At 47.4% G+C, this 230,686-nt stretch carries 225 protein-coding genes, 1 tRNA gene and 5 pseudogenes (1 of these 231 cut by a window edge); 165 read left to right on the top strand and 66 right to left on the bottom strand.

Translation table 11 applies throughout. The features are described 5' to 3' along the window. From NSB25_RS29600 to NSB25_RS02915, 3 genes are all read right to left on the bottom strand, one after another. A protein-coding gene (locus NSB25_RS29600) for a hypothetical protein (protein WP_242982276.1) crosses the window boundary here: on the bottom strand, nt 1-76 show its 5' portion. It extends 35 nt beyond the left edge of the window; 76 of the gene's 111 nt are visible here — the first part of the coding sequence; its start codon is at nt 74-76; its stop codon lies beyond the left edge, outside the window. 31 nt (nt 77-107) lie between these two features. Continuing rightward, nucleotides 108-308 (bottom strand): type II toxin-antitoxin system Phd/YefM family antitoxin, encoded by a 201-nt coding sequence (locus NSB25_RS02920; RefSeq protein WP_242982256.1) that lies wholly within the window; start codon nt 306-308, stop codon nt 108-110. A 160-nt stretch (nt 309-468) separates the two neighbouring features. Further along, on the bottom strand, nt 469-1,587 hold the full coding sequence (locus tag NSB25_RS02915) for a GNAT family N-acetyltransferase (protein ID WP_242982257.1): 1,119 nt from the start codon (nt 1,585-1,587) through the stop codon (nt 469-471). Nucleotides 1,588-1,819: 232 nt separating this feature from the next. Here NSB25_RS02915 and NSB25_RS02910 point away from each other — a divergent pair, with 232 nt between their 5' ends. Further along, nucleotides 1,820-3,118, top strand: coding sequence for a ComEC/Rec2 family competence protein (locus NSB25_RS02910; RefSeq protein ID WP_103237794.1), 1,299 nt, complete (start codon nt 1,820-1,822; stop codon nt 3,116-3,118). A 174-nt stretch (nt 3,119-3,292) separates the two neighbouring features. Here NSB25_RS02910 and NSB25_RS02905 read toward each other — a convergent pair whose 3' ends face one another. The 4 genes from NSB25_RS02905 to NSB25_RS02890 form a co-directional block, all read right to left on the bottom strand. Further along, on the bottom strand, nt 3,293-5,047 hold the full coding sequence (locus NSB25_RS02905) for a methyl-accepting chemotaxis protein (protein WP_257479220.1): 1,755 nt from the start codon (nt 5,045-5,047) through the stop codon (nt 3,293-3,295). 241 nt (nt 5,048-5,288) lie between these two features. Beyond that, nucleotides 5,289-5,675, bottom strand: a complete 387-nt coding sequence (locus tag NSB25_RS02900; protein ID WP_103237796.1) for a hypothetical protein — start codon at nt 5,673-5,675, stop codon at nt 5,289-5,291. Beyond that, nucleotides 5,662-7,068, bottom strand: coding sequence for a sensor histidine kinase (locus tag NSB25_RS29370; protein ID WP_146039947.1), 1,407 nt, complete (start codon nt 7,066-7,068; stop codon nt 5,662-5,664). Before NSB25_RS29370 ends, NSB25_RS02900 begins: the two co-directional genes overlap by 14 nt. Before the next feature lie 30 nt (nt 7,069-7,098). Further along, nucleotides 7,099-7,830, bottom strand: coding sequence for a LytR/AlgR family response regulator transcription factor (locus NSB25_RS02890; protein ID WP_103237798.1), 732 nt, complete (start codon nt 7,828-7,830; stop codon nt 7,099-7,101). A gap of 285 nt (nt 7,831-8,115) precedes the next feature. Here NSB25_RS02890 and NSB25_RS02885 point away from each other — a divergent pair, with 285 nt between their 5' ends. The 6 genes from NSB25_RS02885 (at nt 8,116) to NSB25_RS02860 (ending at nt 15,179) form a co-directional block, all read left to right on the top strand. Further along, nucleotides 8,116-8,487, top strand: a complete 372-nt coding sequence (locus NSB25_RS02885; RefSeq protein ID WP_103237799.1) for a GntR family transcriptional regulator — start codon at nt 8,116-8,118, stop codon at nt 8,485-8,487. 2 nt (nt 8,488-8,489) lie between these two features. Next, complete coding sequence (locus NSB25_RS02880; RefSeq protein WP_103237800.1) at nt 8,490-9,338, top strand: ABC transporter ATP-binding protein; 849 nt, start codon at nt 8,490-8,492, stop codon at nt 9,336-9,338. Nucleotides 9,339-9,352: 14 nt separating this feature from the next. Next, the gene (locus NSB25_RS02875; protein ID WP_172454921.1) at nt 9,353-9,988 is read left to right on the top strand and encodes an ABC-2 transporter permease; all 636 of its coding nucleotides are present in this window, start codon (nt 9,353-9,355) and stop codon (nt 9,986-9,988) included. Between the two features lie 86 nt (nt 9,989-10,074). Then, entirely contained in the window at nt 10,075-10,632 is a 558-nt protein-coding gene (locus NSB25_RS02870) for a TetR/AcrR family transcriptional regulator (RefSeq protein WP_103237802.1), read from the top strand. Nucleotides 10,633-10,857: 225 nt separating this feature from the next. Next, nucleotides 10,858-12,963 (top strand): efflux RND transporter permease subunit, encoded by a 2,106-nt coding sequence (locus NSB25_RS02865; RefSeq protein WP_103237803.1) that lies wholly within the window; start codon nt 10,858-10,860, stop codon nt 12,961-12,963. After that, entirely contained in the window at nt 12,960-15,179 is a 2,220-nt protein-coding gene (locus NSB25_RS02860) for a YhgE/Pip domain-containing protein (protein ID WP_103237804.1), read from the top strand. Before NSB25_RS02865 ends, NSB25_RS02860 begins: the two co-directional genes overlap by 4 nt. 9 nt (nt 15,180-15,188) lie before the next feature. On the opposite strand, the gene NSB25_RS02855 is transcribed toward NSB25_RS02860, so the two are convergent. The 3 genes from NSB25_RS02855 to NSB25_RS02845 all read right to left on the bottom strand — a co-directional run bounded on the left by NSB25_RS02855 (nt 15,189) and on the right by NSB25_RS02845 (nt 19,364). Then, nucleotides 15,189-16,838, bottom strand: coding sequence for an ABC transporter ATP-binding protein (locus tag NSB25_RS02855; RefSeq protein ID WP_103237805.1), 1,650 nt, complete (start codon nt 16,836-16,838; stop codon nt 15,189-15,191). Nucleotide 16,839: 1 nt separating this feature from the next. Next, nucleotides 16,840-18,579, bottom strand: coding sequence for an ABC transporter ATP-binding protein (locus NSB25_RS02850; protein ID WP_103237806.1), 1,740 nt, complete (start codon nt 18,577-18,579; stop codon nt 16,840-16,842). Nucleotides 18,580-18,698: 119 nt separating this feature from the next. Beyond that, nucleotides 18,699-19,364 carry a TetR/AcrR family transcriptional regulator gene (locus tag NSB25_RS02845; protein ID WP_172454922.1) on the bottom strand — a complete coding sequence of 222 codons (666 nt, stop codon included), beginning with the start codon at nt 19,362-19,364 and terminating at the stop codon, nt 18,699-18,701. A gap of 242 nt (nt 19,365-19,606) precedes the next feature. On the opposite strand from NSB25_RS02845, the gene NSB25_RS02840 reads away from it, so the two are divergent. Next, entirely contained in the window at nt 19,607-21,472 is a 1,866-nt protein-coding gene (locus NSB25_RS02840; RefSeq protein WP_103237808.1) for an AAA family ATPase, read from the top strand. Nucleotides 21,473-21,617: 145 nt separating this feature from the next. Here NSB25_RS02840 and NSB25_RS02835 read toward each other — a convergent pair whose 3' ends face one another. Then, nucleotides 21,618-22,355 (bottom strand): helix-turn-helix domain-containing protein, encoded by a 738-nt coding sequence (locus NSB25_RS02835; RefSeq protein ID WP_103237809.1) that lies wholly within the window; start codon nt 22,353-22,355, stop codon nt 21,618-21,620. Between the two features lie 339 nt (nt 22,356-22,694). Between NSB25_RS02835 and NSB25_RS02830 the strand changes: the two genes are divergently transcribed. The 6 genes from NSB25_RS02830 to NSB25_RS02805 all read left to right on the top strand — a co-directional run bounded on the left by NSB25_RS02830 (nt 22,695) and on the right by NSB25_RS02805 (nt 25,831). Further along, complete coding sequence (locus NSB25_RS02830; protein ID WP_242982258.1) at nt 22,695-23,060, top strand: hypothetical protein; 366 nt, start codon at nt 22,695-22,697, stop codon at nt 23,058-23,060. Continuing rightward, the gene (locus tag NSB25_RS02825) at nt 23,041-23,217 is read left to right on the top strand and encodes a hypothetical protein (protein WP_242982259.1); all 177 of its coding nucleotides are present in this window, start codon (nt 23,041-23,043) and stop codon (nt 23,215-23,217) included. Before NSB25_RS02830 ends, NSB25_RS02825 begins: the two co-directional genes overlap by 20 nt. Nucleotides 23,218-23,326: 109 nt before the next feature. Then, nucleotides 23,327-23,569: a hypothetical protein gene (locus NSB25_RS02820; protein ID WP_103237810.1), complete on the top strand. Its 243-nt coding sequence runs from the start codon at nt 23,327-23,329 to the stop codon at nt 23,567-23,569. After that, nucleotides 23,569-23,973, top strand: a complete 405-nt coding sequence (locus NSB25_RS02815; RefSeq protein ID WP_103237988.1) for a type II toxin-antitoxin system VapC family toxin — start codon at nt 23,569-23,571, stop codon at nt 23,971-23,973. Before NSB25_RS02820 ends, NSB25_RS02815 begins: the two co-directional genes overlap by 1 nt. A gap of 100 nt (nt 23,974-24,073) precedes the next feature. Beyond that, complete coding sequence (locus tag NSB25_RS02810) at nt 24,074-24,994, top strand: IS982 family transposase (RefSeq protein WP_103237811.1); 921 nt, start codon at nt 24,074-24,076, stop codon at nt 24,992-24,994. 18 nt (nt 24,995-25,012) lie between these two features. Further along, entirely contained in the window at nt 25,013-25,831 is an 819-nt protein-coding gene (locus tag NSB25_RS02805; RefSeq protein ID WP_103237812.1) for an acyltransferase domain-containing protein, read from the top strand. A gap of 20 nt (nt 25,832-25,851) precedes the next feature. Here NSB25_RS02805 and NSB25_RS02800 read toward each other — a convergent pair whose 3' ends face one another. From NSB25_RS02800 to NSB25_RS02775, 7 genes and pseudogenes are all read right to left on the bottom strand, one after another. After that, nucleotides 25,852-26,352: a restriction endonuclease gene (locus NSB25_RS02800; protein ID WP_103237813.1), complete on the bottom strand. Its 501-nt coding sequence runs from the start codon at nt 26,350-26,352 to the stop codon at nt 25,852-25,854. Next, complete coding sequence (locus tag NSB25_RS02795; protein WP_172454923.1) at nt 26,349-26,693, bottom strand: DEAD/DEAH box helicase family protein; 345 nt, start codon at nt 26,691-26,693, stop codon at nt 26,349-26,351. The genes NSB25_RS02800 and NSB25_RS02795 overlap by 4 nt, the downstream gene beginning before the upstream one ends. Further along, complete coding sequence (locus NSB25_RS02790; protein WP_306817547.1) at nt 26,683-27,255, bottom strand: hypothetical protein; 573 nt, start codon at nt 27,253-27,255, stop codon at nt 26,683-26,685. Before NSB25_RS02790 ends, NSB25_RS02795 begins: the two co-directional genes overlap by 11 nt. A gap of 12 nt (nt 27,256-27,267) precedes the next feature. Then, nucleotides 27,268-27,375: pseudogene (locus NSB25_RS29885) on the bottom strand (DNA methyltransferase); the annotation flags it as partial. A 62-nt stretch (nt 27,376-27,437) separates the two neighbouring features. Further along, nucleotides 27,438-27,926, bottom strand: a pseudogene (locus NSB25_RS29880) (ABC-2 family transporter protein); the annotation flags it as partial. A gap of 228 nt (nt 27,927-28,154) precedes the next feature. Beyond that, nucleotides 28,155-28,598, bottom strand: coding sequence for a pyridoxamine 5'-phosphate oxidase family protein (locus NSB25_RS02780; protein WP_103237817.1), 444 nt, complete (start codon nt 28,596-28,598; stop codon nt 28,155-28,157). Nucleotides 28,599-28,739: 141 nt separating this feature from the next. Then, nucleotides 28,740-29,180: a MarR family winged helix-turn-helix transcriptional regulator gene (locus NSB25_RS02775; RefSeq protein WP_172454924.1), complete on the bottom strand. Its 441-nt coding sequence runs from the start codon at nt 29,178-29,180 to the stop codon at nt 28,740-28,742. 338 nt (nt 29,181-29,518) lie between these two features. Between NSB25_RS02775 and NSB25_RS02770 the strand changes: the two genes are divergently transcribed. The 6 genes from NSB25_RS02770 to NSB25_RS02745 all read left to right on the top strand — a co-directional run bounded on the left by NSB25_RS02770 (nt 29,519) and on the right by NSB25_RS02745 (nt 36,068). Next, complete coding sequence (locus tag NSB25_RS02770; RefSeq protein WP_257479219.1) at nt 29,519-29,650, top strand: hypothetical protein; 132 nt, start codon at nt 29,519-29,521, stop codon at nt 29,648-29,650. A 382-nt stretch (nt 29,651-30,032) separates the two neighbouring features. After that, nucleotides 30,033-30,935, top strand: coding sequence for a S1 RNA-binding domain-containing protein (locus NSB25_RS02765; RefSeq protein ID WP_103237990.1), 903 nt, complete (start codon nt 30,033-30,035; stop codon nt 30,933-30,935). 216 nt (nt 30,936-31,151) lie between these two features. Further along, entirely contained in the window at nt 31,152-31,823 is a 672-nt protein-coding gene (locus NSB25_RS02760; protein ID WP_103237818.1) for a response regulator transcription factor, read from the top strand. After that, entirely contained in the window at nt 31,820-32,857 is a 1,038-nt protein-coding gene (locus NSB25_RS02755) for a sensor histidine kinase (RefSeq protein WP_146039950.1), read from the top strand. The genes NSB25_RS02760 and NSB25_RS02755 overlap by 4 nt, the downstream gene beginning before the upstream one ends. Before the next feature lie 173 nt (nt 32,858-33,030). After that, a complete protein-coding gene (locus tag NSB25_RS02750) occupies nt 33,031-33,804 on the top strand; it encodes an ABC transporter ATP-binding protein (protein WP_103237992.1) in 774 nt (257 codons plus the stop codon). 5 nt (nt 33,805-33,809) lie between these two features. Continuing rightward, complete coding sequence (locus NSB25_RS02745; RefSeq protein WP_103237819.1) at nt 33,810-36,068, top strand: ABC transporter permease; 2,259 nt, start codon at nt 33,810-33,812, stop codon at nt 36,066-36,068. Nucleotides 36,069-36,098: 30 nt separating this feature from the next. On the opposite strand, the gene NSB25_RS02740 is transcribed toward NSB25_RS02745, so the two are convergent. Both NSB25_RS02740 and NSB25_RS02735 read right to left on the bottom strand, forming a co-directional pair. Next, entirely contained in the window at nt 36,099-37,913 is a 1,815-nt protein-coding gene (locus NSB25_RS02740; protein ID WP_242982260.1) for an ABC transporter ATP-binding protein, read from the bottom strand. Nucleotides 37,914-38,060: 147 nt separating this feature from the next. Continuing rightward, nucleotides 38,061-39,938, bottom strand: coding sequence for an ABC transporter ATP-binding protein (locus NSB25_RS02735; RefSeq protein ID WP_103237821.1), 1,878 nt, complete (start codon nt 39,936-39,938; stop codon nt 38,061-38,063). A 215-nt stretch (nt 39,939-40,153) separates the two neighbouring features. On the opposite strand from NSB25_RS02735, the gene NSB25_RS02730 reads away from it, so the two are divergent. Next, nucleotides 40,154-40,465 (top strand): Fic family protein, encoded by a 312-nt coding sequence (locus NSB25_RS02730; RefSeq protein ID WP_207656126.1) that lies wholly within the window; start codon nt 40,154-40,156, stop codon nt 40,463-40,465. Beyond that, a complete protein-coding gene (locus NSB25_RS02725) occupies nt 40,462-40,920 on the top strand; it encodes a Fic family protein (RefSeq protein ID WP_207656129.1) in 459 nt (152 codons plus the stop codon). Before NSB25_RS02730 ends, NSB25_RS02725 begins: the two co-directional genes overlap by 4 nt. Before the next feature lie 2 nt (nt 40,921-40,922). On the opposite strand, the gene NSB25_RS02720 is transcribed toward NSB25_RS02725, so the two are convergent. From NSB25_RS02720 to NSB25_RS02690, 7 genes are all read right to left on the bottom strand, one after another. Continuing rightward, nucleotides 40,923-41,573, bottom strand: a complete 651-nt coding sequence (locus NSB25_RS02720) for a sensor histidine kinase (protein ID WP_103237822.1) — start codon at nt 41,571-41,573, stop codon at nt 40,923-40,925. A 77-nt stretch (nt 41,574-41,650) separates the two neighbouring features. Continuing rightward, nucleotides 41,651-42,361 (bottom strand): LytR/AlgR family response regulator transcription factor, encoded by a 711-nt coding sequence (locus NSB25_RS02715; protein WP_103237823.1) that lies wholly within the window; start codon nt 42,359-42,361, stop codon nt 41,651-41,653. 120 nt (nt 42,362-42,481) lie between these two features. Next, a complete protein-coding gene (locus NSB25_RS02710; protein WP_103237824.1) occupies nt 42,482-43,276 on the bottom strand; it encodes an ABC transporter permease in 795 nt (264 codons plus the stop codon). Beyond that, the gene (locus NSB25_RS02705) at nt 43,260-44,051 is read right to left on the bottom strand and encodes an ABC transporter permease (protein WP_103237825.1); all 792 of its coding nucleotides are present in this window, start codon (nt 44,049-44,051) and stop codon (nt 43,260-43,262) included. Before NSB25_RS02705 ends, NSB25_RS02710 begins: the two co-directional genes overlap by 17 nt. An 84-nt stretch (nt 44,052-44,135) precedes the next feature. Next, nucleotides 44,136-45,122, bottom strand: a complete 987-nt coding sequence (locus NSB25_RS02700; RefSeq protein ID WP_103237826.1) for an ABC transporter ATP-binding protein — start codon at nt 45,120-45,122, stop codon at nt 44,136-44,138. 425 nt (nt 45,123-45,547) lie between these two features. Then, nucleotides 45,548-46,864 carry a hypothetical protein gene (locus NSB25_RS02695; protein ID WP_103237827.1) on the bottom strand — a complete coding sequence of 439 codons (1,317 nt, stop codon included), beginning with the start codon at nt 46,862-46,864 and terminating at the stop codon, nt 45,548-45,550. A gap of 19 nt (nt 46,865-46,883) precedes the next feature. Then, the gene (locus tag NSB25_RS02690; protein ID WP_103237828.1) at nt 46,884-48,503 is read right to left on the bottom strand and encodes a hypothetical protein; all 1,620 of its coding nucleotides are present in this window, start codon (nt 48,501-48,503) and stop codon (nt 46,884-46,886) included. Nucleotides 48,504-49,324: 821 nt separating this feature from the next. Between NSB25_RS02690 and NSB25_RS02685 the strand changes: the two genes are divergently transcribed. The 12 genes from NSB25_RS02685 (at nt 49,325) to NSB25_RS02630 (ending at nt 61,056) form a co-directional block, all read left to right on the top strand. Then, on the top strand, nt 49,325-50,659 hold the full coding sequence (locus NSB25_RS02685) for a C1 family peptidase (protein WP_103237993.1): 1,335 nt from the start codon (nt 49,325-49,327) through the stop codon (nt 50,657-50,659). Between the two features lie 142 nt (nt 50,660-50,801). Further along, entirely contained in the window at nt 50,802-51,287 is a 486-nt protein-coding gene (locus NSB25_RS02680; protein ID WP_103237830.1) for a cytidylate kinase-like family protein, read from the top strand. A 96-nt stretch (nt 51,288-51,383) separates the two neighbouring features. Then, a complete protein-coding gene (locus tag NSB25_RS02675; RefSeq protein ID WP_103237831.1) occupies nt 51,384-51,863 on the top strand; it encodes a Na+/H+ antiporter subunit E in 480 nt (159 codons plus the stop codon). A 39-nt stretch (nt 51,864-51,902) separates the two neighbouring features. After that, nucleotides 51,903-52,310 carry an MrpF/PhaF family protein gene (locus tag NSB25_RS02670; protein ID WP_103237832.1) on the top strand — a complete coding sequence of 136 codons (408 nt, stop codon included), beginning with the start codon at nt 51,903-51,905 and terminating at the stop codon, nt 52,308-52,310. Continuing rightward, nucleotides 52,307-52,684, top strand: coding sequence for a cation:proton antiporter (locus NSB25_RS02665; RefSeq protein ID WP_103237833.1), 378 nt, complete (start codon nt 52,307-52,309; stop codon nt 52,682-52,684). Before NSB25_RS02670 ends, NSB25_RS02665 begins: the two co-directional genes overlap by 4 nt. Next, a complete protein-coding gene (locus tag NSB25_RS02660) occupies nt 52,671-52,955 on the top strand; it encodes a hydrogenase subunit MbhD domain-containing protein (protein ID WP_103237834.1) in 285 nt (94 codons plus the stop codon). The genes NSB25_RS02665 and NSB25_RS02660 overlap by 14 nt, the downstream gene beginning before the upstream one ends. Continuing rightward, the gene (mbhE, locus tag NSB25_RS02655; RefSeq protein ID WP_103237835.1) at nt 52,936-53,898 is read left to right on the top strand and encodes a hydrogen gas-evolving membrane-bound hydrogenase subunit E; all 963 of its coding nucleotides are present in this window, start codon (nt 52,936-52,938) and stop codon (nt 53,896-53,898) included. The genes NSB25_RS02660 and mbhE overlap by 20 nt, the downstream gene beginning before the upstream one ends. A 75-nt stretch (nt 53,899-53,973) precedes the next feature. Next, nucleotides 53,974-54,345, top strand: a complete 372-nt coding sequence (locus tag NSB25_RS02650) for a sodium:proton antiporter (RefSeq protein ID WP_334293783.1) — start codon at nt 53,974-53,976, stop codon at nt 54,343-54,345. Next, entirely contained in the window at nt 54,345-55,835 is a 1,491-nt protein-coding gene (locus NSB25_RS02645) for a complex I subunit 5 family protein (protein WP_103237995.1), read from the top strand. The genes NSB25_RS02650 and NSB25_RS02645 overlap by 1 nt, the downstream gene beginning before the upstream one ends. Before the next feature lie 13 nt (nt 55,836-55,848). Then, nucleotides 55,849-57,378 (top strand): complex I subunit 5 family protein, encoded by a 1,530-nt coding sequence (locus tag NSB25_RS02640; protein WP_103237836.1) that lies wholly within the window; start codon nt 55,849-55,851, stop codon nt 57,376-57,378. Nucleotide 57,379: 1 nt separating this feature from the next. Then, complete coding sequence (locus NSB25_RS02635) at nt 57,380-58,861, top strand: complex I subunit 5 family protein (RefSeq protein WP_103237837.1); 1,482 nt, start codon at nt 57,380-57,382, stop codon at nt 58,859-58,861. 59 nt (nt 58,862-58,920) lie between these two features. Further along, entirely contained in the window at nt 58,921-61,056 is a 2,136-nt protein-coding gene (locus NSB25_RS02630; protein WP_103237838.1) for a complex I subunit 5 family protein, read from the top strand. A 15-nt stretch (nt 61,057-61,071) separates the two neighbouring features. Here the strand turns inward: NSB25_RS02630 and NSB25_RS29875 are convergent. Together NSB25_RS29875 and NSB25_RS02620 are read right to left on the bottom strand one after the other, a co-directional pair. Beyond that, nucleotides 61,072-61,755 (bottom strand): annotated as a pseudogene (locus tag NSB25_RS29875) (potassium channel family protein); the annotation flags it as partial. Between the two features lie 22 nt (nt 61,756-61,777). After that, nucleotides 61,778-63,130: a TrkH family potassium uptake protein gene (locus tag NSB25_RS02620; protein ID WP_103237840.1), complete on the bottom strand. Its 1,353-nt coding sequence runs from the start codon at nt 63,128-63,130 to the stop codon at nt 61,778-61,780. Between the two features lie 205 nt (nt 63,131-63,335). Between NSB25_RS02620 and NSB25_RS02615 the strand changes: the two genes are divergently transcribed. Continuing rightward, entirely contained in the window at nt 63,336-65,366 is a 2,031-nt protein-coding gene (locus NSB25_RS02615; RefSeq protein WP_103237841.1) for a sialate O-acetylesterase, read from the top strand. After that, entirely contained in the window at nt 65,363-68,863 is a 3,501-nt protein-coding gene (locus NSB25_RS02610; protein WP_242982261.1) for a glycoside hydrolase family 2 TIM barrel-domain containing protein, read from the top strand. Before NSB25_RS02615 ends, NSB25_RS02610 begins: the two co-directional genes overlap by 4 nt. A 50-nt stretch (nt 68,864-68,913) precedes the next feature. On the opposite strand, the gene NSB25_RS02605 is transcribed toward NSB25_RS02610, so the two are convergent. Further along, nucleotides 68,914-69,819, bottom strand: a complete 906-nt coding sequence (locus NSB25_RS02605) for a helix-turn-helix transcriptional regulator (protein ID WP_103237842.1) — start codon at nt 69,817-69,819, stop codon at nt 68,914-68,916. 383 nt (nt 69,820-70,202) lie between these two features. Between NSB25_RS02605 and NSB25_RS02600 the strand changes: the two genes are divergently transcribed. The 5 genes from NSB25_RS02600 to NSB25_RS02580 all read left to right on the top strand — a co-directional run bounded on the left by NSB25_RS02600 (nt 70,203) and on the right by NSB25_RS02580 (nt 78,226). After that, a complete protein-coding gene (locus NSB25_RS02600; protein WP_103237843.1) occupies nt 70,203-72,194 on the top strand; it encodes an alpha-glucuronidase in 1,992 nt (663 codons plus the stop codon). Nucleotides 72,195-72,218: 24 nt separating this feature from the next. Then, nucleotides 72,219-73,157: an ABC transporter permease gene (locus tag NSB25_RS02595; protein WP_103237844.1), complete on the top strand. Its 939-nt coding sequence runs from the start codon at nt 72,219-72,221 to the stop codon at nt 73,155-73,157. 96 nt (nt 73,158-73,253) lie between these two features. Continuing rightward, nucleotides 73,254-74,168: a carbohydrate ABC transporter permease gene (locus tag NSB25_RS02590; RefSeq protein ID WP_242982262.1), complete on the top strand. Its 915-nt coding sequence runs from the start codon at nt 73,254-73,256 to the stop codon at nt 74,166-74,168. A 99-nt stretch (nt 74,169-74,267) separates the two neighbouring features. Next, the gene (locus tag NSB25_RS02585; RefSeq protein ID WP_103237845.1) at nt 74,268-75,983 is read left to right on the top strand and encodes a type 2 periplasmic-binding domain-containing protein; all 1,716 of its coding nucleotides are present in this window, start codon (nt 74,268-74,270) and stop codon (nt 75,981-75,983) included. 155 nt (nt 75,984-76,138) lie between these two features. Beyond that, on the top strand, nt 76,139-78,226 hold the full coding sequence (locus NSB25_RS02580; RefSeq protein WP_103237998.1) for a glycoside hydrolase family 3 C-terminal domain-containing protein: 2,088 nt from the start codon (nt 76,139-76,141) through the stop codon (nt 78,224-78,226). 68 nt (nt 78,227-78,294) lie between these two features. Here the strand turns inward: NSB25_RS02580 and NSB25_RS02575 are convergent, their stop codons facing one another. Beyond that, nucleotides 78,295-79,137, bottom strand: a complete 843-nt coding sequence (locus tag NSB25_RS02575) for an AraC family transcriptional regulator (RefSeq protein WP_103237846.1) — start codon at nt 79,135-79,137, stop codon at nt 78,295-78,297. Between the two features lie 155 nt (nt 79,138-79,292). After that, a complete protein-coding gene (locus NSB25_RS02570) occupies nt 79,293-81,557 on the bottom strand; it encodes a glycogen/starch/alpha-glucan phosphorylase (protein ID WP_103237847.1) in 2,265 nt (754 codons plus the stop codon). A 138-nt stretch (nt 81,558-81,695) separates the two neighbouring features. On the opposite strand from NSB25_RS02570, the gene NSB25_RS02565 reads away from it, so the two are divergent. The 9 genes from NSB25_RS02565 to thiI all read left to right on the top strand — a co-directional run bounded on the left by NSB25_RS02565 (nt 81,696) and on the right by thiI (nt 93,864). Further along, nucleotides 81,696-82,589 (top strand): AraC family transcriptional regulator, encoded by an 894-nt coding sequence (locus tag NSB25_RS02565; protein WP_242982263.1) that lies wholly within the window; start codon nt 81,696-81,698, stop codon nt 82,587-82,589. Nucleotides 82,590-82,714: 125 nt separating this feature from the next. Beyond that, the gene (gene prs / locus NSB25_RS02560) at nt 82,715-83,821 is read left to right on the top strand and encodes a ribose-phosphate diphosphokinase (RefSeq protein ID WP_103237848.1); all 1,107 of its coding nucleotides are present in this window, start codon (nt 82,715-82,717) and stop codon (nt 83,819-83,821) included. 49 nt (nt 83,822-83,870) lie between these two features. Continuing rightward, entirely contained in the window at nt 83,871-85,457 is a 1,587-nt protein-coding gene (locus tag NSB25_RS02555; RefSeq protein WP_103237849.1) for an AAA family ATPase, read from the top strand. A gap of 324 nt (nt 85,458-85,781) precedes the next feature. Beyond that, entirely contained in the window at nt 85,782-87,785 is a 2,004-nt protein-coding gene (locus NSB25_RS02550) for a 2-isopropylmalate synthase (protein WP_103238000.1), read from the top strand. A gap of 5 nt (nt 87,786-87,790) precedes the next feature. Then, on the top strand, nt 87,791-89,530 hold the full coding sequence (locus NSB25_RS02545; RefSeq protein WP_103237850.1) for an O-antigen ligase family protein: 1,740 nt from the start codon (nt 87,791-87,793) through the stop codon (nt 89,528-89,530). After that, the gene (prmA, locus tag NSB25_RS02540; RefSeq protein WP_103237851.1) at nt 89,527-90,513 is read left to right on the top strand and encodes a 50S ribosomal protein L11 methyltransferase; all 987 of its coding nucleotides are present in this window, start codon (nt 89,527-89,529) and stop codon (nt 90,511-90,513) included. The genes NSB25_RS02545 and prmA overlap by 4 nt, the downstream gene beginning before the upstream one ends. Before the next feature lie 14 nt (nt 90,514-90,527). Next, nucleotides 90,528-91,277, top strand: coding sequence for a 16S rRNA (uracil(1498)-N(3))-methyltransferase (locus NSB25_RS02535; protein ID WP_103237852.1), 750 nt, complete (start codon nt 90,528-90,530; stop codon nt 91,275-91,277). 183 nt (nt 91,278-91,460) lie between these two features. Then, the gene (locus NSB25_RS02530; RefSeq protein ID WP_103237853.1) at nt 91,461-92,630 is read left to right on the top strand and encodes a cysteine desulfurase family protein; all 1,170 of its coding nucleotides are present in this window, start codon (nt 91,461-91,463) and stop codon (nt 92,628-92,630) included. 55 nt (nt 92,631-92,685) lie between these two features. Then, complete coding sequence (gene thiI, locus NSB25_RS02525; protein WP_103237854.1) at nt 92,686-93,864, top strand: tRNA uracil 4-sulfurtransferase ThiI; 1,179 nt, start codon at nt 92,686-92,688, stop codon at nt 93,862-93,864. A gap of 50 nt (nt 93,865-93,914) precedes the next feature. Here thiI and NSB25_RS02520 read toward each other — a convergent pair whose 3' ends face one another. Beyond that, a complete protein-coding gene (locus tag NSB25_RS02520) occupies nt 93,915-94,148 on the bottom strand; it encodes an HPr family phosphocarrier protein (RefSeq protein WP_103237855.1) in 234 nt (77 codons plus the stop codon). Nucleotides 94,149-94,252: 104 nt separating this feature from the next. Between NSB25_RS02520 and mtaB the strand changes: the two genes are divergently transcribed. The 9 genes from mtaB (at nt 94,253) to NSB25_RS02475 (ending at nt 101,273) form a co-directional block, all read left to right on the top strand. Next, nucleotides 94,253-95,599, top strand: a complete 1,347-nt coding sequence (gene mtaB, locus NSB25_RS02515) for a tRNA (N(6)-L-threonylcarbamoyladenosine(37)-C(2))-methylthiotransferase MtaB (RefSeq protein WP_103237856.1) — start codon at nt 94,253-94,255, stop codon at nt 95,597-95,599. Between the two features lie 131 nt (nt 95,600-95,730). Continuing rightward, nucleotides 95,731-95,994 carry an IreB family regulatory phosphoprotein gene (locus NSB25_RS02510; RefSeq protein WP_103237857.1) on the top strand — a complete coding sequence of 88 codons (264 nt, stop codon included), beginning with the start codon at nt 95,731-95,733 and terminating at the stop codon, nt 95,992-95,994. 37 nt (nt 95,995-96,031) lie between these two features. Further along, on the top strand, nt 96,032-96,478 hold the full coding sequence (gene ruvX / locus NSB25_RS02505) for a Holliday junction resolvase RuvX (RefSeq protein ID WP_103237858.1): 447 nt from the start codon (nt 96,032-96,034) through the stop codon (nt 96,476-96,478). A 42-nt stretch (nt 96,479-96,520) separates the two neighbouring features. Continuing rightward, complete coding sequence (locus NSB25_RS02500; RefSeq protein ID WP_242982264.1) at nt 96,521-96,826, top strand: DUF1292 domain-containing protein; 306 nt, start codon at nt 96,521-96,523, stop codon at nt 96,824-96,826. Between the two features lie 95 nt (nt 96,827-96,921). After that, on the top strand, nt 96,922-97,089 hold the full coding sequence (locus NSB25_RS02495; RefSeq protein ID WP_172454925.1) for a helix-turn-helix domain-containing protein: 168 nt from the start codon (nt 96,922-96,924) through the stop codon (nt 97,087-97,089). Nucleotides 97,090-97,142: 53 nt separating this feature from the next. Next, on the top strand, nt 97,143-98,816 hold the full coding sequence (locus tag NSB25_RS02490; RefSeq protein ID WP_103237859.1) for a ribonuclease J: 1,674 nt from the start codon (nt 97,143-97,145) through the stop codon (nt 98,814-98,816). 84 nt (nt 98,817-98,900) lie between these two features. Continuing rightward, nucleotides 98,901-99,296, top strand: coding sequence for an endolytic transglycosylase MltG (locus NSB25_RS02485; RefSeq protein WP_146039951.1), 396 nt, complete (start codon nt 98,901-98,903; stop codon nt 99,294-99,296). Beyond that, complete coding sequence (locus NSB25_RS02480; RefSeq protein ID WP_103237861.1) at nt 99,293-99,985, top strand: O-methyltransferase; 693 nt, start codon at nt 99,293-99,295, stop codon at nt 99,983-99,985. Before NSB25_RS02485 ends, NSB25_RS02480 begins: the two co-directional genes overlap by 4 nt. A gap of 37 nt (nt 99,986-100,022) precedes the next feature. Beyond that, nucleotides 100,023-101,273 carry a peptidase U32 family protein gene (locus NSB25_RS02475; RefSeq protein ID WP_330405992.1) on the top strand — a complete coding sequence of 417 codons (1,251 nt, stop codon included), beginning with the start codon at nt 100,023-100,025 and terminating at the stop codon, nt 101,271-101,273. A gap of 66 nt (nt 101,274-101,339) precedes the next feature. Here the strand turns inward: NSB25_RS02475 and NSB25_RS02470 are convergent, their stop codons facing one another. The 5 genes from NSB25_RS02470 to NSB25_RS02450 all read right to left on the bottom strand — a co-directional run bounded on the left by NSB25_RS02470 (nt 101,340) and on the right by NSB25_RS02450 (nt 106,042). Continuing rightward, a complete protein-coding gene (locus tag NSB25_RS02470) occupies nt 101,340-103,040 on the bottom strand; it encodes a hypothetical protein (RefSeq protein ID WP_103237862.1) in 1,701 nt (566 codons plus the stop codon). Next, nucleotides 103,030-103,980 carry a glycosyltransferase family 2 protein gene (locus tag NSB25_RS02465; protein WP_103237863.1) on the bottom strand — a complete coding sequence of 317 codons (951 nt, stop codon included), beginning with the start codon at nt 103,978-103,980 and terminating at the stop codon, nt 103,030-103,032. The genes NSB25_RS02470 and NSB25_RS02465 overlap by 11 nt, the downstream gene beginning before the upstream one ends. After that, nucleotides 103,977-104,390 carry a sugar 3,4-ketoisomerase gene (locus NSB25_RS02460; RefSeq protein ID WP_103237864.1) on the bottom strand — a complete coding sequence of 138 codons (414 nt, stop codon included), beginning with the start codon at nt 104,388-104,390 and terminating at the stop codon, nt 103,977-103,979. Before NSB25_RS02460 ends, NSB25_RS02465 begins: the two co-directional genes overlap by 4 nt. A 9-nt stretch (nt 104,391-104,399) precedes the next feature. Continuing rightward, entirely contained in the window at nt 104,400-105,494 is a 1,095-nt protein-coding gene (locus NSB25_RS02455) for a DegT/DnrJ/EryC1/StrS family aminotransferase (protein WP_103237865.1), read from the bottom strand. 119 nt (nt 105,495-105,613) lie between these two features. Beyond that, nucleotides 105,614-106,042, bottom strand: coding sequence for a GtrA family protein (locus NSB25_RS02450; protein WP_172454926.1), 429 nt, complete (start codon nt 106,040-106,042; stop codon nt 105,614-105,616). A gap of 425 nt (nt 106,043-106,467) precedes the next feature. Between NSB25_RS02450 and NSB25_RS02445 the strand changes: the two genes are divergently transcribed. Next, nucleotides 106,468-108,579, top strand: a complete 2,112-nt coding sequence (locus NSB25_RS02445; protein ID WP_103237868.1) for a glutamine synthetase III family protein — start codon at nt 106,468-106,470, stop codon at nt 108,577-108,579. 231 nt (nt 108,580-108,810) lie between these two features. Next, a tRNA-Gln gene (locus NSB25_RS02440) sits at nt 108,811-108,882 on the top strand. A 355-nt stretch (nt 108,883-109,237) separates the two neighbouring features. Here NSB25_RS02440 and NSB25_RS02435 read toward each other — a convergent pair. Beyond that, the gene (locus NSB25_RS02435) at nt 109,238-109,420 is read right to left on the bottom strand and encodes a helix-turn-helix domain-containing protein (RefSeq protein WP_103237869.1); all 183 of its coding nucleotides are present in this window, start codon (nt 109,418-109,420) and stop codon (nt 109,238-109,240) included. A 608-nt stretch (nt 109,421-110,028) separates the two neighbouring features. Here NSB25_RS02435 and NSB25_RS02430 point away from each other — a divergent pair. Together NSB25_RS02430 and NSB25_RS02425 are read left to right on the top strand one after the other, a co-directional pair. After that, nucleotides 110,029-110,205 carry a hypothetical protein gene (locus tag NSB25_RS02430; RefSeq protein ID WP_172454927.1) on the top strand — a complete coding sequence of 59 codons (177 nt, stop codon included), beginning with the start codon at nt 110,029-110,031 and terminating at the stop codon, nt 110,203-110,205. After that, nucleotides 110,198-110,815 (top strand): Fic/DOC family protein, encoded by a 618-nt coding sequence (locus NSB25_RS02425; protein WP_103237871.1) that lies wholly within the window; start codon nt 110,198-110,200, stop codon nt 110,813-110,815. Before NSB25_RS02430 ends, NSB25_RS02425 begins: the two co-directional genes overlap by 8 nt. A gap of 247 nt (nt 110,816-111,062) precedes the next feature. Here NSB25_RS02425 and NSB25_RS02420 read toward each other — a convergent pair whose 3' ends face one another. From NSB25_RS02420 to NSB25_RS02400, 5 genes are all read right to left on the bottom strand, one after another. Next, nucleotides 111,063-112,766 (bottom strand): ABC transporter permease, encoded by a 1,704-nt coding sequence (locus NSB25_RS02420; RefSeq protein ID WP_103237872.1) that lies wholly within the window; start codon nt 112,764-112,766, stop codon nt 111,063-111,065. Between the two features lie 13 nt (nt 112,767-112,779). After that, nucleotides 112,780-113,793, bottom strand: coding sequence for an ABC transporter ATP-binding protein (locus tag NSB25_RS02415; protein WP_103237873.1), 1,014 nt, complete (start codon nt 113,791-113,793; stop codon nt 112,780-112,782). A gap of 119 nt (nt 113,794-113,912) precedes the next feature. Beyond that, on the bottom strand, nt 113,913-115,064 hold the full coding sequence (locus tag NSB25_RS02410) for an extracellular solute-binding protein (protein WP_103237874.1): 1,152 nt from the start codon (nt 115,062-115,064) through the stop codon (nt 113,913-113,915). Between the two features lie 81 nt (nt 115,065-115,145). Further along, the gene (locus NSB25_RS02405; RefSeq protein ID WP_103238004.1) at nt 115,146-116,465 is read right to left on the bottom strand and encodes an alpha-L-fucosidase; all 1,320 of its coding nucleotides are present in this window, start codon (nt 116,463-116,465) and stop codon (nt 115,146-115,148) included. A gap of 99 nt (nt 116,466-116,564) precedes the next feature. Further along, on the bottom strand, nt 116,565-117,365 hold the full coding sequence (locus NSB25_RS02400) for a MurR/RpiR family transcriptional regulator (RefSeq protein ID WP_103237875.1): 801 nt from the start codon (nt 117,363-117,365) through the stop codon (nt 116,565-116,567). A gap of 323 nt (nt 117,366-117,688) precedes the next feature. Here NSB25_RS02400 and NSB25_RS02395 point away from each other — a divergent pair, with 323 nt between their 5' ends. The 4 genes from NSB25_RS02395 to prfH all read left to right on the top strand — a co-directional run bounded on the left by NSB25_RS02395 (nt 117,689) and on the right by prfH (nt 120,991). Further along, nucleotides 117,689-118,030, top strand: coding sequence for a hypothetical protein (locus NSB25_RS02395; protein ID WP_103237876.1), 342 nt, complete (start codon nt 117,689-117,691; stop codon nt 118,028-118,030). 39 nt (nt 118,031-118,069) lie between these two features. Then, entirely contained in the window at nt 118,070-118,663 is a 594-nt protein-coding gene (locus NSB25_RS02390) for an Rpn family recombination-promoting nuclease/putative transposase (RefSeq protein WP_242982265.1), read from the top strand. Nucleotides 118,664-119,169: 506 nt separating this feature from the next. Beyond that, nucleotides 119,170-120,297, top strand: a complete 1,128-nt coding sequence (locus NSB25_RS02385; protein ID WP_103237877.1) for an RtcB family protein — start codon at nt 119,170-119,172, stop codon at nt 120,295-120,297. 100 nt (nt 120,298-120,397) lie between these two features. Then, nucleotides 120,398-120,991: a peptide chain release factor H gene (prfH, locus tag NSB25_RS02380; protein ID WP_103237878.1), complete on the top strand. Its 594-nt coding sequence runs from the start codon at nt 120,398-120,400 to the stop codon at nt 120,989-120,991. On the opposite strand, the gene NSB25_RS02375 is transcribed toward prfH, so the two are convergent. After that, nucleotides 120,984-121,352, bottom strand: a complete 369-nt coding sequence (locus NSB25_RS02375) for a hypothetical protein (protein WP_103237879.1) — start codon at nt 121,350-121,352, stop codon at nt 120,984-120,986. The genes prfH and NSB25_RS02375 overlap by 8 nt on opposite strands. A 402-nt stretch (nt 121,353-121,754) precedes the next feature. Here NSB25_RS02375 and NSB25_RS02370 point away from each other — a divergent pair, with 402 nt between their 5' ends. Next, nucleotides 121,755-122,732, top strand: a complete 978-nt coding sequence (locus tag NSB25_RS02370; protein ID WP_257479218.1) for a helix-turn-helix domain-containing protein — start codon at nt 121,755-121,757, stop codon at nt 122,730-122,732. Nucleotides 122,733-122,760: 28 nt separating this feature from the next. On the opposite strand, the gene NSB25_RS02365 is transcribed toward NSB25_RS02370, so the two are convergent. Beyond that, a complete protein-coding gene (locus NSB25_RS02365) occupies nt 122,761-123,657 on the bottom strand; it encodes a helix-turn-helix domain-containing protein (protein ID WP_172454928.1) in 897 nt (298 codons plus the stop codon). A 265-nt stretch (nt 123,658-123,922) separates the two neighbouring features. Here NSB25_RS02365 and NSB25_RS02360 point away from each other — a divergent pair, with 265 nt between their 5' ends. The 19 genes from NSB25_RS02360 (at nt 123,923) to NSB25_RS02270 (ending at nt 143,529) form a co-directional block, all read left to right on the top strand. Next, complete coding sequence (locus NSB25_RS02360) at nt 123,923-124,885, top strand: ABC transporter permease (protein ID WP_330405994.1); 963 nt, start codon at nt 123,923-123,925, stop codon at nt 124,883-124,885. A gap of 11 nt (nt 124,886-124,896) precedes the next feature. Beyond that, nucleotides 124,897-125,784, top strand: a complete 888-nt coding sequence (locus NSB25_RS02355) for a carbohydrate ABC transporter permease (RefSeq protein WP_103237882.1) — start codon at nt 124,897-124,899, stop codon at nt 125,782-125,784. 168 nt (nt 125,785-125,952) lie between these two features. Continuing rightward, nucleotides 125,953-127,713: an extracellular solute-binding protein gene (locus NSB25_RS02350; protein WP_172454929.1), complete on the top strand. Its 1,761-nt coding sequence runs from the start codon at nt 125,953-125,955 to the stop codon at nt 127,711-127,713. 51 nt (nt 127,714-127,764) lie between these two features. Continuing rightward, a complete protein-coding gene (locus NSB25_RS02345; protein WP_103237884.1) occupies nt 127,765-129,789 on the top strand; it encodes a glycoside hydrolase family 31 protein in 2,025 nt (674 codons plus the stop codon). 14 nt (nt 129,790-129,803) lie between these two features. Beyond that, complete coding sequence (locus tag NSB25_RS02340; protein ID WP_103237885.1) at nt 129,804-129,986, top strand: hypothetical protein; 183 nt, start codon at nt 129,804-129,806, stop codon at nt 129,984-129,986. Continuing rightward, nucleotides 129,974-130,384, top strand: coding sequence for a hypothetical protein (locus tag NSB25_RS02335; protein WP_103237886.1), 411 nt, complete (start codon nt 129,974-129,976; stop codon nt 130,382-130,384). Before NSB25_RS02340 ends, NSB25_RS02335 begins: the two co-directional genes overlap by 13 nt. A 292-nt stretch (nt 130,385-130,676) precedes the next feature. After that, complete coding sequence (locus tag NSB25_RS02330) at nt 130,677-131,933, top strand: reverse transcriptase/maturase family protein (RefSeq protein WP_103237887.1); 1,257 nt, start codon at nt 130,677-130,679, stop codon at nt 131,931-131,933. Then, nucleotides 131,930-133,309 (top strand): ArnT family glycosyltransferase, encoded by a 1,380-nt coding sequence (locus NSB25_RS02325; RefSeq protein ID WP_103237888.1) that lies wholly within the window; start codon nt 131,930-131,932, stop codon nt 133,307-133,309. Before NSB25_RS02330 ends, NSB25_RS02325 begins: the two co-directional genes overlap by 4 nt. Before the next feature lie 153 nt (nt 133,310-133,462). Next, nucleotides 133,463-134,506, top strand: a complete 1,044-nt coding sequence (locus NSB25_RS02320; RefSeq protein WP_103237889.1) for a CPBP family intramembrane glutamic endopeptidase — start codon at nt 133,463-133,465, stop codon at nt 134,504-134,506. Nucleotides 134,507-134,558: 52 nt separating this feature from the next. Next, nucleotides 134,559-135,260 (top strand): acyl-[acyl-carrier-protein] thioesterase, encoded by a 702-nt coding sequence (locus NSB25_RS02315; protein WP_103237890.1) that lies wholly within the window; start codon nt 134,559-134,561, stop codon nt 135,258-135,260. A 37-nt stretch (nt 135,261-135,297) separates the two neighbouring features. Next, nucleotides 135,298-136,137, top strand: a complete 840-nt coding sequence (locus NSB25_RS02310; protein ID WP_103237891.1) for a CvfB family protein — start codon at nt 135,298-135,300, stop codon at nt 136,135-136,137. 49 nt (nt 136,138-136,186) lie between these two features. Next, the gene (locus NSB25_RS02305) at nt 136,187-136,372 is read left to right on the top strand and encodes a YjfB family protein (protein ID WP_103237892.1); all 186 of its coding nucleotides are present in this window, start codon (nt 136,187-136,189) and stop codon (nt 136,370-136,372) included. Between the two features lie 249 nt (nt 136,373-136,621). Next, nucleotides 136,622-137,707: a PucR family transcriptional regulator gene (locus NSB25_RS02300; protein WP_103237893.1), complete on the top strand. Its 1,086-nt coding sequence runs from the start codon at nt 136,622-136,624 to the stop codon at nt 137,705-137,707. Between the two features lie 89 nt (nt 137,708-137,796). Further along, the gene (gene ftsE / locus NSB25_RS02295; RefSeq protein ID WP_103238007.1) at nt 137,797-138,483 is read left to right on the top strand and encodes a cell division ATP-binding protein FtsE; all 687 of its coding nucleotides are present in this window, start codon (nt 137,797-137,799) and stop codon (nt 138,481-138,483) included. Beyond that, entirely contained in the window at nt 138,473-139,429 is a 957-nt protein-coding gene (gene ftsX, locus NSB25_RS02290) for a permease-like cell division protein FtsX (RefSeq protein WP_103237894.1), read from the top strand. The genes ftsE and ftsX overlap by 11 nt, the downstream gene beginning before the upstream one ends. Nucleotides 139,430-139,440: 11 nt before the next feature. Then, a complete protein-coding gene (locus tag NSB25_RS02285) occupies nt 139,441-140,691 on the top strand; it encodes a murein hydrolase activator EnvC family protein (protein ID WP_103237895.1) in 1,251 nt (416 codons plus the stop codon). A 19-nt stretch (nt 140,692-140,710) separates the two neighbouring features. After that, complete coding sequence (locus NSB25_RS02280; RefSeq protein ID WP_103237896.1) at nt 140,711-140,899, top strand: hypothetical protein; 189 nt, start codon at nt 140,711-140,713, stop codon at nt 140,897-140,899. 68 nt (nt 140,900-140,967) lie between these two features. Beyond that, nucleotides 140,968-142,143 carry a S41 family peptidase gene (locus NSB25_RS02275; protein ID WP_103237897.1) on the top strand — a complete coding sequence of 392 codons (1,176 nt, stop codon included), beginning with the start codon at nt 140,968-140,970 and terminating at the stop codon, nt 142,141-142,143. A gap of 213 nt (nt 142,144-142,356) precedes the next feature. Next, the gene (locus NSB25_RS02270; RefSeq protein ID WP_146039953.1) at nt 142,357-143,529 is read left to right on the top strand and encodes a hypothetical protein; all 1,173 of its coding nucleotides are present in this window, start codon (nt 142,357-142,359) and stop codon (nt 143,527-143,529) included. Between the two features lie 57 nt (nt 143,530-143,586). Here NSB25_RS02270 and NSB25_RS02265 read toward each other — a convergent pair whose 3' ends face one another. After that, on the bottom strand, nt 143,587-144,090 hold the full coding sequence (locus tag NSB25_RS02265; RefSeq protein ID WP_242982266.1) for a helix-turn-helix domain-containing protein: 504 nt from the start codon (nt 144,088-144,090) through the stop codon (nt 143,587-143,589). Between the two features lie 176 nt (nt 144,091-144,266). Here NSB25_RS02265 and NSB25_RS02260 point away from each other — a divergent pair, with 176 nt between their 5' ends. From NSB25_RS02260 to NSB25_RS02095, 34 genes and pseudogenes are all read left to right on the top strand, one after another. Beyond that, nucleotides 144,267-145,751, top strand: a complete 1,485-nt coding sequence (locus NSB25_RS02260) for a serine/threonine protein kinase (protein ID WP_103237900.1) — start codon at nt 144,267-144,269, stop codon at nt 145,749-145,751. Between the two features lie 100 nt (nt 145,752-145,851). Beyond that, entirely contained in the window at nt 145,852-146,790 is a 939-nt protein-coding gene (locus NSB25_RS02255; protein ID WP_103237901.1) for an ADP-ribosylglycohydrolase family protein, read from the top strand. A 155-nt stretch (nt 146,791-146,945) separates the two neighbouring features. Next, nucleotides 146,946-147,650, top strand: a complete 705-nt coding sequence (locus tag NSB25_RS02250; RefSeq protein WP_103237902.1) for a hypothetical protein — start codon at nt 146,946-146,948, stop codon at nt 147,648-147,650. A 45-nt stretch (nt 147,651-147,695) separates the two neighbouring features. Continuing rightward, complete coding sequence (locus tag NSB25_RS02245) at nt 147,696-148,673, top strand: NTF2 fold immunity protein (RefSeq protein ID WP_103237903.1); 978 nt, start codon at nt 147,696-147,698, stop codon at nt 148,671-148,673. Nucleotides 148,674-149,048: 375 nt separating this feature from the next. Continuing rightward, nucleotides 149,049-150,608 (top strand): hypothetical protein, encoded by a 1,560-nt coding sequence (locus NSB25_RS02240; protein WP_257479217.1) that lies wholly within the window; start codon nt 149,049-149,051, stop codon nt 150,606-150,608. A 43-nt stretch (nt 150,609-150,651) separates the two neighbouring features. Next, the gene (locus NSB25_RS02235; RefSeq protein WP_146039955.1) at nt 150,652-151,203 is read left to right on the top strand and encodes a hypothetical protein; all 552 of its coding nucleotides are present in this window, start codon (nt 150,652-150,654) and stop codon (nt 151,201-151,203) included. 29 nt (nt 151,204-151,232) lie between these two features. Next, nucleotides 151,233-152,390, top strand: coding sequence for a MarR family transcriptional regulator (locus NSB25_RS02230; protein ID WP_103238008.1), 1,158 nt, complete (start codon nt 151,233-151,235; stop codon nt 152,388-152,390). Beyond that, nucleotides 152,387-152,935 carry a hypothetical protein gene (locus NSB25_RS02225; protein ID WP_103237906.1) on the top strand — a complete coding sequence of 183 codons (549 nt, stop codon included), beginning with the start codon at nt 152,387-152,389 and terminating at the stop codon, nt 152,933-152,935. Before NSB25_RS02230 ends, NSB25_RS02225 begins: the two co-directional genes overlap by 4 nt. A gap of 48 nt (nt 152,936-152,983) precedes the next feature. Next, nucleotides 152,984-153,508, top strand: a complete 525-nt coding sequence (locus tag NSB25_RS29595; RefSeq protein ID WP_306817533.1) for a DUF5720 family protein — start codon at nt 152,984-152,986, stop codon at nt 153,506-153,508. 305 nt (nt 153,509-153,813) lie between these two features. Further along, nucleotides 153,814-155,109, top strand: coding sequence for an AAA family ATPase (locus tag NSB25_RS02215; RefSeq protein ID WP_103237907.1), 1,296 nt, complete (start codon nt 153,814-153,816; stop codon nt 155,107-155,109). Then, on the top strand, nt 155,099-155,806 hold the full coding sequence (locus NSB25_RS02210) for an RloB family protein (RefSeq protein ID WP_103237908.1): 708 nt from the start codon (nt 155,099-155,101) through the stop codon (nt 155,804-155,806). The genes NSB25_RS02215 and NSB25_RS02210 overlap by 11 nt, the downstream gene beginning before the upstream one ends. A gap of 11 nt (nt 155,807-155,817) precedes the next feature. Beyond that, nucleotides 155,818-156,849, top strand: a complete 1,032-nt coding sequence (locus NSB25_RS02205) for a nucleotidyltransferase domain-containing protein (protein WP_103237909.1) — start codon at nt 155,818-155,820, stop codon at nt 156,847-156,849. Beyond that, entirely contained in the window at nt 156,842-158,473 is a 1,632-nt protein-coding gene (locus NSB25_RS02200; RefSeq protein WP_103237910.1) for a ThiF family adenylyltransferase, read from the top strand. Before NSB25_RS02205 ends, NSB25_RS02200 begins: the two co-directional genes overlap by 8 nt. After that, nucleotides 158,436-158,975: a Mov34/MPN/PAD-1 family protein gene (locus NSB25_RS02195; protein ID WP_103237911.1), complete on the top strand. Its 540-nt coding sequence runs from the start codon at nt 158,436-158,438 to the stop codon at nt 158,973-158,975. The genes NSB25_RS02200 and NSB25_RS02195 overlap by 38 nt, the downstream gene beginning before the upstream one ends. A gap of 10 nt (nt 158,976-158,985) precedes the next feature. Then, nucleotides 158,986-160,047: an SAVED domain-containing protein gene (locus tag NSB25_RS02190; RefSeq protein ID WP_103237912.1), complete on the top strand. Its 1,062-nt coding sequence runs from the start codon at nt 158,986-158,988 to the stop codon at nt 160,045-160,047. A 76-nt stretch (nt 160,048-160,123) separates the two neighbouring features. Next, a complete protein-coding gene (locus NSB25_RS02185; RefSeq protein ID WP_103237913.1) occupies nt 160,124-160,774 on the top strand; it encodes a DUF6088 family protein in 651 nt (216 codons plus the stop codon). 433 nt (nt 160,775-161,207) lie between these two features. Next, nucleotides 161,208-161,411: a hypothetical protein gene (locus NSB25_RS02180; RefSeq protein ID WP_103237914.1), complete on the top strand. Its 204-nt coding sequence runs from the start codon at nt 161,208-161,210 to the stop codon at nt 161,409-161,411. Between the two features lie 11 nt (nt 161,412-161,422). After that, entirely contained in the window at nt 161,423-162,628 is a 1,206-nt protein-coding gene (locus NSB25_RS02175) for a hypothetical protein (RefSeq protein WP_103237915.1), read from the top strand. A 196-nt stretch (nt 162,629-162,824) separates the two neighbouring features. Further along, nucleotides 162,825-163,079, top strand: coding sequence for a hypothetical protein (locus NSB25_RS02170; RefSeq protein ID WP_103237916.1), 255 nt, complete (start codon nt 162,825-162,827; stop codon nt 163,077-163,079). After that, entirely contained in the window at nt 163,079-163,483 is a 405-nt protein-coding gene (locus NSB25_RS02165) for a type II toxin-antitoxin system VapC family toxin (protein WP_004063337.1), read from the top strand. Before NSB25_RS02170 ends, NSB25_RS02165 begins: the two co-directional genes overlap by 1 nt. 469 nt (nt 163,484-163,952) lie before the next feature. Then, entirely contained in the window at nt 163,953-164,114 is a 162-nt protein-coding gene (locus tag NSB25_RS02160; RefSeq protein WP_160264256.1) for a hypothetical protein, read from the top strand. Between the two features lie 2 nt (nt 164,115-164,116). Then, nucleotides 164,117-165,181 (top strand): YqaJ viral recombinase family nuclease, encoded by a 1,065-nt coding sequence (locus tag NSB25_RS02155; RefSeq protein ID WP_103237917.1) that lies wholly within the window; start codon nt 164,117-164,119, stop codon nt 165,179-165,181. Nucleotides 165,182-165,215: 34 nt separating this feature from the next. Further along, nucleotides 165,216-165,389 carry a hypothetical protein gene (locus NSB25_RS02150; RefSeq protein ID WP_172454930.1) on the top strand — a complete coding sequence of 58 codons (174 nt, stop codon included), beginning with the start codon at nt 165,216-165,218 and terminating at the stop codon, nt 165,387-165,389. Between the two features lie 4 nt (nt 165,390-165,393). Beyond that, nucleotides 165,394-167,667, top strand: a complete 2,274-nt coding sequence (gene recD2, locus NSB25_RS02145; RefSeq protein WP_103237919.1) for an SF1B family DNA helicase RecD2 — start codon at nt 165,394-165,396, stop codon at nt 167,665-167,667. 66 nt (nt 167,668-167,733) lie between these two features. Continuing rightward, the gene (locus NSB25_RS02140; protein WP_103237920.1) at nt 167,734-169,284 is read left to right on the top strand and encodes a hypothetical protein; all 1,551 of its coding nucleotides are present in this window, start codon (nt 167,734-167,736) and stop codon (nt 169,282-169,284) included. A 53-nt stretch (nt 169,285-169,337) separates the two neighbouring features. Further along, a complete protein-coding gene (locus tag NSB25_RS02135; protein WP_103237921.1) occupies nt 169,338-170,957 on the top strand; it encodes a YodL domain-containing protein in 1,620 nt (539 codons plus the stop codon). 81 nt (nt 170,958-171,038) lie between these two features. Further along, a complete protein-coding gene (locus NSB25_RS02130) occupies nt 171,039-172,040 on the top strand; it encodes a Cas9 inhibitor AcrIIA9 family protein (RefSeq protein WP_242982267.1) in 1,002 nt (333 codons plus the stop codon). Between the two features lie 20 nt (nt 172,041-172,060). Then, nucleotides 172,061-172,609 (top strand): DUF7666 domain-containing protein, encoded by a 549-nt coding sequence (locus NSB25_RS02125; protein WP_103237922.1) that lies wholly within the window; start codon nt 172,061-172,063, stop codon nt 172,607-172,609. 55 nt (nt 172,610-172,664) lie between these two features. Further along, entirely contained in the window at nt 172,665-174,800 is a 2,136-nt protein-coding gene (locus NSB25_RS02120; RefSeq protein WP_242982268.1) for a PcfJ domain-containing protein, read from the top strand. A 59-nt stretch (nt 174,801-174,859) separates the two neighbouring features. Next, on the top strand, nt 174,860-175,183 hold the full coding sequence (locus NSB25_RS02115; protein ID WP_103238011.1) for a hypothetical protein: 324 nt from the start codon (nt 174,860-174,862) through the stop codon (nt 175,181-175,183). Nucleotides 175,184-175,283: 100 nt separating this feature from the next. Further along, nucleotides 175,284-177,200: pseudogene (ligA, locus tag NSB25_RS02110) on the top strand (NAD-dependent DNA ligase LigA); the annotation flags it as partial. Between the two features lie 95 nt (nt 177,201-177,295). After that, complete coding sequence (locus NSB25_RS02105) at nt 177,296-177,922, top strand: DUF4120 family protein (RefSeq protein ID WP_103237924.1); 627 nt, start codon at nt 177,296-177,298, stop codon at nt 177,920-177,922. 163 nt (nt 177,923-178,085) lie between these two features. Further along, the gene (locus NSB25_RS02100) at nt 178,086-179,000 is read left to right on the top strand and encodes a ParM/StbA family protein (RefSeq protein WP_103237925.1); all 915 of its coding nucleotides are present in this window, start codon (nt 178,086-178,088) and stop codon (nt 178,998-179,000) included. Between the two features lie 4 nt (nt 179,001-179,004). Next, complete coding sequence (locus tag NSB25_RS02095) at nt 179,005-179,409, top strand: hypothetical protein (protein WP_103237926.1); 405 nt, start codon at nt 179,005-179,007, stop codon at nt 179,407-179,409. 15 nt (nt 179,410-179,424) lie between these two features. Here the strand turns inward: NSB25_RS02095 and NSB25_RS02090 are convergent, their stop codons facing one another. Next, nucleotides 179,425-179,769, bottom strand: a complete 345-nt coding sequence (locus tag NSB25_RS02090) for a helix-turn-helix domain-containing protein (RefSeq protein ID WP_103237927.1) — start codon at nt 179,767-179,769, stop codon at nt 179,425-179,427. Between the two features lie 166 nt (nt 179,770-179,935). On the opposite strand from NSB25_RS02090, the gene NSB25_RS02085 reads away from it, so the two are divergent. From NSB25_RS02085 to NSB25_RS29120, 8 genes are all read left to right on the top strand, one after another. Next, nucleotides 179,936-180,268, top strand: coding sequence for a DUF6809 family protein (locus NSB25_RS02085; protein WP_146039956.1), 333 nt, complete (start codon nt 179,936-179,938; stop codon nt 180,266-180,268). Nucleotides 180,269-180,658: 390 nt separating this feature from the next. Beyond that, nucleotides 180,659-181,390, top strand: coding sequence for a hypothetical protein (locus tag NSB25_RS02080; RefSeq protein ID WP_242982269.1), 732 nt, complete (start codon nt 180,659-180,661; stop codon nt 181,388-181,390). A 38-nt stretch (nt 181,391-181,428) separates the two neighbouring features. Further along, nucleotides 181,429-181,887 (top strand): GNAT family N-acetyltransferase, encoded by a 459-nt coding sequence (locus NSB25_RS02075; protein WP_146039957.1) that lies wholly within the window; start codon nt 181,429-181,431, stop codon nt 181,885-181,887. A 62-nt stretch (nt 181,888-181,949) separates the two neighbouring features. Beyond that, nucleotides 181,950-182,843 carry a hypothetical protein gene (locus tag NSB25_RS02070; protein ID WP_103237930.1) on the top strand — a complete coding sequence of 298 codons (894 nt, stop codon included), beginning with the start codon at nt 181,950-181,952 and terminating at the stop codon, nt 182,841-182,843. Then, nucleotides 182,789-183,481, top strand: a complete 693-nt coding sequence (locus NSB25_RS02065) for a GNAT family N-acetyltransferase (protein WP_103237931.1) — start codon at nt 182,789-182,791, stop codon at nt 183,479-183,481. The genes NSB25_RS02070 and NSB25_RS02065 overlap by 55 nt, the downstream gene beginning before the upstream one ends. Nucleotides 183,482-183,696: 215 nt before the next feature. Continuing rightward, nucleotides 183,697-184,944 carry a DUF6070 family protein gene (locus NSB25_RS02060; protein ID WP_103237932.1) on the top strand — a complete coding sequence of 416 codons (1,248 nt, stop codon included), beginning with the start codon at nt 183,697-183,699 and terminating at the stop codon, nt 184,942-184,944. Nucleotides 184,945-185,295: 351 nt separating this feature from the next. Next, complete coding sequence (locus NSB25_RS02055) at nt 185,296-185,964, top strand: DUF6070 family protein (protein WP_207656127.1); 669 nt, start codon at nt 185,296-185,298, stop codon at nt 185,962-185,964. 62 nt (nt 185,965-186,026) lie between these two features. Beyond that, nucleotides 186,027-186,311, top strand: a complete 285-nt coding sequence (locus NSB25_RS29120; protein WP_330671168.1) for a DUF6070 family protein — start codon at nt 186,027-186,029, stop codon at nt 186,309-186,311. Between the two features lie 99 nt (nt 186,312-186,410). Here NSB25_RS29120 and NSB25_RS02045 read toward each other — a convergent pair whose 3' ends face one another. The 6 genes from NSB25_RS02045 to NSB25_RS02020 all read right to left on the bottom strand — a co-directional run bounded on the left by NSB25_RS02045 (nt 186,411) and on the right by NSB25_RS02020 (nt 193,032). Next, a complete protein-coding gene (locus tag NSB25_RS02045) occupies nt 186,411-188,744 on the bottom strand; it encodes an ABC transporter permease (protein ID WP_103237934.1) in 2,334 nt (777 codons plus the stop codon). Further along, nucleotides 188,741-189,475, bottom strand: a complete 735-nt coding sequence (locus NSB25_RS02040) for an ABC transporter ATP-binding protein (protein ID WP_103237935.1) — start codon at nt 189,473-189,475, stop codon at nt 188,741-188,743. The genes NSB25_RS02045 and NSB25_RS02040 overlap by 4 nt, the downstream gene beginning before the upstream one ends. Nucleotides 189,476-189,539: 64 nt before the next feature. After that, the gene (locus NSB25_RS02035) at nt 189,540-190,586 is read right to left on the bottom strand and encodes a sensor histidine kinase (protein ID WP_103237936.1); all 1,047 of its coding nucleotides are present in this window, start codon (nt 190,584-190,586) and stop codon (nt 189,540-189,542) included. Nucleotides 190,587-190,592: 6 nt separating this feature from the next. Further along, nucleotides 190,593-191,279, bottom strand: coding sequence for a response regulator transcription factor (locus NSB25_RS02030; protein ID WP_103238012.1), 687 nt, complete (start codon nt 191,277-191,279; stop codon nt 190,593-190,595). Between the two features lie 18 nt (nt 191,280-191,297). Continuing rightward, entirely contained in the window at nt 191,298-192,686 is a 1,389-nt protein-coding gene (locus NSB25_RS02025; protein WP_103237937.1) for a M56 family metallopeptidase, read from the bottom strand. Beyond that, the gene (locus tag NSB25_RS02020; protein WP_103237938.1) at nt 192,673-193,032 is read right to left on the bottom strand and encodes a BlaI/MecI/CopY family transcriptional regulator; all 360 of its coding nucleotides are present in this window, start codon (nt 193,030-193,032) and stop codon (nt 192,673-192,675) included. Before NSB25_RS02020 ends, NSB25_RS02025 begins: the two co-directional genes overlap by 14 nt. A gap of 509 nt (nt 193,033-193,541) precedes the next feature. On the opposite strand from NSB25_RS02020, the gene NSB25_RS02015 reads away from it, so the two are divergent. The 6 genes from NSB25_RS02015 (at nt 193,542) to NSB25_RS01990 (ending at nt 197,987) form a co-directional block, all read left to right on the top strand. Beyond that, nucleotides 193,542-193,901: a BlaI/MecI/CopY family transcriptional regulator gene (locus NSB25_RS02015; protein WP_103237939.1), complete on the top strand. Its 360-nt coding sequence runs from the start codon at nt 193,542-193,544 to the stop codon at nt 193,899-193,901. 10 nt (nt 193,902-193,911) lie between these two features. After that, nucleotides 193,912-196,116 carry a M56 family metallopeptidase gene (locus NSB25_RS02010; protein ID WP_103237940.1) on the top strand — a complete coding sequence of 735 codons (2,205 nt, stop codon included), beginning with the start codon at nt 193,912-193,914 and terminating at the stop codon, nt 196,114-196,116. A 39-nt stretch (nt 196,117-196,155) separates the two neighbouring features. Next, nucleotides 196,156-196,332: a hypothetical protein gene (locus tag NSB25_RS02005; RefSeq protein WP_172454916.1), complete on the top strand. Its 177-nt coding sequence runs from the start codon at nt 196,156-196,158 to the stop codon at nt 196,330-196,332. Further along, nucleotides 196,290-196,451, top strand: a complete 162-nt coding sequence (locus NSB25_RS29590; protein ID WP_103237941.1) for a helix-turn-helix domain-containing protein — start codon at nt 196,290-196,292, stop codon at nt 196,449-196,451. The genes NSB25_RS02005 and NSB25_RS29590 overlap by 43 nt, the downstream gene beginning before the upstream one ends. Nucleotides 196,452-196,683: 232 nt before the next feature. After that, entirely contained in the window at nt 196,684-197,241 is a 558-nt protein-coding gene (locus NSB25_RS01995) for an RNA polymerase sigma factor (RefSeq protein ID WP_103237942.1), read from the top strand. After that, on the top strand, nt 197,241-197,987 hold the full coding sequence (locus NSB25_RS01990; protein ID WP_103237943.1) for a hypothetical protein: 747 nt from the start codon (nt 197,241-197,243) through the stop codon (nt 197,985-197,987). The genes NSB25_RS01995 and NSB25_RS01990 overlap by 1 nt, the downstream gene beginning before the upstream one ends. 288 nt (nt 197,988-198,275) lie before the next feature. Here NSB25_RS01990 and NSB25_RS01985 read toward each other — a convergent pair whose 3' ends face one another. Then, nucleotides 198,276-199,223 carry a helix-turn-helix transcriptional regulator gene (locus tag NSB25_RS01985; RefSeq protein WP_103237944.1) on the bottom strand — a complete coding sequence of 316 codons (948 nt, stop codon included), beginning with the start codon at nt 199,221-199,223 and terminating at the stop codon, nt 198,276-198,278. A 105-nt stretch (nt 199,224-199,328) separates the two neighbouring features. On the opposite strand from NSB25_RS01985, the gene NSB25_RS01980 reads away from it, so the two are divergent. From NSB25_RS01980 to NSB25_RS01970, 3 genes are all read left to right on the top strand, one after another. Beyond that, nucleotides 199,329-199,631 (top strand): hypothetical protein, encoded by a 303-nt coding sequence (locus tag NSB25_RS01980; RefSeq protein ID WP_103237945.1) that lies wholly within the window; start codon nt 199,329-199,331, stop codon nt 199,629-199,631. Further along, on the top strand, nt 199,628-200,080 hold the full coding sequence (locus tag NSB25_RS01975) for a DUF6194 family protein (protein ID WP_103237946.1): 453 nt from the start codon (nt 199,628-199,630) through the stop codon (nt 200,078-200,080). The genes NSB25_RS01980 and NSB25_RS01975 overlap by 4 nt, the downstream gene beginning before the upstream one ends. A gap of 64 nt (nt 200,081-200,144) precedes the next feature. Beyond that, on the top strand, nt 200,145-200,408 hold the full coding sequence (locus NSB25_RS01970; protein ID WP_103237947.1) for a cupin domain-containing protein: 264 nt from the start codon (nt 200,145-200,147) through the stop codon (nt 200,406-200,408). A 410-nt stretch (nt 200,409-200,818) separates the two neighbouring features. Here NSB25_RS01970 and NSB25_RS01965 read toward each other — a convergent pair whose 3' ends face one another. The 5 genes from NSB25_RS01965 to NSB25_RS01945 form a co-directional block, all read right to left on the bottom strand. Next, nucleotides 200,819-201,715, bottom strand: a complete 897-nt coding sequence (locus NSB25_RS01965) for a GNAT family N-acetyltransferase (RefSeq protein WP_103237948.1) — start codon at nt 201,713-201,715, stop codon at nt 200,819-200,821. Between the two features lie 149 nt (nt 201,716-201,864). Beyond that, nucleotides 201,865-202,317: a GNAT family N-acetyltransferase gene (locus NSB25_RS01960; protein WP_103238013.1), complete on the bottom strand. Its 453-nt coding sequence runs from the start codon at nt 202,315-202,317 to the stop codon at nt 201,865-201,867. Nucleotides 202,318-202,605: 288 nt separating this feature from the next. Then, the gene (locus NSB25_RS01955; protein WP_103237950.1) at nt 202,606-203,070 is read right to left on the bottom strand and encodes a hypothetical protein; all 465 of its coding nucleotides are present in this window, start codon (nt 203,068-203,070) and stop codon (nt 202,606-202,608) included. A 27-nt stretch (nt 203,071-203,097) separates the two neighbouring features. Next, complete coding sequence (locus NSB25_RS01950; RefSeq protein ID WP_103237951.1) at nt 203,098-203,559, bottom strand: GyrI-like domain-containing protein; 462 nt, start codon at nt 203,557-203,559, stop codon at nt 203,098-203,100. 33 nt (nt 203,560-203,592) lie between these two features. Next, complete coding sequence (locus NSB25_RS01945; RefSeq protein ID WP_172454931.1) at nt 203,593-204,381, bottom strand: EFR1 family ferrodoxin; 789 nt, start codon at nt 204,379-204,381, stop codon at nt 203,593-203,595. A gap of 276 nt (nt 204,382-204,657) precedes the next feature. Here NSB25_RS01945 and NSB25_RS01940 point away from each other — a divergent pair, with 276 nt between their 5' ends. The 25 genes and pseudogenes from NSB25_RS01940 (at nt 204,658) to NSB25_RS29585 (ending at nt 226,343) form a co-directional block, all read left to right on the top strand. Beyond that, entirely contained in the window at nt 204,658-205,341 is a 684-nt protein-coding gene (locus NSB25_RS01940; RefSeq protein WP_242982270.1) for a hypothetical protein, read from the top strand. A 423-nt stretch (nt 205,342-205,764) separates the two neighbouring features. Next, a complete protein-coding gene (locus NSB25_RS01935) occupies nt 205,765-206,232 on the top strand; it encodes an RNA polymerase sigma factor (protein WP_172454932.1) in 468 nt (155 codons plus the stop codon). Beyond that, nucleotides 206,229-206,876, top strand: coding sequence for a hypothetical protein (locus NSB25_RS01930; protein ID WP_103237953.1), 648 nt, complete (start codon nt 206,229-206,231; stop codon nt 206,874-206,876). Before NSB25_RS01935 ends, NSB25_RS01930 begins: the two co-directional genes overlap by 4 nt. Before the next feature lie 167 nt (nt 206,877-207,043). Continuing rightward, a complete protein-coding gene (locus tag NSB25_RS01925; RefSeq protein ID WP_103237954.1) occupies nt 207,044-208,141 on the top strand; it encodes an NHL repeat-containing protein in 1,098 nt (365 codons plus the stop codon). Nucleotides 208,142-208,286: 145 nt separating this feature from the next. Beyond that, entirely contained in the window at nt 208,287-209,114 is an 828-nt protein-coding gene (locus tag NSB25_RS01920) for an N-acetylmuramoyl-L-alanine amidase family protein (RefSeq protein WP_103237955.1), read from the top strand. A gap of 76 nt (nt 209,115-209,190) precedes the next feature. Next, nucleotides 209,191-210,066, top strand: a complete 876-nt coding sequence (locus NSB25_RS01915; RefSeq protein WP_103238015.1) for an immunoglobulin-like domain-containing protein — start codon at nt 209,191-209,193, stop codon at nt 210,064-210,066. 210 nt (nt 210,067-210,276) lie between these two features. Then, the gene (locus NSB25_RS01910; protein WP_242982271.1) at nt 210,277-210,846 is read left to right on the top strand and encodes an AAA family ATPase; all 570 of its coding nucleotides are present in this window, start codon (nt 210,277-210,279) and stop codon (nt 210,844-210,846) included. A gap of 74 nt (nt 210,847-210,920) precedes the next feature. Beyond that, entirely contained in the window at nt 210,921-211,502 is a 582-nt protein-coding gene (locus tag NSB25_RS01905) for an AAA family ATPase (protein ID WP_242982272.1), read from the top strand. Next, nucleotides 211,495-212,205 (top strand): annotated as a pseudogene (locus NSB25_RS29870) (RloB family protein). The gene NSB25_RS01905 and the pseudogene NSB25_RS29870 overlap by 8 nt, the downstream one beginning before the upstream one ends. Further along, nucleotides 212,132-214,186 (top strand): hypothetical protein, encoded by a 2,055-nt coding sequence (locus tag NSB25_RS01895; protein ID WP_146039958.1) that lies wholly within the window; start codon nt 212,132-212,134, stop codon nt 214,184-214,186. The pseudogene NSB25_RS29870 and the gene NSB25_RS01895 overlap by 74 nt, the downstream one beginning before the upstream one ends. A 195-nt stretch (nt 214,187-214,381) precedes the next feature. Continuing rightward, the gene (locus NSB25_RS01890; protein WP_257479216.1) at nt 214,382-216,628 is read left to right on the top strand and encodes an excinuclease ABC subunit UvrA; all 2,247 of its coding nucleotides are present in this window, start codon (nt 214,382-214,384) and stop codon (nt 216,626-216,628) included. Between the two features lie 106 nt (nt 216,629-216,734). After that, nucleotides 216,735-217,622: a helix-turn-helix transcriptional regulator gene (locus NSB25_RS01885; RefSeq protein ID WP_103237957.1), complete on the top strand. Its 888-nt coding sequence runs from the start codon at nt 216,735-216,737 to the stop codon at nt 217,620-217,622. Between the two features lie 109 nt (nt 217,623-217,731). After that, nucleotides 217,732-218,400 (top strand): ABC transporter ATP-binding protein, encoded by a 669-nt coding sequence (locus NSB25_RS01880; RefSeq protein ID WP_242982278.1) that lies wholly within the window; start codon nt 217,732-217,734, stop codon nt 218,398-218,400. After that, a complete protein-coding gene (locus NSB25_RS01875; protein WP_103237958.1) occupies nt 218,397-219,140 on the top strand; it encodes an ABC transporter permease in 744 nt (247 codons plus the stop codon). The genes NSB25_RS01880 and NSB25_RS01875 overlap by 4 nt, the downstream gene beginning before the upstream one ends. A gap of 87 nt (nt 219,141-219,227) precedes the next feature. Next, nucleotides 219,228-220,064 (top strand): AraC family transcriptional regulator, encoded by an 837-nt coding sequence (locus tag NSB25_RS01870; RefSeq protein WP_103237959.1) that lies wholly within the window; start codon nt 219,228-219,230, stop codon nt 220,062-220,064. A 30-nt stretch (nt 220,065-220,094) separates the two neighbouring features. Beyond that, nucleotides 220,095-220,451 (top strand): DNA alkylation repair protein, encoded by a 357-nt coding sequence (locus NSB25_RS01865; protein WP_103237960.1) that lies wholly within the window; start codon nt 220,095-220,097, stop codon nt 220,449-220,451. Continuing rightward, nucleotides 220,448-221,062, top strand: coding sequence for a TetR/AcrR family transcriptional regulator (locus NSB25_RS01860; RefSeq protein WP_172454933.1), 615 nt, complete (start codon nt 220,448-220,450; stop codon nt 221,060-221,062). The genes NSB25_RS01865 and NSB25_RS01860 overlap by 4 nt, the downstream gene beginning before the upstream one ends. 1 nt (nt 221,063) lies before the next feature. After that, on the top strand, nt 221,064-221,465 hold the full coding sequence (locus NSB25_RS01855) for an SRPBCC family protein (protein ID WP_103237962.1): 402 nt from the start codon (nt 221,064-221,066) through the stop codon (nt 221,463-221,465). 87 nt (nt 221,466-221,552) lie between these two features. Next, nucleotides 221,553-222,131, top strand: coding sequence for a TetR/AcrR family transcriptional regulator (locus NSB25_RS01850; RefSeq protein WP_103238018.1), 579 nt, complete (start codon nt 221,553-221,555; stop codon nt 222,129-222,131). 77 nt (nt 222,132-222,208) lie between these two features. Then, nucleotides 222,209-223,942: a biosynthetic-type acetolactate synthase large subunit gene (gene ilvB, locus NSB25_RS01845; RefSeq protein ID WP_103238019.1), complete on the top strand. Its 1,734-nt coding sequence runs from the start codon at nt 222,209-222,211 to the stop codon at nt 223,940-223,942. Beyond that, nucleotides 223,939-224,439, top strand: coding sequence for an acetolactate synthase small subunit (gene ilvN / locus NSB25_RS01840; protein ID WP_103237963.1), 501 nt, complete (start codon nt 223,939-223,941; stop codon nt 224,437-224,439). Before ilvB ends, ilvN begins: the two co-directional genes overlap by 4 nt. 274 nt (nt 224,440-224,713) lie before the next feature. Beyond that, nucleotides 224,714-224,854 carry a hypothetical protein gene (locus tag NSB25_RS01835; RefSeq protein WP_172454934.1) on the top strand — a complete coding sequence of 47 codons (141 nt, stop codon included), beginning with the start codon at nt 224,714-224,716 and terminating at the stop codon, nt 224,852-224,854. Beyond that, complete coding sequence (locus NSB25_RS01830) at nt 224,841-225,452, top strand: hypothetical protein (RefSeq protein WP_103237964.1); 612 nt, start codon at nt 224,841-224,843, stop codon at nt 225,450-225,452. The genes NSB25_RS01835 and NSB25_RS01830 overlap by 14 nt, the downstream gene beginning before the upstream one ends. Nucleotides 225,453-225,479: 27 nt before the next feature. Beyond that, the gene (mtnN, locus tag NSB25_RS01825) at nt 225,480-226,160 is read left to right on the top strand and encodes a 5'-methylthioadenosine/S-adenosylhomocysteine nucleosidase (protein ID WP_103237965.1); all 681 of its coding nucleotides are present in this window, start codon (nt 225,480-225,482) and stop codon (nt 226,158-226,160) included. Between the two features lie 24 nt (nt 226,161-226,184). Next, nucleotides 226,185-226,343 carry a TetR/AcrR family transcriptional regulator gene (locus NSB25_RS29585; protein WP_103237966.1) on the top strand — a complete coding sequence of 53 codons (159 nt, stop codon included), beginning with the start codon at nt 226,185-226,187 and terminating at the stop codon, nt 226,341-226,343. Between the two features lie 150 nt (nt 226,344-226,493). Here the strand turns inward: NSB25_RS29585 and NSB25_RS01815 are convergent, their stop codons facing one another. Next, nucleotides 226,494-226,853 (bottom strand): helix-turn-helix domain-containing protein, encoded by a 360-nt coding sequence (locus NSB25_RS01815; RefSeq protein WP_103237967.1) that lies wholly within the window; start codon nt 226,851-226,853, stop codon nt 226,494-226,496. A 560-nt stretch (nt 226,854-227,413) separates the two neighbouring features. On the opposite strand from NSB25_RS01815, the gene NSB25_RS01810 reads away from it, so the two are divergent. Both NSB25_RS01810 and NSB25_RS01805 read left to right on the top strand, forming a co-directional pair. Continuing rightward, entirely contained in the window at nt 227,414-227,830 is a 417-nt protein-coding gene (locus NSB25_RS01810; protein ID WP_103237970.1) for a sigma-70 family RNA polymerase sigma factor, read from the top strand. Then, the gene (locus NSB25_RS01805) at nt 227,820-228,002 is read left to right on the top strand and encodes a helix-turn-helix domain-containing protein (RefSeq protein ID WP_103237971.1); all 183 of its coding nucleotides are present in this window, start codon (nt 227,820-227,822) and stop codon (nt 228,000-228,002) included. Before NSB25_RS01810 ends, NSB25_RS01805 begins: the two co-directional genes overlap by 11 nt. Nucleotides 228,003-228,121: 119 nt before the next feature. Here the strand turns inward: NSB25_RS01805 and NSB25_RS01800 are convergent, their stop codons facing one another. Genes NSB25_RS01800 through NSB25_RS01780 form a run of 5 tightly spaced genes read right to left on the bottom strand, consistent with a single transcriptional unit; the run spans nt 228,122 to nt 230,535 of the window. After that, on the bottom strand, nt 228,122-228,541 hold the full coding sequence (locus NSB25_RS01800) for a DUF6075 family protein (protein ID WP_103237972.1): 420 nt from the start codon (nt 228,539-228,541) through the stop codon (nt 228,122-228,124). Nucleotides 228,542-228,600: 59 nt separating this feature from the next. Next, complete coding sequence (locus NSB25_RS01795) at nt 228,601-228,975, bottom strand: DUF4313 domain-containing protein (protein ID WP_103237973.1); 375 nt, start codon at nt 228,973-228,975, stop codon at nt 228,601-228,603. Nucleotides 228,976-229,000: 25 nt separating this feature from the next. Beyond that, complete coding sequence (locus NSB25_RS01790) at nt 229,001-229,534, bottom strand: decarboxylase (protein WP_103237974.1); 534 nt, start codon at nt 229,532-229,534, stop codon at nt 229,001-229,003. Between the two features lie 34 nt (nt 229,535-229,568). Further along, nucleotides 229,569-230,117 carry a hypothetical protein gene (locus NSB25_RS01785; protein WP_103237975.1) on the bottom strand — a complete coding sequence of 183 codons (549 nt, stop codon included), beginning with the start codon at nt 230,115-230,117 and terminating at the stop codon, nt 229,569-229,571. Continuing rightward, nucleotides 230,110-230,535 carry a DUF6809 family protein gene (locus NSB25_RS01780; protein ID WP_103237976.1) on the bottom strand — a complete coding sequence of 142 codons (426 nt, stop codon included), beginning with the start codon at nt 230,533-230,535 and terminating at the stop codon, nt 230,110-230,112. Before NSB25_RS01780 ends, NSB25_RS01785 begins: the two co-directional genes overlap by 8 nt. Between the last annotated feature and the right edge of the window lie 151 nt (nt 230,536-230,686).

Below are 230,686 nucleotides of genomic sequence, written 5' to 3'. Positions count from 1 at the left end.
TAACTGTGCCGTCGTATGTGATCTTATCAATCGCAATTGGCTCTTCGTATACCTGATATACAAGTCGATGTTGGATATTAATTCTTCTGGAGTAAGCGCCGGCCAGATTAGCAATTTACCTGTTCTTCAGGGATGCAATCTTCTATTGGCGTTTCCAGGCCATTGATAATGGATTCTGTCATTCCGCTGATTGAATTCAGGAACAGCGTTTCCTGTATTGCATTCCAGTCCTCTTCTGACAGCAAAACCGCGTTTCCATTTTTCTCCACGATTAAGGTTGGCTCACAAAACCGGTTTACATTTTCCACCAGACGATAAAGATCCTTTCATTTTTTATTTCTTATCTATTGCGTGTATATATCAGGAATATTCTTCCATATTCGTAGAATGCCGAGATTTTTAATGTCCTCTATAGTATAACGTACGCAAACACGTACGTTAAGGCCTTTTTAAGATTGTTTATGTTACTTAAGATTTTATTTCCCTGACATACAATCTGTCTCTGCCATTCCCATAATTGACAATATCCTTAAGATAACGGTATCCATACTTTTCATATAAACCTGTGTGTTCGGATGGGATATAGGTTCTGTCAAATCCCTTTTCTTTTGCATACGCATTTGCAAAATCGATCAATTTTTCACTGATTCGGTAGCCGCGATACTCCTCTGTCACAAAGACGCTTGACACCCATGGAAATATTTCCGGCAATGGATAATAGTCTGTCTTCATGATTGAAGCCATCCCCACAATATGACCGTTCACCATTGCTGCAAATGGAGTTTCCCAATCGGTAAATGCCCATGTCCGAAGCACCTCTGACATGTGTTCTTTTACATCTTCCCATGAGAAATTTTCGACAAAGCAGATGAGTTTATCCGCCAGGTCTGTGTCTTTGTCTACCTTTTTTATCTCCAATGCATCCATATTGAAGCTATTTGTTACGAACCCAAAGTGTCGTTCTACTTTTTCAACAGTTTCCCTGATGGTACTGTTGCAGGTCCTTTCGATCCAATAATAGTTGCTGCCCTTGATATCTTTGTACGGTTTCTCGTTGAGACTCTTCAAGGTTGCGTTACAGATGGCCTTAGCTTTCGCCGTGTCAGACGCACTGTTTATAAAGTCATTGAATCCCTGATGGTCCGGACGATTGCAGTAATCCTCCACCAAATTGGATGGTTCCTTTATCAGGAAAACTATCCGGGATGGTTCTGTGATTTTTTCGGCTTCCTCCGCCGTCAAATGGCAGTCACACAATACAATCCGATTCTGGGAAAGACGAATCAAATCCAACAGGACAAAGTCCAGCTGTTCTCTTGTGTTATCAATCAGCCATTTTTTATATTCCTCCACAGTACGTCCGAAAAACGAATCCGCATCTTGAAACACTTTATTCATTGACGGCTGAAAAGCAGGATTTGAAATCTTCTGATGATTTGGAAACTGCTCGTCAATGTCGTAAACAAATAAGTTATGCCGTCTGGCCAGCTCCCGCGAAATCGTCGTCTTTCCACCACAGGGTGTTCCGGTTATAAAATAAACATTTTTTAAATATTCTTTGATTACATTATCCTGAAATATCATCATAAAATCTCCCTTATTAAATAGTTTACAGTGCCTTACCTGTACATAAAACTATTTAATGCAGTTTTATGTACTTAGATATTTCTCAATCGTAAGAATGCTATCATATTTCTCACCTCCAAAACTTCTTTTTTATTTTATCACACCAGGTTTTATTATACAATTTATATTGTGTTATAATGTGCTATGTGATTGTGTAATTGGGATTTGCAGAACCAAAAAGGCGGTGAAATAAATGATAAAAGGAGATTATAAAACCAGGTTGCATACAGAGCTTCTGGCGTATGGTGTCAGTGCTTTCTTATTGGCAGCGGCAGGCATGGGATTAGGCGGGTGTGCGGAGAATGGGGGAGGAGCGAAAGTACAGGAATCCATGGCGCAGGACGTAGACGCAAGCCAGAACAGACCAGAGACGGCAGAAGCAGATTCTGTTCCAGACATCCTGGAAGTGCATTTTCTTGATGTGGGACAGGGAGATTCTACTCTGATTATCTGCGGCGAAGAGGCCATGCTGATCGATGCGGGTGACAATGAACAGGGTACAAAGATACAGAATTATCTCAGCAATCAGGGTGTGGAATCTCTGAAGTATGCAGTATGTACTCATCCGGACGAGGACCATATTGGAGGCATGGATGTCATCCTCTATAAATTCCCTTGTGAAACCATATTGATGACGGACGAAGATAAGGATACTGATACGTACCGTGACGTGGTAGATACTATGGAAAACAGAGGATATCAGCGGACCCTGCCTGTGACAGGGCAGCAGTATTCTCTGGGGGATGCGGTGTTTACCATTGTAGGCCCTGTGTCTATGAGCAGCGACAGCAATAATAATTCTATTGCGATTCTATTGGAGCATGGAAATCAGAAGCTACTGTTCACGGGGGATGCAGAAGAAGATGAAGAAGAGGAAATTCTTGCAGAGGCAGAGGCATCAGGGATATCACTGGATGTGGATATCTATAAAGCGGGACACCATGGCAGCAGAACTTCCTCTTCGGCATCATTTCTGGATACGGTATCTCCCATATATGCTGTGATCAGCTGCGGAGAAGAGAACAGTTATGGGCATCCGCATGCGGAGACTCTGAATCAGTTTCGAGCCAGAGGAATCAGAGTCTTCAGGACTGATGAGCAAGGGAGTGTAATAGTCATCAGTGATGGGGAACAGATGACCTGGAACTGCAGTCCGTCGGATACCTGGCAGTCAGGAGAGCCTGTGGGGGCTTCTGACCAAAATGGAGCGGTATTACCGCAGGATTCGGACGCAGAAGCAACCTGGCAGTCTCCGGCTGTAACAGGGCCGGACAGCTGGGGTGCGGAATTGCCGTCACAAATAACAGCGGAATCAACAGCGGAACCGTCACAGACAGCTGATTATATCTGCAACACGAATACCGGAAAGTTTCATTATCCCGACTGCGACAGTGTAAACCAGATGAGTGAGAAAAATAAACTGCCGGTGAATACTACGAGAGAAGAATTGATTAATCAGGGATATGTTCCCTGTAAGAAGTGCAATCCCTGATTGGCTGTATTATAACTGTTTCTTCTCATTTTGCATCCGGTGTTCATGGATGGTTATGGATATGGTCTTTTCCGTGTCCGGGTAGCGGCAGAAGTGGTGGAAATCAGATAGTATTAGAAATAAAACAGCCGATTTGCAGCTTTTAAACTGCAAACCGGCTGTTAATTAGAACGTTTAATCCAGATTTATACTGTTCGAATTCCAGCTGTTATCATTCCCAAAGCTGGTATCTGTATTGGCAACTGCATTGGCGAATTCTTCCCGAAGGCTGAACTTGGCAACCAGGCTCTTAAGCTTATCTGCCTGCTCCGAAAGTTCCTGACTGGCAGCGGCGCTTTCTTCTGCGGTAGCTGAGTTCGTCTGTACCACGCTGGAAATCTGATCCACACCCAGAGTAACCTGCTCAATTGCACCGGACTGCTCTTCTGCGGCAGTTGCGATCTCATCAACCTTGGTAGAGACGGAACGTACCTCATCTACCACCTTCACCAGAGATTCTGCGGTTCTGCTAGCAATCTGTGTACCACGTGATACGGCATCAACAGAGCTTTCAATCAGCTCCGCGGTATTCTTGGAAGCTACGGAACTCTTGCTGGCAAGACTGCGTACTTCCTCGGCGACCACGGCAAAGCCTTTTCCTGCTTCCCCTGCTCTGGCAGCTTCTACAGCAGCATTCAGAGCCAGGATATTCGTCTGGAATGCAATATCTTCAATGGTCTTGATAATCTTGCTGATTTCATTGGAAGAACGGGTGATTTCATCCATGGCAACCATCATATCGCGCATCTGATTGTTGCATTCTTCCATCTCATCTCCGGCCATACTTGACTGATTCTTGGCATGAAGGGCATTGTCTGCGGTACTTTTAACCTGATAAGAGATATTGGTAATGGTAGCGGCCAGCTCTTCGACAGAAGCAGCCTGTTCGGTTGCGCCCTGTGCAAGCGCCTGTGCGCCGTTGGATACCTGACCGGAGCCGGATGCAACCTGGTCGGCACTCTGGTTAATCTGTCCCAAAGTCATACTCAGATCACGGTTGAGCTTGCGGATGGAGAGCAGCAGGCCCTGGAATTCGCCCACATAGCGATCTTCCGCCTTGGTGCGCACGTCAAAATTGCCGTTTGCCATCTCGCTTAAGAGCATGGAGGCATCTGAGATAACGGTACCCAGAATCGCAATCATATTTCGGAAGGAATTGGCCAGTGCGCCCAGCTCATCCTTTGATGTATAATTTATTGCGATGTCAAAATTACCTTTTTCAATCTGACCGGCAGATCTCTCCAGCTCCCGGAGCGGTCTTGTGATGGAAGCCGTCAGGTATGTAGAAAGCAGTATTGTAATGACCAGTGCACCTCCGGCCATGCCTAACTGGATGAAAACCAACATATCCTGCATGGAGACAGTGCTGTCATAGTCGTTCGCAGCGGACTGTTCCACCACTTCACTGATGTGAATCAGGTTGTTCACCGCTTCTTCCACCAGGGGCTGATATTCATTAAGCAACATGGACTGAGCGGCTGCCATATCTGTGGCGGCAATAGTGATGACCTGTTCCTGCAGCTCTACAGCCTGCCGTACATTGGCAGCAAAAGAATCCAGCAGTTCGGTATCACCCGAGAAGTTCTCAAACAGCCAGGTGGCATTTTCTTCCAGTGCAGTCATTTCCTTCTGCATATCACTTATATAGACTTCTTTTTTGGCTTCATCCTTTTCAATTGTGATAAAGGAAAGATCCTTTACAATAATCTGTAATCCGCGGCGCATGTTCATGACTTTGTTGGTAACCTGGTATCCCACATGATAAAACTCGGAATACTTATCCGCATTTTGATTCAGCCCCATAATTGCGATGGCAACCGTCCCGCAGAACAGAATGATGACAAGCATGAAAGTCACCAATAGTTTTGTCCTGATTTTCAAGTTCTTCATTTTTTTCCTCCTACACTCCGCCATAAACAATCCAGGCCCCTGATTTTGTATGGGAATACCAGTTGTTTATAAGTTGATAGTTTTTACATGTAAATTATAATAGATTATTGTCATTCTGTCTACTGTATTCCTCAAATATTCCATTGGAATTATTTTGTTCCGACAGTTACATTTCGACAACTTATTGACGATATGGCCGGAGTGCGGTTTCGGCGGAAAGTGTGCTGTGACAGGAAGCTTTTCAGGTGAGGCCGCTGTTGCCCCCGAAAAGGTTCATCATATTCCGGTAAGCGCTCAGGGCCCCGGTTCCCGCGGGAGAATAGCCCAATCCACTCTGGCTGTAAAGGCTGCGTGACATCATCTGAACCATCAGCTGGCTGGTCAGCCGGCACTGCTCACAGCAGGAAGTACTGTTTCCGGACTGAGATGGAGAGGATTCTTTTGTTCTGTCTGCAGACAATTTGTCCGCATTTGCCTCCGGCTGCTCCGCGGTTTTTGCCGCAGCCGAATTCCGGAAGGCAGCTTTCTGTATATAGTTGGCAAAACTGGTGAAATTTACCGCCCTTTTGCCGCCCCTTCTGGCGTAATACTGGTTTACTTCTTTTACCATTGCTTCATTGACAATCATTTTCGTGCTCCTTTCTGCTTTGCTGCAAAAGTACTGTTACATGAAACTCCTTATTTTTTACCTGAATATCCATACTTCCGCCGTATTTTTCAGCTTCTCTTCTGACATTGGACAGGCCGATACCGTGCAGGAAGAGCTCTTTCTCAGAACGGCTCTTTCCTTTGGTGGTAAGAGGCAGACCGGTATATCTGTCAAAGCTGATTTTACCCTCGAAAGAATTGCTGACATGTATGACATAAAATCTGTTCTTCTGTCTGCCGGACAGGCGGATATATTTCGGCCCATCCGTTATTTTTGCACAGGCTTCCAGGGCATTCTGCAGCAGATTGCTGACAATAATGCCGACATCATACACATTGCAGGCCCCGAAGGCAGGACAGGTGAAGTCCGACTGAAAGGAAATGCCCTGCCGGACGGCGGCTTTCTGCCGGTCGTTGAGGATAATGTCCGTAACCGGATTTCCGGTATGGATTGTCAGTTCAAACAGATTCATACTTTCGTCGATGCGGGAAATGTAGTTTTCCATGTCCTCATAGCAGCCGTTCTGTGCCAGGCCCCTGATGTTGGTGAGATGATTTTTCATCTCGTGCTTCATTCTGCGGATGCCGTCATAAAGCTGCTCTATGTCTTCCACCCGCCTCTGCATGGCTGAAAGCTGCTGTTCTGTTACGGAACTGCATCTCCGTTCATTCTGCAGCCGGATAATCTGCTGGCAGAAAACAATGGAGGCGAGAAGCTCACCATAGAACAGAAGGCCCATGGCGGGGATAAGCCAGATAAATATCGGAAACTGTTCGTATAGACGGAAAAGCAGGTGCCCGTCACTGACTACCAGCAGATTGATAATAACCTGAACGAACAGAATTCCTGTCACAGGTGTCAGCAACAGATATCCCAGTTCCCGCATATGAAGTTCTATCCTGGATTTCTGCAGCTGATGCGAGGCGGCCAAAAGCATAAGTGAAAACAGTAGAAGCTGCAGAAACTGTATCAGGAGAAAATTCCATGCCGCAATGCGGAAAACCAGTTCCGGAGTATCTGCATTTTGCAGAAAATATTCTGCGGAAAAATAATCCACGCTGGTCAGGAGCATCATACTCAGATTTCGGACACAGTAAAACAGCATGCCCAGAAAAATCAGGAGCTTTTTCTCCACGCCCAGATAAGCGGAGAAGACAGCCAGCAGGAGAATTACAAGAATCATGTGCATCCAGCCATGTGCAAAGGGAAGCCAAAGGACAGGAAGCAGAGACGTATAAATCAGTAAAATTAAGGCAAAACGCCTACTATTCACCATAAAGGGGCGAAAGAAACCTGCCATACAGACAGCATATATCATATTTTCCGCTCCTGTGACGAACTGATGAAACAGGACAAAAGAAGATTCGCTCACTTTGACTCTCCCGAAGATGCCTTTGATTTCTCACAGAGACTGCTGCAGAAAACGCAGGTGGGCCTTGACGAAATCGGCATATTTATATTTTGAAATCAGAAGCTTATCACCGTTTATCATAATTACTTCCGACCGGTTGTACTCTTCCACCCAGGCAAGATTCACCATATATCCTTTGTGAATCCGGAAGAACTGTCCGGCAAGCTCTCTTTCCAGCTCCCCCAACTTCGCATAATATTCCACAGTTTCTTCCTTTAAATGCAGAACGGCTTTATGCCCATGGCTTTCTATATAGTAGATACTATCCCGGGCAATGATCCTGCTTGTACCTCCGAACTGAACTACCAGCTTCTGCAGGTTCTGCCCGACACCTGCAGAAATCTGCGCCGCCGCACGTCCGAAGACTTCGGCGAATTTTCTTTCATCCACAGGTTTGACCAGATATTGAAAGGCATTTACGTCGAATGCGTCATACACATATTTTTCGTGACCGGTGACAAAAATAATAAGGGGCTGCGGGCTTAGATTCCTGTCTCTTATCCGCCGTGCAAGAGACAAACCGTCCATGCGGTCTGCGTCCGGAGAGCCGCCCAGTTCAATATCCAGAAACAACAGATCAAAGTTCATTTCCTCTGAAAAAAGGGCATCGGCGGAGGCGTATTCCTGAATATCACAGGGAACAGCCTGTCTCCGAATCAGTGTGGAGAGATAATTTCTTATATTGACTTCATCATCACATATGGCAATTCTGATTATATTCATACCTCCTGCACATACCGGTGTGCCTTACTGTATATCTGAGGTTCATTTTATCCGTTTATCCCCGATTCATGTATCGGCTGATAACTGGCTGCACTGCCGTGCCGATATCACTTCATGTATCGGTAAAAAAGGACAGATCTTAAGGCTCATGGCATAAACGGACAGTTAGATAACGCAAATAGCTTCCGGGGAACAAAGATAAAGTAGTTCGCAATAAACAGTATATAACACTTGACAACAGATATATACTGTTATATACTGTTATGTATAGGGGAGGTGAATCCTGTGCATATCATTATCAATGGTTCTCTGATGGTACCTCTGTACGAACAGATTACGGACCAGATTAAGACCATGATCCGCAGTGGAGAATTAAAGGAAAATGATAATCTGCCCTCTGTACGTACTCTGTCAAAGGAGCTGAAAATCAGTGCCCTGACTGTGAAAAAAGCCTATGACAATCTGGAAGCGGAAGGCTTTGCCGTAACAGTTCATGGAAAGGGGACTTACATAGCGGCGGCCAATGCGGAGCTGCTTTTGGAAGAACAGAAAAAGGAACTGGAAGCGGATCTGGAGATGGCCATCCAGAAGGGCAGAAGATACGGTATCAGCAAGGAAGATATCAGAAGTTTATTTGAGTTGATTTTGGAGGGATGACTATGCTGAAAATGGAACATTTGAGGAAAACTTACGGAACATTTTCATTGGACTGTTCCCTGGAAATCCGACCGGGCTGTGTAACGGGGCTGGTGGGACAGAATGGCTCCGGGAAAAGTACCACATTTAAGGCAGCGCTGGGGCTGATTTCCGCAGAGAGCGGAACGGTGCGGGTTCTGGGGAAGAACCCCCGGGAATTTGATGTGAAGGACAGACAGGAACTGGGGGTGGTGCTGGCGGATTCCGGATTCAGCGGCTATCTGACTGTTAAAGACATTGTGCAGATATTGAAGCACCTTTATGGTAAATTCGACAAAGCATTTTTTCTGGAACAGGTGAAGAGACACAAACTGCCGGAGAACAGGAAAATCAAAGAATTTTCCACGGGAATGAAAGCAAAGCTGAAGGTGATTACGGCAGTTTCCCACGATGCCAGGCTGTTGATTCTGGATGAGCCCACTGCAGGACTGGACGTGGTGGCAAGAGATGAAGTGCTGGAGCTGCTGCGGGAGTTCATGGAAAAGGAAGAAGAGCGGGCGATTCTGATCAGCTCTCACATTTCCAGCGATCTGGAGACTCTGTGCGATGACCTGTACATGATACACGAAGGCAGGATTATCATGCATGAGGATACAGATGTACTGCTGAGCGATTATGGGCTGCTCAAAGTGAGCGAGAAGCAATATGCCGATATGGAGAAACAATATATTCTGCGCTATAAAAAGGAAACATTCGGATATAGCTGTCTGACCAACCAGGTACAGTTTTACCGGGAGAATTATCCGGGGGTTGCCATAGAGAAGGGAACTGTTGACGAAGTGATAATGATGATGATAAAGGGGGTTGCATGATGGCGGGATTATTAATGAAAGATTTGAGACTGACGATGATGCAGAAGAATACCCTGCTTATGGTTGGAATAATAGCGGTCATAGTGGTTATAGGCGAGGGAGATCCCGGATTTGTGATTACCTACCTGACCTTTATCGGTGTCCTGTATACCATGAATACACTCAGTTATGACGGAGCTGACAATGGAAATGCCTTTTTGTTTTCTCTTCCAATTACCAGAGCGGGATATGTGATGGAAAAGTATGTGTTCGGCCTTTTGGGCGGAAGTGCCCTGTGGCTGTTCGGCGTGGCTTTGGCTTATACGGTAAATGCGTTGAAAAATGTTCCATTTTCTGAAGAAATAATGATGAATGCCTTTGTGGCGCTTCTGATGCCGGTATTTGTTCTGGCCTTTCTCCTTCCCATCGAATTGAAATTCGGCGCGGAAAAGGCAAGAATAATGATTGTCGTAATTTCATGCCTGCTTTTTGTAGTTGGAATGCTGGTGGCGAAAACGGGAAAATCCATATATCCTGCTCTGATGGCCTGGTTTGGCAAAATTGAGGAGAGGCCGGAGCTGGCGGCGGGAGCATCTCTGGCAGCCGGCATTGCCTTATTGGGAGTATCCTGCAGAATCAGTATTGGAATTATGAATAAGAAGGAGTTTTAGATAAGATTTTATTCTGTTTATATTGAAAATTCGGAGTCGTTACGTTACAATTTTGGAAGAGAAACTTATCACTGGAGATGTAAGAGATGCCGAATTTTACAAAAATGGCCATCAAGGCGACATTTATCAGACTTCTCAATGAGAAGCCTCTGAGTCAGATTACCGTGAAGGATATTGTGGAAGAATGCGGTGTGAACAGAAACTCGTTTTATTATCATTTTCAGGATATTCCCACCCTGGTGGAGGAGATTGTGACGGAGGAGGCAGACAGGATTATTGCACAATATCCATCTATTGATTCCATCGAGACCTGTCTGATGGCAGCTCTTGCATTTGCCAGAGAAAATCGCCGTGCGGTTCTTCATATTTATAATTCCACCAATCGGGCTATCTATGAACAGTATCTGTGGAAGGTCTGCCGACATGTGGTTTCCGTATACGGGGAAGTGGCTTTTGCCGGCAAGGATATCACTGATTCAGATAAGGATGTGATTATCCAGTTCTATAAATGCGAGTGCTTTGGTATGGTGATTGAGTGGATGAATGACGGAATGAACAGCGATATGCCCCGGCGGGTGAAACGCCTCTGCGAACTGAGGAAGGGACTGCTGGACAAAATGATTGAACGCAGTCAGGAATCCTGAACAGGAAGGAAAGCAGGGCAGTACCGGACACCGGACGAAATTTGTCTTTTAGACATTTTTCGTCCGGTGTCTGTTTTTTGGGCTTTTTTTCATGTGTGTTTTAATTTTGGGCATGAGGCGGATAATGACAATTTTCTGAGGGAGAGACCTTTGCTATACTGACATCATGAAGCGGCGGAACGAAGCAGCGACTGTAAATCAGCTTATAAGAAAGGATTGATAAAAATGCATTTCTCAAAAACAGTGGTAAAATACCGCATTGGAATTCTCGTTCTGGCACTTATTCTGGCAGTGCCGGCAGTGCTGGGAATGGCAGGCACAAGAATTAATTATGACATGTTGGATTATCTGCCGGAAGATATGGACACAGTAATCGGACAGAACGAACTGATGGAGGAGTTCGGAAAAGGAGCGTTTTCCTTCCTTATCATAGAGGATATGCTGGAAAAGGATGTGGCAGAGCTCAAAAGACAGATTGAACAGGTGGAACATGTGGAGACTGTGGTATGGTATGACACTCTGATGGATATCTCGGTACCTGTGGAGTTGCTGCCGGATAAAATCTACCGTGAATTCAACACGGAGCACTCTACCATGATGGCTGTATTCTTTGACAGCTCCACGTCTGCGGATATCACCATGGATGCCATTCGGGATATTCGGGCAATCTGCGGAAAGCAGTGTTATGTGTCCGGCATGTCGGCACTGGTGACAGATTTGAAGGACCTTTGCGAGAAAGAAGAGCCGATTTATGTGGGCATTGCTGTGGCTTTGGCCTGTGCTGCGATGCTGGTGCTGCTGGACAGCTGGCTGGTGCCCTTTGTGTTTCTGGCCTCTATCGGCATTATGATTCTGCTGAACCTGGGTTCCAACTTATTCTTAGGTGAGATTTCCTATATTACGAAGGCGCTGTCCGCAGTGTTGCAGCTGGCAGTCACTATGGATTACTCCATTTTCCTGTGGCACAGTTACAACGAGCAGAGGGAGAAGAACAATGACACCAAAGCGGCTATGGAAGCGGCCATTGGAGAGACACTGACCAGCGTCATCGGAAGTTCTGTCACTACAGTCGCCGGATTTATCGCACTGTGTTTCATGTCCTTTACCATGGGCAGGGATCTGGGGATTGTCATGGCAAAAGGAGTGCTGCTGGGGGTCCTGGGCTGCGTTACCGTATTGCCGGCATTGATTCTGGTGTTGGATAAACCGCTGCAGAAGACCAGACATAAAGCACTGATTCCGGATATGGGAAAGTTTGCGCAGGGTACGGTAAATGTTTTTCCGGTGTTTCTTGTGATATTTATTCTGCTGGTCGCACCAGCCTATTATGGATATAGCAGAACAAACAGTGAGGTCTACTATGACATGGGAGAGTGTCTGCCAAAGGACATGGAGTATGTCATTGCGAATTCCAAATTAAAGGAGGAATTTGATATTGCATCTACACATATGCTGCTGGTTGACACAAACGTTTCTCCGAAACAGATTCGAAGTATGATCAGGGAAATGGAAGATGTTGACGGTGTAAAGTATATCCTGGGTCTGGAATCTCTCGTGGGGTCCCGTCTTCCGGAGGAATTTCTGCCGGAATCTGTCACGGAGATCTTAAAGAGCGATAAATGGGAACTGATGTTGATTAATTCCGAATACAAAGTTGCCGGTGACGAAGTAAACGGACAGATTAATGAGTTGAACCATATTCTGAAGAAATATGACAAAGGCGGTATGCTCATCGGGGAAGCGCCCTGTATGAAGGATATGATTGAAACCACAGATCATGATTTCAGGGTGGTCAATACGGTGTCTGTTCTGGCAATTTTCATTATCATTGCCCTGGTGGAAAAAAGCATTTCCCTGCCGTTTATTCTGATATCAGTGATTGAGCTGGCTATATTTATCAACCTGGGCCTGCCGCATTATCTGGGACAGAGTCTGCCCTTTATTGCACCTATCTGTATCAGTACGATTCAGCTGGGTGCCACGGTTGACTATGCGATTCTGATGACGACAAGGTACAAGGCGGAACGCATTCACGGCATTGACAGGAAAAAGGCTGTGGGAACCGCACTCAGCGCTTCCATTCCTTCCATCCTTGTATCCGGGATGGGACTATTTGCAGCAACTTTCGGTGTGGCGCTTTATTCTAATATTGATATTATCAGTTCCATGTGTATGCTGATGGCCCGGGGCGCTGTGGTCAGTATGCTGTCGGTAATCTTCATTCTGCCGGCGCTGCTTGTACTCTGCGACGGACTGATCTGCGTAACGACCATGGGAATGAAAGGCACTGGAAAGATGAATAAGAAAATAATGGAGGTAACTGTGTCATGAAAAGGAAAACGGAGAAAATAATTGTATTGACAATATGTACCGCTGTGGCATTCGGTGGAGCAGCACAGAGTATTCAGGCCCTGGCGGCAGAAAAAGGTCAGGCGCCGACAATGCTGACGGAAGGTGCGGGGAAGACGGAAGAGACGATATCCAAGGAGGAAACGGTCTATATCCTGGCCGGTGCAGACGGAAGCCCGGAGAAGATTATCGTAAGTGACTGGCTGAAAAATGCGGCCGGTGCGGATACCATAAAGGACAGATCGGAACTGGTCAATGTGGAAAATGTGAAAGGCGATGAAACCTTTACGTCAGGCGGGGACCAGACTCAGGTCTGGGATGCAGAAGGCAGAGATATATATTATCAGGGAAATATCGAAAAGGAATTGCCGGTGGGGATATCTGTCACTTATACGCTGGACGGGAAGGAAATCTCCCCGGAAGCACTGGCGGGAAAAAGCGGCAAAGTGACAATCCGCTTTGACTATGAAAACAGGCAGTCTGACTATGCACAGATCGACGGTGTCAGGACGAAAATCTATGTCCCTTTTGCTGTGATGACGGGGATGATGCTGGACACGGAAAGTTTCCGCAATGTGGAAGTGACCAACGGCAGACTGGTGAACGATGGGGACAGGACCGCCGTTGTGGGAATCGCATTTCCCGGTCTGCAGGAGAATCTGGCGGTTGACAGAGAGAAACTGGAGATACCGGATTATGTGGAAATTACGGCGGATGTAACGAATTTCGAACTCGGAATGACAGTCACGGTGGCTTCCAGCCAGGTGTTCGGCGGAATCGATATGGAGGATAAGGACATGACAGGGGAGCTGGGGGAGGCTCTGGAACAGCTGACAGAGGCCATGGAGCAGCTGGAGGATGGTTCTTCTCAGCTATATGAGGGACTCTGTACCCTGCTTGATAAATCGGATGAACTGATAAAAGGTGTGGATAAACTGGCGGCGGGAGCAGGAGACTTACGGACCGGCGCGGGGGCTCTGGAAGAAGGCGCCGCAAAACTGCAGGACGGCGCGGCCAGACTGCAGAGCGGGCTGAACACTTTGACGGCGAACAATGGGGAATTGAACGGCGGAGCGAAACAGGTATTTGAGACTTTACTTTCCACTGCCCGGACGCAGCTGACAGGGGCAGGTCTGGATGTTCCTGCCATGACCATTGACAATTATGGGGATGTGCTGAACGCTGCCATTGCATCGCTGGACGGAGACGCAGTCTATCAGCAGGCATTGGCAATGGTTACGGCGGAAGTGGAAAAGAATCGGGCTCAGTTTGAAGCGGCAGTCACATCGGCAGTGAAGGAGATGGTAACGGAAAAAGTGACTGCAGCCGTTCTGGAAGGCGTGACGGAAAAGGTAACGCAGGGCGTCCGGGACAAGGTTGCCGCGGAGGTCATCAAAACAGCTACCGGCGGGGCCATGACGAAAGAAGACTATGACAGGGCAGTGGCCGCAGGGAGCATTACGGCGGAAATGCAGGAACAGGTAAAAACGGCCATAGAGACACAGATGGGATCGGATGCGGTCAAAGGACAGATATCAGCCATGATAGAAAAGCAGATGCTGGAGGGCGAGGGGAAAGCACAGGTGGAAGCCAATATATCCGCCATGATGGGAAGCGAGGAAGTCAAAAGTCAGATTGCCGATAATGTAGAACTGGAGATGCAGAAGAAAATCGCGGAGGAAATGGCAGGGAGCACAGTGCAGGATAAGCTGAACGCAGCATCTGCAGGAGCAAAATCAGTAATTGCGCTGAAGACTTCGCTGGACAGCTATAACGTATTTTACAGGGGACTTCAGACTTATACGGCAGGGGTGGCCGAGGCCGCGGCAGGCGCGGGAGAACTGGCAGCAGGCACGGGAGAGTTGAGAGACGGCGCAGGAAAGCTTTCATCCGGTACCTCCCAACTCTGCGAAGGGATTCAGACTATGAAAAATTCCACTCCCGCCCTTACAGACGGCATTACAAAGCTCAGAGACGGCGCACAGCAGCTGAGAGACGGCCTTCAGGAATTCGATGAGGAGGGAATTCAGAAGCTGGTGAAAGCTGTGGACGGAGATCTGGACGGCCTGGTGGAAAGACTGCGGGCGACGACAGACGCGGCAAAAGCATACCAGTCCTTTGCGGGAATCGGGGACGATATGGAAGGAAAAGTGAAATTCATCTATCGGACCGAGGCTGTGAAGGCCGGGGCTGAGTAAAGGAGGCGTTTATAGCTGACAAACATTCCCATCTTCGACGCGTAGTATTCTGTCTGTAATATGTAAGGTGGAAGCTTTATGAGTAATCAGCAGAATACATTTTCCCTCCTGCTTCAACTTGGAAATTGTATTCAGGATTTTGGATTCCGAGTCGGCATCCAAAGCGGCTGTGGGCTCGTCAAAGATATATACAGGAACGTCTCGGAGCAATGCGCGGGCAAGGGAGACCCTTTGCCTTTGCCCGCCTGATAACTGATCTCCATTTTCACCGATATTCCTCCTGAAAAAATCTTCCCGGTATGCCGGAAGTCCGGCCATTTCTGCGGCGCTGTATATTTCTGATTCCGTGGCATTTAAATTTCCATATCTTATATTGTCATATACGGTAGTGGAAAAGATATCGTTATGCTCCGGTGAACAGGAGATATATTTCCGCAACAAATGCAGAGAAATGTTCTTACAGTTTTCACCGCCGATGAGAATATTGCCCTGATAATCGGTCAGTTGCATCAGAGCCTTGATCAGGGTGGATTTTCCGCTGCCGCTCTCGCCGATAATGCCGATGCATTCTCCCGGGGAGACGGTAAATGATACATGATTCAGAACCTGATGACTCCCGTATGCTGCACAGACGTTTTCAAATGTCACATCAAAATTTTCAGGAACTTTTTCACATTTGTTATCATCCCTCTCTGTGAGCTCACTTTTCAGAGACATAATCGGACAGATGCGCTCCAGAGACAGGGAATGTTCACCATAACGTATAAATGCCACGGCAAAGTTCTGTGTATACATAATAAAACAGCGACATAACTGGTGAATAAACAAGACCACAGCCACAGAAAGATATCCACGGGATGCCATTACACAGGCCAGGGGCGTCAGCAAATAAATACAGACATTCGCTGCTGCGTCAGAGGTCAGCAATTTCCATGTTTCTAACCGCACCGCGCTGTATTCTTTTCTATAAAGCTGTTCTGCCGCTTCTTCTATTTTATTATACATTCTGTTCTGGGCAGAATATTGCCGGATACTCATTTTCCCTTTTATGGCGTCACTGCAATTGGATGTACAGCTTTCCTTTGCCTGCAGAATTTCCAGCCGTATTCGTTTGATTCTGCGCATAAACAGAAAATTCAACAGGATAACGACAGCGCCCAGCAGGAACATAAGGAACCCGATCCGGAGATCAGCCAGCAAAACGGCAGCTGTATATCCTGTTCCAACAACCAGAGGATAAATTACTCCGAAAATGTCATAGGAAACAATCTGAGCGCTCTGCTCGATATCTGTATTGTACCGTGTAAGCAGTTGGCCCTGACTGAACTTCTGCAGATTTTTCAGCGGTGCCTGCACCAGACTTTTGTAAAAGTCATTTCTCAAGTCATTTTCCGTAGAAGCCAGAAACAGGGAAAAGACACATAATCCTGCGTTGTCTATCCACGAAAGCAGCAGCAGAACTGGCAGGGAAAGTAAGAGTATTCTGACAATATCCTGAAATGACGTGCGGGGCTGCGTCAGCATCATAACGTAATTCTGCAGCCTGCCGGCAAAATATATATTGGTGGCAGTGCTGAAAAATGCGGGAAGAAAAATGCCGCAACACCATAATTTCCAGTTTCTGCTGATGTACCTTTTCATGGAAAACAAAGCTTTCATATCATGCTTCCGCCTTTCTTCTATTTTTCATTTTCTCTTTATAAAGGTTTTTATACAGTTCACAGCTCTGTATCAGTTCTTTATGGGTTCCGAAGGCTGCCACTTTTCCCTGATCCAGCACAAGAACTTTATGAAAACGGCAGACTTCCTCCAGATCATGCAGGATAATTAACAGTGTTTTATCCGTGCATTCCGAGAACAGGTAATTCCAGATGGCTCCGGCTGTGACAGAATCTAATGCCGATACCGGCTCATCAAGTAAAAAGACATCGGTATCTCTTAAAAAGGCCCTGGCCAGATTGATGCGCTGCATCTGACCATTTGATATAGACTGAACGGTAGTATTCACTTCCGTATCATATGCTTCAGGGAGTGTCTGAATAAAAGAATCCAGACGGGCATTTTTACAGGCGGCGATTATCTCTTCTTCGCTTCCGTCTGCTTTCGCCACCTTAACATTGTCCATAAAGGTTGCCTGAAAGAGAAAAGCCTCCTGTGTCGTTACTGTAATATGAGCTCTCATGTATTCGGGAGTAAGGGCGGAAATATCCATTCCTTTGAAGTAAATCTGATTTTTCTCCGGCGTATACAGTCTGCCGAGCAGTTTGAACAATGTGGTTTTACCGCAGCCGCTTAGACCTACAACGGCAATTTTCTCCCCGGGATAGACTCTGAAATGGATATTCTGTAATATGGCTACATCTCCATAGGAAAACGAAAGTCCGTGTACTTCATAAACCGGGATTCCGTTTCGGGTGTCTGTCGCTGCTGTCTTATTTTCTGACAGGCTCTCATCCGGCAGTTCCAGGAGCGTTTGCATACGATTTACGGCTGCTTTGGCCGGCGGCAGGAGAAGGGGAATATTCCCGAGAATTTTCAGTCCCTCCCCAATAAAGTCCGCACACAGGATAACGCTGGTCAATCGCCCCAATGTCATCTCGCCGCGGAATATGAAATATGCGCTTAAAAGTAAGAGCAATATCCTGCTGATATGGCCATAACTTCGTCCGTATTCTTCCGTCAGTTTCTCGAACAATACACGTTTTTTGAGTGTATTCCTGTGTTGGTCCAACTTCGCTTTGTGCTCATCCTGAAATGTCTGTTCCAGCTGGAATGCCTTAATCATCATTGCAAATTGCAGAGAGTCGGTAAAATGAGAAAGTACTCTGGCATAGGCCTTCTTCTCCCTGTCGTGAAAGGGAGAAAGCCTGCCGGCAAAAAATATGCTGGGAACCGCGTTCAGCGGTATCATGCACAAAGCCAGCAGAGAGAATTTCCAGTTGCACCATCGAAACAGGCAGACCGGGATAAGTCCAAGACATACGGGCAGGTATCCGGATCTCATCACTAGTCCAATCCAGCTTCTTATACTGTCTATATCTTTGGCAATCATGGAGAGCAGATCTCCGTCATTCATCCGCTCAAGTTCCTGATACTGGGCAGAGCATATTTTCATTCCGATTTTAAGCTGAGCGCTGCGCGAAAATCCTGCTGAAATTTTGCCGCTGAAAAAAGTAAGTGCGGCCGTTCCGGGAATGTAAAGTGTCAGGCTGGCGGCTATGGAAAGGACATGATACATAGTCTCCCTGTATCCTTTTTCAACCGCATCGATCACATTCCCCAGGTGCTGAGCCGCCAGAAACTGGGCTGTGGCCGTACCAAAGGCGAGAAGAATAGCAAAAGCGATCTGAAAATACAGCTTTCTGCCGCATATGTTTTTAAGAAAAAGTTTTATTTTCATATAAGTTTTCCTCCGGGAAGTTCAAAATTTTGATGAAATGAACCGTTCATTTCAGTCCGCCGGTAAAAGGAAAGGTGCATTATGCACCCTTTCTTTTACAATGACCGGACTTTACTGCTTTAGACCTGATAAGCCCGCTGAATCATTCCAAGACAAAATTCCTTGGCGACTTCCCTGGGGACAGGTTCCTCCGGAAAGGAAAGATTTGCGTTCAGGGCCCACCATGTCAGAGTATTCGTCAAAAAAAGAACATGAGATTGGATATGAGTAAGCTCCCGAATCTGTCCGGCTTTCATATACAGCCGCAGGTAATCGCCCAGTTCTCCAAAATAAGCCATTTTCTGCGGCCAGTATATTTCATTGAGTTCTTCCAGCACACCTGCATTGGTCTCAATATTGTCGAAGGCAAGGAGGTAGTCGGCAAACAGATCAAATAGTCCCCCCATAAGTTCAGGAAAACTTTTACAGATATTTCCGTTCTCATCCGTAACATTCAGGACGGAAGTGGATGCGTAATCCAGCACTTTTTTCAGCAATCCGATCAGCCTGGACGCTTCTATTGGCTTAATGGGCAGCGTGATTTCACTGGAAAGATAGTCTTTGTCGAGAGCGGCATATATTACAAAAGAGAGGACGGCATCTTTTCCCGTAAACGAGGAATACATGGTGCCTACCGCAATTCCGGAGGCCTTCGCAATTTCTGCCATTTTTGTATTCGCATAGCCCTTACTGTTAAACAGACGTCCGGCCTCCTGATATATTTTCCGTAATCTTGTATTATTCAATTTAGTTTCCTCCTCAATACTGAAATGAACGGTTCATTTCAATTATACTGTTTTATATACAATTGTCAAGAGAAGAATTTATATATTCAGCAGGATATATTCGGCAATATATGATTGCATTCAGCAATATAAAGGAAAAATTCGGCAATATATAGAACAAAAGGTTGATATATTGCCGAATGTGAGGTATAATTTGCGGAGAGAGACATATATTAATTACAGAAGAAGGGAGATGGGTACTGATGAGAACATGTAAAGAAAAGGCGGCAGAATGGGGAATTTCGGAGCGAACAGTTACCTATCTCTGCAATAACGACAGGATACCCGGGGCCGTTAAAGAGGGAAAAAGCTGGAAGATTCCGGATAATGCGGAAAGACCGGCTGATAAGAGGGTAAAATCAGTAAATGACCGGGAGCCTGAGACTGCAGCAGAGAAAAAAGTGCTTCCCATCGGTATTTCCGACTATATTCGTGCACAGTCAGAATATTATTATGTGGATAAGACCCTGCTGATTCAGGAATTTCTGGATAAGAAGCCGCTGGTGTCGCTTTTTACCAGGCCGAGACGATTCGGCAAGACCCTGAACATGGACATGCTGCGGGTATTTTTCGAAATTTCTGAGGAAGATACCAGCGTGTATTTCAGGGATAAGGCTATCTGGCAGTGCGGAGAGGAGTATAAAAAGCATCAGGGGCAGTATCCTGTTATCTTTTTGACATTGAAAGACGTGAAATTTGATTCCTGGAAAGCAACCATTGATAAGATCAGAGGACTTCTTCAGGCGGAATTCGGCAGGCATCTGGAGCTTTTGGAAAGTGATAAACTGGCTGACTATGAGAAGGACTCCTTTTCCAGGATATTGGATGGGAAAGCCAATGAAGTAGAGCTTACTTCATCCCTGGAGAATCTGTCAAGGCTGCTGTGCAGACATTACGGAAAAGCTCCCATTATTATCATTGATGAATATGATACGCCCATTCAGGAAGGATATACGAAGGACTTTTACGATGAAATCACAGGCTTTATGCGTAATTTCTTCTCAGGTGCATTTAAGGATAACAGGAATTTATCCTATGGCTTCCTCACGGGAATCCTGCGGATCGCACAGGAAAGCATTTTCAGCGGACTCAATAATCTGACAGTGAATTCCGTGATGGATGAGGACTATGACAGATTCTTTGGATTTACCCGTGAAGAGGTGGGGCAGCTGATGGATTACTATGGGTTTTCCGAGAAAGAGACAGAATTGAAAGAATGGTATGACGGATATCTGTTTGGCGGTGTTGAAATCTATAACCCGTGGTCGGTAATCAATTATATTGCCAAAGGCTGCATTCCACAGGCCTACTGGGTGAATACCGGAAAAAATGAAGTTCTTGAGGATGTGCTCAAGGTGGCGACGGAGGATATCACCGAGAAATTATATGCTCTTTTGCAGGGCCAGCGGGTTGTCGCAAGAATTGACCAGAATGTAGTGTACAGGTCTCTCAGTGAAGACCCTGCCAATATATACAGCCTGCTTCTGGTGGCCGGATATTTAAAGGCGCCCCGCAGGGAGCTGCAAAGCGACGGCGCCTATCTGTGCGAGGTATCGATTCCAAACATGGAGATTGCGGCCGTCTATAAGGGGGAGATTCTGTCACACTTACTCCAGATTGGAGCAATCACACGGTCCACTGCGAATATGATCGCGGAGAGCCTGTATACAAACGACCTGAAAAAGCTTCAGAAGGCAATCACAGAATATATGGATAAGTCCATCAGCTTTTATGATACAGGTGCGGAAGGATTTTATCATGGACTTATACTTGGCCTGGTGGCCTTGATGGACAATCATTATAAAATAAAGTCAAACAGAGAGGCCGGGGACGGAAGATACGATATCGGCCTGATACCGAGGAAGAATAAGTACCCGGGAATTATCATGGAGTTAAAGTGGAAAAGCGGATTAAGTGAAGAGGCGCTGGCCGCATTGTCAAGGGAAGCTTTGACGCAGATTGATAAGAAGAGATATATGACTGAGATGCACTGTGAAGGCGTGGAGAGGATTTTAAAGCTTGGAATTGCCTTTTCCGGGAAAAATGTAGAGATTGAAGCCGAAATATAATGTATCATAATGAGAAGCCAGGCGGCGGAAGATGCTTTTGAATGTGCTGATTCTTTTGCCGGCCGCTGAAATTGTAGTATTGCTGGAGGCTGTAAGAAAAGCCACAGGCAGGGAACGATGAAAGCCTGTGGCTTTATTCTTTTCGTTAGCTAAGCATGGAAAAAGCATCTGTTTTTGTCACACCGTCTACGTGAATAAACACGTCCATATATGTGATATCATCCTTCTTATACTCATATTCAAAGCAGCCAATAATATTCTCCTGCCTCTTTTCTTTGAAATTGTTTGCCTGAAGGTATTCCATAATCAGCTTATAAGCATTTGGAATTCTTTCAAAGGGCTGAATGAAGGGCTCCTTAATTGTTATGACAGCATAATCAGCTTCCTTATTCTCTGAAAATGCTGCTCCGGGACATTCTGTCGTAAAATCATCCGGGATCACACAGGCCGCAACATAACCGTGAAGCCCAAACCTGTTCTGTTGTTCCTGCGACACATAAGGAAAATCCCATCCGATAAGCTTAACATCAGGGCAAACCTTTTTGAGGCCACAGCTTTCCGCCCACTTCTCCATATGCTTTATAGCATCATTTTCCGGCTCCGGAGAAATAATCACATAGCTTGCCATCTTAAACGGTGCAATTCTTTTAAGCCTTATCTCCGAATAAATTTCACTCTGGTCAGACAGGTCTTCTCTCACAAGGGAATCAAGCTTACATGCAAAAATTTCACACATTTCCACAAGCCTGTCCAGCTCAGGAATTACTTCGTCGGATTCCCATCTGGATACGGTCTGCCTGGTTACATTCATCCTGTCAGCAAGCTGTTCCTGTGTAAGCTTTTTCTGCTTTCGCAAAAAACTGATATTTTTTCCTATATTCATATCTGCTCTCCTTCAAATTGTTATCCAACGGCCATTGGTCATTTATGATTATGCCATACCAAAGAAGATAAATCCACCAACCATCATATGCTTTTTTCCACATCTGTGTAACATGGCGTGTTACTTTTTATGTCACGGCAATATATGCAGAAGTATCTGAAACCATTGTAAACACTGCATTCACGAGCCGCAGACGAGTCCCGCTACACACATTACTACACGTTTTTCAGAGAAAGACTCAATATGATGGAGAAAACCATACTTATATTTTCTTTCCGTTGTAATTTGAAAAAAATAAGCTTATAATGATATTAAGCAGATAAGGAGTATGACATAGAGATGTTGGATAAGCAGATAAAAGAACGAGAGAGGCAGAAAGATTTACAGCGTCTGCGAGGATTTCGACCAATAGATGACGATTTTATGCGTTGTCTTTTTAAAGATAATATCCCATTGGTTGAGTTAGTGTTGAGGACGATAACAGGCAAGCAGGATTTAGTGATTACCGATTGTCGGACGCAAAAAGATATGAAAAGGCTGGCAGGAGCAAGATCAATTTGCTTGGATGCGTATGGAATGGATTCGCTCGGACAAAAATATGATTTAGAAATTCAATGGGCTGATGGTAGAGCGTACAAGGTAGTTAAAAGAAAATCCGAAGGGAGTGGAAGAAATGTGCCGGGTTATGGAAGATATGAGAAATGAAGCCGAATATAGAAAAACTATCGAAATAGCACATACGTTTATTTCGATGGGTGATTTATCTTACGAAAAGATTGCGGAAGGAACAGGTTTGTCTATTGAAACAGTTAAGGAACTGGCAAAGAAAAAAGATTTTGTGCCAGGGGGAGATATGGAATAGGGTTATCCAGGTGCATAATTTATACTGCGCACCGGTTAAATTTGCAGTATAGATGTTTTCTGAGGATGCAGTTGGCATGAAGTAAAAAAGTAGAAAGAGGTGATTTTTCATGTCTGAATTACAGAAACAGGTAATGGAGATTATAGAGGAAATGCCAGAAGAAAACCTGAAAGTATTGGTAAATTTTATGCAGATATTCGTGCAGTCGAAAAACAAGCCGTTGCCAGTTGCCCATTCTGTCAAGAAAGCCTCAAAAAGAATTGGAATTGCCGAGGGCGAAGAACTGTATGCGCCGGATTACGATATTGACGAATACAATGGTGAAATAGCAAAAATGTTTGGGGTGGTATGATGAAGGTCTTGTTAGATACGCATATTATTCTGTGGGTGCTGGAAAATAATGTAAAGTTACCAGAAAAAGCGAGGGAAATAATTGAGGACGAGCGCAATCAGATTTATTATAGTACAGCATCTGTGTGGGAAATAGCAATTAAGCATATGGCGCGGCCTGATAAAATGCGTATTGATGGACAGAGTTTTTCGAAAAAGTGTATGGATTCAGGGTTTGAAATGCTTCCTGTTTATGACCGCCATGTCTATGGGGTGGAAACGCTGTCAAGGTCAGATGATGCGCCGCCGCACAATGATCCTTTTGATAGAATTATGCTGTCTCAGGCAAAGGTGGATAAACTGAGATTCATTACCCATGATTCCCTGATTCCGTTTTACAATGAGGAATGCATTTTAGCCGTGTAAGATAATTTAACCTGTTGTGCTAGAAAAAAATATAAAAGAACTTCAACAAAATGTGCTATCCTATTTGAATCGACACAAACTTATGAAAGGAGGCATCATCATGCTGAAGTTCCATACTAATGATACCTCAGTCCTGACAACTTTTGAAGATTTTATTTTAACAGTCTATGTCATCGTCGATGAGCTGTATCGCCGCTATGCTCCGCCAGAAGTAACCCAAAGACGGAATGTTCTGGATGCCAGGCTGACGGATTCTGAAATCATTACCATCAGCCTGTGCGCCGAGCTGGCCGGAATCGATTCTGAAAACGCATGGTATTCCTTTGTGAAGAGGAACTACAGACACCTTTTTCCGAACCTCTGCAGCAGGAGCTGCTTCAACAGGACAAGGCGGGCACTGCTCCAGACGATGGAGCTGCTACGGCAGAAACTCCCCTCTGCGTTCATGATGCCATGCAACAGGTTCTTTATCGTGGACAGCTTCCCGCTTGCCGTCTGCAAGTTCGGAAGGGCCCGCTACTGCCGCGCTTTCCGTGGCATCGGGGCGGACTATGGGATGTGCCCGTCCAAAAAGGAGACCTGCTTCGGCTATAAGGTCCATGCCATGGTCACCCTGGAGGGATATGTCACCACATTTGAGGTCACGCCCGCATCCACGGACGACAGGGAGGGGCTGCGGGATCTGGTCGATGGGCAGCATGGTCTGGTGGTGCCGGGGGACAAGGGCTATGTCGGCGAGGCCCTGGCGGAGGACATGTCAGGACAGGGGATATGCCTCATGGCGCTCAGGCGCTCCAACAGCAGGACGGACTGGCCCAGGCCTGTACGGCAGCTGATATTCAGGCTGCGCAGACGCGTGGAGACTGTATTCTCTCAGCTGACCGAACAGCTGAATGCGGAACGTGTGCTTGCCAAAAGCTTCCAGGGGTTGTGCACACGTCTTGCGAACAAAATCCTTGCATATAACTTGTGCATGGTATTAAACAGCATCTTTGGCGAGTACTTTCGGATACCATATTAAAACCAGAGGTAAGGCAAAATGGACATAACAACTCTTTGCAGTAAGATAAATCTGCAGCCTGAAATTAAAACCAGAGTAATTGCGTGTGAAGAAAGCTTTGATTTTAAAACAGTGGATAAACAGCTGAGGAATTTTGCTGTCTATGAAAATATGGGAAAAGCCAGAACAGAGCTGAAGGAGATTCTGGGTGAAGACAGTGACAATATAAAAATGCTGACCTGTATGCTGAAGGCGTCGGTAACTGTGTATGAGACTTATAAAAGGAAGGGAATCAGTGACGAAATTTATTTTGCCACCATGAAGTGTTATTCCCGCTTCATTGATGAGACATACAGAAGGACAGGCAGGTATTATTTTGACAGAGACTGGTGGACTACCCGCCAGGCAGGCTGGCATTTATTCAGAATTGACGAGTTGGAATATGAAATAGTGCGGGATGAGAATGAGATAACCATTGAAATTCATATTCCATCGGATGCTGACTTTTCCCCCTCTGCTGTGGAGCAGTCACTGAACAGCGCGAAGAGATTTTTCAGTCAGTATTATCCGGAAACTGAGGGGGCGGATTATTGCTGTGAGTCCTGGCTTCTGGACAGACAGCTGCGGGGAATGGTAAGGGAAAATGCCAATATAGTCAGCTTCCAAAATCGCTTTGAAATATTCGATGAAGGTGAGACCAGGACTGATTTTATTGAGTGGGTTTTCCGGAGGAACTCCACGGATACTGATTATGCGAAGTTCCCGGAAAATACATCTCTGCAGAGAGAGCTGAAAAGGCATCTTCTCGCAGGCGGAGCCATCAGAAATGCACATGGAAAAATATTGCGTGATGGCTGAGAAAAAAACTATGGGCGATTTCACAGTTCCTGAAATTGCCTGGCCAGCCATGAGAAAGAGGAATTAGGCATAATCTGCTGAGAGGGGATAAACAGATAACGCCATCCTTTATAGCCGTTGGCCTCTCCCCATCGGGAAGCAGCTTCACAATACTGAATGCCCCGTTTTTTCTTGGCAATTACATCCGGGTCATTCAGCTTATCTTCCCCCTTAATTTCGATAAGGTATATCATATTTTCTGTCTCAACCACAAAATCCGGTTCATAGCTGTGGCCATGGTTATAGGTAATATTGAATTCCTGCGGGGCTGGTCTCAGCCAGTTCAGTACATCTGTATCGCTTTCAAGTACACGGGCGAACTGCAATTCCGGCTGGCTGTCAAACTTGGCGCTGTCAAATACACCTTTCCGGATACCGTCGAAGAGAACAGACTGCAGCTTTGCCGTATAGGGTGCATAAAGGCTGACGCGTTCTGTGAAATGATAGGACTGCTTTAAATTATAATTTCTGGTACCGATCACTTCTTCCTGCAGAAAGCCGTTCTCATTGCCACTACGAAAAAATTCCGGATATTGTGCTGAGTATACAGAAAGGCAATAAATGCCCCCATCAATCTGGTTTTGCCTACGCCTGTGGCCAAGGCAAAGGTCAGTGACATGAAATTCCGCTCAAAATCCGAGCAAATCGGATACATGGCATGAACAGCACCGAGAGCAGCCTTGAGATTCATGTCTTTATGCAGACTGACTGTGTTCACGATTTCTTCCAGAATTTTCAGGGAGTCTTCCTGCGGTTTACGGAGTGACATAACACCACTGATATAGTCTGTAGTATACTGGGGAAAGTAATTTCTATTCATCATAGCCCACCTCGTTCCCGCTGTCTTCATAAGCAGGCGGATGCACAATGTTCAGGTTGTAATGATCCCTGCCAAATTCACAGCGGTCAAAGAGCATCTGAGGTATTTTCTTTATAATAATATTGTTATAGGCCCTGTCAATGCCATAGTCAAAGGAACGGCAGGCTATTATCAGAAATTCATCCTCTTCCATCGTGCTCCGGATAGAGTCCAGATAGACACTGTCCAGATGCCGCGTGGTTACGAAGAGATAACTGTTCTCATTGCCGACGGACTGTTTCCAGAACAGATTACTGTCCGGCTGATAGCGAAAACCTTCATGGAGAGCCACGGCAGCAGCCAGCATATCGGAATCGTATGACCTGTTAATGACAGGCTCGTCGAAATCATCACGGTTGATAAGGGTGGGAGCCAGTTCATAGAAATGGTATCCGCCGCCTCCCTGCCAATCTACAGCTTTCGTGATACCGCCCATGTCCAGGCCGGCAATGACCTTATCCAGGCGTACTTTACAATGTGTATAGGCATGTTCTCCCATTTCAATACCAATGTAGCGTCTGCCCATTTTGTGTGCAACGGCAGCAGTGGTACCGGAACCAAGGAAACTGTCCAGAACCAGGTCGCCTTTATCAGTCGAAAGCTCAAGAATGCGGGAAAAAACGATATGGAAACCAGTGGGCACCATCCCGCCATACTTCGCCAGTATTCACCATCGCTTTTGCCCAGCAACGCCTGCAGCGGATAGAAATTAATGAATCCATAAGGGACCAGTACTGTGGCAATGAGCTGAATCATTTTCGGGAAGATGGACAGAGGATAATAGGATACTTTCCTGAAAAAGAACATAATATTAAACAATGCGGTTATTTTGGTCACAAGAAAAGCAGAACCGCTTACAATCAGGAAAAACCCTCCATAGATCAGGCTTCCAAACAGGATAATCCACAGGATTCTGGCAAGAAGCCAGAATGTGACCGGAATTTCCAGAGCATGGAAGCAGATTCCCATTACAATGGCGGAAAGCGTCAAGTGGGCGATATAATTGCAGATAAAACTGCTGCTGAGCAGATAGGGCAATACCTTTACCGGTTTTACAAGGACATCATCAAAAGTGCCCTTCCAGATCTGCCTTGGCAGGTTGTTCATAATATTGAAGAAAAAGGGGCCTGCAACCCCATAAGCAGACAGGCTGAAGGAATATAGCAGCATTACTTCGTAGGCATTCCAGCCGTTCATATTGTCGAAGGCGGAAATCATGACCCACATCAGCAAAAAAGCCACCGAATAGTCCAAAGCCTGGGAAATGCAGTTAATCAGAAAAGAAAAGCGGTACGTCAGCATGGCCTTGAAGATACTTTTAATACGATGCTGAAAAAGGAATACAACGTACTGACAATATAGTCAAAGCGAAATACGGTGTTCTCCTTAAATGATACTGATAATATTTTCTTAAAAAGTCCCATGTCAACCCTCTGTCTCTGTGGAATCTGTGTCCAGGGTGAAATTCTCCGAATGCAAATCACAATACCGCCGGCCTCTTTGTGCTGTGAATTTCAGAACACAATAGTCAGGGTCGCTGACACCTTCCTTATAATAGGCCGTGTCTCCTTCCTGCCAGAGGGCTTTCTTCAATTCCATATCCTGAGATACCTCCATCAGGCCCACAAGCATGATTCCCTCATAACGAAAACGCCCTCTGTGGTAGAAATAAAGGCATGCCTTCGGGTTTTTCATATATTGTTGGGAACGCATGGCGGAAGTATTGCAGGAAAAGTAGAAACAGTTTCCCTCGATTTTCTGTGGTGCAAATACTGCCTTGATATTCGGGAATCCGTCCTCATCTACGGATCCGATAAACGCTGTCTTCTGTTTCAGGGCGAATTCTTTAATATATTCTTTGGTGATCATAGCGTGGCCTCCTAGTCCAGTTCCGCCACCTTCCAAACGATGCCCCTAATGGGAAGAATTTCCGGCCGTGGTAACGTCCGCTAATTCTTCCGGGCATCGTTTGGAAGGATGGCTGTTTAAGTCGCTGCGCGACGGCATAAATCAATTGTTATTTTCTTCAAATTGTGTCAGGGTATCCAGGATACGGGCCAGATATCCCTCGAATTCTTCCCGCTCTTTCTCCGAAAAACCCTGATAAAAAAGATGATTCATCTGTTGCGATACCTGTTCGTATTTTTTCCGTAATGCCCTTGCATACTCTGTGAGAGATATGATGGTCTGGCGGCGGTTGGCCGGATTAATGTTTCTCTCCAGAATACCTTTCTGCACCATCCCGTCCACGATAATGGAAACCGTATTTTTGGCGAGAGAAGTCTTCTGACTGATTTCACTGACAGTCAGGTGATCCTCTTTCCACAGAACGAACAGAATCCTTCCCTGCCCGCTGCTGATTTCGATTCCGTTCTCTGTCAACAGCTTTTCAAAAATCCTGGCTTGCAGGTGCTTTATCCGGGTAATATAAAAACCGCCTCTTGTCTCCAAATCAATCCCTCGTTTCTGAATCTTTTACAAAAACTGTCTGCGCATAAGTTCCTAGTAGAAATGTTCTATATAGAACAATTAAAGAATATCATACTCCTCTGACAAAGTCAATTGCTTTTTATATTTGGCAGGGATTGAGAGACGGGTCAGACCGCCATTAAAAATTTCTTATTTCGAAAATTATTTTTTATAAAAGGGAAAATTTAGCTCTGGTCATGGAACATAATACAGGATATACTGTATTCGTTCGAACAAATAGGTAAAGTGTAGAAAAGTTCATATCCTGGTGTTATAATTGCTTTGGATTTTTGTATTCAGATATAAGGAGGCAGGCTGATATGCTCATCAAAGCTACAGTTGAAGATATAAAGAAATATGGTGAGTTGGCTTATAGCATTGCTATGAATCCTGCAAAATCATGTTATCCTACTTACGTAGACGGCATAAAAACAGCTATTCGCGGACAGTAAAACAGGATAAAGCTGCATGTAATGGATAACGTGCAAATGTATAACGTGCATACATAAAAAATTTGACGTATGTTCCGGAATGTGGTAGTGTTATGGATAGATATGCAGTGGTTTTGAGAGAACGGGCTGCAGCAAAATAAGTTTAATGTGCAGACAGTCGGCATCGGAAGAAACATTGCATGGCGGGTTTTGAGGGGGTACTGACTGCGGCGAAGAGAAGGAGGACATTATGGAGACAGAAAACATGACCAACATTACAGAAGAGATATCTGTAGAGGAGGCACCGACAGCAGCGGAGGCACCCGAAGCTGCGGAGACTCCTGTGGCGACAGAAGCAGCCGAAGCTCCTGTTGTCGGGGAATCTGCAGAGACCCCGGAAGTAGTGGAAACCATGGAAGATTACAGCAAGGAGCTGGAGGCATCTTTCCGCAAGATAAGCGAAGGAGACATCCTCTCCGGAACCGTCATTCATGTAAACGAAGAAGAAGTTACCCTTGATCTGGACTATTTTGCACCCGGCGTCATCAAGGCTGCCGACCTGAGCAGGGACCCTTCTTTCTCCATTCTGGCGGATGTCCATGTGGGAGACAAAATGCAGGGAACTGTGATTAAGAGAGATGACGGTGCAGGCAATATCCTGTTATCCTGTGTGGAGGCTTCCGAGGTAATCGGCTGGGATAAAGTACAGACATATCTGGAGGAGAAGACCGTACTTTCTGTTAAGGTCAGCGAGACTGTGAACAAGGGCGTGATTGCCTTCGTGGAAGGAATCCGCGGATTTATTCCCGCTTCTCAGATTTCCCTGGAATACGTGGAAGACCTGAGCACTTTTGTGGGCAAGACTGTGGATGTGCGTGTGATTACGGTAGACAAGGACAAGAAGAAGCTGGTGCTCTCCGCAAAGGATATTCTCAAGGAGAGAGAAGCGGACAGAATGAACCAGAAGATCGCCATGATGGCGCCTGGCACTGTGCTGGAAGGAAAGGTGGAGAGCCTGATGCCTTACGGTGCATTCGTGGACCTGGGCGGCGGCTTAAGCGGTCTGGTGCACATTTCCCAGATCAGCCAGAAGCGGATTAAGAATCCTTCGGAGGTGCTGAATGTAGGCGACACCGTGAAGGTGAAGGTGCTGAATACCAATAACAACAAGATCAGCCTGAGTATGAAGGCAGTCGCGGAGAACGCGGAGCCGGATCCGGTGGAAGAAAAGCTGGCCGCGGAATACAGTTCCGGAAAGTCAGTGGGGACTTCTCTGGGCGATCTGTTGAAGGGGTTGAAGTTATAAGAAAAAGCAAACAGGAAGATACATATGAATGCATTTCAGGGCTGTGGCGCCGGTGATGAAAATCGCAGGTGCCGCGGCCCTGTCTATTTAAAATAATTCTTTAATGATTGCATGAAGTATAAATTTGGAATATTATAGACGGAGCTGTACGCTGAGCGAATCAGTGCGACAGCCCCTGTTGGAAAGGGAAAAGCTTTATATTCAGGGAGGAACTACATGGAAATTTATTATGTGGAGGACGACAGGGATATAGCGGAAGGGGTAAAGACCTATCTGGAGGTCCGGGATTTTCATGTGACCATACTGGAATCTGTATCCGATGCGAAGCAGGCCCTGATGAAGAGACAGCCTGCTATAATCATCATTGACTGGAACCTGCCGGATGAAAGCGGGGATGTTCTCTGTGGATGGATTCGCAGACGCTTTGGAGAGAACCTTCCTGTGCTGTTCCTGACGGTGAAGGGAGAGACGGAGGACATTGTGAACGGATTCCAAAACGGAGCAGATGATTACGTGATTAAGCCTTTTGCGCTGGAGGTACTGTATTCCAGGATTCTGGCAATTCTTCGCCGGACGGGAGGCGCGGAAAGTAAAGAGCTGTATTGTGATGACATTCGTCTGGATAAAGAGAAAATGGCAGTTTACCGGGAGGATGAAGAAGTGGCATTAAGCCAACCGGAATATCAGCTGCTTTTGTACCTCATGGAGCACAAGGGGAAAACGGTGACCAGAGAGAAACTGCTGGCGGAGGTATGGGATATGAACGGAAATTACGTCAATGATAATACCCTGACCGTAACCGTGAAGCGGCTGAGGGAGAAGCTGGGGAATCCGGCCTGCATCCGGACTGTCAGAAGCTTTGGATATCGTATGGAGGATACTTTATGACAGAACTGATGGCGGGGCTGATGATCGGGGGAGCCCTTTTTCTGGCAGTTTACTTTGTGGCCGGAAGGAGAAGGCGCAGGCGGATTGAAGAACTGACAGTCTATCTGGAGAATGTGAATGTAAGCGGAGAGGGAACCATTCTGCAAAGAAAAGAGGACGAATTTTCCCTGCTGGAAGATGAGATTTATAAGACGGTGACCACTTTGTACCGAACCAGAGAGACAGCACTTGCGGCAAAGGAAAACTATGCGGAGAATCTGGCGAATATTGCGCACCAGCTGAAGACGCCGATTACAGCGGCTTCCGTATCCCTACAGCTTTTGCAGGAGCAGGCAGAGGATCCTGCAGGACAACATGACACATACTACCATGATGCGGCGAAGTACAGAACAACACAACATGACGCAACACAGAACACTGCGGTGCAGTATAATGCAGTACAGTATAATGCAATGCCTCATAGTGCAACACAGCATACGGCAGTGCAGCACTGTGAAAATATCCGGCGCCAGCTGGAACGGCTGAATACCCTGGAGGAAGCTCTGCTTCAGCTTTCCCGCATTGACTCCGGCACCCTGAAACTGCAGTATGTCCAGGTGGACATTTTCACGGCGCTGACAATAGCGTCGGATATGCTCTGTGAACTGGCAGCGGAGAAGAAGGTAACTGTGGCTATCCCGGAGGGAGAGTGCGCCACAATCCGAGGCGACAAGGACTGGACCATGGAGGCCTTCTGCAATCTGATGAAGAACTGCGTGGAGCATACCCCGGAAGGCGGAACGGTTTCCTGTGAATATTCTCAGAATCCGGTATATACGGAAGTACGGATATGGGACAACGGGAAAGGATTCACGGAGGAGGATCTGCCTTATCTTTTTCAGCGCTTTTACCGGGGGAAAAATGCCTCGGGAACCGGAATCGGCATTGGACTGGCGCTGAGCAAGGCCATTGTGGAGCTGCAGAACGGGACTATCACCGCCCGGAATCTCCACGGCGGCGGAGCCTGTTTTGAGATTCGCTTCTACAGTCACTGAGCAGTCACTTTTCTCTGTTATACTTTAAATAAACGGTACGGCCGTATGGCAGAGAAGACAAGGAGCCTGTGCTTGCCTGAATGAAAATGTTCCCTTTTTGTCATGCCACCGCCGTGGCACAAACAATGATGTAAATCAGGAAGCAGCAGGCCGGGAAAGGCAAGGTGATGCAATTGGAAATTTTGAAGTGTGAAAAAGTCACAAAAGTATACGGTTCCAAACCCAATCAGGTGACGGCTCTGGACGGAATTGATCTGTCCGTGGAAAAAGGAGAATTTGTGGCCGTTGTAGGGGCGTCCGGCTCCGGAAAATCCACGCTTCTGCACATCTTAGGCAGCGTGGACAGGCCTACCTCGGGAAAAGTGTATGTGGAGGGAACGGACATCTCCACCATGAACCGGACACAGTCCGCCATTTTCCGGCGGAGAAAGGTGGGGCTGATTTACCAGTTTTATAATCTGATTCCCACACTGACGGTGCGGAAAAACATTCTGATGCCGCTGCTGCTGGACAAAAGGAAAGTGAACCAGACGTATTTTGAGCAGGTGGTAAATACGCTGGGAATCGCGGACAGGCTGGAAGCTCTGCCCAGTCAGCTGTCCGGCGGGCAGCAGCAGCGGGCAGCCATCGCCAGGTCTCTGATCTACCGTCCTGCCCTGCTGCTGGCGGACGAGCCCACGGGCAATCTGGACCAGAAGAATACCCGGGAAATCATTGATATGCTGAAATTATCCAATCGGAATTTACAGCAGACCATTCTGCTGATTACCCATGACGCGCAGGTGGCGCTGGAGGCAGACCGGGTGGTAACGGTGGAGGACGGACACATTGTGGGTGATGAGAGAAGAGGCACAACAGTACGGAGCACAGCTGCCGGCGGCGAGGCAAAAATATCCGACGCCGGGAATGAGACGGAAGCACACAGTGCCGAAACGGAAATGAGGTGAGGCATATGTGGAAAGATTATTCGTCAGGATATATCAAAAATAATCGTGCCTCCGGTATCTCGGTGATGGCGGCCTCCTTCATAGCGGCGCTGTTCCTGTCCTGGCTCTGTGGCCTGTTCTACCACTTCTGGCTGGACAACATCGAATCCACGAAGCAGGAATTCGGAGGCGGCTGGCATGCACGTATCACCGCAGAGTTCACCGCGGAGGATCTGCTGGCAGTGAATCAATATCCCAATGTGGAAAGGGCGGTTATCAATGAGGAGCTGTCTGGAGAACAGGGGACGGTACTGGACCTTTATTTCCATAACAAAAGAACTGTGCACAGGGATGTGCTGGCATTATTGGAGACACTGGGGTTGGAGGAGAGTGGGGCGGACTATAATTATCAGCTGCTGTCCCTGTACTTTATCCGTATACCGGGAGATACGAAACCGCGGATGATTATGCCGCTGTATCTGGCCATTGTGGCGGTGGTATGCTTTTCTCTGATCTTGATTATTCATAATTCTTTCGCTGTATCTATGGGTGACAGAATTCATCAGTTCGGGATTTTCTCCAGCATTGGAGCCACGCCGGGGCAGATCAGAATCTGCCTGCTGCAGGAGGCTCTTGTTCTATCCCTGGCGCCGATTCTGATCGGAATCCTTGTGGGAACGGCGGCGTGCTATGGCACTTTGCGGGCCATGAGCCTGATAACGGCGAGCCTGGCGGGAGGAAGGGCGGTTTCTTTCCAACTGAATCCGGCGATTCTGGCTTTTATCCTTCTGCTGTCCCTTTTTACGGTACTTTTCTCAGCATGGCTGCCGGCCCGAAAGCTGAGCAGGCTGACACCGCTGGAAGCCATCCGGGGAACGGGAGAGTTTCAGCTGAAGGCGGGAAAAGGGCCTTTATCCCGAAAGCATTCCAGAATTCTTTCTCTTCTATTTGGGATGGAAGGAGAACTGGCGGGAAATGCGCTGCGGGCACAGAAGAAAGCCCTGCGTACCACCAGTCTGTCCCTGACCCTTGCTTTTCTGGGCTTTCTGATTATGGAGAATACTTTTACATTGATGAGAATCAGCACGGAATATACCTATTTTGCAAAATATCAGGATGTCTGGGACATTATGGTGACGGTGAAGGATACAGGAATAGAAGCATTTGAAGAAACGGAGGCGCTGAAAGCACTGCCCGGGGCGGAAGACACTGTCATTTACCAGAAAGCCCGGGCTGTATGCAGACTGCCGGAAGGAGAAATCAGCGAAGCATTGTCAGCATTGGGAGGACCCCAATCCTTTGCGGGCGGCTCTGTGATAGCAGAAGAAGGTTTTTTGATACTTCCGGCGCCTTTGGTCATCCTGGATGATGAAAGCTTTGAGGAATACTGTGAACAGATCGGCGTGTCCGTCCGGCTGGACGGATGCATCCTGCTGAATCGGTTCTGGGACAGCAGAAACAGCAACTTTCGGGCCAGGGAATACGTTCCCTATGTGCGGGAAGGAATAGAGACGGTAATGCTGCAGAACGCAGGACAGGCAGCGGAAGCTGCGGATGCAGAAGCCGGGACTTCCATGGCAGAGCTTCCGGTTATAGCCTGTACCATGCAGACGCCTGTGTTGCGGGAAGAGTATGCAACGGTGGATAATTCCGAACTGGTGCAGTTTATTCCTTTGTCTGCCTGGAGGGAATTTGCAGGACAGATTGGCGGCGCAGAGCGGGACACTTTTGTTCGGGTGCTGTCCGGGGAGCGGACAGAGCTTGCCTTGCTGGACAGGCTGGAAGCGGAAATAGGGGAGACTCTGGACGGGAAATATGAGATGGAAAGTGAAAACCGCATCCGGGAGAAGCTTGATAATGATAAAATGATGGATGGCTATATGTTGATATTGGGGGCATTCTGTGTATTGATTGCCATTATTGGAATTGCCAATGTGTTCGCCAATACTTTGGGATTTCTGCGCAGGAGAAAACGGGAATTCGCCCGGTATCTGTCCATAGGTCTGACACCGGAGGGAATCCGGAAGATGTTCCGCATTGAAGCTTTGGTTCTGGCAGGGCGGCCCATGCTGTTTTCACTGGTTCTGACAGTGTTGTTCACAGGTGTCATGGTCACGGCAAGTCATCTGGAAATCAGTATCTTTCTGGCGGAGGCGCCGGTGTTGGCATGTGCACTGTTCCTTTTGGCGGCTTTGGGCTGTGTGGCGCTGGCTTATGGGATCGGCGGCCGCAGGGTGCTGAAGCTCAGCCTGGTGGAAGCCCTGCGGGACGATACTATCTTGTAAACGATGACACAATTGCCCTGGATACGCAGGCTACCTGCGGACATAGTACTGGGCCTGGGCCTGCCAGAGCTCATGGTATTTGCCGTTTTCCTGAGCAATCAGCGTATCATGGCTGCCGGTCTGTATGATTTCCCCGCCGTCGAATACGGCAATTTTATCGCAGAAGCGGCAGGAGGCCAGACGGTGGCTGATGTAGATGGCGGTTTTGTCTCCGGCGATTTCGTTGAATTTGCTGTAAACCTCGTACTCTGAGACAGGGTCCAGCGCGGAGGTGGGTTCATCCAGAATGAGGAAGGGGGCATTCTTATAAAGGGCTCTGGCCAGAGCAATTTTCTGGCTTTCCCCGCCGGAAATCTCTACGCCGTTCCCATCGAAACTTTTATAAAGGTAACTGTCCACACCGGCCGGCATGGCAGAGAGACGCTCTCCGAAACCAGCCTGCCGGAGACACCGGGCTGCCTTGTCGGTATCGTACTGAGGACCGGCGGCCACATTTTCTCCCAGACGGAAGCCAAAGAGACGAAAATCCTGGAAGACGATGGAGAAAATGGACATATACTCGTCATAATCGTACTTTTTGATATTGACGCCGTTGAGCAGGATTTCTCCTTCCGTGGGGTCATACAGGCGGCACATCAGCTTGATGAAGGTGGTCTTGCCGCTGCCGTTTACGCCCACTACCGCCAGCTTTTCCCCGATTTTGAATTTTAGATTTACATGCCGGAGAGCATAGTTTTCCGTATTGGGATAGCAAAAAGACACATCCCGGAATTCCACAAAGTACTCGTTGTCGTCCCGTTTTTCCACGGTGAGAGAGCCCTGGTACATGGGGTTGGGTATATCAAAATAGGAAAAATAGCGTTTCAGATGTCCGTGGTTCAGGAGAGCCTTCTGGACCTCGGATATCAATCCGGAATTGGCAGTCAACAGCAACATGATACAGGACACATACTGCGCGATGGAGCCGACGGTAATGCTGCCTGAAAGTGCGGCGCGGATTAACATGAGATAGATGCCGAACCGAAGAATATGGCTTAAAATTACGGTTGCTGCCTTCAGCGCTGCTATTTTTGTTTCCTGTTTCATCACGCCTTTATTGTATTCATGCATTGTATTCACATTGAAGTCCAGCAGGCTGTCTGCCATGTCATACAGGCGGATATCTTTGCCGCTGCTGTAATGTTCCATATAGTTATAATATTTTTCACCTAATACATTCATTTTGACACCTGCTTCAAAAAAGGCATTGATTGTTTTTTCGCTTTTTCTATTGGAGAACATTTCCCAGGCCACAGTGAGAAGGATGCCTCCCACAAGGGCCAGCTTCAGGGACAGGGAAAGCTCCTTTAAAAGAAAAAGCGGCAGCGTCATTGAGCAGGACAATACAATCCTGGTAAGATGAAAGATTCCGTTTTCGGTACAGGAAATAATTCGATAGAGGTTATAGCCTGTCTGGGCCTCCATGGCAATTCTCTCACGCAAAAGCGTTACTTCCGGATCTTCTATGGAGGAATAGGCCATCTGCATGGCTTTTTCGGAGAACATCCATTCTTCGTTTCGGTACAGTTCATTGGACAGGATGCTCTGTCTGGAAGACACATAGACGTTGGCAAGACTTAAGACAAAGACAAGGCCCACTGTAAGCAGGATATACAGCGTCAGGCGCTCCACAGGCTGTCTTTCATACAGGGCGTCGATGAGCCGGGCCGAGAAATAAATGGGCACATAGGGCAGCAGGCTTTTCAGGACAGAATGCAGGATAAGGCAGATTGTGTATCTCCTGCTTAAGGTAAACAGGTGCTTTATGGCTCTTTTTGCTATTTGAATATGTTCTGAAAATTTCATGGTATTTTCTCCTCGTTTCATTTCCTTCCTGGAATATTGTATCCACGTAAGGGAGTCACTTCGTCCTGTAGAAGGCGCGTCTGAAAATTCTCCAATCAGGTAAAGACCCTGCAGATGCTGTTTCTCCGTTTCAGGACTGATTTTAAATTATCGTATGGCCTCACCTTCAGGAGGGGTATACTCCTCCTGGTACCAGCAGCTCTGCATTTCGTATAAATGGGCATATTCCCCTCCCAGAGCCAGCAGTTCATTGTGAGTTCCATCTTCGGCAATCCGCCCTTCTTTCAGGTAGAGGATTCTGTCGCAGAACTGAGTGGAGGCCAGTCTGTGGGAGATGAAGAGGGAAGTTTTCGACCGGGTCATATCCTGATACTGCAGGTAAATTCGGTTCTCAGAGAGGGGATCCAGCGCAGCTGTGGGTTCGTCCAGTACCAGAATGGGAGCATCCTTGTAAAGCGCCCGGGCAAGCATCAGTTTCTGGACCTCGCCGCCGGACAGTTCGATGCCGTCGGAATAGATTTGTTTGTCCAATCGGGAGTGAATTCCTTTGGACAGTGAATCCAGCGTGTCGCCCAGTCCGGCCAGACGCATACATTGCTCCACCCGGCGGAAATCCATATCCTTGTCAATCTGCCCGGAGACCGTCTCCGCAAGGGAGAAGAATCCGGTCTGCACATCCTGGAAGACAGGGGAGAACAGGCGGTAATAATCCCTGCGACGGAATTTCCGGAAAGAGATGCCGTTGATTCTGATATCTCCTTTGGCAGGAATATAGAGCCCGCACAGGAGCTTTACCAAAGTAGTCTTTCCCGCGCCGTTCAGGCCTACCAGGGCGACTTTTTCTCCGGGATTTACGGTAAAGCTGATATCCCGCAGGGTATCTTCTTCGGCACCATCATAACGGAAGGAAACATGATCGAAGACGATTTCCGGAGCTGTATGCATATGTTCCGACGCATCTGCCTCACCGGTTCCGTCCTGCTCAGGCAGATCCAGGTATTCATGATAATCGCAGACCGTCAGACTGGTAGAGCGGATACCGTTCCATTCGTTCATGATGTTGCCTATGAAGGAGGCGAACATGGAGATGGCGGAAAAGTAGAGAAGAAATTTATCTACAGTGATTTCTCCATTTATTGTCATGTTGATCAGCAGCGCATAGGCGGCGCCGTCCCGCAGCAGAATGACGAACAGGTCGGCAATCCGGGAGAGAAAGCTTCTTCGTATCAGCTTTTTGTCCCAGCCGGAGCGGCTTTTTGACAGGTCGTTATAAACCTGGCGGAACCATCCGGCCATGCCATAGATACGGATATCTTTTGCCGCCGCGAAATCGGCTGTTTCGTCCTGGACATACCATAGCCTGTTGTCAATGTCGGTCCAATGCTTACGGTGGGCATATTCCCAGTTGCGGTAGGCCCGGGCGCAGAACCAGTTAACCGTAGGTGCTATGGTGAGAATGGGCACGAGGTAAGGGGAGACGAAAGCGATCACCGAGCCGAAGAGCAGATAGCTGAGCACATTCTCTATCAGCTTCAGACTGCGTCTGGGCACATCGGATACCGGCTGGACCATATCCCACATCTGCGTCGCCCGGGTGGCACGTTTGCTGAGATCCCGGATTTCCTTCTGCTCATAGCTCTGGTAAAAGCAGTTCAGAGACTTCCTGTCCACATCAACCTGCCTTTTAAAGCGGTATTTTGACAGATAGGCCTGGGATATTTCTTCCAAAAAGGCGTGCAGAGAACCTGCAATCAGCATCAGCAGAATGACTGTGCCCACCTGAACGGCCGCATGCGTCAGGGTTGCACGATTTGTAACTTCCGCTACCACGAGGGAAGGCAGATAGATTTCCGTATAGGAGAGACAGATATTCAGGGGAATTTCCAGCACCATCAGCAGGAAGAAAAGCGGGGAGTCCTTTAAAATGCTGTGAAAGCTCCAGAGAGCGTTGCTCAGGGCGGAGCGGTAGGGTTTTATTTTCTGTTTTTTCGTTTTTTTCATGGGGGTTTTAATTGTTTCTGTCATGAGTTTGAGCTCCTTAAAAATCTTATCCCTATTTTACCGCAGATGAACCGGAAAAGACAATCCGGGCACAAATTGTTTCTGACGGGACATGAATTGCGGAAGATTGTAAAATATCTGTAGATATATAGCAAAATCTACTTTTATATGTTAAAATAAATGTTCATTAGGGTATTGAATGATTTTCCGAGAACAGAAATCCGGAGGAGTACCACAGCATGACAAAATATGAAAAAGCGATTGCCCTGTGGCAACGGAAACAGATTACCACAGATGCGGAACTGGCGGAAGCCTTAAATGGACACAGCATCGCTTATGCGTATCATTCCGGGAAACTGGAAAATGCAAATATCACCTATCACGATACCCGGGAGATCTTCGAGCATGACGGAGTGACTTCTTATACCGGAGATTTGCGGACTCTATTTGAGATTCGGAATGCGAGAGACGCTAATGAGCTGTGGCTGACAGCATTTGGAGAGAAAAGGGCTCTCGATGAAGATCTGATAAAAAATTCCAGAAATGCCTGACGCAAAATACCTATGACACGCGCAGATGGCAGCTGGGGGAGCGGCCGGGAGAGTATAAGCGGCATGATTATGTGACCGGAAGAGAAGAAATCGGGGCGGCTCCGGAGGATGTATCGGAGGAAATGGAAGAATTGCTTTCGGAGCTGGCGGATGTAGAAGAGGCAGATGCGCTGACCGCAGCGGCATATTTTCATGCAAAGTTTGAGAATATTCACCCTTTTGCCGACGGAAACGGAAGGGCAGGACGGCTGGCCATGAACTATTTTCTGATTCTGCACAATCACCCGCCTGTTATCATTCATGAGGAAGATCGTCTGGAGTATTATACTGCGCTGGAAGCATGGGATTCTGTGCAGGACCTGGACCCGCTTCGGAATTTCCTGAGAATGCAGACGGAGAAGACCTGGGAGAAACAGATTGTGCGTTTTGAGAAGTGTATATTAAAAAATATATAATATTATTTCACAGCCGGCACCAGGAATTCCGAGGTAAACGCGCCGTCTTCGCTGTTGTACTTGCACCAGCCGCCGTGTTCTTCCAGAATGGCCTCCGCCCGGCGCAGTCCGAATCCATGGAAGCCCTTTTTGCGAGAAGAGAACAGACTGCCGGCCTTACGGACTTTGGCGCCGGAGGAGTTCAGCATGGAAAAGTAAAGCATCTTGCCCTTCATACCCATGAAGATACGGATGAAGCGTTCGCCGCTGGCTTCCAGGCAGGCCTCGATGGCATTGTCCAGCAGGTTGCCGGTAATGATGCTGAGCTCCAGGTCGGAGAGAAGGAGCCTGTCCGGGACATTTGCCTTTACTGTGACTGCAATCTGTGCGGCTTTGGCCTGTGCGATTTTCGCGGACAGGATGGCGTCCAGGGAGATATTCCCTGTTTTCAGCAAAGTATCCACATTCAACAGCTGATTGTCCAGCTCTTCCAGATAGGCAAGCGCCCGTTCGGTTTTCCCGGCTTCCAGCTGTCCTTTCAGAGTCTGCAGATGATGATGAAAATCATGCTTATATCCCCGCATTTCTCTGTAGATGCTCTGCACTTCACCCAGATGCTGTCTGGATTGTTCCGTTTGATATTCTATAAGTCTCAGATAGGTTTTCTTTTTCATAGTCAGCCCTGTATTCTATACTCGCGAGCATATATCCGTGTTTGTATACTTTTCCTTGCAGAAATGCTTGCTGCTGCTTAATTCCGGCTGATAAAAGCCCGGTTGATTTCGTCGTACTTTCCCCTGGCCAGTGGAAGCTCAATCGCTTCTTTCATGGAACTGTCTTCCAGGGTAACAAAAGTGCGCGAAATCCTGGTGACGTATTTCAGAGAGACCAGGTAGGAACGGTGAATGCGGAAAAAGTCCGGACTGAGCCTGGCGGCAAAGGAGGAGATATTTTCCTTGATTCGATATTCACGTTTCCCTGTATGAATGGAGATATAGTGCAGAAAGGATTCTACATACAGAATATCCGCCTCGTACAGCTTGATTGTCTCATGTTCACAGGTGATGACCACAGAGGGCGGTTCAACCGAAAGCCGCCCGGCCGCTTTGGAGAGCACCGGCATCAGCCGGTCTCCGGCCACAGGTTTCACCAGATAGTGCAGAGCGTCCACTTCGTATCCTTCGCCGATAAATTCTGTGTGGGAGGTGATGAAGATAATTTCGGTCCGGCTCTTATCTTCCCGGATACGTTTGGCCAGCTCCACACCTGAAATTCCGCTCATTTCCACATCCAGCAGGAGAATATCACAGATGCGGTTCTCCGCATAGGAGAAGAGGAAAGCTTCCGCGGAGGGAAAGGTCTTTATTTCGCAGGGATATCCATATAGCCTGCCCCATTCCGACACCAGAGTGGAGAGATATTCTGTTTCCTGCGGCTCATCGTCACAGATTGAAATATACATTATGAATAGTCTCCTTTTCCTACAGGCAAAAAGCCAAAGGCTGAACAGCTGTTATTTATTATAGAAGAAACGCAATTTCCGGTCAAGAAAAAGCTTGGTGGTGCCGTCGGCCGCAGGAGGTTACTGCCTTACCTCCATCAGATTACTGGAAGAATAACGTCGCAGTCCCCGGTAGAATACGAGTATTGCTATTGCTGACAGCAGGATGGTATACCCCAGTACGGTGAGCAGACTTCTCACGTCAAATTCTATCATAATATGAATGGGCTGATAAATCGCCATGCCCACCGGGATAATATTGTAGAGCAGAAATCTTGCCGTCCCTTGAAAGATTCCGTCCGGATAGGTGGAGAAGCTGATCAGGCAGTTGATCATGTTATCGCCAAAGGCATCCGCCCTCACGAACCAGAAGGTGAGACTTCCCATCAGCAGGGCAAAGGCCGTTACAATCACGGTCCCTGTTATGGTAAACAAAGTAAACAGGAGAAGCCTGCTGACACTGAAACAAAACAGGCAGACAATCAGGTAGCCATAAATCAGATCACCGATGGCCGAGGTATTGGTGGCGGAGGTGATGACGCTCAGGAGGACATTTTTCGGCTGTACCAGATAGGCGTCCAGCTTTCCGTTGATAATCAGACCCGGCAGTGCGAAAGCCCTGGCAAAAAGAATCCGTGACAGGCCGTAACTGCTGGCGGCCAGGCCCCACAGGAGCATGACGTCGCTCATGTGATAGCCGCCGATATCTTCTTTCAGATGGAACAAAATTATCCATTGTACGATAAAGGTTGCGTTATTCAGAATCATGAATCCAATATTTGTCAGAAAGGTCACTCTGTTGAGCATCTCCCGCATAATATTGTATCTGACAGAGAGCCCGCATACCCGTAATTGATTTTTAACCGCCGTTAACATGAAGTTTTTTAACCCCCTTTCCATAGAGGAAGAACATAAGTCCGCAGCCGATTGCAAGGTAAATCATCTGCGCCGCCACAATTTCCAGGAATTTTTCCCAGCTGAAATCTACCACCAGCTTTGCCGGTCCGTAACAGACTGTATAAATCGGCGTGAGCTTGAAGAAAGGCTGCAACGCGGCGGGGAATATTTCCACAGGAAATATGGTTCCTATCACCAGCAGCATTTTGTCATAGAGCCACTGGAAGGGATTGGAATCCTCAATCCAGAAGGAAATCAGGCTGATGCTCAACTTGAAGACTGCGTTGATGGTGATTCCCAGCAAAATGACAGGCACGGTGGCCAGAAGGGAAATCGGCCGGAAGCCGGGCAGTCGCCCTACCATGGTCAGTCCCATGGAAATGGACAGTGCGGCATACATGGGCAGCCGGATTCCCCACTCGGCAGTGTACTTTGTCAGCACATAAAGGGTGTAGTGGTAAGGTTTATTCATCAGATAGGCAATATTACCGTTTCGAATATCCGTTGCCGCCTGCCTTGTCACTGTGGCGGAGCGGGTGCCGAACCACATGCCTTCCGTAATCATCACATACCAGATCATCTGCTCCTTTGTATAACCGGCAATCAGCTCCCCGGGGGAGGCATACATATAGTTCCACAGACAGATAAAGACAAATATAAAAATGAAGTAACTGATAAACCCAAAGGCAATATTCACAGCATACTGCAGGTTCTCCATCAGCACCGAACGATAAATGACGGCGTATTTTTTCATGATACTGAGTCAGATCTCCTTTCCCGTTTGCTTTTTGCATGTTGAATGCATGCTTATTTGCGCTGTGCAGATGCATATACGACATCAGATACCGGCATCTGCGGTTTTATAGATTTCTGTGATAATACTTTCCAGCGGGATGTTGGAAATGGTGATGTCCTCCACATGTTCTGCATTGATGAGGCGCAGAGCGTCGTTGATTCGCAGGACACCGGTATCCACTTCCAGCTTTATGTGACTGCCTTTCTGCTTTAATACGGTGATTCCTTCTGCAGTCGGCGGCGCTGTCTCTTCCTGCTGCTTAACCTCCAGGATTTTCCTGTTGAGGTAGTGATATTTCAAATGGGACATGGAATTGTCCAGCACAATCTGTCCGTTGTTGACAATGATAATTCGTTTGCAGAGCTTCTCAATGTCCCCTATATCATGACTGGTCAGAAAGATGGTGGTGTGGAGTTCCTTATTCATCTGTCTGATCAGAGAGCGGATATTCTCCTTCACCACGGGGTCCAGACCAATGGTGGGTTCATCCAGGAACAGGATGCGGGGCCTGTGAATCAGGGAAGCCACAATTTCACAGCGAATTCGCTGACCCAGAGACAGATTTCTCACGGGTGTATTGACAAAGGAATTCAGATCGAAGATATCTGCCAGTTCCCGGATGCGGCTTTCCGTCTCTTTATCCGACAAATCATAAATGGCGCCGAAAAAGCGGAAATTATCATAAGGTGTCAGGTGAGTCCAAAGCTGTTCCTTCTGGCCGAATACAGTGCCGATTTTGCAGGCAAGCTGTTTTCTTTTTCTGGAAGGATCCATGCCCAACACTTCCGCTCTGCCTCCATCGGGATACAGAATTCCGGTCAGCATCTTGATAGTAGTGCTTTTGCCCGCTCCGTTGGGACCGATGAAAGCAAGTGCTTCTCCCTCTTCCACGCTGAAGGAAACCCGGCTTACCGCCGGGATTTCCTTAATCTGCGGATGGAAGATGGCCCGCATACTTCCGGCAATCCCTTTTTCCTTCTGCTTTACCCGAAAGGTTTTCGATAAATTTTCTGTCTCAATTACGTTCATGTTCTGCTCCTCCCTTTTTTATCAACAATAGAATCCATGGTCTGTGAGGATTTTATTGTCATATTTTATTGCTATATATAAAAAACCGCCTGACACGATACACTTTTGTGTATCTGCCCTGCGGTTCTCTCTTATCCTGATTACCGCATAGCCAAATAAGACTTTCCATCTTACGGCCATGCGTCTCCCCGGCTGGAAATTGGTGTCAGGTGGTGACCGTAATATGCAAAATCTGAGAGACCTGCATAATCAGAATAAACTGCACATTACTTTGATAATTCATTATATTCTCCTTATTGCTCCGGGTATGAGAATGTGGATTTTCGTCAGACTCCGGAGCCTGTAGCCATATTAAATCTGATAATTTAAAATTTCAGATAGCATATCACATTTTTTTGACAGATGCAATAGTTATTTTAAAAATCTTAGAAGGAAACAGGGGCTTCCCGGGAGGGGATATTTCTCAATAGCACACAGCAACCGGATATGACAGCGAATACACTGGCAGCCAGGATTCGGCAGGTAAATTGCCAATGCTGCTCCGAGTGATTTTGGGTCAGGAAAAACCATACAAAGGGATATGACGCCAGTAAAAAATAGGAGGCGGCACCCGGTAAATTAGATTTGATTTTTCTGAAAAATGTTTTTGACATACCGGCGAAAAACAAGACGGCAAATAAAATTGCGATCAGGATGTAACACCAGTTGAGGAAAGGCTGGAAATTTTTCGCCAGTACGCTGAAGAATCCTCCGATTTTCGAATATCCCTGTGCACTGCCGGTTCTGATAAAAATTGTTTCAACAGCATCCTGAATACAGGTACTTCCTGTAAGACAATCGGCAAGAATCCATTTGGCAGCCCACATTCCGACATAGCCGATACTCCACTCCACACTGTTTTTTATGATGCCAATTATATCTTTTTTAAAAGTGCTGACATGAAAATACAAATATATTCCCAGCGGATATACCAGGGTCACCAACGGATATGTCAGAAAGTCAAAATAAACAGTTGCCATTCCAACCATCAGGAAGAACAATCCATACCATCCCCGGCGACTCAAAAGCCTGTCCATTTTCAACTGGACAAGAATCGCTGCCGTCAGAACATAAAAGCAGATACTTAAAGACAACGATGCATAAGTGCTTACAAAGAACAGGAAGGGGAGTGACAGCAGAAATGCTTTGGCCAGAGGATATGCCTTTCTCTGACAGAGTGCCATTACCACCCAACCTGCCAGGATTAACTGGACAGCGGACTGGAACAGACGTATGGTATTGAATGATGTCAGCAGTAAAAGCGGCTTTAATAAAACCAGATATCCATGCCAGTATCTGGAATAGCTTACTTCACGAGACTGGGGCGCACCGATGAGGTAATCCTTCAATGAATTTCCCGGCTGCCAGCCGTCTTCATCGCCTCCTTCAGGAGGGTTATAGCTTTCTCTGCGGTACATATGAAGCACCTGTTCCAGGAGGGTGTGCTCTTTGGAAGAATAGACAGCATGTTCCAGCATCAGGCAATCAGTGAAATTCCCGGTTAATGTGGAGCGATAACCGTCTATCAGCACTTCATCACTGAACTCCTTTTCTATCATTTCCAGAGACCAATAAACATGGCTCTGCATGGGGGATACCGGCAAAAGGTGGACAAGCAGCAGAGCTATGAGACCTGATAAGGCTCCTGCTGTCAACAGTATTATATGATTTACAATAAGCTTGGTTACCCGTTTCTTTTTCACAATAGTTACCTCAAAAAGTTTATTTATGATAGATTTCGCATATCACATTTCCATAGGAGGTTATGGAATCTTTTAAGATATAGTTTTCTTTTACATATTTGTAATCGGAAGCACCATACATGAGAGCATAGGTGGGATTAATGATTAGATATTCCGCATCTCTGAAATCAGTGCACAGATCTACATACATGCGCTGCTTTCCTCTGATAACCTTGAGCTGTTCCTCCAGACCCCAATAAGCGGGATTACTGATGGTTCCGATCCTGATTTTTTCGACTGGAATTTTCACTTCATCAGGTTCCGGTAAAATTTTTTCATAAGCCTGTTTGAAGGACATGTCCCAATAATCCAGCTCGTATCGCTCCACCACATTTTTTCCTGCGAGTAAATTATAATATGCGTACTCGTGGGGATAAGCCAATGCTATACTCGCTGCCAGGACAAAGACATATGCACTCAGAGAGATAACCAGAGATTTCCGCAGTCTGGGGCTTTTAAACCGGTTCAACAGCCAGGAAATTCCACATGCCGCTGACAATAACACAGCCATATAGGTAAAATAGAAATGTCTCCATCCATTGTATACCGGAGTTCTGGATACAATGGCATATCCCAGTGGAATCAGACAGGCAAGTATCATGACAAACATATACCATGCGCCGTCAGGACTTTTGCGGCGGAACCTGACAAGTGAGAACAGGAGAGAAATTATACCTGTTCCGGCTAAAAGCAGTATGCCGACGGGAACGGTCAGTATAATCATTACCGGCAGATACATTACCGGCATGCCTGTGGTGTTTTTGCTGTACATTTTTCCAGCAAAAAGGATGTAATCGTTCCAACGGAAATTTCTGGCACTCTCCAGCAGGTATTGCCAGAACCCCGGAAGGCCTGTCCAACACGCAGGAGTAATCAGCAGGTAGAAGCCAAACCATATTGAAATACCTGCTATTATTTTCAGAATAACCTTTTTATCAAGCTGACGCCTGATAAGCAGAGCCAGAAGAATATATATTCCAGCCATTCCCCAGATGAAAGCGCCGATAATCTTCATATTGGCAGCCAGGCTGCCTGCAAGTGCGAATCCAATTACATTTAACCACGTTTTTTTCTGACAGGTTCTCCAGCCGAAAAAAGCAATACATAATACCAATGATAACAGGATTATATCTTTATTATTATAATGGCTTTCTGCGAACATTCTTGGGGTGAAGAAAAAAAGTAATGTGGTGAATATCGGTACAATATGTCCGCCCCAAATGTCAGACATAAGATAAAATAAGGCGGCAACACCACAAAAGGTTAGAACATAAATATATCCATGCCAGATAATATTCCCTGAAAACGAAGATATTTTGTTGAGAAAGAAAATCCAGGCTACAGGATAGAAGACTGCCATTCCGTGATCTTTTTCTATACTTTCTGTTATATCTACGATACCGGCAGCATCCAGTTCCTGATAAAGCGAATTATCCGCTCCCACAAGACGCGCATACACCTTGATATTGGAATACAATATTTCCTGCTCGGATGTCTGATCAAGATGCGCACCATAGGGAAAGACCGCTAATAATCCAATGACAAAAATACACCCTAAGAATATGAGGTTGCTGTTAAGTTTTCTACAGCGTTTCTTCATGATTTCTTCCTTTAGCCCCTGCTTATTCATTTTCCAAAATACTAGCATATTTTCTGTCTTTTTGTCCAGAGGATTTCGCCATTTTCCGGTAGAATATCCGGCCTGTCTGAACTGTTACGGTCCTGCCAGTGTATCGTCAGTGCAGGCCCAAATGGCACAGTCAAATACCTGCAGGCTTCAGATTCCGGGGCCGGAGCGGCCGTCTTCAGAACAGTCAGAGTATGCGGGATTTTAAATGCGTCAGAATATTCTGAAAAAATATAGATAAAATATAAAAAATAAAAATGAAAAATAAATTTTAAAAAAGGTATTGACAAATATGAGATATTGTCATATACTGTAGTTACAAAAACAGAGAGGGAAAAGAGAACATCTTCCACAAAGACAATTTAATAATAAACAGCAAGGCAGTAAGAAAAAATGTGCAAGTACACAAAGAAGTGACGCATTACCTGAAATTCAGAACGTTACAGTACACAGGGTACAAGGAAAAGTGGAAAGGCACAAAGGGTAGAAGTGGAAGAAGAAAAACTGAATAAGGAGGTAAAGTCCATTGGACAACGAGGTATGAGAGAGCGTATTGATTGAAGATAATCGATACGCTCTCTCACTTGTGTGAATGGAAAAGCCAGAGGATTGAGATTGAAAGCAAACGAAATGTCAGAAATTGACAGTGATTTTCAAGTGTGATATATTTAGTTCTGGAAACGCTGTATGGTATTCAGGCTGTTGCAGTGGCAGCAGATGTGAGTGCAGGCGCGGATAATCGGCCGGGTATGAGAGACCACTATGGAAATAATTTACAAAAAAGAGGTATGCGTATGAGTGAAAATATTACCAGAGAAAGATTGGAACAGCTTCAGGAAAAGTGCAGAGCGGATAAATCCTGCAGAGTAGCCATGAATGCCGTCACTGAAAACGGACTGTGGGCGGCAGCGAAAAACGGGGAGGCACAACGGAACACCCGCCACAGTTTTTCCGTAAATCTGAAGCAGGGGGCAATAACAGATCAGAAGCAGAGCGGACGCTGTTGGTTGTTCGCGGCGCTGAACACATTCCGGTTTGAGGTGATGAAAAAGCTGAATCTGGAAACATTTGAACTTTCTCAGAATTATATGCTGTTTTATGACAAGCTGGAGAAGGCGAATTATTTCCTGGAAAGCATCCTGGACACGTTGGACGAGCCCACTGACGGAAGGCTGATTTCCTGGCTGCTGGGTGTGCCCATGAATGACGGAGGTCAGTGGGACATGCTGTGTAATCTGGTGAGAAAATATGGTGTGGTGCCCAAATATGCCATGCCGGAATCGAAGGCTTCTTCCGGGACCAGAGAGATGAACAGCGCATTGACGGTAAAATTGCGGGAGGATGCCTGCCGTCTGCGCGGAGCCTATGCACAGGGGGCAGCCAGAGAGGAACTGGCAGGTCAAAAGGACGCCATGATGGAGGATATTTATCGGATTCTGTGCATTTGTCTGGGGGAACCGCCGAAGACGTTTGACCTGGAAGCGGAGAATAAGGAGGGAGAATTTATTCGGGATACTGACCTGTCTCCTGTGGCATTTTACGAGAAATACATAGGTTTGAATCTGGAGGATTACATCAGCCTGATCAATGCGCCTACGGCGGACAAGCCTTATCACAGAAGCTATAGTGTGAAGTTTCTGGGCAATGTAAAGGAAGGGCGCCCGGTGCGCTATCTGAACCTGGAAATCGAGGAGCTGAAAAAGGCGGCAATCGCACAATTGAAGGACGGATCTCCGGTCTGGTTTGGCTGCGATGTGGGGAAATATTCTTCCAGAGAGGGCGGCATAATGGATCCGGATCTCTACAGGCTGGACGAACTGCTGGATGTGAATTTTGGCCTCAATAAGGCAGAACGGCTGGAGTACGGCGAGAGCCTCATGACCCATGCCATGGTATTCCTGGGAGTCAATCTGGACGAAGAAGGGAAACCGAACCGCTGGCGTGTAGAGAACAGCTGGGGAGAGAAGGCCGGAGAAAAGGGCTATTATGTCATGAGTGACAGGTGGTTTGACGAGTTTATGTACCAGATTGTAGTCCACAAAAAATATCTGCCGGAAGCCTTTGTGGCAGAGTATGAAGCTGAGCCGACTATGTTGGAGCCATGGGATCCGATGGGATCACTGGCGTAAAAAGCAACCACAGTTCACGGCCTGGTCTGACCACAGACCATATCTTGGCAGCCGCACAGACTTGTAATAGGGGGCTGCATATGATAAAATGACCTTATTCTCTGCAGGCGTCGATGCGGGCGGGGAGGGAGGAGGAACAACGATGAATCTGGTGATTACCATAAGTCGGAGATTTGGTACCGGTGCAGGTGTGATAGCGGAGGAATTGTCCAGGAGGCTTGAGATTCCGGTGTATGATAAGGCATACATCGAACACGAGCTGGAGGGCGAAAGCTATGCGGACGAAGCGGAACTCATAAAGGAGCTGGCGACTCACTCCTGTATCATTCTGGGACGTTGTGCTTCCGAAATCCTGAAGGATCAGGGTAATGTCTTCAACATTTATATCTGTGCCGATAAGGAGGATCGTATCCATCGGGTGATGGCGAAAAAGTCACTGTCCTATGAGGACGCGAAGGCGACGCTGGAGCAGAATGACAGGGCCAGGGCGGATTATTACTATCGGCATACCGGAAAGGTCTGGGGAGATGTGAATAACTATCATATGATTCTGGATACTTCGCAGCTGGGAATTGATAAGTGCGCGGATATTTTGCTCAGATATTTTGAAAGAATTGAGATTATTTAGTTATACTCTTATTTGGAAACAATAATGACTGCAAAGAAGTAACGCCATTATGGGGTTGCTTTTTTGTTGAATTTGATTATGATGATGAGGTGCAGGATGCTTCTGGTTTATTTCCTTTTGTGGGTGATTTTTAACGGCAGTTTTACATTGGAAATCTGTGTATTCGGTTTGGTGATTGCGGGAGTGTTATTAGGTTTCTCCTGTCGGTTTATGGATTACAGCCTGGCGAAAGAACGAAAGATTTACCGCCATATATTTGGTTTCTGCGGGTATTGCGTGCTTTTGGTGAAGGAGATAGTCAAAGCGAACTTTGGCGCCATGCATCTGATATTGACACAGCGGGAGGAAATAGAACCGGTACTGGTGACCTTTCACTCTGACTTGAAGACGCAGGTGGGAAAAGTTTTGCTGGCCAACGCCATCACGCTGACACCCGGCACCATCACCGTTACGCTGGAAGATTCAGAATACAGGGTGCACTGTCTGGACAGAGATCTGGCGGAAGGATTGAATGAAAGTGAATTTGCCCGGTATATTCGGAAGCTCGAAGAAGAAAAGCAGGTCAGGAAAGGCTGAGAGCAGGCAGAAGGAAAAGGAAGAGCAGGTGAAAGAGACATGGGAAGAGGGATTGAGAGCCTGGAACAGGTATATCATATTTTTTTAACCGGAGTGCTGGTTATTCTGGCGATTCTGGTAATTTTCTGTCTGATACGGGCAATTATCGGGCCCAGAGTTGCGGACAGAATTGTGTCGGTAAATATGATGGGAACCATGGTCATTGTGATAATTGCCGTGCTGGCATTGATGCTGGGAGAGGGCTATCTGGCAGATATCTGCATTATCTATGCCATGATCAGCTTTCTGGCCGTGATTGTACTGACAAAAGTATACACGGGTGTATATCTGGACGGGAAAATGCAGGGCGTCGAAAAGGTATCCACACAGGATATCCATGATACGGATCAAGATCTGAATACTGCCGGCGCTTCCATAGAATCAGACGAACAGGAGAATAAAACATGATTATACTGGAATGGCTGCGTTTTATAATCGGCGGCGGTCTGCTTCTGGCCGGTCTCGCCACATTTATCATTGAGCTGGTGGGGGTATTTCGTTTTCGCTATGTGCTGAATCGAATGCACGCGGCGGCCATAGGGGACACACTGGGCATCGGCTTTGCCCTGTCTGGTCTGATTGTGATGAGCGGGCTGAACTTTACCTCTCTGAAATTGTTTCTTGTGATTGTCTTTTTGTGGTTTTCTTCGCCGGTTTCATCCCATCTGGTGGCAAGGCTGGAGATAACTACAAATGAGGACGAAGAGAAGCATTATCAGGAGATGAATCTGGATACCCCGGAGGAAGAATTGGAGGCGGAAAAGAAAGATGACAGTATTTAAATGTATTTTGCTGGTATTTCTGGTGGTCTGTGCCGTTGCGGCCAGTCTGTCAAAAAAGCTTTTGAATACCATACTGATTTTCATGTCCTACAGCCTGATTATGTCAATTATCTGGATACTGCTGGAATCTCCGGATCTGGCCATCACAGAGGCGGCGGTGGGGGCGGGTGTCACAACGGTGCTGTTCCTGGTTACATTGAAGAAAATCAACGCTATCATCAAAAAAGAGGAGACAGAGGGAGAGAAGTCAGATGAGCAAAAAGGTTCCTGAGGAGGAATATCAGAAGACATTTTCCGGGAAATTCAGACAGTGGATGGATGGGACAAAGGATCCGTTTCTGGGAACGGTGGAAATGAAAAAGCAGGAGCCTTTTCAGGAAACGCCACAGAAAAAAGAGGAGAGGGAACAGGACAAAAAGCGTCTGCCAGAGCGGGTATACGATCTCGGAAACAATCTGGAGCTGAAGATTTTTCAGCGATTTTATCGTGTGTTCAGCGCGCTTTTCTGTATCTTCCTGGTGGTCATGCTGCTGATGGCGGTGTCCGATCTGCCGCCTTTCGGCCATGAAGAAAATCCGGTGAACAATGAGGTGGCGGCGCGCTACATTGAAAAGGGTCTGGAGGAGACGGGTGCAGTGAATATTGTCACAGGAATGATCCTTGATTACAGAGCATTTGATACGCTGGGAGAATCCCATGTCCTCTTTATTGCCACCTGCACCGTGCTGATTTTACTGAGAGTGGATAAAAAAGATGACAGGGAGGCACACGAGACAAACGACAGGATTCATGAGCCGAAGAATGATATGATATTGCAGACTGTGGCCAGGATTCTTGTGCCGCCTATTCTGATTTTCGGCATTTATATTATCCTTGCAGGGCATTTGGGACCGGGAGGCGGTTTCTCCGGCGGCGCCGTCATCGGGGCCGGGTTGATTCTTTATCTGAACGCATTCGGCTTTGCCAGAACGGAGAAATTTTTCACTGCGAAAACCTACCGCCGGTTGAGCTTTGCAGCGCTGGCCTGCTATAGTGTGGCGAAGAGTTATTCTTTCTATACCGGAGCCAACCATATAGAAAGCGTGATTCCGCTGGGAACGCCGGGGGCAATTTTAAGCAGCGGGCTTATTCTGATATTGAATATCTGCGTGGGCGTTGTGGTGGCAGGAACCATGTATACGTTTTATGTCATGTTCCGCAAGGGAAATTATTAACTGCTGTTTCCTGTCGGTTCTGCGGGGAAAGTAAAAATAATAGGAAAAATGGGAGAGGAAGTGCGGTAAGTGAATCTGGAGTATTTACTGAACAATTATGAAGAGGCTGTGGCCATGATTCTGTTCGGTATCGGATTTTCCAATCTGCTGTTGCAGAAGAATCTGATTAAGAAGATTATCGGCCTGAATATTATGGATACAGCCACTTATCTGTTTCTGGCATTGAAGGGATATATTGACGGCAGGAAGGCGCCGGTGGTGGTGGATGGCGTCACAGATGTGGAAGCCTATGTGAATCCGATTCCCAGTGGGCTGGTGCTGACAGGTATTGTAGTTTCCGTGTCGGTGACAGCATTGATGTTGTCTCTGACCATTCGGCTGTACCGCAGATATCATACCCTGGATTTGGACGAGATAACAACCCGGCTGAAAAAGGAGGGGAAATGATGGAGCTTGTACAGAATTTTCCCTTTATGTCCATTATTCTGTCACTGTTCTCCGGACCGCTGTGCTCCATTCTGAACGGGAAATGGGCAAAACGCGTAAATACCGCGGTGATTATTCTGGTTGGGGCAATGTCTGCGGCAGTGCTTGTATTTGTCCTTGACACGGGAGAACCTTTTATCTACCGAATGGGACATTTCCCGGCACCCTGGGGCAATGAGATCAGAGTGGGGGTGCTGGAAGCCTTTATGGCAGGATTCTTCTGTGTGATTATGCTCCTGTGCATGATGGGCGGATCCAGGGAGCGGGAGCAGCATATTGAAGAAAGCAAGCAGAACCTTTATTATGTGATGGGGAATCTGCTGTTGTGTTCTCTGTTGGCGCTGATTTATACCAACGATTTGTTTACCGCTTATGTTTTTGTGGAAATCAATACGATTTCCGCCTGCGGTCTGATTATGATACGACAGACGGGACGTACCATTGAGGCGGCTACCAGGTATATGATAATGAGTCTTCTGGGTTCCGGACTGCTGCTTCTGGGAATCTGCCATCTGTATGCTGTCACAGGACATCTGCTGATGAGCAATATTGCACAGCAGGTGCAGGTACTCTCGGCCACGTATCAGTATCATACCACATTGATGGTGGCGCTGGGCCTGATGTCCGTGGGACTTGCCATTAAGAGCGCCCTGTATCCCTTTCATGCCTGGCTGCCGGATGCATACGGATATTCCACACTTTCTTCCTCGGCGATTCTGTCTTCTCTGGTGTCAAAGGGGTATATTTTTCTGCTGCTGAAGATTTTCTACAGGGTGATGGGATTCCAGGTGGTCACGGAGAGCAGGGTTGTTAATGTGCTTTTTGTATTCGGGATTCTCGGAATGATGATGGGTTCTGTAAATGCCATAAGAACGGAGGATCTGAAGCGGATGATATCCTATTCCTCTGTGGCTCAGATAGGATATATTTATATGGGACTGGGGCTGGCAACGGAGGCCGGGTCAGTGGCCAGTATTTATCACGTGCTGTCTCATGCGGCAACCAAATCCCTGCTTTTCGTGGCGGCGGCCGGTCTGACGGACGCTTCCCGGGGGAACCATTTTAAAGATATCACAGGTGCAGGATACCGCAATAAGCTGGCCGGAGTTGCATTTACAGTGGGATCCCTGTCCATGGTGGGTATGCCCGGATTTTCGGGATTTATCTCAAAGCTGTTCTTTGCCCAGGCAGCAGTGGGACATGGAGTGAAGATGCTGCCCACTTTTATCGCGCTGGCGATCAGTACGGTGCTGAATGCCATCTATTTTATGAAAACGGTGATTCGGATTTATACGCCGGTGCCGAAATCAGAGGGAAGAGCTATATCCATACAGGAGCAGCCTTCGAAATCCACGGCGCTGCTGCTGTTCGTTTTACTGAACCTGATCCTGGGCCTGAACTCGGAACCTGTGATTCGGTTGATTCAAAGCGGCCTGAAAATGTTCGACTGAGGAGGAAGGAAAAATGGATGGATTGTTGTTGATTCCCATTGGGCTGCCCATGATGGCGGGGGTGGTACTTCTGGTTTCCTCTTTCTCGGAATATAGGAGAGGGACTGCTGCCGGAGGTGTGGGAAAAGGACTGTTCGGATTGGTAAGCGGTGTGATGGGAATATCTGTAGTCCTGGCCTTGACTGCCGCCTGGCTGGGAGATAGGGAGATGGAGCTGTTTTCTCTGCTGAAAGGAATCCCCGTGTATTTTCGCGTGGATGAAGCGGGTCGGCTTTTTGTGACCCTTGTCAGCATTGTGTGGCTGCTGGTGACGGTTTACGCGCTGACCTATATGAGAGAAGAGAAAAATGCAAAACGTTTTTTCGGATTCTGGCTGTTGCTGTACGGTGTGCTGGTGGGACTTGACTTTGCGGGGAATCTGGTGACAATGTATCTTTTCTATGAGCTGATGACACTGGCATCCATGCCGCTGGTGCTGCACGACGGCAGCAGGGAGTCCGTTATGGCGGCACTGAAATACCTTTTTTATTCTCTGTGCGGGGCTTACGGAGGGTTGTTCGGCATCTTTTTCCTGCATCGATACTGTGAATCTCTCACGTTTACATCAGGGGGAACGCTGAATGCAGCCGCGATACAGGGGCAGGAGGGGACTGTGCTGGCTGCGGTATTCGTCATGATTCTGGGCTTTGGGGTGAAGGCGGGGATGCTGCCGTTTCATGCCTGGCTGCCCACAGCTCATCCTGTAGCGCCTTCGCCGGCATCTGCGGTTTTATCGGCCATTATTGTGAAGTCCGGTGTGCTGGCCCTTCTGCGGGTGGTTTTCTATGTTGCAGGTACGGATTTCCTGCGGGGAACATGGGTGCAGTACGGATGGATGCTTCTGAGTCTGCTGACTGTGTTTACGGGGTCAATCCTGGCCTATCGGGAGAAAGTGTTCAAAAAAAGGCTGGCGTATTCCACGGTCAGCCAGGTTTCCTATATTTTGTTCGGGCTGTCGCTGTTTGAAGCTGATGCCATGACAGGGGCAATTCTTCATGTGGTATTTCACGCTTTTGTCAAGTGCGGACTGTTTCTTACGGCCGGAATCTTTCTGCACTGTCTTCACAGACAGAGAGTGGAGGAGCTTGCGGGCATCGGGAAGAGAATGCCGGTGCTGATGTGGAGTTATACTTTACTGTCTCTGGCGCTGACGGGGATTCCGCCTGCCTGTGGGTTTATCAGCAAATGGTACCTGGCCCGGGGCGCGCTGCAGTCGCAGGCAGGCACTTTCTCCTGGCTGGGACCGGTGATATTGCTGGTCAGCGCGCTGCTGACCGCCGGATATCTGCTTCCTGTGTCCATGAAAGGCTTTTTTCCGGGGAAAACAGATAATGATATGGAAATGAGGACATCTGAAAGGGAGAGAAAATGTCCTTCAGGGATGCTGCTGCCGGTTGTGCTGCTTGCGGGGACAGCGATTCTGACAGGAATTTTCCCGAATCCGCTGATTCGGTATGCTTCGGATGTCGCAGGAAAGCTTTTGGGAATGAAAGGGCTGGGTTGAAATGAAAGAAGTAATGATGTTGATCGTGGTGATTCTGCCTTTATTTACAGGCATTCTGCTGCCGCTTCTCTCTTTCAGAACCAGGAAAGGGATGTGGATTTATCTGGAGACGGCAGTGTGCGTGAATTCTCTTCTGGTGCTTTGGATGCTGTCACATGCTCCGGAGGGAACATTGACAGTGTTCCGATTTACAGGTAATTTGAGCATTACTCTCCGGCTGGACGGCATGGGGGCTGTATTTGCGGCACTTGCGGCATTGTTGTGGCCCTTTGCAATGTTGTATTCTTTTGAATATATGAAATCGGAGAAGAATGAAAAGTCATTTTTCCTGTTTTATGTGGTGACATATGGAATTACACTGGGGGTTGCGCTGGCGGAAAATATTCTGACCATGTATTTCTTTTTTGAGATGCTGAGTCTGGTGACACTGCCGCTGGTGATGCATGAGAGAACAAGAGAGGCTGTTCATGCCAGCAGAATGTATCTGTATTATATGCTGGGAGGTGCGGCATTTGCCTTTATCGGAATGACTTTTGTGCTGGCTTACGGGACCACTTCCACCTTTGTGGCGGGAGGCGTGCTGGATATGGCCCGGACCGGAGGGAAGACGGACATGCTGCTGCTGATTTATCTGCTGTGTTTCTGCGGTTTCAGCGTGAAGACTGCCATGTGGCCGTTTTCTTCCTGGCTGCCGAAAGCAAGTGTGGCGCCTACTCCCGTAACGGCTCTGCTGCACGCGGTGGCCGTGGTAAATACCGGTGCTTTTGCCGCCATGAGGGTGACTTATTACAGCTTTGGGACAGAGCTTCTGCGGGGAACCTGGGTGCAGGGCGTCATTCTGCTTCTGACCATTTTTACTATTGTCTGTGGATGCAGCAGGGCATTGAAGGAGACACATTTGAAAAGGCGGCTGGCCTGGTCGACTGTGGGCAATATGTCCTATATTTTGTTCGGTGCGGCACTTATGACCCCGGCTGGTCTGGTGGGGGCTTTGGCTCATATGATATGTCATTCGTTTATGAAGCTTTGTTCGTTTCTGTGCGCAGGAGCGATTATGCATAAAACGGGCAGGAATTATATCCATGAGCTGAATGGACTGGGACGGAAGATGCCGAAAGTCTGTCTCCTTTTCTCTGTCTCAGCGTTTGCACTGACCGGTGTGCCGGGACTGTGCGGATTTGTCAGCAAGTGGTATCTGGCGGAAGCGGCGGTGGAAAGCGAAAATATCCTGGCTTATGCGGGTACGGCGGCGCTTCTGGTATCCGCATTGCTCACGGCTGTCTATATGCTGACGCTTGTGGTCCGTTTCTTTTTCCCGGGAAAGGATTTTGATGGTCGTATGCTGAAGGATGTGGAAGACGCGGGATGGATGATGCTGGTGCCCATAGGGATGGCTGCCGCAGCGGTGGTCTGTCTGGGGCTGCATTTCGGACCTGTGCTGGAAGTGTTGGAAAGGATTGCCGGGGAGCTCGGAGCGGTGTAAGCGCAGGAGTGATTACAGGATAATCGGCGGATGAAGATGAAAAAGGAACAGTGAATGGTATGAAGAAAGAAATGTATCTGGCATTTGTCATATTTTTTCCCTTTTTGGCGGGAATTCCAGTCTATGGGGCCGGCGTGTACTGCCGGAAGAAAAAGGAGAAAGCAGGAGCGGAGGGCAGGTGGGAAAGCCTGGGAGACTTTTTGGCTGTCTGTGTGGCAGCGGCGGAATTTGCGGTGATGCTCGGACTGGCGCTTCCGGTACTCCGGACCGGAGGAGGCGAGGCGCTGTCTCTGGAAATTCCTGAGATATGCGGGATGGGACTGTATTTTATTCTGGATGGATTCCGGGCCATGTACGGCTGTGTGGCGGCCTTTATGTGGATGATGGCTGCTGCCTTTTCCGTGGAGTATTTTACCCATCATGCCAGCCGCAGCCGGTATTATCTGTTTTTGCTGTGGACGCTGGGGGCTGCAATGGGTGTATTTCTGTCGGGGGATCTATATACAACCTTTATTTTTTTCGAGATTATGTCTTTTACTTCCTATGTATGGGTGGCACAGGAGGAAAACGGACCGGCGCTGAGGGCTGCGGGTACCTATCTGGCAGTGGCGATACTTGGAGGTCTGGTTTTGCTGATGGGAATTTTCCTGCTGTATCATTGCCTGGGGACACTGGTGACAGGGGAATTATCCGGAGCGGCAGCAGGATATGAGGATAAAGCGACATTATATATTGCCGGGGCATGTATGCTATTTGGCTTTGGGGCGAAGGCAGGTGCGTTTCCTCTGCATATCTGGCTGCCGAAGGCTCATCCGGTGGCGCCGGCGCCGGCTTCTGCCCTGCTGTCCGGCATCCTGACAAAAACGGGTGTCTACGGGATTCTCATTGTCAGCTGCAATTTGTTTCTGCCTGACAGAGCCTGGGGATTTGCCATATTGCTTACAGGACTTGTGACTATGCTGGGCGGAGCCATACTGGCAGTGTTCTCTGTGGACTTGAAGCGGACGCTGGCCTGCTCTTCCATGTCTCAGATTGGATTTATCCTGACAGGCATCGGAATGCTGTGTCTGCCGGGAGAAGAGGATGGCATGATACGGACGGTTTCTGCAGCACATCAGCTGGCTGCGTCGCAGGGAAGCTTTCTCCATATGGTAAACCATTCTCTCATTAAGCTGGTGCTTTTTCTGGCGGCAGGGGTGGTCTACATGAATGCACATGCGCTGAACCTCAATGATATCAGGGGATTCGGGAGGAAAAAGCCTCTGTTGGCGGGCAGCTTTCTCACAGGGGCGCTGGCCATTGGCGGGATTCCGCTTTTCGGCGGTTATATCAGTAAGACATTGCTGCATGAGAGCATTGTGGAGTATGGCGGAGACGGATTTATGAAGGCAGCGGAAATGATCTTCCTTTTTTCCGGCGGCCTTACGGTTGCATATATGACAAAAATATTTGTGGCAGTATTTGTGGAGAAGAATCAGGATGCCGCCCGGCAGGAGGCTTATGACAGGATGAGAGGGTATATGAAACCGGTGACAGTATTTGCACTGGCAGGGAGCGCCGGGCTGCTTTTTTTCTGGGGCCTCTTCCCTGACAGCATCATGATGTCTGCGGGAAGGTCTGCGCAGGAATTTCTGCGTATGGAAGGAGAGATACATTCGGTATCCTGGTTTGGATGGGAGAATTTAAAAGGGGGAATGACTTCTATTGCAATTGGGGCGGCGGTGTATTGTCTGTTCATCCGGCCCTGCCTGCTGAAGAGGAAGGAGAATGGAGAAAGAGAATATATCAATGCATGGCCCCAATGGCTTGATTTGGAGGAGTTAATTTACAGGCCTGTTCTGCTGGGGATTTTACCGGTAATTCTGGGTGTACTGTGCAGGATTTTGGACAGCTTTGCAGATATGACGGTGGTGATTCTCCGGAAGACTCTGTACCGCGACAGCAGGCTTCCCCATGAGCGCCCGGAGGGGAATGTATTTACGGAAGTACTGGGGAAACTGCTGAATGGGTTCCAGAGCCTGGGCAATCGTACCTGGCGCAGGACACGGCCTGTCCACAGGGATTATGTACATCTGGCGGCGGTAAAAAGCGAGGAATTCCGGGAGACCAACCATATTATCCAGAGGAGTCTTTCCTTCGGGTTGCTGTTGTTCTGTATCGGACTGGCGCTGACTTTGCTGTATATAATCGGATGAGAGGGCGGTGTGCTCTCACTCCCGCCGTAGGGCATTAGCGCTGGCGATTTTCTTCAGGGTGCTGTTCAGCCCCAGAATCATGAACAGGTCGCCTTTTTTGGTGGGGGAGTCTGCGGGCGGATTGATGAGCAGACTTCCCCCGCGCTTGATTGCAATTACGTTTACATTATATTTTTTCCGAAGGTTCAGTTCAATCAGATTCTTTCCTATCCACTCGGTAGGGGTGAGCATTTCCGCAATGGAATATTCCGAGGATAATTCGATGGCGTCGAAGAGGTTGTTGAAAGCCAGATCATTTGCAAGCTGGATTCCGGTTTCCTTTTCCGGATGGACAATCTTGTCGGCGCCTATTTTTGTGAGGATTTTTCCCTGCATATCATCGTATGCCTTTGCAATAATCTGCGGAATTCCCTGTTCCTTTGCCCAGATGGTGGCCAGTACGGAGGCATCAAGGCTGTGGCCGATGGAGATAATGGCGCCGTCAAAATTCTTTCCACCCAGCTCGGACAGGGCTTCCTCGTTAGTGACATCCACACACATGGCAAGTGTGACATGCTCGGCAATCTGGCGGATTTTCTGTTCACTGTTGTCGATTGCCAATACTTTACAGCCGTTTGCTTCCAGCTGTTTTGCAATGCTGGTGCCGAAGCGTCCCAGCCCTATTACAATATATTCTTTCTGTGACTGCTTTTTCATCTGATTCTCCTTTTCCCGGCTTTATTTATCCAATGATAATCTTGCTCTCTGCGTATGATACATTTCCGGTGGGCCTGCGGCTGTTGAATACCAGAGCCAGCGTAATGGGACCGATTCTTCCCAGATACATGGTGAGGGTTACAATCAGCTTTCCTATGGGATTCAGGGCGCCTGTCAGACCTCTGGACAGACCGACGGTGGCGATTGCGGAGGTCATTTCATACAGGGTATCCAGGAAGCTGCTTTCCTGGACTGCCAGCAGAGCTGTGGTCAGCAGAAGTAAAACGGTTAAACTGAAGGTGACAATGGCTACACACCTTCGGATGGTATCGTCGGCAATCTTCCTGCGCATGATGCTGACATCCTTTTTGCCGCGAATATTGGCGAACATGGAGGCGAAGAGCAGGATAATGGTCACTGTCTTGACGCCGCCTGCCGTACCCGCAGGAGAACCGCCGATAAACATCATCACCACATACACAAGGCAGGATGCGGGTCTGAAATATTCCTGGGAAATGGTGGCGAAGCCGGCTGTGCGCAGTGTCACAGACTGAAACAGGGCCGCCATCACTTTCCGGGGCCAGCTCATACCGCCCAGGGTATCGGGATTGTTGTATTCGAAGAGTAAAGTCAGAGCGGTACCTGCCAGAATCAGGGATAATGTTGCCAGAATGACGATTTTGGCCTGAAGATTCATTTTGCGTGGGTAGGGATTCCCGCCCTTTTTGTGTATAGAGCGAAACATTCGGGCAATCTCCCAATATACGGGAAAACCAAGACCGCTGACAATAATCAGGAAAACAGTGGTGAAGTTCAGGATGACATTATCCGCATAGCCGCAGAAGCTGTTCCCGCCCAGAAGGTCAATACCTGCATTGCAGAATGCAGATACCGCGTGGAAAATGCTGAACCAGATTCCTTTCAGCCCGTATTCCGGGATGAATACCAGAGCATAACCAAGTGCCCCCGCACCTTCCAGGCACAGGGTGACTTTCAGAATCCGCAGGGTCAGCCGCACCAGACCGGACAGGGTATCCAGGTTGTAGGCGCTTTGAATCAGCATTCTGTCCGACAGAGTAATCCTGCGCCGGAAGAGGAATAAAACGATGGTGGTAAAGGTGACAATCCCCAGACCACCGAACTGAATCAGAAGTAAAAGTATAATCTGGCCGAAAACGGAAAAGGTCTGTCCGATATTGACTGTGGACAGACCGGTGACGCAGATGCTGGACATGGCCACAAATAAGGCGTCTATGGAATCTATTTTCTGCCCCTGACGCAGACTGACAGGGAGCATGAGACACAGGGTCCCCAACAGAGCGCCAATGAGGAAACCCAGCATGATAATACTGGTTGGAGTCAGTTTATGTCTTTTCATAAATAATTACCGGCAGGCACCGCTGCATGATATGGCAGAAGGGTCTGCTTCCCGTCCTTTAACTTCTATTATCAAATCAGCCTTTTGATGCTGTCAAATTCCATTATACAGCGAAAGAGAAAAAATGAGTAGAGTGCAGATTTTTTTATGAGAATATATCAATTTTTATCACAATACATCATTGTTCCGGGGCAGGCTATCTGCTATGATAAAAATGAAATATCGCAAAGAAAGCAGTCTGGCCGTAGAATATGGGAATCTGGAATTACGGTACAGAAGGAGGACAGAAATGGATAAGGAGAGAGAACTGAGGGGCAGCAGAGATGCCGCTTTGGATGGAGACGGATTGCGCCTGCCGAGAATATTTGCGGAAGGTATGGTGCTGCAGCGTTCCCGCAGAACCAGAATCTGGGGGTGGAGCCACAAGGTGAAATCCGTGGAAGTCACACTGTATGACGGAAGCCGGATATCGGCCCGTGCTGAAGCAAAGCCGGATGAGTCCGGATACTGGGAAGTATTGTTGGAGCTTCGGGAGGCAGGCAGCGGGTACCTGCTGGAAATCCGAACAGATTCCGGCGATGTCAGGAAGATAGAGAATGTGGCAGTGGGGGAAGTATGGCTGTGTTCCGGACAGTCCAATATGGAACTGCCCATACGGCGGATTCAGGACCGTTTTCCGGAAGAAGTCAGAAACTGTGCAGATGAACAGCTGAGAATATTCAAGATTGCGGAACATTATACTTTTGAAGGGCCGTTGGAAGATTTGCTCAGCGGAGAATGGAAGGAGAGCGCAGAGGAAAATGTGCTGGATTTCTCAGGGCTTACCTGGTTCTATGGGAGATTCCTGAGGGAGGCGGAAAATGTGCCGGTTGGGCTGATTAATGTCAGCCTCGGAGGAACGCCCATTGAGGCATGGATGGGAAAGGAACTGTTCGAGGGAGAAGCGGACCTGCAGGAGACCATTCGGCTATATGCCTCGGAAGGATTTATTGAACAGAAGCAGAGGCAGGATGAAGAGGCCGGGAGAGCCTGGATGCGCAGGAGCCGGGAGACAGACAGGGGGCTTTTGGAGAAGTGGTATCTGGGAGAAGCCCGGGGAGAGGAAGGGCGGGAATGGAGAAAGATTACACTTCCCGGGAGCCTTTCGGAGCGGGGACTGCAGGATTTCAAAGGCGTTATCTGGCTTAAGAGGCGGTTTCACCTGCCGGAGGAGATAGCCGGGAAGGCGGCAAGGCTCTGGCTGGGGACATTGACGGACAGCGATGAGACTTATATAAACGGTACAATGGTTGGGTGGACTGGTTATCAGTATCCGCCGCGTAAGTATGAGGTGCCGGAAGGCATATTGCGGTCAGGAGAGAATGAAGTGATTATCCGGCTGACCTGTAATGATGGGAGAGGCCGAATGACGCCGGATAAGCTCTGCGGGCTTTTTAATGAACGGCTGTGGGTGGAGCTTGGAGGAGAGTGGGAGTATCGGATCGGAACTGTTCTGGAGGAAACGGCGCCTTCGGCAGATTTTGTATCCTGGAAACCTACTGGCCTGTACAACGGAATGCTTGCTCCATGCCGCCGCTATACAGTAAAAGGATTCGTGTGGTATCAGGGGGAGAGTAACGACAAGACGCCGGAGACATATGAGAAGCGGCTGAAAGCTTTAATTTGGGACTGGAGACGGCAGTGGGGACAGGGAGAGACTCCGTTTCTGGTGGCACAGCTGCCGGGATTTGCCATTGATTTGCCTGTGGACAGCGGCTGGCCGGCGCTCAGAGAAGCACAGCGCAGAGCCATGGAGCTTCCCAATACGGCGACTACAGTGAATCTTGATTTGGGTGAATGGAATGACCTGCATCCGTTAAATAAGAAGGATGTGGCTTATCGGCTTTCTCTGGCGGCCAGAGCGCTGGCTTACGGAGAAGATGTGGTGTGGCAGGGACCGGTGGCAGAGGTGTGCAGGGCGGAAGGGGAAAAGGTGAGAATTACTTTCTCGGAGACGGGAACGGAGCTTCTGACGGCAGATGGAAGGCCGCCGGAGGAATTTGAAGCCGCCGGGGAAGACGGAATATACTTTCCGGTGGAGGCGGCAATAGAAGGGAACTCCATATTGCTGGCTGACCGGTTTTCACGAAAAATGAAAAAGATAAGATATGCCTGGAGGAACTGCCCGGAAAAAGGGCTGTTGTGTAATGGGGCCGGACTTTTGGCATCCCCTTTTGAAACGGAGGTAGAAGCTTGAAGACAGAGGTGCTTTTTAATGACGGGTGGGAATTTTCCAGACAGAAGCTGGATACCACACTGGAAGAAATGAGACACAGAGAAAATGAATTTGCGCCGGTGGGCATTCCGCATGACTGGCTGATTGGGCAGGTGCAGGACCTGTATGAGAGCGGCACCGGATGGTATCGGAAGACTTTCGAATGGCAGCGGACACAGGGAGAGCTTGTGAGCCTCTGCTTTGACGGTGTCTATATGGACTGCCGTGTGTATGTAAACGGAAAAGAAGCAGGAGAATGGAAGTACGGCTATTCGGCTTTTGAAGTGGAGATGACACCTTATCTGCAGGACGGTGAAAATGAGGTCCGGGTGAGTGTGCGATATCAGTCGCCCAACAGCCGCTGGTACAGCGGAGCCGGGATTTACCGGGATGTGAGACTCCGGAGAGTACAGGAGACACATATTCCCCGGAACGGCATCTATGTGACGACAAAAAAGCTGGAAAACGGAAACTGGTGGCTGGAGACGGACACGGAAATCATATGTAAAGACAGGGCTCGACTGGTATACACTCTGTGTGACGCAGAGGGAAGGACTGTGTGGAACAATGAGGAAACGCTTCTGCCGCAAAAGGATGCGATTCTTCATACGACTACGGCGTCTGTGGGCAATCCGGTTCTGTGGGACGTGGAGAATCCGGTACTTTACCGGCTGCGGACAGCGCTTTTCACAGAGAACGGCAAAGTCCAGGAAGAGGAAGTCTCTCTGGGATTCCGCGAAACAGCATTCTGTCCGGACAGCGGATTTTTCTTAAACGGAAGGCATCTGAAGCTGAACGGCGTCTGTGAACACCATGATCTGGGGTGTCTGGGGGCTGCGTTTAACAGGACAGCCATGCGGCGTAAGCTGAAGATACTGAAAGAAATGGGAGTCAATGCGGTCCGGCTGACGCACAATATGCCTGCCGCCGCTGTGATGGAACTGGCGGATGAGATGGGTGTGCTGATGATTTCGGAAGCCTTTGACATGTGGGAACGTGCGAAGACTACCTATGATTATGCCCGCTTTTTCAGGGAATGGTATCCGAGGGATGTGGAGAGCTGGGTACGGCGTGACAGAAATCACCCCAGCCTGATTATGTGGAGTATAGGGAACGAGATTTATGATACACACGCGGATGACAGCGGACAGCGGATTGCGCGGGAGCTGCTTGCGGAGGTGAAAAAGCATGACCCGAAAAACCATGCGCCGGTAACGATAGGTTCTAATTATATGCCCTGGGAAAATGCGCGGAAATGTGCAGACATTGTGGAGGCAGCAGGCTATAATTATTCGGAAAAATATTATGAGGCTCATCACAGGGAGCATCCGGACTGGATTATCTACGGCAGCGAAACCTCGTCCACTGTACAGAGCAGAGGAATTTATCATTTTCCCTACAGGCAGTCGGTGCTGGCAGAGGAGGATCTGCAGTGCTCGGCTCTGGGGAATTCTACCACCAGCTGGGGGGCCAAGTCCTCGGAAAGCTGTATTCTGGCAGAGCGGGACTGTGATTTCTCCTGCGGGCAGTTCCTGTGGAGCGGATTCGACTATATCGGAGAGCCCACCCCATATCATACGAAGAACTCCTATTTCGGGCAGATTGATACGGCAGGTTTCCCGAAGGATTCCTACTATATCTATCAGGCGGAATGGACGGATGCGGAAAAGGCGCCCATGGTACATATATTTCCTTATTGGGATTTCAACGAGGGGCAGAGTGTGGATGTGAGAGTCTGTTCTAATGCACCGGAAGTGGAATTGTTTGTAAATGGAAAGAGTCAGGGCAGATACCGGATTGATCACAGAAACGGCAGGCAGCTGACGGGAAACTGGATTATTCCCTATGAAGCGGGGGAGATTGAGGCGGTGGCTTACGACGAAAAGGGAGCCGTGACAGCCAGGCAGGCGAGGCATTCTTTTGGAGAGGCGGCGCAGCTGTGCCTGAAGCCGGACAAAAGAGAAGTGCTGGCGGATGGAGAAGATCTCATTTTCGTGGAAATTACGGCCAGAGATGCCCGGGGATATCCGGTGGAAAATGCTAATAATCGCGTGAAAGTCAGGGTGGAAGGCGCTGGACGGCTGGTAGGGCTGGACAATGGGGACAGCACGGATCGTGATGAGTATAAAGGTGACAGCAGAAGACTTTTCAGCGGGAAACTGCTGGCGGTAATTGCGGCGGTCAGGGAAGCGGGAGAGATCATTTTCTCTGTGTCGTCGCCGGGTGTGACGGAAGCGGAGGAAAGATTTTACGCGAAGGCCTGTGAGCCGGAGGAAGGGATCAGCTTTGTGGCGTACGGAATGGGAACCGGATGTAAATCAAACCGCGGATATGACGGCGCCGGGAAGGACGCTGATTCGGCAGAAAACGGATTTGAAACGGGAACGGCAGTACAGGATGCGGCGGACAACATATTTGTGCGCAAGATAGAGCTTATCTGCGAGACAGGGACAAAGCTGGACGAAACGCATCCTTCCGCAGAGGTACATGCGCGTATCTGCCCGGCAAATGCTTCCGACAAGGAGCTGATATTTGCACTGGTGGACGATGCCGGAATCCCTTCCAATCTGGCTAAGCTGGAGACGGAAGGAGACTGCGCGAAGATAACAGCCATGGGGGACGGCAGTTTCTTTCTGCGGTGTATGTCAAAATGCGGTCAGGATCATGTGGAGATTATCTCTCAGCTTGACTTTACAGTCACCGGAATCGGCACTGTCTATGTGGATCCTTACGGTTTTGTCTGCGGAGGACAGTATCAGTACAGCAAGGGTGATGTAGGAAACGGAAACGAAAAGGGTGTTGCCACAGCCAGAGACGGAGAGACTCAGGTGGGATATAGAAATCTTGACTTTGGCAGTTTTGGAGCGGACGAGATTACGGTACCGATTTTTGCCCTGACCAGTGAAGCCTATCCGATTCAGATCTGGGAGGGAATGCCGGGAGAGAAAGGCAGCGTAATGGTGGCAGATGTGGTATATCAGAAACCTTCCCGCTGGAATACCTATCAGCCTGAGACCTGGAAGTTGAACAAGCGGCTGAAAGGTATTACCAGCCTGTGTTTCGTATTAAATCAGAAAGTACATATCAAGGGATTTTCTTTCATCAGAAAGAACCGGGCATTTGAAATGCTGTCAGCCTGTGAGTGTGACAATGTATATGGGGACAGCTTTACCGTGACCGACAGCGGAATTGACGGAATTGGCAATAATGTAACCGTTGAATTCCATGACATGGATTTCGGGGAATCGGGAATTTCAGGCATTACCATTTGCGGGAGGACGCCTCTTGAAAATAATGCTGTCCATGTAAGATTCGGGAATGCGGAAGGGGAAATCAAACAGCTGGTAACGTTTCCGCACAGAGAAGAGGCGGAGGAAATTCATTTCACACTGGAAAAAGTGACAGGAATACAAAATGTGACATTCGTATTCCTGCCGGGAAGTCAGTTTGATTTTCAATGGTTTCGATTCGAAGAATAAATAATAGGGATAATACGCGGCGGTTTGACTGAAAAGGCAGGCCGCTGCGGTCATTTCTGCGGATGGAGGTCTGCGTCAGAGTGGGTTTTAAAGCGGCGGTTGTTCAGCTGCCGGTATTCACTGGGGGTACAGCCCTTGACAGACTTGAAAATGCGGTTAAAAGTAGACAGGCTGTTGAAACCTGACTGCATGGCAGCTTCTGTGACGGACAGGCCCGGCATAATAAGGAGCCTTTCCGCACAGGAGATACGTTTATTCATAAGGTAATTATAACAGGTCATGCCTGTGAACTGCTTGAATAACCTTGAAAAGTGAAACTTGCTGAAGCCGGTTTTTTCTGCCAGTGCTTCCACAGTCAGGTTTTCTGCGCAGTGATCACAGATATAATTACAGATAGCCATAAACTTTTCGGCATATTCGTGCTGTTTGCCCGGCATGATATCCGGGAATTTGACAGTGGCGTTTAATGTTCTGCGGCCGAGCAGTGTGAAAAAGCGGAGCAGGTGAGAATAGATAGATGCTTCCGCCAGAGGCTCATTTCCGAAGTATTCCCGCTCCACTTCTGAAAGGCAGGCACACAATGACCGGGAGAATTCAGGGTCGTCGGAGCTGCGGATCAGCATATAGGGATGAAGAAGGTGGAACAGAGAACTCATATCACTGGAGCGGAAGACGGAGGACAAATCCAGCAGGGCAATCAGACGTTCACCCTTTCCTGGGGGGGCGGAGAGGGAGTGGAGCTCGCCGGGCGGAATGAGGAGGATGTCTCCCACATTCAGAGTAAAGTCGGTTTCTCCCACCTTTGCAGAGTATTTTTCCCGGTAGGGCATGATAATTTCCATAGCCATATGCCAGTGTATCGGGTAATTCTCGTTTTCCCTGTTGTGATAGAGGCGGATGCCCTTGAGGTTTCGGTAGACTACGGTTTCCTGAATGCCGTTCAGAACTTCTATCATGTCGCCTTTCCCTTTCAGTATAATCTGGTGTTGATAAACAGCAATTATTGCACAATGCAGAAATTGCTGTTTTTTAATGCCCGTTTACATGCTATTACCGGAAAAAGTGAAATCATAGTACAAAGAATACAATAAAAAATTTCTTCTTTATAAATAAACTATAAATAAGTATACACCAGATAAAAAGAAAAAGTAAACATAAATATAAAAAATGTGAAACAGGAAAATAAAAAGTAGCAATATGTGAGCACAGCACAGCATTAATTGATAGGAAAAAAGTATACAATACGCTTATAATTTGAATTAAGTTTAAAAAATTAATATACAAAATACCCAATAAAGCTTTGGCTTTATGTGGAGAAAGTCAGGGAGGTGAGAAAGAAATGGATTTTGAACAGGCATGGCTTTCTTACAGAAAGCGCACGGATGACACGAACAGACAATATTTTGCGGCTGTATATGGAGAATTCGAGGAACCGGTGATGAACACGGCGTTCCTGGAAATCGAAAGAGCGGCAGCGGAAATTCTGGATGTGAAAACAGAGCGGAAGAGGGGAATGCCGGAACCGGGTGCGACGGGTATCTGGCTGAAAACAGACCCGGAAGAGGCACTTTCCGAAGAAGGATACCACATCAGTGAGAGGGACGGTCTTGTGGTGATTGCAGCCGGCGGAGTCAGGGGAATTTTGTACGGAAGCTTTGCGTGCATTCGATATCTGCAGACAGGGCGTACCCTGAGGGGAGCGGAGCTCAGGGAGAATCCATCCAATCCGCTCAGGATACTGAACCACTGGGACAATATGGACGGAAGCATTGAGCGGGGATATTCGGGGAAATCCTTTTTCTTCCGTGATCAGGAAGTCCTGATTAATGAGAGGACTGTGGCTTATGCCAGACTGGCGGCTTCGGTGGGAATCAATGGGGTGGTAATCAATAATGTGAACGTCAGGGGGAATGCCACCCGGCTTATCGAAGAACCCTATGCATCCAAAGTGGCGGAAATGGCGAAGATTTTCGCAGATTACGGAATCCGTCTCTTCTTGAGTCTGAATTTTGCGGCGCCTATGGAACTGGGTGACTTTGACACCGCCGATCCGCTGGACGAAGAGGTCCGCGAATGGTGGAAGGAAAAAATGGGGGAAGTATTTACCCGGATTCCGAATCTGGGGGGCTTTCTGGTGAAAGCGGACTCGGAGGGGCGCCCCGGACCGTTTACATATGGGCGGGATCACGCGGACGGTGCGAATATGCTGGCGGAAGCTGTGAAGCCCTACGGGGGAATCATTATCTGGCGCTGTTTTGTGTACAACTGTCAGCAGGACTGGCGGGATTATAAGACCGACAGAGCTCGGAGCGGATACGATAACTTTGCTTCACTGGACGGCAGATTCCTTGACAATGTGATACTGCAGGTGAAGAACGGCCCCATGGATTTCCAGGTTCGGGAGCCGGTACATCCGCTGTTCGGGGGCATGAAGGAGACCAATCAGATTCTGGAAGTACAGATTGCGCAGGAGTACACGGGACAGCAGCGGCATGTGTGCTATCTGATTCCCATGTTCAGAGAGATTCTGGCGTTTCGGACATATTGCAGTGAGACAGAAGACACCGTGGCGGATATTGTCAGCGGAAGGACCTGGGGGAATAAGCTGTGCGGTATGGCGGCAGTGGCCAATACAGGAGATGATGTCAACTGGACGGGACATGACATGGCGGCGGCAAACCTGTATGGATTCGGAAGGCTGAGCTTTCAGACGGATCTGACAGCGGAAGAAATCGCGGAAGAATGGATTGTCTGTACCTTTGGCGACGACAGTGAGGTAAGAGAAAAAATCCTGAAAATTCTGATGATGTCCTGGCCGGCATACGAAAAGTACAATGCACCTCTGGGGATTGGCTGGATGGTGAACCCCAACTTTCATTACGGGCCCAGTGTGGATGGGTATGAATACTCCAGATGGGGAACCTATCACCGGGCGGATCACGAAGGACTGGGTGTGGACAGAAGCGACAGAGGAACCGGCTATGCGATGCAGTATAACGAGCCCAATGCTTCTCTGTACAATGACCTGGACAGCTGCCCTGATGAATTGAAGCTGTTTTTCCATCATGTGCCATATACCTACAGACTGCGTTCCGGCAAAACGGTTCTGCAGCATATTTATGACACCCATTTCGAAGGTGTTGCAGATGCGGAGAAGATGAAAGAACTGTGGCAGTCTCTGGAAGGCAAGGTGCCTGAGAGAATTTACAGACGTGCGCTGGAGAGATTGGAACATCAGGTATGGCATGCGGCGGAATGGCGTGATCAGATCAATTCCTATTTCTTCCGGAAGACGGGAATCGGGGACGAACAGGGAAGAGAGATTTACTAAAAATAAAAAGAAAGCGGTGATGAAATGGCAAAGCAAAAACAACAAAAAAACCATCTGGGAAAGGTGAATCTGGGAAAGCATTTGAAAAAGGAATGGATGCTGTATTCGTTTCTGATTATTCCAGTGTTGTATTACATCATTTTCAAGTACATACCGATGTTCGGCAATGTGATTGCTTTCCGTAAGTATTCCGGCGGACCGAACATTTTTGGTCAAAAGTGGGTGGGTTTCAGATATTTCAAACAGTTCCTGAAGGATCCTTCCTTCTGGAATGCGTTCCGCAATACACTGACGCTGAGCATTACCTATCTGATCTTCCGTTTTCCGATTACTTTGACATTTGCGCTTTTACTGAATGAAATCAGAAATCTGAAATGGAAGAAGTTCGTGCAGACCGTTTCCTATCTGCCTCACTTTATTTCCATGGTTATCATAGCCGGTATGATCAAGGAAGTGGTATCGCTGACAGGCCCTATCAACACCATGATCGAATCCCTGGGCGGGGAGAAGATTTCCTTTATCCAGGAAGCTTCCTGGTTCCCTCCCATTTATATCATCTCCGGTATCTGGCAGGGACTGGGCTGGGGAACTATCCTGTACCTTGCGGCAATGACGGGTATCAATATGGAGCTGTACGAAGCAGCCAAAGTGGACGGCGCCAATCGTTTCAAGCAGGCAATCCACGTAACGATTCCCGGCATTATGCCCACGATTGTGACTCTGCTGATTCTGGATATCGGCGGAATCATGGGTTCCAATTTTGAGAAGATTATCCTGTTATATTTACCTTCTACCTATGAAACAGCAGATGTTATTTCCACACTGGTATACAGAATGGGTATCAGCGGCGGTAATTTCAGCTATGCCACGGCGGTGGGTCTCTTTGAAGGCGTGGTAGGTCTGATTCTGGTTGTAACCGCCAACCTGGTCTCCCGAAAAGTGACCGAGGCAAGTCTGTGGTAGCAGATGTGGAATTGGAAAACAGTATCTGTTCGGAAAGTCTCCTCAAATGTCAGGGGCAGCCGGCGGATGCGGAACTGAAAACAGGAGGTAAAAAAGATGGCTAAGAAAGAATCAGCCAGCTCAATGAGCGGAGTAAAAGTAAGAAAGTCTACAGGATATAAAATTTTTATCGTAGCCAATACCCTGATTATGCTTGGAGTGGTGTTCTTCACCCTGTACCCATTTATCTATCTGGTGGCACAGTCCTTCAGCTCGGAGAGAGCGATTTATGCCGGAGAGGTCAGCTTTTATCCGGTGGAGTTTACGACGAAGACCTATGAGGTCATTCTGAGCAAACCGGATTTCTTCATCTATTATAAGAATACAATTGTGTATGCAGTGCTGGGAACACTGATTTCCCTGTTTGGTTCTGCCATACTGGCGTATCCTTTGTCCAAACAGCGGCTGGTGTTAAATAAGTTTTTCACACCTTTTGTAGTGTTTACCATGTTCTTTGCAGGCGGTATGATTCCTTCTTACGTACTGATCGCACAGGCCCTGCATATGCGTGACACTTTGTGGGCCATCATTATCCCCGGGGCAATCAGTACCTACAATGTGCTGATTATGAAGTCCTTCTTCGCGGGGCTTCCGGGAGAGCTGGAGGAGGCGGCTTCCATCGATGGAATGAATGCCTATGGAATTTTTGCCAAAATCATCATTCCTCTGTCCAAACCGGTTCTGGCTTCCATGTTCCTGTTCTATATCGTGGGAATCTGGAATAACTGGTGGGGTCCGTTCCTGTATCTGGATACGAAGAGCAAATGGCCTGTGGCACTGTACCTGCGTCAGATTATCATGGGCGCAACCGGTACCCAGGAAATCGGTGTGGCCAGCGAGGAGGCCAGCCAGATTGCCGCAAACGTCCGCTCCTGCTGTATGGTGCTGACAGCGGCGCCCATTATCTGTGTCTATCCTTTCGTGCAGAAATATTTTGTACAGGGTATGATGATCGGTTCCGTTAAGGGTTAATGTGTGCTGAAACTGTGCGCAGAACTTTTTACAATGTGTTCAGGAGGCAGAGGAGAATGCTCTGCCCATAGAACTAAATAAATTTAAAGGAGGAAATTTATGAAAGCGAAAAAAGTGTTGGCTTTGATGCTGGCCGGTGCAATGGTTCTATCCATGGCAGCCTGCGGCGACGAAGGAGGAAACTCTTCCGCACCTGAGAACAGCGGCGCTGAGAATTCGGATGCCTCATCCGGCGGTTCTGAGGAACTGATCAAGACAGATGTGGCAGATTCCGAAAGTGAGGGGGAACTGGACTATACTTATGGCGAAGGTGTAACCTTCCATTCCAATGAACCGGTGGTTTATTCCATGATGTATTCCGATCATGAGAATTATCCTTATCAGGAAAACTGGAGACTCTGGTCTGCCATTGAGGAGAAGACCAATGTAACCTTTGACCTGACCATCATCGCCAGAACAGACTACGAGGACAAGAAGTCCGTGCTGGTTAACTCAGGTGACTCTCCTTACATTATCCCGAAGACTTACAGCGAGGGACAGTATGTAAACGGCGGTCAGGTAGTAGCCATTTCCGAGTGGGTACAGTATATGCCCAATTACCAGAAGTGCGTAAAGGACTGGGGAATTGATCAGTATCTGAAGGTACAGCTTCAGGCTGACGGCAAGTATTATAAGCTTCCCGGTATCTGGGAGGCAGCAGGCGGCGGTTACGCTTTCATGATCCGGAAGGATGTATGGGATGCCGCAGGTGTGGATGTGACAGAGCTGGAGAAGACCTGGACCTATGAAGATTTCTATGAGGCATGCAAGAAGGTAAAAGAGTATACCGGATGTGATTATGTGATTTCTGATTATTCCAAGGGTGACTGTCTGCTGAATATCGTCGCTGCTTCCTATGGCGTCGCTGCAGGCTGGGGATTTGGCACTTTGAAATTTGATCATGACAAGCTGGAGTTCTATTATCCGGATACCACGGATAACATGAAAGAATATCTGACTTTCCTGAACAAAATGGTAAAAGAAGGTATCCTGGATCCGGAATCCTTCTCTCAGGATGATGACACTGCAAGGGCTAAATTCTTCAACGGTGAGTCTTTTGCAATGACTGCGAACTATCAGCAGCTGTCCGATTATACGCCTAATGTGACGGCTAACTTCCCGGAGGCGGAGCTGTACATGGCACTTACACCCGGAGGACCTGCCGGATTCCCTCAGATGGAGAATTCCAAGCTGGAAAATGGTATCATGATTGCCCAGAAGGCGCTGGATGAGCTGGGTGAAGAAGAGTTCATCAAGATGCTTCGCTTTGTAGACTGGCTGTGGTACTCTCCGGAAGGCCAGATGCTGTCTCTGTGGGGAGTAGAGGGTGAAACCTATACCATGGAAGGCGACACTGTGAAGCTGGATCCCGGCATCACTTACAATGGCCTGAATCCCGGTGCGGAGAAGAAGCTGAATGTGGACTATGGTTTTGCCGGTGGTGTATTTGCTTACGGCGGTTCCAGCTGGCTGAAGACTTCCAAGATGAGCGAAGGAGAGAGAGATTTCAACAACAGAATCTTTGAATACAGGAACGAGCGTCCTATTGATCCTCCTTATATGCCGAGCGAGGAAGAGAGCGAAGAGCTGAATCTGATTTCCACACCGCTGGGTGATGCCACCAAGACCTGGATCCAGAAATTCATTGTGGGTCAGGCTGATATCGAGACACAGTGGGATGAGTACAAGGCGGAACTGGAAGGCCTGGGTGTACAGAATTATATAAACAGGGTAAATGAGATTTTCCAGAATAATAAATCCAAACTTGGCTATTAATGCAGACAAGCGCAGAATGCTGTGTGGGGGAGGAACCGCCTGGGGCGGTTCCTTTCTTATCATATGGAAAGTTATATGGGAAAGGCGGCTATTGGGCTGTTGGGGGAATTGGATTTACAAGTACAGGAAAAGGAAAGGTTCAGGAGGAAAAGAGGATGGACAGAGCAGAAGCAGGAAAAAAAGCGAGAGAGCTGGTCTCAAAAATGACGCTGGAAGAAAAGGCGTCCCAGCTGCGGTATGATGCCCCGGCCATCGAACGGCTGGGGATACCGGCCTATAATTGGTGGAACGAGGCGCTTCATGGAGTGGCAAGGGCCGGGCAGGCCACAGTATTTCCCCAGGCCATCGGCATGGGAGCGGCATTTGATGAAGACCTGGTGTCTGATATTGCGGAAGTGATTGCAGAGGAAGGACGGGCAAAATACAATGCCTATTCCGGACAGGGAGACAGGGATATCTATAAGGGACTGACCTTCTGGGCGCCAAATGTAAATATTTTCCGGGATCCCAGGTGGGGAAGGGGACATGAGACATACGGGGAGGACCCTTATCTTACTTCCAGACTGGGTGTGAGATTCGTGAAGAGCCTTCAGGGAGACGGACCTGTGATGAAGGCGGCTGCCTGTGCCAAGCATTTTGCCGTACATTCGGGACCGGAGGGACTGAGACATGAATTCGACGCCCGGGCCACGGCAAAGGATATGGAAGAGACCTATCTGCCGGCATTTGAAGCGCTGGTGAAGGAGGCGGAGGTAGAAGCCGTGATGGGAGCCTACAACCGTACCAACGGCGAGCCCTGCTGCGGCAGCAAAACGCTGATTCAGGATATTCTGCGGGGGAAATGGGAGTTCCAGGGACATTTTGTGTCAGACTGCTGGGCGATCAGAGATTTCCATACGCATCATAGGGTAACTGATACTGCGGAAGAGTCTGCGGCCATGGCATTGAATGCCGGATGCGATGTGAACTGCGGAAATACTTATATTCATATGATGAGTGCGTACGAGAAAGGGCTTGTCACAGAAGAGGCCATCACAGAGGCGGCTGTGAGACTGTTCACTACCAGATACTTGCTGGGATTATTCGAAGAGACAGAGTACGACAATATTCCCTATGAGAAGGTGGAGTGCAGAGAGCATCTGACACTGGCGGAAAAGGCTGCGGCAGAAAGCTTTGTCCTTCTGAAAAATGATGGTATTCTTCCGCTGCGGAGAGAGGGACTGCACACCATAGGAGTGGTTGGCCCCAATGCGGACAGCCGGACTGCTTTAATCGGAAATTATTACGGAACAGCCACAGAGTATATTACAATTCTGGACGGAATACGTCAATATGTGGGAGAAGACATCCGGATTCTTTATTCTGTCGGTGCTAAACTGGCCGGAGAGAAGACAGAAGGATTAAGTCATCGCCACGACAGGATATCCGAGGCCAGGATTGTGGCGGAACACAGCGATGTGGTTATCCTGTGTCTGGGGCTGGATGAAAGTCTGGAAGGAGAAGAAGGCGACAGAAGCAATCAGTATGCCTCAGGGGATAAGATATCTCTGAAGCTTCCGGATTCACAGCTTGCTCTGATGGAGGCTATGGCGGAATGTGGGAAACCGGTGATTCTCTGCATGTGTGCGGGAAGCGATATCGATATGGGTTATGCCAGCGAACATTTTAATGCCGTGGTTCAGCTGTGGTATCCCGGTGCTCAGGGCGGAAAGGCGGCAGCCAAAATGCTGTTCGGTGAAATGTCTGCGTTCGGAAAGCTTCCGGTGACTTTTTATGAGACGCTGGAAGAGCTTCCGGAGTTCACAGATTATTCCATGAAGGGGAGAACCTACCGTTATATGGAACGCAAAGCCCAGTATCCCTTTGGATTTGGACTGAATTATGGGAAGACAGTGCTGAAGGACGCAGCTTTCAGGAACGGCATTGTGACAGTAACCGTGAAAAATGAGGGAATATGTGATACGGATGAGATTGTGCAGGTATACATTAAAGCCGAGGATTCCACGTTTGCTGTTCCCAATCCGCAGTTGTGTGCTTTTAAGCGGATTACTGTAAAGGCAGAGGAAACTGTAACGGCAGAATTGCCCATTGACGCACGGGCGTTTACTGTAGTGGACGAAAATGGAGAGAGATTCCGTCCCGGAGGCGCTTACAAATTATATGTGGGCTTTGGGCAGCCGGATGCGAGGACGGAGGAATTGACGGGAATGAAGCCTATGGTGATTTCCGTGAACAATTCATAGAACATTTATACAGGGCGACAGCCGCATCAGGCAATGGGGACTTACCTGTCGGGGGGATATCGCGCAGATCAGGAACTGCGCTTTCGATATTGCCCCGGGGTAAGTCCTGTATTTTTGCGGAACTGACGGCAGAAATGTTCCGTGTTGTTATAGCCGCATTGGGCTGCTATTTCTGCAACACTGTGTGTGGTGTAGGTCAGCAGGTCTCTCGCCCGGAACAGACGGAAGCTGATTACGTCATCCATACAGGAAATGCCGAATTTCTGCTTATAGATAAGCTGCAGATGACCTACGCTGATGTGCAGCTCTTTGGCCATATCGGAGGTATTCCAGGGCAGCTGCGGCGCCGCGGAGATTTTGCGGCGCAGTGCCAGCAGCTCGTGATCATGGAAGGAGCCCTCTGTATTCATCAGGTCATCATGCAATTTATAAAAAAGAATTCTGAGCAGCTGGGAAATGATGAGATTTGTTTCGGAAGAAACAGGATGAAGCCAGCTGGGATTTTTCTTCCTGACAGGAGAATCCGTGTCGGAATCGGCGCTGCCTCTGAGCGGGGTGACCATCTGGGAGGCCTCCCAGGTCAGAAGCTGAAAGAGGCTGCGACAATACTCCGGGTCTGAAACGGAAAAAGGCACGGCGTACTGGGGAAATTTTGTGACAAAGGATTCGTCAGAAGAGAAACGAATCCAGTGATTTCCGTATTGTTTCCCGGCAGCGCCGTACCAGATGGCGTGATACGGAGGATACAGGATAGCCGTATGGGCCGGGTATTCTGAGGTGACGCCGCTGACACGGAAAAGAGCAGGTGTAGTGGTGAGTACCAGTAAATAATTATGAAAACCTTCCGGAATATCATATCTGAAATCTACCGGATGAGCGGCGTCATATCCGACGTAAGAGATTCGGTTCATTTGTCTTTCCTGCCTGTCTGATATTTTGGGATTCGATACGTACCTTTACAGTGCTAGTATTATCCATTTTTCAGGAAAAGTCAAGACAGAATGCTGCTGTGACAGTTATGACAAATCGGCGCGTCTGCAGAAGGCGCGCCGATTTGCTGTACGTTTTAGATACCCAGATGCCAGATATCATTGTTATATTCCGCAATGGTGCGGTCTGAAGAGAAGAAGCCGGCCTTGCTGATATTGACCAGAGCTCTCCTGGTCCAGTCCAGAGGGTTTAGCGCATAGTCGGCCAGCGCCTGACTCTTGCGGACAAGGTAGGCATTAAAGTCGGGCAGAGTCTGGAACCAATCCTTCTGAATCAGCTCATTCTGGAGACGCCCCAGATGGTCCCGGCTGCCACGGGCCAGCATTTCGCTGCCGGTGAGGAAATTCACTGCCCTGCGGATATTGGAATCAATATCATACCACTCCCGGGCGCAATAGTCGCCGTGACGATACCTGCGGATAACCTGGGCGCTGCTCTCCCCGAAGATATAGATATTCTCCTGGCCTACGGCCTCGGCGATTTCCACATTGGCGCCGTCCATGGTGCCAAGTGTCAGTGCGCCGTTCAGCATGAACTTCATATTACCTGTGCCGGAGGCCTCTTTGGAAGCAAGGCTGATCTGCTCTGAGAGGTCACAGGCTGGAATCATTTTCTCGGCGGCAGTGACATTGTAATTCTCAATGAAGACAATCTGCAGCCACTTTGACACCTCCGGGTCATCAGCGATAACTGCCGACAGAACCAGCAGCGCATGGATAATATCCTTTGCGATGGTGTAGGCAGGGGCAGCTTTGGCGCCAAAAACGGCGGTCAGCGGTGTGCCGGGCAGATGTCCTGCCTTGATTTCAAAATACTGGTGAATCAGGTATAAAAGATTCAGCTGCTGACGCTTGTATTCATGCAGTCTCTTGGACTGAATGGCAAAGAGACTGTCGGGGTTGACAGTGATATTCTGTGTGCTTTTCAGCCAATGGGCCAGCGCTTTTTTGTTGTCCTGCTTGATGGCAGCCAGACGGCGCAGTACGTTTTCGTCTTCTGTGAAGGCCGCCAGCTTCTCCAGGTCGGAAGCGTCTTTTTTGAAGCCCGGTCCTATGAGGCTTTCGATAAAAGCGGTAAGCTCCGGATTACATTTCAGAAGCCATCTGCGGAATGTGATTCCGTTGGTTTTATTATTAAATTTTTCCGGATAGAGCCTGTAAAAATGGTTCAGCTCACTGCCTTTTAAAATTTCTGTGTGCAGGGCCGCCACGCCGTTGGTGCTGTGGGTGAAGTGGATGTCCATGTGAGCCATATGCACAAGGTCATTGTCATCAATGATGGCGGTGGACTTGTCTGCTGTCTTCGAGCGGACCAGGGCATCCAGCTTTTCGATGACCGGCATCAGCTGCGGTACGACTTTGTTCAGATAGTGTCTGGGCCATTTCTCCAGCGCTTCCGCCAGAATCGTATGATTTGTGTAGGCGCAGACTTTGGTGACGATTTCCACCGCTTCTTCAAATGCGATACCCTTCGCGCACAGGAGACGGATTAATTCCGGAATGACCATGGAAGGGTGCGTATCGTTGATCTGAACGGCAGCATAATCATAGAGATCATGGAGATTGCTGCCGCGTTGCGTGCATTCTTCCAGAATCATCTGAGCTCCGGCGCTGACCATCAGATATTGCTGATAAATGCGCAGAAGACGTCCGGCATCGTCGCTGTCATCCGGATAGAGGAACAGGGTGAGATTCCGGGCAATGTCGGATTTATCAAAGCTGATGCCTTCTTCGATACAGGAGCTGTCAACGCTGTCCAGATCGAACAGGTTCAGATAATTGGTACGTCCCTCATATCCGGTGACTGCGATTCGGTAGAGCCTGGCAGTGTAATCCTTTCCGGCCAGGGATACGGTGTAGGAGGTGTCGGTTTTCTCCGCCCAGTCATGGCTTCCCAGCCAGTAATCCGGAGTCTCATCCTGCAGAAGACTGGTAAAATTCTGATGAAACAGACCACAATGGTATCGCAGGCCTATTCCGTCACCGGGAAGATTCAGAGTGGCGACAGAATCCAGGAAGCAGGCGGCCAGTCTGCCCAGACCTCCGTTGCCCAGACTGGGTTCCGGCTCAATCTCCTCAAGCTCGGCCATGGATTTGCCGTGAGCTTCCAGACAGGATTTAACCTGGTCATAAAGTCCCAGATTAATCAGGTTATTGCTCAGTAATTTTCCGATTAAGAATTCTGCGGAAATATAATAAAGCTTACGTCCGCTGACAGGTACGACGCGTTTTGCGCTTTCAGCTTCTACCAGATGAAGCAATGCTGTATAGATTTCTTCGTAAGTACACATGTTCAGATCTTTTTTGCATAATTCTGTCAATGTGGTTTCCAGTTCTGCCATTTTGAAATCTCCTTTCCCTATGAAACGCATACAATATATTTTTATTTTTACCATATATCTGGAAATAATTCTTGTATAATACAATCAAAATATAGTACAATCCTATCATGTGAGAAGAGGAAGAGGCAGGTAAATGCTGTGAAGAAAGCAGATAATCAAGTTGAAATCAGTGAATCGGCATATTACGAGACAAAGAAACACTCTGATACAATGTTCGCATTTAATGTATATCCCTGTACAATTCCGACGGATTTTACCTTTGTGCCGCTGCACTGGCAGGACAGCGTGGAAATCATTTATGTAAAACGGGGGAAAGGGACTGTTCAGGTGAATTATGATGCGTTCACGGCGGCACAGGGAGACATTTTTCTGGTAATGCCCGGGCAGATCCACGGGCTGCAGAGCATCGAGGGGGAACAGATGGAATATGAAAATATCATTTTCGATTTGAGCTTTCTGGGCGGGAATCATATTGACATCTGCTCACAGAAGTACCTGCAGCCCATGGCCAGCGGGAAAATACAGCTGCCTGTCCACATAGGGAAGAAAAATCCGCTGTACGGAGAAGTTTCGGCCTATCTGGACGCCGCGGACCGGCTTTGTGCATCCCGGCCTGCCGGATATGAGCTGGGGGTGAAGGGCAGGCTGCTGCTGGCGTTCTCGGTATTGTTTCAACAGGGAATTGAACAGAGAGGCAAAGCCGCAGAAACAGAGCATGTGGAAAAGCTGAAGACGGTGCTGGCCAGAATCAAGAGAGATTATGACAGGAGGCTGACCATCAGAGAGATGGCGGACGAATGTGGATACAGTGAAAGCCATTTTATGAGGTGGTTCAGGGAGGCCACGGGGTTCGGTTTCTCCGGCTATCTCATCAGATTTCGACTGGAGAAAGCGGCGTATGCGCTGCGAAACAGCAGCGACACGGTGCTGCAGATTGCAGAGCAGACCGGCTTTGATAATCTGTCAAATTTCAACAGGCTGTTCAGGAAGGAATTTGGAACGACGCCGAGCCGGTTCAGGAAGGAAATGTGAGAGAATGTCAGTGCAGAACGGAAAGGAATAATGAAATGTTGACAAATTTGACTTGTAAAAGTGAGAGAGATAATATAAACTGTAAATGAAAACGCGGCATCAGGTCATAACAAAAGGAGGAAAACATGAGTCCATTGGCAGCAAAGCATTCTATTCCTATTGTATTGATTCCTCTGTGCGGAACGGAGGAACTCTCCAGCAAAATTGAATATTATCTGAGAGAAACTTACAACAAAGAGGAATGTCATGTAGTGAATTCCCAGATTGTCCGGTTTTCCACAGGCGACGGAAAGGCGGTACTGGAGGAAACTGTCCGGGGAGCGGATGTGTATATTCTGGTGGATGTGGGAAATTATTCCTGCTCTTATCAGATGCACGGTCAGACAATTCCCATGTCGCCGGACGAGCATTTTCAGAATCTGAAGAGAACGGTATCTGCCATTGGGGGAAAAGCTTTCCGAATCAATGTGATTTCACCCCTTTTATATGCCAGCAGGCAGGACAGGCGGATTTCCCGGGAATCTCTTGACTGTGCCATGGCCCTGCGGGAGCTGGAGAACATTGGGGTGAGAAACATCACCGCTTTTGATGTGCATGATAATCGGGTGGCCAATGCGGTTCCCTATAACGGCTTTGACGATCTGTTTCCGATTTATCAGGTAATCAAGGCGATTAAGAAGCATTATCCCGATATAGAATTCTCGGAGGAGCATTCTCTGTTCATTTCTCCGGATTTGGGTGCCACCACCAGGAATTATAAATATACCAATGAACTGGGACTGGACATGGGCATTTTCTATAAACGCAGATCCAGAACCAAGGTGGTGGGCGGCAACTATGTGGTAGATGTACATAAATATATAGGGCCCAGCGTGAAGAACAAAGACGTATTTATTGTAGATGATATGATTTGTTCCGGAACTACCATGCTGGATGTGGCAAAATACTGTAAAAAGCAGGGGGCTAACAGAGTATTTGCAATAGCGACCTTTGCGCTGTTCACAGAGGGAATTCAGCGCTTTGACGAGGCCTATAAGAAGAATGCGCTGGAGGCTGTATTCATTACCAATGCTTCTTACCGCCGGGATGAAATCCGAAATGCGCCCTGGTATCGGGAGGTGGATATCACAAAATATATTGCCATCTACATCAACTCTGTGAATGCCGGCAAGTCCATATCAAAGCTTCTGGACCCCCATGAGAAGATACATCGGCTGCTGGATAAGGGGTGATAAGATGAGGACGGTTTATATAGGATAGAAAATCCGGGAAGGAAGAAGTATGGGGATGTATTTAAATCCTGGAAATGCAGGATTCCGCTCCATGATAAAGGGGTTCTACGTGGATAAAACGGGTCTGATTGCATATATCAATAATACGTTGGGAACCTCTGCAAAACTGACTTGTGTCAGCCGTCCCAGAAGATTTGGAAAATCATTTGCAGCCAAGATGCTGTGTGCATATTATGACAGAAGCTGTGATTCCAGAGATTTGTTTTTGAATCTGGAGATTGCGAAGGCTCCTTCCTTTGAGAAAAATTTAAATCAGTATGATGTCTTATATCTGGATATTACCTGGTTTATTTCCAATTCAAAAAATATCAGGGAGGCTGTGTTAAATCTGCAGGAAGAGGTAATTGAAGAACTGAGAGAGACATATCCTGCCGACAGGCCGAATACAGGTTCGCTGCCTGTGGAGCTGGCAAGAATAGGGTTGGGTACGGGACGAAGGTTCATTGTCATAATAGATGAATGGGATGCTTTGTTTCGTGAGGCAAGGACTGACACAGATTTGCAGGAAGAGTATATCCGGCTGCTTAGAGGACTGTTCAAAAGCAACCAGACAGATAATATGATTGAAGCAGCTTATATGACAGGAATCCTTCCTATCAAAAAGTATGGAACACAATCGGCTTTAAGTGACTTTTACGAATTTACAATGGTGTCTCCGTCACCATTGGAAGAGTATGTGGGATTTACGGAGCAGGAGGTACGGAGACTGTGCGACGGCTCGGAAGTGGACTTCACGGAAATGCGTTATTGGTATGACGGCTATTTGCTGGGAAAGGGCATTCATGTGTATAGTCCCAAATCGGTTTTGGATGCTGCCACGAGAAAATGCTTTAGCAGCTATTGGGTCCAGACGGAAACATATGAATCATTGAAATTTTATATTAATATGAATTTTGACGGGATGAAGGATGCCATCATTTTGATGCTTGGGGGAGAACGATGCAGAATAAATACAAGGAAATTCCAAAATGATATGACTTCTTTCCGTAGCAGGGATGACGTGCTGACACTGCTGGTGCATCTGGGTTATCTGGCTTTTGATTTAGAGAAAAGTGAAGTGTTTATACCAAATCAGGAGCTTATTGACGAATTTAAAAATTCAGTGGAAGATGGAGGATGGGAAGAAATTGCATCGGCGCTGAATGAATCGGAGAAATTATTGGATGCTACAATTCAGGGAGACGAATCGTTTGTCGCTGAGAATATCGACAGAATTCATATGAAAAACGTTTCGGTGCTTGAATATAATAATGAAAATGCGCTGAGTTGTGTGATAACATTGGCATATTACAGTGCCAGAAAAGATTATATCCTGATGAGAGAGTTACCTGCAGGAAAAGGCTTTGCAGATATTGCATTTCTGCCGAGAAAGGGGAAGAACAAACCGCCCATAGTCGTGGAATTGAAGTGGGCTCAGGCAGCTGACGGCGCTATCAGACAAATCAAAGAAAAGAGATATGAAGGTGTGTTGAAGGAATACGCCGGAGAGGTGATTTTAGCAGGAATCTGTTATGACAAAAAGGCGAAGAAGCATGAGTGTGTAATAGAAAGAAGCAGGGTAAGCTTTGAAAAGTAAGTTGGGAAAGGTTAATTTCAGCTTTATATACAATTAAAATGCAACAGAAAAAGTAATTATAAAAAGACGGAGAAAAGAGAGATAAATATGAAGTAAATTGGAGAAATAGAGAAAAAATGAGAATGGATTGAGTAAAATAAATCAATAATATACATTAAAAATATACTTGCATAATATTAAAATCTGTGTTACTATTTCTAAATCAGTAGCACAGATTTTTTATGAAGACCTGTGCAGAAAAAGTATATTCCGGAAATGATACAAGGGGTACAGGGAGAAGTTTTTCCTGAAAATTATCTGAATACAGGAGAGGGAGACAATTTTATGAAAGAATCAACAATCAGCAGAAAATACGGCAAGACATATCATATGCCTCCGGAGGTAACTTATGACTGGGTGAAAAAGGATTCCATAGAGAAACCGCCGGTCTGGTGCAGTGTGGACCTGCGGGACGGCAATCAGGCTTTGATTGACCCCATGCCGCTGGAGGATAAGCTGGCTTTTTTTGAAATGCTGGTGGATATCGGATTCAAGGAAATCGAGGTGGGTTTCCCGGCTTCCTCCGATACGGAATATAATTTCATACGCGCGCTGATTGAGCGCAACATGATTCCCGACGATGTGACCATTCAGGTGCTGACCCAGGCTAGGGAGCACATTATCCGGAAGACCTTCGAGGCGGTAAAGGGGGCTCCCCACGCGGTGGTTCATCTCTACAATTCCACTTCTGTGGAACAGAGAGAGCAGGTATTTAAGAAGGATAAGGAAGCCATCCGGCAGCTGGCGGTGGACGGTGCGAAGCTTCTGAAGGCGATGGCGGAGGAGACAGAAGGGAATTTCACCTTTGAGTACAGCCCGGAGAGTTTCTCTCAGACAGAGCCGGAATATGCGCTGGAGGTCTGCAATGCGGTGCTGGATGTGTGGCAGCCGGATTCGGAACATAAGGCGATTATCAACCTGCCTACAACGGTACAGGTTGCCATGCCCCATGTGTTCGCCTGCCAGGTGGAGTATATGCATAAGCATATGAAATACCGTGAAAACGTTGTGCTCAGCGTACATCCGCATAATGACAGAGGCTGCGGTGTCAGCGATGCGGAGTTCGGCATTCTGGCGGGCGCGGACCGGGTGGAAGGCACTCTGTTCGGTAACGGCGAGCGCACAGGTAATGTGGACATTGTCACTGTGGCGATAAATATGATGTGTCACGGCGTGGACAGCGGGCTGGACTTTTCTCATATTATGAAGGTCAGGGAAGCTTATGAGCAGTTTACAGGCATGAGAGTACACGAGAGAGTTCCCTATGCGGGAGACCTGGTGTTCACTGCTTTTTCAGGTTCTCACCAGGATGCCATCAGCAAGGGTATGGCCTGGCTGAAGGAGGGAAAGAGCGGGAACCGCTGGGATGTGCCTTATCTGCCGATTGACCCGGCAGATGTGGGGCGGGAGTATGAATCCGATGTGATTCGCATTAACAGTGTGTCCGGCAAGGGCGGTGTGGCTTTTGTGCTGAAGCAGCAGTTCGGATTTTCCCTGCCGGCGGCTATGAAGGAAGAAGTGGGCTATCTCATCAAGGGTGTGTCGGACAGAAGGCATCAGGAGCTGCACCCTTCGGAAATATACGAAATTTTCGAGGAAAATTATATCAATCCCCGAAGTGTGTTCCGCATTCCCGAGTGCCATTTCCGCCAGGAAAAAGGAATTCAGGCAGAAGTGACCATAGAGCAGAACGGTGAGACGCGGGTCATCAAAGCAGGCGGAAACGGACGGCTTGACGCGGTGAGCAATGCTATAAAGACTTATTTCGGTATCAGCTATCAGCTGGCCGTGTATGAGGAGCATGCCATCTCGAAGGGATCCAGCTCCCGGGCGGCGGCCTATGTGGCCGTATTGTGCGGCGGAAAGCACTATTGGGGTGTGGGTGTGGACGAAGATATCATCAAGGCTTCCATAGCTGCGCTGGCTTCCGCCGCCAATAAGCTTGCTGTGGAGCAGCACATAACTGAGGGCAGAGAAGAACGTATTGTGGAGATAATCAGTTTTATCAAAAACGATTATAAAACAGTGACGCTGGATACCCTGTCTGAAGCGTTTCATCTGTCAAAACCTTATCTGTCCAAATATATTAAGGAAAAGGCCGGTATGACTTTCCAGGAGGCCGTGAAGAAGGAGCGGATGAAAAAAGCCCGCACCATGCTCCGGGAGACAGACATGACGGTAGAAATGGTGGCAGTGGAAGTTGGATACGAGAATGTGGAGCATTTCAATCGACTTTTCAAGAAAAATTATGGCATGACTCCCATGCAGTACAGGAAGCAGGAGGAGTAAGAAGATTGCCAATTCTGTCTGAATATGATAAGCTGAAATACATGAGGCAAAATGACAGAAACATTTATAATATGGAAGAGAAGGCGGTTCCGACGAAAGACAGAAATGAATTTTTAGAAGTATTATGTAATATGTTTATTATTGCACTGCTGGTAGCCCTGCCCCTGTACACGGGGAAGGGCTACTGGCAGTTGGGAGATACGAAATATATGCTGTTCCGAAATCTGTCTCTGCTGTGTCTGGGCGGGTGGCTGACAGTAGGGATGCCAGCGCGTATCTGCACGGTTATGAAAAGGATGAGAACCGCTGTCGGCGGGCAGAAGAGAGCCGCAGGACGGAGGGGGTTCAGCGGGACTGATTTTGCCGTGGCGTGTTACGGAGCGTGTGTGCTGGTATCGGCGCTTGTAAGTCCGTATGGGCGCCTTGCATGGGCCGGGTATGAAGGCTGGTACATGGGAGCGTTTTCTCAGATTTTGTTTGTGGGGATCTACTTTTTTGTATCCAGGCAGTATGACGGGGAAAAGTGGCCGTTGTATCTGGCGGAGACGGCGCTGTTGTTGGTGACAGTGCTGGGACTGCTCCACAAGCTGGGAATAGACCCGCTGGGGCTGCAGAGCGGATGGAACAGCGGTGACTGGGTATACAGTCATATGCTGTCCACACTGGGAAATATCAACTGGCTCTGCGGTTATTACAGCGTGGCGCTGGCTTTTGTGACGGCACATTTCCTGCGGGAAGAGAATAAGCTGCTGCAGGCAGTGCTGTATGCGGCGACTGTAATGGCTTATGTTTTGCTGGGGATCCAGGGGAGCCAGAGCGGTCTGCTGATTCTGGCGATCTGTACCGCAGTCTGTGTGCTGGCAGGGTGGAGAAGCATACAGGTTCTGCGGAAGCTGTGCCTTGTACTGAGCGGTTTTTTTCTGTGTCTGCCGCTGATGGATTTCCTGATGAAGCTGCGCGGAAAGAAAGCGGCGGTGGTGCGGGACGGGAATATCCTGGAGAGTGTGGAGTGGTACACATGGATAATCGGAGGACTTTTTTTCCTGGGGCTCTTTTGGATTCTGGCCGGAAAGAAGATTTCCGGCTGGTGGCAGTCTCATTGGGGAGAAAGAGACAGAGCAGAAGTCTCTCTGTCAAAGGAGGAAAAAAAGGAGAATGCGGTTATTGTCATATTGCTGACGGGCGGAGTTCTGATTGGGCTTTTTTTGCTGTTCCGGGCAGCTGTATATTTTGTGGATGACGGCTTCGGCAGCGGGAGAGGCTTTTTGTGGCGAATCGCCCTGGAGAATGTGGAAGGGGCAGGATTGAAGGAGAAGCTGATTGGCGCAGGGCCTGACTGCTATGCGGAGGCGGTTTTTAACAGACTTGCCATGGGGACGGATGTCTGGAAAGGAGAGTACTGGGAAGGTGCGGTCTTCACCAGTGCGCACAGTGAATATTTAAATCAGCTCTGCAATGTGGGATTACTGGGAACTGTAAGTTATCTGGCTGTTTTCCTGACAATGCTGTGGACCTGCGGGGGCAATATCCGGCGGGGAGAGGGCGGCATTGAGGACTGGCTGGGACTGCTGGCAGCGGCAATGTACGGAGCGCATTCGCTGGTCAGCTTCCAGCAGGTACTGAATACGCCGCTGCTGTTTCTCACATTTGGGATATGTGAGGGGATAAGACGCCGGCGGACGGAAGGGGAAAGCGCAGGACAGGAGAAAGTAAAAGGTGGAATGACGGGAGGTAAGGCGGAATGAAATGGACAAAATTTAAAGTAAAGACAGTGACCGAAGCAGAGGATATCGTCATAAGTACCCTGTACGATATCGGTCTGGAGGGAGCGCAGATAGAGGATAAGGTGCCGCTGACCGCACTGGAAAAGGAGCAGATGTTTGTGGACATTCTGCCGGAAGGTCCGGAGGATGACGGCGTTGCGTATCTGAGCTTTTTCGTGGAAGAGAGAGAGGATGGCAGCCTGGAAGTCCAGGGAGAGAGGACGGACGCGGAAACGGTTCTGGAGAAGGTGAAGCAGGAGCTGGAGGAACTGCGGCAGTTTTGTGATATCGGAGAGGGAACCGTTACTGTGGACGAGACAGAGGACATTGACTGGATTAATAACTGGAAACAGTATTTTCACCAGTTTTATATAGATGACATTCTGGTGATTCCTTCCTGGGAGGAGAAAAAGGAGGAAGATGAGGGCAGGATGGTGCTGCACATTGACCCGGGTACCGCCTTCGGCACGGGAATGCATGAGACCACGCAGCTGTGTATCCGGCAGCTGAGAAAGTTTGTGACTCCGGAGACTACATTGTTGGATGTGGGGACCGGCAGCGGGATTCTGGCGATTCTGGCCCTGATGTTTGGTGCCGGACATGCCGTGGGGACAGATCTGGATCCCTGTGCGGTGGAAGCTGTTGCTCAGAACTGCGAAGCCAACGGGATTACACCGGAACAATTTGAACTGCTCATCGGGAATATCATTACGGACAGGGAGATTCAGGACAGAGTAGGGTACGAGTGTTATGATATTGTGGCGGCAAATATTCTGGCGGAGGTTCTGGTGCCGCTGACGCCTGTCATTGTAAATCAGCTGAAGAAGGGCGGGATTTATATTACTTCCGGCATTATTGACGACAGGGAACAGACGGTGGTGGAGGCGGTGAAGGCTGCCGGACTGGAAGTTCTGGAAGTCACATATCAGGGAGAGTGGGTCAGCGTAACTGCCCGGAAGCCCTGAAAGAGGAGGTCGGAATGCATCACTTTTTCGTATCACCAGAGCAGATCAATGTGAGTGACAGAAGTGTCATAATATTGGGAGCGGATGTAAATCATATCAAAAACGTCCTCCGTATGCGCACAGGAGAAGAATTTTCTGTCAGCAACGGACAGGACAGCAGAGAGTATCGCTGTGCGGTGCTGACCCTGGAGGAGGACAGGATACTTGGCGAGCTTCGGTTTATCAGGGAGGATAAGGTGGAGCTGCCGGCCAGGATTCACCTGTTTCAGGGGCTTCCCAAAGCGGACAAGATGGAATTGATCATACAGAAGGCGGTGGAGCTGGGCGTCTTCCGCATTGTTCCCGTGGCGGCAAGCCGCTGCATTGTAAAGCTTGATCATAAGAAGGCGACGGCCAGAACTGCGCGCTGGCAGGGGATTGCGGAGGCGGCGGCAAAGCAGAGCAGGCGCGGACTGGTGCCGGAGGTGACAGAAGTGTCAGACTTTGGACGGGCTGTTGAAATGGCATCGGAGATGGACGTGAGACTGATTCCCTATGAGCTGGCGCAGGATATATCCAAAACCAGAAGACTGCTTGAAGAGATAAAGCCGGAACAGGATGTGGCGGTTTTCATCGGGCCGGAGGGCGGTTTCGCGGAGGAGGAGATTGCTTTGGCGCTTGAGAACGGGCTGGAACCGATTACGCTGGGGAAACGCATTCTGAGAACGGAGACCGCGGGAATGACAGTGCTTTCCTGGCTGATGTATGTACTTGAGATGCGGTAGGGGGGCAGCGCGGCTTTGGGAAGAGGCGCATTTGCTGCCTGAAAGCAGCGGACAGTACACCAGGCAGGGACGGGGACAGCACTCTGTGCATATGATATTACATGATTGTATCACCCGGTCTGTGATTCAGGGAAATCCACCGGCCGGAAGACTACAGCTGATTATGATAGAGGAGTGAGAACCATGGAAGTATATTTGGACAATTCCGCCACTACCAGGGTATTTCCGGAGGTGGCCGAATTGATGGTAAAAATCATGTGTGAAGATTACGGTAACCCTTCCAGTCTGCATCTGAAGGGTGTTCAGGCAGAACAATATCTCCGGCAGGCAAAGGGAAGCTTTTCCAGGCTGCTGAAGGTGAACGAGAAGGAAATCTTCTTCACTTCGGGCGGTACGGAATCGGATAATATGGCTCTTACGGGATGCGCTCTTGCCAATCGGAGACGGGGGAATCATCTGATAACCACTGCGATTGAGCATCCGGCCGTTTTAAATACCATGCGTTATCTGGAATCCATGGGCTACAGAGTGACTTATCTGCCGGTGGATGCCTGTGGCAGAATCGTACTGGATGATCTGCAGCGGGCCATGACGCCGGATACCATTCTGGTGTCCATTATGCATACCAACAATGAAATCGGGTCGCTGCAGCCCATTGCAGAGGCAGGGGCGCTGATCAAAAGGATAAATCCCAATACGCTTTTTCATGTGGATGCAGTACAGGGATTCGGAAAGGCGAAAATCTATCCGAAGAAGATGGGGATTGACCTGCTGTCCGCCAGCGGACATAAGATTCACGGACCAAAGGGTGTGGGTCTTCTGTATATCGGAGAAAAGGTGAAGATTCAGCCTATTATTTACGGCGGAGGGCAGCAGATGAACCTTCGTTCCGGCACGGACAATGTGTCGGGGATTGCCGGCTTTACGAAAGCGGCGGAGCTTCTGTACGAGCATTATGACGACGATGTGAAGCGGCTGTATCAGTGCAAGCATTATTTCATGGACGGACTCAGGAAGATGGATGGTATAAAGATAAACGGCCTGCTTCCGGACCGGCCGGACGGCGGAGGGACGGCTCCGCATATTGTCAGCGCGTCCGTGAGCGGTGTCCGCAGCGAGGTATTGCTGCATGCGCTTGAAGAGGAAGGGATCTATGTGTCTGCAGGGAGCGCCTGTGCCGCCCGCAAGCCACAGCCCTCTGTGACGCTGAAGGCCATCGGCATTGAAAAGCCTCTGCTGGAGTCCACAATCAGGTTCAGTTTCTCTGTATATACCACGCCGGAAGAATTGGACTATACATTACGGGTAATCTATGGTAAAATTCCTATGCTGAGAAAATACACCCGCAGATAGCGGCGGGAAGTTAAAATCCGGTATCCAGCCGGATCTTAACGGGAAAGGATGATTTATGTTTACCGCTTTTTTGATAAAATATGCCGAAATCGGTATAAAGGGAAAAAATCGTCACCTGTTTGAAGACGCGCTGATGCATCAGATGAAATATGCCCTGAAAAAATGCGAGGGAAAATTTCTGATTCATAAGTCCCAGGGCCGGATATATGTGGATTGTCAGGGAGAATTTGACTATGACGAGACGGTGGATTGTCTCAAAAATGTATTCGGCATCTCCGGCATTTGCCCTGTGATATACGTTGAGGATGAAGGATTTGAAAAGTTATGTGACACGGTTGTCAGGTATATTGCCGATGTCTATCCGGATAGAAACAGGACTTTCAAGGTGCATGCAAGGCGTGCCCGCAAGGATTATCCGAAGGAGTCCATGGAAATCAATGCGGATCTGGGAGAAGCGATTTTAAATGCCTATCCGGAGATGTCAGTGGATGTCCATGAGCCGGACATTTTGCTGTGTGTCGAGATTCGGGAGAAAATTTATCTGTATTCGGAGATCATTCCAGGTCCCGGAGGGATGCCGGTGGGTACGGGAGGCAAGGCTATGCTGCTTCTGTCCGGCGGCATTGATTCGCCGGTGGCTGGATATATGATAGCGAAGAGAGGCGTGAAAATAGACGCGGTATATTTTCATGCCCCTCCTTACACCAGTGAACGCGCGAAGCAGAAAGTAGTGGATTTGGCCAGAATTGTGTCGAGATATGCGGGACCGATCTGGCTTCATGTAATCAATTTCACGGATATTCAATTGTATATTCATGAGAAGTGTCCGCACGAGGAGCTGACCATTATCATGCGTCGCTATATGATGAGGATTGCGGAACACATTGCCGGGGAGACAGGCTGTCTGGGTCTGATTACAGGGGAAAGCATCGGACAGGTAGCTTCCCAGACGCTGAATTCACTCATTGCCACCAACGAGGTATGCGAACTGCCGGTATATCGTCCTCTGATCGGATTTGACAAGCAGGAAATTGTAGAGGCGGCTCAGAAGATCGGTACTTTTGAGACTTCCATTCTGCCTTATGAGGACTGCTGTACCATATTTGTGGCAAAACATCCGGTGACAAAACCCAACGTCAATATTATACGGCGCCATGAGCACAATCTGGATGACGGGATTGAAGAACTGGTGAAAACCGCGCTGGAGACGAAGGAACTGATTGTTGTGGAATAAAAAAGACATCGCGGATAAGCGATGTCTTTCCCGTTCTAATTTTTGGGGATTTACCCTACTATGTAGGGTTTTAAAAACTCCAGTACTTCGTCGGCGCCCTCTTCTGTATGAATATTCAGATCAATCGGTTTGGACAGGTCCAGACTGAAGATGCCCATAATGGATTTTGCATCCACGACATATCTGCCGGATACCAGGTCAAAATCGTAATCAAATTTGGAAATGTCGTTAACGAAAGATTTTACTTTGTCGATAGAGTTTAAAAAAATCTGTACTGTCTTCATTGGGTTTACCTCCTTATAAATTACTTATACCTTCCGTCTACATATTAATGGCTGAGCAGGCAAAAGTCAAGGCGAAAACAGTACAAAAATAGTGGGGAACAGGAATGAAAAATGTGGCATTGTATAACCTGGGCTGTAAGGTAAATTCTTATGAAACAGACGGAATGCGGCAAATGCTGGAAGAAAAGGGATATCGCATTGTGCCATTTGACAGGCAGGCCGATATCTATATTGTAAATACATGTACCGTTACCAATATTGCAGACAGAAAAAGCAGGCAGATTCTTCACAGAGCAAAGCAGCTGAACCCGGACGCCGTTGTGGTGGCGGTTGGATGTTATGTACAGACAGGCCGGGAAGCGGTGGAAAAGGACGAAAGCATTGATCTGGCCATCGGAAATAACCACAAAAAAGATATTGTGGAGATTCTGGAGACTTTTCTGGCGGACAGGCAGGATAAAACACTGCAGGGCAGAACGGTTCCGGAGATAGGCAATATTCGGGAGTATGAGGAAATGCAGCTGCGCAGGACTTCGGAACATACCAGAGCCTACATTAAGGTTCAGGACGGCTGCAATCAGTTTTGCTCCTACTGTGCAATTCCTTATGCGAGAGGAAGGGTGCGGAGCCGCCGGGCGGAGGATGTTCTCCGGGAAGTGCGGGGAATGACGGAGGCCGGTTATCGGGAGGTAGTGCTTACGGGTATTCATCTCAGTTCTTATGGAATTGATTTTGAGGGCGACGCCGGCTATAACGGCAGCAGCTGTCTGCTGGACCTGACAGAGAAGCTTCACGAGATTCCGGGGGTGGAACGAATTCGGCTGGGCTCTCTGGAACCCAGAATCATCACATCGGAAACGGCGGAGAGAATGGCGGCCATGCCGAAGCTCTGCCCGCATTTTCATCTGTCGCTTCAAAGCGGATGCGATAATACCTTAAAACGGATGAATAGACATTATACTGCAGGGGAATACTATAACAGTGTGGAAATCCTGCGCAGGTATTTTGCGAATCCCGCTGTCACAACCGATGTCATTACCGGCTTTCCGGGGGAGACAGAGGAAGAATTTCGACAGACCAGGGAATTCCTGGAGAAAGTATGCTTTTATGAGATACATGTATTCAAGTATTCCCGGCGGGCGGGAACTGCCGCGGCGATCATGCCGAACCAGGTTCCGGAGCAGGTGAAAGTATCCCGAAGTAAGGAATTGCTGGAACTGACGGCAAGGCAGTCGGTGCAGTTCCGCAGTGGATACATAGGGCGGGATGCAGAGGTACTTCTGGAAGAAGAAAGGGAGATAGACGGACGTGTTTATCTTGTGGGACATACAAAGGATTATGTAAAGGCAGCCGTGGATATAACGGAGAAGACCTCTTCCGCTCTGCCGGTACTCAACACTGTGGTGAAAATACCTGTGAAAAAATTTCTGACAGATGAAATTCTGGTATAAAATTTAACCTTTGCCGCGACACTTGAATTTTCCAAATGAATGAGGTATATTGTAAAGTAGCATAATAACTGTCTGCCGCCGGCCGGGGGAATTGCCGGCAGCAGACGCTTTGGGCAACATGGAGGACGGGTATGCAGGATTTGGGGAATACACAATACTTCAAGGTAGATTCGGAGCCGGTAATCGAGGCAAGGACGGTACTGGCTGCTGTGTATGAAGCATTGACGGAAAAGGGTTACAATCCGGTGAATCAGATTGTAGGATACATTATGAGCGGCGATCCCACCTATATTACCAGCCACAGGAACGCAAGAAGCCTGATTATGAGAGTAGAGCGGGACGAACTGGTGGAGGAGCTGCTGACAGAGTACATTCATGCCAACAAATGGGAATAGCTGTTGGAGAACAGAGAGGGGACAAAGGGAGGACTCTATGCGGATTATGGGTCTTGATTTTGGTTCCAAAACGGTGGGTGTGGCTGTCAGCGACAGCCTGCTTATAACGGCACAGGGTCTGGAAATCATCCGCCGTGCGGAAGAGAATAAGCTGCGCAGGACACTTGCGCGGATTGAAGAACTGATTGAGGAATACGAAGTAGAAGAAATCGTTTTGGGTCTTCCGAAGCATATGAATGCGTCGGAGGGGATTCGTGCGGAGCTGACACAGGAATTCAAGGAAAAGCTGGAGCGGAGAACCGGTCTGCCTGTTGTCTTATGGGACGAGCGTCTGACTACCGTTGCCGCCGACAGACTTATGATAGAAGCGGGGATTCGCAGGGAGAACCGAAAGGAATATGTGGATAAAATAGCAGCGGCCATGATCCTGCAGGGATATCTGGACAGACGCAGCATGCAGGAAGCTCAGAGGTCTCAGGAGTGAGGCACAGGAACGCGGATAACCGGGGAAGGCGGCAGTCTGTATATGAGAACAGTCAGGGCAAACCCGGGAAACGGAGAGCAGAATATGACAAAGACAGAAAAGATTACATTCAGTCTCGAAGGGGAAGAAGAGCAGAGTTTTTATGTGCTGGAGCAGACCAGAATCGGTGGAGCGAATTATATTCTGGTTGCTGACTGCGAGGATGGAGACGGAGAGGCGATGATTCTGAAGGATCTGTCTGCGGACGGAGAGACAGAAGGGGTTTATATGCCTGTGGAGGATGAAGAGGAACTTGCCGCGGTGGCAGGTGTATTTGAGAGTATGTTGGATGATGTTGAATTTTCGTGACGGTTCGGTGAGCGTTCTGAGCTGCTTCGAATAATTGGATTGCGTGAAATATTATTGGCAGGGGAACTGCAGCTGATTGACAAAAATTAATTCTGATGATGGTTTTGCAGGCCGGGGAGACGGGGAATGCTCTGGAAGGCGGACTTAAGTACCGTCATCATCATTTAATTTGTATCAGATGCGACAGGGCGATTTCTGTTCAGGATGATCTGCCGGAGGGGCTGGAAGGGAAATTGTCGTTGCTGCCGGATTCTGTGTTGTGAATCATGAGGTCAGACTTCCCCTGGCTGTTATGTAGAATATGGAGGAGATTTGATTGAAGAAAAAAGAGAATAAGGTTGGCTCCGGGCTGAAGGTTATCCCTTTGGGAGGGCTGGAGCAGATTGGGATGAACATTACTGCCTTCGAGTACGAGGACAGTATTGTTGTGGTAGACTGCGGACTTTCGTTTCCGGCGGATGATATGCTGGGAATAGACCTTGTAATTCCGGATGTGACCTATTTGAAGGACAATATTGACAAGGTGAAGGGGTTCGTGATTACGCATGGACATGAAGATCATATCGGTGCACTTCCCTATGTGCTTCGGGAGATAAATGCGCCGGTCTATGCCACAAGACTTACCATGGGTATTATTGAGAACAAGTTGAAAGAACATGAGCTGACGAAGGGAACCAAGAGGAAGGTTGTGAAATTTGGACAGTCTATTAACCTTGGGCAGTTTCGTGTGGAATTTATCAAGACCAATCACAGTATAGTGGATGCGGCGGCACTGGCGATTTACTCGCCGGCGGGCATTGTGGTACACACAGGTGACTTTAAGGTTGATTATACTCCCGTGTTCGGAGATGCCATTGACCTGCAGCGCTTTGCGGAACTGGGGAAAAAGGGTGTGCTGGCGCTCATGTGTGATTCCACCAATGCCGAGAGAACTGGATTTACACCTTCGGAGAGAACAGTGGGTGCGACTTTCGACACCCTGTTCGAGGAGCATAAAAATACAAGAATTTTCGTGGCGACTTTCGCTTCCAATGTGGACCGCGTTCAGCAGATTATCAATTCTGCGTATAAATTTGGACGCAAGGTATGCGTGGAAGGCCGGAGCATGGTCAACATCATAGAGACGGCCAGAAACCTGGAGTGTATCAGCATTCCGGAGAACACGCTGATTGAAATTGAGCAGATGAAGGACTACCCCAGGGAGAAGCAGGTGATCATTACCACGGGCAGCCAGGGGGAAAGTATGGCGGCGCTGAGCAGAATGGCCGGCGGCATGCACCGGAAGATTACCATTGGTGCGGGAGATACGGTTATCTTTTCCTCCAATCCCATTCCGGGAAATGAGAAATCTGTCACGAAGATTATCAATGAGCTTATCAGGAAAGGGGCGGATGTCATCTTTCAGGATGCACATGTGTCGGGACATGCCTGTCAGGAGGAAATCAAGCTGATTTACTCGCTGATTCATCCCCAGTATGCCGTTCCCGTGCATGGAGAAATCAAACATCTGAAAGCGCAGGCGAAGATTGCCCAGAGTCTCGGAATAGAGAAGGACAATATATTTATTCTGTCCTCCGGCGACGTGCTGGAGCTGCGGAAAGAGAGCGCCGGGGTAACCGGGAGAGTTCCGGTAGGTGCGATTCTGGTTGACGGACTTGGTGTGGGCGACGTTGGAAATGTAGTGCTTCGTGACCGGCAGCATCTGGCGGAGGACGGCATTATGGTGGTGGTTATGAGTCTGGACAGAGTGGAAGGCCGGCTGGTAGCCGGGCCCGACATTGTATCAAGAGGCTTTGTATATGTGCGGGAGTCCGACGAGCTGATAGAGGAAGCCCGACAGACGGTGGATGAGGCGCTTCAGCGGTGCCTGGACAGAGGAATTACGGACTGGGGCAAGCTGAAGAATACTACAAAGGATACACTCAGTGATTATGTCTGGAAGAAGACAAAGAGACGTCCTATGATATTGCCGATTATTATGGAAGTCTGAGGAAAGTGATGTCACTGTTCAGCGCCCTGTCTGAACTGCTGCGAAGGAAATGAAGATAGCATATGTAAAAGAATGGAGGCGCATATGAAAGCATTAAATATAGTGGGAGCCGTGGCGGGGGCAATTTTCAGATTAGTGGCCGCCGTGGCGGTGGTGTATGTGATTTACCGGGGAGTCGGAATCTGCTATGATTACGGGTACCGTATTTTTACCGAAGAACCCGTGACTACAGCAGGGGAAGGAAGAACGGTAACGGTGTCCGTCACCGAGGAGATGAATCCCATGGAGATAGGAGAGCTTTTTGAGAGCCGGGGATTGATACGGGATGCGAAGTTGTTTGTCCTGCAGTACTATCTTTCGGAATATACCAAAGAAGTGGGACCGGGTACTTTTGAATTAAGCACGACCATGACTGTGGAAGAAATGATGCAGGCCATGGTGGTGGAAAAAGAAGAGGACACGGAAGAGGAAGAAGAATGATTATCGACGAAAGGCTGACCTCCTATATAGATTCGCTGGACAGGGGCAATACGCCTTTCCTGGATGAGATAGAAAAATATGCGCTGGCCCGTCAGATACCGGTGGTGCGCAAATCCATGCAGAGTCTGCTGAAATTTCTGCTGGCGGTCGGGAATCCGGAGAGCATTCTGGAGATAGGCACCGCCATCGGCTTTTCTGCTTTGCTCATGAGTGAGTATGGGCCGGAGAAAAGTCATATTACCACCATAGAGAAGGACGGGAACCGCATTGCCCTTGCCCGGGAGAATTTCAGAAGGGCGGGAAAGGAAGAGAAAATTACGCTGTTGGAGGGGGACGCTGCAGAGATTTTACAGAATCTGGAGGGTCCTTATCCTATGGTTTTCATGGATGCTGCAAAAGGACAGTATATTCATTTTCTGCCGGACATTCTGCGTCTGATGAGTCCGGGGAGCCTGCTGGTGTCAGACAATGTGCTGCAGGATGGGGATGTCATACAGTCCCGATTTGCAGTGACCAGGAGAAACCGGACCATTCATGCCAGAATGCGGGAGTATCTGTATGAATTGAAGCATCGGCCTGAACTGGAAACGGTGGTGCTGCCGGTGGGAGACGGGGTGGCGCTGAGTGTGATGAGAAGCTGTTCGGATCTGCGGGACAATGAGCGCCAGAGTGAAGAACCGTGCTGCTGATTCGAGGCAGAAGACAGACAGGAATGAGGAAATGTCTATGACAAGAAGAAAGAAACCGGAGCTGCTGATTCCTGCGGGCAGTCTGGAGGTGCTGAAAACAGCGGTGATTTTCGGAGCGGACGCTGTATATATCGGAGGAGAAGCCTTCGGGCTGCGGGCGAAAGCGAAAAATTTCTCGCCGGCGGAAATGGCGGAGGGAATTGCTTTTGCACATGCGGCGGGGGTAAAGGTGTATGTGACAGCCAATATTCTCGCACATAACGAGGATCTGGGAGAAGCAGCAGCTTATTTTGAAGAACTGCGGGACATGAAGCCGGAACCCTGCGATGCGCTGATCATATCCGACCCGGGGCTGTTTGCAATTGCCAGGGAAGTGTGGCCGCAGGCGGAGATTCACATTTCCACACAGGCCAACAATACCAATTATGGAACTTACCTGTTCTGGTGGAAGCAGGGGGCAAAGAGGGTGGTATCCGCCAGAGAACTGTCACTGGCAGAAATCCGTTTTATCCGGGAACATATTCCCGGGGAAATGGAGATAGAGAGCTTTGTGCAGGGTTCTATGTGCATTTCCTATTCCGGGCGCTGCCTGCTGAGCAATTATTTCACGGGCAGGGATGCCAATCATGGAGAGTGCACACATCCCTGTCGCTGGAAATATGCGGTGGTGGAGGAGACCAGACCCGGAGAATATATGCCCGTGTATGAGAACGAGAGAGGAACATACATTTTTAATTCCAAAGATTTATGTATGATTGAACATATTCCGGAACTTGTGGAGGCGGGGATTGACAGTCTGAAGGTGGAAGGGCGCATGAAGAATGCACTGTACGTGGCAACCATGGCCCGCACTTACCGCAGAGCCATTGACGACTTCTTCGCATCTGAAGAAATGTACCGCAGCAATGGGGAATGGTACAGAGCTGAGATAGCGAAGTGTACCTACCGTCAGTATACCACAGGCTTTTATTTCGGAAAAACGGATGAGAACACACAGATATATGACAATAGTACCTATGTAAACGAGTATATCTACCTTGGGATTGTAGAAGAATTTTCTGCGGAGACAGGTATGGTACGTATTGAGCAGCGGAATAAATTCTCTGTGGGAGACGAGATCGAGATTATGAAACCGGATGGCCGAAATGCTGCGGTGAAGGTGGAGGCAATGTCTGACGAAAACGGAGCCCCCATGGAAAGCTGCCCTCATGCCAGACAGACGGTATGGGTGAAGCTTTCGCAGCCGGCTGTGCAGTATGAGGTGCTGCGGATGCAGAAGGCCGGATGAGAATTACCAGGTGCAGATTCTGTGGACTGTAAAATGAGGGATAACCGCCAGCGGAACGGTTATCCCTCATTTTCGGTATATTCGTATATATTTGCCGTCATTTACCTGCGTGTATCCGAACTCGTCTTCAATATACCGCATCATCCAGTTCCCGGGATCGGTCATTAACTCTCCGTACCAACAGTCCACAATGATCACGTTGGGGAACTTCTCCGGATACAGCGTCCAGTATTCCGGAAGCCTTTCATCGTATGCTGTGGGATTGACAATGGAAAAATGGGAAATCTCCACGTCTTTAAATAGGTACTGGATAGTACCCAGACTGCTTAACTGATCTACCATAATCAACACGGAATCTCCATCCTGAAGGTAGGTCTGCCAGTCTTCCCAGTCACTGTTGTAAATGTAGGCGGCTATATAATTGGATATAATTCCGGCCGCCGGTCCTTCCCTGAAAATGCCGCCGCTTTGCAGCACATGTTCATTGCCTGCACCGCCCCGCAGGGTATAGCCCTTTCCGAAGACTGCGGTAAAGGCCCATGCAGTCAGCATGACCAGAAGCCACCCGGAGGGCTTTCGCGTCTCCTTCTGTTCCAGAGTAAGAATCAGCAGAACAGTACCGTATATGGCGGCGGGCATGGCATGGGGAATGGATTCCATCAGGTTCAGGTCTGTCAGATAGGCTACCGCCAGAAGAGACAGAATCGCTCCTGTTGTGGCGTGCAGGAATAATGGGATATTTTCTGCTTTGGAAGCAGCTTCTTTCTGTATTTTCCGTGCCTTTGCCCGGGCAATTAAGCCTGCTGCGGCAGCTGTCGCCAGATGAATGTGCATGGGAGGATATCCAACCTTCAGAACACCCCAGTAGAATAACACTATTCCGCAGGCAGCCATGAGCGTCAGACAGTACGTTTTCGCGGCATCAGGCTTTTTATGAATGGAAAATACCAGCGCAAAGAGACGGCAGCCTGCCCACAGGACAGAAAGGCGAAGGATGTCCCGCAGCCAGGACAAAAGCTTTTCACGCAAACTGAGAGAGTGGGTAATGTCTCCGCTCAGAATATGTGAAAGTGTGTTCACCAGCTCCTTCGGGTCGGTATAGGTGAAAAGTATTCCCAGATAGCCTGCTCCGCAAAGTGTACAGACAAGCGTGAAGATACCCATATCCCGCCATTTTTCTCTGCCGGAAAAGCGGAACAGAGACAGCAGCAGAAAGGGAAAAAGGATCACACAGGAGGGATAGGAAAGCACGTTCAGCGCAAAGGCCAGCGCGGCCAGCACCAGGTATCTTACTTTTCTGCCATCTGTGTAATAGCGTATCAGGAACAGGGAAAGCAGAGTATAAAACCATACCTGCATAATGCCGAATTCCGGCAGTATAATCAGCTTGGGAATGGTATTAAAATAGATGAAAGCCAGAAGGCGGGCGTATTCCTTTCGCACGAAGGCTTTCAAAACCATGTACAGGTACAAGCTGATAAACAGGTGAAAAAATGTACCCCAGACTCTCAGGTACAATACAACTCCCGTGGTTCCCAATAGCTTAAGATACGGTTTCATCAACAGGCTGCACAAAAAAGCAGAAGACTGGTGGGGCTCCCACATATCCAGAAACAGCCTGTCACCTCTGGCATTGCGATATGCCATGACAACCTGATATTCCTCATCAAGGCCGAGGCCGAAAAACAGCATTTTCAGAGCGGCCAATATGGTCAGAATGATTAACAGTATATTCAGGATATTTAAAAGACGGGTTTTATTTCTCATCTTGCTTTTCTGCGGCGCTTTCCTCCAGGATTTCGTCTACAATATAGGGAGGGCGTGTTCTGGCGGCATCCAGAGTACGCCAGATATATTCTCCCAGGATTCCCAGCATCAACATAATGACGCCGGAAGAGCACAAAACAACACACATCAGAGAGGCCCAGCCCACAATGGGCGTATTGTGGGTAATTTTCTCTATCAGAACGCCGATGAGCAGAATGACTGCCAGTATATTAAATGCAACCCCCAGTCCGGACATAAGCCGCAGCGGAAAGTAAGAAAAGCTCATCACGGAATCCATCACAAGCTTGACTTTTTTGGAGAGGGTCCAGCGTGACTTTCCGATTTCTCTGTCCTGACGGACAAAATAGATCATGTCGGTGCGGAAGCCGGCCCAGAGCACCTGCAGAGTCAGAGAAGAATTTTTCTCATCCAGACGTTCCAGAACCTCGATGACCTTTCTGTCTACCAGATAACAGTCACAACCGCCCACAGGCATGTTTTTGTTGACAATTTTCCGAATGATAGCATAGTACATATTGGCGAAAAATACCTTTACCGGATTTTCCTTTCTTTCCTTCCGGACGGCCAGGACCACCTTATTGCCCCGCTTCCAACTTTCATACATTTCCAATATAATGCCGGAATCTTCCTGAAGATCAGCCTGCTTGGTGACGGCACAGTCTCCGGTACAGACTGAGAGCCCTGCCAGCAATGCGGCATGTTCGCCGAAATTGCGGGACAGCTTCACCAGCTTCACATGAGGATCACGGTCTCTGAGAGAATTCATTACCTGCCAGGAATTATCGCCGGAACCATCATCCACGAATACAAGTTCATATTCTTCCAGCTTTCCCAGGATTTTCTCCTTCATATCTTCATATAAAAGTTCCAGGGTATCCGCATTGTAATATACGGGAACAACGATTGATATTTTGCTCATTTTCTCACCATTTTCAAATACTCTTCGTAATCTCTCACATATTCTTCCGGGTCGTAATGCTCGTTGGAAAGGACTAACAGTACAGAATCCGCAGAAAATTCATACATTTCCTTCCATACATTGCTCTTGAGATAAAGCCCCATACGGGGTCTGTTCAGCTCGATAATACGGGTCTCATGACCATTGTCCACTTTTACTTTGCTGGTGCCGGATACGTTGATCATCACGAATTCCGATCTCAGGTTGGCGTGGCAGCCGCGGATAACTTCTGTGTCGGAGCCATAGATATAGAAAATTCTCTGTATATCAAAGGGAATGGCGATGCCGCCTTCCACCACCACCAGATTGCCTCTCTCATCACCCAAATCCGGGAAATCCAGTATCTGAATCTGCTCATCTAAATTTGCCATCGTTCTCTCCTATGTAAAAGCATTGATACAATCTATAGTATAGCGCTGTTCTTCCTCACGCATATCTGTGTACAGAGGAATGGACAGCACCGTGTCCGCGTACTCTTCGGTGATCGGAAAATCTCCCTTCCTATGTCCCAGGGAACGGTAAGCTTCCGAGAGATGAGGTGGTATGGGATAGTGGATGATGGTACCGATTCCTTTGCCATTCAGATAGTCTGTCAGTTCCTGTCTCCGATGAGAGCGGATGACATACTGATGCCATACAGGACAGGTGTCTCTGCGTGTGGCCGGAAGGAGAATGTTCTCCTGATGAAGCTGCCGGCTGTATACTTCCGCCAGCTGTCGGCGTTCTTCCGTGATTTCCTCCATATGAGCCAGCCGCACGTTGAGAAGTCCGGCCTGCAGCTCGTCCAGCCTGGAGTTGGCTCCCACCACTTTATTGTAATAACGCTTTTCGCTGCCGTAATTCCGGAACACGCGGGCATCTTCCGCCAGTCCGGCATCGTTGGTCACCAGTGCGCCGGCATCGCCGAAAGCGCCCAGATTTTTGGATGGATAAAAGGAAAAGCAACCGGCATCGCCGAAAGTCCCTGTCATTTTTCCCTTATAGAGCGCACCGTGGGATTGGGCACAGTCTTCAATCAGCTTCAGATGATGCTTTTTACAGATGTGCATGATTTTATCCATATCAGCCACATGACCGTACAGATGCACCACCATTATCGCTTTGGTTTTCTCCGTAATCTTCTCCTCTATCTTGTCCGCATTAATCTGGTAATATTCATCCGGCTCCACAAATACGGGAGTGGCGCCGTTGATGGTAATACCCATGACGCTGGCGATGTAAGTATTGCCCTGGATAAGCACCTCGTCGCCGGGACCGATACCCAGAAGCTTTACGGCAATCCACAGGGCATCCAGGCCGCTGGCCAGGCCCACACAGCATTTGGAACCGGTATAGGCGGCAAAATTTTCTTCGAAAGAAGCCACTTCCTTTCCCAGCACATACCATCCGGACCGCAGCACGGACAATGCTTTCTCCTCGAATTCCCTCTGATATTTCATAAAACCGTAGTCCATACGGTTAGGCATAATATTCATTGATAGCCTTACGATTCCTTCCTGTCAGTATTTGCAGGATTTCCCGCATTGCATAAAAAACCAGTATCAGTGTAACACAATGTCAGCGCTTCTTCAAGAAATATTGCCGTTTTTTTACATTACTGTTCTTCTCGCTTCTCCTGCTTCCTGTAAGCCCAGAATTTATTCAGAAGGAAATTCAGCGGGACCGTTACACAGAGATTGACAAAGGTGGCAATATAATGCGGGATGCCGAACAGCCTCTCCTGAATAAAGAGAAGAATCCCCATCAGAACCAGCTCTGTCAGCGCATAGGAGGCATAAACTTTTGCCAGGGCCCTGTACCAGGGCTGCCGCGCCCCTTCCTCCTGACGAAATACGAAACGGCTGTTAAGCAAATAAGAAATCAGAACGGTAATCAGGAAGGAAATCAGGTTGCTTATCTGCTCATGGAGATGCAGAATATAATAGCTTCCATTGGTGATCAAATAGGAGAGCACTGTGTTGATGACGCCTACGATACCAAATTTGATAAACTGAGTCAGAAGATTTTTAAATGTCCTGTTCAATGAAATACTCCTTTTTCACCCGGTTATTTTCTTGAGTTTAGCACATCCTGACCTGTTCGTCCATATGTTAATCAGTAACCTTTCGGCAGATCCGGAAAAGGCCTTTACCGGCGGCACTGTGTGCAATATGCTCACACCAGGTCTGGAAGGGACCTTTTTTCCGGGAAAAACGAGAAAATGGATTTCAGGTATTGCATTTTACCGGGAAATAGAGTATTTTAGAAAAAAAGTGCAGACTTCAGGCTGGTACTTCGATATAATTGCAATCAATGAACGAGGAGGTTCCATAGTAAGGTTTACTTTGGGACCTTTTTATGTGTTTGAACCCTGCAGGTCCGTGGGATAATGTCTGGATTCGGCAAAAGCCGGATGGTTTTGACTGTGTCGTAAGCCGTAATGTGAACAGTAAAGGAGAGGGAAAAAGGATGAGTGAAGTGTTAAACGTGGAAGAAATCTTTGGAAGTAAAGTATTTACTTTCGGAACCATGAAAGAGAGGCTGCCCAAAAATGTATACAAAGAAGTGCGGAGGGTAATGGACCAGGGAGGCGAGCTGTCGCTGGCAGCTGCGGAAGTAGTTGCAAAAGCCATGAAAGACTGGGCTGTGGAAAACGGTGCCACCCATTATACACACTGGTTCCAGCCGCTGACCGGCATTACGGCGGAAAAGCACGATGCCTTTGTGACGCATCCGGATGAGGACGGCAGGATGATCATGGAATTCTCCGGAAAAGAGCTGATTAAAGGGGAGCCGGATGCCTCTTCATTTCCGTCGGGAGGACTTCGGGCCACTTTTGAGGCAAGAGGCTACACTGCATGGGATATTACCTCCCCTGCCTTTCTGAAAGAAGACTCCACAGGTGTCACGCTGTGTATTCCCACGGCCTTCTGCTCATATACAGGAGAGGCGCTGGATAAGAAGACGCCGCTGCTGCGTTCCATGGAGGCAATCAGCCAGCAGGCGCTGCGCATTGTCCGGCTGTTCGGCAATACAGGAGCTGCGAAAGTGGTGGCCAGCGTGGGGCCGGAACAGGAATACTTTCTGGTGGACAGGGAGAAGTATCTGCAGCGGGAGGACCTGATTTTTACCGGAAGGACTTTGTTCGGTGCCCCTGCGCCCAAAGGACAGGAGCTGGAGGACCATTACTTTGGCACCATTCGGGAGCGGGTGGGAGCCTTTATGAAGGATGTAAATGTGGAACTGTGGAAGCTGGGAGTGACGGCCAGAACAGAGCACAACGAAGTGGCGCCTGCACAGCACGAGCTGGCGCCGGTGTATGAGACGGCCAATATTGCCGTGGACCATAATCAGCTGGTGATGGAGACCATGAAAAAAGTGGCAGGACGCCACGGCCTGACCTGTCTGCTTCATGAGAAGCCCTTTAAGGGAGTGAATGGTTCCGGTAAGCACAATAACTGGTCCCTGGGCACGGATAATGGCGTCAATATGCTGGACCCAGGAGAGACGCCCAATGAGAATATTCAGTTCCTGCTGGTGTTGGCCTGCATTATTAAGGCTGTGGATACTCACGCGGATCTGCTGCGCCAGAGTGCGGCTGATGTGGGAAATGATCACAGACTGGGAGCGAATGAGGCGCCGCCGGCCATTATCTCCGTATTCCTGGGAGAGCAGCTGGAGGATGTGGTAAAACAGCTGGTTGAGACAGGGGAAGCTGCTCACTGCCTGGAAGGGGGTAAGCTGGAAACAGGTGTCTCTACGCTGCCGGATCTGGAGAAAGATGCCACGGACCGTAACAGAACATCACCTTTTGCTTTTACGGGCAATAAGTTCGAATTTCGTATGGTGGGCAGTTCGGATTCTGTTGCAAGTCCCAATACCACACTGAATGCCATTGTGGCCGAAGCTTTCTGTGAGGCGGCGGACATTCTGGAGAAGGCGGACGATTTTGAGCTGGCTGTACATGACTTGATTAAAGAATACATGGGGAAACATCAGAGGATTATCTTCAACGGCGACGGCTATTCTGACGAGTGGGTGGCAGAGGCAGAGCGCCGCGGGCTGCCCAATATTAAGTCAATGGTTGAGGCTGCCAGTACGCTGACCACGGAAAAGTCGGTGCGGCTGTTCGAGAAATTCGGCATTTTTACGAAGGTTGAGCTGGAATCCAGAGAAGAAGTTATCTATGAGACCTACGCGAAGACCATTCATATCGAAGCCAACACCATGATAGATATGGCAGGCAAAAAATACATCCCAGCTGTAATGAAATATACAAAAATGCTGGCGGATACAGTAATTGCGGTGCGGCAGGCAGGTGCGGAGCCGGTGGTACAGGCAGAGCTGCTGACAGAGGTGAACAGGAAACTGACGGAGACAAAGGCGGCGTTGAACAGACTGCAGGCGGTTACGGTGCAGGCGGCCGGTATGGAAGACGCGAAGACACAGGCGTTTTTCTATAAAGATACCGTTGTGCAGGTGATGGAAGAACTGCGTGCTCCCATTGATGAGCTGGAGATGATTGTGGATAAGGATGTGTGGCCGGTGCCCGGTTACGGCGAGCTGACATTTGAAGTGTAAAGTTTGGTGAGATAAGCTTAAGAACGGGAGGCTGCCGCATGAAGGTAATGATTATTTGGTGCGGTAGCCATTTTAGACCTTTAAATGAGCCGGGATTTTGCAGAGGAAATATGCAGTAATAACACGACTGCAAAAATATTACTAAAAATTTGAATTAAGGTATTGCAAATTGGAAAGACTTCGTGTATAATACATCAAGTGGTGCAGGAAAAGCATCATTGAAAATGAGATAGGGCTATCGCCAAACGGTAAGGCAACGGACTCTGACTCCGTCATTTCAAGGTTCGAATCCTTGTAGCCCTGTTCTAAAGCCCCGGTGGAGAGATTCACCGGGGTTGATTTTTGCAGTAAAATCAAGGGTTTGCGGGCTTTGGGGCTGTGAATTATTCTGTGGGCATGAAAAATGCTGCCAGTATCATTTTACTGGTTTTTCGGTAAAAATCCTCCTTTTTGAGAATGGATAGGTCAATTCATAGGTCAATTTATACTGCCTGTCAAGGAAACTTGCAGTAACCTGCAATGAAAGACCGCCAGCCATATTATGCATGTCTGCGACGGGTTCGTAAATTCTGGCGGTCTTGAGTATAAAATGGCAGGGAGAGCCGGATGACAGCGGGATTCCTGATGTTTTTCAATAGTAGTTCCCTTAAATGGGCATTTATCTGTAAGGCAGACGGTTGATAAAGTCAACTATATCCTCTTTTTTGATTAGATACCGACCGTCAAGGACCAGGGCGCGCAACCGCCCGGATTGGATATGGTCTAATATCCGGTTCTTTCCCATGTGCAGCAATTCCTGTGCCTGTCTTCTTGTCAATAGATCCGGGTAGTCTTCTAACATTTCTTTTCGGTCTCCTTATGTATTTAGAAAATATTGGCCGTATTGGCCAGACTTGCCTTGACTGCAGAGGCCCTGAAGCATATGCCTGCCTCTATAAGTCTTATGGAAAGACGGTAGATGCTATAAAGGCAGAGGATGTTACAATATCCATTCTCCGGGAGGCAAAGCCGATAGAGCTTTTCCGCTATCTTGAAGGGCATGGGTGCAAGGTGACGAAAGCTTACGAGGGAATCTATTATGCTGAGGGAAAGACATGGTTTCCTACACAAATAGTCGTCACAGGAAAAATCCGGATTTTATTAGGCCCTGGATTTATTGGTTTTTCGTATCATAGCAGCCTGATTCAGACTGGAAGATATTATGGCTTCCTGGTCTGGACAGACTGCCATATTTTGATAATCCATATGTAATGGTTGGGATATATGCAAATTGACGTTGGCCTGCTGTAATCGGTTTTATCAAAAATTCAGGATAGATAGGTAGTAATAAAGGATAAAAAATGATATACTGAAAAAATAGAAAAGGAATTTTATAAAAAACAGCTATGGGGAAAGACGACCTTGATCTGCCTGCGGACAGCAGGGGGTATTTAGGAAGGGATGGTGTTTATGACAAATTCACAAGCATGGGACTACGCAATAGGAATGATTAAAGTAGATGGGCTGGAGCCCACGGAAGATTTTAAAAAGTATATTGAAAAAGAAAAAAGAGGAGAAGTTACTATGGAGGATGCAAAGCTTTTTCTGGATAAAAAGTACAAAATAAAGGAGCCTGCGGATGCGTGACCCATATCTATATGATGATATTCCCATCCTCAGAAATAAATTGGGGATTCGGAATCAAGTTCTGCTTGATAATGCAGAAGCGGATTATGTTGTTTACCGTTTAAAAGATTTGGCGTTGAACCCATTGAGCGGGGACTATCATACAGGGCATCTGCTGGGAATGCACGAATATATATTTGGAGATCTCTATGAATGGGCAGGCATACCCAGAACAATATCCATTTACAAGGAAGAGGACGTGCTGGGCGGACAATCAGTAGAGTATTCTGACCCTTTTGACATAGTAAATGATGTGCATCATACGCTTTCGGATATGAGAGCGAAAAAGTGGATAGACATGACACGGCAGCAGCAAGCACTTGAATTTTGTGATTCTCTGGCATGTCTGTGGAAAATACACCCTTTCAGGGAAGGGAATACCAGAACCACTATTACTTTTTGCTGTCAATTTGCAGACGAAATGGGTTTTCCCTTAGACCGAAAGCTTTTTGAGGAAAACAGCATGTATGTAAGGACAGCGCTCGTTGCATACAATGCATTTTTTGCTGACGGCACCGATTTTTCTAAAAAAGAATATCTCCGAAAAATAGTTTATGACGCACTTGGATAAAGGGCTTTATCGTGCCGTGGTATCCATTGTCAGGAAAGGGAAGTATGCAGTATACGGACAGGAATCATAATGTAGGTATTCCTGGCAAAAGGTACGGCTACGGAGAATAGCGGCATTGACCTGCTGAGTAGCCATCAGATGTTTTTGTTTTGGAACAGGCCGGAGAGAATCTGGCCCTGTTGAAAACAGGGATTGCCCTGCTTGAAAGACCCCGGTGGAGAGATTCACCGGGGTTGTTTTCTGTCTATTATTGCGTCTCCTTTTTTCTGGATCCGCGTCCGTATACTAAATACAGAATCACGCTGCTGATCGCCATCAGAAGTACGGAATAGACCAAATTCAGGGCCTGTGCATCTGCCTCCACGTTATTTGCGACATTATTGCGGATTACCACACCCAACGGCGCATACACAGGGTGATACATAAAGGCTGATATATCATAGTCCGATAGCTTTCCGTTGAAATTTATGGCAAACACTGCCAGGACTGCAGGCAATACACAGGGAATTACAATCTGCAGAAACGTCCGCAGTCCGGAGGCACCCAGATTCTTTGCCGCATCCTCTAAATTAGTGTCAAAGGAAGCAAATGCAGCTTTCAGCATTCGCAGTGTATACGGGATCATCACCACAATGTATGCTGCCAGCATGATAAACACGGTTCCCACAAGCGGTTGCCCAAACATGATTCCGTGCGGAAGGTCGTAGGTTATGATCATGCCCAGTGCGAACATAACAGGAGGAACGAACCAGGGAATATGAAGTAAATATTCCAAAAGTGCAGTAAGCCTGTTGCGATATCTCAGAATAAGCCTGATACAGACCATCACGATCAGGATTACTGCAAAGGCTGCCGCCGCAGAGTACACAAGACTGGTTACAAAAGGCTTGTAGGCCCTGGAATCTGTCAGCACACAGATATAATTTTTCAGGGTTAGTCTTTGGGGATCGAAGATTCCGTTTGTTATGCAGTATCTGTCCGTAAAGGAGAACAGAAGCACTGTCAGCAGGGGAAGCAGATAGATTACCGCCGTGGCGTACGCAAATATATGGACGATAACGTTTGCTGCGGGGTTTTTGAGCTTCTGTTTTCGAAGAGGCGTTTTTACTTTGGACACGGAGACATAATCACCTCTTTTTTCTATCTGTATGGATATGCACAGCAAAATAATCTCCGCAACACCCAACAACAGGGACAGTACGGCAGCGATATCCCTTGAGCCTGTCCGCGCTGAAAAAGTGAGGATCATTGGCCCTATGGTCTGGAAATCGGTGCCCCCCAGCATCGTAGGGGCGGAAACCGCCATCAGACCGGTCTGGAACAGCATGATGGTGCAGGTCAGCATCACAGGCCGCAACACCGGGAAGACGACTCTTCTCAGAATGTAAAAGCTTCCCGCCCCAAGATTTTTTGCTGCCTCCACGGTTTGATAATCTATGTTCAGCAACGCGTTTTTGAGAAAAACGAGATGGTTTGTCGTGCATGCAAAAGTCATGACGAACATCACTGCAAAATATCCCGAGAACCAATAGCGGTTTATCCCCGGGAAAAAGTTCAGCAGTATTTTCGTCAGAAAACCGTTGGCGCCGTACCCGAACAGGTATCCGTTAGCCAAAACCACTCCCCCGAACACCATGGGGATCTTGTAGACTATACGGAGGAACTTAGAGCCTGCCACTTCAAAATATTCCGTCACAAGTACCACAAAAATTCCTAATACATTGGAGGTAAGCATGATGGTAAAGGCTAAAAGGAAGCTGTTTTTCAGCCCTTTCACGGCCCTGGCAGAGGTAAAAATGCGCTCAAATGCCCGAAAGGAAAATTCACCGTCCGGGAAAAATGTGCGATGCACGATATTGATATTGGGGTAAATCAGAAAAGCGGCAATAAACCACGCCAAAAAGATACTGACCGATATAAGATATGCCGGATTGTTTTTTCTGTGCTTCATATGCGCTCCTCTCTTACGAATACTGGAGAATGTCCCTGGGATCAATGTATATCTTCAGCAGCTCCCCAGGCTTGTGAACGGAACAGCCGTTTTCTTTCACATATCCCCTGATAACCGATTCGCCCACGCAATAGGTATAGATAGAATGGGTCCCGTAAAATTCGCGTTCCAGTACCAGGGCCTCCAGCTCCACGGCCTCCGGGCACAGCCGCTGTGTCTCAACCCGCTCTCGCCTCACATAGCAGGCTGTGTTCGGATCGAACTTCCTGCCGTTGCTTTTCTCATTGAACAGCCTGATCAGATCCCCATTCAGTCTTGTGACGTCTCCGATAAAATTGCATACATACTCAGTCGCGGCTTTGTTGTAAAGCTCGTCCGGCGTTCCTACCTGTTCGATTTTGCCATTGTGAAATACAGCCACCCGATCTGACAGCGTCAGCGCCTCATCCTGATCATGTGTCACGTATACTGCTGTTATATTGAAATCTTTTTGCATTTTTTTCAGCTCAATCCGCAGCTGCTTTCTCAGCTTTGCATCTAAATTGGACAACGGCTCGTCCAACAGCAGTATCTCGGGATTATTCACCAACGCCCTGGCAATCGCCACTCGTTGCTGCTGTCCTCCGGAAAGCCTGGAAATATTTTTCTTAAGCTGATCCTGACTCAGTTCCACCACTTCGGCCACTCTGTCCACGGCGGTCCTGATGTCCGCCTTCTTCATTCTCTTTACTTTCAGGCCAAATGCAATGTTCTCATAGACCGTCATGCCGGGAAACAACGCATAATTCTGGAAAATCATGCCGATTCCCCTCTTTTCCACAGGCACGTTCACTATACTTTGACCATTTATTCTGATGTCTCCCCGGGAAGGCGCAAGAAACCCGGCGAGTGCTCTCAGCGTGGTTGTTTTTCCACATCCTGAAGCGCCTAAAAATGTAAAAAACTCCCCCGTATTAATCTCAAGATTCAGATGATCGATAACTGTCGTATTACCGTACCTGATCTGAACATCTTCAAATTGGATCATTTCTGTTCCCTTTCTTATCCTTCCCCTGCAGAAAACATCTTATGAAAGGAACTGCCGCAAGAACAGCAAGTTACCGCTTACTGTTCCGTACAGCAGCCCTTTTCGTCAGCCTTCTTCGCTTATGGGATTAATTCAAGCTCAATCTTCTCAAGCCACTCATCTAAATGTTCCGCCACAAAATCATAATCAATAACCTGTGGTTTCACTGAATCTGTGAGCGTTTTCAATTCGGCCATGTTCTCTCCGTTTCTTGCATCCACATTGGCGGGGTAAGTGGTTGATATCCGTTCCATGACCTCGGCACTGCCATAATGGTCCAAAAATTCCTTTGCCACATCATAATTCTTGGTGCCCTTTACAATGGCGACCATCTCCGTGGCGAAAGGGACACCGATCTCGGGAGTCGCCCAGGCAATATCTGTGTCATAATCCTTCTCTGCAACCAATACGCCCTTGCTGTAGTTCTGGCCTGCCCAGACATCCCCTTTTGTCAACAGCGCGAAGAAGTCGTCCCCTTCTTTCTGGATATAAGCATTCCCGTAATAAGCCGCCAGCGCATCCCAGCCTTCCGCAGAGATCCCCATTTCACCCGAATCATCACGATATCTGTTCAGGATTCCTGATAAGACAAGCTGAGTGGTACCGCCGGACGTGGAAGGATTCACGAAATATTTTCCCTGCCATTCGGGCACGGTCCACAGATCCATCCAGTCTGTGGGTACATTATCTCCTACGACTTCAGGGTTATACGCCAAAAGTACTGCCGAAATTCCAACACCGTAATAATAGTCGTCGGGATCCTTCAGCCCTTCATCCACCTTGTCATCCCACACGGGTACAAACTGTTCAAGGCAGTCCGCAGCTTTCAGCCTGGCCAATCCGATATGATTGCTGCCATACACGATGTCTGCCGTTGGATTATTCTTTTCCGCCATGACGCGATCTATCACGTCGCCGCCTCCGCCTAATCTCACAATAGTCACTTCGATGCCGATTTCCGCGCCTGCTTCCTCCATGGCCGTGGCTCCGGCCTCGTCGGTATTGGAATAAACAACCAGTTTCCTTTCTCCTGATGCCGCAGAATCCGGTGTCTGTTCTGAGGCTGCGGAGGATTCCGCCGCGGACGAACTTTCCGTTTCGGATATCTGCCTGTTCTCGTTGTTGCCTGTACTGTTCTGTTCACTGGTATCGCCGCATCCGGCCAGCATTGTTGCCGTCAGCGTTGCCGCTGCAATCCACACCCACATTTTCCTTAGAGTTCTGTTTTTCATGTTCTCCTCCTTTAATTATATTCGTAATCAGTTTTCTGTTACGATCTGCTTTTCTCCTGCTTCCTTCGGACGTAAAGCAGCTCAGGCGTCATGGAGACTACGCTCCAATGCCTCTCTTTTTTCTGCATATGTCCTTCCCATGTGTAGCTGAGGATAGAGAAAACCTCTTGCATACTCTGGTTCTTTCTCAAATTCCAGCTCAAAGACGGTAATCGAAAGCACCGGATCCCATATATCCTCCCGCAGATCCAGCAGGCGAATATAACGTGCATTCTGTACGAAATTCACCTCCTTCCCTGTCGCCGCTTCCCGCACCGCTTTCAGTTTCCCCAAAAAGCCTCCGAACTGCAGTTCCCTTTCCTTCGGCCGGATCCAGTTCCACATCCAGACCTTATTTTTCTCCTCTGTAGCGCTGCACAGGCCGTTAGCCTTATAGACTACGGTGGGGCTTTTTCTTCCATATACGGCGGCTTTGTTCCGCTCGAGCCATGCCCCAACCTTTTTCAGCGGTTCTATGGCCTCGGTGGGTATGCTTCCGTCTGCCCTGGGTCCTATGTTCAACAGGAGATTGCCGCCTGTTGCTGTGGCCTTGCACAGCATCCTGATGATTTCATGGGCATTGTAGCTGTACGGGACACAGGCATCCGAATCAATATAGCCCCAGCTGATGCCGTTGAATGTCATGCAGGACTCCCAGTCCCTGTCCTCTGCCTGAATCATCTCCTCCGGAGTGCCAAAGTCTTCCTTCAGCCTTGACCGATCGTTGATAATGATGTCCGGCTGCAGTTCCCGGACCATCTGATTCATCCTGAGACTGTCCCAGCCCTCATGGGAAACCATGGGTCTGGGAATGTCATACCACAAAATGTCTACTTTCCCATATTGGGTCATCAGTTCTCTGAGCATGTCCTGCAGCCACAATGTAAATCTCAGTCGGGCCTCCGCGTCAACCGCACATTTCCACGCATCAGGATGCATCCAGTCCATCAGTGAGAAATAAAAGCCTATGCGAAGGCCTTCTTTTCTGCAGGCATCTGTAAATAACTTTACCACATCTGTCCCGGGGCCATAATTTACTGAGTTGTAAGGATTAGCTCTGGAATTCCACAGGCTGAAGCCTTCGTGATGCCTGGTCGTCAATACCACGTATTTCATCCCCGCCTGTTTAGCTGTTTTCACCCACTTCTCCGGCATGGAAGGATCAAACTTCATATCTTTCAGATATGCGCTGTATTCTTCTGGGGTACGGTTCTCATATGCCATGGACCATTCATGGGTCTCCTTCGCAGAATAAATGCCGTAATGGACGAACATTCCGAATCTGGCCTGTCTCCACCAGTCCATTCTTCGTTCCCTTGTGGCAGCAGTCATTTCTTCATATTCTTCTTTGCAGATTAGCATTTTTGTATACCTGTATGCTCCTTTCTCCATTGTACATTCAGTATAACATACAAAAGACAGTTCCCTTATTTTTTCGCATTTTGGAAACTGTCTTTTTTCTTAAGCTTTCTTTTCTATTTTTTGTTTATATTTTACTGCTATCAGATCGGTGATAAATTGAAAATAATATGGATGATTCTGCACGTTGGAGCTATAGTCGAACCCGATACACAGATCCACTCTTGTGTCCTTCTCCATTTTTTTGTTGGAAGTGATAAGTACGATTCTGCCCTTTGTCGAAGTGAAAATTCTCTTTCCGGGATGTCCCTCCAAAAGCTGGTATTCTGTAATGTATTTGCCCGAATTACTAAAAATGATAATCAGCGTGTCCGAATCCGCATTGGCTATATATTTTTCCTGGACAATGTCGCTCAGGCTTGTGTATATGATCTTGTTGTGGAAGGCCAGCTTAAACTGCAGATCCATGGCGGCTGTCTGCGAGTAAACTGTTCCGAATGTTGCCACTTTTTCATATTTGGTCAGATCCTCCGCCAAAATATCGATTTCCTTCATGTTGATACATTCTTTCATCCGCTCCACGTCCGCTTTCAGAATGTCGGTATAGCTTTCTGCCCCGAATTTTTCGATATATCTGCAGATATCCTCTCCCCAACCGTAATTGACACTCTCTCTGGCCGCCATGGCCGACAACTTAAAGTCCGTATAATCGTCAAAGCCGATCTCCCTGACAAACTTGGATATTGTGGATTTGGATACATTGCACAGCTGCGCTGTTTCGTCAATGGAAAAACTGCTGATCTTAAACAGATTCTGCAAAAAGGAATAAGCTATATAATATTCCGTGGAAAAAGATTCCTTCTGATTGATAAGGGCCAAAAGGCGATTCAACAAAATATTCAATTACATCCTCTCTTTTCTGAAACCGGTACCGATAAAGTTACCATATCCTGCCGACGCCTCCTGCGCCGTGCTCATTTCCATTTTACATCATTCCACATCACTGTCAATGAAATTACTCAAAAACTTGAGTCTCCGGGCCTTTGCACGACAAACGCATGAGTAAATAAATTGCGAACACGCTTCTTTTCTGAATGTTAAAAAATCCAGAAAATTAAAGTTGAGTGATCGTAATAACTCATACGTTTGTCGTGTATTTTGAGTTGTCGGTATTGAAAGAACCAAAATGGTATAGTATACTGAAATATACAGGAGGGAGACGTGTAATGCGTGAGAAAAAGCAGGCTTTGAAGCCCGATACCGTATTGAAAAATTATTGGAGTGATAATGAACGGTTTGCCGACTTTTTTAATGCAGTGCTGTTTCATGGGGAGCAGATGATTTTTCCAGAAGAACTGGAGGAACTTGACACGGAGGAATCCACTGTGTTAGAGCACCGGGAGTATGCGGAATCTATTACAGCTTCAAGAGACAGTGTCAAAGTCAGGAAGAAGTCTTCTGCGCTGGGAGTGGAATTCGTGATTCTGGGCATGGAAAATCAGGGTTATATTCATTATGCCATGCCAATGAGGGTTATGGGATATGATTATGGGTCCTATAAAAAGTAATATGACAGTAATGCGAAAAAGTATAAAGCGGCAGGGGGATTGAGCGAGGACGAATATCTATCCAAAATGCGGGAGACAGATAAACTGGTACCTGTTATCACAGTGGTTGTCTACTATGGCGAAAAACCCTGGAATGGAGCCGCTTCGTTGCATGAAATGCTGAACATTCCAGAAGAAGTAGTACAATATGTGAACGATTACAAGATGATTCTGGTAGAGGCCAGGCAGAATGAATGTAAATTTCATAATGTGGATAATGAGGATTTCTTTAATCTGCTGAAAATTCTTCTGGATAACAGTAAACCGGTTAACGAGATAAAGGAAGAAGCCATAGAGTATACAAAAAAGCATAATGTGGAAAAATCAGTAGTAATGACGGTTGCAGGTGCGGCGAATTGTAAGCTAAATTATGAATTGGAAGGAGATGGCGGTATGTGGACTGTTTTTGAGGAGACCGAAAATGAGGGAAGAATTCAAGGTATTAATGAGGGAAGAATCAAGGGGATTATTGAAATGGGGCTTGAATGTGGATTATCTGAAGAAGATATTTTGGAGAAGCTGCAGAAGAAGTTGAATGTGCCCTGGCAGAAGGCGCAGGAGTATTTTCAGAAGTATGTAGCGGAGACGGTATAGTCAAAGTGGATACAAAGCTCATAATAATTTAATGAAATATGCTATTTTGCTGTCAGTATCTAAAATTCAGATTGGCAAAAGTCGAGGACAGTGAAACATGAATCAGGAAGAAGCGAGCCGATTTGCCAGATTTGCTGCAGTGCTGGGGTATTATACAGGTTGAGACAGGAGGAGAGAAGCATAAAAAGTCTGTGTTTAAGGCCAATGGATAGGCAGGAAGTCTTTTTTGCTTGCCAATCCTCAGCCTTTGTGTTACCATGAATTTGTCACCAAAATAAAAAGAGATTCAGGAAAGGAGGGCTTACCATGCAGAGTCACAACAGACAACATCAGAACAGAATAGAGGAACCGACAATCAAAGGTACAGCGTTCCGCAGGTATGATAGATAGTTTTGGCTTGAACAGGCTATTCCTGACAGGCATCAAAGCTTTTATTAAGATATCCTTGCCGTGGCAGCACCTTTGGGGGTGCTTTTTTGCACCCATTTTTAAGGAGACAAAATAATATGAAGACAGTAAAAGGCATTTACGCTGAAGCGAAGATATTTACGGATGACGTGGAAGAATATGCTCAGGCACAGGTGAAAATGATATGCGACAACCAGGTGGCAGAGGGCAGCAAAATACGCCTGATGCCGGACATCCATCCCGGCAAGGTGGGTCCCATCGGCTTATCCATGACAGTTACAGACAAAGTAGTTCCCCAGCTGCTGGGGGTGGACATCGGCTGCGGTATGACCTGTGTAAAACTGAATAAGAATACAGCAGAGTTCCAGAAGCTGGACCGGGTCATCCGGGAGAATGTGCCGTCTGGGTTCGCCATAAGGAAAGAACCCCACCATATGGCGGAAGGATTTTCCTGTGAACAGCTTCACTGCGTCAGGCATATCAACAGACAGAGGGCGGAGAGAAGTCTGGGCACCCTTGGCGGAGGAAATCATTTCATTGAGCTTGACAGAGGAGAGGACGGCAGTCTGTATCTGGTGGTACATACGGGCAGCAGGCATCTGGGGGAGGAAGTGGCAGAATATTACACAAAGCTTGCCAGTACGTCCCTGAAAGAGCAGGGGATGGAGGTCCCCTATTACATGAGCTACCTGGAAGGGGCTGGAAAAGAAGCCTACATGGAGGACGTGCAGACCGTCCAGGACTATGCCGAACTGAACAGGCAGGTCGTTGTAAGGGAAATCCTGAAGGGCATGAAATGGAAGGCCTCAGAGCAGTTCTCAGTGGCGCATAACTATCTGGACGCTTCCGGGGTGCTCCGAAAGGGAAGTATCGCAGCCCAAAAGGGAGCCCGGGTAATCATCCCGGCGAATATGCGGGACGGCATGATTCTGGGCGTGGGACTGGGCAATGAGGACTGGAACTGCTCGGCGCCTCACGGTTCCGGCAGGAGGCTGAAGCGTGAGGAAGTAAAAAGCCGGTATACCGTATCAGACTTCAAAAAGGAAATGAAGGGTATCTACAGCAGCTGCGTAGGGGCGGACACATTGGACGAAGCTCCCTTTGCCTATCGTTCCCTTGCGGAGATTGTCGAGCAGATCGGAGATACCGTTCAGATAATGGAAATCCTGAAGCCAGTCTATAATTACAAGGCAGGAGGCAGAGAACTGTCGCGAAATAAATCCTGAAAGTATTGCCTGCAGAGTGCAGGAATGGCACAGGGAATTTTATAGTAATGAAAAACAGTGGGTAATCAACCATAAAACAGAAATTAAGAGGTGCAGGTTTATGATAATTCAGATCAGTGCAGGACAGGGGCCCGCCGAATGCCAGCTGGCGGTGGCGAAGCTGCTTGAGGCGCTTAAAAGAGAATATGGGGATTTGGAGATCCTGTCAGAGACCAAAGGTCATGAGAGGGGCTGCCTGGATTCCGTCCGTTTTCGGACAGAACATGACCTGAGCGGCCTGGAGGGGACGGTGCTGTGGATCTGCAGGAGCCCTTTCCGCAGGAACCATAAAAGGAAGAACTGGTATGTGGACGTGAGCATCATCTCGGAGGCAGTTCAGGTGGCGTCAGATGGGGAATACCGCATCGAGAAGTTCCACAGTGGAGGAAAGGGAGGCCAGAATGTGAATAAAGTGGAGACTGGAGTGCGGGTCATACACATTCCTACGGGAATTGTGACCCAGTCCACAGAGGAAAGGAGCCAGTTCCGGAATAAGCAGATTGCCATGGAGAGGATGCAGGAGAAGCTTGCCTGTCTGCGGAAAGAGCAGCAGGAACGGCAGGCTGGCGCCGCGTGGATAGAGCACTACCGCATTGTCAGAGGGAACCCGGTACGGACTTATGAAGGAGAAAGGTTTCTGCTGAAGGTTATTTAATAGCCTTTCCAATATGTTTGCCCAATCTCCATTCAGGCGCAATGCCATCATCTGCCCAATATTCATCAACTGCTACAATTTTGCCATTAATAACCTTAATGAAAGATGTAACATGAAATGATAGAGTTTTATCCTTGGAATGCACATGAGTTACTGTAATAAATAAATCATTTATTTCTTCAATTCTTTCCACTTCACCGTCCCAGTCACCGGGATATTCGCAATTTGCAATGATAAATTCATTTACGTTAAAATGCTCATTCGTGCAATGCCAGTTTATATAAGCGTTCTCGTCAAAATAATCTTTGATGACATCTGTATTTTGCGCTAAGACATCTTTCCAAAATTTGTATATATCCATAAATTTTTGCCTTTCTTAAATTCTGATTTGTCGTTATGCTTAGTCTAGCACATTCGGATGATATCCACAATATTCCATGTATGAAAAGACAAAAAGTGAATTCTTCACTTGGCAATGTGGCAAACAGTCTATGGTTGCTGACATTGGAGGGGCTTGTGGGAACAGGCATAGTCAGAGGGAGTGACCGGGAACAGGAGCAAACGATGGAAGTGCGTTTGCATTTGTGGTAGAATAATATCATTGAACAATTCTATAAACCTGAAAATCGGGCGAACAGCAGAAAAAACAGCGGCTGCAACTGATAGTTGCCATATAGTTGCCCATAATTTCCGTATAGTTGGTAGAGTGCAACTGGATAAATCAGTATATTATTGCTATCAAAATCAGATGGAGGTTAGTAATGTGAATGAAAATCAATTAGCAGAAAATCTTATGTATTATCGTAAAAAGAAAGGGCTGTCACAGGAAAAAGTTTCTGAATATTTGGATGTCAGCCGTCAGGCTGTAACCAAATGGGAAGCCAATACTTCCAGACCAACCTCTGACAATCTAATCAAGTTAGCGCAATTATTTGAAGTTGATGTTGATACATTGCTGGGGAATGGGGACAGGGAAAAATCGTCAACGCAAGAGGAAATATCAATAGGAAAGATGCCTTGGGTTTTTGTGGGGATATCTGTTTTATGTATATTGGCATATATAATTTACAGTACATTAACGAATATTTTCAGTATTGGAGTCTGTATCTGTATGTTTATTTCATGTATTCCAATACAACTATTCCTGCATATTTATTTTTCCAATGCAATAAAAAATGATTCTTTTAATGGGATTGCAGGGTTTGATGACGGGATAGAGTATAATATTTGCGAAGTGAAGAAACTGCTGGTACAGATTGATTTGCATATTGGAATCTTGTCTACTGTATATATTTTTCTGCTTTGCGTGATAAATGGAGTAAATCCGAAAACGCAATGGTTCAATGGCATTCTGATTGTTGTATATATACTGAATTTTATCACAAGTATAGAAATGAGCAACTACAAAATGACAGATAAAATCTATCGTAAGGAAGAAGACAGGAAACGTGCCGGACGCCGTATTCCGGTAACTGTAATATACACCTTGATATTATGTGTGGGAATAGGAATAACAGGTATCGTATTTGAAGCAAAAGGAATTGAGAATAATACACTGCCTGCAATGAAAATATGTGGATTGTTGATTTTGGGCATAATGAGCGCAACAATAGGATTTTTATTTGAAAATAATAAAATAAAAAAATGGAATCCTGCAACTACAAACTATAAAATAAGTAAAGTAAGCATAATCAGTTTATTTATATGCGTAATAATGTATGGACTGATGTGCGTTATATAAGACGCGTGGAGCATCTTCCTGCCTCCAATTATTCTCCGGCCATATGATTCCTGTATTCGGACGGCGTTTTGCCGGTTTTCTGCCGAAAACATTTTGCAAAATAACTCATATCGGAAAAACCGCAGGATTCAGCGATTTCAGCAATCGCCTGATGTTCGGAAGTCTTCATCAGATAGACCGCGTGCTGAAATCGCAGATCATTCAGAAATTTCTTTGGAGATTTTCCCACCACTTTTTTAAAAGAGCGGCAAAGGTGCTCGTAACTGATATTCATATTCTGGGCAAGGGCCTCCAGCTTTATATCTTCCGCGAAATTTTTTCTCAGAAGATAAAGCAGTTCCTGCACATAAGAGAGGGTGTGAAAATCCTCTCTTATTTCCATGTCGTATGCGTTTGCGCGAAGCAGATTGCAGAACACAGAGAGGAGAAGAATCTGGATTTCCATTTCATAGCAGAGGGGTCTGGATTTGTCCAGAAGGCATATTTTTTCAATGCTTTTCAGGCTGTCCATACCGGAAGCAGTTTCCTGAGTCAGCACCGGGAAGAAGCGGATATATTCTCTGGCACTGGGATGAATATATCTGGTATAAATACGGGATTCCGTGCTGGGGAATACCAGGGAGTTCCCGAAAACGATGCTTGTAAAGCTGAAATCCGATGTATTGGCGGAGACGGAATAGTGAATCTGGTAAGGATTTACCATCAGCGCCTGGTGAGCGGATAACGGATATGAAATTCCGTTGATGCCGAAAGTGACGGCTCCTTTCTGCATATAGATGATTTCATAATCAGAATGCCAGTGTGCGGTGAACAGTTCAGGGGGAAAAGCAGGGGTGAACTCATAGGCGGCAAAAGGGAAAAGCTTCTCTCCGTGTACGATTTTTTCCTGAATGGGGTTGCTCATATGGGTTCCTTTCTTTGACATATCAAAAACATCATATATTCTGATGGGAAAATTATAACACATAAGTCAGAAAAAAACTATAATAAATAACAAACAACCCAATTTGATGTCAAATATATACAATTAGTCAATCTGAATTCAAATAAAATCCGGATAATTGACAAAATAGCAGAGAAATAAGAAAGCTATATCTCGCAGAAAGAATAAAAAGAAAAATAAGGGGAAAAGACCATGAAATTTTGATAATATCAAAAATATTTTATTGGGGCAGAAAGGAGGAGGTGTTTTGCAGCGGGAAAAAGAAACAATTGTTTTGGGACAGGAAAAGGGTCAAATAGAAAAAGAGACCAATGGAAAAAGAGGGAAACTTTCTCTGCAGGTACACTACTGGCTGATGGTACTTCCGGGATTTGTCTGGATTTTTCTGTTCAGCGTGGTTCCCATGGTGGGAATTATCATGGCATTTGAAGATTTTTCACCCAGCAGAGGATGGTTTGGCTCAGAATGGGTGGGACTGGAGAATTTCGAATATCTGTGGCGGTTAAGCGACGCCAGGAGAGTGCTTAAGAATACGCTGATCATAGCGGGAGGAAAACTGTTTTTGAATCTGGTGATTCCCATTGTATTTGCGATTCTGTTAAATGAAGTGGTAAACCTTCGGTTTAAAAAGGCAGTACAGACTATTGTATATCTGCCGCATTTTATCTCCTGGGTAATTCTTGCGAATATCATGTCCAATATTTTCGGATATCAGGGAGTGGTAAATGCTGTTCTGGGAATGTTCGGAACAGAGCCGGTGGTCTTTATGGGAGAGGCGGATATCTTCAGACAGCTGCTCATCGGCACGGATGTGTGGAAGGAGTTCGGTTACGGAGCGGTGATCTATCTGGCGGCTCTCACAAGTATTGACCCCAATCTGTATGAGGCGGCATCGATTGACGGAGCCGGCAGATGGAAGCTGATCCGGTATATTACGCTTCCTTCATTGATTCCTACGGTGGTGCTGATGGGAACGCTGTCCCTGGGAAGCATTCTGAACGGAGGTTTTGATCAGGTATTCAATATGTATAATGCATCAGTCTATTCCACGGCGGATATCATTGACACCTGGGTCTACAGAATCGGTCTTGTGAATGTACAGTACAGCCTGGCATCCTGTGCGGGATTGCTGAAATCCGTGGTAAGTCTGGTTCTGATTTCAGTTTCTTATTTACTCGCACACAAATTTGCTGACTATCGAATTTTTTGAGGTGGGAAATTATGATAAAAAACAAAAGTGTCGGATCCCGGATTTTTATGATAGTAAACGGGATTATTCTGAGCGTGCTGGCTCTCAGCTGTCTCTACCCGCTGTGGTATACCTTCTGCGTTTCCGTTTCGTCCAAAGAGGCAGTGGACGCAGGACAGGTACTTTTGTTTCCTATTGGATTCAACTTCGGCTCTTATAAGCTGATTATGCGGGACAGCGCCTTCTTCAGCTCAGTGCTTGTATCATTGAAACGTGTGGTGTTGGGCACGCTTTTGTCCATGACATGTATGATCCTGATGGCATATCCTCTGGCCAAGACGAAGAGGCAGTTTAAGGCCAGGAATATCTGCATGTGGATTCTGGTGTTTGTCATGCTCTTTCACGGCGGTACGATTCCCTGGTATATGACAGTGCGGTATTACGGACTTATCGACACTCTCTGGTCGCTGATTCTGTCGGGCAGTCTGCCGGTATTCAATATCTTTCTGATTGTAAGTTTCTTCAGGCAGCTGCCGTCAGATCTGGAGGAAGCCGCGATTGTGGACGGGGCGGGCCCATGGACAATTCTGTGGAAAATATTCGTGCCCTGTTCCATCCCGGTTCTTGCCACAGTCTGTCTGTTTGTCAGTGTGGGATACTGGAACGAATATTTCCAGGGTCTGTTGTTCATCAACACGCCGGCAAATTACCCGCTTCAGACCTATATCAAACAGATTGTAGTGAAAATTGCCGCAGATGTCTCTTACACAACGGAGCAATATCAGGAGATGACCCAGAACTCCAACCGTGCGCTGGACGCCGCAAAGGTGTTCATTTCCATGGTTCCTATGCTGATGGTTTACCCGTTTATCCAGAGGTATTTTGTGACGGGAATTACGCTGGGAGCCGTGAAGGGGTAGGCGCCGCAGAGTGTGGGCTGCGCTGTAAAGGGTACATGATGGCGGCTGTCCGGAGAGGAGGCTGATGAACAGATAAGAATGGGGAATTTATGAAGTGGGAAATCGGAGAGCCAACGAGGTAAGGCCTGGCGGTTTCGTGAATCTATGGATCATAGAAGGAGGAGAAAAATGGCTAAGAGGAAAAAACTATTGTCAGTATTGCTGGCGGCCGGGCTGCTTGCCGTATCCGGCTGCGGGACCGGCGGCGAAGAAGCTCGGGGGGGTAATTCAGAGGCAGTATCCACATGGAAAATGGCCACATCCGATCAGTACGAGGCGGACGCGGAACCGGGAGAAACCGATGACAGAGCATTTCAGCGGTTCGAGAATCCGGTGGATATACATATCGGAATGGCAGTCAGCGCCACGGACACTTCCCTGAAGGAAAACGGGGAGACGGTGGAAGATAATTTCTTCATTCGGTATCTGAGGGAGAAATTCAATATTAATGTTATTGTGGACTGGTATACGGCGGACGGCGAGAGCTACAACCAGAAGGTTTCTACCCTGATTGCCAGCAATTCCCTTCCCGACGCGCTGGTGACCAGCGAGCGCAATTATATGCTGATGGCGGCGAAGGACGGTCAGCTTGCCGACCTGGGGGATGTGTTCAATCAGTATGCTTCCAGACAGGTGCTGGATATTGTGAATGCAGCCGGCGACGTGGCAACCGACAAGGCATCCTGGCAGGGGACTTTCTATTCTTTACCGGGACTGGACGTGGCGGCCAGCGGAACCTGTGTGTATTTTATTCGTCAGGACTGGCTGGATGAGCTGAACCTGGAAGTGCCGAAGACCGTTGCCGATCTGGAAAATGCTGCCAGGGCATTCATGGAAGCGGGTAAATGTGACTATGCCATAGAGGGACCGGCAAACGGAATCAGAACTTACTGTACGTTCCTTGCATCGAGCCCCGGTGTATGTATGCTGGATGCCGTATATCAGGCACATAATGCATTCCCTGGTTACTTCATTAAGGGAGAGGATGGAAAAGTGTATTACGGTTCCACCACGCCTGAGTTCAAACAGGCGCTGGAGCTTTTACACAGATGGTATGAAGAGGGAATTTTGAATCCGGAAATCGGTGTACAGACAGATGCCATGAAGAATATCAATGCCGGAAAGACGGGAATTTATATGTGTTCCTGGTGGGGACTGGGATACGGCAACTTCAGTGCTTTCAAGAATGATCCCACGGCCAACTGGCAGTCATATCCGCTCTATACGGATGAAGGCGAGTGGAATATCCATGTGGGAAATCTGGGCAACGGTTATACCCTGGTCAATAAGAATGCCAGCGAAGAGGTGAAAAAGGCCGTTATCATCATGAACAACATTCACGTCAGAGACGAGGCAATGCTGGTAAATCAGACGAAAATTCCGGTGGGATACTTCCCGCTTCGAAATAATATGGCGGCAGCAGACGAAAGTGAGTATACCCACAATGTTCTTCTGAGTGTGGCAAGAGGGGAAACTACTGTTGATGATTATGAATTCAAGGGAACGGCGTACAAGCATCTGAAGGATGACATCAATGCGCTCTCCACTGTGTTTAACAACCTGGACTGGGCCAAAGATGACTATGCCACAATTTATGACATGAATGTGGACGACAACAATTTTGCACGAATGTATTCACTGATGATTACGGACCGGCCTGCGGCCACCCTGAAGCCGGACCACGAGATTTCTTCGGTTTCCTACAGTGTAACACCCGCGGCGGAGAAATACTGGTCCAACCTGATCGCCATGGAAGATGCTTTCGTTCTGCAGGTAATTACCGGGAAAAAGGATATCTCGGAATTCGACCGGTTTATCTCTGACTGGAAGGCGCAGGGCGGAGAAGAAATCCTGAAAGACATGCAGGACATCGCCGACGGCAGGGAATAAGAGAGAAGGCGGAACTATAAACAGTCATGAAACTGAAACAGGAGGAAGTATATGTTTATCAAAGAGCAAAACAGATTATGTATCAAAGATGAATTCGGACTGAGATGGATTGAACCCTGGGGGGCGGATGCGCTGAGAGTTCGGGCAACACCTCTCAAGGGATTCGAAGATGACACAGATATCTCGGCGCTGCTGGATGTGGAACAGCCTCAGATTGAGATTCAGATTGAAGACGGTACGGCGTCCGTCACAAACGGGAATATCGTATGCGAAATCAATGAGGCCCAGGTGCTGTGCTTTAAGGACAGGAGCGGGAAGCTTTTGCTGGAGGAATATATCCGTGACCGGAATCATCGTCAGTATAAGAAAGGGGATGAGATGTTCAACAGTGCCCTGGAAATCTATCCCAGGTGCTTTCAGCCACATCTGATGACAGATCAGTTTAAGCTGACAATGTCTTTTGAGGCGTATGAGGATGAGAAAATATTCGGTATGGGACAGTATCAGATGCCTTATCTGGATTTGAAGGGCTGTAAACTGGAACTGGCACACCGCAATTCCCAGGCCAGCATTCCATTTGCCATTTCCAGCAGAGGATACGGATTCCTGTGGAACAATCCGGCAATCGGCTCGGTGTCTTTCGGGAAAAACAGAACAGAGTGGGTGGCGGAATCCACGAAGAAGCTGGATTACTGGATTGTGGCTAAGGATACTCCGGCAGAAATCGAAGAGGCATACGCGGATGTGGTGGGTAAGGCTCCCATGATGCCGGAATACGGAACGGGCTTCTGGCAGTGCAAACTTCGCTATCTTACCCAGGACGAAATCCTGACGGTGGCCAGAGAATACAAGAAAAGAAATCTGCCCATTTCCGTTATTGTAGTGGACTTCTTCCACTGGACGGCTCAGGGCGACTGGAAATTTGACCCTGTGTACTGGCCGGATCCTGCGGAAATGGTGCGGGAACTGAGGGAAATGGGCATTGAGCTGATGGTTTCCATCTGGCCAACGGCGGAAAAGAGCAGTGAAAATTATGCGGAGATTGCTGAAAACGGTTATCTGATTCACTCTGATGCCGGTGTGCGGGGCAATTATCTGGGAGACGTGAACATTGTGGACTTCACGAACCCGGAGGCCCGTAATTATGTGTGGTCGAAAATCAGGCAGAATTACTATGACAAAGGAATAAAACTGTTCTGGCTGGATGAGGCGGAGCCTGAGATTCAGCGTTATGAGTATCGATTCTTCCGATTCCACAGGGGCAGCGATATGGAAATCGGGAACATTTACCCGAAGGAATACGCCCGTATGGCCTATGAGGGAATGGAGCAGGCAGGGCAGGAGAACATTTTAAACCTGGTGCGCTGTGCCTGGGCAGGCTCTCAGAAATACGGTACCCTCATCTGGTCGGGAGATATCGACTCCAGCTTCCGGGCGCTGCGGGACCAGTTTGCAGCCGGACTGAATATGGGACTTGCCGGAATGCCCTGGTGGACCACGGATATCGGCGGCTTCCACGGCGGGAATATTTATGATGATAAATTCAAAGAATGCATTATCCGCTGGTTTCAATATGCCACGTTCTGCCCTGTTATGAGAATGCACGGTTCAAGGCTGCCATTTGTGGAAAAAGAATCTCCTTATGCAGTGGAAGGTTCCATGAGCCGCAGACTGTTCAGCGGTTCCGATAATGAGGTCTGGAGTTATGGGGAAGAGGCGCTTGCCATTTTCACAAAATATATGATGCTCCGGGAGAAGATGCGCCCTTATCTGACAGAGCTGATGAAGGAAGCGCATGAGAAGGGGACTCCGGTTATCCGTACGCTCTTCTATGAATATCCGGATGACAGGACAGCATGGCAGATCAGTGATGAATTTATGCTGGGAAGCAAAATCCTTATAGCGCCTGTGTTATATGAGGATATGAGAAAGAGACAGGTCTATCTGCCGGAAGGAAACTGGAGGAACATCAACGATGGAAAAGTATATGCGGGGGGAGCTGAATATATATTCGATGCGCCGCTGGAGGAGATTCCTGTGTTCCTGAAGGATGGCTGTCTTTCAGAACTGATGTAAGCCACAGGGATTTATTGAAATTTCAGAATTATCTTATCTGTACAGCCTCCGGAGAAATCTTCCGGGGGCTGTTCGTCAGCCTTGCATTTGCCATCGGCATATGGTATGATATGAAAATGAAAAAAGCGTCGCCGGGAACGGCAACAGGACATTGTGTATTCACATGCGGAAAGCAGGCAGAGAGATGGGATTCTTAAGCAGAGTGCTGGGAAAAGGCAGAGACAGGCAGACGATAGAGAGGCCGCAGAGAAGAATGCGCAATTATTGCAGCGGGGAACAGGAGCTGCGCCGGCGCATCGAGAAAATCATCGCGGAGGAATGGCCCGGGTATGAGCTGCGGAAAAATGTGCCCTCCGGTGTCATGGAAGCGCCGTCAGACGCCAGGGAATTTTACAGTTACGGCGTTTACAGAGATAATGTCCCTAAGGCCATGATTATGATTTTGAAGGATAATAATGCGTATTGCCGAAGGGATGTGCGACTTGCAAGGATGGCCTGTGAGCTGAAAAAGATACCCTATATGAATTTTATGGATTATATGGAGAATCGCCCGGAATATATTTCGCAGCGTTTCCGGGAGAATATCGGGATTTGACGGCGGGCCTGAAAAGGAATAACAAATAAATGAGATAAAAAAGAAAGAGAATGCAGCATTGCTGCGCCCGTGGAGGGTAAAGCATATTCCGGTAAAATGTTTTGCGGGCGACGGGGATATGTTCAGCCTGGTCTGGAAATAAGCATCGCTTATTTCTTCAAAGCGTTTTCTCTTTCTTTTTTTATTTCATTAAATTTCGACCGTTTTCGGCGATACATACTGTTTTCGGCGTTTTTTGCCGTTTTCGGCGTTTTTTGCCGTTTGTGCAGCGACTGTATCAGGAGGAGAACCAATGACGGGGCAGGATGGAAAAGAAGCCGCCGGCAGACCACTGTCCGTGGCGGAACTGACAGCCGAAGAGGACGCGTGGCGTGCTTTCCTGGAAGAAAAAGCGGACAGACGGCAGATGGGACATCAGGAGGCTGACGCTGTCAGAGAATGGATAGACAGGGGAGGATATCTGTCTCTGGCAGCAGACTGTAGAGAGGGCAGACTGCCGGCCGGCTTTCCTGTGAAACATCTGCTGAATAAGACAGGCACCCGGAAGAAACGAATCGTCTATTCTTTCGAAGGGGAAGAAGGAATTTTTCTGAAATTTGTCGCCTGGCAGCTGCACCGTTATGACCGACATTTTTCCGGGAATTGTTATGCATTCCGGAAGAATGTCGGTGTGAAAGAAGCGATACGGCGTATTTGCAGGGAAGCACAGCCGGGGGATAAATATTGCCTGAAAGTGGATATCAGCAATTATTTTAATTCCATTGATGTCGATATATTGTTGCAAAAGCTGGCGTTTGTACGGGAGGAGGACGCCGGGCTGTACAGACTGTTTGAAAGGATGCTGCGGCAGCCCTTTGTATGGGAAAACGGAGAGGCAGTTCCGGACAGACACGGTGCTATGGCAGGGATTCCGGTGGCTCCCTTTTTTGCAAATGTCTATCTGGCGGAGACGGATGCATTTTTTGAGAGGGAAGATGTACTGTATTTTCGTTACTCTGACGATATTCTGATTTTCGCGGGAACCAGAAGAGAGCTGGAGGAGCGACAGAAGCAGCTTTATACACAGCTGAGGGAGCTTTGCCTGACGGTGAATCCGGAAAAAGTAAAAACAGCGGGTCCAGGAGAATATTGGGAATTTCTGGGGTTCGGCTATCGGGATGGGCAGATTGATCTGTCCGAGGGTACCATTCGGAAGACAAAGGCGAAGATCAGGCGAAAAGCGGATGCCCTGCGGCGCTGGCAGCGGGATAAGAATCTGACATCGGACAAAGCGGCCATAGGGTTGATTCACGCCATGAACCGCAAATTCTATGGCAGTGCAGAGGAAGGAAAAGCGCAGGAGAATGATTTTACCTGGTGCAGATGGTTTCTGCCCAATCTGGACACAGACAGAGGGCTGCGGATAATAGATGAATATATGCAGGAGTATATCCGCTATACCGTGACAGGAAGACACTATAAAGGGAATTACAGAATAGGGTATGAGACGCTGAAAAAGTGGGGATATCGCAGTCTGGTACATGAATTCTGGGAAGGGAGGAAACGGTGAACAGGAAGATGATGGATAAAGGATGCCGGGAGAAGCTTTTGCTGCTGCTGTATTTTGCGCTTTATCTGACTGTGACGCTGACAATTGCGCTGAATCAGCCGCTGAATGATACATTTCCTTCTCTGTGCAATCCGCCGGATGAGCATTCGCGATATAAGGTGCCTCTGTATATCTGCAGCCACGGGACGCTTCCCACCGGATTTGAGGAGGAACTTTTCAGCGGAGAATGCAGGTGGACCTATGGTTTTTATACATTGCTTCCCTATATGGTACAGGGATATGTCATGCGGTTCGTGAATCTTTTTACCGATTCGCCGCTGGCGCTTCTGTATACGGCCAGGCTGGTCAATGTGGCCATCGGCTTTGGAATGGCTGTGCTGGTCTGGCTTTTGGGGAGAAAGCTGTTCCGGGACGACAGGGTGCGCTGGCTGTTCTGCTTTCTGGTGACTTTTTTGCCCCAGAGCCTTTTTCTGCACACGTATGTGAACCCGGATTCCATGTGCCTGCTTTCCACAGCGCTGATGCTCTATGGACTGGTGTGCGGGTATGGCGACGGTTTTTCCGTGAAATCCTGCGGGTTTCTGGCAGCAGGAGTGATACTCTGCGCCCTTTCTTATTATAATGCGTACGGATTTATTCTGGGCAGCATTATATTATTTGTGGCTTATTTTCTGGAAAAAAAGGAAGGCAGATGGCGGTACGACTGGAGGGCCCTTCTGAAAAAGGGGATTCCCATAGGGGTTCTGGTACTTGTATGTATCAGCTGGTCCTTTATCAGAAATTACATTTTATATGACGGCGATATTATCGGACTTACCACGAAGGAGAATTTCGTGAAGTCTTTTGGAATTGAGAGGGAGACTTATTACAGTCAGGGGAAAACTCTGGCCGAAATGCTGTTTGGAACCGGTTTTATACAAAGCCTCGGCGACAGCTTTATTGCAAGCTATGGCTCTGCAAGCCTGTACACCCGCAGGAGCGTTTACTGGTTTTACCGGATTACCTTTGCGGTGGGAATTCTCAGCGTGCTGTTCTTCAGAGGACGGGAGAAAAAAGTGAGGGAGAATTTCGGATGGCGCTGTATGCTGTTTCACCTGGTTATGGTGTTCTGTATGATGATGCCTTTGATTCTGCTGATTCGCTATGCCTATACCGTGGATTATCAGGCACAGGGGCGCTATATCCTGCCGGGAGTGATTCCCTTTATGTACTATGTGAGCCGGGGATTCGAAAAATTTCCCCTGTGGAGAAATTGCTCCGAAGGGGTGAAAAATGTTCTGTGTGCGGTGATGCTGACGGGTATTGTGGTGTCTCTGCTGATTACAGTGTATGTCTGCGCACTGCCTTATTATCTGCAGGCACCGGAAATCCTTTGAAATATACTGTACAAAAACGCCGGTTTATGATAAAATTTTCACAGGTTTTCTTTTGGCCGGCTGTGCCCGGGGCAGGGAGAAGGCACGTGTAATACACCTCCCGGGAAAAGGCATACCGGATGTAGGGCAGGAAGAAGGAACGAGGGTAAAGCTATGGATGGAATGAATGGATATGGGCCTGTTGATAACCGGAACGAAGCGGGTGAACTTAAGGCAGCCAGGAAGCATTTTTCGATGTTGGGCGGGATGTTCGTCCTGGGAACGATTCTGCTTTATGCGGTGCAGATGATTCCTGCCATTGTTGTGGGAGTGCTGAGACCGGGGTGGCTGACAAATCCGGATGTGGCCCTGCTGTTTTCTTCGGTTCCCATGTATCTGGCGGGAATGCCGTTATTGATTGTCCTGGTGAAAATTGTTCCGGCTGACAGGCTGGAACGACGCAGTATGAAGGCGGGAGCGTTTATCCTGTCTGCTGTCATGTGCTTTGCCGTCATGTATGCTTCCAACATCGTGGGTAATATTATAACCACTGTAATCGGCATTCTAAAGGGCAGCTCAGTGGACAATGTGATCCTTGACATCGCATCTTCCACCAGCATGTGGCTGGTTTTCCTTGTGATGGTGATCTGTGCGCCGATTATGGAGGAGTATATCTTCCGTAAGCTGATTGTGGACAGAACTGTCCGCTACGGTGAAGGGGTAGCCGTTCTGCTGTCAGGCCTGATGTTCGGCCTGTTCCACGGAAATCTGAACCAGTTTGCCTATGCTTTTTCCCTTGGGATATTTCTGGCATTTCTGTATGTGAAGACAGGGAATCTGAAGATTACCATTGCCCTCCATATGATGATTAACTTTGTGGGCGGTGTGGTCAGCAAATGGCTGATGGAAAAGGTGGATATCGACGAATATACGCGGATTGTCTCGGATGGAATGGATATTGAGGCGCTGACAGGCTATATCATGGACCATCTGGGAGGTTGGATTGCGTATATGGTTTTCCTGATTTTTGTGATGGGAATGCTGATTGCGGGAAGTATTCTGATCATTGTAAATCTGGTGAAGAAGAGATTTGTCCTGAACCGGGGGGCGGTTGTAATTCCCCGGGGGAAGAGATTTCGTACCGTGATTCTGAATGCGGGTATGATAATCTACTGCCTTTTCTGGATTGTGATGATTATTGTCCAGCTGGTAATGTAAAGCAGAGGAAAAGCGGACAACTGAAGATTTTCAATGACAGAGAGGGTTCATTATGTACACATTTGAAAGCAGAATCAGGTATAGTGAGACGGACAGTGAAGGGAAGCTTACCATGGCTTCCCTTATCAACTATTTTCAGGATTGCTCCACTTTCCAGTCGGAAGACCTTGGACTGGGGCTGGATTATCTGAAGGAAAGGCATATGGTATGGGTGCTTTCTTCCTGGCAGATTGTGGCGGAGCGTTATCCGAAGCTCTGTGAAAAGGTGACCATTGGCACATTGCCCTATGAGATGAAGGGATTTCTGGGTTCCCGTAATTTTGCCATGATAGATGCCGGGGGAGAGTATATTGCGAAGGCGAATTCGCTGTGGAGCCTGCTGGATACGGAGACGGGAAAGCCGACGGCTGTTCCGGAGGAGATGAAGGAAGGGTATCACCTGGAAGAAAAGCTGGATATGGAATATATGCCCCGCAAAATTGCTGTTCCTGCGAACACTGTGCAGAGGGAAACGGTGGCTGTAAAAAAGCATCATCTGGATACCAATTATCATGTGAATAATCAGCAGTTTGTAAATATTGCGATGGAGTTCCTGCCGGAGAATTTTGCGGTGAGACAAATCAGGGCAGAATATAAGAAGCAGGCTTTTCTCGACGATCTGCTGTTCCCTTTTGTGGCGGAGGAAGAGAAACGATTTGTGGTTGCCCTGCGGGATCAGGCGGGAAAACCTTATGTAGTGGTGGAATTTTCATGAGAGCCGAAGGATAAATGGGGCTCCGAAGGAGGAAGATATGATTCGTCTGGGAGAAAAACAGGAATTGTTTATTGTCAGAAAGGCAGAATTTGGGGTATATCTGGCGGCTTCCCCCGAAGAAAAGTCAGAGGTGGTTCTGCTGCCGGCAAAGCAGGTGCCGGAAGAAAGTGAAATCGGAGAGGCCGTGACAGTATTTATATACCGCGATTCCCGTGACAGACTGATTGCCACGGTGCGGGAGCCGAAGCTGCAGATGGGGCAGGTGGCGGAGCTGTATGTGGCACAGACAGGAAAAATCGGGGCCTTTCTGGACTGGGGACTGGAGAAGGATCTCCTGCTTCCGTTCAGACAGCAGCGGGGAAAGGTGGAACAGGGCGATAAGGTGCTGGTGTCGTTGTATATAGATAAAAGTGACCGCCTGTGCGCGACCATGAACGTATATGAAAATCTGCGTGCGGACAGTCCCTATGGCCCGGAGGACAGAGTGAAGGGACGTGTCTATGAGATGAGTGACAACTTTGGGGCTTTTGTGGCGGTGGATAATCTCTACTCTGCCCTGATTCCGCAAAAGGAGCTGTACGGAAAGGTGGAGCTGGGGAAGGATATCAGTGCAAGGGTGGTCCGGGTGCGGGAGGATGGCAGACTGACATTGAGTATCAGAGATAAAGCCTATCTCCAGATAGACAGGGATGCGGAGAAGATTTATGCCATGATTCAGGACCGGAACGGTGTGCTGCCCTTTAATGACAAAGTATCTCCCGAGCTTATCAAACAGGAGACCGGGATGAGCAAAAACGAATTTAAACGGGCTGTAGGGAAACTTTATAAAGAAAGAAAAATAGAATTTAAGGGAGATTGTATCTGCGCAACTGTTTAAAGCGTAAACTGTACGAGGCAGATATAAGGATAAAAGGAGGTAAAACAAAATGGATATTACAGGTGTGGCTCTGGCAAATGTTACTGAACTGCCGCAGATAGGAACGGCAGTGCTGAGCAAAGCAATGGATACCAGTGAGGCGCTGGGGGCAGGAATCGTGGAGATGATTGATGCTGCGGCAATGGAGCTGAGTGTGAACCCATATGTGGGTGCGAATTTTGATATGAGGGTATAAACGGGTTTTCGTATTTTTTACAGTTTTTTTGTTAAAGTTATTAAAAACCTATTGCTTTTTTACTGTATTTTTTGTACATTTGTATGTATACGGTGTTGCTTGCTTCCATTATTGGGACGGATGAACATTTATACGTTTTTTCATAAATGATTTGAGAGCAACTGCCTTGAAAATTTACAGGTTTGAGAGCGGCAGGACAGCGCTGTATGTAACACGGGTTGGTCTGGATAGCAAAAAGGAGCGGGGTTAATGATATCAAATCAGATTTTGCAGAACACAATTGATGGGCTGAAGGGAATTGCTAGAGTGGAGTTTTGTGTCCTGGATGTTGATGGCAACGAGGTGGCTTCTACAGTTGACATGAGCAGCGTATCCAGAGCAGCGGTGGAATTTGCCGCTTCGCCGGCGGATTCTCAGGAAGTACAGGGGTACCAGTTTTTTAAAATTTTTGATGAACAGCTGCTGGAATATGTACTGATTGCCAGCGGCCCGGCGGAGGATGTCTATACCATCGGCAAGATGGCGGCTTTCCAGCTGCAGAATCTTCTGGTGGCTTATAAAGAGCGGTTTGACAAGGATAATTTTGTCAAGAATCTGCTTCTGGATAATCTGCTTCTTGTGGACATATACAGTCGTTCCAAAAAGCTGCATATTCAGACGGATGTTCCCAGAGCGGTTCTGATTGTGGAGGTGCCCGGCGGCCGTGACAGCAATGTGCTGGAGCTGGCGAGAGCGCACTACAGGGGAAACGGCAAGGACTTCGTGACGGAAGTAGATGAAAACAATGTCATTATTGTAAAAGAGCTCACGGACGGAGACTCCCTGAAAGAGATGGACAAAGCGGCGAAGGCGCTGTGGTCCTATCTGAAAAAAGAGGGAATCCGGGATGTGCGCGTTGCCTATGGAACGGTGGTCCAGGAAATCAAGGAGGTAAGCCGCTCCTATAAAGAGGCGAAGATGGCGCTGGACGTGGGCAAAATATTTTTTGATGAGAGAGAAATTATTGCCTACAGTGAGCTTGGAATAGGGCGTCTGATTTATCAGCTGCCCATCCCTTTGTGCAAGATGTTTATCCGTGAGATTTTCGGGGGGAGAAGCCCGGACGACTTTGACGAGGAGATGCTGAGTACAATTGACAAATTTTTTGAAAACAGTCTGAATGTATCTGAGACATCCCGTCAGCTGTTCATTCACAGGAACACTCTGGTATATCGGCTGGATAAGCTGCAGAAAAGTACGGGGCTGGACCTGCGTATTTTTGAGGATGCCATTACCTTCAAGATAGCACTGATGGTTGTAAAGTACATGAAATATATGGAAAACGCTGATTTTTAGAGCAGCGGCGGGTTTTGGCATGGAGGAAAATGATGACCAAAAGAGAACTATCCTGGAAAAAGCGGGAACAATTTATAGAGGATCATGGCATTATCTACCTGGATAATGTAAGTAAGGTCTACTCCAAAGGGGCGCCGGCGCTCAATGGAATTACACTGGGGATAGGAAAGGGAGAGTTTGTTTTTATTGTAGGGGACAGCGGTTCCGGCAAATCCACGCTGATTAAACTTCTGCTGCGGGAGCTTACTGCTACCAGCGGCAGTGTTTATGTAATGGGCAGTGACCTGGAGAAGCTGAAGCACAGACAGGTGCCGAAATTCAGACGGAATCTGGGTGTGGTATTCCAGGATTTCCGGCTGCTGAATGACAGGAATGTGTATGAAAATGTGGCGTTTGCCCAGCGGATTATCGAGGTTCCCTCTATTGAAATCAGAAGAAATGTTCCCACCATTCTTGCCACGGTAGGGCTGGCCGGGAAATATAAGGCAAAGACCAGACAGTTGTCAGGAGGTGAGCAGCAGAGAGTGGCACTGGCCAGGGCTCTGGTGAACAATCCTTCCATTCTGCTGGCGGATGAGCCCACTGGTAATCTGGATCCCAAGAACTCCTGGGAAATTATGACATTGCTGGAAGAAATCAATCAGAACGGAACCACGGTGGTTGTGGTTACGCACAACAGAGAAATTGTCAATGCCATGCACAAGAGGGTGATAACCATGAAGCGGGGCATAATTATCAGCGATGCGGAAGGAGGAGAGTATATCGATGAAGATTAGTACTTTGTTTTACACGATAAAACAGGGCTTTGTCAATATTTTCCGCAATAAGTGGTACTCTCTTGCTTCCATTGCCACGATAGCCGCATGCCTGTTTCTGTTCGGTCTGTTTTATTCCATTGTGATGAACTTCCGCAGTATTGTGATGAAAGCTGAGGAGGGAGTATCTGTAACGGTATTTTTCCACAGTGAATGGGATCAGTGCGAAAAACTGGGCAAGACTCATGAGGGTGGAATGCTCCCTACGGACGAAAGGATAGAAGAGATCGGACAGATGATTGCCAACAGGGCAGAAGTTTCGGAGGTGAAATTCGTCTCCGATGATGAAGCCTGGGAAAATTTTACGAAAGAAAGATTTGGAGAAGAGTTTCAGGCGTATTCCCTGGGGTTCCTGGAGAACCCTTTAAAGGGGGATCACAGCTATGAGATTTTCCTCAGTGATGTATCGCTGCAGAATGCGCTGGTCACATGGCTTGAGTCCTTCCCTGAGGTGAGCAGAGTCAATTATTCGGCGCTGACTGCGGACACACTCAGCGGTGCCAACCTGTTAATCGCTTATGTGTCTCTGGGCATTATCGTGATTTTGCTGGCAGTCAGCATCTTCCTGATCAGCAATACCGTGGCGATCGGCATTTCTGTTCGCTCGGAAGAAATCAATATCATGAAATATATCGGCGCCACAGACTTTTTTGTCAGATCTCCATTTGTGCTGGAGGGGATGTTGATCGGACTTCTGGGAGCCATGCTGCCCCTGGGGCTGATTTACAGCATTTATAATTATGCGCTGACTTACATTGCGGAGAGATTTTCCATTCTCAGCAATTTTCTGAATTTCCTGCCGGCGGAGGAGATATTTCATGTGCTGACACCGGTGTCTGTGGGCGTGGGTGTGGGAATTGGCTTTCTGGGAAGTATCACGACGGTCAGAAAGCATTTGCGGGTGTAAAGTAGGAGCCTATGAAGAAAAAATGGAAATTATGCCTTGCATTGTGCGGACTGGTTCTGTTGTGGGGAGGAATACTGTCGCGACAGGGAGCTTTGCCAATACAGGCGTCCGCATCCGGTAAACCCTCCGCTGTTACCTCGGAAAGCATTCGGGAGAAAGAAAATCAGATTTCTCAGAAGAAAGAGGAGAAAAAAGCGCTGCAGGGCGGTCTCAGCGATCTGAAGGAAATAAAAAAGAATCTGGAGAGTCAGAAGGACAATCTGAAAGATTATGTGAGACAGCTGGACGGGGAGCTGGAACTGATAGAACAGAATATTGCCGCATTGAAAGCGCAGATCAGTGCGAAAGAGGAGGAAATCCGCCAGACAGAAGAAGAACTGGAGAAGGCTCTGGAAAGGGAAGAAACCCAGAAGGAATCCATGATTGTGCATATAAGATTAATGTATGAGACCGGAACGCCCAGTATCCTGGATTTGCTGCTGCAGTCCAGAAGTATGGGGGATTTCCTGAATAAGGCGGACCATGAAGAGCGGGTTGCCTCTTATGACCAGGCAATGTGGCAGAATTACAGGATGGTCAGAGAATATGTGGAATTGTGTAAGGAAGATCTGGAGCTGGAGAAGGAGATTCTGGACGAGACCAAAGCGGGCGTGGAGGCAGAGCAGCAGAACCTGGAGGAATTAATCGAACAGAAACATAGAGATATCACTGCTTACGAGGCAGATATCAATAATAAGGAAAAAGCCATTCAGGAATATGAAGCGGAAATCAAGGCACAGGAGGATGAAATCAAGCTTCTTGAGGCGGCGGTGGCAGAGGAGAGAAGAAAGCTGATTGCAAGCAATGCTTCTGTACTGAAATATGATGGTGGTATGTTTAAGTTTCCCATGGCTTCCTATACGAGAATGTCCGATGACTATGGAATGAGAATGCATCCCATTCTTGGTGTGGAACAGTTTCACAATGGTGTGGACTTTGCCGCGCCGGCCGGGACGGCCATCTATGCCGCTTATGACGGAAAGGTGGTAGCGGCGGCCTATAGTACCAGCATGGGTAATTATTGTTTCATTGATCATGGGGATGGCTTGTATACCATATACATGCATGCGTCGGCGCTGTATGTGAAGAATGGCGATATTGTGGCACGGGGAGATACCATTGCCGCGGTGGGGAGCACCGGCCGCTCCACCGGAAATCATCTGCATTTCAGTGTGCGGCTGAATGGTTCTTATGTATCTCCATGGAATTACCTGAAGGAATAGCAGGAAGGATGTGAATGTTATGACAGACAGAAATGATGCATATTTTGACAATATCTCCGGAAACAACAGGGATATACCGCCTGGTTCAGGGCGTGACAATCAGGTGAATAGTGGTCAGATGTACAGTAACCAGATGAACAACAATCGGATGTATGACAACCGGCCGGGATATGGTTATCCGGTGCCCCCCGTCCTGTTCAGCCGGTAAGGGGGGAGAGAGGAAGCGGCAAAGGGCTTTTCTTCGGAGGTCTGATTACGGGGATTGCCGGGGCGCTGATGATTTTCGCCATCTGCTATCTGGGACTTTATATTCAGAAGCTGATGGAGGCCCCGCGACAGCCAGATGAGCAGTTCCAGTTTAAGGAAGGCTCTGCCATCGATGAGTCTGTAATCACGAAACTGCAGAATCTGGAGAGTACCGTCAATAAGTACTTTTATCTCGGGGAAGTCACGAATGAGGAATTTCAGGACGGGATTTACAAGGGGATGATAGCGGCTCTGGGAGACCCTTATTCCGAGTATTATTCTGCGGAAGAGCTTGCCGTGCTGATGGACCAGACAGAGGGAATTTACTATGGCATCGGCGCATATATTCAGCTGGATACCGCTACGGGTCTTCCGAAGATCAGCGGGACTATTGAAGGAGCACCTTCGGAAGAGGTGGATTTGCGGGCCAATGATCTGATCTATGAAGTGGACGGGACTGCAACGTATGGAATGACTCTGACGGAAGTTGTGAGCCTGATCAAAGGGCCTGAAGATACAAATGTGGTTCTGACCATTATCAGGGAGGGAGCTTCCGACTATCTGGAAGTCAGTGTGACCCGAAGGCAGGTGGAGACACCTACCGTGGAATATACCATGCTGGAAGATGATATGGCATATATCCAGATCACGGAATTTGACGAGGTATCCATCGATCAGTTTGCCGATGCTCTCGCAACGGCGAAAGGCTCCGGCATGAAGGGACTGATTCTGGATCTGCGGGGAAATCCCGGAGGAAGCCTGAACGCTGTGGTGGAAATGGCCAGGATGATTCTTCCCAAGGGAATGATTGTATATACGGAAGACAAAAACGGAAAGCGGTCCGAATACGCCTGTGACGGAAGCAGGAAGCTGAAAGTACCACTGGTGGTGCTGATTGATATGAACTCTGCCAGCGCCTCGGAGATTATGGCGGGAGCAATTAAAGATTATGAGCTGGGGACGCTTGTAGGTACCACCACATTCGGAAAAGGCATTGTACAGCAGATTATTCCTTTTCGGGACGGTTCCGCGGTAAAAGTTACCATCAGTGCTTATTACACGCCGAAGGGCAATAACATACACGGCATCGGCGTGGAGCCGGATGTGGTATGCGAATTCGACGGAGAAGCCTATTACAACAGTGAAGACCATCCGGACAATCAGCTGGAGAAGGCGAAGGAAGTGCTGCGGGAGATGATGAAGTAAATTGATATCCCTCATGGGCTGTGTTGAGCTGCCCCATGGGGGATTTGATTGTGCGCGGCAGAATGGGGATGGACTGTTTTTTAAAGTAAATTCTGCTGTGGGCAGACCTTTTTGACACAAAACCAGCTATAATAAGTTATGGTTTGCATGATTTATGACAGGTTGTTTTATATTATGCAACACAAAGTACGTATCAGAAAGGTGGAGAAAGGCATGAGAAAAGGTTGGAAAATGCTGGCAGCCGTATTGGGGGGAGCCGTACTGGTCTGCAGCGGGTATGAAGGCGTTCCGGTGAGGGCTGCAGAGAGTGGGCAGCAGGAGGCAGAGTTGTCCACAGCGGCGGAAGCTCAGAAGAAGGAGATTCCGAAGGCGACGGATCTGAAATGGAATGAGAAGGGACAGGGGATCTTCACGAATCCCAATGGGCGGTGTGGAGTAAGAGCCTATGTTTATACTCCGGATGGGAACAGACTGACATATAATCCCGGCACAACTGTGAACGGAGGAGAAATCAAATTTGACCTTTATCATTTAATGCAGGAGTCGGGAACTTATACGTTTGAAGTGTACCTGGAAAACAACAGCGGCTCAAGCTTATCGGAGCGCAGCGGAGAGTTCGAGTATGTGAAGCCGGATACAAAGCTTCCGGCCCCTGTGGTCAGCGTAAGCAAAGAAGGTGTTGTGTCATGTACTCTGCCGGAGAACGAGGGATCCGGATATGTTCTGGGGACAGACTATGGATTTAATTATGAGCTGTGGTCAGGCAACAGAAAGGTTTCACAGTGGGGAACGAATCAAAGTACAGTTAACTTCGGTCAGCAGATGAAACCGGGAATAAGTTATTCGGTAAGAGTCTGTACACTCAGCAGAGATATTATGAAATATCTGGACAGTGAATGGTCTGCGCTGATTCCTGTGAATCCGGAGGCATCAGTACGGGAAGAGGAGCATACAAAATGGGAACCCTCGGAGGAAGAGCTGAAACTGTATGCTGCCTGCGGCAGCGAGGAAATAGAGTTTACCGCGGATGCGAATAATGCTTATGAGGTCAGGATAGAGAATTCCGTTCAGGGGTTGATGTGCTTTGCTTCCTTTGAATCCGTACTTGGGGACTATACCATTGGCAGAACATATAATATTTTTCCCTCTGAGAGAGGAAAGGTATCTCAGATGGAAGACAAAGTAAGGATTACACTGACGATTCCGGAGGCGCTGCAGGCAGATGGCAGGACATTCAGGATGATCAGTGTAACGGAAGGCGGAAGCCCCCTTGTGTTGGAGGATCTGGACTCTGATTCGAAGACCATCACTTTTGAAACGAATACCTATTATGCATTTGCACTGGTTTACAGTGACACAGCAAAAGTAAAAGCAAAGGTAAGATAAAAGAAAAGGATATAAATTCAGCAACAGTGCACCGGAAGGTATAACTGTTGCTGAATTTTATTCTGATGGAATTCCCAAAATGTGAAAATGATGCTCGAACAGCAGCGTGTTTGCTTCAAAAATGGTCTTTCCTTTTTGGAGCGCAAACAGGATTATAGCATCTCGTTCATCTCTTGCATATAGCTCCGGGTTTTTAGATGCCTTCAGCAGTACCTGCGTTTCTTCGTCAGAAAGGCGCAGACCAAATGCCAGAGCAAGTAAAGTATTCCGGGAAGGTGATTTTTCCCCTGAAAATATCTGATATACATATGCGCGGCTCAGCAGAGAGCCACGTACTACATCTGCTTTGCGGAGCTTTTTACAGGATAAAAGAGAACGCAGATATTCGGGCAGATTATAACGTACCAGGTTTTTTTGATTGCTTCTCAGATAATCTTCGATATTCGTTGCAGCTTTTAGCTCATGTCTTAGTTCTTCCGTCGTTTTAGCGTTCATGTTGTCTCTCGTATGTTTATCTGGTATAATTGACTCTGGTGTAGATGGCCATTTGGCCGTTTTCAACAGGAATAGCAAGCAGGGCAGCAATTTTTCAGAGATTTGCTTCTGCTTTTTATAGACATTATATCAGATGGGTGGAGATATTACAATCTGAACAGTAACTAATTGTCAGGTTAACGGTCACGGAATGAGCAGCAATGACTGCTATGTAAAGTAAAGATCTGAGAGGGAAAAGAAACATGGAATGCGAAGAGATAAAGCTGCTGAAACAGAGTGAAAAGAGTACAGTACATCTGATACGGGAAAAAGGTGGTTCCCGGACATTGATACGCAAGAGAATGGCCGGGCGGCATTTGGTCTATCAGGTGTTGCAGAAATGTTCCCATTCCTGTCTGCCCGAGCTGTATGAAGTCGTGCTGTCGGAAGATTCCACAATCGTGATAGAGGAGTATATAGAGGGACAACCATTGGGAATTGCAGAATTATCGGAGAGGCAGTTCCGGCAAGTGGTGCGGGAATTGTGTTCTGTGCTGGAATTTCTCCATAAAAACGGAATTATTCACCGGGATATTAAACCCTCCAATATTCTTCTGACGGAGGATGGACATGTGCGGCTAATAGACTTTGACGCCGCCCGCATGCCCCGGAAGGAGGCAGAACATGATACCAGATTGCTGGGTACCAAAGGATTCGCCCCGCCGGAACAGTATGGATTTACCCAGACAGACGAACGGGCAGATATCTATGCTTTGGGTGTGACGCTGGAGCGGCTTCTGGGGGAGAAGTGCCGTAAGCGGCACTATAGGCGGATCATTCGGAAATGCACAAATCTGGATCCGGACAGACGATATCAGTCGGTGCGGCAGGTGAGAAGGGCATTTTTCCATGCGGAATGGAAAGTTTTGGTGATTATGCTGTTTGTTCTCGTTGGGGGGGCAGGTATGGCTTTACTGCCTGCCATAAAGGAAGGAGGGCTGTTAGAAAATCAAGAAGAAAGTGCCGGACTCACCGTCCTTCCGGCGCCGGGGAATCCACACTGGGATGGAGAAACCGGGATTGTAGTGTGGGACAATGTGCTGGAATCAGGTGTGGGGGATGAGGTACAGTTTTATTTGAGATTGTATAGAAAAGATACCGCAGATTCGCCAGATGTTAATGACGATGACTGGTGCTATGAACAAAAGGTAAGGATGGGCGGTTCTCACAGAGACCGGGAGAGGGTAACCTGGAATATAGTGACGAAATTGCAGGAAAATGGGTTTTATTATTTTACGGTATCGGCCGTGGGCGACGGCGTCCAGTATGCGGACAGTCCTTATGTGGTGTCGGATGCTTTTGCATATACGGGTGAAGAAGCCGAGACTTTGCCTGTTCCTATGGGACTTGAGTGGAGATTGTATGAAGAGGATAATACCCGGCGTTATTATGCTGTATGGAGCAATCTGGAGGATTATGAGGAGCAGGATTATTTTAATGTGACTTTCTATGATCAGGACGGTGCTTATGTGATGAACAACACCTGGTCAAAAAGTATGATTTTGGAGGGTGGATACGGCGGAATCCCTATTCCGGCTCAATTCCTGAAAGCAGAGCCGGGGACTGCATACCGCTTTACTGTTCAGGTATATTCTTCACGGCCAAATGAATATCAATCAAGTCCCATGCCGGACCCTGTACCAGAAGAGTACTATAGCCCCTGGTTTTATTGTGGGCCGAGAGAGTGAAATAGTTGCTGCTTTTTGTTAGCATTAGTGCTATTCACTCCCGCGGTTATTTGGGGCAGGAACATATATGCCATAAAAGGACCGGAAAGGCAGGGAAACTATGGAAAAGCGTGACAGAATTGCAGGAGGATTTTACGGACTTCTGATAGGGGATGCCCTTGGGGTTCCCTATGAATTTCAGCAGGCGGATCAACTGCCGCCCTATGAAAAGATTGATATGATACCGCCTGCCGGTTTTAAACGGACCTATCCGCAGGTGGAGACCGGGACATGGTCGGATGACGGGGCGCAGGCACTGTGCCTGTTGGACAGCCTGTTAAGCCGGAAGGAATTTTCACTGGACAGCTTTTCCAACATGCTTTTAGACTGGTATGAGAATGGGTCCTGGGCGGTGGGAAACAAGGTGTTTGATGTGGGGGTTCAGACTGGCCAGGCGCTTCATGCTTACAAAAGAGGAATGTCTGCCTGTGAGTGCGGCCTGGTGAATCCCGAGGGCAAGGGGAACGGCGCATTAATGAGGGTACTGCCCCTTGCATTATGGCAGGAAGACAGAAAAAAGCTGGTTCAGGATGCCCATCTCCAGTGCCTTATCACCCATGGCCATATCTGCAACCAGGTCTGCTGTGCCCTGTACTGCCTTGCGGCAAAAGCCCTGTTGGATGGCAGAAATGCCCGGGAAGCAATCAGGGAAGCCGTTGTGGGTCTGAGGGAGATCTATCGGGATATGCCGGAGTATGAACAGGAGTTGGAGTGGAGCATACGCCCCGGGGCTTCCTGGGAGGGGAATGGGACGGGCTATGTGGTGGACTGCCTGAGGAGCGCGTTTATGATATTGGAGCGGACCTCCGACTATGAGGAGGCTGTAAAACAGGCGGTTGGGCTGGGAAATGATACGGATACGACTGCCTGCGTAACAGGCGGACTTGCGGGAATTCTGTATGGTTTTCGGGGGATACCGGAGACGTGGTTTTCCGGTCTGCGGGAACGGGAAAAGGCGGCAAAGCTGTTAGAGCGGCTTCTGTCAGAAAAAGGTATATAGGAGCGGATAGGAATCAAATCCCAGAGCTTTCACAGGATCCTATGCCCGAATCGGATGTTCGGATTAAGAGATATCATAGAGCGTGTTTGATAATTGCTTTCTGACAACTGTGCGTCACAAAGCAATTTCCAACACGCTTCCGGGAGGAATACAGCATGGAATATGCAAAAATCACAATAGATCCCACATTGCTTACCTATGTGGTTCAGGCCCTTGGCAGGGTACCGGAGAGCCTTTATGACCTTCAGAAGATCAGGAATCTGTCCTGCGGCGGCAGGCCAGTCTGTCAGGAGCTGACAGATCCCCTTAAGGGCACCCTGCCTGAGAGGCTTGAGATTGTAAGGGGAGATTTCAGCGTCATTGGAAAGATGTCAAGGCTGAAGAAACTGGCTATCTCCGCTATGCCTGTGAAGGATTTTTCTTTTTTGACCACCTTGACCATTGATTTCCTGGCAGGAAATATAGATGATATCCGGGGGAAGGATGTCCAGTGGAGACGGGCGTTTGCCATTGCAGCCACGGCGATTCTGGGGGAGGGGAAGCTTGCTTATATGCTCTCTCTTTCCGGTTTTATTTCCTACTATGTTGTCTGCTCTGAATGCGAGAACTGCGATGAGGAAATGGAAGTGGGCTATTTTGAGCTTTCGGAACGGATGAAGAAGGCAAAGGCGCCTTCCGGGAAGTGGGACGGCAGAAGCCTGGAGGATGTCAGGCTGTGGCTGCCAAATTTGTTCCGCCTGCTGGAGGACGAGGAAGGAGAGGAGCTCCTTTCCTATTATTTCGGAACCTATGTATGCCCGGAATGCGGGAAAAAGATGCCTGTGCTGACAGGGATGGAAGCGTATTATTTTGGAGAGTAGCCCAAAGCCGAACCAATGCAGGGGTAAGCATAGAAAGGCAGGAAGATGAACGATACATGGAAGTATTTCCGGAAGATTCCGGGAGAGAGCATGAGAGGAGAAAATATGATGTTGGAATTTGCCCCGAATACTTATATGTTGGAATATCAGGATGGTGTCTACCTCTGTAACGGAACAAAACGGGTAGAAGCGCCGCTGGATTTAGATACCCTTGAGGAGGCCATCAGACAATGCCCGAAGCTTCAACAGGTCTTATTGAATGATGCAACCTTTGGCGACCAGTGTTTTCCCATTTTGGCACGGGTTCCCAAGCTGAATATGCTGGCTCTGATGCGGGGCAGGCAGATTACCGGACATGGATTGGAACTGTTGAAAGATCTTCCCTTAAAGGATCTGTTTTTACAGCGGACGGCTTTGGATGACGAGGGACTGGCTCAGGCTGTACAGATTAAAAAGCTGGAAAATATCTATATAGCCGCCTGCCATCATGTTACCTTTGAAGGACTGCTGGCGGTTTCCTGGAGGGATAAGCTGCATATCAGCGATACGGACAATCATGATGATGAAGGGTTGGCAGGGCTGTTTACAGAGAAGGAGCGCAAGTCATATGAAGATGCCCGTACCTATAAAATCATGAAAAATCGAATTTCATTGGACAATCCCGAACTTCAGGCTCCCGTTCATGCACTGCGGGAATTCTTCAACGACATGAACCGCTGGGAGCGGACGGCAGAACAAAAAGGCCATGGCAATCAGGCGGAGATTGATGCGTTGTTTGCCAGGCGGGTGAGCTGGTCTCCCCGTCCCGGCTGGCGTCCCGTTCATCTTTCCTTTAGAAGAGGCGGGACTTATACGGATTATCATCTGATCGCCGGAGAACGGGTCACAAAAAGCAAATTCTGGATTTATGCGGAACAGGATATTTTCTATTATCGTTATTTGATGCGTCTGATTGATGATGAGTGGATGATTGACAATGCTCAGTGGTGCCAGAAAGGGCGCTGGTCATTTTGTGGGCTGTGATGGAAAGCGATAAATCTTTTCTGTATTTTTACAAAAGCAGTAGAAAAATTGGGTTTAGAACGTTTGTCAGGTGTTTATATCAACAATTATATATTCTTTCTATGTTCCCATATAATAAAGCAATCCTTGTGTCATGAACGGCACAGGGATTTTTGCAGTGCTGAAAGAGGCAGGCATGTTTGCGGAGCATGGAGGGGCGGCATATCAAATATGTAAAGCTGAAATTTTGTCCACTGATCATTCCGTCAGTCTGCCCAGAGTGCAGGTATAAGTTTTTTGAAATGGATGATGATTTACAAAATGCAAGGAAAAATTGATCAGGAAGAGAAATCTAAGATACAAGAGGGCTCTATGGCATTGGGGAGGAATGAAGCTATGAAAAAGGAGCTGCGCTCAGCCAGATTAAAACAAAGAACTGCAAAGCCGGGAGAGGTATATGCCTTTTATGTGGAGATGCTGGGGAAATACGGCGTCTGCCAGATCCTTGCCGTGGATGGCAAAAGCATTTGCTATGTGCTGCTTGATTATCTGGAATGTGATCTGCCTGGGGAAGATATCCTGGAGCGGTTACAACCCTATCACCGGGAATCCTTCCGGTATCACCATCAGATGATAAAAACAGGGATTGAGAATACCCCTGTTCCCCGGGATTACCGGTACATAGGCCAGTGCGGGCTCAAAAGCAGCCCGGTATGGGATTCCTACTCCTGGAAGTGGCCCGCGGGGGAAGACTACTGTTATGAGGAGCGATGGAAGTCTTTTGACGAAAAAGCCAGGTCCGCATACAAAAAATATGTAAACAGCGGCGATTTTGTGTCTGTACATGGCAGGATGTTCCGGAAGAATACCGGAGGACTGCGGGATGACCTTTACCAGTGTCTGACAGAAAAAGATACGTTGGAAGAATTTCCCTGTATCACCTATGCCGAAGTGCGGGGGTATTCCGGTAAGCTTGTGAATCTGCTGTCCACAGCACCGCTGCTTCGGACACTGCGCCTGCAAAAGGCAGGGGTAGAGGTACTTGACCTTGGGAAGACCTGCCTGGACAATCTGGAGCTGGATATGAGCGGAATCAGGAAACTGGTACTTCCAAAAGATACCCGCTTTCTGAAGCTGTATGGGAAGATCCGGCCGGAACTGCAAATTGACGACAGCCTTTGCAGTGGGAAACTGACCCTGGAAATATCCTTGAAAAAGGCATTGCTTCAGAGATACGGACTTCAAAAAAACCGGGTCCCAAGGCTCTGCCTGACCGACATAAAAGAGCTGGATATGAGGCAGGCGGCCGAACAGTTTCCAGAGGCGGAATATTTAAACATAAGCGGAGCTCCCGGCACCGTAACCCATATGCAGGAGGCAGGAAAGCTGTCCGGGCTTCGGAATCTTTACTGTAAGGAGCTGTTTGGATATGATGAGAGGGATATGGAAGCATTGGAGGGGCTGCGGGAACTGCGGGAGCTGGATTTTGACAGCGTTCCCAAAGGAGCGGGCCTGTACCTGAAAAAACACTGGAAAGGGAAGCTGGACAGGCTAAGTGTCACCCACCTGCGGGATGAAGGATGGCTTAGGGATAACCTGGAGAACCCGCTACGCCATTGGGATGGAAACGAGTTTATTCCTGAGGCGGCATACCGGAGCGCCAGAAAGTGTTACAAAGATACAAAGAAGCTGCTGACGGAGGCGATGGGCAGGGCGGCGGACAGAAAAGAAATCGAGGAGATTGTCCGCAGGTACACCGGGTATTTTAATAAGCTCAATGACCGCTATGAGGAGTTCGTCGAGACAGAGGAACGGGAGGATATCTTTATGGCCATGCAGAGGCTTTACGAAGAGTGTATCCTGCAAGGAGAATACGGACAGGCGGACGAAAATGCGGCTCCGGTGACGCTTTCGGAAATCTGGCATGTCATGGATGAGGTGCGGGAGAACTGGTAATCGATGTCCGGACATGGAATGACTGGAAAGGAGGCAGATGCATATGAAGGTACGGAGATTTCGCTTTTATGCCAAACGAGAGGATCTGCAGGCTATCCTGGAAGAATTTCAGAGTAAGTTTGATGTTTATTATGTGCCCACATATTCAGATGAAGGCCCTGTCTTTTTCAAGGACGCTGCCGGCCTGCCAGACCTGGGAACTAATTTTTTCGGCTCCCATCAGGGCAATAAGCAGATTCTTGCATTTTCAGGAACAACTGCCTGCTCCTGGAAAGAATACAGATGGAGCGACCACGAGAAGGGAGGGATACGATATACTTCCCTTTGTGACGAAAATATAGAACGGATAGATATAGACTTAAACGGCGTATACCAGGAAACGGCAATCTTCCCCACGGAGACAGCAACGATGCATTATGACAATGCAGCGGCGAAGAAGCTGTTTGACGGACTGAAAAAAATCGTGGGAAGGCAGTCTGTCAAAACTGTGAACGGCTGTTTTATTTGTAAAGGGGCATATGAAGACAAAGAAACATACAGGTTCTGTACAATCAACATAAAGTCGCCGGAAGAATATGACCTGAAAGTTGAGTAAGCGGGGAAACGGAGCCGGTTGTGGATATTATGATGACAGTGTTTTTAGAGATCAAACAGATTGTGGACTATCCACGTTGCCGGATCTACCGGCACTTTATCCAGAACTTAATGGCAGACCGGAGCATTCGCGCAAGCGGGGGTTCTGGTCTTTTTTATTACACGGTGCTTTGCAACTATGCAAATTTCCGCACTTCTTATCTCCGCATAGACGGTATCGGCTATACCGTATACCCCGGTGAGTGGATCTGTACCGTGAAGGAACTGACTGCATGGTTCCGTACCCGTTTCCAGTGCCAGGCAGTCTCCATCCTGGATGAACTGCAGAAACGCCATCTGATCTCCTATCTTTTCCTTGACCGGGGAAAGGTGGTTAAATATAAGGTCCGGGACTGGAAAAAACATAATACCGTGCTGGACTACAACTGCCCCTGTCAAAAAGATACGGGCTTTTTCTTTATGCCTATTGTGGTTGCGACAGAACTGGTCAGCGCCGGCCGCTGCTCCGAAATGGATATCCTGCTGGATCTGTGGATGTCCACTGTTTACAATGACAGCCAGGTGCAGGGTTCGGAGATTGGCCCGGTGGTCTATTTCCGCAACGGCACGGGCTCTCCGCTGGCAGCTTACAGTGAAATGGCTGTCCGCTGGGGCATCTCCAAAGCCACAACAGGGCGTGTGCTGAAAAAACTCGCTGACATGGATTATATCTCCTTAATGTCATTCCCCGGAAGAACAGGTAGCGTGATCTATCTGCACAGTTACCTTTCCACCATGTTCCAGATATCAGATGTCCTTGTTGATAAGGAGGAGGTTGCCATGGTCCTGAAGATCAATCTTACAATGCCGGATGAAACAAATCCGCAGGAAGATACTGTTGTTACAGAGCATGAGGTATGCGTTTCAGAGGAATTATCCAGCGTTTCAAAATCGAACATGGAAGCTGTCATCACAAAAGTGGCGCAGATCCTTGATGCACAGGGCATTTCCTGTTTCCGGTGCCCGAAATCCATATATAAGTTATATCCTTTATCTGACGCCTGCAGGGAAGAGTATATATCCCACATACAGAAGGGGATTGTACGGTTCGGGATGACCGTGTCCTGTGGGGAGGACAAGCTGGTCTACACCTTTGAGCTGACGCTCTCTCCCACTGAAAAAGACAGGGAAGGGGGTGCCAGGGCATGAAAAAGAATCAGGAAGAAATGAACATTGCCGATAACCCGCTGTACCATGATACCTGGAAGCTGCTGAAGAAATACAGGGATGTGGTATGGAGCCTGGAGCTGTCCGTCCAGCAGGTGCGGAGCCGGTTTGAGATCGAGTATGGGAGTTCCATCGAGGATTTTCTGGAGTCTGTCTATGTGGCCGGGATAGACCTGTCAGACCGCAACATTGAACATCACGCCAAATGTATCGAGCGAAGCCACCGGATGCTGAAACTTCTGGATACCTCCATCGACCTGCTCCGTACCAAGCACAAGAATGGGGAAAGCTATTACTGGCTGCTGTATTACTCTTTCCTCTCTCCGCAGCAGCTCCGAAATGTGGAGGAGATCATAGAGAAACTGCGCCCCCATATCCGGGATATCAGTTTCCGTACCTATTACCGCAGGAGGCGAGAGGCGATTGACGCACTCAGTTCTATCCTGTGGGGGTATACATCCAAAGACAGTATCGACATTCTGGAGAAGTTCTTTCCGGATGATAAGAATGCCGGGGAACAGAAATAAGCAGCTATATGATATTTACAGGCAATCAGGCCGGATTGGAGGAAATATATGATAACATTGACTGAGGATGAAAAGAGGATGGTGTTCCAGCTGGAGGGCTGCCACAGGTATGATGCAGTACAGGAGATTGCTGTGCTCTGCCGGTATACCCGTGACCATGATATAAAAGCAACTGCAGAAAATCTGTTAAAGAAACTTCATGAACTTTCGGAAGATGACTGCAGGGAGCTGATCTGTGAGATTCAGAGAAACTATCACCTGCCCTGGAAAGCAAGGACCGTTGGGGAGATGATTGCTGTGGCAAGGCAGGAGTCCGGCGCCCGGAAACTGGAAGGGCATGACATCATGGCACTGGAACGCTTTGACCCGGAAGTGACGCATATGATTGTGTTTGATGTGCTTTCGAGGGAATCTCCCGTAGGAGATAAAGGTGAACGGATGAGGCTGTTTCTGACTGAAGCCGGTTATAAAAAAGCTTTGGAGAATCAGGACAGGTCCTTCATCCGGATTTTGAACTATGCAAAAGTGTCACAAGGGCATTTGAGGTATGGCCAGCCAGACGGAGAGTTATAAATACCTTTGTTTCTGAAATCTATACTGTTTAATTATGGGGGATAGGGTTGATAATGTTTGCCGGTCCTACCTTTTGAGGTAGGGCTGGCATATTTTGGGTAGAGACGTGGATTACAAAGGGATAAAAACAATTTCTTCATAGATGAACAAAATAAAAATGTATAAAAATATAAAATTTCAATAAAAATAACTATGTAAAACAAGAAAATATGAAATTACATGTTGATTTTTTGCGAAAATAGATTATAATGTATGTGAGGATAATGCTGGATTATGGATGTAAAACCTAAAATGAGGAGATTATTATGCTGATACAATTTAATTTTAAAAATTTTAAATCTTTTCGTGATGAGGTATCTTTGGATTTGACGGCAACGAAGATAACAGAACACGAGAATCATGTAGCAGAAGCGGCGAATGATAAACTTTTAAAGGTGGCGGCTATCTATGGCGCCAACGCAAGTGGAAAGTCTAATGTGTATGATGCCTTTGAATATATGACTTACTATGTAGATGAATCTTTTAAATTCGGTGATGAAGAAGAACGGCGCAGGAAAACGGGAGATTCTTATCTGAAAGTGACACCATTCCTTTTTGATGAAAACAGCCGTGACGAGGAAACCACCTTTGAAGTATTTTACGTTGACAATTCAGAAGATACGGGCAAGACATACCAGTATGGGTTTTCTTTGAAAAAGGACGAAGTGGTGGAGGAATGGCTCTATTCCAAAGCAAAGACGGCAAGAAACAAGTACCGGACAATTTTCTACCGTAAAAAGGGCGAAGAACTGGAGATGAACGGCTTTTCCAAAAATCATGTGGAGAATATCAAGGCATCTCTGAATAAGGAATCCCTTATTGTATCTTTGGGATCGAAGCTGCGGATAGCCAAACTGAAAAAGGTGAGGGATTGGTTTTTGAATAATGAGATTGTAAACTTTGGCGATCCGGCAGAGAACTTTTTCCTTTCCAGAGTTTTGCCGGAAGGGTTTATAGACCGAAAAGAGGTGCAGGATAATGTGGTGGAATATTTTGCATCTTTTGACGAGGCGATACAAGATTTTAATGTAGAAGAACTTCCCCAGGAGGATGAAAAAGACAATAGCAAAAGCTATAAGATTGATGCCTTGCATAAAATGGGTGACAGTGGGAAAATGGCTTCTATTCCATTAAAACAGGAATCCAGCGGAACATTGAAGATGTTTGCCCTGTATCCCTCTTTAAAGGAGGTGCTGGACCAGGGTTCCACGCTGTTTATTGATGAGTTGAATGCCAGACTGCATCCATTGTTGGTAAGGAATATCATATTGACTTTTCTTTCGCCGGAAATCAATACTAGGAATGCGCAGCTGGTTTTTACAACCCATGACATCTGGCAGTTTTCCAATGAATTGCTACGGCGGGATGAAATCTGGATGGTTAATAAAAACCGGGACGGAGTTTCGGAACTGTACTCTCTGGTTGAGTTTAAGGACGAAGAGGGGAACAAGGTACGGCGGGACGAGGCTCTTGCAAAGAATTATCTTACAGGAAATTATGGAGCGATTCCAGCGTTAAAGCCTATGAAGATGTTGAAGGGGAGGGGAGCGGATGGCAAATAGGGGGAAAGCGGCAGGAAAGAAAACCACTGCCGCCGGAAAACCCAGCGACAGTCGAGCCGGAAAAAGGCGGGACAGAAACAAACGAGTGGGAGCCAGGGTTCCCGAACTGGGATATTATCTGATTGTGACGGATACGGAAGAAACGGAGAAGAATTACTTTGAAGGGCTGCGGGACAGTATTCCGGCTGAGCTGAAAGACCGGCTTGTGATAAAGGTGGAAAAGGCCAGAACGGTAGAACTTGTGAAGAAGGCTCTGGAAATGACAGGGCAGGAATCACAGTACCGAATACCGTGGATAGTTTTTGATAGAGACCAGGTAAAGGATTTTGACGAGATTATTCAGACAGCGGAGAAAAGCGGTGTGGGTGCGGGATGGTCTAATCCCTGTTTTGAGATATGGATGTATGCGTATTTTGGAGAGATGCCTGTGATTAGGGAGTCTTTTACCTGCTGTGATCGGTTTGCTGAGAAGTTTGAAAAGATAACGGGGCAGAAATATTCCAAGAACGACAGGAGTATTTATCAGAAGCTGGTGCAGCATGGAGATGAAAAAAAGGCGATTCAGTTGGCGGAGAGATGTTATAAAAGATGTGTGGAAGATGGAAAACGAAAACCATCGGAGATGTGGCCGGCTTGTAGGGTGCATAGGTTGGTGGAAGAAATACAAGAAAAAGTAGTTTCAAATTATAATAATTAAGGAGAGAAAAGATGAAGCTAAAGAAACAATTTGCGGACTTTTACAAAGAGATTAAAATTGATGAGGAAGTCGAAGATTTGAAGGAAAAACGGGAAGTGTTGCAGGGAGATATTGAAAACAAGCTTCCTAATGAATTAAAGAAGCATGGTATAGACTTAAAAAAGAGTGAAATTAAAATTTTTGACCAAGGTAGCTATAAACTTAATACAACAATCTCAAATGATTATGGAAGTATAGATAGAGATGTGGCTGTAATGTTTCCATTAAATATAGTTGAAAATTCTGATCCCAGAAAGATTAAGGCATATGTCAGAGATGCGCTAAAACATCAAAATAGAACTTTAGATATCAAGGAACCCTGTGTAAATGTATCATATATCGAAAATGGCGAGGAATGGATGCATATAGATTTACCAGTTTATGCTCAATATAATGGAAATGTTTATTTGGCAAGAGGAAGTGAGTTTGCAAAGGAAGGGAATTATCGTTGGGAAGATGCCGATCCAGAAGGATTAAATGAATGGTTGCTGGGAAAAATCACGGGAAACGATCAGCTAAGAAGAAATATTCGATATATTAAGAAATGGAAACAGGAAAAATACCATGATTCATCATTGGATCATGAAGTTCCACCAAGTATAGGTTTGACCTTGCTGATGTGTAAACATTTTGTTCCTTCAACAAGCGCTGAAGGAGATGATGATTTGCTGTCTTTGAGAATGTCAATTCAAAATATAATGAACGAGTTCGATTTGACATATGATTATTTTGGCAATCTCATTAAAGCAGACATTACATATGATCTTCCAGTAGTTCCATTTACAGATGTATTTTCTAAAATGAAAAAAAGTAATTCATATATAATTAAGTTTTATAATCGTTTGAATACGGCGTTGCAGAATTTGACGGATGCATGTAACGTGGAATCAGAGCATGATGCAGGACTAAGTGTGCAAAAAGTGTTTGGAGAAAAATTCTTGGTTCCACCAAAGCAAGTATCTATATCTACTTCTTCGAATAGAAGGGAGCATAGTTTTGGATGAAGTAAAAGCAATAAGAGAAATATTATCTTCTTATGATGAGATATCAAATATCAGTGATGATGGAAAGATTGTATTTTTTGAACTTTATAATAATACGTATGGGTTGTTATTCTTGTCTTTGGTAGACCCACTTAGTAGGCCAATAATTTTTATTAAAGACGATGAGCAGTATGACTATCCACATATTATGCTGTCAGAGATACCTATAAATGGAGACAAATATCGTGCATTATGCCTGTATGAGTCAGGTACTCAAATTGAGTATATAAAAACTTATGAAGAGAAATTGATAGATGCGATTGATAGATTATTTGAACTCTTAAATTTATCCCCTTATGAGATTGAAAGAGAATTTCAGAATGAATTTCTGTTTTATTGGAATGCACAGGCAAAGGAAGAAGTAGATGTATATATACAGTCTGAAAGAACTTTTCATCGTATGAACGTATATAGAAACAAAGATGGTATTTTTCGCTTTGTAAGTAGAAAAATAGCTTTGAATGATAAAAGTAAATATAAGCATGTTCCTAATTTAAATGTTTATTATATTCCGATAACGGACAATAGAGGAATATTACCACCGCTAAAAAACAAATTATGGGATTCCAAAGTAATATTGAATATTTTCAAAGGAAGAGATTATAAAAGAATTGATTCAGAAACGTACAAGGCAATTCAAACTGAAAAAATAAATCAAACAGAAGCCATATTTATTTTTGAAATGCTTGTTGAGAAACAAATAATTACCTTTGGAGCAAAAGTCAGATTTAAGAGATCATATCACAATACGCTTTTAGAGAAAATTGAGCATTCGATTGAGGAAATTGATTATTTGGAAATAAAAAGGTGTGATTACTATTTTCTTAATAAGCAAATTGGAAATGAAACATCTATAATTGGTAAAAAAATTGCTATTGTTGGAGCTGGGTCATTAGGCAGTTATATTTCTGTAGAGATGGTGAAATCAGGTATTAAGGATTTAACATTATATGATTCTGATACGGTTGAAGGAGAAAATATATTACGGCATCAATCAGATTTCTTCTGGCGTGGATGCAGTAAGGTTTACTCATTACAGTATAAGCTACAACAAATTCATCCCGAAGTTATGGTTGAAATAAAAACTGAAAATATTACAACGAAAATATTGAAAGATGACATGAATAAATTTGATATGATAATATTTGCAGTGGGAAATAGTGATGTACAGCTTTCGTGTAATAATCTTTTGAAAAAAGAAAATTATGCAAAACCAGTTCTTTATGTTTGGCTAGAAGCGGGAGGAAGTAATAGTCATATATTGTGTGTGGATTATTCACAAAAAGGATGTTTTGAATGTCTGTATACAGATGAAAAAGGAAGACTGATAAATAATAAAGTGAATAGAATGACCGAGGAACAAGTCGAAAGTCATACTCTAAGAAACGGATGCGGTGCAACAAGAGTAGCATATGGGAGTAGTATTTTGTTAAGAACAACGGGCGTAGTATTAGATATGGTGCAAAGGGTATTTAATCATGAGATAAAAGAAAATATATTATTGAATATTACCAGAACATCGGTTACTGAGCAGAGTGGAAAATTTATTGAAAGTAGGTGTAATTGTTGCGGTGATCCAGATTGAAAATAAATGTGTAAAAATGTTATTGCCAAATAAAAAGGTGGTAGATATATTACCAGAAATTTTTGGAGAGATAAAAAAGTGGCTTCAAACAAGTAAAGATGCTCCAGAAAGCGGAGGATATATCATTGGTTATCAGCATGACAAGACAAAAAATATTTCTCTGGAAGGGGTATCGCATCCATATTTATTAGATATAAGGAATCGGTTTCGATTTGATATAAAAGATCCAAGGCATAATATTTTTTTAATGAAGGCTAAATTAAGAAAAAGTTATTACATGGGTGTTTGGCATACGCATCCGCAAGTGATGCCAGAACCTTCATCTATTGATTGGAATGACTGGTATAAAACATTAGATATTGATCAAACAGCATGTGAATATGCATTTTTTATAATTGCAGGAACTACCTATATAAGAGTGTGGGTTGGTGATTTTCAATCAAAACATATTAACGAAATATACGAATGTGAGAAAGTAGGCGATTTATATAAAAAGGCTTGATTTTAAGAAAATGTTTAAAGCAATATTTGGGGTTTTGTCTATACCATTTTCGTTTATTAGCATAATAGAGATATTGCATATTAAAGAAATTATAGATGATACATGGATAAAGTTATTAGGTATAGATCAAGAGACAGGATTGTATTATGGTTTGACAATTCTTTCGGATAAATGGAAACATAGCGATAATGTTATGTGGGCATTGTTTTTATTCTTTTTGTTTTTGATAATTGTACAAATTGCATATTTTATATATGAGAATAGACTGGAAAGCATTTTGCTTATAGAGCATAACTCTCTTAATAAAATGTACTTTAAAATAAACAAAGAATGCAGAAATTCTTATATAATTGTTCCGTATAAATTAAATCAATACACAACATTTAATTCCAATCTTCCGCTGAAAGAAAAGTTAAATATTGCTATAACAGAGCTTGAGAACCATATTGACAAAATAAATGATAAAATAGGAAAAGGAAAGTATTGGGCAGGTTATGCAGGTATTGCAAACATACCAATGACATTTATGTTGGGTTTTGAACTGGGGGATGAAAACAGAAAATTACTTTTCCATAAATATCATGGAAGAAAGACATCGGCAAAATTAAAGGATGATTCATTTCACCTATTGAAAGAGGATGAAAGGAGATTTGTATTTAAAAATGAAATAATTGAGAAATCAAATTTAGAGAAAAAGGGAAAACTTCTTTTGCTAATTGAATTAACACAGCCAATAAGGGAAGCGGATTATAAGGCTATTCAGGAAGAAAATGATTATATTATTAAATTTTATATTGCAGATACAATAGATTATGATGTTGTTGATTCAAGTAGCCAAATAGATGAATATACAGATGAAATTTTGCACTGGGTTGCAGAAAATCAAAAGAATCCCAATATAGTACAAATAAAGATATGTATTGCTGCGTCAAGTGCATTCATATTTGCATTAGGAATGAAGTTCAGCAAAACTCAGAACAAAGAAACAGTAATTTTTCATTATGAAAAGGATACATATCCTTGGGGAGTTAATGTTCATAAAAGGATACCAATTATTATAAAGGAAGTATGAGTATAAAATGAGAAGCGCGGTAAAATTGCAACAATTCAGTCGTGCTTTTTTATAATAATTTAGACGAGGGAGTAGTATGGAAGAAGGAGTGGATACCTGTATGCTGAAGGAATATCTGGAAAAAAACTATGGTTACAATGAACCGATTTTCCTTAACGAGATCCGGCTGGAGGGGCTTAGTGACAATGCCCTGCGCCAGTATTTCAAACGGATGCTCAAGTCAGGCGATCTGGCTCGTTTTGATACCGGGATTTATTATCTCCCAAAAGTGCCACGGCTTTTGAAAAAAAGTTATTTAGATCCCATGAAGGTCATTATACGCAAATATATCCAAAGTACAACAGAAACCTATGGATACTTTGCTGGAGCCACTTTTGCCAATCAGATTGGTCTGACAACCCAGATGCCGGCAACACTGGAGATTGTAACGTCAAAAGAATCGACAGAGGGGCGTACCGTCACCGTAGGCTCCCAGGCCGTCCGGCTGAAACGGCCCGTCACGACTATAACATCGGAAAACGCCGGGCTGCTCCAGTTTTTGGATGCCGTTTTCCATGCAGAAAAATATTCCGAGCTTTCTAATTCTGATACGGGAATTCTTCTGAAAAACTATGCAAAGCAGCGAAATTACAGTAAGGAGCTTCTTTCCAGTGTGCTGTCCGGCATTACGGGTTCTGCTGCAATAAAACTGATTGAATGGGGAATTATTTATGAATTTACATCATGACCACGAAGTATTTAACAGGGGTATGATTATTATTTATTTTAGGTATATCCTTATATCTTTCACTATATATAGTTTCTTTTCGTTGACGGATTCCATATCTTGTGTTACACTTCCCTTGTAATTGATTTTTGTGCGCATCCTTTTATGGAGATACAGGCAGAAATGTCTGTATGCGGCATAGCCCCGCATTGCACACGCTGTTAAGTTTGTATGATTGTACCAGCAGTATCACTACGTCCTGTAAGTGATATACCGCTGGTTTTATTTTGGAAAATTTTATTATCTCTTTTCAGAGCAGGAATGACATGGGTTCACAGGAAACTGCGGACGCCAGGAATAAGAAAGTCATTTCTGCTTTTTTTGCTGCCTGAAAACCGGAAGGCTTATAGGGATAGAACAACATTCATAAGGAAGAAAGGAAGGTGGAGAGCGATTGCAGAAAGTAAGATGGCTGGATCAGGACTGCAACAAATGCGGCAGACAGTTAAACAGCTGGGATGCCCGGTTATCGAAAACCCTGGCTTACAAATACCCGTGCTGTGAATCCTGTATTGCCGGGGAATATGATATGTCGGCGGAAAGGCTGCGGGACCGCATGGAAAACTATTTTGGGATGCGCCCATGCCAGGGGCTGTAAGGAGGAATGGAATGAGAGAAAAGGAACATGAGGAATACAATGCGCTGACAAAGCGGCTGCTGGAGGAAGGCTATACCGTGGACAATCATCCGGACTATGTAAGGGTTGATGTTCCCATGTGGCAGGAGAAAACCCTTGATAATTATGATGGGGGGTTTACCTATGAACGCTGGTGGATCTTTGAACAGACTTTCAGGACGCCCTGCGGCCTGCAGTGCAAAGGACTCCAGTGTCACAGCAACATGAGCTACATGGGGATTGAATGGACTTTTGAGAATGATATGGCTACCATCCGCTGTCCTTATGAAAAGAAGGAATGCAAGCTGAAACACGAATACCTTCAGGAGAATAAGGTACTCAGGTATGAGTGTGAGGTTCATATGACGAAAGAGGAATACTGCTATGAAGGAAGCGTAGAGCATATCCTGAAGCTGCATGATGATGAGATACGGAGACAGGAGGTCAGCTTCAGGCTGCAGAAAAATGGACGAGTCTGCCGTGAGCATATGAGGTTCAATCGGGATACCCTGGAATGGGAAATGAACTATGACCCTTATTATTGCGGATCAAGCAGATGTGCAGGGATGTGCCCGGTCCTGGGGCATGAGCTGGATAAGAAAAAGGGGAATGTATTTTATGATGTGAAAATATCTTATCTCAGAAATGACTTGAACGGCACACTGTTTGAAGGACAGGTGGATACCCGGATCATCAAGGGGAAAAAGCTCTTTGACCATCCGGTGAGCATGGATATCGGCAAGATATGCGCCAGGCTCTGCCAGGACCGGATAAGGGAGAAAGTTCGGAGACATTATTTTACGCAGCTGTTTTTCTCTGAATACCACGGCAGGTATTTTTCCTTTGAGATCCAGAATGTCCGTGCGGAACGAAGGGAGAGCCGGGATCTGATGCAGGACCTGGAGGATATACGGAACGGAATCCAGATCGTGCATGCTTCTGATATGGAAAAAAGGGATTCTGAGAATAAAAGGGAGAGACGGCGGCAGGCGCGGGAGTCTGCGGTCAGGCGTCTGGAAAAGAAACTGTTGGAGAACGGATATGAAAGTCTGGAAAAATTCAGTGTAGACCGGCGCCATGCGGATAAATGGCTGGGAGAGGAACGGATCGCAGAACTGGAACAGATGCGCCTGGAAAAAGAGAAAGAGAGAAGGGAGCAGCCAGTGCAATTAAGTTTGTTTGATATGGAAGTTCTGTAAGATAAAGGAAAGGCTGCCTGGAGCAGCAATAATATTTTTCATGCCAGTATTTTTGAGATACCATCCATACCATTGTAATGTTAATTTGGATATTCTTGATAAAAAGCGGTTTCTTTAGTATAATAAAACCGTGACAGAAGGTAAAGATTTAATCAGATATATGTTTTCTAAATCATGTAGAAAGGTGGTGTCTGTTATGTCAACATTGCAGAATCAGATCACACAATCTCTGGAAGGACTTTCGGATGACAGCCTGCGCTTTATTCTTGATATGATACAGCGCTTTGTGCTGCCATCAGAGTCAAGGAGTGTGAGTATAAATTATGGCGTTGTCACACAGGGCAAAAAACGCAGGCTTGGAAGTATGAAAGGGCAGAAATTTATTGCGGATGGTCATGATATAGACGAGTGCAATGATGAAATAGCCAGATTATTTGAGGTGGATGGTTGATGAAGATTTTGCTGGATACACATATTGCAATATGGGCAGTACTGGATTCGGAGGAATTGTCGAATACAGCCAGGGCAATGATACTTGACGAGAACAATGAAATCTATTACAGTACCGCTTCCGTGTGGGAGATTACAATCAAGCATATGGCACATCCGGAAACATTTTTATTTAGTGGGAAATACCTGGAGAAAGGATGTGAAGAGAATGGTTTTGTCTCGCTGCCTGTATTTAATAAACATGTGGCTGAGCTGGAATCTTTGGTAAGGCCAAAGGATGCTCCACCGCATAAAGATCCTTTTGACAGGATTTTGCTTGCGCAGGCAAAATCAGAAGGAATGAAATTTATGACACATGATACTTTGATTCCGTATTATAACGAATCTTTTGTTATCAGTGTTTAACATGAGTGCAATGATTGATGTAAAGAGCCAGAAGATATTTACAATCTCGAACTGGCTAAAGGTGTGAGCGCATTTTCTTTTGTTGGTTATTTATAAAACACTATATATAGTATCAACAACTTGACTAAATCAATATCTTGTGCTAAACTGTCCTTGTAATTGATTTTTGTGCGTAACCCGTAAGGGAAATGCAGTCCGTTCAGGCTGTATGCGGAGAACTTTCCGCATTGCACACGCTGTTAAGTTTGTATTTTTGTGCCAGTAGTACCATTATGCCCTCCGGGCAGTGGTTTACTGGCTTTTTTATGTAAAAGGGATGACTTTCCCTTTAAGAGCGGGAATGACTATGGTTCATGGAAATCCATGGACGCCAGGATTTGGCAGATGGTCATTTCCGCTTTTTTATTTTCAGCCCAAATGCCGGTAACGGCTTTGAGGATAAAACATTTTAGAAAGGCAGGTACAAAGAATGAGCATGAGAAACAAAAAGGCCGGCAGGAGCTGGCAGAAACAGGCGGCAGGATACCCGTTCAGGGATACCGCTGTCCAGAAAGCCAATGACCAGTACTGGAAGAACTGTACCACGATCCGTACAGTGAACTTTACGCACAGGGCCAGAAGGGGGGCGTGACCATGCCCGATACGAACATGGAGAGGGAAAGGCACAGCCCGCTGGTGCTGGTGGATACGGAAGACCTTACCAGGGAAGAATGGCTGGACTGGCGGCGCCGCGGGATCGGCGGCAGTGATGTCTCTGCCATCATCGGGATCTCCCCTTTCCGCACCGCACGGGATATCTATTATGACAAAGTGGGTATTGCGGCGGTGGAGGAAAATGAAGGCAACTGGGTGGCTATGGAAATGGGCCATCTCCTGGAAGACCTTGTGGCAAAGATATTTGAAAGAAAGACAGGGCTTAAAATCTATCAGGTCAAAAAGATGTTCCGGCATCCCCTTTATCCGTTCATGCTGGCAGACGTGGATTACTTCATCACCATGACGGACGGCACGAAAGCCGTCCTGGAGATCAAGACCACGAACTATAATGCAAAAGACCACTGGTGGAAGGATGGCAGGGAGACCGTGCCGGTCCATTACGAAGCCCAGGGCAGGCATTACATGGCCGTCATGGATATGGACCGGGTATTTTTCTGCTGTCTGTACGGCAACACGGAAGATGAGGTCATTATCCGGGAACTCCGCAGAGACATGGCCTATGAGGAAGAGATGATATTCCTGGAACAGGAATTCTGGAACAGCCACGTACAGAAACAGATCCCGCCGCCTTATCTGGAGGACGGGGATGTGATCCTCGCCAGCGCCAGGCAGTATTGCGGCAGGGCGGACAAGGACGCCGGGGCCATTGTCCTGAACGGGACCATGCCGTCCACACTGATGCGTTATATGCAGCTCCAGGAGCAGAAGAAACAGTCAGATAAATATTCCAAAAAGCTGGAGGCCGACATCCAGAGGCTGAAAGCGATCCTGGCTGCGGAGATGGGTACAAGCTGTACGGCCATCTGCGATATGGACGGGAGCCGTTACACGCTGACATACAACCCGGTGCGCAAGATGGTCGTTGACAAGGACAACCTGGCACGGCTGAAACTGCAGTACCCGGAGATCTATGAGCAGTTTGTGACGGTATCGGAATTCCGGACGTTCCATGTAAAGGTCAGTGCTGTGGATGCCGCCTGAGAACAAAGAACATTATGGAAAGGACAAGGTGAAAATGAGAAGAAGAACATGGATACCAGGGTGCATAGGGGGATTTCTTTTGTTCCTCCTGATAAGGGACGCGTTCCAGCTGATACGCCTGGGATGCGGTCTGGCGCTGTATCCCCTGCTGGGAGCTGTCCTGGCAGTCATTACGGGCCTGCTTGTGTTATGGCTCTTATGGAGGTGAGAGAATGAGTTATACAGGTACTTATGACGGAAAGATATTCCATAACCCGTCAAATAAATTCTGCATTGTCATTGTGAAGACCGCAGATACTGCCATCCCGGAACAGGCACGGGATAAGAGAAGGTATAAAGACCACCTGATCCGTTTTACTGCTGTGGGCTATGAGATCCCCATGACGGATGCCGTGGAGCTGGAACTGGAAGGGGAATGGGTAAACGGGAAATACGGCATGCAGCTCCAGGTGGAGCAGTGGCGTGAGATCGTACCGAGGACAAAGGAAGGCGTGCTGAGCTATCTCGGTTCCGGCCTTATCAAAGGGATCGGGGAGAAAACTGCCGCTGAGATCGTGGCAAAGTTCGGCACAAATACGCTGGACATACTGGAAAAGCACCCGGAACGGCTGCTGGAGGTCCGGGGGATAACAGAAAACAAACTGGAGGATATCCGGACTTCTTTTGCGGAGAGCCGGATGCTACGGGATATCATGACGCTCCTTGCGCCCTTTAAGCTGACGCCGAAGACGGCGCTGAAGATCTACCAGCATTTCGGGCCGGCTTGTCTGGATATTTTGAAAAAAAGCCCATTCGAGCTGTGCCAGATACCGGGCTTCGGGTTCCGCAGGGTGGATGCCATTGTAAGGAAAACCGATAACCGCCCCCGTGACCCCATGCGGATCAGGGGCGCGCTCCACTGCACACTGGACGAGGCAAAGGGAAAGCAGGGGCATCTGTTTCTGGGAAGGGAAGAACTGTGCAAGGCAGCTTTTAAGATGCTGAATGAAAAGATCCCGCTTCCGGAAATGCGTGTGCGCCAGGAGGAAGTGGGCAGGGAACTGGACGCTATGATCCTGGGCGGCTCCGTGGTCTCCATGAGGGACAGCATCTACCACCCGAATGCATTCGCGCAGGAGGATGAGACTGCCAGCCGGATCGCAAGGCTTCTGGCGGAGGAAAGGCCGCAGGCAAAAGACATTACCGCCATCATTGAGGCGGTCCGGGCAGAACAGGGCCTCCGTACTTCCGGGAAACAGGAAGCCGCAGTCCGGACGGCATTTCTTTATAACCTGTCCATCATCACCGGTTCACCCGGTACGGGCAAGACGACCGTTCTGAAGATCATCCTGGAGGTTTACCGCAGGATGCATCCCGACAGGAAGATCGTCCTTATGGCGCCTACGGGCCGGGCAAGCCGCAGGATGGCGGAGAGTACCGGATTTGACGGGGCATGCACCCTTCACAGCGGCCTTGGGCTTGTCAGTGAAGAGGATGAGGGCAGCCGCGGCAGAAAAAAGGACAGCCTGGACGCGGATCTGGTCATTGTGGACGAGTTCTCCATGGTGGATATGTGGCTTGCAGGCAAGTTCTTTCCCGCGTTGAAGGAAGGGGCGAAGACCGTCCTGGTCGGTGACCCGGACCAGCTGCCCAGCGTAGGCGCAGGGAATGTGTTCAAGGAACTGATCCAGTGCGGCCTTGTGCCGGTCACAGTGCTGGACGAGGTATTCCGCCAGGCAAAGGACAGCCTGATCGCCCATAACGCGCGGTTCATCCATGACGGCAGTACCAAGCTGTATTATGGGGATGACTTCCAGTTCCTGTCCTGTGACAGCCAGGCAGACGCAGCAGCTATCATTGAGAAGTATTGCCAGGAGATCAAGAGCAACGGGATCGAGCACGTGCAGATCCTCTCACCATTCCGGACAGAAGGGGCGGCATCCTCGGACCATCTGAACGCCGCCATCCGGGAGATCGTGAATCCGTTCCAGTCCACGGAGGATGAGATCCGTGTGGGTTCAAAGACATTCCGTGTGGGAGACCGCATCATGCAGACTAAAAACACGGATAAGGTATCCAACGGCGATCTGGGATTTATCCGCTATGTGGAGGATACGCCGGAGGGGAAACGGATCGGCCTGGACTTTGGGGAGGACCGCAGCCTGGAATACGGCATGGAGGATCTGGTGAACCTGGACCTTGCCTATGCGACCACCATCCATAAGGCCATGGGCTCCGAGTACGACATCGTGCTGATGCCGGTACTGAAGGCCCATTATATCATGCTCTACCGGAACCTTCTGTATACCGGGATCACCCGCGCAAAGAAGAGGGTGGTGCTGGCAGGAGAAAAGAGCGTGCTGTTCATGGCCATCCACAAGAATGAGATCAGCAGGAGGAATACCCTTCTGGGAGAGCGCATCTGCCTGTATTATAAGGCTTATGCAAGGAGCGCCGGGATCGCGGTGCCGGGGTTCCTGGAAGAAAAACTGAAGGCAGCAGGTTAAAAATGGGATGCAGGTGCAGAAAATGCACGGGGTATCCCTTATTTATTTAAAGAAAGGAGTTTTAAGATGAACAAGAATGAACAGACAGCAACCATGTACGAGAATATCCCTGCGGTGGCAGAGCTGAACAAGGTGCCGGGCTTTAACCCCCTGAAACTGCTCCGCCGTATCATCTCCCCGGAAAACGGGGAGGAAATGATGCAGCTGGATCTCCGTTATAAAAAGTTATGGTTCCGGCTTGCGAACCCCAAAGGCCGCATCCGCCTGAACGCCCTGCGCATCACGGAGCAGATGGCGATCTATGAGGCACAGGTTTTTCTGGAGCGCACCGATGAAAATCCCATTGGCAGCTTTACTTCCAGCTGCACAAAGGAAGAGGCGCCGGGAGGGCAGTATATCCAGGCGGCACAGTATGCAGCTATGGATGAGGCGTTGTCCGATGCAGGATTTGGCATCCAGTTCGCCGATGTGGGCATGGACGCAAAAGGGAGCCGTTACGGGAGCAGGATTCCTTTCAATGGAACCTCCCAGAAGAAAGAAACAACTGCCTTGACTGGCACAGCTGCGGTTTCCGCAGAAAGGAAACCGCCGGATACGGCACCTGCCAGAAGTACGGTCACAGCGTTCCCGGCGGCAGAGGAAAAGAAAGAGATACCGAAGCAGGAAAAACCGGCACAGACCTCCGGGCTGCCCATTCAGGGCGCAAAGGCGGCTGTAAATGCCGGGTCTGGGGGAAACAATCCCGCACCGCACACAGCAGCAGAGGCAAAAACACCGCTTGAAGCGATGGCGGGGAATGGAAATGCTGCGGCAAGCCTTCCGGCTGGTTCCCAGGGCGGTTCAGAATGCCTTCCGGCAGGTCCGGGAAAAAGTTTCGGAACGCTCCCGGTGCAATCCGGCGCCGCACAGGAACCGTCAGGACAGCCCTCTGCAGGAGCAGTGCAGACCGTGGAAGCAAGTGGAGAGAATAAAACGGAACCGTCAGCCAGGATTCAGGAGCCGGCTGAAAACAGCAGTCTGCCGGTGGGACCGCAGACAACAAAGGTTCAGGGAACGGCACAGCCTGCCGGGACCGGGGAACAGCCTGTAAGGGCAGGGGAACCGGAATCCCTTCCGGTACAGAAAAATGCAGAAATGCCTGTGGCGGGAGAAACGGGAAATAACCTCCCTGTTTCCGAAAGGAAGGATATGGAGGAAGATACCGGGAAAGCAGTTCAGGACATGATGGCGCTGTTGGGCAGACAGAATGTTCCCACAGAGGCCGCCGCATCTGCCGGTGGAAATACGGCAAGTGCGGAAAATGCGGAAGGCAGAGGTCCGGTGCCGGAAGCCCTGGGCCTGCCTGTATCCGGGGAAACGGTACAGGAAAAAGCAGATGCCAGGTATACGCCGGATATGCCCGTGGAAGAGATCGTCAAGCTGATGACCTTTGAGGAAGCCGGAAAGGTAGTAGTAGATACCGGCGTCTGCAAGGGGCAGACCATAGCGGAAGTGGCAGAACGGCGGCCGCCCAGCCTGAAATTCTATCTGTACGGCGGCTACCGGGGGGATAACAATATCCTCCGCGCGGCGGCCCAGATCATGCTGGATTCCCTGGCTGCTAAAAAAGCCGGATAAAGGCAGGCAATGGAGCGCACAAAAGGAGACAGCAAGGAAGGAGGGTGCAGGCGATGGGCTCGTTTTCACAGGATTTCCCGTTCGGGATCATGGATGTGGTGGAACTGCTGCATTTGCATATCCGGCGCAGACAGGCGGACAGCGCTTATACGGACTGCCCGTTCTGCGGCGACCGGAGAGGGAAGATGAATGTCAATTTTATCAAGAACGTGTGGCGGTGCAACTACTGCGGCGAACACGGCGGGATGCTGAACCTGTATGCAAGGGTCAACAATACCACCAATTCCGAAGCCTATCGGGAGATCTGTGACGCGCTTCAGGCGGGGGATACTTCCTGGGGATACGGGCAGGCAGAGAACATAAATCCCGGCGCAGGGGTTCCGTCAGGGAACCTTTGCGCCGGCAGCCAAAAGGAAACCGGGATTTCCCAGGCGGAGCGTGCCGGCCCCCAGGAGATACACCAGACCTATTCCCTGCTGCTGGAAATGCTGTCCCTGACTTCCGCACACCGGGCGCACCTGCGCTCAGAGAAGCGGGGGCTTTCGGATGAACAGATCGACAGCCTGGGGTTTAAGAGCACCCCGCCCTATTTTCTGTGCCGCTCCCTGACGGAGAGGCTGATGAAGCAGGGATGTAAGGTGGAGGGAGTTCCGGGGTTCTATCTCCATGAGGGCGGATACTGGACTGCAAAGTTTGGCAGCCGCACGGCGGGCATCCTGATACCGGCCATCGGCATTGAAGGGCTGATCCGGGGGATGCAGATCCTCCTGGATGTTCCCTTTAAGGATAAGGATGACCCGCCGGAGAAAGCCGGGACCAAATATATCTGGCTTTCCTCCTCCACGAAAAATATGGGAGTCACTTCCGGGAGCCCGGTGCATTTCATAGGGAATCCCTTTGCCCGGACCATCTATGTCACGGAGGGGATACTGAAAGCGGACATTGCCCATATACTGCTGAACCGTTCTTTTGTGGCGGTGGCAGGGGCAAACAATGTAGCGCAGCTTGGGCCTCTGTTCGGGCTTTTGGCGCAGAACGGTACGGAATTGATCATCGAGGCCCACGACATGGACAAGTACAGCAATGAGATGATCGCGAAAGGAAGTTCCAAGATATACCTGCTGGCGAGGCAGCAGGGAATGGAGTGCCGGCGGCTGACCTGGAATCCCAATTACAAGGGGATCGATGACTGGCAGCTTGCACTCCGGAAAGAAAAACAGCAGAAAGAAGGTGGGGATCAGAATTTACAGAAAGGCCGGGCGGTTTTCTGCCAGAAAGGAAAGGGATTGTCAGATGAACTTCTGAATTTCCCACACCGCAGATGGAGGTTCCGCATTTATCAGCTTTCCTTTGACGCAGACCGGGAGACCATCCCTTTTGCGTTTAAGGGGATTCAGGATCTGCACAGGGCAGGATATGAACAGCCCCCGGCTTCAGATTACCGGCTGGTATGCGATTCGGAGCTTGCCTGTCCGGAACAGTGGCAAGATACGGAAATACTGGAACAGATTTCGGCACACTACAAAAAGCAGGTGCCGGAAGGATACAAAGGACGCCCCATTGCATCTTCGGATGTGGTGGAGCTGGATGATGGAACAGGCCGCCGCTATTTTTACATAGACGGCAGCACATTTGAACCTGTACGCTTTTCTCCCTTTCTTGCGAAAAAATGAGAGGATGAGGGGCGGACGGCAGCTATGGCAAGGAATGGGTTTTCCCCGCTCCATGCCGTTTTTGATGAAAGGAGATCAGATATGAACAGTGCATTTGAAGATATGAACATGGAAGTGTGTATGGAAGAAAATCCTTTTGAGGACGGGGGATTGCCAGCGGGCGATTCCGGAAAGGAAGATAGCGGATTCTCCGATGGATTTACCGACAGCGGGGATCTGGCCGGAGAGGTGCCCTTTGACACCGACAGGCAGGAACCGGAACCGGCTGCGGTTTCCCTTCCGGCCCAGGAGGAAGCTGATCCGGATGCAGCATGTGAAGACGGGGAAGAAGAATCCGGTCCGGGAAACAATGAAACAGAGGATACCGAGGACGTGGAGGGTGAAACAAAAGACTCTGGTGCGGAAAAAGAATCGGAGGATAAAAAGCGTGCGGAGCATGAGGCGGCAGAGGCCAGACGCAAAGCGGAATGGGAGGCCAGACAGCAGGCAAAGAAGGACGCACAAAAGGCACAGATGGAGCGGATCATGACCATGAGTGAGGCGGAACTGATGTCAGAGTCCATGAAAAGAGTGGAAACTGATACAGAAAAGCTGACACGCCGCAACATGAAGGAATGTGTTTCTGAATATATCCAGACAGCATGCCTGGAGGATGCGGCATTTGCGAGACAGGTCATGCTTCCCCAGAAGAACATGATCCGCTGTTTTCAGTATATCAACCGGAAAGCATATGAATATGTCCAGGACGAGATGAAGGCGGCCGGGATACAGCCGGGCCGGGACACGCTCTGTTATTCCAGCGATATTCCTGATGACCTCTGTTACCACTGGGCGGAAGAATATTTCCGGACCATGGACGTGAAAGAGGACAAAGAGGATGAGGAGAAATTTGTCGCCAAACCTTATATGGGGAGGACAACGGCCGGTTCAAAAGGAAAGAAAACCAGTGCAAAGAAATCTCCCGCCAAAAAGCCTGCGGAAAAGAAACCAGAAAAAAAGGAGCCTGCTGAGAGCGGGCAGATGTCCTTTATGGAGCAGCTCTCCCTGGAAAGCATGCTGACGCCGGAAAAGAAAGCCGGATGAATATATAGGAGGTGTAGAGGATGATAGCATATAAAGGTTTTGCGCCCGGCCTTATCTGCCGGGGGTATCAGTTTATAATGGGGCTTAATAAGACGGAAAAAGCAAACTGTGGCCGGAATGGTTTCCACTGTGCGGAGAACCCCCTTGACTGTCTGAATTATTATTCCAACATGGACCAGGCTGAATACTACATTGTAAATGCCGGGGGAGACATGGACGAGGATGGGAATGATACGAAGATCTCCTGCACAGAACTGACGATACTGAAAAAGCTGACAAAGGAGGATTTCTTTCTCCATGCCCTTGCTTTCATTGCCGACCATCCGTTGCGGGAATGGAGCCGCCATGTGATAAAGGATAAGGCGAAGGCTGTTTTGGGCTATGCCGTGGTGAGGGGGATCGACCCGGTAGCCAGCGGCACAAAGGGCGATATCCTTGCCTTTGCAAAAGAAAACCCGGTAAATGGCCATATTATCCAGATCGCACTGGCGCAGGTGGATGGAATAAAGGTTCTTCCTGATACCTGGTATGGAGCAGATCTGACAGAAAGGAGGGTGGCCCTGCTATGAAAAAAAGGAACTGCTGAAATTAAGGAGCATCAATGCTACTTCTAAAATGATGCAGATGGCAGATGCAGATGTGCCGCAGCGCACTGTTTATAAAAGCTGGAATGGCGAGCGTGTTTACTTATCTTACCAATGCAGCCTGTATATGCGCTGCCAGATCATACACGGCTTTTTAAAAGCGGCATTTTTCCTTCCGGATCATATGCGGACGGGAGGGAGAAAACCTGCTTATGAATTATATATTGATAAGGAAAAAGGGGAATTTATCACCTATGACCGCATCAAAGAGAGATGGCTGACGGCAAAGCTGGATATGCTTCCATGGCCGGAGTATTTCTACGCTTCAAAAAATAAGTGGATCAGTCCACAGGGGCATGACCTGATAAAAAAATATCTTGGCGGAAAGCATGGAGGCTATCAGGGGCTGTTTGAATATCAGTTAAAGATCCGTGCAGAAGAACTAAAGCAACGCCATAAGAGAGAGACCGCCCCCTGGGACCTGGACCTGGAACAGACACCGGAGCTGCCCAAAGACTGGCATCGCTGGGTTGATAAAGTGGGCATTACAGAAAATTATATCTTTTACCAGTACAGCAGGAAAGGGGCAAAGACCGGATATTGTACGTTCTGTGGAAAAGAAGTGGCAGTCAGGGAACCCCGTCATAACAAGATGGGGCGCTGTCTGCGCTGCCGCCATGAGGTCACCTTCAAATCCATCGGCAAAGCCGGCACGGTTGTGACGGAGGATGCCAGGATGTACCTGATACAGCGGTGCGAGGACGGCTTTATCCTTCGGGAATTCAAAGGATACCGCAGATACCGGAAAGGGGATTATAAAAATCCGGAAGTCAGCAGCTGGGAAATAAGGAGGGCTGTCTATGACAAAAATGCAAAACCCCTGAACGCTTATTCCTGGGGGTTATATAAACAGTCTGAAACCCGGTGGATAAAGACTGAATTTTGTGTTCCTCACTGGTACGGGGGTGGGAGAGGACGGGTTTATGGAAAGACCCTTCCAACACTTGGCGCAAGGGAGTTGCACCGTACAGGGTTGATAGAAACCCTGCAGGACAATCAAAAGATCGACCCGGAAAAGTACCTTGCAGTCTATGAGAGAATACCGCAGTTAGAGCAGCTGGCAAAGGCCCGCCTGCCTGTCCTGGTGAGGGAATGTATGGGAGATTACCATAATTTTGAAAATGCCTTCAAAAATCCCCACTCGGGAAGCCTGCTGAAACTTTTAGGGATCGACTCCCAGCAGTTGAAACGGCTCCGGGAAAAGAAGGGCGGACGGCAGTTCCTGACATGGCTGCAGTATGAAAAGGTTACGGGGAAATGTCTGCCGGATGATGCTGTTGCATGGTTCTGCAAAGAGAATATCCTGCCGGAAAAACTGCGGTTTATCACGGACCGGATGAGCATCGTACAGATCTATAATTACATCCGGCGCCAGATGCGGGAAACCCGTATGAAGAGCAGTGAGGTGCTCACCACATGGAGCGATTACCTCTCCATGGCCTGCCGCCTTAAAATGGATACAGGTGATGCGATCATCTACCGTGTCCGGAAACTTCGCCAGCGGCATGATGAGCTGGTGGAACTTTGCGGCCAGAAAGAACTTGCGATCAGGGCGGGGGAGATTCTGGAGAAATATCCCCATGTTGAGGACATTTATCAGGAAGTAAAAGAGATCTACGGATATACCGGGAAGGATTACGCCGTCATTGTACCGTCACGGATCGAAGATATCATGGATGAGGGAGAAAAGCTCCATCATTGTGTCGGGAGCAGTGACAGGTACTGGGAGCGCATTGAAAGAAAGGAAAGCTATGTGATGTTTCTGCGCAAGGTTTCTAAACCGGATGCCCCCTATTATACCCTGGAGATTGAACCGGACGGAACGGTACGGCAGAAAAGGACCATGTATGACCGTCAAAAAGCGGATATCAAAGATGCGGAAAAATTCCTGCGGGAATGGCAGCAGGTAATTTCCAAAAGGATCACCGCAAAGGAAAGGGGACTTGCAGAAAAGAGCCGTATCTTACGGAACCAGGAGTTTACAAAGATGCGGGAGAATCAGGTCATCATCCGTACCGGCGATCTGCGGGGCCAGCTTCTGGTGGATGTTCTGATGAAGGATCTGATGGAGAACAAAGAGGAGCTTGCGGGAACTGCATTGGCAGATGCCGCTTGATAAGTATGTGGCAGGGTGTTTCAGGACATCCTGCCCTTTTCAATGATAAGGAGGAACTTATGGTAAAAAATCTGAATCAATTAAAAAAGACCATAAAGAAGGGAACCTGTTTGGAGATTCTTGTTCACTGCAGGCCGGAATTTACAGGGCAGAAACGCAAGGTTACGATGGCAAATACCCAAGGCTTTTACAGTATCGTGCCAAATGAGCCAGACCATAAAGTGAGCTTGGCAAATGATGGAAAGGGATTTGTTCTCTGGTGGTGTAATGCCTCCGACTGGGAGTTTCATGACGGCATCTGCAGTATCTACTGCAAAGGCAAAGAACATACCAAAGAATTTTTGGTTATGTCCTTCCATATCACAGGACAGGAGGTGGCTTAAATGACACAGAACGCATGGGAAAAGATACAGGCACTGACTTGCACAGTTAAACCGGTACAGGGATGAGTATTATAACAGTAATGCCCCGTCTGTTACCGATGAAGTCTATGACCGGATGTATGACGAGCTGGCAGCATTGGAGAAGGAAACGGGGATATGGATGGCAGATTCTCCCACCCAGACAGTGGGATTTCAGGCAGTCAGTGAGCTTAAAAAGACAGGCCATCCGATCCCGCTGCTCTCACTGGACAAGACGAAAAGCGTGGAGGAACTGGTCTCCTTTGCAGGGGAGCATCAGATCCTTTTGATGTTAAAACTGGACGGCCTGACGGTCAAGCTGACTTATGAGGACGGGAAACTGGCCGAGGCTGCCACCCGTGGTGACGGAGATACCGGCGAAGTGGTGACACACAATGTCCGGGGCATTTCCGGGATACCACAGCACATTCCCCACAGGGAACGTCTGGTGGTGAGCGGGGAGGCGTTCATCCGCCCCGGTGATTTTTTGAAACTGCAGGAAACCCTGACGGACAGCAGCGGTGAGCGTTACAAGAACGGAAGGAACCTGGCCGCCGGCTCCGTGCGCCTTCTGGATGCGGCGGTCTGCCGGGAGCGCAGGGTGATGTTCATGCCCTTTGCCGTGGTGGAAGGATTTCAGGAAATGGAATCAAAGTCCCAGAAACTGCGGAAACTCCCGGAACTGGGTTTCCAGGTCTGCAAATTTGTCATCAGCAAGAGGAAACTGGCCTGCCAGGAGATGGCGGACGGTATTGCAAAGCTGCGGCAGTTTGCAGAGGCGGGCGATATCCCCATTGACGGGATCGTGGCTTCCTACAATGACATAGCCTTTTCCCGGTCCTGCGGCAGGACAGGGCATCACTACAAAGATGGGCTGGCCTTTAAATTCGAGGACAAGCTCCACGAAACAAAGCTGTTCTTCATTGAGTGGAATCCTTCCCGTTCCGGGGAGATCTCGCCGGTGGCGGTTTTTGAGCCGGTGGAGATAGATGGATGCGAGGTATCCAGGGCAAGCCTGCACAACCTTTCCTTTATTGAAGGGATGGAGCTGATGCCCGGCTGCCGGATACTGGTCAGCAAGCGGAATATGATCATCCCCCATGTAGAGGAAAATCTGGACCGCGGCCGCTTTGTCATGGAGCAGGCCGTGCCGAAAAAATGCCCCTGCTGTGGGGAGCCTGCCCGCATCCACGAGAGCCGTTCCGTGGAAAATGGGAAAGATAAGATTACTAAGACTCTGTTCTGCGATAACCAGAACTGTGAGACCAGGCGTCTGCGCCAGTTCGTGCATTTCGTCAGCCAGAAAGCTATGAATATCGAAGGTCTGTCAGAGGCAACTCTGGAGAAATTCATTGGAAAAGGGTGGATTCACACCTACATGGATATCTATGGGCTTGACCGGCATAAGGACGAGATTGTAAATATGGAAGGCTTCGGGGAGAAATCCTGGCAGCGCCTGTGGAATGCCATCCAGGGCAGCAGGAATACCACCTTTGAGCAGTATCTGATTGCCATGGATATTCTTATGGTGGGAAATACGGCCAGCCGGACCCTTGCCGGAGTGTTCCATAGTGACCTGGAGGAATTTGAGGACGCGGTGCATCACCAGTATGATTTTACGCAGCTCCCTGATTTTGGGGATACCCTGCACAACAATATCCATGAGTGGTTTTATGATGAAGAAAATCTGTATGTATGGGAGGTATTACAGCAAATGTTACATATCGAAAAAAGGACAGCGGAAAACAATACGGACGCAGTAAGGGAAAACCCTTTTGTGGGGTTGACTGTCGTGGTGACCGGAAAGGTGGAACCCTATACCCGCAGCGGCATCAATGAGAAGATTGAATCTCTGGGCGCCCATGCCGGGAGTTCGGTGAGCAAAAAGACGGATTACCTGGTCTGCGGGGAGAATGCCGGAAGCAAGCTGGCAAAGGCAAGGGAACTGGGAATAAAGGTTCTGACGCCGGCCCAGTTTTTCCAGATGGCAGGCGAGTGAAATACCCCTTAACAGACTGCGGCCAGAAACAAGTAAATCATAGTATACGGGGAGAGGGAACAGACGCTCTCCCCTGTTTGGAAGGAGGCTATAAGATGAATAACAGGACGATGATAAAACTATCCGCATCCGAGGACTGCATTACCCTGCGGACGTTCTCTAAAGATTGCCACTCTCCCCAGGGCTTTGTCCTTACGGAGAAAGAGCTGCTGGAACTGGAAGAAAGACGATATATGACGGTATCCGATATCCGTTCCTTTGCAAAAGTGTCATTACAGAAGTCTTTCGAGCAGGCGGATATTCTGGAAATAGAATTTACCTGGCTCAGTGACGCAGGGGGAGGGAAGGTGTCCGGCAGAACTGAAACAGTCCGGCTTTCCTATGAGAAATTTAAAACTTCCATAAAGCAGAGCCGGGAGGATGGTATGCAGATAAAGATGCTGTCCTTAGAAGAAAGCAGCAGGCCAAAGATAGAATTTCAGAGCAGGAGGAATCTGAAAACAGTGGCGGAGACGAAGGCATTGCGGAAAAAACTGGGGAAGTTCCTGGCAGACCATTTCCTGAGATGGAAAGGCAGCAGGCAGATCACGGTGTATGATGATTTTGAACCGTACAGCTTTTTCTTCCAGGAACAGACGCCCTATGGGAACGGTATCTGCGGAGGTGTTATCCTCCATGGCCGGGAGAATATGGAAAAAGCGTATTATGGGATACATACCTGACCGGAGAGGGCAGGACAGGTTATCTTGTGCGGAAAGCAGGGTGTGGCAGTTTTATATGCTGTCACCTCTGCTTTTTTCTTTTTCCAAAAAGAATGTTTCTGTTGAAAAATGCGTAATCCATGCGTAAAGGATAAGTATAAAATAAAAAAGGAGATGAAAAACTATGTTAATTGCAATCGACCACGGAAACAAACAGATGAAGACAATCCACAGCAGGCCCTTTGTGTCCGGGCTAATGGAGAGCATTACCAGACCATTCGGCAGCGACATCCTGGAATACCAGGGGAAGTTTTACACGTTGTCAAACCAGAGGATTCCTTATAAAAGGGATAAGACAGAGGATGACCGCTTTTTTATCCTGACCTTATTCGGTATCGCAGAGGAACTCCATTTAAAGGAGAGGTATGGGGAGGAAGTGGTGCATGTGTCTCTGGCTGTGGGGCTTCCGCCAGCACATTATGGGGCACAGAATCAGTCCTTTATACGGTATTTTTCCAACAGGGGCATTATAAACTTCCAATACCGTGACAACCCGTATACCATCTATATTGAAGATGTGCGCTGCTATCCCCAGGCTTTTGCGGCGGCCGTGACCATGATGGACAGGCTGCTGGACAAGCCGAGGGTGCTTATCGTAGATATCGGCGGGTTTACGGCAGACTACCTGATGATGCGTTCCGGGCGGGCGGATCTGAGTATCTGCGATTCCCTGGAAAACGGAGTGATCCTGCTCTATAACCGGATTCGGACGAAAGCCAACTCGGAATTTGACATCCTGCTGGAAGAAACGGATATTGACGGTATCTTAAAGAACGGTGAGAGCACCTATGCCCCGAAAGTCTACACCCTTGTAGAAAAGCTGGCGCAGGATTTTGTAAATGACCTGGCAAACAGCCTGCGGGAGCGTATGCTGGATCTGATGTCCGGCATAGTGGTATTTGTGGGGGGCGGCGCCATTCTTCTGCGCCGACAGATTGAAGCTTCCGGGAAGGTGGGGAATGCTTTATTTGTGGAGGATATCAATGCCAATGCAAAGGGATATGAATTTCTCTATAAGATGGAAACGGCAGGCAGGTGAGCTTATGGGTGGAAAGAAAGACCGGGAGCGGTTCTGTATCAAATTCAATGAAAATGATCCGGCCCATGACGCCGTGATTCGTCTGCTGGAAAAACAGGGGCCGCGCAGCAAAGCACAGTTTCTTGTGAATGCGGTCCTCCACTATATCAACTGCCCGGAAACACCGGATATTGCCATTCCCCAGACTATAGACAGGGCGGCAATCGAAGAAATCGTTGCGGAGATTCTTGGCCGTAAGGAAAATGTCAGGCAGACAGAGGATAAAACAGAGATAAAAAGTGAAACTATATGGAAACAGGGCGCTTTCAAGTCGGAGAAGAAACCAGATGGAGAATATCCGCCAAAAGAGATGGATCAGGCAACACGAGCACTGATTGCAGATACCATGTCAGCATTTCGGAGTAACTGATTAACATGGGGAGAACTATTTACTTTTTTGTGTTTCACGCACCTCCAAGGCGGAGATAAAGCTGTTGATAATATCTTCGAGATGACGGTATTGTGCGGGATGCAGATTTGAGATTCTGGAAATCAGGATCCAGTGGTCGCTGGCATTCACTTCTCCGAGAAGCAGGTAATCGGTGCTGATTTCCAGTGCGGAACAGACCCGGATGATATTTTCCGGGCGCAGCGCCTTTTTGCCAAGTTCTGCGGAAGAAACGGTCTGAGGGGTGATACCTGCCTTTTCAGACAGTTCTTCCTGTGTCATCCGGAGCTGCTTCCTGCGATGAAGTATCCGGTTTCCAATCTGTTTTAATAAGTCGTCCATCCGTTCACCTCCAAGTATAATGGCTTAATTTTATCTGCTATAGTTTCAATAATTAAGCGATTATGGTTGAAAAAGTTCTCCTATAACATATATAATGTGCATCAGGAGATAGGAATATACGGAAAATGCAGGAATTGAAATTAAGAATGAGGAAGGAGAAATGGAAATGTCAAATGATATGTGGGTGAAAATGGCTGAGTTCCTGGGTAACTTAAACGGGGAGAATGTGAACAGGGAAAGTTATATCCGCACGCCGGAGTATGAAGAGGCTCTGGCTGTCTGGAAAGAAACCGAGCCGGAGTGGGAAGAATTTTTAAAAACCTTATCTGCAGAGCAGCAGAATCAGGCGGAAAAAATGAAAGACTGCCTGGAGGACTTTGCGTCTGTTCAGGAGAGAAGGGCATATATCCAGGGATATGCGGACTGCGTGCAGGTGTTGTTTCATATGGGATTATTAAGGGAAACAGATGGGTTAAAGTGGCCGGAAAAGATGGAATAAAGCGGAGATACGGAAGGAATTCTCCGCCTGAATGGTTTGAAGCAGATATAGGACAGGAAAATAATTGCAGGGCGGCAATCGTTTGTGATGGCCGTCCTTTTTGCGGTAAAGGGGAATTTCAGAACATTTTATCTGGTTACAATATAAATATCTTTCCATGATTCTTGAGATTTCTTTGAGATTGAACTTGTGGAATAAGAACCCGGAGTCTTCTCAAAATCGGTCAACAGGGTGATAATAGGAGTACGTTTTCCGGCTTTTTAACCGCAGAGGGTACAAGAAAGGAGACTGGTATGAGTATTGGTAACGTGAGCGGTGCAGGGATGAATCCGTACCCCCTGCACAAGCAGCAGAAGAAAAGCAGCAGATAAGGGAAGTTTTTCGGCGGGTATGCAGAAAACCGCAAAAGAAAAGGAGACAGCAGAAAAGTCCGGATTATCTCCATGGGAAGGGGATATGGTGGTTTCGCAGACGCCGAGTTATTTTGGGTTTGTATATGACCACAGCCTTTCCGGTAAATCCAAAGAGGAAATGACGATGGACGAATACAAGCAGTGGTTCATGAATGAAATGTCGGTTATGCCTGTCAGTGGCTGGTACCGTTCTACCTGCGTGGGCGGGGCACTGACAATTACTGAGGAATGTTTTGAAAGAATGAAATCAGATCCGGAATGGGAAAAAACAGTATTAGGAATGGTTAGGAAAATGTATTCCGGTACCGGAATCATGGGTTCCAGGATGATTGGCTATCAGGTCATCGGGGCGACACCTGAACAGTGCCATGGCGAAGGGATACCTGTAAAGGACGGTTCACCACTTTCTGCAGACAATGAAAAATCATGGTGGGAGAAACGCCATGAAAGGATGGAAGAACTGATAGGGGAAATAGAGAGTAAGGCAGTGAAAAGGGTACAGGAGAACCGGGCAGCGGTACAGGAGAATTATTTAAAAAACCAGATGGCAAGCAGGCAAAGGTTACAGGCATTTCCTGCAAAGAGCATACAAAATGGGGATGATGCGGTGGTTTTCCAGTCAGAAGGTAGAATCACACGGACCTTAAATGCTTATGAAGAAAACATAAACATATTCAGCGAAAGCGTGTTTGAAAGAGAGAAAATATAAAGATTGCGGACATTTTGAAGAAGGCGGGTGTGGGTAATATGGTCATACATAAAGCGGATGTAGAAGATGTGGATCGGCTGATAGAAGTGCGCAGACAGTTTCAAGAAACAGTAAAAGGTACCCGGGGCAGTGAACTTTTTGCCAAGGCTGTGGAGGGATATCTGCGAAAGCATTTGTCCGTGGGTACATGTGTAGTCTGGTTAGCGGAGGACGAGGGAAAGATTGTTTCCTGTGCTATGCTCTCGCTGGTAGAAGAATTGCCTGTTTTGGAGAACCCCAGCGGACGGGTTGGGTTTCTTCACAATGTATATACCCATCCCCATTACCGCAGGCAGGGTCTGGCTCAGCAGATGGTAGTAAAATGTCTGCAGTCCGCCAAAGAGTGGGGTGCGGGCCGGGTATGTCTGGGCGCTACAAAACAGGGCAGACGGCTTTATGAAAAATTGGGATTTAACTTCCGAAAGGATGAAATGCAACTGGATTTTCCACTTGACTGACTGGAAAAGAAGTGCATAATTTAATTATGCCGTTCAGTATATGAAAATGGGAGGAGAGATACATGGGAGATACAAATATAAATTATGACGAAAAATTTGGGCTCAGCACATTTCAGAGGGAAATCTGCGCGGAACTGGGAGAGAAATTCTGGAAGGAACTTACAGACGGGCTTACCCTGCCGGACATAGAATCCGAGTGCAGCTGCCAGTGCCGTAACATGTACCTTTTCATAGAGCGGTTTGAGAGGATGGCAGACATAAAAACCGTAGAAAAGATACTCTGCCGGGTAAGGCACGGGCTTCACCCTTCACAGTCTGTCTGGGCGCGTGAAAAATTTCTGAAAATTGGGGACCTGGATGTATTTCTCCAGAAACATCAGGATGATGAAATGAATCATTTTGAGGAACTGAACCGGGAAAAGAAAGATTTTTACGGCCAGGATATAACGGATGAGGTGCTGGAGTTTATCAGGCAGAATCCGTCCATGCTGGCCCCTGTCAGAAAAGGGAATAAGCTGTACTGCATGGCGTTCCCGTGTAATATGAACGAATACCTGAAGACAGCGGATAACAGGATGAAGCGATACCATGCCTGCCACTGTCCTTTTGCAAAGGAATCTATCCTGTCCGATTCTGTGGTTTCTCCAGTGTTGTGCCATTGCAGTCTGGGGCATGTCATGAATTTTACGGAAGCTTTTCTGGGAAGAGAACTGGAGGGGAGGGTCGTGCATTCCGCGTTGAACGGGGATATGACCTGCGAGTATGAAATCACTATACCGGAAGACATCATGGACAGCTTTGTGAGGGAAAGAGAGAAAGAAATGGTTATAAACGGATATTACAATTATTACCGTACTTTTTCCCTCTCTGGCATTGTTGGACTTCAGGAAGGCATGGTGGAATGGATTATGCCGAAGGAGGGGGGGAAAAAGGCCCTTCCCTGGTTTTTCATGTAAAACTCCATGAGAAATCATGGGAGGAGGAACTGGAGCCGATGATCGAGGGTATCCGGTCGGGGACAGTTCCGCAGCGGTGGATCATTACGCCGGATGCTACACCCTGGAACGTCATTCCGCTGCTGGAATCCAAAGGCTTCCAGAATCTTTCGTCCCAGGCAGAGGGACCAGAGCCGGGAATGCTCCTTCATAAAAATGATTTCCGGCCATACTTTCCCGCGGATGGGGATGTGATATGCAGAAGGGTTCGTACAAAGGAGGATTTCCGGATATGGGTGGATGTGGTAAATACCGCCCTCCACGGATGGGAAATGATTGACGCAGAGCATTATGCTGTCTGGCTTGAAAAAGAGAATCTCCGGTTTTATCTGTGCGAGATGGATGGGAAGCCGGTATCCACGGCCTCCACAATCCGGACAGGGGATACGGCGTCTTTGGAATTTGTTTCCACCATACAGGAATACCGCAGGAGGAAAGCGGCAATTTCGATATGCTCGCAGGCACTGGGGGAGCTTTTTGAAAACGGAGTAAGGGCAGTTACGCTCAGCGGTTCGGAGGAGGCCGTTGAACTTTACAGAAAACTGGGGTTCCATGACTGTTTCCATAACATCATCATGCAGTATGATATCCCTGTATAAAAAAATCAGTAATTGAAAGGATGTGGAGATACTGGAAACCCTGATTATGGCAGGACATCAGTTTTGTCTTGTCGTAACCCAGCTGGATAAATAGATGTGCAATGCTTCTCTGCTGCCAAAATGTGGGGCGCTGCACTACCACAAATGCCAGGTATCTGCTGCGCATGGCGGGAATTCTAAAATAAGAGATATTGATAAAAGGTGGTCTGACAGAGATGAAAAACATGGGAAAGCAAAAACTATTTATTGCTGCAGGTGTCCTTCTTTTTATAGTGTCCGGATGCGGCAAAAAGGCAGAGGAAAATCAGGAGATACCGCAAAATGCAGAAGTCAGAGAAGAATATTCGGAAAAGGAACAAATGGGAGAAGACCGTGATTCTGATGGGGAATCCATTGCAGAGCTTTATCGTGACATTTATGAACAGGCAGTAGAAATGGGAACGGTTGGAGAGCTGGAAGTGACAAGACGCATAGTTGAACGGATCGGAGAATATGGTTATGCCGTGGTGGACGAAGAAAATCAGATTGACATGGTCGGTTCGGAACAGGTTTTACGCTTTTGTAGATCCGTAGAGGAAGCGCAGGATGACAAACTTACCATAATCGCAGTCACCAGTTCCGGCGGATTTATAAAGTATGACCTTCTTGCAGCAGAGGGAGCAGTAAATGTAACCAGAGGATATTATCAGTATAGCAATGGGATTCCGAAAAACTTAAGTACCGTAAGCTATCCGGCAGAATCGTGGAAATATACGGAAGAAGGCTACCTGCTGTTTGAGGGAAGTTATTATTCCGAAAGCTATTATGTGCTTTCCCTCAGTGATGAACCGGAACATACGGCGCTGAGGGTTAAGCCGCTGGATGAAACGTGCAGGGAATTGAACCGACAGTATTTGTTGCCGGTGGGGTATGGGGGAAATAATCTTTTCCTTACGGACTGGAGCGAGCAGGATTTTGGGAATCTGGATTTTTATGATGTATTTGACAGGTTCTATCCTGATATCTATGAACAGCCGGTTCCTTTTACGCCGGATGATGATTTAGACGCCGGAGCCGTTTACAGGATACCGGCAGATGTATTTGAACATGTCATTGAGCGTCATTTGCAAATTGATCACGAGGAGCTGCATAGGAAGGCCGCCTATATCCCGGAGGATCAGACTTATGAATACAGGTCGAGAGGGTTTTATGAGGTTGAATATCCGGATATCCCATATCCGGAGGTGGTCAGTTATACGGAAAATGATGACGGAACGTTAACTTTGACTGTGAATGCCGTATACCCGGAGGAAAACACCTCCAGGGTGTATACCCACAAAACCGTGGTCCGTTCCCTTGACGATGGAGGTTTTCAGTATGTATCCAATCAGATTATTTTTCCGGAGGGCGGCTGTGAGCTGTGGTGGCATTCGGACCGGCTGACAGAGGACCAGTGGAAGGAAGTATATGGAGGGGATGATTAGTTGGAAGATTTAAAGCAGTTGTTCAGAAAGGGAGGTTTCTTGCTTATCCTGTTATGTTTGACAGTGGCAACCGGGAGCTTCTTTACAGGCTTCAAGGGGGACAAAGGCCGAAAGCAGCCGGAAGAATCCCAGGAACCGGGTAGTATCCATGCTGAGAGAGGCCGGATATGTAAGCGTTACTGACGGGGCAAATATGGAAAACCATAACAGTGTCCGGGACTTTTATTCTGCTTATTAAAAAGGGCAGGACAGCCTGGTTACTATTTTTGACGTGAATCTGGATGGGCTGATCGGTGCTTATACATTTATACACAGGAGAGGAAACCTGCAGACCTTTTATGTACAGATCGGATGGAGGGAAGGGGCGTACCGGAAATCATATCAACTGCTGTCAGTGATATTGCGGAGATAAAACTGACAGAAAAGGGATATTTCATTTACGCCTATACGGTACAGCTCTATCATTCCAGCCTGCGCCAGTTCTGGCGGGCAGCCCCGCTTTCTGACCGGTGCAGGGAGTTGACAGAAAAATATCTGGACGGACTTAGCTATGTCAATTACAATGTCCTTGTAACGGACTGGGACAGCAGCAACGTGGAGGATATCCTGATGCCATGTATGTTTGAGGACCTGTACCGCATGGATACGGGAGAGATTCTGCGGCCGGAAAACGGGGAGATACCTGCAGAGGTATATGAACGGATCATGACCACGCATTTTCCAGTCACAAAGGAACGGATAAGGGAGATATGCGGTTACCGCGCAGACACAGACAGCTATCCGTATGAAATAATCTTTTCCAGCCCGTATCCGCCTTTTGGGGAAGTGGTGGGGGATAAGGAGAACCCGGACGGAACGCTGACCCTCTTTGTAGATGAGGTATGGCCGGATTATAACTCCGACTGTGCGTTTACCAACATCATAACCGTCCAGCCCTTTGATGATGGAACATTCCGTTATTTATCCAATTCCATAGAGAAAAAGGAGCTGGAGATTCCCGGCGTATACGATATGAAATAAAGGAAGGATTTCCATGGAAATATATATCCAGACTATTATCATAGTGATGACAGGGTTTTTGTGTGCCTGTGGAGGAAAAGAACCAGAGGATTTTTCACTGTCCGGCGCCAGGGAAGGCAGGGAAGAACTTCGGCAGTGGGCTGTGTTTGATGAAGGGCGTCAAGTCTACCGATGGGAGAGAATGGGGTGCGGAAATTACGCACCCCAGTTTCTTCAGTACTTCTGTTCCCGATGTGACACAGATTAGAGAAAATGAAGATGGAACATTTACCCTGACTGTGGATGCAGTATGCCAGATGATTCTGTGCGATGATGCGGTCATAACCTATGAGCTTACAGTCAGATGATTAGAGAACGGCGGTATCCAGTATCTGGGCAATCAGATACTGGATGATGGAATGCTAAATATTTCGGAGTATCAGTACCGGACAGGAATCAGCATTCAATCATAATTCATTGATTGTGACGGTAATCGCCATATTGCATATCCTTTTGGCCGGAGCGTATACTGCGATTAGAGCAGAGAAAACAACAAAAACAATCACGATTCCAATTAGTGCTCCAGACAGCCGCCACTCCACTCCCAAATGGCGGGTAATCAGTCCAATATACAGAAAACGGCTCAGGGGAATCCCGATTCCGAAACCGGCAATCAGGCCGGAAACAGCGTAGGTGAAAGCCTCTGCAGCAATCATCCGGGTAAGCTGCCTTCCATCCATACCCACGGCCCGCATGGCCCCGTACTGTTTTGTCCTCGCAGACACACTCATGGAAATACTGTTAATGATATTAAACAAGGTAATGATTCCGATGATCGCAAGGAATCCATAAGTGATCATCCGGGTTGCCAGATAAGTGGCATTGTTCTGCTGATTGTATTCCCGCAGGTCGCTGACAATCACCTGGCTGTTTTCAAAGTCTCTGATTTGTGCCACGGTTTCTTCCGTGGCATTCCTCCCAAGCTGCACGCCGATTAAACAATACTTTTCCGGTCCCATCAATCGATCATAGGTCTTCTGGGAACAGATTAAAATCTGGCTGTCGCCAAACAGCCCCTGGGACAGGATACAGGAAATCTCAATCTCTGTGCTGCCTATCTTAACAATATCGCCCACCTTTAACGGGTTATCCTTATTAAAAACCGTTGCCGCTTTGTTACTGTTTCCATAAATTTCTGACAAATCCCCCTGCACAACGCTTTCTTTTGCATACTCCAGCAGAGTCTCGTCATAGGATACCACATTGATATGGTCGATTCCCTCCCTCAAGGACACTGCCGGAATATTGTCTCTGTAGTTACATCCGTAGACATTGGAGACCCCTTCCATTTTCCTGATTTCGTCAACCAGTTCACGATCCAGTATCTTTGCATTGGCATACCCGTTCAGCGCCAGATCCGCGGTCGTAACGGACTGGGAAGGCATCAGCAGCTTTGCAAAGTCCAAAAGCACCGAAAAAGAAAGCAGCAAAATAATACCGAGCGCAAAGGACGCCGTCATGAAAAACCATCCTTTTCTGACCGCCACCGCATGATGGATACCCAGAGAGGATTCGATTTTTAGAAAGCCAGTTCTTGCGGCCCGGCGGACTGCCGGCGTATTTCCTGCATTGCCGGAAACCGCAGATACAGGGGAAACTTTTGCCGCCCGTCTGGCCGGGGACTCTGCCGACAGGAGAACGGTTATGATTCCTACCATGGCTCCGCAGATAAGGCCCACAGAACTTACTTTGAACACCGGCATAGTATCCCATTCACCGCCTATGCCGTAGCGGAGCATCCCGCAGACACCCCAGCTTGCAAGGGTTCCAAGCAGCATTCCCATTGGCACCGCCCGTTTGCACCAGTTCAGCGCTTCCAGACGTACAAACCGGATAATCTGCCGGCGGCTTGCGCCAATACAGCGCATCATACCAAAGAACTGGGTCCTTTGGGCAAGATTGCTGTTCATGCTGCCGGAAATCATCAGTGTGCCTGCCAGCAGCACTAATACGAACAGGATGGCAGCAATCTGATAGAAGCCGTTCATGGATTTACTTTTGCTGTAGCCTGCCGTGCCCATAACGCCGGTGTTTTCAGAAATACTCTCCTCCGGCAGCCCATATTGCGCCGCAAGCTCCTTTTTTGCCTTTGCTGCTTTTGCCGCGCTCTGAAACTGCACATAAAGGGTTGTGTCATTGTCCGCAATTTTGTTTTGCTCCATGAGGGACGAAAAAGCTCTCTGCGTCATATAGACACCTACCAGATAAGTCTGGCCCTCATAATAACCCTTGTCATCCGTGCCAAGACCGGATACCGTGAAAACCCTGTCACCAGCAGGCGTATGCACGGTTATTTCGTCGCCGGGCCATACCTTAAGGGCGCCGATGGCATTGGGGCTTAACATGACCTGGTCGTCCTTTTGCGGAAAATCGCCTTCAATAATGCCGTTTGAAATCTGCTTTATACAGGCTTCTTCCGTACCGTACAGAACCGCCTTTTTTTCATTGACGTAGTAGGGCTGTTCCCCATCAAGGTTAAACACCGAGGAAAAACCTGCCGCAGTCACATCCGGGCGCACCCGGATTCCCTGTGCCGTATCCCGCGAGACATTAGAGAGACTGATATGCCAGTTTCCGTGTTTATTTATCATGGCAATATGTTCTCCTTGGGTCACCATGTCCGCCACACTGAAAATGGCAGTCACAAGGAACACTGCAAACACAATGCACAAAATCGTCATACGGTTCCTTCGCCTGTGTACCTTTGCAGAAATTGGAATAAGGCTGAGATAACTTTTCATTCCCGGCCTCCTTTCCATTCTGGTCCGCTCATGGCAGACGTCCCCCGGACATCCCCTGCCCTTCCCAGATCAGTCAGTTCCCCGTCCGATACCTGCAAAACCCGGTCGGCGGTCTGTGCGATACTGCGGTTGTGGGTAATCATGATGATAGTCTGCTTGTATTTACGGGACGCTTCTTTAAGAAGGGCGATTACCTCGCTGCTGTTTTGCGTATCCAAATTTCCCGTGGGTTCATCGGCAAGAATCAGAGACGGCCTCGCGATCAGCGCCCGCCCGATGGCGGCTCTCTGCTGCTGTCCTCCAGATAACTGGCTGGGCAGATGATTCCGGCGTTCCTTTAGATTCAGCACCGCGAGAAGTTCCTCCAGATACGTTTTGTCCGGCTTCTGATAATCAAGCAGCATGGGGAAAATGATATTCTGCTCCACCGTAAGCTCCGGCACAAGGTTGAATGCCTGAAAGATAAAACCGATATTCCTGCGCCGGAAAACGGTAAGCCTGCGCTCGTCCATGGAAAAAATATTCCTGTCGTCAATCGTTACCTTCCCCGATGTGGGGGTATCCAGGGCGCCGATCATGTTAAGGAGTGTACTCTTGCCGGAACCGGATTCTCCCACAATCGCTACATATTCGCCCTTTGGAACGGAAAAGCTGACGTCCCTCAGAGCCTTCACAGCAGCATCCCCGCTGCCGTAGGTCTTGCAGATGTTACTGACTTCTAATAAATTCATTGTGTAAATACCTCCTATACCTGAGAGATTAGCACATGAATATTACTGTAAGGCTACCGTAAGATTACAATTTTGTAGGAATCAGAAAATTTATGGTAAATACGGTACCTGCACCTGGTGTGCTGTCCACCTCGATGGTTCCGCTGTGGGCTTCAATAATCATCTTCGCAAGGGGAAGGCCCAGCCCGATGCCCTGCTGGTCTTTGGAAAAGCGGCTGCGGTAAAACCGCTTGAAAATATGGTGCAAATCCTCCGGGTGAATGCCGCTGCCGTTGTCTCTTACGCAAACCTGGACAAGGTTGGGGAGAGCCCGCCACTCCATCCGCACCGTATCTCCCTTTTGCGTATGGTCCAGGGCATTCTTCACAAGATTATCAATGGCTTCCATCAGCCAGTCGCGGTCACAGAAAAGGGACACCTCATTGGGGCTGGACAGAACGATTTGTTTCTGTTCCTGTTTGGCCCTGTAGGCAAAATGCAGCTGAATATTCCGCATCATCTCCGCCAGGTTTTCCGAAGTCTTTTCAAGAGAGATGGAACCGGCGTCCATCCTTGCGATTGTCAGCAGGTTTTTCACCAGGGCTTCAATCCGGTCAAGCTCCTGCTCCGACAGGGCGGCAAATTCTTCCATGGCGGGCCAGTCCTTTGCCTCCTCCTGCATCAGGCCGTTATATATGTTCAGGGCTGCCAGCGGCGTTTTGAGCTGATGGGAAATGTCGGACATGGTATTTTTCAAAAATTCCTTTTCCCGCAGTTCATTTGCGGCTTGGGCGTTTAACACCGTTGCCAGCGAATTTACACAGTGAAACAGCCGATACAGCTCCCCTTCCTCGTCACATTCGATGCGGGCGCGCGCATTCCCGGAAAGAAAGGAATCGATCTGCGACACCGCGTGTTCCATGATCCTGTCCTGACGGATAAAATACCGGCAGCAGGAAGTCCACAAAGCGATCGCCGCCGCCAAGGTAAGCAGTGCAATCCGCGGGGAAAACCGCTGATAAAGAAACAGGAAGCAAAGCTCCGCCAGCAGAAGAAAGAGTGCCATAATAAGGGAGATCAGAAGGAAAAGATGCCTGATCTCCCGGTTTGCCAAGATCCTAAATACTTTCATAAAAATTTACCCCGTTACGTTCCATTTGTAGCCCATGCCCCGGACGGTTAAAAGCATCCGGGGCTCGCCCGGATCATCCTCAACCTTCATTCTCAGCCTGCGCATATAGACGGTAAGGGAACCGCTGTCGATAAAGCTGCCTTCGCAGTCCCACAGCTTTTCCAAGATCCGTTCCCTGGGCAGCACCACGTTTGGGTTCTGCATAAAAAGGCACAAAAGCCTGTATTCCGCCGCCGTCAGATCCAGAAGCTCCCCGTTTTTGAAAGCCTGTCCTTTAAGCAGGCAGATACGGATATTATTTGACACAAGCTCCGTGTCCGCCGCCCCGAAATCGTTTGCCCGCCGAAGAAGCGCATTGATTCTTGACTCCAAAACACCCAGCTTGAAGGGTTTTGTGATATAGTCATCGCCGCCTATATCAAGTCCCATGATTATGTTCATTTCTTCATCGGAAGCCGTTAGAAAGATAATGGGCACCTTGGAAATTTGCCGGACTTTTTGGCAGAACGCAAAACCGGAACCGTCAGGCAGCGCCACATCCAAAACCAGAAGGTCGTATGTTCCGTCCTCCCACAGACGCTCCGCCTCCAGCAGCGTCCTTGCCACATCCAGTGAAAAGCCCCATTTTTTAAAAGCAAAAGACAGCCCGTTTACCAGGCTCAAATCATCTTCCAAAAGTGGGATTCTGCTCATATTTTTTACCATTCCTTTTCAAGGCACTGGGGCTGATTTTATCCCAGCCAGATTCTCATCCATTTTATCCATCACCCGTTTCTTCTGCGCTTCTGTGAGAAATCCGTCCGCTATTGCATCGTCCAGAATCTCTGCCACCTCTGTCATATCATTCCGGTAGGTTTCGGCAGTCAGAGGTACATTCCGGTTCATAAGTTCCGGCCGCATGACAATGGTTGGGTTAAAGGAGACCATAACCGTTTCTGTTTCCATAAGAAACGCCCCTTTATAAATGACATATTCTCCTTTCCCATTGTCAGCTTTCAGGCGGTTCAGATCCCGTTCCATGGCTACGGCGTCCGGGTCTTTCTCGCCCCTGTCTGCTTTTACAGCATCTACGATCCTTTGGTATTCTTCCACGGAGTACAGCTCAAAGATGCCTCCAAGGGTCGGGTCATCCTTCCGGAAGTTCAGAGAAAAAGTGCCGGAGGGCATTGCGCCATAAACGGTGATACAGCTTATGACCATGGCAAGGGAAAAGAGGATTCCTGTGAGGGAAACTTTTTCTTTCTTTTTCATGATGTAAAAGATTCGTTCTCTTATAAGGCTTTGCCCAAAACCGGAGGTCAGAAGATGGATTCCGGCTCTCTTTGCTTCCAGTTCTACCAGTAAATCGGCATAAAGCTTACGGTTTTCTCCTCCCACGGCCCGGACTACGGCTTCATCGCAGGCCAGCTCCATATCCCGGCAGGCCAGGGCAGCCATGAGCCATACCAGAGGGTTAAACCAGTGGCAGACACAGGATATGGTCAGGCACAGCTTTTTCAGTGCATCCAGATGCCGGATGTGGGCCGCTTCATGTTCCAGGATCAGATTCATGCTCTCATTGTCCGCCCAGTCGGTCTGTTTTGGAAGCAGGATCACCGGAAAAAAGATACCATAGGTTAAGGGGGAATCAATCTCGTCCGAAACCCGGACGGTAATTCTGCGGAAGGAACGCTTCTGCTCCAGCCACATGGGAATCCAGGAAGATTTCTTAAGGAGAATTGCTGTGCGGTATTTCTTCATACTGGCGGCATGAATGTAAGCGATATACAGGCTGACAGCTACAGCGCCGCAAAGCCATAGGATTTTAAGGAGATTCCATCCAAAGTCTGGCCCGGCCCCGGCTGTTTGCCAGGTTCCCGCCGAAAAAGGTAAAGCCGCGGTGATATCCGGCATTTTTCCGCTTAACGAATGCGCCACAGGCACAGGAAAGCCCGTCGGTACGGGAATCATCAGCTTCCACCAGGCAAGCAGCCAGAGCAGCGAAAAAACGGTTCTGGGTATTCTGTCAGAAAAGAACTTCCGAAAGGCCACGGCCATCAGAATCAGAACGGAAGCCGAAAGGCTCATCTGCAGCAGGTTCATAGGCTCACTCCATTTCATTGATCATTTGCTTTAATTCCTCCAGTTCCTTTTTTGACAGGGTCCTCTGGGATAACAGCGCCGAAAAAAGCAGGGGGACGGAGCCGTCAAAGACACGGTTTACAAATTCCCTGGTATCATCCTGAACTGCCTGTTCTTTGGAAAGGAGAGCCCTGCAGACAAAATTCGGCTCCAGGCGTTCAATAAAGCCCTTCTGGATACATTTTTTAATGACCGTGTGGGTGGTATTCTTATTCCAGCCGACGGTATCACGTAGGGTCAGGGAAATCTGTTTGGCTGTTACTTCTCCTTCTTTCCAGATTACTTCCATTACCTTTCTTTCTGAATCAAACAGTGTCTTTTCCATACCCGTGTTCACCTCATATTCATTGTGTGTTCTTTATCGTACATTTCCCATATACTATCACAGTAGTCTGTTAATGTCAATGAATAACCGCCGGATATGGATGATCAGTATTGTTATAGCTTGTCCGCATTTTCATAGATTGCCTTTTTATCCTGATCGGACAACAGTGTTTTATTCGTGTCTTTCACAAAGGAAAGAATGAGTAAAACCGCTGCTAAACCGTAAAACCAATAAGTAAAAACTGTGTTCACCTTTACCACCGTCTTTTCCTTTGCTTTTCAACTTTCATTATAGTACAATTTGCTCAAATTTCCTGTTGCACACGCAACAAAAAGTGAGGACGCAGCTGCGTCATTCCCTTGGGCTCTCTTTTGCGCCTGGTATTTCATACTACCGACTATTTTATATTCGGAAGATTTAAGACACGAGTAGTATTGACAAAGCATTAAGACTGTGGTAGTTTAATTTTAAAAATACTACTGGTGTCTTATGAAAGGAGTTCCTGTTTGATGGCTGTAAAACTTTTTGACTCTGAATTGAAAGTAATGGAGGTGCTCTGGAAAGAGGGTGACATTCCGGCAAAGCAGATTGCTAAACAACTGACCGGGCAGTTGGGCTGGAATGTAAACACGACCTATACTCTCATAAAGCGGTGCATCAAAAAAGGGGCGATTGAACGCTCCGAGCCGGGCTTTATGTGCCGCGCATTGATACCGAAAGAGTCCGTCCAAGAGGCGGAAACCAACGAACTGATCAATAAAGTCTATGACGGTTCTGCTGATAAGCTATTTGCGGCTCTGCTCGGCAGGAAGAAACTTTCCGCTGAACAGATCGAAAAGTTGAAACAGATTGTTGGCGATTTAGAATGAGGAGGTAACTATGAGCTTACTGCAAATGAGTTTTTCCGGTGCCATTTTAATTTTAGCGATTGTTGTCATTCGTGCGCTGGCAATTAACAGATTGCCGAAAAAGACCTTTTTGGCGCTATGGGGGGTTGCGCTATTGCGCTTGTTGATCCCATTATCTTTACCGTCCATGTTTAGCCTTTATTCGGTCATAGGCCATAGGACATCCGCTATGCAAGCGGTACAGCAGACCCCCGTGGCAAACTTTATCCCGGTCACTCCGACCCAGGCTATGACGATGCTCCCAAGTACAGCCGGTATCAATGAAACGGGAAGCTCCATTTCCATATGGACAGTCATTTGGGCTGTTGGCGCACTTATCTGTTTCCTGTTTTTTGCAATTTCGTATATCCGATGCCGTCGGGAGTTTCAGACCTCTCTGCCTGTGGAGAATGATTTTGTAAAAAGCTGGCTCATTACACATAAAATAAAGCGTCAAATCGCCATTAGGCAGTCCAGCCGGATTTGCGCCCCTCTCACCTACGGCTTTCTCCGGCCTGTGATTTTGATGCCAAAGGGTACAGACTGGAATGATACAAAATCGCTTCCATACGTTTTGGCCCATGAGTATGTTCATATCCGGCGTTTTGACGCTTTCACGAAGCTGGTTTTGGTTGTGGCACTCTGCATCCACTGGTTTAATCCGTTGGTATGGGCTATGTATATCCTGGCAAACCGTGATATTGAACTTTCCTGTGATGAGGTGGTTGTTCGGCTTTTTGGAACGGGAAACAAGTCGATTTATGCGCGGATGCTTATCAGTATGGAGGAAACAAAAAGCGGTCTGACCCCGCTATGTAACAGCTTTAGCAAAAACGCCATTGAAGAAAGAGTGACCGCTATTATGAAAATCAAGAAAACATCGTTGATTGCCACATGTGTTGCGGTTGTTTTGGTTGCTGGAGTCATGGTTGCTTTTGCCACCTCTGCCGCGGCAGGAAATAATCGGTTAAGCCCTGTTCCCAATACTGGCTTTACCGATGAAGAGTATAACAAGCTGTTTGCGTTACAGCTTGACGGTTATGAGGATATGACCGTTTCCGAGTTTCGGACACAGATTTTTGAATTGATTGATACAGTCGAATATAGAGAGCTTCTGGAGCGTTTTTCACAGGACCAAACGCTTTATGATAGGAAAGACAACAATGAAACCGCCTCATTCCTGTTTAATGTGTTAGAACCGCTTATTGCCGAAAGATGGCAGGAAAGAGACTTCGGCGGCTATGCAACGACAAATTATGAGGCATCAGACAACGCGACACTGGAATATCAACTCACGATGACGATACTGGATGCAGACACGCTGACCGTCCGGGAGTACAACGATGCGCGGCTCGGCGTTGCAAATGCCATGCCAGCGCTTTTACAGGGAATGTCTTTGAAAGAACTCCAAGGAGATCAGACGGCGGTGCTTCAATCAAAAATTGAGGGCATTGCCCAGACGCACAGCCTTAAATGCCTGCAACTTTCCATTCAATTTTGGTTTATGCCGCTTTCTGGCTATGTAGATACCCTGCCCGCCAGTACCGATGATCCCGGCTTCAATGAACAAGAGCCGCGCCAGTACGGATATGGCACAAGCGAGGAGTATGCCTCACTATTGGCTCTCAAAACCCCCAATTACCAACAGATGACCGTGGCCGATTTTAATGCTGCCTTGCTGGAATGGGCCAACGAAAACCTTGACGGATGGGATCGGATTGGGGAGGATGCCGCACGAAATGATTACCGGGTGGAACTCTCGGTGGAGGAACGTGCTTTTGTGACGTTGACGAGGACGCTTTCCGGTGAAGAAAATTTCCGTATGATACAAAGCCTGAATACCGGACGCCCGGAGGAAGATCCGTGGTTTGCCGGAACCATCCTTTCAAAAGATACGGAAGACGGGGGCTATGGCGCTTGGTGTAATTTGTGGTATCAGTTTTCCTATCACATCGCAGACAAAGATCGCTTGACGATTGGCGAGCGTGATTACGCTATCGGCGGTATCGTCAGTGCCATAGAAGCCTTTTGGGATGAAACCCCACTGGATGATTTGCTGACGCTGACCGAGCACGATGTCGTAACGAAAATGGTTTCTTTGGCAGATGAATATAGTACCGATCTAATCACAATCACAATTGACGAAAATCAAGTGCAGTTTGAGGGCATGGACGAGAGAGAAAAGTCTAAATTTTGATTAAGGCGGCCTAACGGCGGTATCTAAGGAGGTATCGCCGTGGCTGTTTTTACTTTTCATAATGCCCACGCTTTGCATCAGTTAAGCTTTTTTAATGGCGAAAGTACCAGCAGCGCAACACCGCCGCCTAAAAGGGCTGTTAATAGCTGTGGCATAGAGAACATTTATGGCGGATGTCCCGCAAACAACAAAAAAGGACATTTGCCATTCCCATGAATAGAAACGCTATGGCTGAATATCTTAACGTGGAACGCAGCGCGCTTTCACGAGAGCTGTCCTATATGAAGCGCGATGGGGTTATTGATTATCATAAAAACACATTTCGATTGCTTTGAGCGAATCACATATTTATTCCATAACCAGGGGCTGTCAACTTGCGACAGCCTCTGGCTGTTTATATGTCCTGTACCCTGTTCGTTCTACAAACGCTAACATGGGGCGACTGTGCTTCGGGATGTAAGGCCGTTGTTCGTTTTTCTAAACTTTTTCAAAATGACTGTGACCTAAACGATTATTTTTCGAGTAGATAGATGAAGAACTCTATCTGGGGACAAAGGAGGTATGGAAATGGAAGATGACAGCATTGTCAACCTTTATTGGGCGCGCTCTGAAAATGCAATATCAGAAACATCTAAAAAGTACGGAAATTACTGCTATTCCATCGCTTATGGCATCCTCGGAAATATAGAGGACGCAGACGAAAGTGTAAATGATACTTACCTTGACGCATGGAACAGCATTCCGCCCCACCGTCCGTCTATCCTCTCAACATTTTTAGGTAAAATTACACGGAGAATATCTATTGACAAATGGCGTGGACGTACTGCAAAAAAGCGAGGCGGCGGTGAGATCGTGCTGGTACTTGACGAACTGTCTGACTGTATTCCCTCTAACCAAAACGTAGAGCATGAGGTGGAGGCCGCAGAATTGGTACAGCTAATTGACAGTTTCGTTATGTCGCTACCTCCTATGGAACGCCGGGTTTTCATCTGCAGGTATTGGTATTTTGACCCGATTAGCGAGATTGCTCAAAGATTTGGGTTTTCACAAAGCAAAGTAAAAATGATGTTACACAGGCAACGGAAAAATCTTCTAAACCGGTTGGAAAGAGAGGAATTTTTGTAATGAAAGTTGAAAATATTTTGGATGCTGTTGGAGCGATTAACGATGAGGCTGTGCAAGATGCGAAAGCATATAAGCGGGTCCGATACAATAAAGCGGTCAAATGGGGGGCTATGGCAGCTTGTGCTGGTCTGATTATCACAGCAACAGCACTGACACTACCGGGCATTTTGAGGGAACCGAGCGGCGGCCCGAGCATTCCCGGCGGCATTGTTACTCCAGGGGAACATCCGGAGGGTGTTGACCCGGTAATTGAAAGTATGGCTGTATATCCGGCCACCGAGGATATTCGAGATGTTTTAGATGCGACCATAGAAAGCGTTGATGAGAATACCGCCTACGGAATACCGGGATTAGGAAATCACTTGCCTGCTGATTTGCCCGCTGGCTATCATTTTGGTAAGGCCAGTCTATATGAAACAACTATGAAAAACGGAACAAAATATCACTTACTTCGGGTAACTTATACAACAGGCAATGATGAAATAACAACGGCTCCCGCTAACGATGATGGCAGAGTTGCAGTTGCAGACCCAAGCCTATTTGGTTCAAGTTTTGTTGTTCTCATTATGGACCATGAGCCAAGGACAAATAAACCTATATACTCTTTTAAGGATTTGCGAGAATATTTAGAAACAAAAGACGACAATGGAATCTTTCATTTTGCCTATGAGGATGTGTATATTGGGGTTTCTCCAGATGACCTTTCTGCGGAAGAAATCCTTGATGTAGTAAATTCTATTCCATAAAGCATGTTTACAAAGATAATGCCAACGGAAAATTCTCCGACAGCAGATTGATATTTCCTATGGCCTTGTGGAAGTACTCCCTGCTCAATGATCTGAAAAACGGAGAAACGGCATAGCCGAAGCTACGCCGTTTCCCGAAAACAATCCTATGCTGTTTTATGAGTGCCGCTTTTGACAAGGCTTTCTTTATACATTTTTTGATAGTAGCCTGTTGATGTCAATGAATAACCACTGGATGTGGCTGATAATATAATTGAACCGATAAGTATAATAGGGTTATAGGGAAGCTTACCTACAATAATGCTGATGTAATTCGTATATCTTTTGTTTCATTAGCTCCACAAGTTCTGGTGGTTCTAAGACAGTTGCATTGATTCCAAATGGCAGGAAATAATCGGCAACCCAATCCAAGGTTGTATGACGTATTTCCATGTCGATGATACCGCCGCCTGTTGGGAATGTTTTTAATCCCCTTGCCAGTAAAAATTCAGTTTCGCAGCGTTTAACACCTATATCGGTTAGCTGAATCTTTATGTGGTAATCATTTCCGATTTCTAACCTTTCGAGATATTCTTGAATGGACGCAGGAACAGGAAATTTCCCTTTAGGATATGGTTTTTCCTCTATTATTTCCTTTATACGGTCAATACGGAACTCTCTGATTTGATTAGCAACGGTGCAATATGCAGGGCAATACCAAAGCCCGTTCATAGCATATAGCCCAATCGGTATAATTGTGCGTATACTTTCAGAATGTGTTGATGAATACTGTATTGTTGCTGAATGGTGATTAACGACAATATGAAACATTGATTTAAGTAGTGGTGAATCGCAATGCCTGTCTGGAATCCAAAATACTACACTATTTTGAATTTGTGTAATACTGCTTTGTATATCTAAGGGCAGACAGTTCAAAAATTTTTTCAAAACAGATATTGTTTCCTGTTCAAAAGGTAAATCGTGATAGAATTTCAAGGCTTGACAGGCAAAGAATATAGCTTTGGCTTCATTCTCTGAAAAAGTGATAGGCGGCAAAATGCGCTCTTTCAAGATGTGATACCCGCCAGCAGCACCGACTTCGGAATAAAGGGGGAATCCAGCCTGTTCTAATTCTTGCAAATCACGGAGTATTGTTCGCTTTGACACAGAAAATTCTTTTGCTAATTCGCCTACTGTAAAATCCTTTTTGGTATTTATCGTTATCATCATTTCAATAAGCCGTTCTGCTTTTGACATTTTTAAAAACTCCTTTCCGAATGGTGACAGCCGTTGTCACTATTCCATGATAGACTATCTATGTACCAAATGCAATATGATACTCAAACGAAAGGACAAGATGTTATGAATAAAAACGTGATAGAAATGGTTATTTTTCAGACAAACCAAGAAGTGACCAAGGAACATTTTTTACGAATGTATCACAAATTGAATGAGGTGCTTGAAAAAGATATTGCCGGATTTGTAAAACGGTCATTAACAAAGGATTTAAAGCAGGATAAATGGGTTGAAATGATTTGGTGGGCATCAATGGAGGCAGCACAGGGGGCTTTGGAAAAGTTGCCGCAGGTTACAGAATTTCAGGAGTATTGTTCTGCTTTAGCAGACGAGGGAACAATGATGTTCCATTTGGAGGAAATGGCATGACACCAAACGATATTCTTTCCTACTGCCAGTCTAATTTGAAAGATGTTGTATTGGTAGAAAGTTGGGGAGAACGAGGGATTTTTTATAATCCGAACGGAGTTTTGAAACGGGGAGTATATGTTTTAACTGTTAAAGAAAAAGACGGTGATAATGATAAAGGCTCTATGTTGAACCGTGATAATGTATATCGTGTGAATGTCGGTTTAAGGAAACAGACCTTTATTAAAAAATTTGGGTATATTCCAGAGCGTCCGCCTGCTGGAAAAATCGTAAAAATGGATTATGATTTTACCGTTTTAGATACCATTATTCCCCACCCTGTCTACGCATGGATGAGCTGGGTATGTGTTTTAAATCCCTCTGATAAGACCTTTGAGGATTTCAAAGCAATGATACAAGAATCCTATGATTTTGCAAAAGAAAAATTCAACAGAAGAAAAAGTAAATAATGCAACAAAAGCATACAAGGAACACATCATGTATTCTTTCAATGGCTTTTGCAAAGGAGAGTCTATGAACAAAGACACCAGCAAGACCAGCCACACCACCGCCCTTCTGGATGTGAAGCCCGATCTTGTGAAGCGGGTAGGAAATACCACCTTTGACATACATATCCATTTCAGCGAAACGAGCTGGGAAACGCTGCACACAGAGATGGGAAATTATACGCTAAACAGCGGTGACGCTCTTATTTTTGACTCGTCTGTCAAGCACACCTATATCAATGAGCAGGATGTAATGCTTACTTTTATGGTGGTAAATTTCTATCCCAATTAAAAAAGTGGGCTGTAATCGGAATTCTTAAGAGATTCGTCAGAAAATATTCGTTGACGCACTTGGACTACTATGATAGTCTATTGTTTAGACGGACTATCATGGTAGTCTGTCTTTTTCAAAAGGTGCGCACCTGTGAAGATAAAATAATAAGAGGAACTGACAGCGGAAAACTATAAAAAGGATATTGAGGATGTAACAAAGCTTTTGGACCAGGCCGTAAAAGATAAGACCGTAACATCAGACCAAAAGGATTCTATCCTGAAAAAGATGAATGAAAACCTGGCGAAATTAAATTAGGGCGGCTGCCATATATGGGAAAGCAAAACGGGCGTATCGACTAACTGATGTGATACGTCCGTTTTGTTGTGTGGGTCATGCAAAAGTTCAATAAATTAAGCAGTCCTTATACATTATTTTTCCCAGAATGTCCATTTTACGGCATTTTGGAATCCTGTTTTTTGATAAAATCTGCCGGAACCGCCTGTCATATGTGTTGCGCCTAATGCTTTGGTTTTCCGATACATTTCAGATAATGCCGCCGCCGCAAGACCTTTATGCCGGTATTCAGGAATGGTGCAGAGAGGTTCCATGTATGCCAGGTGATTTTCAGGTGTCCACCACATCCCTGCATAGCAGGCATATTCTCCCGACTCATCTGCAATAACCACATCCAGTTCCGGCGTTGCGTGCGGCGTGGTGCTCAGTATATAATTGTGCTGCTCATGCTGATGATTCCACGGACCTTCACACTGCTCATGGTCAAAACCTTTAAAACAGCATTTGCCCACGTTTGTCCTGTCAATGTCCTGGGGGTTTACAAAGTGAAAACCTTCCGGCAGCGGAAAATCCAATTCATCTGCAAAATCATACTGCATATCCCAACGCTCGTACTTCTTATGGTATCCCAGCTGTTGTGCGTAACGCATCAATGCATCCTGTCCGCCGAAGAAAATAAATTGAATGCCTTCTTTGTTTGTAAACATATTTTCATCAGCGTATTGCACCATTTCGGATGCCAGCTTTTCATATCCGGGTTTCAGGCAGAAATAAATGTCTGTCACCGGATTTTCATAAAAGCAGAACGCCACGATTTCTCCATTGCATTCCCAGATGCGGTTTTTGTAAGAATAGGAGATATCCATCCAGTAAGAAAATGATGCGTATGCGTATTCAAAAAAGGGGGCTGGTACGCCGTTTCTCCAGTCCCTCTCATAAATTTCAAGCAAAAACTGATAGATTCTTTCGCAGTCTGCTAAAATACGAAATGGCCTTTGTGTAATACTCTTCCTGCCTTTATGTACATTCAAAGTCTGCGTCCTCCTTTGCTTTATTAAACAAAATTAACCACCCTATTAGTTTAGGTGATTGCTTAAAAGGCTATCTTCTTTTCTGCATAATCCCCATCTGTACAAGATTTCAATTTCTTGTTCTGCATAAACTACCGATAAACTGAAATTTATCTGTGGATATACATTCTTGACATCTCTGGTTCGTCATTTCCTTGAACCAGACACAAAAATTCCCAACCGTATCTTTCATAAAAGCCTGTATGGTCAGTAAGTAAATAGATTGGGGATATAGCTTTAGATTTCAAGTCATCTACAACCATATTAAGCAAATGTCCTGCAATTCCTTTACAGCGATATTCTTCCTCTGTATACACGGCGCAAACATTCGGTGTGAGGTCTTTTCTGTCATGAAAATCATTTTCGATTACTCCAAGTCCTCCTATGATTCTGTCCTTATCTAAACAGAGATACCAGCCATACTCGGTTTTGTTGTTAAGGTAAGATTCCATACATTCAAGGTAAGCTTCTTGTGGTACTCCCCATTTGTAATAAAACCATTCGGCTGCCCGATTCTTTAATTCTGGTCGCTGCCTTAAAGTGATATATTCATACTCTTGCATATTTTCCTCCATAAACCCCGATTTGTCGTCTTTACCTGATAGCATTAAGACGCACTAAATTATTATAATTTGTTCTTCCACATTGAGAACCCTTGTGTGTAACAACCTGCCTGGACAAAGCGCAGTCCCAGAATGCTCCCCCATGAATGACCGACCAAATACACCGAACTTTGATGAAACCGCAGCCCTTTCTCCCAAGAGTTAACAACAGTGTAGTTCCATGGCGGCCTGTTTTTTGAAGAAGACGCTTTCATTCCATTGTTTATAATATCTTCTTGGGATATTGGCTTATCTATGAATCATTCCGCTTTTCTCTATTTTATTCCAACGTTTGAATACAATTATTTCCGCATCAGTTCCATAGCCGCTGTACTCAGACACCATGAGATATTTCTCATCAGCGATAATTCCATAACATCTGTCGCTGTCCTTTTTATGAAGCTGATTCCCTAAATAAATCCTGTTGTCATCCCAAAACTTTACGGTCTGGCCGTTTGGAAGGGTATATTCAATGTTCGCAAAGGAACCTTTCAGCGCATTCAGCTCTGTTACTTCTTCCATATCTGGAATCTGCAGCGCATGGAAGGCCGCAATCAGCTTTTCTTTTAATTCGCTTAACGCTGTTTTCCCTTTTTTACAGCACTGTGCAACAAGGCATTCCGCCCCAAAAGGCTGCCCTTCTGTTGCTGCACATCCGTTACAAGTGCTGCATAATTCACAGTTCGTACAATCAATTCCGCAGATAGATTTCATTCTGTTTTCCTCCTCAAATTCGCTTTTTTACAGCTTCCTTATGGGAAAAAATATATACCCTTTCCCGGTCTTTGGACAGGTAAAATCATGGACGGCACCAGCCAGAGCAATACCATTGCCCTTCATATATCGGATTACTTCTGAAAAGGTATTATCATTTTCACGTTCCACATAAATATACTCATAGCCGGGTATCACCCACTTTGTCCAGCCATCGGGGGCTTTTGCATCTTCATTACACTCCACCCCTGCAAGGTAAAGCCCTTTCTGAAAGCCCTCCCAGGGCTGGAAGGAACGGGAAAAGTCAGACATTGCGCCCCATATTCCGCTGATGTTCCCATCTTCATCTTTCTTTGCCAGATGCGCGATTTCTCCAAAATGGGAATTCGCCTCATCCCATAACTTCTGAATAAAGCCGGCTCCGTCCGTTGTCGCCCCTTCTTTTCCGATTACAACAAAGGATTCTTTTTTGCATGTTTCGATTTTCATTGATTTGTTGCTCCCTTCCCTTTATGTTTCATTTCATTTTAAAGGCTCGTTCTTTTTCCCGTTTTGGATATATTTATCATAGCGGCACTGCTCAATGACTGTGTGCCCCAGTAATGTAATTGCCCTTGCCGGACAGGAACTGATGCACCGGTAACACATGGTACAGTGTTTTCCGGCAGCCGCTTTTCCATTTTTCAGGGTAAGGTTGTCTGCCGGGCAGAGCCGGGTACAAAGCCCGCAGCCTGTACAGGCATTACTGATTTTTAATTGATCCGAGTAACTTTTGGTTTTGCTGTAGTACCACAAACGTTGGCAGAGTAATCCGGCGATTCGGTTATAAAGATGCAGGCCGTTTTTGGGATACCTGCCTTTCCTGATTTCCTCTGCGCATTTCTCAATCTTTCTGTCTGCTTTCCGGATGATTTCCCGGTTCTCCTGAAAGGTTTTTTTCAGCAGCTTTACATCACAGACAGAATCAGGCATACGGATATGGAAACCGCCAACGATTTTGGCGCCATACTTTTTGAGCAGCCGTGCCGAGCAGCCTGCGCCGTCTCCGCTGAACAATCCCATAGTGGCAACGCAGAGTATTTTTTTACCCTTCCAAAGATCCGGCTGGCTTTTGATAAAATCTTTTACCATGACAGGAACGTTTGAAAACTGAACAGGATATGCAAAAACGATAAAGTCATGCTGTGATAATAAATGTATCGCATCTTTCTGCTCCATCGGAACTGCCGGCGCAGTTTTATCCAGTAAAAAAAACAGCTTTTTGATACAATGTTCTGTGTTTCCCGTTCCGCTTAAATAGATACCTGTCATATATTTTCCCTTTCAAAATTGGAGTAATGACCACGTCCCTGCACCATGGTTTCTGATTTTATCCTCTTCTGTCAATTTTACTGCCATTGACCGATTTTGGGAAGGGCTGAAAACAAACATCTTCTCAAAATCTGTCAATGGAGCAATAATAAATTAAGTTCATTCTTTTTTAAGATGTTTTAGAGGCTTTTTAGAGACTACTCTGATAGAATAGACAAAAATCTGCAGAAATACTGGATAAACTGTGGATGGAATTTTATATGAGAGGAGAACAACATGAAAAAGAAAACAGGAAAAATGATCTTATTGACAGGGGTGCTGTGCATCCTGAGCCTTGCGGTATGTGCCTGTGGAAAGACGGAGGAAGCATCAGATACCCAGGAACCACAGGTGGTTCAGGGCGAGCCGATCCCGGAGGATGATACAGAGGACAATGTTTCTGCTCCGGAACCGGAAGCGGATGCAGAAGGAACCGACACCGGGAATGAACCGGAGTCACCGGAAGCATCACCGGAACCGCAATCCGGTGAAAGCAGCAGCCAGGGAACAGACAGCGCACAGAAAGAACAGCCTGAACAACAGCCGGAAGCACAAAGTCAAAGTACGTCTGGCACATCTACAGAATGGGTGGACAGTACTCCCAATCTGGAAGGGGATATCAAAGAGCTGAAGGATGGGCAGCTTACCGTGGTAGAGGCCATTACAGAAAAATCGGATAATGGAGGTGATATCGTAGTGTCTCCTGGCAGCGGGGATGATTCTGAGTTTAACAAGATTGCAGTTACATACGATGAAAATACCCTGTTTGCTATAAAAATAATTTACGATGGAGGGGCCAGATCTGAAATGTCAGCAGCAACAGCGGCGGACCTGGCATCCGGCCAGTTCATTCAGATATGGGGAAGTTCTTCCGGCAGCGGACTGAAAGCAACCCAGATTTGTATTGTAAAAGTGGCCTGAACCTTTGCCTGTCCTCTTTTGATAAGGAGAAAACCCTTGTCAGGAGAGGGCAGTTTTTCTTAAATAAAACCTTTATTTCCTGCATTTCTTTGATAAATCTGGCATGTCTTAAAAAATTTTGCAAAAAGGTCACCTTTCGTCTTCTAATTGCGTGTCATAAGTATAACAGCATCCAACCAAAGGATACCCGGAAAGATTTTCGGGCACGGATGTAGTTCGCAGGGACATCTTCCTGCCCGTCTTATGCCGGACAAGAAGCATCGGGCGTCCGACCGATGTGGAAAACCGGATAACAACGGACTTACAAGCAAGCTTGACATCTGCTGTTATTCAAATTTTCCCGCCCTGCGAACGGTAACGGGAATTCTTCCAGGTCCGGGTATTTTGAGCGATGGATGTGGAACAGGAAGGAGATGGAAAGATATGGACCTGGAAGCGGCAGTAAGGAAACACAGCGAGATGCTGTACCGGATCTGCATTGTGATACTCGGCAGTGAACAGGATACCCAGGATGCCATTCAGGAGACCTTCTGCAAATATCTGGAGAAAAAACCGAAATTTGTGGACGGCGAGCATGAAAAGGCATGGCTGATTAAGGTGGCGACTAATCACTGCAGGGACATACAGCGGTTCAGATTCCGGCACCCGAAGGTGCCCATTGAGGAGCTTGCAGGCACACTGGTATCCCAGCAGGAAGACAGGGAGGCGGTGCGGGAGCTCCTCCAGATGCCCCCAAAGCAGAGAGCCGTGATGGTACTCCATTATGTAGAAGGATACCAGGTAAAGGAGATTGCCGGTATCCTGGGGATCACGGAGCATGCGGTCAAAAAGAGGCTGCAGCGTGGAAGGGAGCAGTTTCGGACTACCTGGAAGGAGGAATATTGCAGATGAGCACGGTGAATGGCAGTCAGTTGAAACATGCGATGAATCAGGTACACATGAAAGAAAATTTTGAGGAGGAAATGATCATGAATGTAAGAACACAGATGGCAGACGGAACCTACAGACGGAACAGTTTTAAGAGGAATATGGCATCGGCGGCAGCCTGCCTGCTGGTAATCGGGACGGTGTCCATTCCGGCCTATGCAGGGTATCTGGGACTCCGGAGTGCGATTACCAGCGACAAAGTAATGGCAAGGATGCAGGAGGTCCCCGAAGCAGAGGTGCAGGATATTTATAACATGGTCCAGTATGAGCAGCGCAGCTTCCATGCCGACCAGTTCAGCAGGGAATACACAAAGGAGGAAGAAAGCCGTAAGGAAGCGCTGAAAAAGGAGTATGAGAACGGCAGATTCCCGGAGGGTACGCTGACACTGGTGGAAAATGCAGGGCAGGCTGTGGATTCTGATCAGCTGGTTTATGCCAGAGACACCGGCTGCTTCTATCTGCCGGAAAGGGCACTGACAGACGAAGAACTTCTGCAGATCCTGGATTTTAATTCCAAAAGAGACTTTGCTCTTGAACAGAATCCGGACGTGCAGCAGCAGAGGCAGGAGGCATGGGAAGAGGCAGACGATTCCGATACGCTTCGTTAGAAACAGGGGAAAAGGTGGCTTTTCGTAAACGCACTAACGCGGAAAGAAAATACAGGATTGATACTGTCTGAAAGCAGGCAGGTACAGGGCATCAGGATTGAACAGGTCATAATGCCCTGTAAGAGCGAAACGGAATCAGCCCGTATACATGGAGGAAAAGAGAAAATATGAGAACAGGAAAATACAGGCTTTTGGGTACGCTGTTATTGGCAGGGGCTTTGTGTCTAACTGGCTGCGGCAGCACGGAATCGAATGCAGACGTTATGGCGGCGGATGTACAGCAGACGGGCTTGCTGGAGGATTCCGCAGATTCCGGTTCCGGTGGGGATTCTGGCATTACCCCGCAGGAAAGCGGCCAGAGTTCCGTACTGCCGCCGTTATCTACAGAAGCGCAGACCATAGATTATAAGGGGAGTGTGCCTGTAGACTGGCTTACGGCGTCTTCGGATGCCATTTATTTATTGAGCAGGGATCAGGACGGGGGCTCCGGAATCCTGAAGATGAAGCCAGGGGAGGCTGACGGGGAGGCCCTGCAGGTGACGGCGCCGGATGGGATGACTTTTTCCGTCATGACCACGGATGAGCAGGGGAACCTGTATGTGGTGGCGGAGGATAAGGATATTGAGGAAACGATGAGGGATGATGAGGTTGTCTGCCCTACAGAACACTGTGAAGTATGGAGGGTCAGCCCGTCCGGTGAGGTGACGGCAAAACTGGACATTTCCGAATATGTAAAGAAGGAGGTCTTCTCCCCCCGTATGATCGCAGTGGCAGGGAACGGGGATATCTACCTGTCCACCCAGGTCGATGGAACAGCAGTGCTGGCTTTTAATGCGGAAGGAAATTTCCTGAATAAAATCAGTTATGATTACAAGGTTTATAGTCTCCGTACCGCTATGGGGAGGGGCAGAGATGGAAAGGTATACGCCGTGCTTCGCGACAGTGTTGCAGATGATGGCACTTCCGTGATCGTTGAACTGGACGGACGAGACGGCCATATAGGGGATGCCACTTCTTTTATGCTCCGCAGTGATGGCAGTTTCTATTCAAATGTATGCCCGGGGAGGGATTGTGACCTTGTGATTTTCGGCGGAGAAGGAATCCTTGGATATGACCTGGGGAGCGCCAATATCAAATGGAAGGTTCCCGCAGGTAAACTGCCTTTCAGCACGGAAGGTTTTTATCCGATGGCAGCACTGGCAGACGGCAGGATACTGTTTTTGGATAGCAATAAACTCCATTATGTTCCAGCGGCACAGCAGTAGACAGTATTTTTCCGCTGCCGGAATATATGGAATCATACCATAATTATGCCAGGTGAGCATGTCAGGGTCCGTGAAACAGAGGCTTTGACATGCTTAATTGGCTGTTTTTTGTAAATCCCAGAAAGAGACAGATGCAGGAGCGGATATGGAGCAAAGGAGAAGACAGCCGGTCTGGAAGGCAGAGAGCCGGAGAAAAAGAGAAAAGAGGATTGCCAGACTACGGCGGAGGATTATAGCCTATACAGTCCGGGGAATCGTGGCGGCTGTCCTGGCAGTCATGCTTCTTCTGATGGTCTGCGGCTGTCTGTATATCCGGGATTTTTTTCGCAAAGATCATAAGGATTCTGCTCTTAAGGCAGATTCCGTTCGGGAAGCCGTACCCGGCGTGGAAGAAAATAAACCGGACACGGAATTTCCAGAGCAGGAAAAATATACGGTAGTCCTGGATGCCGGACACGGCGGGGAGGACGGAGGAACCGTGGAGCAGAAGGCCACGGAAAAGGAAATCAACCTGGCTGTTGTGTTGAAAATGAGAGAGCTGTTGGAGAACCAGGGCATCTGTGTGGTCCTTACAAGGGAGCAGGATATATTTATAAAGCTGGAGGAAAGGGTACGGGTTGCAAACGGAGAAAAAGCGGATCTTTTTGTCAGTATCCACTGCAACTATTATGAGAAAGACAGTTCGATCTACGGCCTGGAATGCTATTACTGCAAAGGGGCGGAGGACGGGAAATATTATGCCGAAAGGATTTTGGATACCATAGAAAAGAGTGGGGAGATTGTTTCGAGGAATGCAAAGCCTTCCGGCTACTATATTTTGAAAAATACAACGGTTCCTGCCGTATTGGTGGAAACAGGATACCTTTCCAATTATAATGAGAGGAATCAACTGATATCAGGGGAATACCAGGGAAAGCTGGCCCAGGAGCTGGTGGAGGGGATTGTAGAAGGGCTGGAAGGAAAAGCGGGGTAGTGTTGCTTATTTTAGGGCTTCCCAGAATCGGTCAATAGAGTAATAATAAAAGAAACCATCAGAAAGGAAAACATTGGTGAAAACAGAAAAAGTACTTTGGAGGAAGAAATATATAACAGTTTTGATACTCTCTCTGCTTATTCTGGCGGCGGTTTTGTATGGAATACGAAATGGCAGAAGAAATGACAAAGGTGGAAATATCCTTGCCGGGGCAAGCCCGGACACAAGCGCTTTCCAGATGTATTATTTTGACGGGGAAACGGTTGCGGTCAGGACGCTGTATGACAGCGGTGCGGAGAAGGAAGTGATTAAAAAAATTAATGGTATCCCCCTCCAGGCGGCAGAGGAAGATGCCCCCTCCCAGATGGAGCCTCCCTTTTACGGGTTCTGGGTCAGCAGTCAGGATGGCTTTGACATTTCCGTGGCGGCCTCCGGCGGTGTCTGGCTTAAGAATGACGGGGCGGTTTATTATGGGGATACGGATTTGTCTGGTTTATGGGAACAGATGGAAGGCAAGGATGAGGATACCTGGAATGCCCTGAATTTTCCCAATGCGGGGCGTTTATCGGCATACCATACGATCTTCCTTCTGAAAGCGGATGAGCAGACGGCAGAAGTCCCGGAGGGTCTGACTTTGACGGTGGAGGACATAGGGACAAGCGAGATTACGGTACGGATTACCAATAACAGCGGGGAGGAATTTTCCTACGGGGAATACTTTTCTATCCAGAAGCAGATAGACGGCCAGTGGTATACGGTACCGGTAAGGGCGGATAATGTGGGATTCCAGGATATCGCCCATATCCTTCCGAACGGGGAGAGCGCCAGCGAGACCTATAATCTGAATATTTACGGTACGCTGGAACCGGGAACGTACAGGCTTGTGGTGGAAACACTGAGCGCTGAGTTTCTGGTGGGGCATGGGAGGATGGCGGGAATAGAGGGGGAGTAAATGCTGTTAAAAACAGCATGGAGAAGGGATGTAACAGAAAATGGAAAGTCCTTAAATGAGGGACATTCGACATAGGATATATGTTGGATGTCCTGTTTTGATGAATAATTTCAACAATAAATATGAGAAAATATCTCATATATTGTTTATAAAATTTTAAAAATGAGTATAATAGATATTGAAAGACACATAAACTGGAGGGAAAAAGAGATGCTGTGCCAATTTACAGTGAAAAATTATAAAAGCATTCGGGATGAAATGACCTTTGATATGCAGGCAGCTGCTATTTCTGAACATGAAAATAATATAATTCGTGATAAAGATGGAGAATTGTTTTTGCCGATTTCCGCAATATATGGGCCAAATGGAGGTGGAAAGTCAAACGTATTGGAGGCAATGCATACGTTGGCTTCAAAAGTACTTCGTCCATTATATGCAACTGGTGATAAGGAGGAACGTATATTTCTTCAGAAAAGGCTGCTCATCGAACCTTTTGCATTCTCAAAAAAAACGAAAAGCCAGCCAACAGAGTTTGAAATTTTTTTCCGTACAGAAATTGCGGAGTATCGGTATAAACTCCATATCATGAAGGATGTTGTAAATTATGAAAGTTTGGACCGTGTAAAATTGGACACGGGACGACGTTCAGCGCTTTTCGAACGGGATACGGAAGAAATTTCTTTAAAAGGTGTATTTTCCAAACTGAAAGCCAGTGAGGACTTGTCCGCGACATTACCGTTGCTGTCTTATCTTGGGATCACTTATAAAAAAATGAGGTAGTAAAAGATGTTCTGGATTGGTTTGAATACGGAATTGATATTTTAAACTATGGTAATCCGATTGAAGAACTTCGTATGGCAGTATCAAATTCAGAGGATGTGAAGCAGCTTATGCTTGACATGATACAGGAAATGGATCTGGATATCGTGGATTTTCGTGTAGTTGAGGATGAAAATGACAGAATCGATGTGTATACAAAGCATTTGGTGGATGGCTATGAGACGGAGTTAAACTTACTGGAAGAATCCAGCGGGACAAGGAAATTATTTGGTTTAATGCCATTTATTGCCGGATGTTTACTTACGGGAACCGTTTTGGTTATTGATGAACTGGATGCAAAGATACATCCTGTTTTGCTGCGCCATATTATTATGATGTTTAATGATATGAGTATTAATAAAAAGAAAGCACAATTAATCTTCACATCCCATGATCTGTCTACAATGAACAATGAAGTGTTTCGAAGGGATGAAATCTGGTTCGTGGCAAAAGGGAATGCTCAAAACTCTAAATTGTATTCATTGGTGGAATTTAAGAACGAAAAAGGCGAATCTGTTCGTAAGGATGCCAAATTCGATAAGCAATATCTGGAAGGAAAATATGGCGCTGATCCGTATCTCAAAAGAATTATAGATTGGGGGAAGGTCAATGCCTAAAAAAGCCGGAATGGAGAAGTGGAAAAAGAAGCGCCGTCAGGAGTATCTGGAAATGAAGCAGTACAGATACTATATCTTCTGCGAGGGGCAGCAGACAGAACCTCTGTATTTTATGGGATTCAAAAAGCTGATTGAAGATAATCCGATTTATAAGGATATGGTTCTAATTGAAATAGAACCCTGTCAGGCAGAAACGATGCGAGTAATCGGAATGGCGGAAAGATATGTAAAGAAGAACAAAATCCAAAAGGGCCAGATTTGGCGCGTTTATGATAAAGACAGCTTTCCGGCAGATGATTTTAATGGTGTTGTCAATCGGGCAGAGAACTTAAATTAAGAAAGTTCTCAACTTCAATATCATACAGCATGGAGTAATGAATGTATTGAGTTCTGGTTTCTTTTGCATTTTGCATATTATACAGCGAATAATCATAGGAGGGAATACATAGCATTCCTGAATGATAAATTCAGGGAATTGGGGATTGGAAAATATCAGAAAAATATGAAAGATATTTTTGATATTTTGACGGAAAAAGGAAATCCAAAGCTGGCAATTCGATATGCCAAACGTATCATAAATGATGGTAAAAGTAAGACACCAGCAGAAATTGCGCCGGGAACGAAGGTGTATGAGTTGGTGGAAGAACTGGTTAAGTATTTGCCGGAGCATGTTGCACAGAGATTTAAGGAAGCTTGCAATTAAAGGGGGAGAGTATTTGGATACATCAGTAAAAAACAAAAAACTACGAACTTTGCCTTGGTATGCTTTACATGATATTGCAGTAAAAAAGGGAATAGAAGAAAAAGAAGTTAACGGAAAGGAAAAGAATACAATAATAGATAAGATATTATCTTATGGGATCCTTTCGGATGAGGAAATAGAGCAATATGTAAATGATTATATTTATGGTGACCGAGTAACGTTTACGTTATGGACATTTCAATCATCGTTGAAAGATTCAGATTATGGTATTGTTAATTCCCTGGAAAATGTGGAGGAGGAATATCTTTCTGTTTCTGGATATAGAAAATTAAAAATTTTATCTGTAAAAGAATATGAGGACCGTACAGAAGTTTTATATGTTTATAGCAAAGAATATACTTATGTTAATGAGGATGGGCAAAATGCCAGTGTATGGGAACAACATAGAGGATGCTTATGGATTGGAAAGGCATCAACATATCTTGCCTGCATTAGTAAACATGAGAAAATGACGGCTTTTATGACAAAATACATTGCTGATTTATTTAAAAACCCGGTAACACAAATAAAGCCCCCAAAATCAGCAATTGACAAATGCACAAATTCTAAGGCCATAAGCAGAATTGTGTTGCAGGGAAAAGGTGGAGAGAAAACAATTGTGTCAAGAGCTGGGGGAATTACGCCTGATCAAGAAGAAGAGATTAGCAGAATTCGTTCTGAGAGAATTGATACATCTGGGAGTTTTATCTCGGCAATTACCGAGAATATTGATGCTACGATTAAATATAATGTTAGAAACGGCAGTATTGGAATTTATAAACATTTGCCAGCTTCTGTTCTGTTTGAGTGGTCTGAAAATTCGATTAAAATTATTTTGGAGGAAATTGAAAAATTAAAAGGGAAGCCAGCTGAAGAAATTTTTAAAGAAGTAGGACAGGAAATAAAATGGACAGGGGCAAGCGGAATTGAAATTACGCAACTGAATTGGTATTTGACACAAATTATAGCTTCTCTTGATAGAGACGAGTATGAGTTCCAGATTCCGGTAGATAAATTATCGGTATTGGATAATAGTAAATGGTTTATCAAGTTTCCGAGAATATATTGCAAAACTTGTGATTCTTATGAGACTCCATATTGCACTGAATGTGGAACAGAGTTGAAGATGGGAAGGGAGATAATAAAAGAATGTGAGTGTGGGGCATCCTTAAAAATTAAATGTGCGGATGGTCATGATACTTGTGAGATTGTAAATTGGTATGTTCCAAGATCTATATTGGTAAGTATGATCAATAAAAATATTCAGAAAATATTTAAAGACTATTCTTTAGAATATAATATCTGCATTGTAGGCGATATGGGATATATTGTTAATGGAACAGAGAATTTGCAAACAGAAGTTGAAATTCCATTTGCAGCAATAGAATGCTTTAAACATGATTCAGTGGCCCTTACACATAGAGTGAAAGCTTATGCGGTAAATATGAATGAGAAATGTGGTTCTGGAACCTGTTCATATGCAAAAATTGAAAAATGTACTGAAAATGATGGAATGGCATGTTTACCTAAAGTTTTTTATACCATTTTACCAGGCTATCGTCCACAACCTCACAAAGGCATGGAGTATGGGGATGTTGCTGCGGAAGTGAAAATTGGAAATAAAGCATATGATTTAAAGGGTATCATAAAAAAGAATAGTGAAAACCGACCTAGAAAATCTGTTAATGATGATGAAAAAATAAGAAAACCACTATTATCAACATCAGGAGAAGGGCAGGAGATAATTCGTCAGTTTGTGGAGCAGGGAATGATAGATGCTCGTTGTCAAATAATAGCAGTAGTCATTCCGCAATATATTGATGCAGGATTTAAAGGAACTTTGAGACACTTGGCAAGGTTGTCTGGAAAGAAAGTAACATTTATTGAATTGGACGAGTTATCCGAGCTGATTTCAATTAACAAAAAAATATTGGTATCATAATGCAATAGGAACCTTTGGAAAAATCCAGAGGTTCTTATTGTTACTATACGCTGTTAAAGATTTGACGGAGGACTCGAAAATAAAGAAGTGGGAATGAAGTTTGTCTGTTCTGAAAAGGGCAAAAAAAGTCGAGTACATTTTCCGGCATGCTGTTATACTGCTAAGACCAGGCCAAAGGCCAGAAAGGAGAACATCATGCCAGATCAGAATCATATCGTTATTCAGGGCTTATGCCAGAACAATCTGAAAAATATTTCCTTAAAGATACCAAAACAAAAGCTCGTTGTATTCACCGGGGTCTCCGGCTCCGGGAAATCCAGCGTCGTGTTTGACACCATTGCGGCAGAGAGCCAGCGCCAGATGAACGAGACCTACAGCGCTTATGTCCGGGGCAGGCTCCCGAAGTATGAGAAACCAAAGGCGGAAAGAATCGAAAACCTTTCCCCCTCGGTCATCATTGACCAGAACCCCCTTGGGGGCAACGCCCGTTCCACGGTGGGGACCATCAGCGACATGTATTCCGCCCTGCGGCTGCTCTACTCCCGGATCGGGGAACCCCATGTGGGAACACCCTCCTGCTTTTCCTTCAACAATCCGGGGGGCATGTGTCCGGAGTGTTCCGGATTGGGGAAGGTGATGACGCTGGACGTCCTTCCTCTTATAAAGGAAGATAAAAGCTGGAATGAGGGGATGGTGGAGCTGCCCACGTTCCGTGTGGGGAACTGGTACTGGAAGCAGTATACAGACAGCGGCCTGTTTGACCTGGATAAAAAATGGCAGGACTATTCCGAAAGGGAACGGAACCTTCTGCTGTACGGTTCGGAGGAACCGGGCGGGAAGCGGGTGTCGAAGCAGGTGGAGGGCATCCACAACATGATGAGCCGGCTGCTGTTAAAAAGGGACAGCTCCGAACTTGGGGAAACTTCTGCAGGCCGGCTGGCAAAATATGTCCGGGAATCCGACTGTCCCCTCTGCCATGGGAAACGCCTAAACGGGGCGGCCCTGTCCTGTAAGATTGCCGGGTATGATATCAGTGAGATGTGTGAGATGGAGTTGACAGAACTGAAACGGGTTCTGGGGACAGTCACAGACCCAAAGGGCAGGTCGGTGGCGGAGAGCCTGGTTATGACCCTGACCCGCATGATCGAGATCGGCCTCCCTTACCTTTCCCTGAACCGGGAAGCGGCTACCTTGTCCGGCGGGGAGGCACAGCGCCTGAAGCTGGTGCGCTACATGGGGAGCGCCCTCACGGGCATGCTCTATATTTTCGATGAGCCAAGCACCGGGATGCACCCACGGGATGTACACCGCATGACCAGGCTGCTGCGTGCCCTCCGGGATAAGGGGAATACGGTCCTGGTGGTGGAGCATGATAAGGATGTAATCTCCATTGCGGATGAAGTGATCGATGTGGGGCCGCTGGCAGGAAAAAACGGCGGGGAGGTTCTCTATCAGGGCAGCTATCAGGGGCTCCTTGGCTCCGGCACATTAACCGGGAAGGCCATGGAGATGGAGATACCCTTTAAGGCGGAGCCAAGGAAGCCCCAAGGGTTCCTGCCTGTCAAACATGCCAGCCTGCACAATCTGAAACAGGTTTCCGTTGATATCCCCCTGCGTGTGTTGACTGCGGTGACCGGTGTGGCAGGCTCCGGGAAAAGCTCCCTGATCCGGGACGTGTTTGCCGGGCAGTATCCGGAACAGGTCATCCTGGTGGACCAGTCCCCGGTGACAGCCACCGGGCGTTCAACCCCGGCCACCTTCCTGGGGTTTTTCGATGATATCCGAAAACAGATGGCGAAAGAAAACAACGTGAGCGCCGCCCTATTTTCCTTTAACAGCAAAGGCGCCTGCCCGGTCTGCAAAGGACGGGGGGCTGTCACCACCGAGCTGGTCTTCATGGACCCGGTGACGACCACCTGCGAGGCTTGCGGCGGGAGCCGTTACAGCAACGAGGCGCTTTCCTATTTATACAAAGGGAAAAATATTGTGGAGATTCTGGATATGAGCGCAGAGGAGGCCGAAGGCTTCTTTTCCGGCCGTCCGAAAATCTGCAGGGCGCTGCACGCCATGGTGGAGGTGGGGCTTCCCTACCTTTCCCTTGGACAGCCCTTATCCACTCTGTCAGGGGGCGAGCGGCAGCGGGTAAAGCTGGCAAAATACCTGGGACAGAAGGGGAATATCTATGTGCTGGATGAACCCACCACCGGGCTCCATGCTTCCGATGTGAAGACAATTATGAAACTTCTGGACGGCTTTGTGGAGCAGGGGAACACGGTGGTTGTGATCGAACATAACATGGATGTGGTAAAGCTGGCGGATTACGTGATTGACATGGGGCCGGACGGGGGGACGCTGGGCGGTGAGGTAGTCTTTACCGGGACCCCGCAGGCGCTGGCGGAGCATGGGCAGACCATTACGGCTGATTATCTGAGGAAGCGCTGATAAAATCAGCGTTTCCCTAAAGAATCGGAAAACAGCAAAAAAAGTCGAGACAAAAAGTGGGGGGCATTATAAAATAATAAGCCAAGGAAGAAGGAGGTGGTTTATTTTGAAAGAACAGACAGCGGCGGTCCAGAGGATGCAGGATTATATCGAAACCCATCTGGAAGCGGATATCACACTGGCACAGCTGTCAGCCGTCTCCCTGTTTTCCCCCTGGCATTCCTACCGGCTGTTTAAGGAGTTTTTGGGGGTGACGCCGGCAGAATATATCCGCAGGCTCCGGCTTTCCCGTTCCGCCATGCGGCTGAAGGAGGAACAGTGCCTTGTGACGGAGGCGGCCTTTGACTGCGGGTTTGGCAGTGTGGACGGGTATACCCGTGCCTTTTACCGGGAATTCGGCTGCAGGCCGGGGGAATATCTGAAGGACCCGGTGCCCATTGCCCTGTTTATCCCATACGGCGTGAAATTCGGAGAACTGAGAAAGGATGTTTTGGATATGGAAATGAAAAATCTCCAGAGCGTATTTATCCAGGTGATCCAAAAACCGGAGCGAAAGGTCATCATCAAACGAGGAATAAAAGCAGAAGATTATTTTGCATACTGTGGCGAAGTGAGCTGTGAGGTTTGGGGAATATTAAAAAGCATGGATTCCCTTTGCGGGGAGCCGGTCTGCCTGTGGCTGCCGGGAGCCTATAAAAAGCCCGGCACTTCCACCTATGTACAGGGCGTGGAGGCAGAGGCAGATTACCATGGGGAAATCCCGGAGGGGTTTGATGTCATTTCCCTGTCTGCCGCCGAGTATCTGGCGGTCCAGGGGGAGCCTTTCCGGGAGGAGGATTATTCCCAGGCGATTCTTGCCGTACAATATGCCATCGACCATTATGACCCGTCTGTGATCGGATACGAGTGGGACGAGGAAAGCCCCCGCATCCAGCTGGAGCCCAGAGGGGAGAGGGGATACATTGAGCTTCGGGGAATTAAAAAGCAGCAGTAGCGGTGCATACCGTTACCGGAAAAAGGAGGATAAGTTGAGCGAAACGAGAAAGAAAACAGAAGAGGCTGTTAAAACAACGGGCCTTACCAAAAGCTATCAGGGAAGAACTGTGTTGAAGGGCTTGAATTTGTCAGTCAAGGCCGGAACGGTCTTTGGTCTGTTGGGGGCAAACGGCGCCGGAAAGAGTACCACTATCGAATGCATCCTGGGAACGAAACAGGCCGATGGCGGAACCGCCCTGGTATTGGGGCGGGATGCCAAAAAGGACCGGTGCGCTGTATTTCAGAAAGTGGGCGTCCAGTTTCAGGAAGGGGATTACCAGACGGAAATCAGGGTATCCGAGCTTTGCGAGGAAACTGCCTGCCTGTATGAGAGGCCGGCAGACTGGCGGAAGCTGTGTGAACGTTTCGGAATCGGGGATAAGACAGGTCATGCCGTAAAAAGTCTTTCCGGCGGGGAGCGCCAGCGGCTGTTTATTGTTCTGGCGTTGCTACCGACCCCAGAGATTGTGTTCCTGGACGAGCTGACTACAGGGCTGGACGCAAGGGCGCGCCGGACGGTGTGGAAGATTCTTGAGGATTTAAAGGGTGAAGGGCTGACCATCTTCCTCACTTCCCATTTCATGGATGAGGTGGAGGCCCTCTGCGATGAGATCTGTATTCTGAGAAAAGGGGAGGCCGTCTTTTACGGCACCGTGGAGCAGGCGAAATCTCAGAGCGGCTGTGAGCGTCTGGAGGATGCCTATTTGAAATTTGCGGACGAGGAGGTTGTGGCATGAGAACATTTTTCAGTCTTTTAAAAACAGAACTGAAGCTGAATATCCGGAATATGAACATGGTGATTTTTGCCGTCATTATGCCGGTTGTGGTACTGGTCATCCTTGGTTTCATATACCAGACAAAGCCCGCCTTTCCGGGGGCGGAGTACACGTTCCTGGAGCAGTCCATGAGCGCGGTCTGTACCATCTCCATCTGCGCCGGGGGCCTGATGGGGCTGCCTCTGGTGGTAGCCGGATACCGGGAACGGAAAATCCTCAAACGGTTCCGGGTGACGCCCATCAGCCCGGTTATGCTGCTGGGGGTGGAATTTACCATCTATGTGCTGTATGCCGCAGTTTCTATGGCTCTGGTCTTTCCCATGGCGGCTGTGTTCTGGGGCGTAAGGCTTCCCGGCAGCCCGGCGGCATTCCTTGGAAGCTGGCTTCTTACCCTGGTTTCCACCTTAAGCATCGGGATGATGGTGGGCGGCATTGCGAAAAATGAAAAAATGGCCAGTGTGATCGCCTGCCTTTTGTACTTTCCCATGCTGATTTTTTCCGGGGCCACGCTGCCCTTTGAGGTGATGCCGGGGATGATGCAGAAAATCGTTGCCCTTTTCCCGCTGGCACAGGGGATACAGCTTATGAAGGCGGCTTTTCTGGGGATGCATACGGAATCTGTCTGGGTACCGGCAGCGGTTATGGGAATCGTCACCATTTTGTGTGCAGGCGCGGCGGTGAAATTTTTTAAATGGGAGTGAGTTCTTTCGGGCTATCAATTCGTAGCGTTCAAATGCGAGGTTTTTTGTGAGAGAATCGGCTATAATAAAAACAACAGGGGGAACACGATGGACTGGATAAAACGGTTGAACCAGGCGATTGATTTTATAGAAGAAAACCTGGATGGGGAACTGGATTATGAGGAGGTAGCCGGGATTGCGGGCTGCCCTTCCTACTATTTCCAACAGATGTTTTTATATATGACAGACATGACACTGCGGGAATACATACGGCGGCGCAGGCTGTCTCTGTCCGCCGTGGAACTGCAAAAGGGAAATGGAAAAGTAACGGATATTGCCATGAAGTATGGTTATGAATCTCCCACTGCGTTTACCAGGGCTTTTAAGAATTTTCATGGAATCACGCCCTCCGCTGTAAAAACGGAACCGGTATCCTTTCAGGCATATCCGCCCATTTCTTTTTCCATGGCAATCCACGGAGGGGCGCCGCTGCAGTTCAGGATAGAGGAAAAAGAAGCGTTCCGGATACTGGGAAGGTCCTGTCCCCTGTCGAAAGAACTGACAGAGAATTTTGAAAGGATACCAGCGGTATGGGATGCCGCACTGGCAGACGGAACACTTGCCAGATTACTCTCCATGGCAGAGGGAAAGCCGGAGGGACTTCTCGGTGTCAGTATCCATCATACGGAAGACTGGAAATATCTGATTGCTGTCCGTTCCGATCAGAAGCCGGGGGAATACGAAGAATATCAGATTCCGGCATGCAAATGGGCGGTTTTTGAAGGAAAGGGAACGAACCGTACCCTTCAGGAGCTGGAAAAGCGTGTCATTATCCAGTGGCTTCCTACGTCCGGCTACACCTACGCAGAGATACCGGATATTGAGGTGTATCTCCATGCAGACCCGGAAGACGCGGTCTATGAATACTGGCTTCCTGTACGATAAGAAGAGCATGGAACCGGAAGGAGGATACCGATGGATGGTCAGGAGATGATAAATGAGCTTAGGGCACAGGCTTCTGAGAAATACAGGGAAAATATGATTCGGATGGGGATACCGGCCGAAAATAGTATTGGTGTGGCAACGTCCGTAGTAAGGGGCCTTGCAAAGAAAGCCGGGAAATCGCAGGAGCTGGCATTTGAACTGTGGAATACAAAATACCACGAGGCAAGGATGCTGGCGCACGAGTGGATGGAAGGAGAAAGCAAGGCATTGAGATGGATTGGAAAGGATGCGGCGAAGGAACTGGAAACCATGGTAAAGGCAGAAGGGCGGGGACGTCTGATTTCCGCAAATACCAGGATGGGAAAGGAATCAGGAGGTTCGGGATGAACGGGAAGTTTTTTGCGCTACCGCAGGAAAGGCAGGAGCAGATCATAAATGCGGCATATGGTGTGTTTTCCAGGAACAGCTATAAAAATGCGTCCATGTCCAGGCTTGCGGATGCCGGCGGCGTATCCAAATCCCTGCTGTTTCATTATTTCCTAAATAAAAAAGAACTGTATCTGTACCTTTGGGAACATGCATGCAGGCTTTACCGTGAAAAAGTAAGGAAGGGAGATACGCAGACCACGGATTTGTTTGAGATCCTCTGCCAGAGGGTTCTGGCAGGCTGTGTCTTTATGAGGGAAGCCCCGACCATATACCTGTTTATCTTGAGGGCATTTTTTGAGGAAAACCCGGAAATCAGGGAAGAACTTCAGAATCATTATAAGACATCCTATCTTCACGGGACAGAAGATATACGGGGTTTGGCAGATATGGACCTGTTCCGGCCGGGGATTGATACGCGGCTGCTGTTAGAAGAGATTAACGGTTATCTTCTCAGCTGTTACTGGAAGATGTTTTCAACCGGGGAGCTGAACCCGGATTCTCTGGAAAAGGACTTCCTGAAAAGAGTTGGACAGTGGAAAAGGGTATACCTGAAAGAAAGGAATCATTAAGATGGCAGTTTCAAATATAAGAGCAGACTTTCACGCAGAACTGCAAAAGGTTTGGGAGATTGTGACTTCTCTGGAGGATACGGCGTGGCGCAGCGATCTGAGCAGGGTTGAGATTATAGATGATAAGCAGTTCGTGGAATATACAACATCCGGCTGCCAGACCACCTTCACCGTTACAGTGAGGGAAGAATGCCGGCGATGGGAATTTGATATGGAGAACGACAACATGCATGGGCATTGGACAGGGATTTTCTCCAGCAAAGGCAACGTAACAACGATTGATTTCACGGAGGATGTTACAGCAAAAAAATGGTTTATGAAACCGTTTATCGGGGCGTATCTGAAAAAGCAGCAGGCTTTATATATAACGGATTTAAGAAAAGCTTTGGAACATACCTCATAAGTAAAGCGGGAGGAATTATCTTTTCTATTGACTTTTTACAAAAAGGAGAATAGAATGATAGCAAGCACTTGCTTAGGGGTGGGAAGAATGGACGAAACAAGCCAAAAAATCATTGACGCAACCATGTCTCTGATTCGTGATAAAGGGTATGTTGCCACAACGACAAAAGATATCGCACGTTTAGCCGGCGTAAATGAGTGTACGCTGTTCCGTAAATTTCAAAATAAAAAAGATATTGTACTCCATGGGGTATCTCAGGAAAAATGGAGAGCGCATGTTACGCCGGAGCTTTTCAAAAATGTGCAATGGGAGTTAGAGCCGGATTTAGAGATGTTTATGAACGCATATATGGATAAAATCACTCCGGATTTTGTAAATCTGTCCATTGGCTTAAGAGCGCCACAGCTTTATGAAGAAACTGCCTCTATGATCATGAAAGTACCACAGGCATTTATTTCTTCTCTGACAGAATACTTCAGGAAAATGGAGGAACTGGGGAAAATTCCTCATTATGATTTTGAAAGTCTGGCGATGACTGTTTTTTCTTCCACGTTTGGTTATACCTTTTTAAATGCGTCTTTTGGCCAGAACCTTACGGATGTGGGCAGAGAAGAATTTATCAAAAACAGTGTGAAGATATTTGTAAATGGGATTGTACAGAAGTAAAAATGGTACTGTATATTCAGTGCCATTTTATCATACCTAAAAGCAAGCAAGTACACGCATACAAGGAGGCAATGATGATGATTACAGGCGCGGAATTATTTGTGAAAGCTCTCAAGGCGGAGCAGGTAGATACCCTGTTTGCCTACCCGGGCGGACAGGCAATCGACCTGTTTAATGCCCTTTATGGCGAGCAGGATATTGATGTTATTTTGCCGCGGCATGAGCAGGGATTAGTCCATGCGGCGGACGGATACGCACGCTCCACGGGAAAAGTCGGGGTCTGTCTGGTTACAAGCGGACCGGGAGCTACCAATTTAGTGACAGGGATAGCGACAGCGAATTATGACAGTGTTCCACTGGTATGCTTCACCGGGCAGGTACCTACCGGGCTGATTGGCAATGACGCCTTTCAGGAGGTTGATATTGTGGGTATCACAAGAAGTATCTGCAAATACGCCGTAACGGTCCGCAAACGTGAGGAATTGGCGGCGGTCATCAGGAAAGCCTTTCTTATTTCCCGGACAGGGAAACCGGGCGTTGTTGTTGTCGATTTACCGAAGGATATACAGAGGGAATATGGCAGTGACGACTACCCGGAAGAAATCGAAATCAGAGGATATAAGCCGAAGCTTTCCCTTCATCCGGGACAGTTAAAGAAAGCACTGGAAACATTGAATCACGCAAAGAAGCCCGTCTTTTTGGTCGGCGGCGGCGTGAACATCAGCCATGCACATTCGGAAATGCTAAAGCTAGCAGAAATGACAGGGGTTCCCGTTGTTACTACCATCATGGGAAACGGGGCAATTCCCACAACCCATGACTTGTATATCGGGAATCTGGGAATACATGGAAGCTATGCAGCCAATACAGCTATCAGTAATTGTGACGTCCTCTTTTCTATCGGGACAAGGTTTAATGACCGCATAACAGGAAAAACCGGACACTTTGCCACCCATGCGGCAATCATCCATATAGATATAGACCCCGCTTCGATTTCCAGAAATATAGAGGTGGATATTCCCATTGTTGCGGACGCAAAAACGGCTCTTTTGGCATTGCTTGAAAAAGCGCAAAAATTAGATACGGAGGAATGGCTGGAGCAGATCAGGCAGTGGAAAAGCCAGTATCCACTCTCCATGAAAACAGAAGGGCTGACCCCGGAAAAAGTGATAAGGGCAATCAACCATACGTTTGACAACGCGATCATTGCCACAGATGTGGGGCAGAACCAGTTATGGGCGACACAATTCCTGGAATTAAGCGAAAAGAAGCAGATGCTGACTTCCGGGGGCTTAGGAACCATGGGCTATGGCTTTCCGGCTGCTATTGGAGCCCAAATCGGAAATCCGTCAAAGGATGTTATCGTTATTTCCGGGGACGGCGGCATGCAGATGAACATTCAGGAAATGGCGACCGCAATCTGCTATGAACTTCCAATCACCATCTGCATACTGAACAACGGTTATTTGGGAAATGTACGGCAATGGCAGGAAATGTTTTTTGACAGGCGTTATTCCAGCACCTGTATGCGGTACAGGAAAAGCTGCCCCGGCAGCTGCAATACCCCGACAGAGCACTGCCCGGAATATACGCCGGATTTTCTTAAATTGGCGGAAAGCTACGGGGCAAACAGTATTCGCGTAACAAAAGAAAATGAGATAGCCGCTGCCCTTGAAACTGCAAAAGACACGCTAAAAGTACCTACTGTCATTGAATTTATCATTGAGCCGGAGGAAAATGTTATGCCGATTGTTCCGCCCGGCAATGCTTTGGACGACATGATACTGAAAAACGGGGATAAGGGAATATGAAAAAGAGATGGATTTGTTTATTTGTTGAAAATGATGTAGGGGTTCTTGCCAGAATATCGGGACTGTTTTCCGGGAAGTCCTATAACCTGGCCAGCCTGACCGTGGGGACAACCGAGGACAGAACGGTTTCCCGTATGACAATCAGCTTAACCAGTGACCACAGGACATTTGAACAGGTAAAAAAGCAGCTGGGCCGCTGTGTTGAGGTAATTAAGGTAGTTGATTACACGGATATTGCGATCCATATGAAAGAGCTGATGTTTGTAAGAATCAATAACTGCTCGGCCCGGGATATTGACGAGATATTCAAGATTTCGCAAGTGTTTCAGGTATCGGTTATTGATTATTCCCCGGAGACAGCGCTGATTGAGAGTGTGCATACAGAAAACCGTAATAATGATCTGATTGCATTACTGGAGAAATGCTATGCAAATCGAATTGAAATTGTTCGGGGAGGTAGTGTCGCTATTGAAACGTTAAGCATAGCTGATCGATAAAGAGGAATGAGGTCTTCTCAAAATTGGTCAATGGGGTGATAATAAAAAGTATAACATAAAATGGATAAGGGAATTACGAAAGGAGCTTACCAATGCTTTACATTAAACATTATTCTAAGACCTGTCCCGGTGGGAAGAAAGCCGTGGATGATTTGTCCCTGCATGTCCGCTCTGGCGACAAATACTGGGAGGACCATAATGAACGGGAAATTTTTTGAACTGCCATTGGAAAAGCAGGAACAGATTATAAGCAGCATATGTGGTGCAGGCCGGAATGCTGGTATGCGCTGTATATGACAAATATTCTGCCCGGTACAGGGTGCAGATGGAGCAGGCGGCGGATCTTTACATAGCATATTTCAGAGATGCTCCTTTACCAGATGCAGAGTTTGAGGATGGAAATGAAAAGGGGTGAACAGAAATTGAACATAGCAGGGGTTAAATTCGGGATAATCTTAATCATGACAGCCATATGTCTGGCAGGATGTACGAAAGAGGAAGCTTTTGTTGACAGCTGTGATTCGGAAATAGCGGAGCAGGTAACCAGTATTATGCAGGAATCCCAGAAGGAACGTTATAACCTGGAGAATTGTGAGGTTCTTGTTACGGAAGAAAGCAAAGAGGCTGGATTTTTGATTCGGAGAATGACATTCCAGGCAGACTGGAAACAGATCAGAGAACCGGAGGATGACCCGCTGATACAGGGAATGCTGCAGGCCAGGGATGAGCTGAAATCGCCTGGGGAGAAGGAGGCGGCAGGGAGGATCATTGATGGATATATAGTGGAAATGAATGGTGAACCGGAAACGGAAAAAATCGAAACAAAATTCGTTGCACAAATTTCTCTGGAAAACGAAACATGGGAACTGTTTTATCCGTTTGTACAGGAGGGAAAGGAAACGCTGCTTCCACTCCGGGAATATGCGGAAGAAAACTGGTTTGAAAATGCTGGAAAGCGGATGCAGGAGGGACGCAGGCGTTTGATTGCTGAAATCACAGGGGCAGATGAATAAGGACAATGAGTGATAAAGGAGCAGACTATGAATAAAGATTGGGGTACAGAAAGTAAAATTGGGATTATGTGTGCAACGGCCAGGGAATTTGTCCCATACCTGTCCGTTATGCAGATCAGGAAAACGGATGAATGTGCAATGCATTCGTTTCATGACGGCACAATAAAGGATATATGCACAACGGCAGTTTGTTCTGGCTGTGGAAAGATTAACGCATCCATTACGGCACAGCTTTTAATCGACAGATATGATGTGGATGCAATTATTTTTTCAGGAATAGCAGGCGGGATGAGAAAAGAGGTGAAGATATTTGACACAGTGGTATGTACCGCATCTTCATTCCACGATACGGATAATGAGATATACACAGATTTTCCGGTGATGAAAGCGCCGGTATTTTATGCAGATGATGGATTGACTGCACTGGCAAAGGAAGTAGCCGGAAGGATAGGACGGAAAATACATTTTGGGGTTGCGACAACAGGAGACAGATATATGGAGCCGATTCATCCGGATGCACTGTGCATTGATATGGAAACTGCAGCCGTAGCCCATGTCTGTTATCTGAACAAGATTCCGTTTATTGCGATCCGTTCCATTTCCGATAATGATAAAGAGGCCGGGCAGGAGGCAATCAACAGGAATTATGATAAGGCAGTACAGCAGTCATATCAATTTGTTTCAGAAATGCTTGAGGGAATCAGATAGGAGAACGCCGCACGGAAGGGACAGGTGTTTTTCCAAAATGGTTATAAGGAAGCCTCTATATTAAAAATTGCAGATGCCGGAGGAATATCAAAATCGTTGTTGTTCCATTACTTCTCAAAAGGAAAACTAAGAATTAATTTGACATCTTCTTTGAATCGGTCAACGGGTTTATACTGTTATTAAGCCGTAATGGGCGGTTAAAGTGAAATATACAATCCTCTGTTTGTGGAACTGACTGTGACAAATATAATAGGGCAGAAAAGAAAAGCCGGCGGTACAGATAGACTATCTGTACTGCTGGCTTTTTTCTGCCTTGTGGCATAAGAATTCCATTTACAGAGCTTCTGTTACCTCTGCGCTTCTGTCAGTTCCTGCCAGAGCCGTGGCGGTGGCAAGTAATACGGACAGGTCTTTCTCGTCACATTGAGAAAGAAGCCGCAGCAATTCATGGTATGTAGAGTCCGTTTTGTGACTGTCTGAGAAGATACAGTCATCCGCAGATATATTCAGCGTTCTGCAGATATGGTAAAAACCTTCAATACTGGGGGAACAGCGGCAGCGCTCCAAATCTTTCTGGAAGGAAAGAGAATGGCCAAGGAGTTCTGCGCATGTAGCCTGTGTCAGACGTTTCTTTGCCCTGGCAGCTTTCAGTGCGTTTTTGAAAACTTGGGCATCCTTGATTGATAGAGACATTGTCGTCACCTCCTTGTTAGTAGTGTAATGGCATACCTTTTAAAAGTAAAAATGGTATAGACATCTCTATATAGTAGCGTATAAGACTACTAAGCATCCAGATTTCTGGTGAACAAAAAAACATGGTTCATCAGAGATCTATTTGGGTGCTTTTTTTGACCATGGGAAAGGCGCATGGTCATATTGAAAAGTAGATATAAGCCGGATGCCGGCAGGGGGATTCTGTTAAAAAAATCGCATCTTGTTATAAGGACGATTATACTTGCAATGGTAGTTTGGTACGCTACTTTTTGAAGATAAATATAAAAAAGAGAAAAAAGGGTGATTATTTCGGTCATATACCGGATAATGATCCTTTTTCTGCTGTATGGAAAGAGGCAATGAGGGAATGCTTTCTTCCTGCCGTTCGTGGACCGCCCTTCACATCCTGAACAATTCAGAGTGTAAAAGGGAGGATATAAAAGATTACAGGAAAAGAAGACTCTGCGCATTCCCGCTGCCGATCTCCTCCAACTTCAGATTCTTGCAGGCAAAGATCTGGAATTTAAGGAGGAAAAGCCATGTGGCAGAAGAACAACGGAAAAAGTGAAACAGAAATCGTACAGAACCGATTTACAGCGTATCTGGCAACTGCAGTAAAACGCCGCAGGAACGATTACCTGCAGCAGCAGGACAGACGCCAGCAGATAGAAAGCCTGACCGAAGACTACCCATTTTTGCTGGAATACAGCATAGAGCAGGATATGCTTCTTGGTCTGCCTGTGCTCATGCAACTGGAGGACAGTGCGCTTCTCTGTGCGCTGAAGGAACTGAGTGAGCGGGAGCGTTACATATTCCTTGCAAGGGCATTGGACGGGAAAGGCTTTGAGGTTCTGGCAGAGGAAACGGGAATGGGATATAAAGGCGTATCAGCGGTTTATTACCGGACGGTACAGAAGATTAAAAGAAAGATAGAGGTGATGAAAAATGAATTTTAAGGAAATGCTTTTGCAGGCGAAGGTCGGCAGGGAGCCAGCGGTCATAGCTTTACTGGAGATGTATAAGCCGCTTCTGGTTAAGTATGCGATCATCAATGGAAGGTTTGATGAAGATCTGTACCAGGAGTTATGTATCACACTGTTAAAGTGCATCCAGTTATTCCGGATGTAAGGAGCAGGCGGCAGGAGAGGGAGATTCTCCCTCTCTCTGCTGTCTGTTCTTTTGATTTCTGTACCTGTGCAGAGCCGTTGTATGCCCGTGGCCGGGTATCCAATGGCTTTGCATTTTTCTTATGTAGATGCTGTATACTCCGGATAACGGATTTGAACTGCCTGCCAGAAGTAGGGGGCATAGGAACAGCAGAATAAATCCTCTGCTGTATATCGTCTGCATTCATCCAGCTGCTCCTCTGGGGCTTCATAATCATAAATACTGGGCGTGTGGTTACAGTACAGACCGAAAGCCATTCTGACGACTCTCATGCTTCCACTGGTCTGCCAGCCCTCTCGAAGACATTCCGTTTTTACGTTGCCTGTGGCGAAGTCATAAATACGGTCAATGTTGCGTCTGGTATCACTGCTGATTCCAAGGCAGTAGCAGAGAGCATTATGATAAACGTCTGCTTGCCTTACTCTTTTGAGGCTTTCATAATAGAAGATTTTATGTTCTTCACAGATAAAAAGGATATTTTCTTTATTATGTTCACTCATGTTCTGCCTCCTATTCTTTCATATAATCATGGATATACTGATTGTTCCTGCAGTGGCTTTTATGAACCATATCTTTTTCTCCAGTCATGAAGGTATGCAGAATATCCATCCGGATCAATTTCCAATAGTCTCTCTGGCCGAAACCGGTATTCCGGGTACTGGCAGTATCCGCTCCTGGCATATATCCCGGTAGGAACTGCCAGCCCATGCCGTATGATCCACGCCAGGATTTCTTCGCCGTTATTGTTGGTGTCAATAAAGGCGCAGTTTTGAGGCCGGACGGAATCCAGATTGACGGTCAGGACATTCCAGGGTTCCGGTTCTCCATTCTCCCAGGAAGTCATAGTGACGGCAAGGTTCCCTTCCATATAGGAAGTGATTTTCAGCTCAATCTTATAGGTGGTTCCATATTTCTCCAAATCAAATGTTTTCATATTGTCTCCTTTCGGTGTGTCTGTATTATGCTGCTGTTTTTGGCTTGTCCTGTGCCGGGAGGAGGATTACCCCTTTTTCCACCTCTGCAGGCGTCCATGCGTTGTTTTTCCACATACAGCCGCTTGCCACATTGTAAAACTTTGGGGCTTTGGGCGGATTCCCAAAGCATTCATCATCCAGATACAGACAGATATGCCTGTCATAAAAGGGGAGAAGGGCCTGGTGAATCTGTTCTTTCAATGACAGGGTAAGCTGGTCAATCTCTGCGATATCCTGCCGCTTGAAGGCAGCTGCGGAGATCTGTTTCAGGATGTCGGACTGGTCAACGGTTGACTGAATCAATGGCTGTGCTTCCGCCATAAAGTCCGCACGGATGCGGATGTTATCCAGTGTGACCTGTTTGACATAGGCCGTGGCCGTGGAACTGATATTCTGCCGTAACTCGTCAAAAGGCTTTTTATATTTCGTCTTCAATATCTCCAGGGAGACTGCGTCAAGGTTTCTTTTTAAAAGGTCAAGATATTCTTCCAATGCATTTCGCAATTCGCTGCTTTTCATATGGATACCTCCAATCCTGTAAAATATTGTTTTCCTAGAAATCGTCCTCCCAGGGAGACAAGATATCTCCGGCTGGGAATGGGGAACTTTTTTCTGTCTCTGTCGGCTCCGGCTGTTTTGTTTTCGCGTCCTCTGCTTTTTTCTCCGCTGCATTTTGCTGTCTGCGGACGGTGAGTGCCAGAGCTTCTTCCCCAACATCATCCGAACGCTGTTTCTTTGCCCGCTTTTTACGGCATTTTTCCACAGCGGCAGCATAATCGTAGCCGATGGCAGTCTGGAATTTCTCCGCGATTTCCCTTAACTTTCCAGCCTGGTATTCATAGGTGGCCTTGTGGAAGCCGGTCAGGTGCCACTGTTCACACACCAGATCCAGCATACGGGTGTAGTCCATAAGGGCGTTGATAGTCTTTAAGATGTCACCATAGCAGGTTTGCAGCTCGTGGGAGCCATCCAGGTCTACATAGGAGAGTGTAAGCTCCTGCTGCAGATATTCCTCTATCTCCATGTGGTGTGCCAGCACCGGCTCATAGATCTCCCTGGGAAGTTCCGGCATGTTTGCGGATGCAGTGCTCTTATTATTCATCCGGTTCACCTCCTGTCTGCGGCTGCAGAGTCGTAAGCCCGCTGACGATCATCTGGACGGCGGTGCGGTATCCACAGCAGTAGGATTGTTCTGCAATGGCGCTGTCTCTTTCGGAAACTGCCGTCTGGTACTGCTCAAAAAGCCTTTGGGACTGGCCCAGGGCAGGCAGCAGCGCTTTTTCTGCCTCTTTGACGTTCTGATCCAGCCTGGAGGGAACCGTAACGCATCCGTAAATGTCAGGCTCATAGTTCCCATAAAACAGGTTATGTAAGAAGTCAGGCTCCCTAGTTTCTGCCAGCTGTATGGCAGCAGGGACAGGTTTTGAAAGAGCCTTGGCAATATCCTGGAGTGTTTTAATCAGTTCTGGAATCTGTTGGTTGAAAAAGGTAGTACCCATTTTTGTTTCGTGAAAATTCATCTGTGATCCTCCTTTCGTTGCCCGATAACTTCTCGGAATCTTCAGCCCTTATTTCATGGTGCTTTCAGAACCTATTTTTCAAAAATCACCCACTTTTTTCTCAAAAACACTTGACAAACCAGTCAAAAAATGCGGCGCTTCGCGCCCTTGA

The sequence above is a fragment of the Acetatifactor muris genome (genome assembly GCF_024623325.1).
GTDB lineage: Bacteria > Bacillota > Clostridia > Lachnospirales > Lachnospiraceae > Acetatifactor > Acetatifactor muris.
This window is presented reverse-complemented; position numbering and strand designations above follow the sequence as displayed.

What these genes read in the sequence shown, in the direction of transcription:
- NSB25_RS02915 (WP_242982257.1), bottom strand. Translation starts at nt 1,587, where the DNA reads ATGATGATATTTCAGGATAATGTAATCAAAGAATATTTAAAAAATGTT.
- NSB25_RS02910 (WP_103237794.1), top strand. Translation starts at nt 1,820, where the DNA reads ATGATAAAAGGAGATTATAAAACCAGGTTGCATACAGAGCTTCTGGCG.
- NSB25_RS02905 (WP_257479220.1), bottom strand. Translation starts at nt 5,047, where the DNA reads ATGAAGAACTTGAAAATCAGGACAAAACTATTGGTGACTTTCATGCTT.
- NSB25_RS02900 (WP_103237796.1), bottom strand. Translation starts at nt 5,675, where the DNA reads ATGATTGTCAATGAAGCAATGGTAAAAGAAGTAAACCAGTATTACGCC.
- NSB25_RS02890 (WP_103237798.1), bottom strand. Translation starts at nt 7,830, where the DNA reads ATGAATATAATCAGAATTGCCATATGTGATGATGAAGTCAATATAAGA.
- NSB25_RS02880 (WP_103237800.1), top strand. Translation starts at nt 8,490, where the DNA reads ATGCTGAAAATGGAACATTTGAGGAAAACTTACGGAACATTTTCATTG.
- NSB25_RS02875 (WP_172454921.1), top strand. Translation starts at nt 9,353, where the DNA reads ATGAAAGATTTGAGACTGACGATGATGCAGAAGAATACCCTGCTTATG.
- NSB25_RS02870 (WP_103237802.1), top strand. Translation starts at nt 10,075, where the DNA reads ATGCCGAATTTTACAAAAATGGCCATCAAGGCGACATTTATCAGACTT.
- NSB25_RS02865 (WP_103237803.1), top strand. Translation starts at nt 10,858, where the DNA reads ATGCATTTCTCAAAAACAGTGGTAAAATACCGCATTGGAATTCTCGTT.
- NSB25_RS02860 (WP_103237804.1), top strand. Translation starts at nt 12,960, where the DNA reads ATGAAAAGGAAAACGGAGAAAATAATTGTATTGACAATATGTACCGCT.
- NSB25_RS02855 (WP_103237805.1), bottom strand. Translation starts at nt 16,838, where the DNA reads ATGAAAGCTTTGTTTTCCATGAAAAGGTACATCAGCAGAAACTGGAAA.
- NSB25_RS02850 (WP_103237806.1), bottom strand. Translation starts at nt 18,579, where the DNA reads ATGAAAATAAAACTTTTTCTTAAAAACATATGCGGCAGAAAGCTGTAT.
- NSB25_RS02840 (WP_103237808.1), top strand. Translation starts at nt 19,607, where the DNA reads ATGAGAACATGTAAAGAAAAGGCGGCAGAATGGGGAATTTCGGAGCGA.
- NSB25_RS02835 (WP_103237809.1), bottom strand. Translation starts at nt 22,355, where the DNA reads ATGAATATAGGAAAAAATATCAGTTTTTTGCGAAAGCAGAAAAAGCTT.
- NSB25_RS02830 (WP_242982258.1), top strand. Translation starts at nt 22,695, where the DNA reads ATGTTGGATAAGCAGATAAAAGAACGAGAGAGGCAGAAAGATTTACAG.
- NSB25_RS02825 (WP_242982259.1), top strand. Translation starts at nt 23,041, where the DNA reads ATGGAAGATATGAGAAATGAAGCCGAATATAGAAAAACTATCGAAATA.
- NSB25_RS02820 (WP_103237810.1), top strand. Translation starts at nt 23,327, where the DNA reads ATGTCTGAATTACAGAAACAGGTAATGGAGATTATAGAGGAAATGCCA.
- NSB25_RS02815 (WP_103237988.1), top strand. Translation starts at nt 23,569, where the DNA reads ATGAAGGTCTTGTTAGATACGCATATTATTCTGTGGGTGCTGGAAAAT.
- NSB25_RS02810 (WP_103237811.1), top strand. Translation starts at nt 24,074, where the DNA reads ATGCTGAAGTTCCATACTAATGATACCTCAGTCCTGACAACTTTTGAA.
- NSB25_RS02805 (WP_103237812.1), top strand. Translation starts at nt 25,013, where the DNA reads ATGGACATAACAACTCTTTGCAGTAAGATAAATCTGCAGCCTGAAATT.
- NSB25_RS02795 (WP_172454923.1), bottom strand. Translation starts at nt 26,693, where the DNA reads ATGATGAATAGAAATTACTTTCCCCAGTATACTACAGACTATATCAGT.
- NSB25_RS02790 (WP_306817547.1), bottom strand. Translation starts at nt 27,255, where the DNA reads ATGGGCAGACGCTACATTGGTATTGAAATGGGAGAACATGCCTATACA.
- NSB25_RS02780 (WP_103237817.1), bottom strand. Translation starts at nt 28,598, where the DNA reads ATGATCACCAAAGAATATATTAAAGAATTCGCCCTGAAACAGAAGACA.
- NSB25_RS02770 (WP_257479219.1), top strand. Translation starts at nt 29,519, where the DNA reads ATGCTCATCAAAGCTACAGTTGAAGATATAAAGAAATATGGTGAGTTG.
- NSB25_RS02760 (WP_103237818.1), top strand. Translation starts at nt 31,152, where the DNA reads ATGGAAATTTATTATGTGGAGGACGACAGGGATATAGCGGAAGGGGTA.
- NSB25_RS02755 (WP_146039950.1), top strand. Translation starts at nt 31,820, where the DNA reads ATGACAGAACTGATGGCGGGGCTGATGATCGGGGGAGCCCTTTTTCTG.
- NSB25_RS02745 (WP_103237819.1), top strand. Translation starts at nt 33,810, where the DNA reads ATGTGGAAAGATTATTCGTCAGGATATATCAAAAATAATCGTGCCTCC.
- NSB25_RS02740 (WP_242982260.1), bottom strand. Translation starts at nt 37,913, where the DNA reads ATGAAATTTTCAGAACATATTCAAATAGCAAAAAGAGCCATAAAGCAC.
- NSB25_RS02735 (WP_103237821.1), bottom strand. Translation starts at nt 39,938, where the DNA reads ATGACAGAAACAATTAAAACCCCCATGAAAAAAACGAAAAAACAGAAA.
- NSB25_RS02730 (WP_207656126.1), top strand. Translation starts at nt 40,154, where the DNA reads ATGACAAAATATGAAAAAGCGATTGCCCTGTGGCAACGGAAACAGATT.
- NSB25_RS02720 (WP_103237822.1), bottom strand. Translation starts at nt 41,573, where the DNA reads ATGAAAAAGAAAACCTATCTGAGACTTATAGAATATCAAACGGAACAA.
- NSB25_RS02715 (WP_103237823.1), bottom strand. Translation starts at nt 42,361, where the DNA reads ATGTATATTTCAATCTGTGACGATGAGCCGCAGGAAACAGAATATCTC.
- NSB25_RS02710 (WP_103237824.1), bottom strand. Translation starts at nt 43,276, where the DNA reads ATGTTAACGGCGGTTAAAAATCAATTACGGGTATGCGGGCTCTCTGTC.
- NSB25_RS02705 (WP_103237825.1), bottom strand. Translation starts at nt 44,051, where the DNA reads ATGAAAAAATACGCCGTCATTTATCGTTCGGTGCTGATGGAGAACCTG.
- NSB25_RS02700 (WP_103237826.1), bottom strand. Translation starts at nt 45,122, where the DNA reads ATGAACGTAATTGAGACAGAAAATTTATCGAAAACCTTTCGGGTAAAG.
- NSB25_RS02690 (WP_103237828.1), bottom strand. Translation starts at nt 48,503, where the DNA reads ATGAAGAAACGCTGTAGAAAACTTAACAGCAACCTCATATTCTTAGGG.
- NSB25_RS02685 (WP_103237993.1), top strand. Translation starts at nt 49,325, where the DNA reads ATGAGTGAAAATATTACCAGAGAAAGATTGGAACAGCTTCAGGAAAAG.
- NSB25_RS02680 (WP_103237830.1), top strand. Translation starts at nt 50,802, where the DNA reads ATGAATCTGGTGATTACCATAAGTCGGAGATTTGGTACCGGTGCAGGT.
- NSB25_RS02675 (WP_103237831.1), top strand. Translation starts at nt 51,384, where the DNA reads ATGCTTCTGGTTTATTTCCTTTTGTGGGTGATTTTTAACGGCAGTTTT.
- NSB25_RS02670 (WP_103237832.1), top strand. Translation starts at nt 51,903, where the DNA reads ATGGGAAGAGGGATTGAGAGCCTGGAACAGGTATATCATATTTTTTTA.
- NSB25_RS02665 (WP_103237833.1), top strand. Translation starts at nt 52,307, where the DNA reads ATGATTATACTGGAATGGCTGCGTTTTATAATCGGCGGCGGTCTGCTT.
- NSB25_RS02660 (WP_103237834.1), top strand. Translation starts at nt 52,671, where the DNA reads ATGACAGTATTTAAATGTATTTTGCTGGTATTTCTGGTGGTCTGTGCC.
- mbhE (WP_103237835.1), top strand. Translation starts at nt 52,936, where the DNA reads ATGAGCAAAAAGGTTCCTGAGGAGGAATATCAGAAGACATTTTCCGGG.
- NSB25_RS02645 (WP_103237995.1), top strand. Translation starts at nt 54,345, where the DNA reads ATGGAGCTTGTACAGAATTTTCCCTTTATGTCCATTATTCTGTCACTG.
- NSB25_RS02640 (WP_103237836.1), top strand. Translation starts at nt 55,849, where the DNA reads ATGGATGGATTGTTGTTGATTCCCATTGGGCTGCCCATGATGGCGGGG.
- NSB25_RS02635 (WP_103237837.1), top strand. Translation starts at nt 57,380, where the DNA reads ATGAAAGAAGTAATGATGTTGATCGTGGTGATTCTGCCTTTATTTACA.
- NSB25_RS02630 (WP_103237838.1), top strand. Translation starts at nt 58,921, where the DNA reads ATGAAGAAAGAAATGTATCTGGCATTTGTCATATTTTTTCCCTTTTTG.
- NSB25_RS02620 (WP_103237840.1), bottom strand. Translation starts at nt 63,130, where the DNA reads ATGAAAAGACATAAACTGACTCCAACCAGTATTATCATGCTGGGTTTC.
- NSB25_RS02615 (WP_103237841.1), top strand. Translation starts at nt 63,336, where the DNA reads ATGATAAAAATGAAATATCGCAAAGAAAGCAGTCTGGCCGTAGAATAT.
- NSB25_RS02605 (WP_103237842.1), bottom strand. Translation starts at nt 69,819, where the DNA reads ATGATAGAAGTTCTGAACGGCATTCAGGAAACCGTAGTCTACCGAAAC.
- NSB25_RS02600 (WP_103237843.1), top strand. Translation starts at nt 70,203, where the DNA reads ATGGATTTTGAACAGGCATGGCTTTCTTACAGAAAGCGCACGGATGAC.
- NSB25_RS02595 (WP_103237844.1), top strand. Translation starts at nt 72,219, where the DNA reads ATGGCAAAGCAAAAACAACAAAAAAACCATCTGGGAAAGGTGAATCTG.
- NSB25_RS02590 (WP_242982262.1), top strand. Translation starts at nt 73,254, where the DNA reads ATGGCTAAGAAAGAATCAGCCAGCTCAATGAGCGGAGTAAAAGTAAGA.
- NSB25_RS02585 (WP_103237845.1), top strand. Translation starts at nt 74,268, where the DNA reads ATGAAAGCGAAAAAAGTGTTGGCTTTGATGCTGGCCGGTGCAATGGTT.
- NSB25_RS02580 (WP_103237998.1), top strand. Translation starts at nt 76,139, where the DNA reads ATGGACAGAGCAGAAGCAGGAAAAAAAGCGAGAGAGCTGGTCTCAAAA.
- NSB25_RS02575 (WP_103237846.1), bottom strand. Translation starts at nt 79,137, where the DNA reads ATGAACCGAATCTCTTACGTCGGATATGACGCCGCTCATCCGGTAGAT.
- NSB25_RS02570 (WP_103237847.1), bottom strand. Translation starts at nt 81,557, where the DNA reads ATGGCAGAACTGGAAACCACATTGACAGAATTATGCAAAAAAGATCTG.
- prs (WP_103237848.1), top strand. Translation starts at nt 82,715, where the DNA reads ATGAGTCCATTGGCAGCAAAGCATTCTATTCCTATTGTATTGATTCCT.
- NSB25_RS02555 (WP_103237849.1), top strand. Translation starts at nt 83,871, where the DNA reads ATGGGGATGTATTTAAATCCTGGAAATGCAGGATTCCGCTCCATGATA.
- NSB25_RS02550 (WP_103238000.1), top strand. Translation starts at nt 85,782, where the DNA reads ATGAAAGAATCAACAATCAGCAGAAAATACGGCAAGACATATCATATG.
- prmA (WP_103237851.1), top strand. Translation starts at nt 89,527, where the DNA reads ATGAAATGGACAAAATTTAAAGTAAAGACAGTGACCGAAGCAGAGGAT.
- NSB25_RS02535 (WP_103237852.1), top strand. Translation starts at nt 90,528, where the DNA reads ATGCATCACTTTTTCGTATCACCAGAGCAGATCAATGTGAGTGACAGA.
- NSB25_RS02530 (WP_103237853.1), top strand. Translation starts at nt 91,461, where the DNA reads ATGGAAGTATATTTGGACAATTCCGCCACTACCAGGGTATTTCCGGAG.
- thiI (WP_103237854.1), top strand. Translation starts at nt 92,686, where the DNA reads ATGTTTACCGCTTTTTTGATAAAATATGCCGAAATCGGTATAAAGGGA.
- NSB25_RS02520 (WP_103237855.1), bottom strand. Translation starts at nt 94,148, where the DNA reads ATGAAGACAGTACAGATTTTTTTAAACTCTATCGACAAAGTAAAATCT.
- mtaB (WP_103237856.1), top strand. Translation starts at nt 94,253, where the DNA reads ATGAAAAATGTGGCATTGTATAACCTGGGCTGTAAGGTAAATTCTTAT.
- NSB25_RS02510 (WP_103237857.1), top strand. Translation starts at nt 95,731, where the DNA reads ATGCAGGATTTGGGGAATACACAATACTTCAAGGTAGATTCGGAGCCG.
- ruvX (WP_103237858.1), top strand. Translation starts at nt 96,032, where the DNA reads ATGCGGATTATGGGTCTTGATTTTGGTTCCAAAACGGTGGGTGTGGCT.
- NSB25_RS02500 (WP_242982264.1), top strand. Translation starts at nt 96,521, where the DNA reads ATGAGAACAGTCAGGGCAAACCCGGGAAACGGAGAGCAGAATATGACA.
- NSB25_RS02495 (WP_172454925.1), top strand. Translation starts at nt 96,922, where the DNA reads ATGATGGTTTTGCAGGCCGGGGAGACGGGGAATGCTCTGGAAGGCGGA.
- NSB25_RS02485 (WP_146039951.1), top strand. Translation starts at nt 98,901, where the DNA reads ATGAAAGCATTAAATATAGTGGGAGCCGTGGCGGGGGCAATTTTCAGA.
- NSB25_RS02480 (WP_103237861.1), top strand. Translation starts at nt 99,293, where the DNA reads ATGATTATCGACGAAAGGCTGACCTCCTATATAGATTCGCTGGACAGG.
- NSB25_RS02475 (WP_330405992.1), top strand. Translation starts at nt 100,023, where the DNA reads ATGACAAGAAGAAAGAAACCGGAGCTGCTGATTCCTGCGGGCAGTCTG.
- NSB25_RS02470 (WP_103237862.1), bottom strand. Translation starts at nt 103,040, where the DNA reads ATGAGAAATAAAACCCGTCTTTTAAATATCCTGAATATACTGTTAATC.
- NSB25_RS02465 (WP_103237863.1), bottom strand. Translation starts at nt 103,980, where the DNA reads ATGAGCAAAATATCAATCGTTGTTCCCGTATATTACAATGCGGATACC.
- NSB25_RS02460 (WP_103237864.1), bottom strand. Translation starts at nt 104,390, where the DNA reads ATGGCAAATTTAGATGAGCAGATTCAGATACTGGATTTCCCGGATTTG.
- NSB25_RS02455 (WP_103237865.1), bottom strand. Translation starts at nt 105,494, where the DNA reads ATGAATATTATGCCTAACCGTATGGACTACGGTTTTATGAAATATCAG.
- NSB25_RS02445 (WP_103237868.1), top strand. Translation starts at nt 106,468, where the DNA reads ATGAGTGAAGTGTTAAACGTGGAAGAAATCTTTGGAAGTAAAGTATTT.
- NSB25_RS02435 (WP_103237869.1), bottom strand. Translation starts at nt 109,420, where the DNA reads ATGTTAGAAGACTACCCGGATCTATTGACAAGAAGACAGGCACAGGAA.
- NSB25_RS02430 (WP_172454927.1), top strand. Translation starts at nt 110,029, where the DNA reads ATGACAAATTCACAAGCATGGGACTACGCAATAGGAATGATTAAAGTA.
- NSB25_RS02425 (WP_103237871.1), top strand. Translation starts at nt 110,198, where the DNA reads ATGCGTGACCCATATCTATATGATGATATTCCCATCCTCAGAAATAAA.
- NSB25_RS02420 (WP_103237872.1), bottom strand. Translation starts at nt 112,766, where the DNA reads ATGAAGCACAGAAAAAACAATCCGGCATATCTTATATCGGTCAGTATC.
- NSB25_RS02415 (WP_103237873.1), bottom strand. Translation starts at nt 113,793, where the DNA reads ATGATCCAATTTGAAGATGTTCAGATCAGGTACGGTAATACGACAGTT.
- NSB25_RS02410 (WP_103237874.1), bottom strand. Translation starts at nt 115,064, where the DNA reads ATGAAAAACAGAACTCTAAGGAAAATGTGGGTGTGGATTGCAGCGGCA.
- NSB25_RS02405 (WP_103238004.1), bottom strand. Translation starts at nt 116,465, where the DNA reads ATGCTAATCTGCAAAGAAGAATATGAAGAAATGACTGCTGCCACAAGG.
- NSB25_RS02395 (WP_103237876.1), top strand. Translation starts at nt 117,689, where the DNA reads ATGCGTGAGAAAAAGCAGGCTTTGAAGCCCGATACCGTATTGAAAAAT.
- NSB25_RS02385 (WP_103237877.1), top strand. Translation starts at nt 119,170, where the DNA reads ATGAAGACAGTAAAAGGCATTTACGCTGAAGCGAAGATATTTACGGAT.
- prfH (WP_103237878.1), top strand. Translation starts at nt 120,398, where the DNA reads ATGATAATTCAGATCAGTGCAGGACAGGGGCCCGCCGAATGCCAGCTG.
- NSB25_RS02375 (WP_103237879.1), bottom strand. Translation starts at nt 121,352, where the DNA reads ATGGATATATACAAATTTTGGAAAGATGTCTTAGCGCAAAATACAGAT.
- NSB25_RS02365 (WP_172454928.1), bottom strand. Translation starts at nt 123,657, where the DNA reads ATGTCAAAGAAAGGAACCCATATGAGCAACCCCATTCAGGAAAAAATC.
- NSB25_RS02355 (WP_103237882.1), top strand. Translation starts at nt 124,897, where the DNA reads ATGATAAAAAACAAAAGTGTCGGATCCCGGATTTTTATGATAGTAAAC.
- NSB25_RS02350 (WP_172454929.1), top strand. Translation starts at nt 125,953, where the DNA reads ATGGCTAAGAGGAAAAAACTATTGTCAGTATTGCTGGCGGCCGGGCTG.
- NSB25_RS02345 (WP_103237884.1), top strand. Translation starts at nt 127,765, where the DNA reads ATGTTTATCAAAGAGCAAAACAGATTATGTATCAAAGATGAATTCGGA.
- NSB25_RS02335 (WP_103237886.1), top strand. Translation starts at nt 129,974, where the DNA reads ATGGGATTCTTAAGCAGAGTGCTGGGAAAAGGCAGAGACAGGCAGACG.
- NSB25_RS02330 (WP_103237887.1), top strand. Translation starts at nt 130,677, where the DNA reads ATGACGGGGCAGGATGGAAAAGAAGCCGCCGGCAGACCACTGTCCGTG.
- NSB25_RS02320 (WP_103237889.1), top strand. Translation starts at nt 133,463, where the DNA reads ATGGATGGAATGAATGGATATGGGCCTGTTGATAACCGGAACGAAGCG.
- NSB25_RS02315 (WP_103237890.1), top strand. Translation starts at nt 134,559, where the DNA reads ATGTACACATTTGAAAGCAGAATCAGGTATAGTGAGACGGACAGTGAA.
- NSB25_RS02310 (WP_103237891.1), top strand. Translation starts at nt 135,298, where the DNA reads ATGATTCGTCTGGGAGAAAAACAGGAATTGTTTATTGTCAGAAAGGCA.
- NSB25_RS02305 (WP_103237892.1), top strand. Translation starts at nt 136,187, where the DNA reads ATGGATATTACAGGTGTGGCTCTGGCAAATGTTACTGAACTGCCGCAG.
- NSB25_RS02300 (WP_103237893.1), top strand. Translation starts at nt 136,622, where the DNA reads ATGATATCAAATCAGATTTTGCAGAACACAATTGATGGGCTGAAGGGA.
- ftsX (WP_103237894.1), top strand. Translation starts at nt 138,473, where the DNA reads ATGAAGATTAGTACTTTGTTTTACACGATAAAACAGGGCTTTGTCAAT.
- NSB25_RS02285 (WP_103237895.1), top strand. Translation starts at nt 139,441, where the DNA reads ATGAAGAAAAAATGGAAATTATGCCTTGCATTGTGCGGACTGGTTCTG.
- NSB25_RS02280 (WP_103237896.1), top strand. Translation starts at nt 140,711, where the DNA reads ATGACAGACAGAAATGATGCATATTTTGACAATATCTCCGGAAACAAC.
- NSB25_RS02275 (WP_103237897.1), top strand. Translation starts at nt 140,968, where the DNA reads ATGATTTTCGCCATCTGCTATCTGGGACTTTATATTCAGAAGCTGATG.
- NSB25_RS02270 (WP_146039953.1), top strand. Translation starts at nt 142,357, where the DNA reads ATGAGAAAAGGTTGGAAAATGCTGGCAGCCGTATTGGGGGGAGCCGTA.
- NSB25_RS02260 (WP_103237900.1), top strand. Translation starts at nt 144,267, where the DNA reads ATGGAATGCGAAGAGATAAAGCTGCTGAAACAGAGTGAAAAGAGTACA.
- NSB25_RS02255 (WP_103237901.1), top strand. Translation starts at nt 145,852, where the DNA reads ATGGAAAAGCGTGACAGAATTGCAGGAGGATTTTACGGACTTCTGATA.
- NSB25_RS02250 (WP_103237902.1), top strand. Translation starts at nt 146,946, where the DNA reads ATGGAATATGCAAAAATCACAATAGATCCCACATTGCTTACCTATGTG.
- NSB25_RS02245 (WP_103237903.1), top strand. Translation starts at nt 147,696, where the DNA reads ATGAACGATACATGGAAGTATTTCCGGAAGATTCCGGGAGAGAGCATG.
- NSB25_RS02240 (WP_257479217.1), top strand. Translation starts at nt 149,049, where the DNA reads ATGAAAAAGGAGCTGCGCTCAGCCAGATTAAAACAAAGAACTGCAAAG.
- NSB25_RS02235 (WP_146039955.1), top strand. Translation starts at nt 150,652, where the DNA reads ATGAAGGTACGGAGATTTCGCTTTTATGCCAAACGAGAGGATCTGCAG.
- NSB25_RS02230 (WP_103238008.1), top strand. Translation starts at nt 151,233, where the DNA reads ATGATGACAGTGTTTTTAGAGATCAAACAGATTGTGGACTATCCACGT.
- NSB25_RS02225 (WP_103237906.1), top strand. Translation starts at nt 152,387, where the DNA reads ATGAAAAAGAATCAGGAAGAAATGAACATTGCCGATAACCCGCTGTAC.
- NSB25_RS29595 (WP_306817533.1), top strand. Translation starts at nt 152,984, where the DNA reads ATGATAACATTGACTGAGGATGAAAAGAGGATGGTGTTCCAGCTGGAG.
- NSB25_RS02215 (WP_103237907.1), top strand. Translation starts at nt 153,814, where the DNA reads ATGCTGATACAATTTAATTTTAAAAATTTTAAATCTTTTCGTGATGAG.
- NSB25_RS02210 (WP_103237908.1), top strand. Translation starts at nt 155,099, where the DNA reads ATGGCAAATAGGGGGAAAGCGGCAGGAAAGAAAACCACTGCCGCCGGA.
- NSB25_RS02205 (WP_103237909.1), top strand. Translation starts at nt 155,818, where the DNA reads ATGAAGCTAAAGAAACAATTTGCGGACTTTTACAAAGAGATTAAAATT.
- NSB25_RS02190 (WP_103237912.1), top strand. Translation starts at nt 158,986, where the DNA reads ATGTTTAAAGCAATATTTGGGGTTTTGTCTATACCATTTTCGTTTATT.
- NSB25_RS02185 (WP_103237913.1), top strand. Translation starts at nt 160,124, where the DNA reads ATGGAAGAAGGAGTGGATACCTGTATGCTGAAGGAATATCTGGAAAAA.
- NSB25_RS02175 (WP_103237915.1), top strand. Translation starts at nt 161,423, where the DNA reads ATGAGAGAAAAGGAACATGAGGAATACAATGCGCTGACAAAGCGGCTG.
- NSB25_RS02170 (WP_103237916.1), top strand. Translation starts at nt 162,825, where the DNA reads ATGTCAACATTGCAGAATCAGATCACACAATCTCTGGAAGGACTTTCG.
- NSB25_RS02165 (WP_004063337.1), top strand. Translation starts at nt 163,079, where the DNA reads ATGAAGATTTTGCTGGATACACATATTGCAATATGGGCAGTACTGGAT.
- NSB25_RS02160 (WP_160264256.1), top strand. Translation starts at nt 163,953, where the DNA reads ATGAGCATGAGAAACAAAAAGGCCGGCAGGAGCTGGCAGAAACAGGCG.
- NSB25_RS02155 (WP_103237917.1), top strand. Translation starts at nt 164,117, where the DNA reads ATGCCCGATACGAACATGGAGAGGGAAAGGCACAGCCCGCTGGTGCTG.
- NSB25_RS02150 (WP_172454930.1), top strand. Translation starts at nt 165,216, where the DNA reads ATGAGAAGAAGAACATGGATACCAGGGTGCATAGGGGGATTTCTTTTG.
- recD2 (WP_103237919.1), top strand. Translation starts at nt 165,394, where the DNA reads ATGAGTTATACAGGTACTTATGACGGAAAGATATTCCATAACCCGTCA.
- NSB25_RS02140 (WP_103237920.1), top strand. Translation starts at nt 167,734, where the DNA reads ATGAACAAGAATGAACAGACAGCAACCATGTACGAGAATATCCCTGCG.
- NSB25_RS02135 (WP_103237921.1), top strand. Translation starts at nt 169,338, where the DNA reads ATGGGCTCGTTTTCACAGGATTTCCCGTTCGGGATCATGGATGTGGTG.
- NSB25_RS02130 (WP_242982267.1), top strand. Translation starts at nt 171,039, where the DNA reads ATGAACAGTGCATTTGAAGATATGAACATGGAAGTGTGTATGGAAGAA.
- NSB25_RS02125 (WP_103237922.1), top strand. Translation starts at nt 172,061, where the DNA reads ATGATAGCATATAAAGGTTTTGCGCCCGGCCTTATCTGCCGGGGGTAT.
- NSB25_RS02120 (WP_242982268.1), top strand. Translation starts at nt 172,665, where the DNA reads ATGGCAGATGCAGATGTGCCGCAGCGCACTGTTTATAAAAGCTGGAAT.
- NSB25_RS02115 (WP_103238011.1), top strand. Translation starts at nt 174,860, where the DNA reads ATGGTAAAAAATCTGAATCAATTAAAAAAGACCATAAAGAAGGGAACC.
- NSB25_RS02105 (WP_103237924.1), top strand. Translation starts at nt 177,296, where the DNA reads ATGAATAACAGGACGATGATAAAACTATCCGCATCCGAGGACTGCATT.
- NSB25_RS02100 (WP_103237925.1), top strand. Translation starts at nt 178,086, where the DNA reads ATGTTAATTGCAATCGACCACGGAAACAAACAGATGAAGACAATCCAC.
- NSB25_RS02095 (WP_103237926.1), top strand. Translation starts at nt 179,005, where the DNA reads ATGGGTGGAAAGAAAGACCGGGAGCGGTTCTGTATCAAATTCAATGAA.
- NSB25_RS02090 (WP_103237927.1), bottom strand. Translation starts at nt 179,769, where the DNA reads ATGGACGACTTATTAAAACAGATTGGAAACCGGATACTTCATCGCAGG.
- NSB25_RS02085 (WP_146039956.1), top strand. Translation starts at nt 179,936, where the DNA reads ATGTCAAATGATATGTGGGTGAAAATGGCTGAGTTCCTGGGTAACTTA.
- NSB25_RS02080 (WP_242982269.1), top strand. Translation starts at nt 180,659, where the DNA reads ATGCAGAAAACCGCAAAAGAAAAGGAGACAGCAGAAAAGTCCGGATTA.
- NSB25_RS02075 (WP_146039957.1), top strand. Translation starts at nt 181,429, where the DNA reads ATGGTCATACATAAAGCGGATGTAGAAGATGTGGATCGGCTGATAGAA.
- NSB25_RS02070 (WP_103237930.1), top strand. Translation starts at nt 181,950, where the DNA reads ATGGGAGATACAAATATAAATTATGACGAAAAATTTGGGCTCAGCACA.
- NSB25_RS02065 (WP_103237931.1), top strand. Translation starts at nt 182,789, where the DNA reads ATGGATTATGCCGAAGGAGGGGGGGAAAAAGGCCCTTCCCTGGTTTTT.
- NSB25_RS02060 (WP_103237932.1), top strand. Translation starts at nt 183,697, where the DNA reads ATGAAAAACATGGGAAAGCAAAAACTATTTATTGCTGCAGGTGTCCTT.
- NSB25_RS02055 (WP_207656127.1), top strand. Translation starts at nt 185,296, where the DNA reads ATGGAGGGAAGGGGCGTACCGGAAATCATATCAACTGCTGTCAGTGAT.
- NSB25_RS02045 (WP_103237934.1), bottom strand. Translation starts at nt 188,744, where the DNA reads ATGAAAAGTTATCTCAGCCTTATTCCAATTTCTGCAAAGGTACACAGG.
- NSB25_RS02040 (WP_103237935.1), bottom strand. Translation starts at nt 189,475, where the DNA reads ATGAATTTATTAGAAGTCAGTAACATCTGCAAGACCTACGGCAGCGGG.
- NSB25_RS02035 (WP_103237936.1), bottom strand. Translation starts at nt 190,586, where the DNA reads ATGAAAGTATTTAGGATCTTGGCAAACCGGGAGATCAGGCATCTTTTC.
- NSB25_RS02030 (WP_103238012.1), bottom strand. Translation starts at nt 191,279, where the DNA reads ATGAGCAGAATCCCACTTTTGGAAGATGATTTGAGCCTGGTAAACGGG.
- NSB25_RS02025 (WP_103237937.1), bottom strand. Translation starts at nt 192,686, where the DNA reads ATGAAATGGAGTGAGCCTATGAACCTGCTGCAGATGAGCCTTTCGGCT.
- NSB25_RS02020 (WP_103237938.1), bottom strand. Translation starts at nt 193,032, where the DNA reads ATGGAAAAGACACTGTTTGATTCAGAAAGAAAGGTAATGGAAGTAATC.
- NSB25_RS02015 (WP_103237939.1), top strand. Translation starts at nt 193,542, where the DNA reads ATGGCTGTAAAACTTTTTGACTCTGAATTGAAAGTAATGGAGGTGCTC.
- NSB25_RS02010 (WP_103237940.1), top strand. Translation starts at nt 193,912, where the DNA reads ATGAGCTTACTGCAAATGAGTTTTTCCGGTGCCATTTTAATTTTAGCG.
- NSB25_RS29590 (WP_103237941.1), top strand. Translation starts at nt 196,290, where the DNA reads ATGTCCCGCAAACAACAAAAAAGGACATTTGCCATTCCCATGAATAGA.
- NSB25_RS01995 (WP_103237942.1), top strand. Translation starts at nt 196,684, where the DNA reads ATGGAAGATGACAGCATTGTCAACCTTTATTGGGCGCGCTCTGAAAAT.
- NSB25_RS01990 (WP_103237943.1), top strand. Translation starts at nt 197,241, where the DNA reads ATGAAAGTTGAAAATATTTTGGATGCTGTTGGAGCGATTAACGATGAG.
- NSB25_RS01985 (WP_103237944.1), bottom strand. Translation starts at nt 199,223, where the DNA reads ATGTCAAAAGCAGAACGGCTTATTGAAATGATGATAACGATAAATACC.
- NSB25_RS01980 (WP_103237945.1), top strand. Translation starts at nt 199,329, where the DNA reads ATGAATAAAAACGTGATAGAAATGGTTATTTTTCAGACAAACCAAGAA.
- NSB25_RS01975 (WP_103237946.1), top strand. Translation starts at nt 199,628, where the DNA reads ATGACACCAAACGATATTCTTTCCTACTGCCAGTCTAATTTGAAAGAT.
- NSB25_RS01970 (WP_103237947.1), top strand. Translation starts at nt 200,145, where the DNA reads ATGAACAAAGACACCAGCAAGACCAGCCACACCACCGCCCTTCTGGAT.
- NSB25_RS01960 (WP_103238013.1), bottom strand. Translation starts at nt 202,317, where the DNA reads ATGCAAGAGTATGAATATATCACTTTAAGGCAGCGACCAGAATTAAAG.
- NSB25_RS01955 (WP_103237950.1), bottom strand. Translation starts at nt 203,070, where the DNA reads ATGAAATCTATCTGCGGAATTGATTGTACGAACTGTGAATTATGCAGC.
- NSB25_RS01950 (WP_103237951.1), bottom strand. Translation starts at nt 203,559, where the DNA reads ATGAAAATCGAAACATGCAAAAAAGAATCCTTTGTTGTAATCGGAAAA.
- NSB25_RS01945 (WP_172454931.1), bottom strand. Translation starts at nt 204,381, where the DNA reads ATGACAGGTATCTATTTAAGCGGAACGGGAAACACAGAACATTGTATC.
- NSB25_RS01940 (WP_242982270.1), top strand. Translation starts at nt 204,658, where the DNA reads ATGAAAAAGAAAACAGGAAAAATGATCTTATTGACAGGGGTGCTGTGC.
- NSB25_RS01935 (WP_172454932.1), top strand. Translation starts at nt 205,765, where the DNA reads ATGGACCTGGAAGCGGCAGTAAGGAAACACAGCGAGATGCTGTACCGG.
- NSB25_RS01930 (WP_103237953.1), top strand. Translation starts at nt 206,229, where the DNA reads ATGAGCACGGTGAATGGCAGTCAGTTGAAACATGCGATGAATCAGGTA.
- NSB25_RS01925 (WP_103237954.1), top strand. Translation starts at nt 207,044, where the DNA reads ATGAGAACAGGAAAATACAGGCTTTTGGGTACGCTGTTATTGGCAGGG.
- NSB25_RS01920 (WP_103237955.1), top strand. Translation starts at nt 208,287, where the DNA reads ATGGAGCAAAGGAGAAGACAGCCGGTCTGGAAGGCAGAGAGCCGGAGA.
- NSB25_RS01910 (WP_242982271.1), top strand. Translation starts at nt 210,277, where the DNA reads ATGCTGTGCCAATTTACAGTGAAAAATTATAAAAGCATTCGGGATGAA.
- NSB25_RS01905 (WP_242982272.1), top strand. Translation starts at nt 210,921, where the DNA reads ATGGCAGTATCAAATTCAGAGGATGTGAAGCAGCTTATGCTTGACATG.
- NSB25_RS01895 (WP_146039958.1), top strand. Translation starts at nt 212,132, where the DNA reads ATGAGTTGGTGGAAGAACTGGTTAAGTATTTGCCGGAGCATGTTGCAC.
- NSB25_RS01890 (WP_257479216.1), top strand. Translation starts at nt 214,382, where the DNA reads ATGCCAGATCAGAATCATATCGTTATTCAGGGCTTATGCCAGAACAAT.
- NSB25_RS01875 (WP_103237958.1), top strand. Translation starts at nt 218,397, where the DNA reads ATGAGAACATTTTTCAGTCTTTTAAAAACAGAACTGAAGCTGAATATC.
- NSB25_RS01870 (WP_103237959.1), top strand. Translation starts at nt 219,228, where the DNA reads ATGGACTGGATAAAACGGTTGAACCAGGCGATTGATTTTATAGAAGAA.
- NSB25_RS01865 (WP_103237960.1), top strand. Translation starts at nt 220,095, where the DNA reads ATGGATGGTCAGGAGATGATAAATGAGCTTAGGGCACAGGCTTCTGAG.
- NSB25_RS01860 (WP_172454933.1), top strand. Translation starts at nt 220,448, where the DNA reads ATGAACGGGAAGTTTTTTGCGCTACCGCAGGAAAGGCAGGAGCAGATC.
- NSB25_RS01855 (WP_103237962.1), top strand. Translation starts at nt 221,064, where the DNA reads ATGGCAGTTTCAAATATAAGAGCAGACTTTCACGCAGAACTGCAAAAG.
- NSB25_RS01850 (WP_103238018.1), top strand. Translation starts at nt 221,553, where the DNA reads ATGGACGAAACAAGCCAAAAAATCATTGACGCAACCATGTCTCTGATT.
- ilvB (WP_103238019.1), top strand. Translation starts at nt 222,209, where the DNA reads ATGATTACAGGCGCGGAATTATTTGTGAAAGCTCTCAAGGCGGAGCAG.
- ilvN (WP_103237963.1), top strand. Translation starts at nt 223,939, where the DNA reads ATGAAAAAGAGATGGATTTGTTTATTTGTTGAAAATGATGTAGGGGTT.
- NSB25_RS01835 (WP_172454934.1), top strand. Translation starts at nt 224,714, where the DNA reads ATGCTGGTATGCGCTGTATATGACAAATATTCTGCCCGGTACAGGGTG.
- NSB25_RS01830 (WP_103237964.1), top strand. Translation starts at nt 224,841, where the DNA reads ATGAAAAGGGGTGAACAGAAATTGAACATAGCAGGGGTTAAATTCGGG.
- mtnN (WP_103237965.1), top strand. Translation starts at nt 225,480, where the DNA reads ATGAATAAAGATTGGGGTACAGAAAGTAAAATTGGGATTATGTGTGCA.
- NSB25_RS01815 (WP_103237967.1), bottom strand. Translation starts at nt 226,853, where the DNA reads ATGTCTCTATCAATCAAGGATGCCCAAGTTTTCAAAAACGCACTGAAA.
- NSB25_RS01810 (WP_103237970.1), top strand. Translation starts at nt 227,414, where the DNA reads ATGTGGCAGAAGAACAACGGAAAAAGTGAAACAGAAATCGTACAGAAC.
- NSB25_RS01805 (WP_103237971.1), top strand. Translation starts at nt 227,820, where the DNA reads ATGAATTTTAAGGAAATGCTTTTGCAGGCGAAGGTCGGCAGGGAGCCA.
- NSB25_RS01800 (WP_103237972.1), bottom strand. Translation starts at nt 228,541, where the DNA reads ATGAGTGAACATAATAAAGAAAATATCCTTTTTATCTGTGAAGAACAT.
- NSB25_RS01795 (WP_103237973.1), bottom strand. Translation starts at nt 228,975, where the DNA reads ATGAAAACATTTGATTTGGAGAAATATGGAACCACCTATAAGATTGAG.
- NSB25_RS01790 (WP_103237974.1), bottom strand. Translation starts at nt 229,534, where the DNA reads ATGAAAAGCAGCGAATTGCGAAATGCATTGGAAGAATATCTTGACCTT.
- NSB25_RS01785 (WP_103237975.1), bottom strand. Translation starts at nt 230,117, where the DNA reads ATGAATAATAAGAGCACTGCATCCGCAAACATGCCGGAACTTCCCAGG.
- NSB25_RS01780 (WP_103237976.1), bottom strand. Translation starts at nt 230,535, where the DNA reads ATGAATTTTCACGAAACAAAAATGGGTACTACCTTTTTCAACCAACAG.